Source organism: Allobosea sp. NPDC055353 (assembly GCF_053644975.1).
This window is the reverse complement of sequence record NZ_JBSHMC010000001.1, coordinates 189,412-416,743: the sequence shown is the minus strand read 5'-3', so window position 1 is coordinate 416,743 and position 227,332 is coordinate 189,412. Positions and strand designations below refer to the sequence as shown.

Sequence of the window (227,332 nt, the reverse complement as noted above, 5' to 3'; positions counted from 1 at the left end):
CGCCTCATTCTGCCTGAGATTCTCGGGTCTACGCTTCGCTTCGCCCGAGAATGACGCCCTCGACGTCATGCTCGCCCTCGTGGCGAGCACCCACGTCTTGAACACCGCACCCCAATGAAGGAAGACGTGGATGGTCGGGACAAGCCCGACCATGACGACGCGATTGAGGACGGAGACCTCAGGCCAGCATCCCCCGCACCAGCGGCACGACCTTCTCGCCATAGAGCCGGATGCACTCCATGGCCTTCTCATGCGCCAGCGGCCCGGCGCTGTACTTCAGCTGGAAGCGGGCGATGCCCAGTCCCTTGGCCGTCGCAGCGATTTTGCGCGCCACCGTCTCGGGCGAGCCGAGATAGAGCGAGCCGCGCGCGACCTCCTGCTCGAACTCGTCGCGGCCCATCGGCGGCCAGCCGCGCTCGGCGCCGATGCGATCGCGCATCTGCTTGTAGGCCGGGAAGAACTCCTCCTTGGCCTGCTCGTCGGTGGCCGCGACATAGCCCGGCGAATGCACGCCGACGGGCTTGGCCGGCTTGCCGATCTGGCCATAAGCGCGGTGGTAGAGATCCACGAACGGCTTGAAGCGCAGCGGGTCGCCGCCGATGATGGCGAGCATCAGGGGCAGGTCGTAGCGCACCGCGCGGACCACCGATTCCGGGCTGCCGCCGACGCCGATCCAGGTCTTGAGCGGGCCGTTCTCGACCGGCGGATAGACCAGCTGGTCCTTGAGCGGCGGGCGGATCGAACCCTGCCAGGTCAAAGGCTCCTGCGGCAGCAGGCCGGCGAAGAGGTCGAGCTTTTCCTCGAACAGCTTCTCGTAATCGCGCAGGTCCAGCCCAAAGAGCGGAAAGGACTCGGTGAAGGAGCCCCGGCCGAGGATGATCTCGGCGCGCCCGTTCGAGAGCGCATCGACCGTGGCGAAGCGCTGGAAAACGCGGACCGGGTCATCCGAACTCAGCACGGTCACGGCCGAGCCGAGCTTGATCCGGCTGGTGCGCGTGGCCATGCCAGCGAGCACCGCTTCGGGCGAGGAGACCGCGAAATCGGCGCGGTGATGCTCGCCGACACCGATGAAATCGATGCCGACCTGATCGGCCAGAACGGCTTCGTCGACGAGATTGCGGATCACCTGCGCATGCGGCAGCGGCTTGCCGTCCGCCCCGTTGGTGACGTCGCCGAAGGTGTCGAGCCCGAATTCCAGTTCCTGTGCCATGATCATCCCGAGGCCGCGGCGCAGCCCTTTGCCTGCCGGCCATCCCGGCTTCCGGGAGTTAGGGTCGGGATTGCCTCAGCGCAATTCTCCAGGCGTTGCCCCGGCAGCAACAGGCTGTTTGCACGAATGCAACCGCCGCGCTTGCATCGCCCGCACAAGCTGCCGATGCTCGGATGAGCGGCGACCTCCGCCGCCTCCGAGCCGACGCCATGATCATTCGCCAGCTTGTCTATCTCGATGCGCTCGCGCGGGAAAAACATTTCCGCCGCGCGGCCGAGGCCTGCCATGTCTCGCAGCCGACGCTCTCGGCCGCGATCGTGCAGCTCGAGGAGGAGCTCGGCGTGATGATCGTCGAGCGCGGCCGCCGCTTCCAGGGCTTCACCAAGGAGGGCGAGGTCGTGCTGGCCCATGCCAGGCGCATCCTGGCCGAGGCCGAGGTGATGAAGGATTCGATCGCCGAATTGCGCGAGGGCGTCTCCGGCCGCATCCGGCTCGGCGCGATCCCGACGGCGCTGCCGATGATCGCCCATATCACCGCGCCCTTCTCCGAGCGCTATCCGGCGGTGTCGCTGACCGTGCTGTCGCTGACCTCGCAGGAGATCCAGCAGGGCATCGACGATTTCGAGCTCGATGTCGGCCTGACCTATCTCGACAACGAGCCGCTCGACCGGGTGATCTCGAAACCGATCTACCAGGAATCCTATGTCCTGCTGACGCGCGAGGATGGGCCCTTTGGCGCGCGCGATACCATCACCTGGGCCGAAGCGGCCGAGCAGAAGCTCTGCCTGCTCACCGGCGACATGCAGAACCGGCGCATCATCGACGGCATCTTCCGCTCGGTTGGCACCGCGCCGCGACCGATGATCGAGACCAACTCGATCTTCAACCTCTGTTCGCATGCCGGCATCCAGGGCGTCGCCAGCATCGTCTCGCTGCAATTGCTGGAATTCTTCGGCGTTCCGCTCGGCACGAGGGCGCTGTCGCTGGTCGAGCCGGAGGCGCAGCGCACGATCGGGCTGATCGTGGCGGACCGTCAGCCGGTGGCGCCGCTCGCCCGCAACCTGCTGATGATGACGAAGCCCGTGACCGATGCCGGACTGCCGCGGCGGCCCATCGTACGATAGACTTCGCCTATCGTCTTAGAAGCACCGCAGCATTGTGCAGCGCAAAATCGACCTTTGGCGAAACTTTCGAAGCACCCTTGGCAATTGCCGCGTCAACAACGACGGTCCCTCGCCCGTATTGATAGGCCAAATCTATCACACATTCGAAAGAAACGATTTGAAATCATTCCAGTTTCAACCACCCTCCCCTTAACGAGCGCCCGGCGAACCGGGCCTATGGAGGAAAGATGGCGGGTTATCCGGCCTGGGATCAGGACAGCGCACGCATGATCGTCGCCGGTCTGGCGCATCTGGAAGGCGCCACGCTGCCGATGCTGCACGCCCTTCAGGACGAGTTCGGCTATGTCGACCCGCAGGCCGTGCCATTGATCGCGGAGGTACTGAACCTGTCGCGCGCCGAGGTCCATGGCGCGATCTCCTTCTACCACGACTTCAAGACCGCCCCGCAGCCGGCCCGCATCGTCAAACTCTGCCGGGCCGAGGCCTGCCAGGCGCTGGGCTGCGAAAGCGTCGTCGAAGAGCTCTCCGCCAAGCACGGCATCGCGGTCGACGATCACCATGCCGGCGACGCCATCGTCGAAACGGTGTATTGTCTCGGCAATTGCGCGCTCGGGCCTTCCGCCCTGGTCGATGGCGAATTGATCGGGCGCGTCGATGCCGCCCGCATCGCCGGGCTCTGCCAGCACGGAAGGGCGCATTCATGAGCGCCAACCCGGTTCGCATCTTCGTCCCCATCGACGCCGCCGCCCTCTCGGTCGGCGCGGAAGCGGTTGCGCAGGCTGTCGCCAATGAAGCGGCAGCGCGCGGGCTTTCCGTCGAGATCATCCGCAACGGCTCGCGCGGCATGCTCTGGCTGGAGCCGCTGGTCGAGGTCGAGACGGCTGAAGGCCGCATCGCCTACGGGCCCGTCGCGGCGAAGGACGTCGCCTCGCTGTTTGATGCCGGGCTGGTCTCGGGTGGCTCCCACGCCTTGTGCCTCGGCAAGACCGACGAGCTCGGCTGGATGAAGCGCCAGCAGCGGCTCACCTTCGAGCGCGTCGGCGTCATCGATCCGCTCTCGATCGCGGATTACCGCGCCCATGGCGGGTTCAAGGGGCTGGAGAAGGCGCTCGGCCTGACCGGCGGCGAGATCGTCGAAGCCGTGAAAGCATCGGGCCTGCGCGGCCGCGGCGGCGCCGGCTTCCCGACCGGCATCAAGTGGAAGACCGTCCACGACGCCAGCGCGACACAGAAATACATCGTCTGCAACGCCGACGAGGGCGATAGCGGTACCTTCGCCGACCGCATGCTGTTCGAAGGCGACCCCTATCTCGTGATCGAGGGCATGGCGATCGCGGCCATCGCGGTCGGCGCGACGCGCGGCTACATCTATCTGCGCTCGGAATATCCGCATGCCCATCGCGCGCTCCAGCGCGCGATCCTGAAGGCGGAAGCGGCCGGGCTGATCGGCGCCTCGGTGATGGGCTCGCAGCACGCCTTCCATCTCGAAGTGCGGCTCGGCGCGGGCGCCTATATCTGCGGCGAAGAGACCTCGCTGCTCGAAAGCCTCGAAGGCAAGCGTGCCGTCGTCCGGGCCAAGCCGCCGCTGCCGGCGTTGCAAGGGCTGTTCGGCAAGCCGACCGTCGTCAACAACGTGCTCTCCTTCGCCGCCGTGCCGTGGATCATGGACCATGGCGCGCAGGCCTATGCCGATTACGGCATGGGCCGCTCGCGCGGCACGCTGCCGATCCAGCTCGGCGGCAATGTCAAACGTGGCGGGCTGGTCGAGCTCGCCTTCGGCATTTCGCTGCGCGAAATCATCGAGGACATGGGCGGCGGCACGCTCTCGGGCCGGCCGATCCGGGCGGTGCAGGTCGGCGGGCCGCTCGGCGCCTATCTTACGGCGGGGCAGCTCGACGTGCAGATGGATTACGAGGCGCTGGCCGCGATGCGCGCCATGCTCGGCCATGGCGGCATCGTCGTCTTCGACGACAGCGTCGACATGGCCAAGCAGGCGCGCTTTGCGATGGAGTTCTGCGCCAAGGAAAGCTGCGGCAAGTGCACGCCCTGCCGCATTGGAGCGACGCGCGGCGTCGAGGTGATGGACCGGATCATCGCCGGTGCCGAGGTGCCGAAGAATATCGCCGTATTGCGCGACCTTTCGAAGCTGATGATCGATGCCTCGCTCTGCGCCATGGGTGGTTTGACCCCGATGCCGGTGCTGAGTGCGCTCGACCATTTCCCCGAGGATTTCGACCGTCCTCCGCTGCCTCTGGCGGCCGAGTGAGGAGGCTGAGATGAGCCTGATCAAGGAAATCGACTACGGCACGCCGATCCGCCTCTCCGAGAAGACGGTGACGCTGTCGATCGACGGCCAGAGCGTGACGGTGCCGGCCGGCACCTCGGTGATGGCAGCGGCGATGAGCCTGGGCACCAAGATCCCCAAGCTCTGCGCCACCGATTCGCTCGAACCCTTCGGCTCCTGCCGGCTCTGCCTCGTCGAGATCGAGGGGCGGCGCGGCACGCCGGCGTCCTGCACGACCCCGGCCGAAGACGGCATGATCGTCCGCACCCAGTCGGAGAACCTCTCCGGACTGCGCAAGGGCGTGATGGAGCTCTATATCTCCGATCACCCGCTGGACTGCCTGACCTGCTCGGCCAATGGCGATTGCGAATTGCAGGACATGGCCGGCGCGGTGGGCTTGCGCGAGGTGCGCTATGGCTACGAGGGCGAGAACCACGTCTTCGCCAAAGGCAAGGACGGCGCGGTCAACGAGAACTGGCTGGCGCAGGACACGTCCAACCCCTATTTCACCTACGACCCCTCGAAATGCATCGTCTGCAATCGCTGCGTGCGCGCTTGCGAGGAGGTGCAGGGCACCTTCGCGCTGACGATCACCGGGCGCGGCTTCGAGTCCCGTGTCGCGGCGGGGCCGACCGATTTCCTCGGCTCCGAATGCGTCTCCTGCGGCGCCTGCGTGCAAGCCTGCCCGACTGCGACGCTGATGGAGAACAAGGTCATCGAGCACGGCCAGCCCGAGCATTCGGTGGTCACGACTTGCGCCTATTGCGGCGTCGGCTGCTCGTTCAAGGCGGAGATGCAGGGCGACCGCGTCATCCGCATGGTGCCCTACAAGGACGGCAAGGCCAATGAAGGCCATAGCTGCGTCAAGGGCCGCTTCGCCTGGGGCTATGCCAACCATACCGACCGCATGACCAAGCCGATGATCCGGGCGAAGATCACCGATCCGTGGCGCGAAGTGTCATGGGAAGAGGCGATCAACTACGCCGCCAGCGAGTTCAAGCGCATCCAGTCCAAATATGGCCGTGAATCGGTCGGCGCCATCACTTCGTCGCGCTGCACCAACGAGGAGGTCTTCCTCGTCCAGAAGCTGGTGCGCGCCGCCTTCCGCAACAACAATGTCGATACCTGCGCCCGCGTCTGCCATTCGCCGACGGGCTATGGCCTGCGGACGACGCTGGGCACCTCGGCCGGCACGCAGGATTTCAAGTCGGTCGCGAAGTCCGACGTCATCCTGGTCATCGGCGCCAACCCGACCGACGGCCACCCGGTCTTCGCCTCGCGGATGAAGAAGCGCATCCGCGAGGGCGCCCGCCTGATCGTCGCCGACCCCCGCCGGATCGACATGGTGCAGTCGCCGCATATCAAGGCGGACTACCACCTGCCGCTGCGCCCCGGCACCAATGTCGCGCTGCTCAATGCGCTCAGCCATGTCGTCGTCACCGAAGGGCTGATCGACGAGGCCTATGTCCGCGAGCGCTGCGATCTCGGCGATTTCGAGCACTGGGCCCGTTTCGTCGCCCGCGAGGAGAATTCGCCGGAGGCGAGCGAGGCCTATACCGGCGTGCCTGCGGCCGATGTGCGCGCCGCAGCGCGGCTCTATGCCACCGGCGGCAATGGCGCGATCTATTACGGGCTCGGCGTCACCGAGCATAGCCAGGGCTCGACCACGGTGATGGCGATGGCCAATCTCGCCATGGCGACCGGCAATATCGGGCGCGACGGCGTCGGCATCAATCCACTGCGCGGGCAGAACAATGTCCAGGGCTCCTGCGACATGGGCTCCTTCCCGCACGAATTCTCGGGCTATCGCCACGTCTCCGACGATTCGACCCGGCAGGTCTTCGAGATGCTCTGGGGCGTGCCGCTCGATCCCGAGCAGGGCCTGCGCATCAACAACATGCTCGACGAGGCCGTCGAGGGCACGTTCAAGGGCCTCTATGTCCAGGGCGAGGACATCGCCCAATCCGACCCCAACACCAAGCATGTCACGGCCGGCCTGGCCTCAATGGAATGCGTCGTCATCCAGGACATCTTCCTGAACGAGACGGCGAAATACGCCCATGTCTTCCTGCCGGGCGCCTCCTTCCTGGAGAAGGACGGCACCTTCACCAATGCCGAGCGGCGCATCAACCGCGTCCGCCAGGTGATGGCGCCGCTCTCCGGCAAAGACGAGTGGCAGGTCACGATCGAGCTGGCGCGGGCCCTCGGCTACGAGATGGCGTACAGCCATCCCTCCGAGATCATGGACGAGATCGCGCGCCTAACCCCGAGCTTCGCTGGCGTCTCCTACGACAAGCTGGAAAAGCTCGGCTCGGTGCAGTGGCCCTGCAACGACAAGGCGCCGACCGGCACGCCCCTGATGCATGTCGACCGTTTCGTGCGCGGCAAGGGCAAGTTCATGATCACCGAATACGTCCCGACCGACGAACGGACAGGGCCGCGCTTCCCGCTGCTGCTCACGACGGGCCGCATCCTCTCGCAATACAATGTCGGCGCGCAGACGCGGCGCACCGAGAACGGTGCCTGGCATGACGAGGACGTGCTGGAGATCCACGCCTTCGATGCCGAAAGCCGCGGCATCCGCGACGGCGATCTCGTCGCGCTCGCCAGCCGCTCGGGCGATATCGCGCTAAGGGCGGTGATTTCCGAGCGAATGCAACCCGGCGTGGTCTACACCACCTTCCACCACGCCAAGACCGGTGCCAACGTCATCACCACCGACTATTCGGACTGGGCGACGAACTGTCCGGAATACAAGGTGACCGCCGTCGACGTCCGGCGCACCAATGCCTGGTCGGCCTGGCAGGAGAAGAATTTCGAGGAGGACGTGACCTTGCGCCGGATCGCGGAACGCCTGCCCGATGCCGCGGAATAACCCGCCCGCACAGCCGCCGGCCTCGGCCGCCGTTACGGCGCAGCCGCTGCGCTTCGGCGCGGCGATGGATGGCGCGCGCGAGATCGAGGTCGCGGTCGAGACCCCCATCAACATCGTCTACGGCAACATGCCCTATGCGGTGATGATGGCGAGCCCGTCGGATCTCGAGGATTTCGTCACCGGCTTCAGCCTGACCGAGGGCATCGTGCGCGGCGCGGACGAAATCCGCGGCATCGCCGTCGAGCCAAAGGACGAAGGCGTGATCGTCACCGTGGAGCTCGCACCCGGCCGCTTCCGCGAGCATCTGGCACGGCGGCGCAACCTGTCGGGCCGAACCTCCTGCGGGCTCTGCGGGGTCGAGACCATCGCGGAAATCCCGATGGCCGATGCGGCATCGCGAGCGTCCCGCGCCGTATCCGCCGCGGCGATCGAGGCGGCGCTCGCGGAACTCGACAAGCACCAGCCGCTGAGCCAGCTCACCCGCGCCGTCCATGCAGCCGCCTGGTGCGATGGCTCCGGCGCGATCCTGGCAGTGCGCGAGGATGTCGGGCGCCACAACGCGCTCGACAAGCTGATCGGCGCCCGCCTGCGCGCCGGAGCGGATGCGAAAGAAGGCTTCCTGCTCGTCACGAGCCGCGCCTCCTTCGAGATGGTCGAGAAAGCGGCGATCTTCGGCGCCGGCACGCTGGTCGCGATCTCGGCACCGACCTCGCTCGCCATCGAGCGTGCGCGGCATCTTGGCTTGACGCTCGCCGCGGTCGCGCGCCGCGATGGCTGCATCGTCTTCACCGGTGCGCTGGCGCCCGAACCCGAGACCATCGCCCGATGACGGAGACCGGCCTGACCACAGAACCCGTTCCGGCCGACCACCACGCGGAGAACGTTGCGAAGCTCCTGCGCATGGCCGGGCAGATCGCCGATTTCTTCAAGGCCTATCCGGAGGCGGAGGCCATCGCCTCCGTCGCCGACCACATCAACCAGTTCTGGACCGGGCGCATGCGCGGGGACTTCCTCGCCGCCTTCGCAGACCGGCCGGAGGACCTCCCGCCCCTGCTGCGGCACGCCCTGCCGCGGATCAGGCCGGGGCGTGGAGGGTAGCGCCTAAGCCGCCGCCCTGGCGGCGCATCGAGAGAGTGCAACGAGCTGGGAACCTACCTGGCCCGAACAGCGAAGCCATGGGGAAAGGAACCGGGGAATGAGTGTCGCACAGGATATCGGACAGGCGGGAGGCAGCATCGGCCTGCTCGACCGCGAGAGGACCATCGCCAAACCGGGCTTCAATCGCTGGCTCGTGCCGCCGGCCGCGCTGTGCATCCATCTCTGCATCGGCATGGCCTATGGCTTCTCGGTGTTCTGGCTGCCGCTGAGCCAGGCGATCGGCATCACCAAGCCGGTGGCCTGCGCCGCCGATGTCGGCCTGATGACCTCGCTGTTCACCACCGCCTGCGACTGGAAGGTCGCCGATCTCGGCTGGATGTACACGCTGTTCTTCGTGCTGCTCGGCTCGTCCGCCGCGATCTGGGGCGGCTGGCTCGAGCGCGTCGGCCCGCGCAAGGCCGCCTTCGTCTCGACCCTGTGCTGGTGCGGCGGCCTGATGATCTCGGCACTCGGCGTCTACTGGCACCAGCTCTGGCTGATGTGGCTCGGTTCCGGCGTGATCGGCGGCATCGGTCTCGGTCTCGGCTACATCTCGCCGGTCTCGACCCTGGTGAAATGGTTCCCGGACCGGCGCGGCATGGCGACCGGCATGGCGATCATGGGCTTCGGCGGCGGCGCAATGATCGGCTCGCCGCTGGCGGACATGCTGATGAACCACTTCAAGACGGCGAACTCGGTCGGCGTCTGGCAGACCTTCGTCGCGATGGCGGCGATCTATTTCGTCTTCATGATGGCCGGCACCTTCGGCTACCGCGTGCCACCGGCCAACTGGCGCCCCGAAGGCTGGACGCCGCCGGCAACCCAGAACGCGATGATCACATCGGGCCATGTCCATCTCAAGAACGCGCACAAGACACCGCAGTTCTGGCTGATCTGGTCGGTGCTGACGCTCAACGTCTCGGCCGGCATCGGTGTGCTCGGCATGGCCTCGCCGATGCTGCAGGAGATCTTCGCGGGCTCGCTGATCGGCAAGCCGGAAATCGGCTTTTCCGCGCTCGACGCCGCGCAGAAGACGCAGATCGCCACGATCGCGGCGGCCTTCGTCGGCCTGCTCTCGCTGTTCAACATCGCCGGGCGCTTCTTCTGGGCCTCGCTTTCTGACAAGCTCGGCCGCAAGCTGACCTATGCCACCTTCTTCGGGCTCGGCATCCTGCTCTATGCGCTCTCGCCCTGGGCCGCGCATGCCGGGTCGCTCGCGCTCTTCGTCGCGTTCTTCTGCATCATCCTGTCGATGTATGGCGGCGGCTTCGCGACGGTACCGGCCTATCTCGCCGACATGTTCGGCACGCAGTTCGTCGGCGCCGTCCATGGCCGCCTGCTGACGGCGTGGTCGACCGCCGGCATCATCGGCCCCGTGGTGGTGAACTATATCCGCGAGGCACAGATCAATGCCGGCGTGCCGCGCGCGCAGGTCTATGATCGCACCATGTACATCCTCGCCGGCATGCTGGTGCTCGGCTTCCTCTGCAACCTGCTGGTCCGCCCGGTCGCGGCCAAATGGTTCATGCAGGATGCCGAGGTCGCGGCGCTGCAGAAGCGGTCGGCCAATGTCGACGCGACCGCGCATTACGGCTCCTACGGCATCGGCAAGGGCGGCTTCGACGGCACGGCCATGCTCGCCTGGGCCGTGGTCGGCCTGCCGATCGCCTGGGGCGTCTGGATCACCCTGTCGAAGTCGCTGGCGCTGTTCCGCTGAACGACGATATCACTGGCCGATCCGAAGGCCCGCATCGAGCGATCGGTGCGGGTCTTCGTCTTTCAACGACGCGTTCGAACGACCGCGCACTATTTCAGCGACAAGGCCACCGATCCGGCAATCGGGTCGGTGACCCCCAATCCACCGCCGAGATCGTCGAGCGTGTGGCGGAAACCGTTGAGGGTGGCGATCATCTGCGGGCGGGCCGCCGCCATCGCGTCCATGCTCTCCCATTCCGCGATGATGCAGTAGCGCCCCTCGCCCGCCGCGATGATGTTGGCATGCCGCAAGCCCGGCCAGTCCGCGGCAACACCGCGGTGAGCATCGAGAAAGTCGGTCTCCATCCCCGGTTTTACCTTGAAGCGCACGGCATTGAATGCGGTCATGGCAGCCTCCAGTGTTTGGGACGATGACCTTACGGCAATCGAGAGCTTTTTCCCTGTAACGATCGCGTGCCGGTGAACCCCACTCGCGCTGGATCGTTGTCAAAGGGTAGCGTTCCAACCGCAGGATAACCCACCCAACCAGAACGGGAGACAGCATCATGGCGATCAACAAGACCGGCGCGGCCCATTGGGAAGGCGGCATCAAGGATGGCAAGGGCACGATCTCGACCGAGACCAAGGCGCTCGACGCCTATCCTTACGGCTTCGCCAGCCGCTTCGAGGGCAAGCCCGGCAGCAATCCCGAGGAATTGATCGGCGCGGCCCATGCCGCCTGCTTCACCATGGCGCTCTCGCTGATCCTGGGCGAGGCCAATCTCAAGGCCGACGCACTCGATACGACAGCGCGCGTGACGCTCGACAAGCTCGACGACGGCTACGCGATCACCGCGATCCACCTGACGCTCAAGGGCAAGGTGCCCGGCGCCGACCAGGCGACCTTCCAGTCGCTGGCCGACAAGGCCAAGGCCGGCTGCCCGGTCTCGAAGCTGTTCAAGGCGCCGATCACGCTGGAAGCGACGCTGGTGGGTTGAGGCGGGCACACTCCTTTGTCATTCCGGGGCTTCGCGGAGCGAAGAACCCGGAACCCACGACCAGGCGAGCGTTCAGCAACCGCGCATCGACTGCCTCACCCAGTCGTGGGTTCCGGGTTCGCGCCTGCGGCGCGCCCCGGAATGACAAAGCGGCTCGAAACCTGCGCCTCAGGCGAAATGGCAGGACACTTCGACCTCGCCGAGCTTCCGTAGCTCCGGCCGCTCAACACGACAGCGATCGGCGGCCTGGGCGCAGCGCGGATTGAAGGTGCAACCGGCCGGCGGATTGATCGGGCTCGGCACCTCGCCGGACATTGGCCGGCGCTCCCGGTTCGGCCGCTCGACATCGGGGATCGTGTCGAGCAGCAGGCGCGTATAGGGGTGCTGCGGCCGGGTGAAGACCCGCTCGGCCGGGCCCGCCTCGACGAAACGGCCGAGATACATGATCGCGAGATCGTCCGACATGTGCCGGACGACCGAGAGATTATGGCTGATGAAAAGATAGGTCAGCCCGAATTCCTTCTGCAGCCGGACCATCAGGTTGAGGATCTGCGCCTGCACGGAGACGTCGAGCGCCGAGGTCGGCTCGTCGCAGACGAGGAAATCGGCTTCGGTCGCGAGCGCGCGCGCAATCGAGATGCGCTGGCGCTGGCCGCCCGAGAAGGCGTGCGGATAGCGGCTGGCATCGGTGCGCGACAGGCCGACGGTCTCCAGGAGATCGCCGACGCGGGCCTGGATCGCCGTCTCGTCGACGCGCAGGTTCAACTCGCGGATCGGCTCGGCGATGATGTCGCCGACGCGCCAGCGCGGGTTGAGCGAGGCATAGGGGTCCTGGAAGATCATCTGCACGCGCGGCGGGCCGATCGTGCCGTCGGCGCGGCGGATGTCGCGGAAGCTGAGCTGGCCCTCGGTCGGCCGCTGCAGGCCGACGACCATGCGGGCGAGCGTCGATTTCCCGCAGCCGGACTCGCCGACGATGCTGAAGGTGGTGCCGCGCTTCACGGTGAAGGAAACGTTCTCGACCGCGCGCAGGATGCGTCGCGGCTCATGCGAAAACAGGCGCGAGAGCGCCGGCGCCGAGACGTCGAAGCGGCAGCAGGCCGCCTCGACATCGAGGATGATGTCGTCGCCAGTGGCCTTGGCGGGGGCGAGCGTCGAAACCTGCTCAAGCATGGGCCGCCTCCTTCAGGGGGAAATGGCAAGCCGCGGCATGGCCCGAGATGGGCAGGCCGGGCTTGTGCTCGCGGCAGAAATCCTCCGCCCGGCCGCAGCGCGGGTTGAAGGCGCAGCCCGCCGGGATGGCGTTGAGGCGCGGCATGGCCCCGTCGATCTGGTTGAGATGCTCGTGGCGGACATGGACGCTCGGGATCGAGGCCATCAGGCCGGCCGTGTAGGGATGGCTCGGCCGGCGCGTCACCTCCTCGACCGGGCCGATCTCGACGATGCGGCCGGCATACATCACCGCGACCCGGTCGGCCGTCTCGGCAATGACGCCCATGTCGTGGGTGACCAGCATGATCGCCGTGCCGTGCTCGCGGCAGAGGCGCTTCAGCAAGGTCGTGATCTGCGCCTGGATCGAGACGTCGAGCGCGGTTGTCGGCTCGTCGGCGATGATCAGCGAGGGCTCGGCGCAGAGCGCGAGCGCGATGACGACGCGCTGGCGCATGCCGCCGGAGAACTGGTGCGGGAAATGGTCGATCCGCGTCTCGGCGGCGGGGATGCCGACCTCCTTGAGCAGGTCGAGCGCGCGCTTGCGCGCCTCCGTCCGGCTGACCGGAAGATGGGTCAGGATCGTCTCGACGAGCTGGTCGCCGACCTTGAGCAGCGGGTGCAGCGAGGTCAGCGGGTCCTGGAAGATCGCGCCGATGCGTCGGCCGCGCAGCCTGCGCATCGCCTCCGCCGGGAGGTTGTCGATGCGCTGGCCGGAGAGATGGATCTCGCCGCCGGCGACACGGCCGGGCGGATCGAGCAGGCCGATCACCGCCGTCCCGGTCAGGGACTTGCCCGCCCCGGACTCGCCGACCACGCCGAGGATTTCCCCCGGCGCGATATCGAAAGAAACACCGTCCAGCGCGGTCAACGGGCCGTGGCGGCCATCGAAGACGATGCGCAGGTCGCGGACGGACAGGAGAGGCTGGGCGGCGGATGCGGTCATGCAGAGGCCTCGCTGCGTTCGATCGCGTAGCTCGACGAGAAGATCTCGCTCATCGGCGGGTGGCCGAGCGTGCGCTCGGGATAGCGCGCCATCACGCCCTCGAACTGCTTCTGGGCGCGGATGTTGTCGGCGGCCTCGTCCTGGCCAGGGATCGCCCGGTTCTCCATGACGAAGCGGCCGTCGATCACCACGGTCGCGAAATCGCGGCCATGGCCGGTCAGCATCATCGTCTGGATGGGATCGATGACCTGCCCGCTATGCGGCCGGTCGAACTCGAAAACGGTGATGTCGGCGCGCGACCCTGGCTGGAGGCGGCCGAGATCGGGTCGCTTCAGCGCATCGGCGCCACCGATGGTCGCCGCGTCGTAATAGTCCTCGGAGCGCACGGCACCGACATTGCCGGCCATGGTGCGGGCGAGGATCATGCCGGTCTGCATGTTCATCACCATGTCGGGCGGGCTCGTATCCGTACCCATGGCGATGTTCAGGCCCATCGCGCGATAGCTGCCGAGATGATTGATGGTGTTGCCGTGCCGGCCCGAGACCAACGGGCAATGCACGATGCTGGCGCCGGAATCGCGGATGATCTCGAGATCGCGGCCGGGGCGATCGATCAGGCGGCTGCCGGAGACGACGGTGCCGTGCGGGAGCAGGCAACGCTCGTTGAGGAAGCCGAGGCTCTCCAGCCATTCCGGCGGGCTCATGCCGTGCTGGGCGAGAACGAGGTCGTACTCGATCTTCGACTGGCAGCAGTGGAGCCGGACGGGGATATCGAGCTCGCGCGAGGCTGCCGCCGTGCGGCGCAGAAGCTCGGCGGTCGAGGTCTCGATGCGATCCGGCGCGAACATCGCGCGGATCAGGCCGCCGGCCACGTCTTCATGACGCCCCGCGAAATCGATCGCCGCGTCGAGCTCGGCGAGACCGCGCTCCTCCTCGTAATAGGTGACGACGCGGCCGTCGCTTTCGACGACCTGGTTGCCGGTGCGATAGGCCGGGCCGAGATAGGCGCGCATGCCGAGATCGGCAGCGGCAACCGCAGCGTCCTCGAACTCCTGCACCGTCTCGCCCCAGGCGCGGTAGAACAGCGAGGCGATCGGCAAAGCGGTGGTGATGCCGTTGCGGATCAGCTGGGAGAAGGCGTAGCGCTTCTGGAAGGCCAGTTCCTCGCGCGTGTACATCTCGTAGGGGCCGGCATCGAGATAGCTGCGCGGCCAGACGCGGCCCTTCTTCCAGGCCGGCTGGTTGTCATAACCGAGGATGGTGGTGTCGAGGTCGGAGAGCGCGTCGCAATCGACGAAGCCCGGCCCGATCAGGGCATGGCCGTAGTCGACGCGGCGGGCGACTTCGCCAGGGAAGCCGTGGCCGACGAAGACGATTTCGCCGTTCTCGAACACGACCTCGCCGTTCTCATAGAGGCGATGGCGGCCGTCCTTGTGGCCGACCACCCAGCGCGCGGTCATCAGGATGCGGCCTTCGGGCCGCTTCTTGGCCTTAAGGCTCACGGGGCCGTCCTCACCGAAACGCCGTCACGGGCGACGATCCTGCCGCGCTTGATCACGCGGCGCCTGGGCGAACGGGTCACGACGATATCCGTCAGGCTCTCGCCGGGCATGATGACGAGATCGGCAGCCTTGCCCTCAGTGAGGCCGTAATCGGCGATCTCCATCACCTGGGCGCCGCCGGTCGTGCAGACATGCAAGCCGAGTTCGACCTCGTCGTCGCGGCGGAAATTGTTGCGCAGGCCGATGAACATGGCGCGCTCGACCATGTCGGCATTGCCATAGGGGCCCCAGGTATCGCGGATGCCGTCAGAGCCCGAGCAGACGCGGATGCCGGCATCGAGAAGCTTCTTGACGGCCGGCGCGGTGTTGCGGGCCGGCGCCGTGGTCATGATCGCGATGTCGAGCGCGGCGAGCTGCGGGATCACCGGATCGACCAGTTGCGGATCGGTGCCCAGGCAGAAGGCGTGGCTGACGGTGACCTTCCCCTTCATCCCGAGCGCGCGGGTGCGCTCGATGATCAGGTCGAGCGAGAACAGGCCCATCTCGCCGGGCTCGTGCAGATGGATGTCGAGCGGCCGGCCATAGGTCTGGCAGAGCCCGAAGATCGCATCGAGATGGCCCTTCGGGTCGCGGTCGATGGCGCAGGGGTCGAGGCCGCCGACGATCTCGCAGCCGGCCTTCATCGCCTCATGCATCAATTCCAGCGTGCCCGGCCGGCGCAGCAGCCCGGATTGCGGGAAGGCGACGAGCTCGATATCCATGATGTCCGCGTAGTCCTCGCGGGTCTTCAGGATGCCCTCGACGCCCCAGAGCCCGTGATCGGTGTCGACATCGACATGGCTGCGGGTATGGGTCGAGCCCATCGTCGAGGACTGGACGGTCTGGCGTGCCGACTGGCGGGCGGGGTCCATGTCGAGGCGGCGCTTGTTCAGGCGCTCGTTGTCGATCTTGTCGAGCAGCTTCGGGCCGACTTCGTTGACGTACCAGGGCTGGCCCCAGAGGCTCTTGTCGAGATGGGCATGAGCCTCGACCAGGCCGGGAATGGCGATCTCGCCGCGGCCATCCTCGACCGTTACGCCGGCGGGCGCGGCGATGTCCTTCGCCATCCGGCTGATGCGGCCGTTCTCGATCAGGATGTCGAGGGCAGGCCCCCCATTCGGCCGGACGTTGCGGATCAGGAGAGAGGCAGTCATCGCAGGCGTATCCTCTTGGTTTCTTGTGATGGTCAGCGCAGCTTCGGGTTCAGCGCATCGCGGAGCCAGTCGCCGAGCAGGTTGACCGAAAGCACGATCAGCCCGAGCTGCAGCGAGGGGAAGACGACGAGCCACCAGGAGCCGGAGAACAGGTACTGGTTGCCGATGCGGATCAGCGTGCCCAGGGACGGCTGGGTGATCGGCATGCCGACGCCGAGGAAGGACAGCGTCGCCTCCGAGAGGATGGCAAGGCCGAGACTTAGCGTCGCCGAGACCAGCACCGGCGTCATCGTATTGGGCAGGATGTGGCGGCCCATGATCCGCGTCGCCGGCACCTTGATGATGCGGGCGGCGAGCACGTATTCCTTGCGGCGCTCAACCATGGTCAGGGCGCGCACGGTGCGGGCATATTGCACCCAGCTCGTCAGTGCGATCGAGAGCACCAGCACCACGGCGGAGAAGGGCTCGCGCAGGGCCGGCGGCAGCATCTCGCGGAAGATTGCCGAGACCAGGATCGCCATCAGCAGCGTCGGGATGGAGAGAACGGTATCGCCCAGCCGCATCAGCAGATTGTCGATGCGCCCGCCATGGAAGCCGGCGATCAGCCCGATCGACACCCCGATCAGCATCGAGACCAGCACCGCCGCGAAGCCGATGATCAGCGAGATGCGCGAACCGTAGAGAATGGCCGAGAGCACGTCGCGGCCCTGCGGATCGGTGCCGAGCAGGAACGGCCATTCGCCGCCCTCCTGCCAGATCGGCGGGATCTCAGCCTTGTCGATGAAGATCTGCGCGAGGTCGTAAGGGTCCTGCGGGGCGATCAGCGGGGCGAAGAGCGCGCTCAGGACGAGCAGCGCCAGCATCAGCGCCGAGAGCCAGGCCACGGGCGTATGGCAGAAGCTCCAGCCGATGTCGCTGTCGAGGAAGCGGCGCAGGCGGCCGGTGCTCTTCACGGTATCGACGGCCCCGGTCTTCTCAGCGAGCATTGGCGCCTCCCGTCAGCGCGTCCTCGCGCAGGCGCGGATCGACCCAGGCATAGGTCAGGTCGACCAGCGTGTTGAGCGTGACGAAGATGAAGGAGACGACGATCAGATAGGCCGCCATCACCGGGATATCGACGAAGGTCACGGCCTGGACGAAGAGCATGCCCATGCCCGGCCACTGGAACACCGTCTCGGTGACCAGCGCGAAGGCGATCAGATTGCCGATCTGCAGGCCGGTGACGGTGATCACCGGCATCAGGCAGTTGCGCAGGGCGTGGCCGAAATGGACGGCGCGGGACGGCAGGCCGCGCGCCCGGGCAAAGCGGATGAAGTCGGTGCGCATCGTCTCCAGCATCTCGGCGCGGACGAGGCGCATCACCAGCGTGATCTGGAAGAGCGAGAGCGTGATGCCGGGCAGGATCAACGCCTTGCGGCCGGAAGCGGTGAGCAGGCCGGTGCTCCACCAGCCGATCTGCACGACCTCGCCGCGCCCGAAGGCCGGCAGCCATTGCAGCGTCACCGAGAAGATCAGGATGAAGAGGATGCCGAGCGCGAAGCTGGGCAGCGAGACCCCGAGCACAGAGACGAATTGCAGGGTCTTGGCGAGGAAACTGTCTCGCCGGATCGCGGTGTAGACGCCGAGGGGAATGCCGACGGCCAGCGACAGGAACGTCGCGACAAGCACCAGCTCGAAGGTCGCCGGGAAGCGCTCCGAGATCAGGGTGAAAACGTCCTGCTGGTTGCGGTAGGAGATGCCGAAATCGCCGCGCACGGCATTGCCGACGAAGGTCGCGTATTGCAGCACGAAGCCCTTGTCGAGGCCGAGGCGGACGCGCAGTTCGTCGCGCTGCTGCTGGCTCGCCTGCTCGTTCAGCATCAGCTCCACGGGGTCGCCGACGAAGCGGAAGATCAGGAAGGCGAGAAAGGCCACCGCCAGCATGACGCCGGCGGCATTGAGCAGTCGCTTGAAGAGAAAGGCCGGCATGGTCTTGCGACTCCCTGCGCTAGGCGGATGCTTTTGTCATTCCGGGGCGCGCCGCAGGCGCGAACCCGGAACCCACGACCGGGCGAGCGGCTCCTCGTGCCGTTTTGCGCGTACAGCCCAGTCGTGGGTTCCGGGTTCTTCGCGGAGTTTATCCTTGGGCCGACCGAAGGTCGGACCCGAGGGCGAAGCCCCGGAATGACAACCCGTCACTTCATCATGGTCAGCCAGAGCCGCGGCTTGTTGTCCGAGGCCTGCACGGTCGAGACGATCGTCGAGCGCATCGCCCAGGCCATCGGCTGCTGGTGCAGCGGGATGAAGAGCTGCTCCTGCTTGGCGATCTTGAGCGCCTCCTTCATCATCTCGATGCGCTTGGGCGTATCGAGCTCGACGCCGGCCTTGTCGATCAGCGCGTCGATGCGCGGATCGCCCCAGTTGCCCCAGTTGAAGACGCCGCTGGTGCCGTTCTTGGAATGCAGCACCTGCACCAGCAGGGAATAGGCGTCGATCATCGGCTCGTTGGCCCAGCCGAAGGAGATGACGTCGAAATCGCCCTTGACGCGCTTCGGCGTCTGCTGGCTGCGCGGGGCCATGCTGAGGTTCGGCTTCAGGCCGGCGCGCGACCACATCGCCGCGATCGCCTGGCAGAACTCCTCCTCGTTGACGAGGGAGTCGCTCTGGCAATTGATCTGGAAGGAGAAGCCGTTGGGATAGCCGGCGTCAGTCAGCAGCTTCTTGGCGCCGTTGAGATCGAAGGGCAGGCGCTCGTCCTGCGAGGGATCGTAGCCGGGGATCGCCGGGGCGACGAGCGCGCCGGTGTTGCGCGACAGGCCGCGCATGGCGCGCTTCTGCACCGCGTCGATGTCGATCGCGCGATAGAGCGCCTCGCGGACCCGGATGTCCTTGAAGGGATTCTTGTCCTTGACGTCGCTCTCGGTGAGCTTGTCGCCGAGGTTCAGGGCGAAGAAGACCGAGCGCAGCTCGTTGGTCTGCAGCACCTTGACGTCCGGCGAGGCGGCGAGGCGCGGCAGATCCTGCAGCGGCGCGACGTTGGTATAGTCGATCTCGCCGGAGAGCAGCGCGGCGACGCGGGTCGACGAAGAAGTGATCGGCGAGAACTCGATCCGGTCGATGTTGTGCTTCGGCTTGTCCCACCAGCCGGCATTCCTGACGAACACCGTCTTGGAATCGGCGCGGCGGCTCTCGACCGTGAACGGGCCGGTGCCGTTGGCATTGTCGGTGGCGTAACCCTTCACGCCCTTGCCGGAATCGGTCGGCAGCAGCGAGTTGTTCGCCTCCATCCATTCCTTGTCGAAGATGAAGATGTTGGTGAGGTCGTTCAGCAGCAGCGGATAGGGGCCGTTGACCTCGATCTCGACGGTCAGGTCGTCGATCTTCTTCGAGCTCTTATAGGCCGGCAGGTTGCCCTTGAGCGGCGAAGTCTCGTGAGTGACGCGGGCCAGAGAGGCGATGACGTCATCGGCGGTGAAGGGGTTGCCGTTGTGGAACTTGACGCCCTGGCGCAGCTTGAAGCGCCAGACGGTCGGCGACACGGTTTCCCAGGACTCGGCCAAAGCCGGCTCGATCTTGAGGTCGCCGGTATAGCGAACCAGCCCCTCATAGACGTGATTGAGCACCGCGAGCGTGAAGGTCTCGCCGTAGGAATAGGGGTCGAGCGAGGCGATCTCGCGTGACGCTCCCCATTTCAGCGTCTTGGCTTCCGCCGCGCCGGTGAACGCGAAGGCGGCGACGGCCGCCAGCAACCAGGCCTTCTTCATCGACTTCTCCCCTTTTGCATCGGCGTGCCGCGGGCTCCGCCGAACCTCGATCGCTTGTTGCCGTTCCGTTATGCACCTGACGCTTTGCGCGCCAATTTCGTGTGCGATTATCAGGCATACTTGCATACGATATGAGAAGCGTATTGTATGCGATTATTGAGCACAAGCGGAAACTGGCGCGGAGCCCGCGATCGTGACATTGACGCCCCCGGACAAGACCATTCCAGCACGAGGGACAGCCACGATGGGCGAGAAGCGAACCCCGGTTCTGCGCGCCGAATCCGTCTACCGGGCGCTGCGCCGGGCGATCATCGAGCAGGCGCTGAAGCCGGGGATGAAGCTGCCGGAGGATTCGATCGGCGAGCAGCTCGGCGTCAGCCGCACCCTGGTGCGGGAGGCCTTCGGACGGCTCGCCGTCGAGGGCCTCGTCGAGCTCAAGCCCAATCGCGGCGCCTCGGTCGCCTATCCGACGCTGGAAGAGGCGCGGGACGTCTTCGAAGTCCGGCGCGGCCTCGAGCGGCTCGTCGCCGAAAGCCTTGCCGGCCGGATCACCCCCGCCCAGGTCGCGGAACTGGAAGCCCATGTCCGCCAGGAGGAGAAGGCGCATGAGCAGGACGGCCCGGAATCGATCCGCCTCTCCGGCGAGTTCCACATCAAGCTCGCGAAGATGACCGGCAACGCGCTGCTGCTGCGCTATGTCCAGGAGGCCTCGTCGCGCTGCTCGCTGATTCTGGCGATCTACGGGCGCCCGCACTCGACCGAATGCGCCGTCTCCGAGCATCGCCAGTTGATCGACGCGCTGCGCGCCGGCGATGCCGCCCGCGCGGCCGACCTGATGGACCACCATCTGCGAGCCGTCGTCACCCGCGCCCTGCTGACGCCGCGCATCGAGCGCGACATCCGCGATGTGCTTGCGCCCTACGCTCTCAGCGAAGGGCTGAACCCCTCCTGACCCTGAGGCACCGCGCACAAAGATATGCGCCACACGCAGGCAAATTAGTCTTTGGTCTATTTGATCTGCGTCAAGAACATTGCTCCCCCTGCACTCAAGCCATGGCGGGGGCGGGCCCGATGCGCCATCCTGCCACGAAGTGATCCCATCGGCCAAATCAAGACCGAGCGATCAGGGCGGGCGACCTACTATTCCAGGGAGGGTGGGGCCATGGACGACATCATGCGCCGGCAGCGCAGCATTCGGCATCTCCATCCGCGAGGTGATGCATGACGGCCACCACGGACATCATCGATTTCAAGATCGAGACGCCAGACGGCGCGACGCTCCACGCGTTCAAGGAAGGCCACGGCCAACCCCTGCTGCTCGTCAGCGGGCTCAGCGGCAGCGCCGCCTTCTGGAGCGAGATCGCCGCGACGCTCTCGCGCTCCTTCCAGGTCATCCGCTTCGACCAGCGCGGCATCGGCGCCAGCAGCCGCGGTGAAGTGCCCTGCTCCATCGACCTCTTGGCGCAGGACAGCCTCGCCGTGCTCGACGCCGCAGGTGTTTCGCGCGCGGTGGTGCTCGGCCATTCCACCGGCGGCTGCATCGCGCAGGCCATCGCCAAGCAGGCCCCCGGCCGCCTCGACGGCCTGATCCTGAGCGCGAGCTGGCTCAAGCCCGGCCGCTATCTCAACGCGGTCTTCGGTACCCGACGGGCGATCCTGGGCTGCGATCCCCATGCCTATGCCGCGACCTCGGTGCTGAACGGCTACCAGCCGCGCTGGATCGAAGCCAACTGGCATATCTATGACGCCGCGATCGAAGCCGCGCCGGTGAGCGAGCACGCCCGGACGATCGCCCGCGAGCGCCTCGACGCGCTGCTCGCCTTCGACGGCACCGCCAATATCGACCAGCTGCTGATGCCGGTGCTCGTCCTCGGCACGCGCGACGACATGGTCGTGCCCGTCTATCATCAGGAGGAACTCGCCGCCGCCCTGCCCGGCTGCCGCCGAGCGATCATGGAAACCGGCGGACATCTTTTCCCGATCTCCCGGCCGGACGCCTTCACCGCGACCGTGGCGGAATGGATCGGCGAACTCTGAGAATCGCTCGGGAATTCCCCGAGTTCTCATTTTCCAGCTGAAAGGACAGCGCGCCGCGCGTCGAAATGGCTCATGCCATCGGCACGCGGCTCGGCGCTAAGCTGAGAATGCCTCCAAGTCGAAAGACGTGATCATGCGAGCCATTCTCTCCAGCCTTGCTCTCCTTCTCCCCTTCCTCTCCCAACCGGCCGCGGCCCAGGATGCCTCGGCAGGCGAACGCTCCTTCGCAAAATGCCGCGCCTGCCACCAGATCGGCGAAGGCGCGCGCAATCTCGTCGGGCCCGAGCTCAACGGGCTGATCGGCCGGCATTCCGGCGCCGTCGAGGGCTACAGCTACTCGGCCGCCAACAAGAATTCCGGCCTGACCTGGGACGAGGCGACCTTCGCCGAGTACATCAAGGATCCCAGGACCAAGATCCCCGGCACCAAGATGATCTTCGCCGGCATCAAGAGCGAGAAGGAGATCAAGGACCTGACCGCCTTCCTCAAGCAGTTCGACAAGGACGGCAAGAAGTCCTGAAGCCGCCTGCGGCATCGGCAAACTTGGTCATCGGCGGCGGCCTGTCGTATCTCTCCGCGTCTGATCGACGAAGGAGAGCTTGATGGCCGCCCCCGCGACCCGGACGAAACCCCTTTCCGCCTTGCGGGACTTCCTGCACGGAGAGGCAGCGGGCGGCATCGTCCTGATGGTCGTCGCGGCGCTCGCCCTTGTCGTCGCCAACTCGCCGGCGGCGCCGCTCTATTTCGGCATGCTGAAGAGCTACGTGCTGGGCCTGTCGGTCCTGCACTGGATCAACGATGCGCTGATGGCGGTGTTCTTCCTGCTCGTCGGGCTCGAGATCAAGCGCGAGATGCTGGACGGCCAGCTCTCGAGCTGGAGCCGCCGCGTGCTGCCCGGCTTCGCCGCGCTCGGTGGCATGGTCGCGCCGGCCCTGATCTATGTCGCCTTCAATCTCGACGCGCCCGAGAGCCTGCGCGGCTGGGCGATCCCGACCGCCACCGACATCGCCTTTGCGCTCGGCGTGCTCTCGCTGCTGGGGTCGCGCGTGCCGGCCTCGCTCAAGGTCTTCCTGACGGCGCTCGCCATCCTCGACGATCTCGGCGCGGTGATCATCATCGCGGTCTTCTACACCGCCGGGTTGTCCGGCCTGTATCTCGGGCTCGCCGGGGCGACGCTTGCCGCGCTCGTCGCGCTGAACCGCCTCGGCGTGATCCGGCTTGCGCCCTATCTCCTGCTCGGCCTGGCGCTCTGGTACTTCACCCTGAAATCCGGCGTGCATGCGACCTTGGCCGGCGTCGCGCTGGCGCTGACGATCCCGCTCACGCCCTCGCCGGCAAAGCCCGACAGCGCCTCCTCGCCGCTGCACCGGCTGGAGCACGGGCTGCACCCATATGTCGCCTTCCTGGTCATCCCGATCTTCGGCTTCGCCAATGCCGGCGTTTCCTTCGCCGGGCTTGGTCTGTCCACGCTCGCCGCACCCGTTCCGATCGGCATCATGCTCGGGCTGTTCCTGGGCAAGCAGATCGGCGTCTTCGGCTTCAGCTGGCTGGCGATCCGCACCGGCTTCGCCGACCTGCCGGCCCGCGCCTCCTGGGCGCAGTTCTACGGCATCGCCCTGCTTTGCGGCATCGGCTTCACCATGAGCCTGTTCATCGGGCTGCTCGCCTTCCCGGATTCGGAAGCGCTGCAGAGCCAGACGAAGATCGGCGTGCTCGCGGGGTCGCTGCTCTCCGGCCTCTGCGGCTGGCTCCTGCTGCGGCTGGCCAAACCGGAGGCCATGCACGAATCGAAAGCCTGATGCGATTCCGCGGAACGCCTCTTCCATTTCTGCAAATCGATGCAATATTTATTCGCTCCGGCGAACATCGTGATTCGGAGCCGGACGAATGTGCAGCCGCTCGATCGCCTATGGCGGTCAAGCTTTTTGGTGTGGCATCGGGTTTGTCCGAAAAGTGCATTCCACTTTTCGGCCCGATGCCGAGGAGGCTCTCAGCGTCGATGAAGAAGGCCAAGCGGAAACCGGGAGAGAAGCGGTCGCAGATCGCCGCCATGCCGATCCGTCACGCCGCCGACGGCTCGACCGAAATCCTGCTCGTGACCTCGCGCACCACGCGCCGCTGGATCGTGCCCAAGGGCTGGCCGATGAAGGGCCTCAAGGACCGCGACGCCGCTGCGCGCGAGGCCTATGAGGAGGCCGGCGTGATCGGCCGCGTCAGCGAGAAACCGGCCGGGCGCTACACCTACTGGAAGCGGATGAACGACCATTTCGCGCTCTGCGAGGTGAAGCTCTACCTGCTTGAGGTCGAGCAGCAGCTCGATAGCTGGGCCGAGCAGCACCAGCGCGACCTGCACTGGTTCACGCTGGCCGATGCCGCCGACATCGTCGATGAGCCGGAGCTGAGCACCGCGATCCGCAAGCTCGACACGCAGCTCGCCGTAGCCGCCTAGACAAAGCCGATCCAGCGCCCCGCCAGCAGCACCGCCAGCCAGAGCGTGAAGGAGGCGAGCGCGCTCGCCCGCGCGGACCATGGCACCCGCTCCGTCGCCAAGGCTTCCGCCAGCGCCCTGCCCCGATGCTGGAGCGCGATGTTGCCGAGCGCCAGCGCGAGCAAAGCGAGCTTGGCGAGGAAGGCCGGATTGCCCGCATATTCCGTAGGCTTCACGGTGAAGAGCCAGGCTCCGGTCAGGAGCGCCAGCGCGAGACCAAACGCGGCGGCCCGCGTCAGGAAGGGCGCGAGCACGGCGAGCGGCGCGCCGCGCAGCAGGCCGATCAATCGGAGATCGAGCGGCAGGATCGCGCCGACGAGCAGGCCGATGCCGAGGATATGGGTGGCGTTGACGACGAGATAGGCCGTGCCGGAGCGCTGCAACCACAGCGCGCCCGGCCAGTGCCCCAGCGCCTCGATCAGTTCGGCCACGCTCAGTTCGTGCGGATGCGCTCCGGATACATGTCGTAATCCTTGCCGGCGAGGGTGATGCGCACGGCCTTCATGTGCAGCTTGGTCTTGTCGAGATGGCGGTTGCCGAGCGCGGTGACGGCATCGCCCGGCTTGGCCGTGTCGCCGCGGAAGCCGGAGCGCTCGGTCTGGTTGGGATTGCCGAGATCGACCTGCCAGAGCTTGCCCTCGGACTCCACCATCAGCATCGGATGCGGCGGGGCCATCGAGATCTTGCTGATCTTGCCCTTGAGCGTCATCTGCTCGCCCTCGGCCCAGGCCCAGCCGTGATGCGCCAGCGCCGGCAGCGCCACGGAGGCGGCGAGGCCGGCGAGAAGGACGGGAAGGCGGCGGCGGTTCAGCATCGTCATGCAACGTCTCCCTGCTCGGGCGCGCAAGACGCGCGCCTCTCGACAACCAGCCTGCCACGGCCGGGTTGCAGCCGGGCCATCACATCTGCGTTGGCAGGGGCGCAACGCTTCTCACCTGTCGTCGTCATGGTCGGGCTTGTCCCGACCATCCACGTCTTCCGTCGGGCAGCGCCGTGTTCAAGACGTGGATGCTCGCCACAAGGGCGAGCATGACGGCGAGGTCCTGCGCAAGCGCCTGCGGCCGCCCGCGTCGCCGCGTGCGGGGAGAATGAGGGGCAGCGGAGCGCCGCGAGGCGCGGGGGTATCGGCCGCTTCCGTTGAGCCAGGATGCGGCGCGGATGGATTGAGCCACCATCCGCACGCCCCGTGGCGCTCCGCTTGCCGGCGATTTCAGTCTCCGGGCCGCGCTTATGCGGTGCGGGGTCCTTCGGTGCCGGCGTCTTGCGGATCAGTTCGGCTCTTCGCCTCGTCATCCGTTCGCCGCCGGAGCCTGGACGCCCCGAACCTTCCAGCGAGCTCCTCGCACAGGGATCGTAGTATCCCCAGGGCGGTGCCCCGAAGCCTCCCGGGGCCGGGATGCAAACCCGGCCGCAGGCGCCGCCCCCGCCCCGCCATGCAGCATGCCTCCGGATGGCTGCCCCTCGGGGTGAGGTGAACACAGAATAGGCACGGGCCGCGCGGGCGGGGATTAGTTTTCACGGGCAGCACCGGCATGGCATAAGCCCCTCATGAAAATCCGCACCGAACAGCCCGCCGATTCCGACGCCATCCGCGCCCTGACCACGGAGGCCTTCGCGACGGCGCCGCATAGCAGCGGCACCGAAGCGGCGATCGTCGATGCCCTACGTAAGGCCGGGGCGCTGACGCTCTCGCTCGTCGCCATCGAGGGCGACGAGATCGTCGGCCATGTCGCCTTCTCGCCGGTGACTATCGACGGGGCGGAGCGCGATTGGTTCGGGCTCGGGCCGGTCTCGGTGAAGCCGGGCCGGCAGCGCGGCGGCATCGGCTCGGAGCTGATCCGCGAGGGCCTGCGGCGCCTGCGCGAGATCGGCGCCGCTGGCTGCGTCCTGCTCGGCGACCCCGCCTATTACGGCCGCTTCGGCTTCGCCAGTGATCCGGCGCTGGTGCTGGAGGGCGTGCCGCCGGAATATTTCATGCGCCTCGGTTTCGGCCCAGAGGTGCCGGCCGGCACGGTGCGCTATCACGCGGCTTTCGACGGGGCCTGAGGCTTAGACCGCCCAGAATTCCCGCGCGCCGGGCGGCAACTTGGCCAGAGCGCGCTCGAAGGCTTGCGGCTCGACATGCCGGCGCAGCGCCCGGGCGACATCGGCGATGCCGCTTTCCGGCAAGATGCTGTGGTCTCCACGAAAGGCCATCGCCTCCCGCGCCAGCGTCGTGCGGTCGGCGAAGGGCTTTGTCGGCTGTCGGAGGTCCCAGTCCTACAGGACCATCGCAGCAAGCAATGGCGGTAGCGCGCCGGCGAAGGCCAGCCCCTCGGCCGGCGTCAAGCGCGCCCGGAAGGTGACGAGCACGGCCAGCACCGACTGCCAAGTCTGATGCGTGGTGGCATGGCCGAGCTCATCGCGCGCATCGAGCAGGAAGCGTTCGAGATCGCGCGAGGCATGGACCAAGGTGGAGCGGACGGTTATCGGTAGATATCATTTTCCCGTTTGACGGTGAAACAGCATCCTGCGAGAAACGGTTTCGACTGTATTACGGGGATGCCTATGCCGTCGCCATTAGAGGCCTTTCTTTCGAGGAATTCTGTCACCGGGAGCAACGCACTGCCGCTGGTGCACACGACAAAATCATTCAATTTTCGATCAATAATAACCAGCGAAGAAATAACCCCGCAAGACTGCGATGTTTTTCTCGATGAAAAGCTAAATTATTTTTTTGTTGGGAGACCAGCTTACAAATACAAATCCGACACATCCAGCGCCGAACCTTGGGAACTCCCGTGCTGCTTTATATTCGAAAGCGACTGCATAAAAGAAATAAAAAGAATATTCCCTTTTGATTCTGGGGCCTTCTCGAATAAAAAGTACCCAGACTATATTAATTTTATGCCGCTGGAAAATTTCGCTTCCAGCGAGGCATCATTTCCGTCAAAGATAATCGGCTCCTTTTTCGAGACACGAAACGTTACTTTGAGATGAAACCCAAGCCACGCCCCGAATTCGAGCAGGAATTTTCCTTAAACGCTTTCGATGCTGAGATACTCGCAGCAAACCGACTTTCTGCAGAATCGACACCAAAGAGCTTCGATGACCGGCGTTTTACAATAGAGATACAAACGGAAGAAACAATAAAACTCAATTCAAATAAGCTTATAGCTGTGATTATACCGGAGACTTATCTATCTATAGCGGGCGTCATTGAAAAAATCGAAGGCGATTGGGACGCAGAAGCCATAGGTTACCCAATGTACTCTCTTTCTACAGAAATGTACTACGCGACAATATATCGCGAGGTACACGAATTATATAAACGAAGAGGCTTACTGTGAAAGAAAAATCGTTGGGATTCTATTGTTCTCCAAAAGAGAACCCACCCACATTTGTTATACCCATATTCTTATCTAAAATTGATAACGGCTCTTTTGCTCAAGATCTAACCTCTGATGGCATAGTTAAAAAATTTCAATACTTTAAGCCTGATCTTTTTTTTCCAGTCCCCGCGCTAGCACCGGCGATAACCATTGGCATAGGTGAGCCTGGGCTGTCCGCGTTCTGGCTTGACGATCTAACTGTATTGGTTGGCACTCTCGATACGCTACGCCTCCAGATTGCGCAGATTGATGAGGCGGAGCTTCCGCCCTTTGTTGCTGTAGAAGCACTGACTTTAGTTGGAGACATTCAACGACTCTCAAGATCAGCAGATCACGCCAGCAGCCTTCTAAGTGGCCGGTCAGCAATCGGATACCGAGATCGAATAATATCTCGTTACAATATGATAAATAAACTTCAATCAAAGCCGACCGCACAGCATGCAGAATCTAGTTTGAAGATTGATGATTTGATCAAGAGGCTCCAGGCTATATCTAAATCGGAAGAGTGGTTTTATGCTTGGTCCTCAGGCTGGTTTAAGTTTGATAAAGATAAAAGATTATTTGATATTGCAAAGTGGAGAATCAATGAGTTCAAAGCTGCCGAGTTCACCTCGAGGATAATCTCCCTTATACTTAGTGCAAAATACAGAAATGAAGCTCTGGAAATTGCAGAGAAATGGCTATCTATTTCTGATTTGAGAACTTCTGGCTGGGGCTCGATTTGGATAAATATTTATAATTCTAAATTTCAAAGAAACGTGAAACTTGAAGAACTTGGACTTAATTACCTAAAGATAACATCAGAATATACCAAATTTTCTCCAAATTATTCTTGGTGCATAGTCTGGGATCGAATATGGAAAACGGGTGAATATCTTGATGATCTAGAATCAATATCGATCGATATTACCAGGAGAACCAATAAATATTCTGATTCTTTTGTCGAATTTGTTGTCAACCCATTTGCCTCGAAGCATCCTGATAAGCGCTGGGCTATGGATTACATGAGAAATTGGCTTTTGACACCAAAAAGCAACAGCCTGTGGGTTCAGAGTTATATGCAATTCTCTAAAAGACTGCAGGACCCATCTCTCAATAAATCTGCAATAGATTGGTTACATCGATTGGGAGCTGGAATGAATTTATGGAAAGATCTATGGACACATTGTTCGCAGTTTATATCTCAAGAACAATCAATAAATCTAGCAGAACGGTGGCTTCTACATTCTCGCAAAGATTTATCTTCATGGCCTAGGGTATTCATGGAAATTCTTCATAAACAAGGGAACATTCCATCTCCGTCACTAGCTCGCTCTGCAAGACTCTGGGTTGATTTTCATCAAGGGCAAAAAAGAAACTTCTTGATTGAGCGAGCAGCAGAGATTCGAGAAGCAAACTAATTTTTTCGTCGCCGCCTCTCCCCCGCCCCCTTCGGCCGCGATTCCGGCACCGGGCCCATCTCGTCCAGTGTCGGCTTCCGCACCCGTGAGGTGCCGGTCAGCAGCGGGTTCGGCTTCTCGCCAGCTTTCGGCTTGCCCTCGCCGCCGCCCCAGTTATGCGGGCCCATGTCCTCGTCCGTCGGCTTGCGGGCGCGGGTCGGCGGCAGGTTGGCGCTGGAGCCGTAAGAGCGCTCGCCCTTGTACTTGCCGGCGGAGGCCTCGACATCGCCCTGCCGCGCGAGCGGATCGTCCGCGATCGCCAGCTCCGTCGCCTGCAAACGCTTGATCTCGTCGCGCAGGCGGGCCGCCGTCTCGAATTCGAGATCGGCGGCGGCCTCGCGCATGCGCTTCTCGAGATCGGCGATCGCGGCCTTGAGATTGTGGCCCGAGGCCGGCGTCACCAGCCCCTTGTCGACCGTGACATGGTCGCGCTCATAGACCGAGCCGAGGATGTCGCCGATGGCGCGCTTGATCGTCTGCGGCGTGATGCCGTGCTCGGCGTTGTAGGCCTCCTGCTTCTCGCGGCGGCGATTGGTCTCGGCAATAGCCCGCTCCATCGAGCCGGTAATGTGGTCGGCATAGAGGATGACCTTGCCGTCGACATTGCGGGCGGCGCGGCCGATGGTCTGGATCAGGGAGGTCTCGGAGCGCAGGAAGCCCTCCTTGTCGGCGTCGAGAATGGCGACGAAGCCGCATTCGGGGATGTCGAGGCCCTCGCGCAGCAGGTTGATGCCGACGAGGACATCAAACGCGCCCAGTCTTAAATCGCGAAGAATCTCGATGCGCTCGATCGTGTCGATGTCCGAGTGCATGTACCTGACGCGAATCCCGTTCTCGTGCAGGTATTCGGTCAGATCCTCGGCCATGCGCTTGGTCAGCACGGTGACAAGGGTGCGGTAACCCTTCTCGGTGACCTCCTTGACCTCGTCCAGGAGGTCCGCGACCTGATGCTTGGCGGGGCGGATCTCGACAGGCGGGTCGATCAGGCCGGTCGGGCGGATGACCTGCTCGGTGAAGACGCCGCCGGTCTGCTCCATCTCCCAGCCGCCGGGCGTGGCCGAGACATGCACCGACTGCGGTCGCATCGCGTCCCATTCCTCGAAGCGCAATGGCCGGTTGTCCATGCAGGAGGGCAGACGGAAGCCGTATTCGGCCAAAGTCGCCTTGCGGCGGAAGTCGCCCCGGTACATGCCGCCGATCTGCGGCACCGAGACGTGGCTCTCGTCGGTGAAGACCAGCGCGTTGTCGGGCAGGTATTCGAACAGCGTCGGCGGCGGCTCGCCCGGCTTGCGGCCGGTGAGATAGCGCGAATAGTTCTCGATGCCGTTGCAGGAGCCGGTGGCCTCGATCATCTCGATATCGAAGGTACAGCGCTGGTCGAGCCTTTGCGCCTCCAGGAAGCGGCCCATGCGGTTGAGCTCGTCGAGGCGGGCCTTGAGCTCCTCCTTGATCGACTTCACCGCCTGGGTCAGCGTCGGGCGTGGCGTGGTGTAGTGCGAATTGCCGTAGACCTTGATGAATTCGAGCTCGCCGGTCTTCTGGCCGGTCAGCGGGTCGAACTCGGCGATGCTCTCGACCTCGTCGCCGAACAGGCCGATGCGCCAGGCCCGGTCCTCATAGTGGGCCGGGTAGAGTTCGATCACGTCGCCACGGACGCGGAAGGTGCCGCGGGCGAAATCGTGCTGGGTGCGCTTGTACTGGAGCGCGACGAGATCGGCGATGAGCTGGCGCTGCTCGATGCGCTCGCCGAGCTTCACCGAGAAGGTCATCGCCGTATAGGTCTCGACCGAGCCGATACCGTAGATGCAGGAGACGGAGGCGACGATGATCACGTCGTCGCGTTCGAGCAGGGAGCGCGTCGCCGAATGGCGCATGCGGTCGATCTGCTCGTTGATCGAGGATTCCTTCTCGATATAGGTGTCCGAGCGCGGGACGTACGCCTCCGGCTGGTAATAGTCGTAATAGGAGACGAAGTACTCGACCGCGTTGTCGGGGAAGAAGCTCTTGAACTCGCCATAGAGCTGCGCCGCGAGCGTCTTGTTCGGCGCGAGGATCAGCGCCGGGCGCTGCGTCTCCTCGATCACCTTGGCCATGGTGAAGGTCTTGCCCGAGCCGGTGACGCCGAGCAGCACCTGGTCGCGCTCCTGCCGGCGGATGCCGTCGACGAGATCGGCAATTGCGGTCGGCTGGTCGCCTGAGGGAGAGAAGTCACTCTTCATCGTGAAGGCGATGCCGCCTTCCGATTTCTCGGGGCGTTCGGGCCGGTGCGGCGTCCAGGGCTTGCCGGGCTGGATGAAGGGGCTGCCGGTTTCGAGCAGATGCTGCAGAGAAGACGCCGTCGCGGCGGCCGCGCCCTCGGCGCCGATGAAGGCGGAATCCGCCTTCTTGGAGAGCTTGCGCTTGGGCCTCTCCTCGCCGCCGGGACGTTCCAGCGCATAGCTCGGCTTGGCCTCGTAGCCGGCCTGCGGCTTGTCGCTGAAGCCGGAGGCGCCGCCCGGCACTGCCGTGCCGCGGTTGATCGCGGGATTCAGCAGATCGGCGAGATAGCCTTCGAGCGGCTTCAGCTCGGGCTTGGTCGCCTTGGAATTCGGCGTGCGGGCCGAAGAGGGCTTCTTCGCCGCTTTCGGCCTGGTCGCGGTGGTGTCGGAGCTTTTCGGCATGGCCGCAATATGGGGCGGAACCGCCTGCGATGCGAGGGGGGCGAAACGCTTCGCAGGCATGATTGGTGACAGGAGTTGACAGGAACACCTAATGCAATCTTAGATTGCATATATTGATCAATAACAACCTATGGAGATGGACCATGTCGGGGGGCGGGTCCGAAGCCGAGGCGGCGGTCGAAGCCTTCATCGTCCGCTGGCGCCTCTCGGAAGGTGCGGAGCGGGCGGCTTACGCGCAGTTCCTCAGCGAATTCTGCGGGCTGATCGGGGTCGAGCCGCCGCAGCCGCCGACCAGCGATTCCGATGCCGTGACCTATCGCTTCGAATATCCCGTGCGGTTTCCGGATGGGCTGGGCGGGCACAGCACCGGGCGGATCGACCTCTATCGCAAAGGCGCCTTCGTCCTCGAAGCCAAGCAGAGCCGCCTGAAGGGGCAGGCCAAGGAGGTTCTGCCGGCACAGGGCGCCCTGCCCTTCGCGGAACCGGCCGGACCGCGCGGGAGGCGCGGGGCCGATCGCGCCTGGGACGTGCTGATGCTCAATGCCAGACGCCAGGCCGAGGATTATGCCAAGGCCTTGCCGGCGAGCCATGGCTGGCCACCGTTCCTGATCGTCTGCGATGTCGGGCACTGCTTCGAATTCTATGCCGACTTCACCGGGCAGGGTAAGAACTACGTCCAGTTTCCCGACCGGCAGAGCTACCGCGTCTATCTCGACGACCTGCGCGATGCCGGGCTGCGCCAGCGCCTCGCGGCGATCTGGAGCGAGCCGCTCTCGCTCGATCCTGCCCGCCATGCGGCCCGCGTCACCCGCGCCATCGCCGAGCGGCTGGCGGCGGTTTCGAGGGTGCTGGAGCGCGCGCATGATCCCGAGGAGGTCGCGCTCTTCCTGATGCGCTGCCTGTTCACGATGTTCGCCGAGGATGTCGGGCTGATCCGCAAGGATGCCTTCAAGGCCCTGCTGCGCGAATGCCGCGACGCGCCGGATTCCTTCCTGCCGCTGGTCTCGGAGCTGTGGCAGGCGATGGACAAGGGGGAATACTCGACCTCCGTGCGCGAGCGGATGAAGCGCTTCAACGGCAAGCTCTACGAGGATGCCCAGGTCTTCCCGCTCGGCCGCGAGGAGATCGGCGAATTGCTGGCCGCTGCCGAGCATGACTGGAAGGAGGTCGAGCCGGCGATCTTCGGGACGCTGCTGGAACAGGCGCTCGATCCGCAGGAGCGAGCCCGCCTCGGCGCGCATTACACGCCGCGCGCCTATGTCGAGCGGCTGGTCGTCGAGACCGTGATCGGGCCGCTGCGCGAGGACTGGCGGGCCGTGCTCGGCGCGGCGCAGCAGGCCCGCGACGGCGGGGACCCGCGGAAGGCGCTGGCACTGGTCGAGGATTTCCACGAGGCGCTTTGCGCCACGCGGATTCTCGATCCGGCCTGCGGGACGGGGAATTTTCTCCACGTCTCGCAGGAGCTCATGAAAAAGCTGGAAGGCGAAGTGCTCGATGCCGCCGGCGAGCTCGGCCGCAACGAGGAACTCTCCGGCTTCGCCACGCATCAGGTCGGGCCGCATCAGTTCCTGGGCATGGAGACCAATCGCCGGGCGGTGGCGATCGCCGATCTCGTCCTGTGGATCGGCCATCTGCAATGGCATTTTCGGACGCGCGCCCATGCGCCGCGCGAACCGATCCTCGAAAAGCTCGACCATATCTACAAGCGGGATGCGGTGCTGAGCTGGGACGGCTGGCCGATCCCGGATTGGCGCGACGGCCATGAAGCCCTGCCGAACCCGCGCCGACCGGACTGGCCCGAGGCCGAGTTCATCGTCGGCAACCCGCCCTTCATCGGCGGCAAGGACCTGCGAGCGCGCCTGGGACACGTCTATGCCGAGGCGCTCTGGGCGGCGCATCCGCAGATGAACGAAAGCGCCGATCTCGTGATGTACTGGTGGGACCATGCGGCCGAATTGCTGACCCGCCCCGGGACCTGCCTGCGCCGGTTCGGCTTCGTCACCACGAATTCGATCACGCAGCTCTTCCAGCGCCGGACAGTCGAGCGGCATCTCGCCGGCAAGCGCCCGCTCGCGATCGTCATGGCGATCCCCGACCATCCCTGGACCAAGGCCGGGCGAGATACAGCCGCCGTGCGGATTGCGATGACGGTCGCGCGGGCAGGATTCCATGACGGCAAGCTCGGCACGGTCCTGTCCGAAACCGACCTCGACACCGATCAGCCTCAGATCGAACTCGGCATGAACGAAGGGCGGATCAATTCGGACCTGACGATTGGCGTGGACATGACCCAGGCTGCGCCTTTGCGGAGCAATCACGGGCTCTGCTCGCCTGGCGTGAAGCTGCATGGCGCGGGCTTCATCGTGACGCCGGCCGAGGCACGGGCTCTCGGCCTCGGCCTACGGAAGGGCTTGGAGAATCATGTCCGCGACTATCGCAACGGGCGCGATCTGACGGCGCGCTCGCGTAACGTCATGGTGATCGATCTGTTCGGGCTTGCTGCGGAAGAGGTTCGGGAACGGTTCCCCGAAATCTATCAGCATCTAAAACTGAGCGTCCGGGCGGAGCGCGGGGCTCAGTTTCGCCGTTCTCCGACAAAAGACGCCGCCGAGTATCTCGAGCGGTGGTGGGTGTTCGGGAAGCCTCGGCAGCAGTTGCGCCCAGCTCTCGCGCCGCTTCAGCGCTACATCGCCACAGTCGAAACCGCCAAGCACCGCATCTTCCAGTTTCTCGACGCATCGATCCTGCCGGACAACATGCTGGTCACCGTCGGGCTCTCCGACGCCTTTCATCTCGGCGTCCTGTCGTCGCGCGTCCATGTCACATGGTGCCTGGCGCAGGGCGCGACACTCGAAGACCGTCCTCGCTACTCGAAATCGCGCTGCTTCGATCCCTTCCCCTTCCCCGATGCAACTGAACATCAAAAGGAGGCCATCCGCCGCGCGGCGGAGGCACTAGACGCCATACGCAAGCAGGTCTTGCTGGAACACCCCGGTCTGACACTGACCAAGCTTTACAATGTGCGCGAGGCGCTCCTCGCCGGATACGCGTTGAAGGGCGCGGAAGTGGATATCCGCGACCGCGGTCTGGTGATGATCATCGACGAACATCACGAAGCGCTCGATGCCGCCGTCGCCGCCGCCTATGGCTGGCCGGCCGACCTCGGCGATGAGGAGGTCCTGGCCCGGCTCGTCGCCCTCAACCGGCAACGCGCTCAGGAGGAGGCGCATGGCCTGGTCCGCTGGCTGCGGCCGGATTATCAGCGCCCGCGCTTCGGCTCACCCGGTCGCGGAGGCGAACAGGTCGAGGCGGCCTTGCCGATGCCGGTCACGGCGGCAGCGAGCAAGCCGGCTTTCCCGGCCGATGCTGTCGGCCGCGTCGCAGCGGTGCTCGCAGCGCTGGCCGGCATCTCGGCACCGATCGATGCAGCGACGATCGCGACACGCTTCCGGCAGGGGCTCAGGGTCGAGCGAGCAATCCGCGACATCCTGATCTCATTGGCGCGGGTTGGCGAAATCTCCACGCTGGATGGCGGACACAGCTTCGCGCGACGCCTGAGCGGCACAGGATAAGCCTGGATCGGGCCGACGCCCGATCGGGATGCTTGATTGCAGGCGCCCCAGTTCCGTCGGAGCGAAACGGGTTCACGCTTGCCCGGCGAGCCATGCCTCGATGCCGGCGGCGGCGGCCATGCCTGTCGCGAAGCTGGCCTGCAACAGGTAGCCGCCCGTCGGGGCTTCCCAATCGAGCATCTCGCCGGCGACGAAGAGGCCCGGCAGACGCTTGAGCATGAAGCCTGCATCGACCTCGTCGCGCGCGATGCCACCCGCCGTCGAGATGGCGCGCACGATCGGCATCGGTGCTTCGAGCCGCAGCGCCGCCGCCTTGATCAGCATCGCGAGCGCGTCGGGCGCGTCGGGGAGTTTCCCGCCGGAGGCATCCCGCAGCAGGGCGATCGCGACGGGGGACAGCCCGCCCGCCTTGCGCAGGTGATTGCTCAACGTCTCGCCCTTGCGCCGTTTCGTCAGGCGGGCGGCAAGCTCCGGCGCTGAGAGATCGGGCCGCAGATCGACCGCGATCGTGGCCGCGCCATCGCGCCGGATCGCCTCGCGGATCGGCGCCGACAGCGCATAGATCACGCCGCCCTCGATGCCTTCGGCATCGATCATCGCTTCGCCGGCGGCCTGCTCGCCCGCATGGCGGATGACGATGCGCTTCAACGGCTGGCCGGCAAAACGCTCCTTCATCTGAGGAGACCAGGCAACCGCGAAGCCGCCATTGGCCGGCCGGAGTGGCGAGACCGCGACGCCACGCGCCGCAAGCAGAGAAACCCAGCCGCCGTCGGAGCCAAGGCGCGGCCAGCTCGCGCCGCCGAGCGCGAGCACGGTGGCATCGGGACGGACGGTCTCGGTGTCGTCACCCGCGACGCGGAATATCAGGGCGCCATCAGCATCCCAGCCGCTCCAGAGCCGACCGGTCGCGAGCGTTACGCCCAGTCCTTCCAGCCGCCGCAACCAGGCTCGCAGCAAGGGCGAAGCCTTCATCGCGCGCGGAAAGACACGCCCGCTCGAACCGACGAAGGTCTCCGCGCCGAGCCCGTCCGCCCAATCGCGCAGAGCCTGCGGCGGGAAGGCACGCAAGGCCGGCTCCAGCCAGCCGTCCGCCTCGCGATAGCGGCGAAGAAGGGCGTCGAACGGCTCGGAATGGGTGAGGTTGAGCCCGCCTCGTCCGGCGAGCAGGAACTTGCGGGCGGGCGAGGCCATGCGCTCGTAGATCGCGACGCGGTGTCCGGCGCCGGCCAGCCGCTCGGCCGCGATCAGGCCTGCGGGGCCGGCACCGATGATGGCGATATCGGGCATGAGTTCCTTATCCCTCATCGGTCATCCCGGGCGACCAAAGGGAGACCCGGGATCCATTCCGGAACTTTTCCTCGGAGGCTCAGGAATGGATCCCGGATCTGCGCGGCTTTGCCGCTTGTCCGGGATGACCACGTCTTTCCGTCTTGCGTGGCATGGCTTTAGACTGGCGGCCTCTGACCGGAAAGCCCCGAGACCCATCGCCTGCCATGCCGACCATCGCCGCCTATATCGGCGCCGCGCTCTTCGAAATTGCCGGCTGCTTCGCTTTCTGGGGCTGGCTCAGGCTCGGCAAGCCGGTCTGGTGGCTGGTGCCGGGGCTGGTCTGCCTCGGGCTCTTCGCCTGGCTGCTGACATTGGTCGAGAGCGCCGCGGCAGGGCGCGCCTTCGCCGCCTATGGCGGGGTCTATATCGCGGCCTCGCTCGGCTGGCTCTGGGCGGTCGAAGGCATCAGGCCCGATCGCTGGGACCTGACCGGCGGGGCCATTTGCCTCGTCGGCGCCGCGATCATCCTGGCGGCGCCACGCTGACCGTCCCCGTCACCCGCCCGAATGGGCGGCGGGAATGAGCACGGCCGGCGTCTCGCGCTGTGCAGCGGCGGCTTTCGTGTCGCGCAGGCGGCTCTCGCGCAGTTCGTTCGCGGTCTCCAGGATCGGATAGGCGATCGAGACGATATGGCCGTGGATGCGCTTGAGATCGCGGATGATGTCGAGATGGATCGCGCTGGTCTCGATCGATTCCGACCTGCCTGAACGCAGCCGCTGGAAATGGCTGTCGGTGGCGCGCCGCTCGGCATCGCGCATCGCCGCCTTGTCGGCGAAGAGCTGGCGGGCGAGATCGAGATCGCGCGTCGCGAAGACGTTGAGCGCCAGCGCCAGCGCGGAGGCGACGCGATGATGGAAGTCGCGGATCTCGGCCAGGCCCTCCGGCGAGAACGAGTAGCGCTTGCGGATCTTCTTCTCGGCGAGCTCGCGCAGGTTCTTGTCGATGACGTCGCCGATATGCTCCAGATTGGTGATCAGCGTGATAATCTCGAACAGGCGCCGGCTCTCTTCCTCGGACAACTCGTTGCGCGAGACCTTGACCAGATAGAGCTTGATCGACTCGTGAATGGTGTCGACGCCGTCATCGGCCTGGGCGATGGCGCGCGAGAGCTTGAGCTCGTCCTTCTCCAGCAGCGTCATGGTGTCGCGCAGCATGGCCTCGACGCGGTCGCCGAGGCGCAGCGCCTCGCGCATCGCCCCCGCAAGCGCCTCGGTCGGGCTGTCGAGCGCGTTGGGATCGAGATAGCGCGGCGTCACCGCTTCGGCCTTGTCCGCCTTGCCGGGCATGAAGCGCTCGACCAGTCCTGAGATCGGCCCGACGAAGGGCAGGAAGACCAGCGCGCCGACGACGTTCAGCACGACATGGAACTCGATGGCGAGCCGGGCCTCTGACGAGGAGAAACCGATCAGCCAGGTCGAGAGCGGGCCGACGAAGGGCAGCACGACGAGCGCCAGGATCAGGCGCGTCAACAGGTTGCCGACGGCGGCGCGGCGCTGGGCGGCGGGCGCGCCGAGCTGGTCGAGCACCGGAATCACGGCATTGCCGAGATTGGCGCCGATGACCAGGGTGAGCGCCGTCGCCGGCGGGAACAGGCCCGATGCCGCGAAGGTCGCAACGAGCAGGATGATGGCGATACTGGAATGGACGAGCCAGGTCGCGGCGATGGCGGCGAGGATGCCGAGCAGCGGCTCGGAGCCCATGGCGGCGAGGACGACACGGAAGGTCGGCGACTGCGCCAGCGGGGCTGCGGCCGTGTTGAGCTCGATCAGCGAGAGCAGGATCAGGCCGATGCCGACCAGCACGCGGCCAATATTGCGCGGACGCTCCATCGCCTCGCTGGAGAGATACATCGCGACGCCGATGGCGACGCAGAGCCCCCAGAGCCAGCCCAGATCCATCGAGATGACGAAGGCGGCGAGCGCCGTGCCGAGATTGGCGCCGAGCAGGACGGCCAGCGCCATGGCCGGCACGATCAGGGCCTGACCGGCGAAAGAGGAGACGAGCAGCGTCGTCGCCGTCGAGCTCTGCAGCACCATGGTCACGACGACGCCGCTGCCGAAGGCGGCGAAGCGATTGCGCGTGAAACTCTGCAGCGCCTGCCTGAGCTGCGAGCCGAAGGCGCGCATTGCGCCGGTTCGCACCAGCCTGACCGCCCAGATCAGCAGCGCGACGCCGCCGGCAAGGTGGATCAGGATGTTGGTTGCGCTCTCGCCCGTGGCCATTTTCGTGCGGTCTTTCCCCGATTCAGTCGTTGATCTTCGGCCAATTCTATCAATTTTTGATTAGCCAACTCAACAGAAATACACAGCGAAAGTGCTGATATTTGGGCAGAGGCGCGCATGCCGTCATTGCGAGCGGAGCGAAGCAATCCAGGGAGACTGGGTCGAAGCGTTCAACCCAGTCTCCCTGGATTGCTTCGTCGCTTCGCTCCTCGCAATGACGACGTGTGCGACATGGGAGTTCAGGCGGGCGGAATCAGCGTCACGCCGGATTGCGCGAAGGAAACCGAGACCGCAGTACCCGGCGCCAGCATCTCGCGCCCGCCATATTGCACGACGAAGAGCTCGCCGACCTCGGTCTCGACCATGATGTCGAGATGGTTGCCGAGATAGGCGCATTTACGGACCGCGCCCGGCAACGAACCGCCCAACCCCGGCTCGCCCAGCAGCAGCGCCTCGGGCCGGATCGCGACCTTGGCCGGGCCGGCCCCGATGCCGCGCGCCGGCAGGTTGACCGTGGCGGAGCCGATCGCAACATCGGCGCGGTCGTCAGTCACCGCCTTCACGGTGACATCGATCAGGTTGGCGTCGCCGATGAAATCGGCGACGAAGGCGTTGGAGGGCTGCTCGTAGAGATCGCGCGGCGCGCCTTCCTGCGCGATCCGGGCATTCGACATCACGATGATGCGGTCGGAGACGGCGAGCGCCTCCTCCTGGTCGTGGGTGACATAGGCCACGGTCAGGTTGAGGTCCTGCTGCAATTCGCGGATTTCCTCGCGGACGCGGCGGCGCAGCTTCGCGTCGAGGTTCGAAAGCGGCTCGTCGAAGAGCAGCACCTGCGGCTCCAGCACGAGCGCGCGCGCCACCGCGACGCGCTGCTGCTGGCCGCCCGAAAGCTCGGACGGATAGCGGTTCTCGAAGCCCTTGAGGCCGACCAGCGCCAGCTTCTCCAGCGCCATCTGCTTCGCCTGCTCCTTGCCCAGCCCCTTCACGGTCGGCCCGTAGGCGGCATTGTCGAGCACGCTCATATGCGGAAAGAGCGCATAGGACTGGAAGACCATGGAGACGTCGCGATCGGCGGCCGAGAGCTTGGTAACGTCCTTGCCGCCGATCAGGATCTGGCCGTCGCTGGCGATCTCGAGGCCCGCGATCATGCGCAGGGTCGTGGTCTTGCCGCAGCCGGAAGGGCCGAGCAGGGTCACGAGCTTGCCGGCCTCGATGGTGAAGTTGATGTTGTCGACCGCCGTCACCGCGCCATAGCGCATCGAGACATTGCGGAATTCGACGGAAGCGGGTCCGGCCTTGGCCATCTTGAGTCTCTGTCCTTATCCGATCGCGGGGGCCGGGGCCGGTGCGGTAACCGTGGTGGTGCGGGCGCGCCGGCCGAGCTTGCGCTCGCCGACGAGGAACTGGATGAGGGCGATGCCGAGCGCCATGAAGACGATCAGCACCGAGGAATAGGCGATGGCGAGGCCGAACTCGCCAGCCTCGACACGCCCGACGATATAGGCGGTGGAGAGATTGTATTCGGCCGAGACCAGGAAGATCACGGCGCTGACCGCCGTCATCGAGCGCACGAAGGAGTAGACCAGCGCCGAGACCAGCGCCGGCTTGAGCAGCGGCAGCACCACGCGCCAGAGCGTTGTGAAGCTGCGGGCGCGCAGCGTGGTCGAGGCCTCGTCCAGGCTTTTGTCGATCTGCGACAGGCCGGCGATGCCGGAGCGCACGCCGACCGGCATATTGCGGAAGACGAAGGCGATGACGAGGATCAGCCCGGTTCCGGTGATCTCGATCGGCGGCACGTTGAAGGCGAGGATATAGGCGACGCCGAGCACCGTGCCGGGGATGGCGAAGGACAGCATCGTCGCGAATTCGAGCCCCGCTCGGCCGCGGAAGCGCTGGCGCGTCAGCAGATAGGCGGTCAGCAGGCCGATCACCGCCGTCAGCGGCGCCGAGATGGCCGCTACCTTGATCGTCGTGAAGAAGGAATCCCAGGCCGAGCCCTGGAAATAGAGGCCGTTGCTGAAATCGATGGCGAAGCCGGTGATGTAGTGCTGCAGGGTCGGGGTGTAGTCGCGGCCCATGTTGCGCACGAAGCCGCCGACCAGAATGACGATATAGATCACCACGGTCAGCGCGACCCAGGGCACGATCACGGCCGCAGAGAGCCAGGTGATGCGGCGCGGCAATGGCGTCGGCAGGCCGGCATCGCCCTTGCCGGTGACCGTCGTGTAGGATTTGTCGCCGAGCCAGCGCTGCTGCACCCAGAAGGCGCCGAGCGTGAAGGCGAGCAGCACAATGGCGAGCACCGCCGCCTGCCCCTGATTATAGGAAGCGCCGACCACCGCGAAGAAGATCTTGGTCGAAAGCACCTCGAAATTGCCACCGAGCACCAGCGGATTGCCGAAATCGGCCATGCTCTCGACGAAGCCGAGCAGGAAGGCATTGGCGATGCCGGGCCTGAGCAGCGGCCAGGTCACGGTGCGGAAGGTCTGCCAGCGCTTGGCACCGAGCGTCTGCGAAGCCTCTTCGAGGCTGGGCGAGATGCCCTGCACCACGCCGATCAGCACGAGGAAGGCGATCGGCGCGAAGGCCAGCACCTGCGCCAGCAAGACGCCGGGCAGGCCGTAGAGCCAGCGCGAGCGCGGGATGTCGAACCACTCGTAGAGCACAGTCGAGACCGCGCCGGCGCGGCCGAAGAGCAGGATCAGCGCGAGGCCGATGACGAAGGGCGGGGTGATGATCGGCAGCACGGTCAGGGCGCGCATGACGCGCTTGCCGGGCATGCCGGTGCGCAGGATCAGCAGCGCGCAGGCGAGGCCGAGCAAGGTGGTGATGACGCCGCAAAGCACGGCCAGGACCAGCGTGTTCCACGCGACGCCGCAATTGACGTTGGCACTGAGGCAGCCCAGCCCCCAGATCGAGGAATCGAGGAAGCGCTCGAAGAAGGCCGCGGGCGCGAAGGCGCCGTTCTGATCGACCAGCGCGCTCTTCAGGATGATCGCGACCGGGAAGAAGATGAAGATGCCGATCAGCAGGACGACGAGGCCGATCGTCGAGGTCGTGAAGAGGTCGCCGCGGCAGACGCCGCGATAGGCCAGCCCGTGGCAGAGCAGGAAGAGCAGCGACAGAAGCGTCAGAAAGGCGCCGCCGCCGATGCCGCGCTGGGCCGCTCCGGCGCCGCCGAGCAAGGCGGCGAGCCAGGAAATGCCCTGGTCCTTCAGCACGATCGAGAAGGCCTGGGCGAAGAACAGGACCATGCCGAGAAGACCGGCCCAGACCAGCACGGTCGCCGTACGCTGGCGATCGACGCTGCCCCAGAAGATCGTCGCCGCCGCGAGCGCAATGCCGACAGGCAGAAGCCAGGGCGCCTGGCCTGAAAGGGCGAGCGCCAGCGCGCTGCCCGCCTTGCCGAACGGATATTCGGCGAGCCAGGCCCAGTTCGTCAGGCCCATCCCCTCGACGAGATACCAGGGCATCAGCGCATAGCCGAGCCAGCCGATCAGCAGCACGAGTCTCGTCGCTGGCGCCATGGTTGCCCTGCCCTCACCCGTCTTATCGGCCCGAACCGGTTGCCCCGGCTTTCACGGCCCAGCCTTTACCCTGCACCCGAACCACCAGCGTCATCCCGGACGCAGCGAAGCGGAGATCCGGGATCCATGCCGGAGCACATCCGGCGGAGGTTCAGGCATGGATCCCGGGGCAAGCCCGGGATGACGGCGTGTTTCCGAGATTATCCGGAAACACGCCGGAGAGACGCAGCCTTACTTCGGCAGCGCCTTGACTTCCTTGTCCCACTTGGCGAGCAGGCGGTTGCGCTCGGCCGAGGAGCCGTATTTCACGAAGTCGTAGTTGATCAGCTTCATCTGATCCATCTTCGGCGACTGCGCCGGCACCGGCGAGGCCTTGTTCGACGGCACCTGATAGGACTTTGCCGGAGCGGCCAGAGCCTGCGCGGCCGGGGTCAGTGCCCAGTCGTAGAACTTCTTGGCGTTGTCGAGATTGCGCGCGCCCTTGACGATCGACATCGAGCCGATCTCGTAGCCCGTGCCCTCGCAGGGCGCGACCGGCTTGATCGGGTCGCCCTGCACGGCGAAGACCACCGCGTCATGGATGAAGACGATGCCGACGGCGGTCTCGCCGAGGCTCGCGGCCTTGGCCGGGGCCGCGCCCGACTTGGTGTATTGGCTGATGTTCTTGTGGAGGGCCTTGAGGTATTCGAAGCCCTTGTCCTCGCCCATCAGCTGCACGACGGTGGCGAGCAGGTTGTAGGCGGTGCCGGACGAATTGGGATCGGCGACCTGGACGTCGTCCTTCAGCTTGGCGTTGAGCAGGTCGGCCCAGCATTTCGGCTCGGGGATGCCCTTCGCCTTGATCTGCTCGGTGTTGAAGCCGAAGCCGAGCGCGCCGGCATAAATGCCGACCGAACGATGCTTGGCGGCCTTCCACTGGTCGAGCGCCCAGGGGTGCAATTCCTTGTTCTTCGGCGATTCATACTCCTGGGTCAGCCCCTCCTCCGCCGCCTGGAGATGCGGATCGCCGGTGCCGCCCCACCAGATATCACCGCGCGGATTGGACGATTCCGCCTTGAGCTGGGCATAGATCTCACCCGCCGACTTGCGGGTCATCGCGACCTTGATGCCGGTCTCCTTCTCGAAGGCGTTCGACATGGCGCGGCACCACTCCTCCTGGACGCCGCAATACATGACGAGCGACCCTTGAGCGCGGGCCGGGGTGGCGGCGAAGGCCGCCGTTGCGAGCGCGGCGAAAAGCCCCGCCTTGAGCCAGGATTTCGACTGCATATGAACCTCCCTGATCGGATCTTTTGTTTTTTGCCGCTTGCGACGAAGCTGTGATGACTTCGCCGAAAGATCAATTGAATATCGTGCTGGCTAAACGATTCCGGTGATCTCCTTCAGCACCGGCGCCAGTTCCGGGGTGCAGCACAGGATCGGATTGCCCTTGGCGATCCCCTCGCCGGCGAAGAAATCGTTGATCCGGGCGCCCGCCTCGCTGGCGATGACGATGCCGGCAGCGACGTCCCAGGCGTTGATATGGAGCTCGGCATAGGCGTCGCTCGAGCCATTGGCGACATGGCAGAGGCCGAGCGTGCCCGAGCCGCCGCGCTTCATCGCGGCGCCTGCCGTATAGCCGCGCTCGATCACCTTGAGGTAGTTCGCGGCCGGGACGCGGGTCGACCAGCCCAGCTCGACGGAGGCGCGGGCGATATCGGCCGCGCCGGAGACCTTGATCGGGTCGCCGTTCAGCGTCGCACCCGCACCGCGCCTGGAGGCATAGACCTCGCCGAGCGCCGGCGCCGCCACGACGCCGATCTCCGGCTTGCGGTCCGCCAGGAAGCCGATCGAGATGCACCAGTTGCGGTCGCCATGGGCGAAATTCGCGGTGCCGTCGATCGGGTCGAGAATCCAGACCGCGTCCGAGACCTCGCCGCCGCCCTCCTCGCCGATGACCGTATCCTGCGGGAAGAGTTCCGAGAGGCGGCGGCGCAGGAAATCCTCGACCTTGCCGTCGGCGACGGTCAGCCAGTCCTGCGCGCCCTTCATGGTGATGCCGAGCGACTCGCGCCTGGTGAAATAGCCCAGCCCCAGATGGCTCGCCTCGGTGGCGAGGCCGAGGGCCGCATAATAGCGCAGGTCGCGCTGCGCCGGGGTCATCACTTCATCCCCAGATCGACGCGGACGGGCTTGCCGGTCTGCGCGGACTCGGTCGCCGCATCGGCCAGGATCTGGGCCTTCAGGCCATCGAGCCCGGTGGGCGAGGCCGCGGCCTTGCCGTTGCAGGCCGCGATGAACGCGTCGAGTTCGGCGCGATAGGCCGCAGCATAGCGCTCCAGGAAGAAATTCTGCACGGGGTCGGCGCGGAAGCCCTCCCCGTTCGCGATCTCCACCGTGGTTTCATGGATATTGCCGGCGCGCAGCATGCCCTTGGAGCCATGGACCTCGATGCGCTGGTCATAGCCATAGGTGGCGCGGCGCGAGTTCGAGATCTGGGCGATCCGGCCCGAGGCCGTCTTCATGATCACTGCGGCGGTGTCAACGTCGCCGGCCTCGCCGATCGCCTTGTCGACGAGGGCGGAGCCGAGCGCGAAGACCTCGACCGGCTCCTCGGCCAGCAGGAAGCGCGCCATGTCGAAATCATGGATCATCATGTCGCGGAAGAGCCCGCCCGAGCGCTTGACGTAGTCGACCGGCGGCGGCGAGGGATCGCGCGAGATCACCGTCACGATCTCGATCGCGCCGGCCTCGCCCGCACGAAGGCGCTTCTCCAGCGCGGCGAAATTCGGGTCGAAGCGGCGGTTGAAGCCGATCATCAACGGCTTGCCGGATGTCTCCACCGTCGCAAGGCAGCGGCGGATACGGGCCGCATCGAGATCGACCGGCTTCTCGCAGAACACGGCCTTGCCGGCAGAAACCGCCTGCTCGATCAGGTCGGCATGAGTGTCGGTCGGCGTGCAGATCAGCACGGCGTCGATCGCGGCGTCAGAGAGGATCGCCTCGGCGCTCGTGGCCTTCGCGCCGGTCGCGGCGGCAAGCGAGGCTGCGGCTTCCGGCATCGCGTCAGTAACGGCGACGAGCGCGGCATCGCCGCGCGCGGCGACGTTCAGCCCATGGATGCGCCCGATGCGGCCGGCGCCCAGCAGTCCGATCTTCATGGTCTTCGTCATTCCCGTCATCGCGTCTGGTCAGGCAGTCTTGCAGCGGATGCGCTGCGGTGAAATCCGGCGCTAGTCGTGCGCTCCCAGAATGCTCTGGTCGAAATCGATGTTGGAGCCGGTCATCAGTCCGGACTCGGCAGAGGCCAGGTATGCGACCGCCTTAGCGACCTCACGCGGATCGATCAGGCGGCCGAAGGGCTGGGAGGCATTCGCCTCCTCCAGCCAGCCGTCCCTGGCGTCATGGCGCAGCTTCATGATCGCGTCCTCGCCCGGCGTCGCCATCCAGCCGATATTGAGGCCGTTGACGCGGATGCGGTGCTTCAAGAGCCCATAGGCCGCATTCTTCGTCAGCGCGGCCAAGGCCGCCTTCGAGACGCTGTAGGCGGAGAGGAAAGGCTGGCCGCCATGGGCCGACATCGACTGGATATTGACGATGGCGCCCGGGATATCCTGCCTGCGCATCAGATCGGCAGCATCCTGAATCAGGAAGAACGGCGCCCGCAGGTTCACCGCCATGATGCGCTCGTAGAGTTCGGGCGAAGTGTCGAAGATCGTGCCGCGATCGGTGTCGCCCGCGGCGTTCACGAGAATGTCGAGATGGCCGAAGGCCTGCCCGGCCGCAGGCACGACCTGCCTGACCGCATCGAGATCGGCGAGGTCGACCTGATGGAAACGGGCCTCGCAGCCCGCCGCCCGCAGGCTTGCCGCCACGGCCTCGCCGCGCGTCGCGTTGCGCCCGGTCAGCAGCAGCCCCCGCGCACCGCGTTCCGCGAATTCGCGGGCGATCGCCTCGCCCAAACCCTGGCTGCCGCCAGTGACGACGGCGACCTTGCCGTGGAGATCACGGCTGAACGAACCCGTTTGCGACAACGACCCGCCTCCCGAAGCGAAACGGCAGGAATTTTTTAAACATCCCGCTAGTTGGAATAAACATTCCATTCTTGGCATAAGCGAGTCAAGACGACGCGAGGCCACGCTTGTCGAAATCACGTGCAGCGCCGCTGCGCGGGACGAGGACATTGGCAGGAGCAAGGCCGACCGGCTTCCCGAAGCGCCGCAGACGGCCCCTTCTCAACGGAAAGAAAACTGTCGTCTTCAAAAGGCGACCGGCATAATATTGTGTTCGGTGGATAAAATTCGACACATTCATGCAATGATGGCCGCCGGGAACCCCTACCCTCGCGGCAAACGCGCATCTGCCCTGCGCCGCACAGTTGACGCTTTCGTTGGCACATGCCTTGCTGCGCCGATCAACGAGAACACGGCGCGAAGGCGCCGGGGATGAATTTTGTTTGAAGGTGGAGGCTATTCGATGAAAGAGCAGGAAATCCGCGGCCTGGTCGCGGATGTGAAGGAAGGCACGCTGTCGCGCCGGTCCTTCATGCAGAAAATGGCGGCCGTGGGCATTGCCGCGCCGCTCGCAACCCAGATCCTGATCTGGAACGACGTCGCGATGGCGAATGCCACGCTGCAATACAAGCCGACAAAGGCCGGTGGCGGTGGGCCGCTCAAGATGCTGCTGTGGCAGGCCCCGACCCTGCTCAACCCGCATTTCGCCTCGGGCACCAAGGACCAGATCGCTTCGCGCATCTTCTATGAGCCGCTCGCCGGCTGGGACAAGGAAGGCAACCTCTTCCCGCAGCTCGCGGCCGAGATCCCGAGCAAGGCCAATGGCGGTCTTTCCGCCGACGGCAAGACCGTGACGTGGAAGCTGAAGAAGGGCGTGAAATGGCATGACGGCAAGCCGCTGACCGCCGACGACGCCGTCTTCACCTGGGAATACGCCGCCGATCCGGCGACCGCCGCCTACACCACCGGCTCCTACAAGGATATCAAGGTCGAGAAGGTCGACGAGCACACCTTCAAGGTGATCTTCAAGGAAGCGACCCCGTTCTGGGCCGATCCCTTCGTCGGCGTCGCCGGCATGATCATCCCGAAGCATCTCTTCGGCGAGTACAAGGGTGCCAAGTCGCGCGAGGCCCCGGCTAACCTGAAGCCCGTCGGCACCGGCCCCTACAAGTTCGCCGAGTTCAAGCCGGGCGACATCCTGACCGGCGAGCGCAACGCCGACTATCACGTCAAGAACCAGCCGCATTTCGACACGATCGAGGTCAAGGGCGGCGGTGATGCGGTCTCGGCGGCGCGTGCCGTCCTGCAGACCGGCGAATACGACTATGCCTGGAACCTGCAGGTCGAGGACGAGGTCCTCAAGCGCATGGAGACCGGCGGACGCGGCAAGATCAGCGCCGTCCCCTCGGGCGATATCGAGTTCATCATCCTGAACACGACCGATCCGTGGACCGAGGTCGATGGCGAGCGCTCGAGCGTCAAGACCAAGCACCCGACCCTGACCGACCCGGCCGTGCGCCAGGCGATCAACCTGCTGATCGACCGCGATTCGATCCAGAAGTTCATCTATGGCCGCGGCGGCACCGCCACGGCGAGCTTCGTCAACGAGCCCAAGCAGTTCAAGTCGACCAAGCTCAAATACGAGTTCAACATCGAGAAGGCCAACAAGATCCTCGACGACGCCGGCTGGAAGAAGGGTTCCGACGGCATCCGCGAAAAGGACGGCAAGAAGCTCAAATACGTCTACCAGACCTCGATCAACGCCCCGCGCCAGAAGACCCAGGCCATCATCAAGCAGGCCTGCCAGCGCGCCGGCATCGATCTGGAGCTGAAGTCGGTCACGGCCTCGGTGTTCTTCTCGTCGGACGTCGCCAACCCCGACACCTACACCAAGCTCTATACCGACATGGAGATGTACACGACGACGCAGCCGCAGCCCGATCCGGAGCGGTTCCTCAACCAGTTCACCTCCTGGGAGATCGCGACCAAGGAGAACAAGTGGCTGGGCCGCAACGTCTCGCGCTACTCGGACCCGGCTGCCGACGAGGCCTACAAGGCCGCGCAGAAGGAACTCGACCCGGCCAAGCGGGCCGCCTACCTGATCAAGGTCAACGAGATCTTCTGCGAGGCCAACGTCATCCTGCCGATCCTGTCGCGTACCCGCATCGCGGCATCGCTCAACAACCTGTCGCACGATCACAGCGGCTGGGACGTCGACAGCTGGAACATCGCGGCCTGGTATCGTAGCTAGGTCCCCGATTCCCCCTCACGGCAGCTTCGGCTGTCGTGAGGGGCGACAGGCGCGCCGGCCCGCTCCTGCGGCTCCAACAGCCACAGGGGCGGGCCGGCCGTCATCAACACCAGTCCGCGGACGTGCCGCGCGCACAGAGACTATTCATGGCGACATATCTTATCAGGCGGCTCTTGATCGCCATTCCAAGTTTGCTTGGCATCAGCGTGATTCTGTTCACCATCCTGGCGCTGGCGCCAGGCGATCCGTTTTCGGAAATGGCGACGAATCCGAACGTTCCGCCTGAGGTGCGCGAGGCGCTGCGCGCCAGCTTCGGCCTCAACGACCCGATCATGGTGCGCTACCTGCGCTGGCTCTCGAACATGGCCCAGGGCGACTGGGGCTTTTCCTTCGCCAGCCGCATCAATGTCGACGATCTGATCCTGCAGCGCCTGCCGACCACCTTGTTCGTCGTCGGGTCGTCGCAGATCCTGGCGCTGTGCGTCGCACTGCCTGTCGGCATCTACGCGGCGACACGGCCCTATTCGGTTTTCGACCAGATCGCCAACACGCTGGCCTTTGTCGGCTTCTCCCTGCCGACCTTCTTCACCGGCCTGCTCTTCATCCTGATCTTCTCGGTCACGCTCGACTGGTTCCCCTTCGTCTATCGCTCCGACATCGCCGCCACGGGCTGGCGCTGGTACTGGGAGATGTTCCGCCAGGCGATCATGCCGATCACCGTGCTCGGCCTGTTCCAGGCGGCTTCCTATACGCGCTATGTCCGCTCGGCCGTGCTCGACGTCATCCGGCTCGACTACGTCACGACGGCGCGCGCCAAGGGCCTCAGCGAGCGCCGGGTCACGATACGGCACATCACGCGCAACGCGCTGATCCCGGTCGTGACGCTGGTCGCGCTGCAGATGCCCGCCGTGTTCGGCGGCGCGCTGGTCACCGAGCAGATCTTTCGCGTTCCCGGCATCGGATCGCTGCTGATCGATGCGATTCTCGCCAACGACACACCGGTCATCATGGCGGTAACCTTCGTGTTCTCCTGCCTGGTCGTCTTCTTCAACCTCATCGCGGATATTCTTTATGGCTGGCTCGACCCTCGCATCTCCTTCAGCTGATCCGGCTGCGGGCGCTGCCGTGAGCCAGGTCTCGGTGTCGCCCGGGCGCGAGACCTGGCGCCGCTTTCGCCGCCACCGCCTGGCCATGGCGAGCGCCTTCGTGCTCGGCCTTCTCGTGCTGGGCGTCATCGTCGGCCCCTGGCTGTGGCCGGTGGCGATCAACGATATCGACTTCTCGGCGCAGCTCCAGGGCCCGTCCTGGGCGCACCCGCTCGGGACCGACGATCTCGGCCAGGATATCCTGGCGCGGATGATGTATGGCGGGCGCATCTCGCTCGCCGTCGGTCTCGCCGCGATGATCGTGGCGACGATCGTCGGCGTGCTGATCGGCGCGCTGGCGGGCATGTCGCGCAAATATGCCGACCCGATCCTGATGTGGGTGACGGACCTGTTCCTGTCGCTGCCGCAGCTGCCGCTGCTGCTGCTCATCATCTATCTGTTCCGCGAGCAGCTCAAAGCCGTGTTCGGCGTCGAAGGCGGCGTCTTCGTGCTGATCGTCATCGTCATCGGCGGCCTGCGCTGGATGCCGGTGGCGCGCCTGGTGCGCGCGCAGTTCCTGTCGCTGCGCGAAAAGGAATTCGTCGAGGCCGCCCGCGCCCAGGGCGCGACCAAGATGCGCCAGATGTTCCGGCATATCCTGCCGAACGCGGTCGGCCCGGTCATCGTCGCCTCGACGATCGAGGTGTCCTCGGCCATCATCGCCGAATCGACGCTGTCCTTCCTCGGCCTCGGCTTCCCGCCGGATATCCCGACCTGGGGCCGGCTTCTGTTCGACGCCAAGGACCAGCTCGACACCGCGCCGCACTGGGCCCTGTTCCCAGGCGCCGCGATCTTCCTTACCGTGCTCTCGATCAACTTCATCGGCGACGGCTTGCGCGATGCGCTCGATCCGCGCCGCGTCATCTAATCCAGCGAAGGGCTAGACATGACCTCACCGATCCTGACCGTCTCGAACCTCACGACCTCCTTCCGGGTCGAAGGCCAATGGAAGTCGGTCGTCCGCAACCTCTCCTTCGACATCAAGCCGAAGGAGACGCTGGCCGTCGTCGGCGAATCCGGCTCCGGCAAGAGCGTGACCGCGCTGTCGATCATGCGCCTGACCCCGCCGCAGTCGAGCCGGATCGAAGGCTCGGTCAAGCTCAACGGCAAGGAGCTGCTGACGCTGCCGGATGCGGAGATGCGTCATATCCGCGGCAACGAGATCGCGATGATCTTCCAGGAGCCGATGACCTCGCTGAACCCGGTGCTGACCATCGGCTTCCAGATCGCGGAAGCGCTGATCCTGCATCGCGGCCTGTCGCGCTCGGAGGCCGAGGCGGAGACGGTCCGCCTGCTGGAGAAGGTCCGCATTCCCGCGGCGAAGTCGCGCTTCCACGAGTATCCGCACCGCTTCTCGGGCGGCATGCGCCAGCGCGTGATGATCGCGATGGCGCTCGCCTGCAAGCCCAAGCTCCTGATCGCCGACGAGCCGACCACCGCGCTCGACGTGACCATCCAGGCGCAGACCCTGGAGCTGATCAAGACGCTGCAGGACGAGGAGGGCATGTCCGTCCTCTTCATCACCCACGACATGGGCGTCGTCGCCGAGATCGCCGACCGCACGGTCGTGATGTATAACGGCGACGAGGTCGAAACCGGCGCGACCGAAGACATCTTCGCCAGCCCGAAGAAGCCCTATACCAAGGCGCTGATCTCGGCCGTGCCGAAGCTCGGCTCGATGATCGGCAAGGGCCGCCCGATGCGCTTCCCGGTCGTCGACCGCAATACCGGCGAGTCGGACGTGCCGACCGAGACGCCCGATACCGTCAAGGCGGCCGAACGTCCGGTGCTCGAGGTCGCCGGGCTGACGACCCGCTTCGAGATCCGCGGCGGGCTGCTCTCCTCGGTCAAGGGGCGCGTGCACGCGGTCGAGAACGTCTCCTTCAGCCTGAAGGCCGGCGAGACGCTGGCGCTGGTCGGCGAATCCGGCTGCGGCAAGTCAACCACCGGCCGTTCCGTGATGCGGCTGATCGAGCCGCTCGAAGGCTCGGTCCTGCTCGACGGCGTCGATGTCCTCAAGCTCAACCAGCATGACCTGCGCGAGCAGCGCAAGCGCATGCAGATGATCTTCCAGGACCCCTTCGCCTCGCTGAACCCGCGCATGAACGTGGGCACCGCGATCGCCGAGCCGCTGCTGATCAACAACCTCGCCAGCCGCTCGGAAGCGCGCGACAAGGTCGCCGACCTGCTCAAGCGCGTCGGCCTGCTGCCGGACATGGCCAACCGCTTCCCGCACGAGTTCTCGGGCGGCCAGCGCCAGCGCATCTGCATCGCGCGCGCACTTGCCGTCGAGCCGCGCCTGATCGTGGCGGACGAGGCGGTCTCGGCGCTCGACGTCTCGGTCAAGGCGCAGGTGGTCAACCTGATGCTCGACCTGCAGGCGCGCATGGGGCTGGGCTATCTCTTCATCTCGCACGACATGGCGGTGGTGGAGCGCGTCAGCCATCGCGTCGCGGTGATGTATCTCGGCGAGATCGTCGAGATCGGCCCGCGCGAGGCGATCTTCCAGAACCCGCAGCACCCCTATACCAAGCGGCTGCTGGCGGCGGTGCCGATCGCCGATCCGGCCCGGCGCCTGCAGAAGCGCCCGGTCTCGAACGACGAGATCAAGAGCCCGGTCCGCGCGCCCGACTATGTCCCGCCGATCCGCCAGTATCGCGAGGTCTCGCCTGGCCATGCCGTGATGATCTGGGGCGAGGAATGGGAAAAGAAGGACCCGGCCGCGATCGCAGCCTGAGGCCTTCCGAAGTTCGAAACGAAAAAGCCCGCGGCGCAAGCCGCGGGCTTTTTCGTTGGATCGGCATGGTCAGGTCGGCGGCTGCCTGCCCTCGACATGACGAGGCCAGGCGGGCTTCCGATCGAGATCAGGCGGCAAGGCAGGCGCGCGTCCGCCCGATCATCAGCGCCGCCTCCGCGGCTTCCCGCCCCTTCGTGACGAAATGTGCCCGATAGATCTCACCGTGATGCGTGCCCTCGCGGTAATGATGCGGGGTCAGCGAGACCGACAGCACCGGTACGCCTGTGTCCAGGCCCGCGCGCATCAGGCCGTCGACCACGGCCTGTGCCACGAATTCGTGGCGGTAGATGCCCCCGTCGACGACCAGCGCCGCCACAGCGACCGCGGCGTAGCGACCACTGGCAGCAAGATCGCGGGCCAGCAGCGGCATCTCGAACGCGCCGGGCACGTCGAACACGTCGACCTGATCGGCGGGAATAACCTCGCAAAAGCCCTTGAGCGCCTGATCGACGATATCGGCGTGCCAGGCGGCTTTGACGAAGGCATAGCGGGCGAGTGTCATGGTGATCTCCTTTCGCGACAGACACGTCACCCAAGGCGATCACGGGCCAGCGCCGTGCAGAGTATGCACGGACGGCGGACACGTTCTCTTTCATCCGGACTGTGACCGTCGGCTCAGGCATCGCACCTGATCTGCTGACCCCTCCGAGCGGAGGGCGCTCGCGGGCTCGCGGCCGAGGCCGCATACCGCCGGTGGGGATTTCCGCCCCGCCCTGAGAACGCGATCACGGTAATACGTTCGCGGCGAAGGCGACAAGAGCCCCGGCGTTCAATCCGGAATCCGCTCCCAGTCCTTGAGCCAGGGCGCGGCCGAGGCATCGCTGGGCGCACGCCAATCGCCGCGCGGCGAGAGCGACCCGCCGGAGGAGACCTTCGGCCCGTTCGGGACGGCCGAGCGCTTGAACTGGCTGGTCTCGAAGAAGCGGCGGATGAAGACGCCGAGCCAGCGCTTGATCACGGGCAGGTCATAGGCGACGCGCTTGGCCGCCTCCATGTTCGGCGGCCAGTCCCCGGCCTCGGCATCGTGCCAGGCCTGTTCCGAGAGGAAGGCGATCTTGCTCGGACGGAAGCCGTAGCGCGTCGTGTAGAACAGATTGAAATCCTGCAAGGCATAGGGGCCGACGAAATCCTCGGTCTTCTGCGCGGGCTTGTCGCCGTCGCCAGGCACCAGCTCCGGCGAGATCTCGGTCGCGAGGATGTCGAGCATGACATCTGATGCCTCCGATCCGAAGCGGCCGGACTGCGCGACCCAGCGGATCAGGTGCTGGATCAGCGTCTTCGGCACCGAACCGTTGACGTTGTAATGCGACATGTGATCGCCGACGCCGTAGGTGCACCAGCCGAGCGCCAGCTCCGAGAGATCGCCGGTGCCCATCACCAGGCCATTGTGCCGGTTGGCGAGGCGAAAGAGCACGGAGGTGCGCGCGCCGGCCTGCACATTTTCAAACGTGATATCGTAGACCGGCTCGCCCTTGGCGAAGGGATGGCCGATATCAACCAGCATCTGCCGGCAGGCCGGCGTCATGTCGATTTCCTCGGCGCTGACGCCGAGCGCCCGCATCAGGCGCCAGGCATTGTCCTTGGTGTCCTTGCTGGTGGCGAAGGCCGGCAGCGTATAGGCGAGGATGTTCTGGCGCGGCAGCCCGAGCGCGTCGAAGGTATGGGCGGCGACGAGCAGCGCCTGGGTGGAATCGAGACCACCGGAGATGCCGATCACCACCTTGTCGAGCCGCGTGCTTTCCAGCCGCTTGCGCAGGCCGTGCGACTGGATGTTGTAGGCCTCGAAGCAGAGCTCGTTCAGCCTTGCATCGTCGCTCGGCACGAAGGGGAAGCGCTCGACCTCGCGGGCGAGGCCGAGATCGCTGTCGCGATCAGGCTCCAGCGCGAAATCGACGCGGCGGAAACCGAGCCGGTCGCGATTGAGATCGGCACTGTCGCCGAAGGTGTTCTGGCGGATGCGGTCCATCGCCAGCCGCTCGAGATCGATATCGGCGAGGATGAGCTGCGGCTCGGCGGCGAAGCGCTCGGCCTCGGCCAGCAGGGCGCCGTTCTCGTAGATCATCGCCTGCCCGTCCCAGGCGAGATCGGTGGTCGATTCACCCGTGCCGGCGGCGGAATAGGCATAGGCCGCGATGCAACGCCCTGAGTGAGCTTTACAAAGAGCATGGCGCCAGTCCGATTTGCCGATGGTGACATTCGAGGCAGAGAGATTGAGCAGCAGCGTCGCGCCGGCGAGCGCCGCGTAGGACGAGGGCGGGATCGGCGTCCAGACATCCTCGCAGATCTCCATATGGACGGTGAGATCGGGGATATCGGTGGCCGTCAGCAGGATATCGGTGCCGAAAGGCACTTCCTGACCGCAGAGATCGAGATAGAGCGCGCCGGCGCGCTCGCCCGAGGCGAACTGGCGGCGCTCGTAGAATTCGCGGTAGTTCGGCAGATAGGTCTTGGGCACGGCGGCCAGGATGCGGCCGCGATGGATCGCGACGGCGCAGTTGAACAGCCGCCCCTCGACGCGCAGGGGCGCGCCCACCACCGCGACGCAGCGCAGGTTGCGGCTTTCCGCGACCAGCCGTGCCAGCGCATCCTTGACCGCATCGAGCAACGCGTTCTGCTGCAGCAGATCGTCGATGGCATAAGCGCTGATGCCGAGTTCCGGAAACAGGCAGAGCGAGGCACCGCCCTCCTCCGCACGCCGCAGCATGGCGATGGTCTCGGCCGCGTTGAAGGCCGGATCGGCCACCTTGAGCCGTGGCGCGGCGCAGGCGATGCGGACGAGACCGTGAGCGTGGATATTGCGGAAACTCATCGAGACTCCGTTCAGCCGGATGCCGCCGTTGCGGCGCATCGCTTATCGCGCAGACGGAGCCTGCCGGGCAAGGCTTGCCTGGGATGCCGGAACGGCATGCGGTCGCGGCTCAGACGCGATAGAATTCGCGGAACCAGGCGACAAAGCGCGGAATCCCGATCTCGATCGGCGTATCCGGCCGGAAATCGACCTCAGCCGCCAGATCTCCGACATCGGCATAGGTCGTCGGCACGTCGCCCGGCTGAGCGGGCAGATGGCGCCTGACCGCCTTGCGCCCGCAGGCGGCCTCGACCACGTCGATGAAGCGCGAGAGCGCCACCGGGGTGTGGTTGCCGATATTGTAGATGCGCCAGGGCGCGGTGGATGTCGCCGGATCGGGATGCGCGCGGTCGAAGGCCGGGTCGGCTGCCGCAGGGCGCGCCGCGAGACGTATGATCGCCTCGCAGATGTCGTCGACATAGGTGAAGTCGCGGCTCATTTGCGCTTGCGCATAAACGTCGATCGGATCGCCCGCGAGGATCGCCTTGGTGAACTTGAAATAGGCCATGTCCGGCCTGCCCCAGGGCCCATAGACCGTGAAGAACCGCAGGCCCGTCATCGGAATTCCGTAGAGATGGGCGTAGGAATGCGCCATCAGCTCGTTCGCCCGCTTGGTCGCGGCGTAAAGGGAGACCGGGTGATCGGCGCCGTCATGCTCGCTGAACGGCACCTTCGCATTGGCACCGTAGACGGAGCTCGAGGAGGCATAGACGAGATGCCCCACGGCATGCCGACGGCTGGCTTCGAGCACCGATAGAAAGCCGTCGAGATTGGCGCTGGCGTAGGCGCGCGGATTCTCGATCGAATAGCGAACCCCGGCTTGCGCCGCCAGGTGGATGATCGCATCCGGACGGAACGCGCCGATCGCGGCATCGAAGGCGTCATGATCCGCGACATCGATCTGCTCGAACGCGAAGCCGTTGTGGCCGGTGAGCCGAGCGAGGCGCGCCTGCTTCAGCGCCGGGTCATAATAGGGCACGAGCGCATCGACGCCCATGACCTCGATGCCGCGCTGCAGCAGCGCCTCCGCCACGTGAAGGCCGACGAAACCGGCGGCTCCCGTCACGACGACACGGTTCAACGTCAGGCTATGGTTCAACGGGGCACCCAGGCAATGACACGGAAAATCTTCTTATGCCGTCGCGCGTGTTCTGGCTCGCTCTTTTTGAAGGCCTTTGGGCATGAGCCGTGGCACATCCGCTGACGTTCTGGGAACAGCGCGCCTGGAGCTGGGGACCTTTCCGCACATGACCGGCGGCCCGGTGGAAACAATCTGCGACGCGACCTTATCGCTGGCGCGCTAGGCTTGCGCCTGGGGCGAATTCTGATAGCGCGTCACGTCGAATGCGGGGATCTGCGCGGCGAAATCGTCAAGCCAGCTCTCCAAGCCGGGAAAGGTCGCACGCCAAGCTCCTTCGAAACGAAGATCGAGATAGCCAAGCGCTGCAGCTAACGAAAAATCACCAATCTGGAGGCGATGGCCGGGATCGGCCACTATGTCGCCAGCGCGCGTCAAGCCGCGCGCGATCTTGGCTTCCTGGTGTGCCACCCAACGCGGCTCGCGTTTTTCTGCCTCTCGCCAGCGCCGTTCGTAGATGACGAGAACGATTGCGTCCATCACGCCGTCGCTCAAGGCCTCGTAGGCCTGCGCGGCAAAGCCGCCATCGCCGCGCGGCGTCAGAGGATAACCGGCACGCGCGTCCAAATAGGCAGCGATCACAGACGAGTCGAACAACGCCCCGCAATCAGGAGTCACCAATGTTGGAATCTTCGCCAGCGGATTCGCCGTGAGAAAAGCGGGATCAGGCGCGCTGGTATCGACAAAGCGCTCCTCGACAACGCTTTCGAACCCGAGATGACGGACCAGCATTCGCACCTTGCGAGCAAAGGGCGAAGCGGGAGCGCAGTACAGGATCACCGAGCCAGCCCTTTCATGCTGCGCATCAACCGTCCGCGGATCACCGCCGTAGCTCCAGCAGCGAGGCGGCCCATTGTATGCACGGGCCGCTGCGCAAAAGCCGCCGCCGCAGGACGCCGGATGGCGCCGAACTTGCCTTCGAAGGCATAGGTGCCGACCGCCTGCAGCCAGATATCGGCCACCGCCTTGCGCCGATCCGCCGGCGCGAGCGCATCGAAGACGTCGCGATGCTTGGCGAGCAGGAGCTCGGCCGAGCGCTCGACCACTTCCGCGAGCCTGGCCCGGCGATTATAGACGCGCGCCAGCGGCTCGCGCACTGCCACGATGGAGCCGGTGCGCGTATAGCGGATCAGCCAGTCCCAGTCCTCGAAGCGCGGCAGGGTCTCGTCGAGCGGGCCGATGACGTCGAAGACCGCGCGACGCGTGAGCTGCGTCGTGCCGGGACTGAGGTCGCAATCCATGGCCAGGCGCCTCGCCCAGTCGGGGGTGTCTTCCAGCGGCTGCAGCCTCGTGATCCCGTGATCGAGCAGATGCATCTCCACGCCGGTGCAGGAGACGCCGGCCTGCGCAGGCGCAGCCTCGAGCGCCGCGACCTGGATTTCGAGCTTGCGCGGAAACCATTCGTCGTCGGAGTCGAGGAAGGCGATCAGCGAGCCGCGTGCCGCCGCGATGCCGTCATTGCGCGCCGCCGAGGCTCCGCCATTGCGCTCGCGGCGCAGCAGCCGCAGGCGCGGATCGTCGATCGCGGCGACGGTCGCGACGGACTCGTCGCGCGAAGCGTCGTCGACGACGATCACCTCGATGTCGCGGAAGCTCTGCGACAAGGCGCTGTCGATCGCGTGCCGGATGGTCGCGACGCGGTTGAACATCGGGATCACGACGCTGACATGCGGTGCCGGAGCCGTCACGTCTCCTCCTTTCGCTCGGCGGGAATGAGGCCGAAGGTCTGGTCGACCACTGCCTGCCTGCTGAAGCGAGCCGGCAGCCAAGGCGACGCGAGCGCGTGCAGCCAGCCCGAGAAAGGTTGCGACGCGGCATAGGCAAGATGGATTTTTGCACGACGTTGCGTGGCCTCGATCGGCTCCTCCCAACGCCACTTCTCTAAGTAGGATTGCACAGCGTAGCGCAGAGCCGGCGTGTCGGCGGCGCGAAGCCCGACGAGAGCCGCATGATAATAGGCGGCGCTGAGCGCCTGCGGCCCCAGCTTCCGAACGGCTTCCGGAAGGTCGGGACGCGCCAGCAGCCGCTTGATCGTCTCGATCTTCTGGCGAGCCAGATGCGGTCCCTGCCCGCGGCGGGTCGCACCGCCCGCATGCAGGCGCCATGTCGCCAGGACCTGCGGCAGCCGCCTCACCCTGGCACCATGCAGGCCGAAGCGCAGCCAGAAATCGTAATCCGAAATCATCGAGGCGCGCGCGTCGCGCACCGGCTCACCGGCGAGAACGCGGATCCGGAAAAAGGCGCCCGGACCAGGTATGCAGAAATGCTGGCCGAGCAGCACCTCGTAGTCATAGTCCCGTGTCGCGATGGTCGCGAGCGAACGTCCCTCCGCATCGATCTGAGCCCAGTCAGGATAGACCGCATCGAGCGTCGGGTCGTCCTGAAAAGCAGCGCGCACCGCATCGAGGAGGCCGGGCAGGATCGGATCGTCGGCGTTGACAATCCCGACGATGTCGCAGGCTGCACGGGCAATTCCGGCATTGACCGCCTGTGCCTCACCGGCATTGGCTTGGGCCAAGAGATCGATCGGCAGATCGGCGGCAATGAGGCGAGCCCGCGTATCGTCGGTAGACCCGTCGTCGACCACGACATAGCGGTCGCCCGGGCGCAGTTGTTCCGCGACGGAGCGCGCCGTCTCGACGATATAATCGGCGCCGTTGAAGACCGGGGTGACGACGGCGAGCCGGAGTTCGGATCTCATGGCGCTGGTCTCTGCGCGACCAGGCCGCGATAGAGAGTCTCATAGGAGCGCACCATCGTATCCAGCCCGTAACGAGCCCGGACTTCGGCAAAGGACGCCGCCCAGCGCAGATCTCCAGCACGCGCAAAGCTCAGGGCAGAAGCCAGCGACCGCGGGTCTTCAGGCGGCGCCAACGCCTCGACCGGACAGGGCAGCCGTCCGATATCGCCGACGCGGGTCGCCGCCATCGGCTTGCCCATCGCCAGTGCCTCGAGCAATGCCATGGGCATGGCCTCGCCGTAGCGCGAGCCGAGCAGAACGACGTCGGCAGCATCGAGCAGGCCCGGCATGTCGGCGACCGCCCCGAGCAAGAGAACGGCAGGGCCGAGATCACGTGCAGCGATCATGGAACGCAGGGCCGCATCCGAATCATCCATGCCGCGCCCGGCCAGCAACAATCGCGCCTCCGGCGTCTCCCGCCGGAACAGCGCGAAGGCGTCGAGGCAATTGGGCAGGTCCTTCTGCGGATCGTTGCGGGCGCTCAGCAGCACGGTGAAGGCCGTGTCGGGAAGGGCCAGAGCGGCGCGGCGCGCCGCGCGTCGGGCCGGGTCGGGGCGGAAGAGAGCGACGTCGACGCCATTGTCGATGACGCGGCCGCGCTCCGGCGCGTAGCCGCGCGCCTCGTGAAAAGCCCGCGCGGACGCTGCGCAATAGACGATCGCATCCGGAAGCCTGCGCGAGCGCCTGGCGAGCACGCGATCGACCAGATGCAGCACGGGATTGGCAGAAAGATGTGGGAAGGTCGTGTTGTGAATCGACCAGACGAGGCGCGTGCGTGCGCCGACGATCGAACTCAGGAAGGAGCCATAATAGAGCCAGCCCTGCACGACGTCGGGCTTGAACCGGTCGATCAGGGCATGCAGACGCCGGCGCGCGGCCGGCAGATGCAGCAAGGCCCCGACTTGGCGCGTCAGGTCGAAGCCGAGATCCTCGACATGCAGGCCGGCCCGGTCGAAAAACACCTCGTCCTGCATCAGCGCGACATGGTGGGTCGTTCCGTCGGAAGGATACGTCGCGAGTTCGAACAGCAGCCGTTCGGCGCCGCCCTGGCGCAGATGCGGCGCAACGTGCAGGATCTTCAGCCCGGACATGCCGCGCCCTCCCGCCTCACGGTTTGCGCCACACCGTGCGGTTGATGTAGTCGATATAGCTCAGAACGATGGCGACGACCTTGCGCGACACGGGGCCGGCGACATAGTCGCCAACCGGCCGCGGCGTGAGGCCGGCCGCGTCGGTGCGCATGACGAAGCGCACCGAGTCGAGCGCCGAATCGCGCGTCAGTCCGCACATCACGAGCGTGCCCTCGTCCATGCCTTCGGGGCGCTCATGCGCCTGGCGGATGGTCACGGCGGGGAAGCCGAGCAGCGAGCTTTCCTCGGTGATGGTGCCGCTGTCGGACACAACGCAGGCCGCTGTCATCTGCAGCTTGATGTAGTCGTGGAAGCCGAAGGGCGGCAGGAAGCGGATGCGCGGATCGAGCTCGGTCTCGCCGAGCGCCTCCAGCCGCTTGCGCGTGCGCGGATGGGTCGAGACGATCACCGGCCAATCATAGGTTTCGGCCAGGCCTTTGAGCGAGTCGAGCAGGTCGGCGAGATTGCGCTCGCTGTCGACGTTTTCCTCGCGATGGCTGGAGACGACGAAGAACTGGCGCTCGGTCAGGTCGAGCCGGGTGAGGATGTCGGAGGCCTCGTAGCGCGGACGGAAATGCTCCAGCACCTCATGCATATGCGAACCGACATTGAAGGTCAGCTCGGGAGGCAGGCCCTCGGCGACCAGATAGCGCCGGGCGTGCTCCGTCAGCGTCATGTTGATGTCGGAGAGATGGTCGATGACCTTGCGGTTGAGCTCCTCGGGAACGCGCTGGTCGAAGCAGCGATTGCCGGCCTCCATGTGGAAGACCGGAATCTTGCGCCGCTTGGCGGCAATCACCGCCAGGCCCGAATTGGTGTCGCCATAGATCAGCACCGCGTCGGGCTTCTCCTGCTCCATCACCGCATCGGAGCGCTTGAGCACTTCGGCAATGGTGTCGATCGCCGAGCCGCCCGCCGCCTCGAGAAAATGGTCGGGCTTGCGGATGTCGAGATCCTCGAAGAACACCTGATTGAGGCCATAGTCGTAGTTCTGGCCGGTATGGACCAGGATATGCTGCGTCTGCTCGTCGAGCAGAGCGATGACGCGGCACATCTTGATCAGCTCGGGGCGGGTGCCCACGATCGACATCACTTTACGCATGTCTAGCCTTGCAGTTCAGCCTGGATGTAGTCGAGGCCGAGAAGCAGCTTCTTCACCCCTTCGACGTCAAGAAGCTCGGTATTGTCGGAGGTGTAGTCCTCCGCCATCGAGATCGCGCTTTCGCCCTCGACGAAATACTTGGCATAGTTGAGGTCGCGATCGTCCTGCGGGACACGGTAATATCCGCCGTGATCGGCCGCGCGCGCCATTTCCTCACGCGAAACCAGCGACTCATAGCGTTTTTCGCCATGGCGCGTGCCGATCACCTTGACCGGGACGCGTTTGCCGAGGATCTGCATCACCGCCTCGGCGAGGTGGCCGATGGTCGAGGCCGGCGCCTTCTTGACGAAAATGTCGCCCTGCTTGGCGTTGCGATAGGCATAGATGACCAGATCGACCGATTCCTCGAGCGACATCAGGAAGCGCGTCATGTTCGGATCGGTGATGGTGATCGGCTGGCCGGCCTTCACCTGCGAGACGAAGAGCGGGATCACCGAGCCGCGCGAAGCCATCACATTGCCGTAGCGGGTCGCGCACAATGTGGTGTCGCTCTCGGCGAGCAGGCGGGCGCGGGCGACCGTGATCTTCTCCATCATCGCCTTGCTGATACCCATGGCGTTGATCGGATAAACTGCCTTGTCGGTGGAGAGCACGACGACACGCTGCGCACCGGCGTCGATGGCGGCTTCGAGCACGTTGCTGGCGCCGAGGACGTTCGTGCGGACCGCCTCCATCGGGTAGAACTCGCACGACGGCACCTGCTTCAGCGCCGCGGCATGGAAGATGAAATCGACGCCCCGCATCGGCGCGCGCAGGCTGTCGGGCTCGCGCACGTCGCCGATATAGAATTTGACGCGATCATCCTTCAGCTCGAGGCGCATGTCCTCCTGTTTCTTCTCGTCGCGGCTGAAGACCCGGACCTCGCCGATGCCCTCGCGCAGAAAGCGACGCAGAACGACGTTGCCGAAGGATCCGGTTCCGCCGGTGATGAGCAGGGTCTTGCCCTTGATATCCATGGGATAGGTTACTCCTAGCGTGCACTCAACGTGCGGCGCGCATGCGTGCGATCAGCTCCGGCCAGGCTGGAGCCGTATATCCGGTCGACGCCCGGAAGCGCGAGCCGTCCATCGAGCGGTCGATCGCGACCGCATCGTCGGGGACAATGGCGATCGCCTTTCCGTATTCCTTCGCCACCAGCTTCAACAGCTCGAATTTGTCGATCTTCTCGGCCGCGACGTGCCAGAGGCCACGCAGCTCCGGGCGCGGAATGACCACGTCGCGAATGACCCGCGCAAGTTCGACGGTGGGCAGGCCGCTATAGATCGCCTTGCGATACCCTTTCACCTCGGGACCCGGCTGGCTGAGAAACCAGTCGACCAGCGAATGGGCAGAATTGAGTTCATGCCCGATGATCGACGTGCGCAGCGTGATCGCGTTGGGATAGTCGACCTCGCCGAGGAATTTGCTCTTGCCATAGAGATCCTCGGCGTTCGAAGGATCCGTTTCCTTGTAGTCACCCTTGCGGCCGTCGAAAACGCAATCCGTCGAGATGTGCACGAGGCGTGCACGCGCCGCTGCGCAAAGTTCGGCGAGACGGTGCGGCAGCAGCGAATTCAACGTGATGGAGACCAGCGGGTCCTTGGCGGCGGAGAGCTGTTTGACGACACCGATGCAGTTGATCACGACGTCGGGCTGCGTCTCGCCGATCACCCGGACAAGGCCGTCTTGATCGGTTGCGTTGAGGCCTCCCAGCAGACGGGCTGTCGCGCTCTGCGGGAGCGCACCCGGCGCACCGCCGCGGACCGTTCCGACGACGTCGAAGCCCGACGAGGCGGCAAAAAGCCGGTAGGCGGCGTTGCCGAGCATGCCCGCCGCTCCAAGAATCAGAATTTTAGTCAAGAGCATCTCCGCTCAAACGGTGGAAGCAGCGTCTTGACCATATCGCAAGCAGGTCGGACAGTCCGCAAAGACAAGCACGATTTACTCAACCGATCCGGGATTGTCGAGCGCTCCACACCGCACTGCAACAGAAGGCGTTTGCGGGACGCGGATACGAGGTGCTAAAGGGGCGCCTCGGTCGACAACCCGGTGCGGCTGGAGTTCAAGGATTGAAGCGTTGACGAGTTGGGGCGATCATCTGCGCCAAACGACGGAGCTGACCCTGCGTCTAACAATGCGTGACTTCGAAGCACGCTATCGCGGCAGCGTATTGGGCGTCGGCTGGGCGTTTCTGACACCGCTCCTGACCGCGTTGATTTTCACCTTCGTCTTCTCGTCGGTGTTTAAGACGCGGTGGGGAACCGGGGCAGACGGAGCCGACGCCAACTTCACCTTGTTGTTGCTCATCGGCGTCCTGCTGCATTCCATGCTGGCGGAGACGCTGAACCGGGCCGCCGGATTGATCCTCGCCCATAGCAGCTATGTGAAGAAGGTCGTCTTCCCGCTCGGCGTGCTGCCCATTGTCGTGGTGCTGGGAGCCCTGATCACCGCGGCCTTCGGCCTGCTGATCGTCGTGCTGGGCCATGTCTTATACAGCGGCCACGTCGAGGCAACCGCACCGCTCTTCATTCTGATCATCGTCCCCTACCTGTTGCTGCTGCTCGCGACGGCCTATGTGCTTGCGGCCCTGGGCGTCTATCTTCGCGACATCGGACAGATCGTGACGTTCATCGTCACGGCCTCGATGTTCCTGACGCCGATCTTCTACCCGATGTCCGCGGTTCCTCCCGGCTTCCGGACGGTGATGCAGCTCAATCCGTTGACCATTGTGGTCGAGGAATCTCGCAACGTGCTCTTGTTCGGCCGGGCTCCTGACTGGCACGCTCTCGCGTTTTTGTGGCTGGGAGCGCTGGTGACCCTGCCCGCAGCGTTCTGGGTCTTCAATCGCCTGCGCGTGGGTTTCGCCGATGTCCTCTGAGATCGCGATCGAGGCCAGGCAGCTCGCAAAAGCCTACCACATCTACCAGAGCCCGTCCGACCGGCTCGCCCAGGCCTTGATGCCGCGCGTGCGGCGGACGCTGGCCCCGGCCTTGCGCACCTTCGGCCTGAAATGGCCGGAGAAGAACTACTATAGCAATCACTGGGCCCTCAAATCCCTGAGTTTCCAGGTCCCGCGCGGCGACAGCATGGCCATCATCGGCCGCAACGGGTCGGGCAAATCCACATTGCTGCAGCTCGTGTGCGGGACACTGTCCCCCACCGAAGGCGAAGCACGCGTGAAGGGTCGCGTCGCGGCGCTGCTGGAGCTGGGATCGGGCTTCAACCCTGAATTCACCGGTCGCGAGAACGTCTATCTCAACGCCTCGATCCTCGGCATGAGCCGCGAGGAAACCCAGGCCCGGTTCGACGACATCATCGCCTTCGCCGATATCGGCGACTTCATCGAAAGACCGGTGAAGACCTATTCCACCGGCATGGCGATGCGCCTGGCCTTCGCGGTGATCGCCCATGTCGATGCGGATGTCCTGATCATCGACGAGGCGCTGGCGGTCGGCGACGCCTATTTCCAGCAGAAATGCCTGCGCTGGCTGCGGCAGTTCCGCGAACGCGGGACAGTGCTGTTCTGCGGCCACGATACCGGCGCGGTGATGAGCCTGTGCGATAGCGCGATCTGGATCGACAAGGGCGATCTGGTGATGCAGGGCTCCGCCAAGGAGGTCTGCGAAGCCTATTCGGCGTCCATCATGAGCCAGGCGCAAGGACTGTCGGATCAACCGACCCCGCGGCCTCGCGCCAAGGCGAATACGCGCCCGACCGATGCGCCGGCGACGGCCGCGGAGGAAATGCCGCCCGAGGCGCAGCCGAAACGCGCTTCGCTCCCCGAGCCGCCCAGACCGGACCGCCCGGCGATCTTCGACACCATGGCGGACAGCGCCGATTTCGGGAGCGGCAAGGCGCGCATCCAGCGCGTTAGCCTCACCCATGCCGACGGTTCGCCGCTACACTGGATCGAGGGTGGGGAGGATGTGCAGCTTGTCATCGACGTCGCCGTTATCGAGGATATCGAGGCGCCGATCGTGGGCTTCCACGTCAAGGACCGTCTCGGTCAGCCTATCCTCGGCGACAACACCTTCCTGACGACTCTCGCCAACCCGATCACGGCTCGAGCGGGCCAGACACTTGAGACGACCTTCGCATTCCGGCTGCCCGCGCTCGCCTCGGGACGCTACTCGTTGACCGCTGCCTGTGCTTCCGGGACGTTGGAAAACCACGTGCAGCATCAATGGATGCACGACGCGCTGATGTTCGACGTCCATTCGCCTTTCCGGAACGGCGTCATGTTCGCGATCGAGATGGACCGCATCGTGATGGCCCCTGTCGAGCCGGATCATCCGAAGGACCTGGCCGATGCGTGACGCCGATGCGTGCCGACTATCGGCAAGAGCGACACGATTGCAATTGGTCCGGACGCCGCCTGCCCACATAAACATCTGCCAAGCTTAACGCCATGCAAGACCCGCGCGTCTCCATCATAGTGCCCGTTTACAACGGCTCCAACTACATGCGTGACGCTATCGATTCGGCGCTCTCGCAGACATGGGCGAACACCGAAGTCGTGGTCGTGAACGACGGCTCGCGCGACGACGGCGCGACGCAGGCCATCGCGCGCTCGTACGGAGACCGGATCGTTTTCGTCGACAAGCCGAATGGCGGGGTTGCGAGCGCGCTGAATGCCGGCCTTCAGGCGATGACCGGAGAGATATTCTGCTGGCTGTCGCACGATGACCGTCACCACCCTGAAAAGACCGCCATCCAGGTTCAGGACTGGGTGGCCAACGGCTCCCGACCGGAGGTCTTGTTCTCCAATTATCGCCTGATCGATGCCCAAGGATCCCTGATCACGGATGTTGCGCTCGACCACGAGATGCTGACGCGCAAGCCGCTATATCCCTTGCTGCGCGGCTCTGTGCACGGCTGCTCGGTCTTCATCCCGAAGGCGATATTCGACGACGTAGGCGGCTTCGACGAAGCTCTGCCCACGACGCAGGATTACGATCTGTGGCGCCGGATGATCGCGCGCTACCCGTTCCGCCATATGCCCCGCGTTCTGATCGACAGCCGCTGGCACGATGAGCAGGGATCGAAAAAGATCGATCACATCCAGGAGGCCACCCAGTTCTGGCTGGCGACGGTTAAAGGCATCGATAGGCAGGAAAAGGTGCGGCACGAAGGAAATCCGACGCGGTTCGACTTGGCGACGGCGGATTTCCTTGCGAAGAACAACCTGACACAGGCCGCTGAAACGTTACGCGAAGAGGCATTCAGAGCGATCGACGACGTTCTGATTTCCGTCGTCATGCCGGTCTTCAATCGTGTCGAGCAGACATTGGGTGCGCTCGACAGCCTCAAGCGGCAGACACATCCGACCTGGGAACTCATCGTCGTCGATGACGGATCGACCGAGGACATGAGCTTGTTGAAAGCGGCAGTCGAAGCACTCGGCCCCCGCGCGCGCTATGTGCGCCAGGACAATGCCGGCCCCGGTGCAGCACGCAACAATGGATGGGGCCTGGCGAAGGGCGATTATGTCGCGTTTCTGGATAGCGACGACCTGTTCCTCCCCGCCAAGCTCAAGTCGCAGCTGCGCCGAATGGAAGAGGAAGATGCGGCATTCTCCCAGACGAGCTATTTCCGCCATTGGCGCGGCCGAACGGAACTGGTCTATATGGCATCCGGGGAAGGCAACGCATTTCCCGAGATCATCGGGTCTTGCGGCATCGCAACGCCGACCGTCATGCTTCGCCGCTCGCTGTTTGACGAAGGGTTGAAATTTGAAACCGACATTCATCTTGGCGAAGATGTCTGTCTATGGCTATCGCTTGCTGGCCGATATGGCGTCCTTGGCATTGCCTCGCCTCTCAGCATTGTGCGCGCGAGCCCCGATGCCGCAGCCTATGATAAGGGCAAGGCGCTGCAGGGAATTGACAACATCCTCCGCTACATTATGGGGGACGAGGTTCTGCGCGCCCACACGGCGCAGCTGGAGCAGTTGCAAGGTTTCCGCCGCGAGCTGATCTCGCGCTGACAGACGACGGGTGTCACAGTTGTCAATCAAAACAGAAATTTTGCGCCGCTCTCCCGGCCTTCGGCGGTATTATCAAAGTATCGCCAAACTCGATTCTGAACGGACAAGCGCGTTGGCCGAAAGGGCAAGCGCTTTGGCCGAGAAGGCAGGCGCCTTGGAGCTGCTGGAACAAGCGCGCGCTCAAGCATCCCGATTGATCGAGGAGCGCGACGCAGCTCTGGCCCTTGCTCATGCGCACGAGGCGGAACGCGACGTTTTTCGAGATGTGGTCGGAGACCATTTCAACGACATTCTGCAGCATCTGAACACCCATCATGCGGCGACGAGTGGAAAGCTGAACAATCTCACGGCCAACGTCTTGGGGGTCGGTGCGCGGGCTGAAGAGGCAATTTCCCGCTTGGGCAGCCAGTTCCGCGGCCAAACCGCAGATGTCGGCAATGGGCGCGCCGCAAATCTTTATCTCGATCTGCTCGAAGCGTCGCTGACAGGCCTGCTGACCGAAGATGGCTCGCAAGCGCCTTGGACGGAGGGCACTTTTGACGCGTCGTTGCGCGCCATCGGTCGCGATTGGCCCAAACAGGCGGTCACGATGATCGGGACCGCGCGCATGCGCAACCTGCGGATGCTGACGACGCGGGCATTGGAAGAAGGCGTTCCCGGCGACTTTATCGAAACCGGCGTCTGGCGCGGCGGGGCCTGCATCTATGCCAAGGGCATCTTCATGGCGCAGGGCGAGACGCAACGCCGCGTCTTCGTGGCTGACAGCTTCAAGGGGCTGCCGCCGCCTGATGCCGACAAGTATCCCGAGGACAAGGGCGACGAGCATCACACCGTGAAGGAGCTTGCGATCTCGCGCCGCGATGTCGAGGACAATTTCCGACGCTACGGCCTCTTGGACGAGACGGTGGTGTTTCTCGAAGGTTGGTTCAAGGATACGCTTCCGACCGCTCCGATCGACCGGCTGGCGGTGCTGCGGCTCGACGGCGACATGTACGAGAGCACGATGGATGCGCTTCACGCGCTCTATCACAAGGTATCGCCGGGCGGCTTCGTCATCGTGGACGATTATGTGCTTGAGCCCTGCGCACGGGCCATTCATGATTTCCGTAAAGAGCGCGGTATCGAGGCTCCGATGGAGCCCGTGGACGGGGCGGCAGTCTGGTGGCGGGTTCCCGCCTGATTGAGGCGGCTGGCATGTTGAGACAGGCTTTAGCCTATGTCTGTGAGAAGTACCTCGGCAGGGCTTCGGCCAAGCAATGCTTTCAGGAGGCGATTTCCCGCTTGGAGGCAGGAGATCTTCCGGCGGCGGATGCCGCAATAACGAAGACCTTCCGCAGACTGCGAGACAAGCCGGATTTTGATATTCTGTTCAATGCCGGGGTGATCCGCGCGCGGGCCGGCCGCCTCGCGGAAGCCGATGAGCATTTGAAGCAGGCGCTCAAGTTGTTTCCGTCCTCGACGCACGCTGCCTATGCCCTCGGCAGCGTGCGCGCGGTCCGCGGCAATATTGCCGGAGCTCTGGAGATGTTCCGGCTTGATCTGCCTGTGATGACGGGGACAGGGAGCCGCACCTATACGAACGCGCTCTATCTCGACGAATACAGCGATCCCGCTCCGGCTCGATCGCGCGTCGCGGACATCGGCGAAATTCCGATTTCACCGCAGGCGCAGGCCGTCTACGTGATCGCCAGCGATAGCGTTTACTTTTGTCGGTATGCTACCGCCGTCGCGCGGTCGATCCGCATGAACGGCGGCGGGAATATCCACCTTCACGCCCACATCATCAACCCGACGCCCGAAGTCAACGAACTCGCTCGAACGCTCCAGGAAGCGGAGCGTATCTCCGTATCGACGGAAACGACTGATCTGTCCGGGCTGTCTCCCGAGCAGCAGAAAACGTATTACGCGAGCGCTCGGTATTTGCTGCTCAAGGACCTGCGGGCAGTTGTACGGAAGCCGCTTCTCGTTTGCGACATAGACCAGCTTGTGATGTCAGGGATCGAGCCGATCCTGCATGCGGGAGAGGGCAAGGACGTGGCTCTGATCCGCTTCGACGGGCAGGCCCACAACATTTTCTCTCTGGTTTCGGCCACGGCGCTTCTGATCATGCCGACCAAGGGAGGCGACTGGTTCTGCAGTCGCCTCGAGCAGGACATTGCCAACGCGTTTTCACACCCAGGTCGGCTGATCTGGCATCTCGATCAAGCCGCTCTGGCGATGGCTCACCTGATGTTTCCCTCTGTCAGGTACGGGTTCCTGCCGCCGTCGATGATCCATCTCACCGACGGAGAGCCGGATCCGGACCGGCCGGTCGGCACCGGGATTTTGTGGTCGATCACGAATTCGATCGCCAGCAACATGGACAAGCTCGATACGCCGGCCTTCAAACGCTTGGCGGCTGGCTGAGCCACAGCAAGAACGGGTATCTCAGGATGGCTCGGCGGAGCCATAACCGAGGAACCGGAGCACCGCGCGCTCCATCTGCGGCAGCGTGAAATCGGCGAGGAAAGCCTGCCGCGCGGCCAGAGCCGTCGCCTCGTAGAGCGCGCGATCCTCGACCAGATGGGAAAGCCCGTTATAGACCGCGGCCGGCTCGGAATCGCGGCAGAGGTAGGCTGCCCCCCTCGCCTCCAGATAGGCATAAGGCGCGGAGTAGGACGGGCCGTGAAACAGAATGGGCCGGCCCGCCGCCAGGTAGGTCGGCACCTTGGAGGGGAAGCTGAGACGCGAGACCTCCGCCATCTTCTGTGCGAACGGATAAGGGCAATAGGAGATGTCGCAGCGGTCAGCTATCGCGCGTATCACGTCCGGTTGATCCATCCAGCCCATGAAGGTGAGATGTCCATCTGGAACGCCGGTCGGCGGCCGCTCATGGCCGAAGGTCATCAGAACGATCTTGCGGTTTCCCACCCGCCATTTGGCGAGATTGAGGGCCGTCACCAGCTTCTCCCATTCCTCGCTGGCGTAGAACTGGCCGACCATCCCGATAACGACGCTGTCGTCGCTGACAAGCTTCGGCGGCGGCGCTTGCGCGAGTGCCGGGTCGATCGAGGCGATGACCGCTGTCGAGGACACGCCGTAGGTTTCCTCATAATGCCGCGCCATCGGGTCGGACGCCGCGGCGCAGCTCGACGCCTGGCGCAAGGTGCGATCAAACAGCGCGAGATCGAGCCGACGATTGACAGGATCGACCCCGTGGGCATCGAGCCACCAGCGCAGCGGGTCCCAGACGTGAACGCGCAGCGGCACGCCGAGCCCGCGCGCCACGGGCGCGGCGATGCGGACCATCGTCTGCCCCTGCAGAATCGCCCACAGATCAGTCGCGCCGACCGCCCGGCCATAGTCTATCGCCTGGCGGATGAGGCGGCGAGGCAGGGCTATGCGCTTCATCGCCTCGATCGCCGCGGCACCGGCTCTCCCCACCCTGATGCCGCGCAGGACCCGGCGCTGCAGTTCGGCGGGCTTGCGGACCGTCTTCATCTCGATGCCCGCGAGATCGTCGTAGAGCTTCGGCTGAAGATGCGGATTCATGACGCAGAAGATCGCAAGCTCGTCCTGCGGCAGGAAACGGCACATCTGCGCCGTCACGATCCCCGCAGTCAGATTGCTGCAAGGGGGAATGTCGGTCAGCAGAAGGATGCGCCTCCTCGGAGCCTCGCGCGTCATCCCTGCACCACCTTTCGATAGAGAGTGGACATCCTGCGCGCGAAATCGACGTCGCTGTAATGCGCCTCGGCCCAGCGCCGGCCCGCGGCGCCGCGCCGCTCGCGCTCGTCCGGCGACCGGACGAGGCGTTCGATCGCGGCAGCCAAAGCAGCCGCATCACGCATCGGGGTGGCGACTGCAACGTCCGGCGCCCCGGCAATCTCGGGCAGCGAAGTGCCCTCGAAGACAATGACCGGCTTGGCGAAGGCGAGGGCCTCGATCGCCATCATGCCGAAAGCTTCGGCCGTCGAGGGCATCAGGAAAATATCTGTCGCAGCGAACGTGTCCATCACCACTGCACCGTCATTGACCCAGCCGAGATCGATGATCTGGTGACGCCCGATGAACTCGTTGAGATACCCCTTCCCGTGGGTCGTCAGAATGGTCAGAGGGATGCCGGTGTCGGGGAGTTGACGCAGGGCTTCGACGACATATTCGAACCCTTTGAACGGGCTGTCCGCAAAGGCGCGCACACCGAGGACCAGCCGACCCGGCAGGATGCCCAGACGGGACCGCGCCGGCTGCGGATCGACCGGACGGAAACGGGCCAGATCGATCCCGAAGGGAATGACTTGAATGTTTTGCCCTGCGGCGATGGGAGACTGCGCAGCCATGTCACGCATGTAGCGGGAGGCGACCACGATCTGCGCGCGGCTTCTGGCGACAATGCGCTTCTTCCAGGCGAATTGTTCCGCCGTACGGTCCTTGCGCATCGGGAAGGGCAGATCGAGCGACGGACACTGCCCGCATCCTTCGCGCCACCGCTCACATTCCAGCGAATAGATGCAATGGCCCGTCATGGGCCAAGGGTCGTGCCAGGTCCACACGCTCGGCTTGCCGCGCGTCAGCCAAGGCAATGCATCCAGGCTGAAATAGCCGTCATGGACGATATGGAAATGGACCAGGTCAGCTTCGCGATAGGCTTTCGACAGTGCCAGCGCGTAAGCCTGCCATTGCAGGCGCGAATGGATCGAAAGCCTCGATTCAATCCGATTGATCACCCGGTTGGCCAGACGCGCTCCAGGGACCTTGAAGAAGAGCTGCGAATCCGGGCTGTCGCTCAGCTTGCTCCACACCAGATGCGTGGACTCAATGCCCTCCGCAGCAAGCAGATGGCGAAGGTCGAAATTGTTGAAGCGACTGCCGACGACATCGCTTGCGTTGATCTGGAGAACTTTCAGCGGGGTTCACTCCCATCGCCACGGGGCGGCGCGCCGAGCGCTTGACGATAGAAGTCCCGGATGGCTGGTGTCATCACCGACTGATCGAGGCGGGACCGGATGATCTCGAGATTGCGCACCGCCGCCTCGTCGACAAGGCCGTCATCCGTCAGCGCGCGTTCGAACTGCGCGCAGATCTCTTCGAAATCGTCCGGGGAGACGGAGAAGCCGGTTTCACCCTGCACGAACCACTCCTCGCAGCAGGAGGTATTGGTCTGCACTGGAAATGCGCCCATCAGCATCGCCTCGAGCACCGATGTCGAGATGCCGTCGGAGATGCTGACGGCCAAATAAGCGCGGGCGCGCCCGAAGCATTCCAGAATCTCGTCATGGGTGGCGATGTCGATGATGCGGATGTCGAGGACACCAGCAGCCTTCAATTCGAGTGCGCGGGCTCGGGGGCGGGCACCAACCGAAAACATGACGATCTCATAGTCTTTCAGGCGGTCAGCGAAACGCTCGAGCACCGCCAGGGAGACCATGGCACGGCCGGCGAAATGATCGTAGCCCTTCACCATGATGAGCTTGCGCTGCGATGGCGGGGTCTGGGCGCGTAGGCGCTGGGCGGCATCGACATCGATGCCGCCGGAATTGGCCAGAACTGGCAGTTCGGGGCCTCGATAGCCAAAATCGCGCCCGAGCGCGAGATCGCGGTGACATTCGCAGGAATAGAGGTCGACCGCCTCGCATACTCGCCGGATTTGACGCGCATGCGCTTCGTCGCGGCCGAAATAATAGATGTCGCTGCCCCAGTTCGTCGCAAGCCAGCGCGGGAAGCCACGCGATGGATTTTCCGCGAGCATGAGATCGCGCGCTGCCAGCACAAGATAGGCATTATGCTGGAATTCCAGGGAGTGGATCAGGTCCGGCTGCACGTCGGCGATCACTTCGGCCAGCATCTGCGGGCCATGCAGCGCCATGATGGTTTCCTCGCTTTCGTCGGGACGGCCGAGCCGCACCCGCGCCTGCGGATCGTCACCACCGAACGGAACCGGACGAACGCGAACAGGGCTGCCAGCCCGCGGCAATGTCTCCAGTGGCTGTGGCGCCGCAGGGCGAGCGAGCTTTTCCCGCAGCAGCCGGATCGCGCCCGACGGATCCCTGAGCGCATGCCGAAGAAAGCGTGCCGCCCGCCGGCTGTTCGAAACCGGCGGTGCAGGCACGACAGGCGATGGCGGCGTCGGCACGTGGAACGTCAGGCCGCGGATGTAAGCGTGTGGAGGCGCAGGGTCGACCGGATACAAATGCAAGTCGAAGCCCGCATCGATCAACGCCTCGATCCAGCGCGCCGCGTGCACGGAATGATGCATCGCCACGAACAGGATGCGGGGTCGTCTTCCGTTCGACACAAGCTTCATCCTACGCGATTTCGTCGAGTGCGGCCGAGAAGGCCGCACGGGCGCGATCGACCCCGAACTCCTTGGCCGCGGCCTTCGCATTGGCGACGAGATCGGCCCGCAACGTCGCATCCTCGCTCAACCGGGACAGGGCCTGCGCGAGCGCCTCGACATCCGGTCGATCGATGACCAGCCCCGCCCGGCGCGCCGTGAAAAACGACGATACGAAGGATCCTCGCGGCGCATGTACGACGACAGGTCGTCCCGAAGCGAGATATTCCGCAACCTTGGCGGGAGCCGAGGAATTTACAACTTCAGGGATGGGCGATTCGAAAGCAAGGGGTAAGAACAAGATATCCGCCTCTCGCTGGCGCAGCAGCGCCTGCGCCTGCGGCAGGTGGTCGAAACGGCGAACGAAGGGGCCGACAAGACCGTTGTCGCGGACCTGCGCCTCGCTTTGCGCCGTGTGGACATGAAGATGGAAGCGCCCCCCGGTCCGCTCCAGCGCAGCGACCAAATTCCGGAACGCGCTCGCCTGCGCGCTGTAGACCGAGCCGGTGTACAGCACCGTCCAGGGAGCCTGCGCGCTCGGGGCGGCGGCCACCTGCGCGACACCATCCGAACCCACCTCCCTCAGTTCGATCTGCTTCAGATCGACAGGGTTGCGGACAACGGCAATGGAGGCGCCAGGGACGCGGGCACGCACATCGTCGGCCAGCACCTCATTCGGAACGATGACCTTCGCCGCGCGCACCGCCCATCGCTTTTCCCAGAACCGCGCCAGGCTGCGATAGAGGCCCTCCTCCCATTGATAGACCGGGTCATCGAACAGATAGGCGACAAAGGGAAGCTTCAAACGCCTTGCGGCGATGGCGGCGGCCGGCAGATCGAAGGGATTGCCGCTGCATCCAACGATCATCTCCACCGGATGCGTCCTAACGGCGGCGACAATTTCGCCCGCGCGCGTCCAAACGTCCCGTACCAGCCCGACGAAGTTATTGAGCCGCTGGATATGCTGATTTCCGAGGGTCCGGATGATCTGAAATCTCGGTGGTGACAAGGCGACGTAAACGCCAAATCCAGATTCGCTCGGGTCGAGTGCCTGCAGTTGATCGGATAGAAAAAGATGCCTCGACTCGCCGCGCTCTTGCGCCAGAAGCGCGCCCAGCACCCGCGCCTGACCACTGGCAGAAGGCGGCGCAGCAGTTGTGACAATCGCTAAGCGCTTCATTATACTGCGTACTAGATCCTGTAGGGCTTAAGAAGCTTTAACCCGGCGACGCGGCGAGCGCTTAGCATCCGCCCAACGATACGGTCAACGGCGGGAAGAGCCGACGTCAAGGCGTTTGGGTCCGCGCCATGCTGACCGGCGAAGGCGCATGATCTTCCCCCACCTTCAAGAGCCTTCCGCCTCGGCGCCGATACCTCCAGGGCAGGCGCTTCCACACGCGCTTCCGCCCCCAGGCACCCGCCGGGGCCGGCCATGTCCGCCTCCTCGCGGCAAACTCCGTCAGGCCTTGATCACGTTGGCTGCGAAGGCGCCGTTCCGCTCGCAAGCGTTGCGTGTATCGATGACAAGACGGGCTTCCGCGACGAGCGTCTTATAATCGATAGCGTCGTGGTCGGTGGCGATGAGAACGGCATCGAAACCGGCGATGGTGCCGGGGGCGAGATCAAGGGATCGGCGCCCGGCAAGGCCGCCATGCTCCCTGGTCTGCGGAATGATCGGGACATGGGGATCGTGATAGGATGCGGAGGCACCGCGCTGCTCGATCAGTTCGATCAGGCGCAATGACGGGCTTTCACGCATGTCGTCGACATTCTTCTTGTAGGCGGCGCCGATGACGAGAATCCGCGCTCCGTTCAACCCGCGTGCAAAGTGCTGATCCAGCCCCTGCGCGAGCCGTTCGACCACCAGATGCGGCATCCCCGTGTTGATTTCGCCTGCCAGCTCAATGAAGCGCGCCGTGATCCCGTATTCCCGGACCTTCCAGGACAGATAGAAAGGGTCGATCGGAATGCAGTGCCCGCCCAACCCTGGGCCGGGATAGAACGGCATGAAGCCGAATGGTTTGGTCTTGGCGGCGTCGATAACCTCCCAAACATCGATGCCCATAGCCCCATAGATCGACTTCAGCTCGTTCACGAGCGCGATATTGACCGAGCGAAAGATGTTCTCCGTGAGCTTCACGGCTTCGGCCACCGAGGTCGACGAGACCGGTACGGTCCGAACGACGAGTTCGCCATACAGGGCCTGCGCTATCGCCAGTGCCTCGGGACCGTCACCGCCGACGACCTTGGGTATCGAGACGGTTGCAAAGTGCGGATTGCCAGGATCTTCCCGCTCGGGCGAGAAGGCCAGGAAGAAATCCGTCCCGCTCTTCAAGCCCGTTTTTTCAAGGATCGGCTTGAGGACTTCCTCGGTCGTGCCCGGGTAAGTGGTGGACTCCAGCGCAATGAACTGCGCCGGTCGCAGACGTGCCGCGATGGCTTCCGCGGTCCGGACGATGAAGCTCAGATCCGGCTCGCGATGACGCGTGAGTGGTGTCGGCACGCAAATGATCAGGCCATCCGGCTCGCCGAGTCGCGAAAAGTCGTCCGTGGCGAGAAAACGCCCCGTGCTCGCGGCTGCGGCGAGATCGTCGGCCTGAATATGCCTGATCCCGGTTCTGCCCGCGTTGAGCTCAGACACGCGGGCGGAGTTGATATCGAAACCGAGCACCTCGAACCCCGAACGGAGGGCCGCCAACGCGAGCGGCACGCCGACATACCCCAGGCCGATGACCCCAACCCGAAAGCTGCGGTCCCGCACGCGCTGCAGCAGCTTTTTCGCGGTCTCATCCGGCAAAATCTGATCCATAGCGCTCGTTCTCGGGGTAGCAGGAGCTTCGATGCCGAGTCCCCATTGCTGTTCCTCGTGAAAAGGATGCATGCGACGGCTAGCGATCCCCTTCCGCCATATTCTCATGGCCATGACAAGTATCTTGGGTCCGCCGCGATATCGGGGCGGGAAGTTCAGTTGGCTCCCAAGCCGAGGCAAGCCACAAAGCGGCGGTCCGGATGTGCAGAGCCACGCGCTGACACAGCATTGCGACCTATGCCAGATTGCTCGTTCACTGCCGACAAGCCCGGCAGGTTCGCAGCCGTGTCCCCGGGAACGCCATGCCTGATACCGCCTCCACCGACCGCCGCCTGATCGGCAGCTTCGACTATGTCGTGATCGGGGCGGGTTCCGCCGGCTGCGTCGTCGCCAACCGGTTGGCAGCCGACCCGGAGAGCAAGACCCTGGTGCTCGAAGCCGGCGGCCTGGACGACTGGATCTGGTTCCACATCCCGGTCGGCTATCTCTTCGCGATCGGCAATCCCCGCGCCGACTGGCTGTTCCAGACCGAGCCGCAGGCCGGTCTCGGCGGGCGGGCGCTGGCCTATCCGCGCGGCAAGGTGGTCGGCGGCTCCTCGGCGATCAACGCCATGGTCTATATGCGCGGCCAGGCCGCCGATTACGACGGCTGGCGCCAGCGCGGCCTTTCCGGCTGGGGCTGGGACGACGTGCTGCCCTATTTCCTTGCGCATGAGGACCATATCGCGCCGCCGCCCGGCGGACTGCACAGGGCCGGCGGGGAATGGCGCGTCGAACATCCGCGCGTGCGCTGGGCGATCCTCGATGCCATCCGCGACGCGGCCGAAGCCGCCGGCATCGCCAAGATCCCGGATTTCAACACCGGCGACAATGAAGGCTCCTCCTATTTCCAGGTGAACCAGCGGCGCGGACGGCGGCTCAGCGCCTATCGCGCCTTCCTGAAGCCGCTGCTCGAGCAGAAGGAGCGCCATAATCTCCGGCTCGAGACCCGCGTCCATGTCGAGTGCATCGTCTTCGAGGGCGGCAGGGCGAAGGCGGTCGAATTCACCCACGGGCTGGGCACGCCGAGCGAGGAGAAGCTCCGGGTCGAGGTCAGCGGCGAGATCGTGCTCTGCGCCGGTGCCGTCGCCTCACCGCTCCTGCTCGAACGTTCCGGCATCGGCGGCGGCGCGCGATTGCAGAACCTCGGCATCGAGACGCTGGTCGATGCACCCGGCGTCGGCGAGAACCTGCAGGACCATCTCCAGATCCGGCCGGTCTACAAGGTCGCCGGCGTCAAGACGCTGAACAGCGACTATGCCCGGCTCTGGCGCCGGCCGCTGATGGCGCTGGAATGGGCGGCCTTGCGCACCGGCCCGCTCACCATGGCCCCATCGCAGGTCGGTGCCTTCGCCAAATCCTCACCGCAATACGCGACGGCGAACCTGCAATATCATTTCCAGCCGCTCTCGCTCGATAGCTGGGGCTCAGGGCTCCACCCGTTCGACGCCTTCACGGCCAGCGTCTGCAATCTCAGGCCGACCAGCCGCGGCAGCGTGCATCTGCGCTCGGCCGATCCGCGTGATGCTCCGGTGATCTCGCCGAACTATTTCGACACCGAGGAGGATCGGCAGGTCGCGGTCGATGCGATGAAGCTGACGCGCCGGATCGTGGCGCAGGCACCGCTCGCCCGCTTCCGTCCGGAGGAATACATGCCCGGCGAAGCGGCCCAGTCGGACGAAGCCCTGCTGGAGGCCGCCGCCAAGCTCGGCACGACGATCTTCCACCCGGTCGGAACAGTGCGGATGGGGAGCGACGACGACCCGGGAGCGGTTCTGGACGGGCGGCTCAGGGTGCGCGGCGTCGAGGGCCTGCGCGTCATCGACGCCTCGGTGATGCCGACGATCACCTCCGGCAACACCGCCAATCCGACGATGATGATCGCCGAGAAGGGCGTGGCGATGCTCAAGGAAGACGCACGCCGGTAAAGGTTGTCGCGCCGGGCAGCATGGAATTGCCGCAAATCCCGGCCTATGAATCGGTTGCGATGACCGACGATCTTCCGCCCCCATCAGCACCGGAGCGCGGCCCGCTCGTCCGCGGCTTGCTCGCGATCCTGCGCGCCGTCATCACCGTTTTCGTCGTCCTCGACGAGCTCCTGCGGCCGCTCTACCGGCCGCTGCTGCGCCGGCTCGCGGAATTGCGCGTTATGCGCCGGCTCGAGGACAGCGTCGCCACGCTGCCGCCGCCGCTCGTCCTGCTGGCGCTGGCGGTCCCCTTCGCAATTGCCGAGCCGCTGAAGCTCTTCGGCCTGTTGCTGTTCGCGCGCGGGCAGTTCTGGGCCGGGCTCGTCGTGACGGCGTTCGCGCATCTGATGAGCTTCGTCTTCGTCGAGCGCATCTACCATGCCGGCCGCGAGAAACTGCTGCGCTATCGCTGGTTCGCCTGGATCATGGGACAGGTAGTACGCGTGCGCGACAATGTGCTCGGCCGAGTCCGGGCCACCGCCGCCTATGCGCTGGCAATGCGGACGCGCGATGCCGCGCGCAACTGGTGGCGGACGATGCGGGCTTGAAACTCAGGTCGAGCGGCTGCGCGCCAGCAGGAAAAGCGCACCGGCGGCGAACGCCGAGAAGGCGATCAGCAGCAGCGTCGAGAGCATGACGCCGCCGCGCTCCAGCGAGACGGCGAAGACGAGCGGCGCCGCCGCCTTGATGACGAGGCCCGGCGCCGAGAGCTTGCCCATGGTCGCGCCGAAGCCGACCGGACCGAAGAGCTGGAGCGGGACAGTGCCGCGCACGATCGAGCTCAGCCCCATGCTGATGCCGAAGGCGATGGCGAAGAGCCCGGCGACAACCGGGAGCGCCCCGCCGACCAGGAGTAGGGCAAGGCCGAGCGGCATCAGACAGCCCGAGACCCAGGCCGTGGTGACCGGCGAAACGGCGCGGCCGAACAGCATCTCGACAAGGCGACCTGCGACCTGCGACGGCCCGAGCATTGCACCGATGCCGACCGCGACAGCCGCGCTGAGCCCGAAGCCCTGCAACAGCGCCAGCATATGCACCGCCATGGCCGAGACGACGAAGCCCTGCAGCGAGAAGGCCAGCGCCAGCAGCAGGAAGGCGCGGCGGCGCGCATCGCCATGGAGGTAAGCCAGCTCCGACTCCTGCGGGGCCGGCGTGGCCGCATCCACGGCCTGCGCGACGACCGGCCGCTTCACCCGCCCGGGCAGGAAAAACAGGTGCAGGGGCAGGCAGACCAGGACCTGCGAGAGGCCATAGAGCCGGTAGACGCCGCGCCAGTCGAACATCCCGAGCAGGCTCGAGGTCAGCGGCCAGAACAGGGTCGAAGCGAAGCCGCCGATCAGGGTGAGCTGGCTGATGGCGCGGCGCGCCTGGCTGCCGCGCGCCTGCGTCAGCGCGGCGAAGGCGGCGTCGTAGAACACGGCAGTGGTCACCGCCTGCAAGGCGACCATCGCGAGCGTGTAGCTGACGATGCCCCGCGCTTCCGCCAGCGCGAAGAGCGAGAGGCCCGCCAGCGCGGAGCCGATCGTCATCACCAGCCGCGTGCCGTAGCGGTCGATCAGGCTGCCGGTGACGGGGGCGACGGCGCCGCCCAGCAAAAGGCCGATCGCGAAACCGCCGAAGGTCCATTCCGGCGCCCAGCCGAAATCGACGGTCATGCGCGGCGCCAGCACGGTGAAGGCATAGAACAGCGTGCCGTAGCCGAAGACCTGGGTGATGCCGAGCGCCGGGATCAGCGAGGGGCCGCCCGGCCGGAAGACTCTCGGCGAAGTCATGGCAGCGACCCGTTCCGCTCAGACGATCTGGTTGCGCAGGTTCGCTTCGCCGCGTTCGAGGCGACCCAGATTGTCGAGGAGGATATCCACCACATTGCCTTCATAGGCCCGCGTCTCGCCGGCGCTGTGCGGGGTGACGATGACCTGCGGCATGCGCCAGAAGGGCGAGATCGCCGGCAGCGGCTCCTCATGGAAACAGTCGAGCCCGGCCCCGGCGATGCCGCTGTTGCCGAGCGCATCGAGCAAGGCCATCTCGTCGACGACGCGACCGCGCGCGACATTGATCAGGAAAGCGCTCGGCTTCATCGCGCCGAGGATGCGGGCATCGATCAGCCCCTCCGTCTCGGGCGTCAGCGGGCAGGTCAGGGCGACGAAATCGGCGCCGGCCACAGTCTCTGCGAGCTTGTCCGGATGGATGACGGCCTCAACATGGGGCTGCGGCTCCGGGCTGCGGCGCACGCCGATGACGCGCATGTCGAAGGCCGCCGCCAATTTTGCCAGCCGCAGGCCGATGCGGCCGAGCCCGACGATGACCAGCGTCTTGCCGCCGAGCTCATCCTCGCGCAGCGCCCTGTCGCCGATCATCGGGCGCCAGAACTGCTTCGCCTGGTTGTCCCGGGCGAAATGGATCTGACGGGTCAGCGCCAGGATCAGCGACATCGCATGCTCGGCGACCGCCCGCTCATTGCTACCCTGGGCGCTGGCGAGGCGGATGCCGGCGGCGCCGATCGCCGGCTTGTCGAACTGGTCGGTGCCGGCGCTGATCGACTGGATGAAACGCAGCTTCGGCAATCGCGGCAGCAGGTCGTTGCGCCACAGGCCGGAGACGACGAGCACGTCGGCTTCCGGCGCCCGCTCGCGCAGGTCGTCAAGGCTGTTGACCTCGAAACTCGCCGCGGCACGACCGCGCGTGAGGAACTCGTCCCGAAGCTGATAGGCGGCATGGGCGAAGCCGATCGTCAGTTCGCCTTCCGGCGGCAGGACTGCCATGCGTTGTCTCTCCCCGATTCCTTATGCAGTCGACGTTAGCCGGCCCGCCGGCTCCTGTCCCCGCATCCGCCGCATGCAAGCTTCACGCTAATCGCGATGCTCAGGGGGTATCGACGGCCAGCGCAGCATGCAGGCGCGACCATGCGGTCTCGTCGCCCGGCAGGCCGAAACGCAGGCGATCCGGCGCGTGCTGGAAGCGGCGGACATAGATGCCGTGACCGCCGAGGCGGGCGAAGAGTGCCGCCGCTTTCGGCGTTTCGAGGAGGCGGAACAGGGTGGTTCCTCCGATGATGCGTCCATGCAGCGCCAGCAAGGCATCGAGACGCGCGGCATCCTGCGCCCGTTCCCGGCCGGCCCCGGCGAGCCAATCGGCATCGGACAACGCAAGTGCGCCGACATGGAGCGCCGGGCCGGCGACCGACCAGGGACCGAGCGCCGCCTTCAGGCGCGCGATCAAGTCGGGAGCGCCGATGGCGAAGCCGAGCCGGAGTCCGGCGAGACCATAGGTCTTGCCGAAGGAGCGCAGCACGATCGTGCTTGTCGGAATGTCAGGGATGATGCTGGTTTCGGGCGTGAAATCGGCAAAGGCCTCGTCGACGACGAGCAGGCCGCCGCAGGCGGCGCAATGAGCGGCGAGCCGGGCCAGCTCGTCGCGGGGCAGCGCGCGCCCGTCGGGGTTGTTGGGGTTGACCACGACGCTCGTCGCCGCGTCTTCGGGAGACGCGGCCGTCTCAGTGACCGAAAAGCCCGCCTTGCGCCAGGCATGACCATGTTCGGCATAGGTCGGGCCGAGAATCGCGACGGGGCCGGCGGGTGCCAGCCGTGGCAGCAATTCGATCAGGATCTGCGTGCCTGGCGCCGCGACGATGCCGGCGTGCGCCGGGACGCGGTATGCAATACGGGCCGCCGCAAGGAGCGCCGCCTCGCCATCCGCGCCCGGCAGGCGCGTCCAGAGACTTAACGGCAGCGCCGGAAGCGGATAGGGGATCGGATTGATCCCGGTGGAGAGATCGACCCAGGGCTGCGGTGCCTCCGGAAAGAGCGCGCGGGCCGTGGCGAGATCGCCGCCATGCCAGATACCGTCCTCAGCCACGACCCTGCCCCGCGCCCTGCATGAATCTCTCCGCCAGCCTGCCGCTGCTCCTGCTCGCGCTTACGATCGAGGCGGCGTTCGGCTATCCCCAGCGCTTCTATGCCGCAATCGGCCATCCCGTCACCTGGATCGGGAGGCTGATCGGCTGGCTTGATCGGGGGCTGAACCGGGAGACAGCCTCCTTCGCGACGCGCAAGGCGATGGGCGTGCTGGCGCTCCTGCTGCTGCTCGCCGTCATCATCGCGCTGTCGGCGCTGATCCAGAACCTGTGCCTCTCCTTCGGGCCACTCGGCCTGATCCCGCTTGCACTCATCGCCTCGACCCTGATCGCGCAGCGCAGCCTTTACGAGCATGTCGCCCGCGTCGCCGGGGGGCTGGAGCGGGATGGGCTCGATGGCGGGCGGCGCGCCGTCTCGATGATCGTCGGCCGTAACCCGCAGACGCTCGATGAAGCCGGCGTGTCGCGTGCAGCCATCGAGAGCCTCGCCGAAAATTTCTCGGACGGCATCACCGCGCCAGCCTTTTGGCTGGGTGTTGGCGGTTTGCCGGGCATCGCTGCCTACAAGGCGATCAACACCACCGACTCGATGATCGGCCACCGCACGCCACGCTATCTCGCCTTCGGCTGGGCCGCGGCGCGGCTCGACGATCTCGTCAACCTGCCGGCATCGCGGTTGACCGCGCTGCTGCTGGTGGTCTCGGCGGCGCTCGACCGGCAGGCGGATGCCGGCGGCGCCTGGCGGGCCGTGCGGCGCGATGCCGGCAAGCACGGCTCGCCCAACGCCGGCTGGCCCGAGGCCGCGATGGCCGGGGCGCTCGGCCTGCGCCTCGCCGGGCCGCGCGTCTATGGCGAGACCCGCGTCGACGACCATTGGATGGGCGATGGCCGGGCCGAGGCCAACGCGACCGATATCAGGCGGGCGCTCGCGCTCTACAAGCGCTCCTGCGGCCTGCTCTGGGCGCTAGCGGGGCTGTTCGCGGCCGTGACGCTGCTCTAGAGCCTCAGTTCGGCACCGGCACGGCCCGTCGTGCGATCGCCTGCAAATCCGTCCCCTGCGGCAGCGAGCCGAAATGGCCCGACCAGCCGCCGGCTAATCGCGAAGCGACGTAGGCATCCGCAACCGCATGCGGCGCGTGGCGGATGAGCAGCGAGGCCGACAGGCCCAGCGCCATGCGTTCGACAAAGCGCCGCGCCAGATGCTCGTGCTTGAGCACATCGACGAGATCGATTTCCAACTCGGCGAGGAAGGCGTCGTAACGGGGATCGTTGCCGCGCGCGGCATGCAACTCGTCGAGCAGGGCCGGCACGCAATCGGGATAGCGGCGGATCGAACGGAGCACGTCGAGGCAGACGACATTGCCCGTGCCCTCCCAGATGCCGTTGAGCGGCGCCTCGCGGTAGAGCCGCGCCATCAGGTGATCCTCGATGAAGCCGTTGCCGCCATGACACTCGAGCGCCTCGACCGCGACCGGGGTGGCACGCTTGCAGTTCCAGTATTTGGCGATCGGCGCGCCGATGCGGCCGATCAGCTTCTCGGCCTCGCTCTCGCCCTCGCTGTCGAGCGCATGGACGAAGCGGAAGGCGAGCCAGGCGGCGGCTTCGGCCTCCAAAGCGAGGTCGGCGATCACATTCGCCATGATCGGCTGGTCGATCAGCGCCTTCTGGAAGGCGCGGCGATGGGCGGTATGATGCGCGGCTTGCGCCACCGCATGGCGCATCAATCCGGCCGAGCCGACGGCGAAATCGAGCCGCGTGTAGTGGTTCATCTCAAGCCCGGCGCGGATGCCGTGGCCGGGCTCCCCGATCAGGTGGGCGATCACGCCGCGGAATTCGACCTCGGACGACGCGTTCGACTTGTTGCCGCACTTGTCCTTGAGCCTCTGGATCTGCAGCCGGTTGCGCGAACCATCCGGCAACCAGCCCGGCACGACGAAGCAGGAGACGCCCTCCTCCGTGCGCGCCAGCGTCAGGAACACGTCGGAATGCGGGACGGAGAAGAACCACTTATGGCCGGTGAGCGCATAGGTGCCGTCGGCATTGCGCGTCGCCGCCGTCTGGGTCTGGCGCAGATCCGAGCCGCCCTGCTTCTCGGTCATCGCCATGCCGACCGTGCCGCCGCGCTTCTGCGCAGCCGGCAAGGGGCGGCCGTCGTAATCAGTGGAGGTGATCAGCCGGCCAAACTCGGCCCAGCGCGCAGGATCGCGCTGCAGGACCGGGATCGCGGAATAGGTCATGCCGAGCGGGCAGCAGATGCCGTTCTCGCCCTGGTTCCAGAGATAGGACACAGCCGCGCGCGCCACTTGCGCACCGGGCTGCGGCTTGGTCCAGCACAGCGAATGGAACTCGTCGCGCATGGCTAGCCCCATCAGTTCGTGCCAGGCGGGGTGGAATTCGATCTGATCGACGCGCCGGCCCCAGCGGTCATGCGTGCGCAGTTCCGGCAGGGTGCGATTGGCCTGCCGCGCGAGGTCCTGCACCGCTTGCGACCCGACATGGCCGCCGACCACGCTCGCCTGCTCGCGGAACCAGCCGGCGCCGAAAGTGTCGAGAATACTGCCGAGCGCAGGGTCCGCGGCGAAAGCGTCGTAATCCGCCAGTGCCGGCGCCTGGTTCAGCACTTCGTGAGTGTCGTAGCCGTAAGCGTCGAGCGTGGTCATGCGGCCTGTCCTTCTCGGGAAATCAGCGCGGCGAGGGAGAGATCGGCAAGGGCGGCGGCGATCTCGCGGCCGCGCTCGGAAGTGATCGGGCGGTCCGGCGAGAGCGGGCCGATCAGAGCCTCCATGAAGCCGCCGACGATCATGGCAGCGGCGGCATCGGGATCGACGGGCCGAAAGGCGCCCTGCCCTTCACCTTCGACGACAAGCGCGCGAAAAATGCCGGCGATCTCACGACGATAATCCAGCCGCGTCGCATCGACGGCCGGATCGGCAGGCTCGGCAATCATCGACCAGGCAAGGCGGCGATTGGCGAAGGCGCGGCGGGCGAAGGCCTCCACCGCAGCAGCCAGTCGCTCGGCCACGGGGGCGTCGCTCGCGGCGATATCACGCAGCACGGCAAGCTCGCGCGAGGATACGGCGGCGACGATCTCGGCCATCAGCTCGGCCTTGGAGGCGAAATAGGAATAGACGCTGCCGGTCGAGACACCGCTGGCCGAGGCCACCGCGGCGATCGAGGTTTCCTGGAAGCCGACCTCCGAGACGATGCCGCGCGCGGCGGCGAGGATGGCCTCGCGCTTGCCAGCCTTGCGCGGTTGTTTCGGTGCGATGCCGGCCATGGGTGGTCTCAAAATTGAATTTGAATTCGGATTCAATTTGACGAGATGGCTGGCCGCCGTCAAGGGCTGGAACGGGAATGACCGGGTTGGAACACGGCAGGCCGGGGGCGAGATCGCCTACGGACCGCTCAGGCGCCCCCCCTGCACCCCTCGCCCCGCGGCCCCTCGACCACTCAGGAAGGTGGCGCGTTGCCAGAATCCGCCGCCCGACCGCGACCGGCCCAGCGTTCGACGGAATGATCGATGGCGAGCAGGACGAGCGCGAGCAGCGTGGCCGACGCCACGATGGCATGATCGCCGAGCCCGGCGGCGCAACCGAGCGCAGCGGTAACCCATATCGCTGCGGCCGTTGTCAGGCCCGTCGGCGTCGAATGGCCCCGGCGCAGTACGATGACGCCGGCGCCGAGGAAACCGATTCCGGTAAGCAGCCCTTGGACGACGCGGCTGGCGGCGTCGGCCTCATGTGGCTCGCTGAAGATCGTGGCAGCGGCGGCTGTACCCAGCCCGACCAGCCCGAAGGTACGAATCCCGGCCGCGCGCTGCTTGTTGGTCCGCTCCCAGCCGACGACGATGCCGGCGGCCATCCCGGCCAGCAGCCTGAGCAGCAGGTCCAGCTCTCCCCACAGAAAAGTTGCCATTACTCACCCCCCGAAAATGACGATCGAGGGCATGAACGCGCGAGGGCCGCTCGCGTTCGTTCTGCGGCAAACGAACGGAACCCGGCAAGGGGCCTGTTAGAACTCGATCCCCTGCTGTGCCTTCACGCCGGCAGCGAAATGGTGCTTCACCAGCGTCATCTCGGTGACGAGGTCGGCCGCCTCGATCAGCTCCGGCTTGGCGTTGCGGCCGGTGACGACGATGTGAAGGTCCGGCCGGCGCGCGGCCAGCGTCGCCACGACCTCGGCGAGCGGCAGATAGTCGTAGCGCAAGGCGATGTTGAGCTCGTCCAGCACCAGCAGACGAATGTCCGGATCGTCCATCAGCTCCCGCGCCTTGGCGAAGGCGCGCTCGGCGGCGGCGATGTCTCGCACCTTGTCCTGCGTCTCCCAGGTGAAGCCCTCGCCCATGCTGTGCCAGCTCACCTGATCGCCGAAGGCTTCGAGCGCCTTGCGCTCGCCGGTCGACCAGGCGCCCTTGATGAACTGCACCACGCCGATGCGCCAGCCATGGCCGAGCGCCCGCAGGATCAGCCCGAAAGCCGCCGTCGACTTGCCCTTGCCGGGGCCAGTATTGACGATGAGTAGGCCTTTTTCGACCGTCTTGGAGGCGACTTCGGCGTCCTGAACCGCCTTGCGCTTCTCCATCTTCGCCTTGTGGCGGGCGGCGTCTTCCTGATCCGTCGTCATCATTTCACTCGCATCGGCAATCCGGCGACCATGAAGACCACGCTCGCCGCCCGCGCCGCAAGCGCCTGATGCAGCCGCCCGGCCTCGTCGCGGAAACGGCGAGCCAGCGCATTCTCCGGCACGATGCCGAGCCCGACTTCGTTGCCGACCAGCACGAGCGGGGCGGATACGCGCTTGCAAGCGGCGATCAGGGCCTCGCGGGCGGCGACAGTGTCGCGCTCCGCAAGGATGAGATTGGTCAGCCAGAGCGTCAGGCAATCGACCAGGACCGGACGGCCTGCGGGCTGCGCGGCAATCGCCTCCGCCAGTTCGAGCGGGGCATCGACCGTCTGCCAGCCGGCCAGCCGGCGGGCGCGATGCTCGGCGATGCGCGCACGCATCTCGTCGTCATAGGCCTGCGCGGTTGCGATATAGGTCCAGGGCGCCGGCAGGGCCTCGATCAGCGCTTCGGCATGGCGGCTCTTGCCGGAGCGGGCGCCGCCGAGGACGAGGGTGAGCTGGGGCAACTCCATTCAAAAAATCCTCTGCCGTCATGCTCGGGCTTGACCCGAGCATCTCCATCCGAAGGAGGCCCCGGAGCCTCTCCCTGCAAGAGATTCTCGGGTCAAGCCCGAGAATGACGCCCTTGCGACGCGCACTGCATTGCACAGCAACACGCCGAAGGCTAATGATCGTCGCCGACGGTGCCTCCGCGAGGAGGTGAAAAGGGAACGCGGTGCGAGACCGCGGCTGCCCCCGCAACTGTAAGCGGATGTCCTTCGCCATCGGCCACTGGAGCGCAAGCTCCGGGAAGGCGGCAAGGGGCGCGAAGTCCGCGAGCCAGGAGACCTGCCGTCGACCCGCAGAGATCCAACCGGCTGCCGGCGGGGCGGCCACGGAGAACGCTTATGAACACCGCTTCGGTTTCCACCCCCACACTCAGCGTTTCGGAACGCGTCAAGGCGGTCGCCGCCGCGCTCGTGATCGGCGTCGCGCTGATCTACACGACCGGCTTCGCGGCCTCGTCCAACGTGCACAACGCCGCGCACGACACCCGCCACGGCCTCGCCTTTCCCTGCCACTGAGGGAAAGTCATCATGGTCACGCGTGTTCTCACGGTCAGCATCCTGGCCGGGCTTCTGGCTGGCTTGATCGTCGCCGCCCTGCAGCATGTCACCACCACCCCGCTCATCCTCAAGGCCGAGACCTATGAGGCGGCACTCGCGCTGAAGGCGCCGGCGCTGGCCGCTTTCGACGGCGAGGCGAAGATCATCCTCGCGCATGGACCGGCCGGCGACGCGCCCGGCCACGACCATGCCGAATGGAAGCCGCAGGATGGCCTCCAGCGCACACTCTTCACCAGCGCGGTGACGATCGCGACCGCGATCGGCTTCGCGGGATTGCTGCTCGCCGGCATGATCGCGGCCGGCGACAGGATCGACCAGCGCAGCGCGCTCGTCTGGGGTGCCTGCGGTTTCCTCGCGCTCGGGCTTGCGCCTGCGATGGGGCTCGCGCCGGAACTGCCTGGGGCAGCCTCGGCCGCGCTGGAGCAGCGCCAGCTCTGGTGGCTCTGGACCGCCGTTGCAACCGCCATCGGGCTGTTCCTGTTCCTGCGCTTCGAACAGCCCTGGCTCAAGCTTGTGGCGATCGTCCTGATCCTGCTGCCGCATGTTGTCGGCGCCCCGCATCCGGCCGCGCCGGAGAGCAAGGTGCCGGCCGAGGTCGCCGCGCATTTCGCGTCGCTCTCGCTCGGCATCCAGGCCGCGCTCTGGCTCGTCACCGCCTTCATGGTCGGCGTGCTTTGGCCCCGGGCGAGCCGCCGGGCCGTCGAAGCCTGAAAGCAAGCCAATGTCCGAGGGCGACCTCACCATCCATGTCTGCACGGCCTGCCGCCGTGCCCGCGCCGATCTCCCGGAAGGCTATGACCAGCCGGGACTGGCGCTGGCCGAGCGCCTCGCCGAACAGCTTAAAGCCAAGGGCAGCACGATCCCCGTGCTGCCCGTCGAGTGCCTCTGCGTCTGCAAGCGGCCCTGCACCATCGCGCTCAGCGCCGATGGCAAATGGACCTATCTGATCGGCGATCTCGACACCGACACCCATCTCGACGAGATCGTCGGCGCCGCGGAGGCCTATGCCGCCAGCGCCAACGGCATCGTTCCCTGGAAAGAGCGGCCGCAGTCCTTCCGCAAGGGCGTGGTCGCACGCGTGCCGCCTTTGCCGGCGCGCCAGCAAGGATGACATCATGAACGCTCCGCAGACTACCAATCTGGGCAAGACGCCCTGCACCATCATCACCGGCTTCCTCGGCGCCGGTAAGACGACCCTCGTGCGCCATCTCCTCGAGAATGCGCAGGGCAAGAAGCTCGCCGTGCTCGTCAACGAATTCGGCGATCTCGGCTTCGATGGCGAATTCCTGAAGGGCTGCGGCATCGCCGGCTGCAGCGACGAGGACGTGGTCGAACTGCCGAATGGCTGCATCTGCTGCACCGTCGCCGATGATTTCGTGCCGGCGCTGGAGAAGCTGCTGAACCGGCCCAACCCGCCCGAGCACATCCTGATCGAGACCTCCGGGCTCGCCCTGCCGAAGCCGCTCGTCACCGCCTTCAACTGGCCGGTGATCCGCTCGCGCGTCACCGTCGACGGCGTCATCGCCGTGGTCGACGGCCCGGCTGTGGCCGAGGGCCAGTTTGCCGATGATCCGGAAGCGCTCGCCGCGCAGAAGGCGGCCGATGCGTCGGTCGATCACGACAATCCGCTGGAAGAGGTGTTCGAGGACCAGATCCTCTGCGCCGACCTGATCCTGCTCAACAAGAGCGACCTCGTCGACGAGGCCGGCCGCGCACGGGTCAAGGCCGAGATCGCCGAGCATCTGCCGAAGGCGATCAAGATCGTCGAGACGGCCCATGGCAAGGTCGAGCCGGCGCTGATCGTCGGCCTCGGCGCTGCCGCCGAAAGCGACCTCGCCGCCCGCCCCTCGCATCATGGCGAGGGCGAGCACGATCACGACCATGACGATTTCGACTCGGTCGCCCTGCCGTTGCCGGCCGGCCTCACGCCGGAAGAGCTGACGGCGCGCGTTGCCAAGGCGGCCGAAGCCGAGGGCGTGCTGCGGCTGAAGGGCTTCACCGCCGTGCCGGGCAAGCCAATGCGCCTCGTCGTGCAGGGCGTCGGCCGCCGCGTCGGGCATCATTTCGACCGGCCTTTCGGCGCGAGCGAGCCGCGCGACGGGCGCTTGACCGTGATCGGTCTCAAGGGCTTCGATCTCAAGGCCGTGGAAGCGGCTCTCGCGGGGGCGTAAACTGGCGCGATGCATCTTCTCCCGACCAGCGAGATCAGGCTCGACGACGGCGAGGACGCCGTCGATCTCGCCCTGCCGCCGGGAGATGTGCTTGTCCTGTCCTTCACCGACAGCGACCTCTCGGCGCTGGCAGTGGCAGCAGGTGACAGCAAGCTGTCGGTGCGGCTCGCGCCGCTCCGACGACTGAAACACCCGCTCTCGGTCGATTTCCTGATCGAGAAGACGGTGGCGCAGTGCCGCTTCGTGCTGGTGCGCTGCCTCGGCGGGCTCGACTACTGGCGCTACGGCATCGAGCAGCTCGGCGCGGTCTGCCGTGAGCGCGGCATCCCGCTCGCGATCCTGCCCGGCGACGAACGGGATGATCCGCGGCTGTGCGAGCATGCGACGGTGCCGGCGGAATTCACGGCGGAGCTGCTGGCCTATTTCCAGGCTGGCGGCGGCGCCGAGAACATGCGGCGGATGCTGAAGCGGATTTCCGACTATCTGACGGAGGTTCTGCCCTCATCCGACCCGGCTTCGCCGGGCCACCTTCCCCCCCGAGGGGAGAAGGGAGCAAAGCGACCCGCCTCGCCCTTCTCCCCTCGGGGGAGAAGGTGCCGGCAGGCGGATGAGGGCCGGCACGACGCTGCTGACCTCGTCCCCGTCCCGCTGCCATCATTCTTCGCGCTTGGCCGCAACGGCGCGCCCCTATCCTGGCGCGAAGCGCTCGCCGCCCAGCCCGCAAACCGACCACTCGTCCCGATCCTGCTTTACCGCTCCGGCGTCGCGGCTGGCGACACGGCCATGGGCGAAGCCATTGGCACCGCTCTGACCGCGCGCGGCCTCGCGCCCCTGCCACTCGCGCTGACCAGCCTGAAGGACCCCGCCGTCACGGCCGAACTCGCGGCCCTCATCGCGACGCGCAAACCGGCGCTGGTGATCACCACCACCGCCTTCTCCGCCCGCGAAGGTGCGGATTTCGTCCTCGACGGCGCCGATTGCCCGATCCTGCAAGCCGTGCCGGTCGGCAGCCCCCGCGAGGCCTGGGAGGCATCGCCGCGCGGGCTTTCCGCAGCCGATCTCGCCATGCAGGTTGCACTGCCGGAATTCGACGGGCGCATCGGCGCCGTCCCGGTGGCTTTCAAGGCGGAAGAGACCGATCCGGCGACCGGCCTGTCCATTCGCCGGCTCGTGCCCGATCCGGCGGGGATCGCTGCACTCGCGGGTCTGGCGCAAGGCTGGACGTCGCTGGCGCGGAAGCCTGCGGCCGAGCGCAGACTGGCGCTGGTGATGTCGGATTATCCCGCACGCGGCGGACGGGCCGGTTTCGCCGTCGGACTTGATACGCCGGCGAGCGTAGCGGCGATCCGGGACCTGCTGACGAGCGCGGGATACGAGGTTGGCTCCGCAACCTCCGCCGTTATCCCGGGCTTGACCCGGGATAACGGTGAGGAAATGACAGAGGGGGGCTTGCTGATGGCCTCGCTCACCGCCGGACCGACCGAACTAAGCATCCCGCTTGCAACGTATCGCGACTGGCTCGCCACAATCCCCGCCGCCGCTCGCGAAACCCTCCTTGCCAGCCATGGCGAGCCCGCCTCCGATCCCGCTTGCCGCGACGACGCCTTCCATTTCCGCGCCGTGCGCTATGGCCACCTCACCGTCGCGCTGCAGCCGCCGCGCGACGCGACACCCGACCGCAAGGCGCGCTATCACGATCCCGACGCGCCTCCCGGCCACGGCTACCTCGCCTTCTATCTCGCGCTGCGCCAGACGGAGGCCATCGACGCGCTGATCCATCTCGGCACGCATGGCACGATGGAATGGCTGCCGGGCAAGGCCGTGGCGCTCTCGGCCGGCTGCTGGCCGCGCCTCGCCGTCGGCGGGCTGCCGGTGATCTACCCCTATGTCGTCGACGATCCCGGCGAAGCAGCCCCCGCGAAGCGGCGGCTCTCCGCCATCACGCTCGGCCATCTGCCACCGCCGCTCGCCGAGACGGAAGCGGCCGGCGAAACCGCATTGCTGCGCGATCTCGTCGAGGAATTCTCGCAGGCGCAGGTGCTCGACCCGCGCCGCGCCGACATCGTCGCTACCGAAATCCGGGCTCGGGCTGAGTCGAGCGGGCTCTCTGCCTCCTGTGGCGTGACGGCCGACACCGAGATGAACGAGGCGCTGACGCGTCTCGATGCCCATCTCTGCGACATCACCGAACTGCCCTTCCGCGACGGCCTGCACATCTTCGGGCGCTCGGAGATCGATCCGGCTTCAGCCCGCAACGAGCGCGAGAATCTTCTCACCGCCCTCGACGGCCGCTTCGTCGCACCCGGCCCGGCCGGCTCGCCGCATCGCGGCCGGCCCGACGTGCTGCCGACCGGGCGCAATCTCTCGACGCTCGATCCGCGCGCGATCCCGACGCGCGCCGCCGCGCGGCTGGGCCAACTGGCAGCACAGGCGGTCGTCTCGCGCCATCTGCAGGATCACGGCGACTATCCCCGCCGGATCGTCATGGACCTCTGGGCCTCGCCGACGCTGCGCTCGGGCGGCGAGGATATCGCCCATGCGCTCGCCCTGATGGGCGTCGAGCCCATCTGGGACAATGCCTCGACCCGCGTCACCGGCTTCAGCATCATCCCGCAGCCGAAGCTCGCCTATCCGCGCCTCGACGTCACCGTGCGCATCTCCGGCACCTTCCGCGACACGTTTCCGGGCCAGATCGCCCTGCTCGACCAGGCGACGCGGGCCGTGGCCGCGCTGGACGAGCCTGCCGACTGGAACGAACCCGCTGCGGCCCGCCTCCGCGGCGCGCATGGCGCCCGCATCTTCGGCGCTGCGCCCGGCCGCTATGGTGCGGCGATGGCCGACCGCGCACTCGACGGCGACTGGACGCAGCGCGACGAGCTGGGCGCGGCCTATCTCGCCGCTTCCGATCATGCCTATGGCGGGCCGGAAGGGATCGGCACAGCCGATCCCAGCTTCGCCACGCGCATCAAAACCTCCGACGCCTTCATCCATGTCAGCGACACCGCCGGCCGCGACATCCTCGAAGCCAGCAGCGCGGCCGACGTCATCGGCGGACTTGCGGCAGCGGCGAAGGCGCTTGGCGCCGATCCCGCGCTCTACAGCCTCGACAGTTCGAATCCCAAGGCGCCGAAGGCACGTACGCTCGCCGAGGATATCGCCCGCATCGTCCACGGCCGCTTGACGCATCCGCGCTGGATCGCCTCGCAGCTCGCTCATGGTTGGCGCGGTGCGGCGGAACTGGCCGAGGCGGTCGATACCCTCTTCGTCTTCGCGGCGAGCACGGATGCCGTCGCAGACAGGCTGTTCGATGCCGTGTTCCACGCCTATTGCGCCGATCCACAGGTCTGGGCCGCGCTCGAAGCCGCCAACGCCCCAGCGGCCGCTTCGATACGCGCACGCTTGACCGATGCGGCGCGGCGCGGGCTCTGGACCAGCCGGCGCAATTCGGTCGGTGCCTTCCTGGCGCGGGAAGCTGCGGAATGAGCGCGCTGCCCCAGGAGGCGCTGCGGCGCGGTTGGTGCCCGAGCACGCTCAGGCCGATGGAGACCGGCGATGGCTGGCTCGTCCGCCTGCATCCGCCGGGCGCAAGGCTGACGCCCACGCAATTGCGGCGGATCGCGGCGCTGGCGGCCGAGCATGGCAACGGGCTGATCGAGATTTCCGCCCGTGCCAATCTTCAGCTCCGCGGCGTGACGGCCGAAAGCCATCCGGTGCTGGTCGCGCACCTGCTGGCGGAACGCCTCGTCGACGAGCATGACGGCGACGGGCCGCAGCGCGTGACGCTGGTCTCGCCGCTGGCAGGACAGGACCCGGCCGGTGTGATCGACGCCACCGCACTGGCCGCACAAATTGAGCAGTGCACCCGCGCCATCGGCGGCCTGCCGGCCAAGCTCGGCATCGTCGTTGATGATGGCGGCGCGCAGGCGCTGGATGATCATCCTTGCGACATCCGGCTCGTCGGCATCGCGGCCGGGCACGCGACCTTGTGCCTCGGAGATCGACTCTGGCATGGGCCGGTTGCCGAGGCGGATGCTACTGCGGCGACCGAAGCCGCCCTGCACCGTTTCGCGACCTTGCGCAAAGCCGCGCCTGATCGTCTCCGTCACCTGCGCGACTTGTCGCCCGAGGAGCTTCCCGGGCTGACCGATCTGCCTGCAACCGGCGCTCCTGCCCTGCGCCCGGCTCCTCGGCGTGCGGGGCTATTCGCCTGTGGCGATGGCCGTTTCGCCGCGCTCATCGGCCTGCCTTTCGGGCGCTGCGATGCTGCGATGCTCGACAGGCTCGGCGCCGAGGTCGAGACGAGCACGGCCGATATCCGGCTCTCGCCGTGGCGCGGGCTCGCCTTCCGCGACCTCAACCGCACCGAGGCCGAAGCACTGCTCGCGCTCGCCAATAATCTGGGGCTGATCACGCGAGACGACGACCCGCGCCTCTCTATGCAGGCCTGTGCCGGCAGCCCGGCCTGCTCGCGCGCCGAAGCGTCGACCATGGCGGATGCGGCGACCCTCGCCGAAGCCGCTGCCGGCCTCCTCGCGCAAGGCGTGACCCTGCATGTCTCCGGCTGCATCAAGGCTTGCGCCCATCCGGCGACTGCCGACCTCACCTTGGTTGGGCGAGACGGGCGCTACGATGTCGTGCTGGGCGGCACGACGCGGGACAAGTCGTTCGCGACGCTTGACCTTTCGGCGCTGCTCACGCGATTGCAGCCGGGACAGGATATTCACGCCCGGCTGAAGGCCGCGCGTTCGACGGGATCGCAGGGTTGAGCAAGGCATACGACTATATCCAGGACGGCGCGGCGATCTACGAGCGCTCGTTTGCCATCATCCGCGCTGAAGCCGATCTCGCGCGCTTCAGCGGCGCGGCCGAGCGCGTCGTCGTCCGCATGATCCATGCCTGCGGCATGACCGACCTGCCCAGCGATGTCGAGATGTCCGCCGGCTTCGCGGAAGCCGCGCGGGCCGCGCTCAAGGCCGGCGCGCCGATCCTCTGCGACGCGAAGATGGTCGCCAATGGCGTGACCCGCGCCCGCCTGCCGGCCCAGAACGAGGTTCTCTGCACGCTGGACGATCCGCAGGTTCCTGGCTTGGCGACGCAAATGGGCACGACGCGCTCGGCCGCCGCGATGGAATTGTGGAAGCCCCGGCTCGCCGGCGCGGTCGTCGTGATCGGCAATGCGCCGACCTCGCTGTTCCGTCTGCTCGAGATGCTCGATGCCGGCTCGCCCAGGCCGGCCGCCGTGATCGGCATCCCCGTCGGCTTCGTCGGCGCGGCGGAATCGAAGGCTGCATTGGCCAAGGACGGACGCGTGCCCTTCGTCGTGGTGCATGGGCGCCGCGGCGGCTCGGCCATGGCAGCGGCGGCCGTCAATGCGCTGGCGCAGGACAAGGAATAAGCGATGAGCGGGACGAACAGGACCCTGCTCTACGGTGTCGGCCTTGGGCCCGGCGCTCCGGACCTGATGACGGTCAGGGCGCGGGAGATCATCACCACGGCCGACCGTCTCGTGCATTTCTGCAAGCGCGGGAGGCGCGGCAATGCCCGCAGCACGGCGGATGCGATCATCGCGCCCGACCCCGCCCGCGAGATCGAACTCGCCTTCCCGGTGACGATCGAGGCCAGCGTCGGCGAGCCCGATTATGACGGCCCGATCGCCGCCTTCTACGAGGAAGCGGCCGAGCGGCTCGCGGCCGAGATGCAGGCCGGGCGGACGCTCGCCGTGCTCTGCGACGGCGACCCCTTCTTCTACGGCTCCTTCATGCATCTGTGGCGGCGGCTCTCGCGGCGCTTCCCGACCGAGGTGGTGCCCGGCGTCACCGGCATGACCGGTGCCTGGGGCGAAGCCGGCGCACCGATCACCTGGGGTGACGACGTGATGACCGTGCTGCCCGGCACGCTGCCGGAAGCCGAGCTGGCGCGGCGCCTTGCCGATACCGACGCCGCCGTGATCATGAAGCTCGGCCGCAACCTGCCGAAGGTGCGCCGCGCTCTTGTCGCCGCCGGGCTGGAAGGGCGCGCGATCTATGTCGAGCGCGCCACGATGGCGCGGCAGGTCGTGGCGCGGCTCGCCGACAAGGCCGATGACGAGGCGCCCTATTTCGCGATGGTGCTCGTGCCTGGCGAAGGGCGGCGCCTGTGACGGGCTCGCTCACCATCGTCGGGCTCGGGCCGGGCACACCGGACTGGATCACGCCGGCTGCGCAGGCAGCGCTCGATGCCGCGACCGATATCGTCGGCTACGGCCCCTATGTGGACCGGGTGCTGGAGCGGGACGGCTTGACCAGGCACGCTTCCGACAACCGCGTCGAGGTCGAGCGCGCCTCCCATGCGCTGCAACTGGCAGCGGAAGGCCGGACGGTCGCGGTTGTCTCGGGTGGCGATCCCGGTGTCTTCGCCATGGCGGCGGCGGTGTTCGAGGCGCTGGAGGCCGGGCCGGCGGAGTGGCTGGCCATCCCGATCACCGTCGAACCCGGCATCACCGCCATGCTGGCGGCAGCGGCAAAGGCAGGCGCCCCACTCGGCGGGGATTTCTGCGCGATCTCGCTCTCGGACAATCTCAAGCCCTGGGACGTCGTGACGGCGCGGCTGGAAGCCGTCCTGGCCGCCGATCTGGTGATCTGCCTCTACAACCCGATCTCGAAGGCGCGGCCCTGGCAGCTCGGCAAGGCGCTGGAGCTCGCAGCGAACCAGCGGAATGCGGCGACACCGGTGCTCTTCGCCCGCGCCGTCGGACGGCCGGACGAGAACCTGCGCATCCTGACACTGGCGGAAGCCGTCGCGGCGGCCGGTACGGCCGACATGGCGACGCTGGTGATGATCGGGGCTTCGAGCACGCGGCTGATCGCGCGCGAGGGCGCAGTGCCTTACGTCTACACGCCGCGTTCGGTGGCGAAGAGCCCCTGCGCCACCAACCAGGGCAGGACCTGATCGATATGATCGACGGTCTCGACATCGGGCTTGGGCGGGCGTTCCACCATCACCACGGGCAGGGAGAGCCGGCGCGCCGCCACGAGCTTGCCGACCGTCGCCGGCCCGCCCGAATTCTTGCTGACCAGGATCTCGATGCCCTCGCGGCGCATCAGATCCTCCTCGTCGTCGGCGTCGAAGGGGCCGCGCTGCTGGATGACGTCGACATGCGGCACCGGCAGGCGGTCGCCGATCGGCTCGATGGCCCGGACGAGATAGCGGTGCTGCGGAGCGTCGGCGAAGGCGGGCAATTCCAGCCGCCCTACCGTAAGGAAGACGCGCCGCGGCTCGTCGCCCAGCGCCTGCGCGGCCGCCTCGATGTCGGGCACGGATTTCCAGCGGTCACCGGCGCGCGGCTTCCAGGATTCGCGCCGGATCGCCAGCAGCGGCACGCCTTCGGCCTTGCAGGCGTGCTCGGCATGGAAGGGCATGATGGCGGCGAAGGGGTGCGTCGCGTCGACGACCGCGACGATGCCTTCCTCGACCAGATAACGCCTAAGGCCCTCGACGCCGCCGAAACCGCCGGTGCGAACCGGCAGATTGGTCGGGCGGGGGTCGACGGTGTGACCCGCCAGCGAGATAATGGCACGGATATCGGGAGCCTGATCAGCCAGGTGCTGGTCAAGAGCGGCAGCTTCGCTCGTTCCGCCAAGGATGAGGACGGTCATGACGACAGTTTTGCGTGAATCGGGGGCTCTGTCGAGCGATGAGACGCCCGCGCCCTGGCTCGCCCTGATCGGCTTGGGTGAGGACGGCGCCTCAGGCCTTTGCCGCGAGGCGCTTGCCGCGCTGAACGAGGCCGAGATCGTCTTCGGCGGCGAGCGGCATATCGCGCTGGTCGGCTCCGTGCCTGGCGAATTGCGGCCATGGCCACAGCCCTTCCGCAACGCGCTGCCGCAGATCCTCAAGGAGCGCGGCCGCAAGGTCTGCGTTCTCGCGACCAGCGACCCGTTCCATTACGGCATCGGCAACAGCATCAGCCGCGCGATCCCGGCCGAGGAAATGCGGATCATCCCGCAGCTCTCCTCCTTCTCGATGGCCTGCACGCGGATGCGCTGGCCGCAGGAGGAATGCGCGCTGGTCTCGCTGCATGGCCGCACGCTCTACCGGATCGTGCCGCATCTGCAGCCGGAAGCCCGCATCCTCGCCCTGTCCTGGGACGAGACGACGCCGCGCGCCGTCGCCGAACTGATGACCGCACGCGGCATGGGTGCGAGCCGGATCACCGTGATGGAATCGCTCGGCGGGCCGCAGGAGCGCATCCGCGAATGCCGCGCCGATGCCTTCGCCCTCGACGATATCGTGCCGCTCAACCTGATCGCGGTCGAGGTCGCCGCAACCCACGATTCCCGCATCCTGCCGCTGGCACCCGGGCTCGACGAGGAATGGTTCGCCCATGACGGGCAGATCACCAAGTCGGAGATCCGCGCGATCACGATCTCGGCACTCGCCCCACGCGGTGGCGAATTGCTCTGGGATGTCGGGGCCGGCTCCGGCTCGGTCGCGGTCGAATGGTGCCAGCGCCATCTCCGCAACCGCGCCATCGCCTTCGAGGCCAAGCCGGAGCGGGCCGAGCGCATCAGGCGCAACAAGCTCGAACTCGGCGGGCTTTCCGTCGAAGTCGTCGGCGAAGCGCCGGCTGGTTTCATCGGCCGTGAGGCGCCGGATGCGGTGTTCATCGGCGGCGGCCTGACCGAGGAGGGCTTGTTCGACGCCGCCTGGGCGGCGCTGAAGCCGGGCGGACGGCTCGTCGCCAATGTCGTGACGATCGAGGGCGAGGCGAAACTCGCCGCGCTCCATGCCGAGCATGGTGGCTCGCTGCGCCGCATCGCGATCGACCGTCTCGCGCCTGTCGGCGGCAAGCATGGCTGGCGCCCGGCGATGCCGGTGACGCAATGGCGGGTCGAGAAGCCTTGAAGCGCTTGATTCAATCCGCGCCGTCATCCCGGACAAGACGCGTCAGCGGCGCCGATCCGGGATCCATGCCTGAACCGTTCCAGCATGGATCCCGGGTCTCCGTTCGGTCGCCCGGGATGACGACGTATATTGTTGCAGGGGTTTCCCGATGACCGGCCGCCTCATTGCCGGCATCGGCATCAGGCCCGGCACGGAGGCCGCCGATATCCTCGCCTGTCTCGACCAGGCCCTGGCGAGCGCCGGGCTTGCCGGCGCATCGACGCCGCGCTTTGCGACGCTTGCGAGCCGTGTAGCGGAAGCCGGCATGGTCGCGGCCGCCACCGAACGCGCGGCCGAACTGGTCGCCATCCCCGACGAGGCGCTGAAGGGTTTCGAGGCCGCCTGCGCGACGCGCTCGACCCGGATTGCCTCGCTGTATGGCGTCGGCTCCGTGGCCGAGGCCGCAGCGCTGGCCGCGGCGGGTCCCGGCGGCGAACTGGTGCAGCCGCGCATCGCAACCGCGCGCGTCACCTGCGCCCTCGCCAGAAGCCTCGCATGACCATCCATTTCATCGGCGCCGGCCCCGGCGCGCCCGATCTCATCACGCTGCGCGGACGCGACCTGATCGCCGCCTCATCTGTCTGCCTCTACGCGGGCTCGCTGATCCCGAAGGCGATGCTCGATTGGTGCCCAGCGGGCGCGCGCATCGTCGATACCGCTCCCCTCGCCCTCGACGCGATCATCGCCGAGATGGAAGCCGCGCATCGCGCCGGGCAGGACGTGGCGCGGCTGCATTCCGGCGATCTCTCGATCTGGAGTGCCTGCGGCGAACAGATGCGCCGGCTCGACCGGCTCGGTATCCCCTACACGGTGACGCCGGGCGTGCCGGCCTTCGCCGCCGCCGCCGCCGTGCTGAAGCGCGAGCTGACCTTGCCGGGCGTGGCGCAGTCGCTGGTGCTGACGCGCACCTCCGGGCGCGCCTCGGCCATGCCGGAGAAGGAGAAGCTCGCAACCTTCGCCGCTTCCGGCGCGACGCTGGCGATCCATCTCTCGATCCATGTGATCGAGCAGGTCGTGGCGGAGTTGGCGCCGCTTTATGGCGCGGCCTGCCCGGTTGCGGTGGTGTTCCGCGCGACCTGGCCGGATGAGGCCGTGCTGCAAGGCAGGCTCGCCGACATCGCCGCCAAGGTCCGGGAGAGCGCGCTCGAGCGCACCGCGCTGATCCTCGTCGGCCCGGCGCTGGCGGCCGATGATTTCGGCGAGAGCGCGCTCTATTCGATCGATTACGACCGCCGCTTCCGGCCGCGAGGCGGGCAATGAGCGCGCGCGGACTGCTCATCGCCGCGCCACGCTCCGGCTCGGGCAAGACCACGATCACGCTTGGGTTGCAGCGGGCGCTGACCCGGCGCGGCCTGATCGTGCGCGGACTGAAATGCGGGCCGGATTACATCGACCCCGCCTTCCATGCCGCCGCGACCGGTGCGCCCAGCGCCAATCTCGACAGCTACGCGATGTCGAATGGGCTGCTCGGACGGATCGCGCGTGAAGCGGCCGATGCCGCCAATATCGTCATCGCCGAGGGCTCGATGGGGCTGTTCGACGCCGTGCCGGGACCGGAGGGACACACCGGGGCCGGCGCCGATATCGCGGCGCTGACGGGCTGGCCGGTCGTGCTCGTCATCGATGTTTCCGGTGCGGCGCAATCGGTGGCGGCGGTGGCACTCGGCTGCAAGATGTACGATCCGCGCATCCGTGTCGTCGGCGTGATCCTCAACAAGGTCGCGAGCGCGCGCCATGAGCGCCTGGTGCGGCAAGGGATGGAGCGGATCGGGCTGCCGGTGCTGGGCGCCTTGCCGCGCGAGGCGAGCCTGATCCTGCCCGAGCGCCATCTCGGACTGGTCCAGGCCGGCGAGACCGCCGATCTGCATGCAAGGCTCGATGCGCTGGCGGAAGCTGTCGCCAATGCCACCAATCTCGATGCCGTCGTGGCGGCGGCTGGTGCCACCATGCTTCCAGAGGCAACTGGTGACGGGTCCCCGCCCCTGCCCGCCCTCGGACGGCGGATCGCCATTGCCCGCGACGCCGCCTTCTCCTTCGTCTACCCGCATGTCGAGGCGGGATGGCGCGCGGCGGGCGCTGAGCTTGTGCCGTTCTCACCGTTGAAAGACGAGGCACCTCCGGCTGATTGCGATGCCTGCTGGCTGCCGGGCGGCTATCCCGAACTGCATGCCGGCACGATCGCAGCGGCAAGCCGCTTCCTCGGCGGTCTGCGCAGCTTCGCCGCAACCCGGCCGGTGCATGGCGAATGCGGCGGCTACATGGTTCTCGGCCGCAGCCTGACCGATGCCGATGGTGTCGCGCATCAGATGGCCGACCTGCTTTCGGTCGAGACCTCATTCGCGAAGCGGAAGATGAATCTCGGCTATCGCCGGGCGGTCCTGGAAGCGGCCGGACCGCTCGGGCCGGCGGGCACGGCGCTGACCGGCCATGAATTCCATTATGCGAGCATCGCCGCGCAAGGCGAGGACCTGCCTTTCGCCGTGGTGAGCGACCCGCATGGCTCGGCGCCGACCCCGGCCGGAAGCCGGCGCGGGCTGGTGACGGGCTCGTTCTTCCATGCCATCGCCACGGCGGAATCGGCGTGAGCCAGGCGCCGGTCTTCGATGCGGCCTTTGCCCGGCAGTTCGAGGACCTGCTGCGCTGGCGGCGCGATGTCCGGCGGTTCAAGCGTGACGCCGTCCCGGCCGGCCTGATCGACACCCTTCTTGCCCAGACACGGCTTTCCCCTTCCGTCGGGCATGCACAGCCCTGGCGCTGGCTTTCCGTGGCGCAGCCAGGGCAGCGTGCGGCCGTGCAGGAGAGCTTCAGCCGCTGCAACGCGGATGCGCTCGCCTCCTATGAGGGCGAACGCGCGGCGCTCTATGCTCGCCTGAAACTGGAGGGGCTGCGGGAAGCGCCCGTCCAGTTCGCCGTGTTCTGCGACCACGCTACCGAGCGCGGCCATGGCCTCGGCCGGGCCACCATGCCGGAGATGCTGGATTATTCGGTGGTCGCCGCGATCACGCAGTTCTGGCTGTCGGCCCGTATCCACGGGCTCGGCGTCGGCTGGGTCTCGATCCTCGATCCCGGCGAGGTCGGCAAAGCGCTCGACGCGCAGCCGGAGTGGAAGCTCGTCGCCTATCTCTGCGTCGGCTGGCCGGAGGAGGAATGCGACGAGCCCGAACTGGTCAGGTCCGGCTGGGAACGCGGCTGAGCGTCGTCACATGACGCCCAAAATGAAAAGGCCGGCCCGAGGGGCCGGCCTTTCGAATGGCGTGAACGGGAGACGATCCGTCAGCGCCGGAAGCCGCCGCCGATCGCACCACCGAGCACGCCGCCGACGATGCCGCCGAAGATGGCCGCGCCAGCACTGTCACCGGCATCGCCGTCACGCGTCCGGACTCGGCCCTGATAGCCGGTGCTGGTCGTGCCGCGGCGCGGCGTCGTGGTTGTGCCCTGGTAGGCTTGACCGCGCTCGCGAGCGAGATCGCGCCGATACATCTCGTCACCGTCATAGTTCAGGTTGCGCGTCGCGGCCTTGCCGCCAGACTGGCCGTCGCTCGCCGTCTTGCGCTTCTTCTCGGCCGCAGCCTTCTCCTCGGCCAGAACCGCCTGATAGGCCGTCTCGCTCTGGGCGCGGAGCGCGCTCACCTGCATCGCGGTCAGGAAGCCCGTCTCCGGAATGCTGCGCGACTTCTGCCAGGCCTGGATCGCCTTGCGGTGAGCCGGGCCGAAATTGGCCGCAGCCTTGCCCGGCTGGAAGCCGCTGACACGCAGGCGGGTCTGCACCTCGCGCCGATCCTTGGCCCCGAGCTTCATCGCGGTTTCGGTCTGCGCCGTGCCGATCTCCTGCTTCAGCGCCTCCTCGGAGACGCCAGGCGGCGTCGCGAGGAAACCAGCCGCCGGCTGCGCCGTCTCCAGGCTGGCGAGGCGGTTGCGGGCGAAGGTCGCGAACTGCCCCGACGGGAAGGCGTCGAGATAGGCGCGATAGTCGGCAGCGGAATTGCCGCGCTCGGCGACTTCCCAGGTCTTGATGTCGATCTGGGCGCGATCGAGCGACGGGGCGGCCGGCATCGCCGGCATGGGCACGGCGGCGTCGATGGTCTTGGTCGCGGCCACGCCCGGATCGACCGCGGCGAGCTTCAGCGTCGGGTTCATCTTGAACTCGCCGATGATCGAGGAATTGGTCCAGGGCTTCTGCTTCTTGTTGGTGGTTTCCCAGACATCGGCCCGCACGCGGTCCATGACTGTGGTGATCGAGATCTCGGGCGTCTCGATATGCTTGAGCAGCGCGCTGGTGAAGGGGCTGTTGCCATCCCGCTCGCCATCCATCGCCGTGGCGCGCGGATCGGTCGCGAAGGCGATCAGGATGCCCGAGGCCGACTGCGTCTCGATCGCCGTCAGGCCGCGGGTCACGGCGCGCGACTTCGCGGCGAGCTGGGCAGCGAAGGGATTGTCGCGGCAGGCGTCGAGGATGACGATGTTGACGCGCTCGTCGCGCTGCATCTGGCGAAGGATGAGCTGGACATTGACCGCGCGGAAATCGAGATCGGCTTCCGAACGCAGCGAGGCGTCGACGGGAATGAGATAGTTGTCGTCGCCGACGGCGATGCCGTGACCGGCATAATAGACGAGGCCGGCCTTGGCGCCGTCGAGCTTCTGCGCGAATTCGCGCACGATGCCCGTCATCGCGTCCATCTTGAGATCGTAGCCTTCGACCACGTCGAAGCCGAGACGCTTCAGCGCAGCCGAGATGCCCTTGGCATCGCGCTGCGGATTGGCGAGCGGCGGCACCGCCGTATAGGCGCTGTTGCCGATGACGAGCGCGACCCGCCGCTCGGGCACGGCCGCGGAAGCAGGCGAGGCCAGCGCCACCGCTGAGAGCACCAGCGCAAAGGCAACGGCCATTCGGGCACGGAACCCCGGAACCAGAGACGCGAAGCTCACGACAACCTCCCCAATTCGGCAATCGGCTGCCCGCCCGCAACGGTCGGCGCAGCGCAGGAATAAAAAAACAAGGCGGCAATGTGGACGAAAGATGGCCTTCGTTTTTACCGCAACACGCTCCGATGGTAAACCGGAACCTCTCTTCGTCGCGCGAACCACGCTGCGGGTTCAAATCCGTTCCGCAGAGCGCGCCCGGCCGCCAGCATCGCGCCGCCGCGGAGACCGCGACATCCTCCGATTGCATGAGACGCGCGGCATAAGACGAAGGGATGAGAGCGCATCTCCCCAGACCGCTTTGATGTCCGCGAACGTTGACTTATGCCCGGAGCGCGGTGCAGCATGACATGCAAGGGGAACCGCATAACCAAGAAAGATAAAGCTGATGAGGGCTGACAACCGGCATGGCTGAAGACACTATTCTTTCGACTTCAGGTCTTACCAAAGAATTTGCCGGCTTTACAGCTGTGAACAGCGTCGACCTCAGCGTGCGCCGGGGGTCCATCCACGCTCTCATCGGCCCGAATGGTGCCGGCAAGACGACTTGCTTCAACCTGCTGACGAAGTTCCTCGCGCCGACACGCGGCTCGATCATCTATAACGGCCGCGACATCTCGCGCGAAAAGCCGGCGGAGATCGCCCGGCTCGGCCTCGTCCGCTCGTTCCAGATCTCGGCGGTGTTCCCGCAGCTTTCGGTGCTGACCAATGTCCGCATCGCCCTGCAGCGGCGCAAGCGCGGCGACTCATTCGATTTCTGGCGCTCCGAGCGGGTGCTGAGCGAACTCGACGCCGAGGCGCGGAGCCTGATCGAGGCCGTCGGCCTCACGCCATTCCTCGGCCTCACGGCGGGCGAGCTCTCCTATGGCCGCAAGCGCGCGCTGGAGATCGCGACGACGCTGGCGCTGGATCCCGAGATGCTACTGCTCGACGAGCCGATGGCCGGCATGGGCCGCGAGGATGTCGAGCGCATCGCAACGCTGATCCGCAAGATCTCGGCCAACCGCACCATCCTGATGGTCGAGCACAATCTCTCGGTCGTCGCCTCGCTCTCGGACCGGATCACCGTGCTGGCACGCGGCCAGGTGCTGGCGGAAGGCGACTACGCCACCGTCTCGAAGGATCCGCGCGTGATCGAGGCCTATATCGGTTCGGGAGGCGGACATGGCCACCACTGAGGCCGTGAAAGCCGCCGCCGCAGGCACCGCCCCGCTGCTGAGCGTGAGCGGACTCGAGGCCTGGTATGGCGAGAGCCATGTGCTGCACGGTATCGATTTCGACGTGGCGCCCGGCGAGGTTGTGACGCTGCTCGGCCGCAACGGCGCCGGCAAGACCACGACGCTGAAGTCGATCATGGGCGTGATCGGCAAGCGCAAGGGCTCGGTCGTGCTGGAGGGCACCGAGACCATCTCGCTGCCCTCGCGCGCCATCGCCCGGCTCGGCATCGGCTTCGTGCCGGAGGAGCGCGGCATCTATTCCTCGCTCTCGGTCGAGGAGAACCTGATGCTGCCGCCGCAGGTCCGACCGGGCGGGCTCTCGCTGGAGGAAATCTTCACGCTGTTTCCCAACATCAAGGAACGGCTGAAGAGCCAGGGCACCAAGCTCTCCGGCGGCGAGCAGCAGATGCTGGCGATCGGCCGCATCCTGCGCACCGGCGCGCATCTGCTCCTGCTCGACGAGCCGACCGAGGGCCTCGCCCCCGTCATCATCGAGCAGATCGGCCGCACCATCGCGAAACTGAAGCAGGACGGCTTCACCATCATCCTGGTCGAGCAGAATTTCCGCTTCGCCCAGACCGTCGCGGACCGGCATTACATCGTCGAGCAGGGCAAGGTGATCGACATGATCCCCAATGCCGAACTCGACGCCAATATCGACAAGCTGCACAGATATCTCGGGGTCTGACGGCCCGGGCCACAGGCCCGGACCGGAGGTCAAAAAAAAATCGGCGAAACGCCGGCAACCAAACGAGGGAGAACGACAATGAAGCTGAAGATGTTTCTGGCCGCGAGCGCGCTCGCGGCGGTGATGGCGAGCCCCGCCCTCGCCCAGCAGATCTCGGTCAAGGCCGGCGTGCTGAACGACCGTTCCGGCCTCTATGCCGATCTTTCCGGCGAAGGCTCGGTCATCGCCGCGCGCATGGCGGTGGAGGACTTCAAGGCCGCCGACAAGGGCATCAAGGTCGAGATCGTCTCGGCCGACCACCAGAACAAGCCGGATGTCGGCTCGACCATCGCCCGGCAGTGGTACGACCAGGACGGCGTCGACCTGATCCTCGACGTGCCGACCTCCTCGGTCGCGCTGGCGGTGAGCCAGATCACCAAGGAGAAGAACAAGGTCCATATCAACTCCGGAGCGGCCACGTCCGACCTCACCGGCAAGGCCTGCAACGCCAACACCATCCACTGGACCTACGACACCTACGCGCTCGCCCAGGGCACCGGCGGCGCCATGGTCAAGGCCGGCGGCGACACCTGGTTCTTCCTCACCGCCGACTATGCCTTCGGCCATGCGCTGGAACGCGACACATCCGCCGTCGTCACCAAGGCGGGCGGCAAGGTGCTCGGCGCGGTGCGCACCCCGTTCCCGGGCACCGACTTCTCCTCCTTCCTGCTGCAGGCGCAGGCTTCGAAGGCCAAGGTCATCGGCCTGGCGAATGCCGGCGGCGACACGATCAACTCGATCAAGCAGGCGGGCGAGTTCGGCATCGTCGCGGGCGGGCAGAAGCTCGCGGGCCTGCTCGTGTTCCTGACCGACGTGCACTCCCTCGGGCTCCAGGCGGCGCAGGGCCTCGTCCTGACCGAATCGTTCTATTGGGACACGAACGCCGGCACGCGCGCCTGGTCCGACCGCTTCTCCAAGCTGAATGGCGGCAAGCGTCCCACCATGGTCCAGGCCGGCGTCTATTCCGGCATGCTGCACTATCTCAAGGCCGTCGAGGCGGCGAAAAGCAAGGATGCCGCCGCCGTCGTCGCCAAGATGAAGGAGCTGCCGACCGACGACCCACTGTTCGGCAAGGGCTCGGTGCGGGCCGACGGCCGCAAGATGCATGACATGTATCTCTTCGAGGTGAAGAAGCCCTCGGAGTCGAAGGGCCCGTGGGACTACTACAAGCAGGTCGCGGTGCTGCCGGCCGACCAGGCGTTCCGCCCGCTCTCGGAAAGCGAGTGCCCGCTCGTCAAGAAGTGAGCGGCTGAACGCCGCTCAGAAGCCCTTCGCCGTCATCCCGGGCGACCGCAGGTCGACCCGGGATCCATCGGAGAGCTCCGGAACTCTACGATGGATCCCGGCTCTGCATTTCGTTTGGCCGGGATGACGAAGAGCTTCGAGAGCCCGCCCCACACACTGATCTTGAGTCCCGCATGTTCGAGCTTCTAGGCGTTCCGCCGCAGGCGCTGTTCGGTCAGGTCCTTCTCGGCCTGATCAACGGCTCGTTCTACGCCATCCTCAGCCTCGGGCTGGCGGTGATCTTCGGGCTGCTCAACATCATCAACTTCACGCATGGCGCGCAATACATGATGGGCGCCTTCGTCGCCTGGATGTGCCTGAACTATCTCGGCATCAACTACTGGGCAGCGCTGCTGCTGGCGCCGATCATCGTCGGCGCGACCGGCATCGCGGTCGAGCGGCTGCTGCTCAAGCGCATCGCCCATCTCGACCATCTCTACGGCCTGCTCCTGACCTTCGGCCTGGCGCTGATCATCCAGGGCCTGTTCCGCAACCAGTATGGCTCGTCGGGCCTGCCCTACGCCATCCCGCCGCAGCTCGCCGGCGGCAAGAATCTCGGCTTCATGTTCCTGCCGAACTACCGCGCCTGGGTGATCGTCGCCTCGCTCGTGGTCTGCCTGTCGACCTGGTTCCTGATCGAGAAGACCCGGCTCGGCGCCTATCTGCGCGCCGCGACCGAGAACCCGACCCTGACCCAGGCCTTCGGCATCAACGTGCCGCTGCTGGTGACGCTGACCTACGGCTTCGGCGTGGCGCTCGCCGCCTTCGCCGGCGTGCTCGCCGCACCGATCTACTCGGTCAACCCCAATATGGGCGGCGACCTGATCATCGTCGTCTTCGCGGTCGTCGTGATCGGCGGCATGGGCTCGATCATGGGCGCCATCGTCACCGGCTTCTCGCTCGGCCTGGTCGAGGGGCTGACCAAGGTGTTCTACCCGGAAGGGGCCGCGACCGTGATCTTCGTCATCATGGTGCTGGTGCTCCTGGTGAAGCCCGCCGGCCTGTTCGGCCGCCCGGCCTGATGCAAGCAAGGACAAAGACATGACCGACCTTGCCTCGAGCGATACCCCGGCCGCCATCGTCACCGAGACCGATGACGGCGCGGCGCGCCTGCACCGCAACCTGTTCATCGCCATTGCCGTGGCGCTCGTCATCGCGCCCTTCGTCGCCTATCCCGTCTTCGTGATGAAGGTTTTGTGCTTCGCGCTGTTCGCGCTCGCCTTCAACCTTCTGCTTGGCTATGGCGGCCTGCTCTCCTTCGGCCACGCCGCCTATTTCGGCATGGCGAGCTATGTCAGCGCCTATACCGCCAAGAACTGGGGCCTGACGCCGGAACTCGCCATCCTGCTCGGCACTTCGGTCGGCGCGGCTCTCGGCTTCGTCTTCGGCGCGCTCGCGATCCGGCGCCAGGGCATCTACTTCGCCATGATCACGCTGGCGCTGGCCCAGATGGTGTTCTTCTTCTCGCTGCAGACGCCGGGCTTCACCGGCGGCGAGGACGGCATCCAGGCCGTGCCGCGCGGCAAGTTCCTCGGCCTGATCGACCTCGCCGACGACCGCGTGCTCTACTGGCTCGTCGCGGCGATCTTCATGGGCGGTCTGCTGCTGATCTACCGGATCATCCACTCGCCCTTCGGCCAGGTCTGCAAGGCGATCCGCGACAACGAGCCCCGCGCCATCTCGCTCGGCTACCGCGCCAGCCAGTACAAGCTGATGGTCTTCGTGCTCTCGGCGACGCTCGCAGGCCTCGCCGGCGCGACCAAGGCGATCGTCTTCCAGTTAGCGTCGCTCACCGACGTCTACTGGACGATGTCCGGCGAGGTCGTGCTGATGACGCTGGTCGGCGGGCTCGGCACGGTGTTCGGGCCGATCGTCGGGGCCATCGTCATCGTCGCCATGCAGAACTACCTCGCCACGCTCGGCGCCTGGGTCACCGTCGTCCAGGGCGTGATCTTCGTGCTCTGCGTCCTGCTCTTCCGCGAAGGCATCGTCGGGGTGATCTCGAAGGCGATCAAAAAGCCGCTCTGACGGCGACGATTCAGGCGGTGTGAACGACTGCCGGATCGCTTCTGGACACCCTTGTCATTCCGGGGGCGCGCCGCAGGCGCGAACCCGGAACCCACGACGGGGTGGAACACTTCAACGAACCCATTTCCGGCCACTCGCCCGGTCGTGGGTTCCGGGTTCTTCGCTACGCGAAGCCCCGGAATGACAAGGATGTGACTCGCGCCACCGCCGTCCAGCCCCCTAGCGGATCAGCTTGGAGACCGGCCGGAACTGCGGATGCTCGGCGCTCCGCAGCCATTCGAACAGCACCATCTCGGTGGTGACGATCTCGGCGCCGTGGCTCGCCATGCGGGCAATCGCGATCTCCCGCGATTGCGGTACCCGTGAGCCGATCGCATCGGCCACCACGACGACGCGGCGGCGATGCTCGAGCAAGGTCAATACCGTCTGGCCGACGCAGACATGCGCCTCGCAGCCGCAGATCACCAGTTCGCGATCCCCGGCGACGGCCTCGAGGAAGGCCGGCTCGCCACAGGCATCGAAGCTCATCTTGGTCACGGGCGGACCGACCTCCGCCAGGGCCGGCACCGTCGCACCGAGGCCGCGCGGATACTGCTCGGTCAGGATCGTCGGGACGCCCAGCAAACGTGCCGCCTCGGCGAGGCGGCCGGCATTGAGCAGCACCGCTTCACCTTGATGGATCGCCGGCATCAGCTTCGCCTGGAAGTCGATGACCACCAGCGTGGCGTTCTTCGCGGTGAGCAGCGGCATGACCCGGCCTTTCCTCTTCGCGCCGTCGGGGAGGCTTCATAGCGCGGCAAGGTAGCGCCTTCGTCAACATCGCCGCCACCGAGCTTCGCTTGACTTGCCCAACGGCAGTCAACATGCAGATGAAATGGACGGCAAACCGATCGTTTCCTTCGCGACGACGCTGCACGTGCGCGATCATTGCCTGTGCCTGCATGTGCAGCGCGCAGCAAGGACGCTGGCGCGCCGTTTCGACGAGGCATTGCGACCGGTCGGGCTGACGAACGGCCAGTTCTCCCTGCTGATGGCCCTGAACCGGCCGGTGCCGGCCTCGTTCGGCCCGGTCGCGGAGCTTCTGGCGATGGACCGCACAACCCTCACCGCCGCGCTGAAACCGCTGGAACGGCGCGGGCTCGTCAGCATTGCGGTCGACCCCGCGGATCGCCGCGGCCGACTGCTGACCCTGACCCCTGACGGCATGACGCTCCTCGCCTCGGCCGTGCCGATCTGGCGGCAGATGCACGAGGCCATCGAGGCCGCCATGCCCGATACCGCGCCGGAGAGCCTGCGCGATAGCTTGCGCAGCCTGGGCTGAACCACGGCAGCTTGCCCCGCCCCCGCCGCAGAGCGGCCCCGCCAACGTGTCTCTGGCGCATAGCGCCCGCCGCGATTACCTTCCCGCCATTCCCTAGACGCAAGCAAGATCACAGCCATGGACAAGCGGCTCGACACTCCCGCCCCGGCCGCAGCCCTGACGCCTGCGGATATCCGTTCGATCCTGATCGGGGTCATGCTGGCGATGTTCCTGGCCGCGCTGGACCAGACCATCGTCGCGACGGCCCTCCCGACGATCGGCCGCGACCTCAACGACGTGACGCATCTGTCCTGGATCGTCACGATCTACCTGCTCGCCTCGACCGCGGTCACGCCGCTCTACGGCAAGCTCGCCGATATCCATGGGCGGCGGGTGACGCTGCTCGCCGGCATCGTCGTCTTCGTCATCGGCTCGATCGCCTGCGCGCTCGCGCCTTCGCTCTGGCTGCTGGTCATTGCGCGCTTCGTGCAGGGGCTCGGCGGCGGCGGGCTGATCGCGCTGGCCCAGACGATCGTCGGCGACATGGTGCCGCCTAAGGAGCGCGGACGCTATCAGGTCTATTTCGCCAGCGTCTTCATGTCGTCCTCGCTGCTGGGCCCGGTCCTCGGCGGCTTCCTCGCGGAAAAGCTGCACTGGTCGGTGATCTTCTGGATCAACCTGCCGCTCGGGCTCGGCGCCTACTGGATGTCGAACGCGGCGCTGAAACGGCTGCCGCGCCATGAGCGCCCCCACAAGCTCGACGTGCTCGGCGCCATGCTGATGACGCTGGCGACGGTCTCGCTGCTGCTCGCCCTGTCCTGGGGCGGCACCGCCTATCCCTGGGGTTCGCTCCCGATCGCAGCTCTCGTCGGCGCCTCCTTCGTGCTCTGGGCCTTGTTCGCCTGGCGCCTGCGCCGGGCCGCGGAACCCTTGATCCCGCTCGACATCTTCGGCAATGGCGTCGTCAGGCGTGGCACGGTGGCGGCCGGATTCGGCATGGGCACCTTCATCGGCCTCACCATCTACCTGCCGCTGTATTTCGAGACGGTGATGGGAATGAGCGCCACCCATTCCGGCCTCGGCCTGCTGCCGCTGACCTGCGGCACCGTCATCGGCGCGACCAGCTCCGGCCGGGCGATGTCGCATCTCACCCACTACAAGCGCGCGCCGCTGGCCGGGCTTTTCGTCGCGATGACAGGTACGGCTGTTCTCGCAGCCTTCTCCGGTCAGATCCCGATCCTGCCCTTCAGCATCATCCTGGCCGTGGTCAGCATCGGCTTCGGCACCCTGTTGCCCGTCGCGACCGTGTCGATCCAGAACGCCGTGCAGGCGCATCAGCTCGGCACGGTGACGGCAGTCGCCAATTTCTTCCGCCAGATCGGCGGGGCGCTGATTGTCGCGGTGTTCGGCGCGATCGTGCTCGGCGGCGTCGGCGGGGTTGGTGCGCAGCTCTCTCCCGAAGCGCTGAAGCTCGGCACCGTCGACCGCGAGACCATGGTGGTGCTGTTCCGCTACGTCTTCGGCGCCGCGAGCCTCGGATTCGCCTTCGCCTGGCTGTCGCTGGCCCGGATGCAGGAACTGCCGCTGCGCGGCCGCGCGGTCGAGGCAGCCAAGGCGATCGGCGGCGAATAGAAGAAGCGCTCGCGCACGGTCATGCCCGGAACAAGCCCGAGCGTGACAGCCAGCAGCCGAAGCCTCAGTCGCGGAGAAGCTCGTTGATGCCGGTCTTGGAGCGCGTCTGCGCATCGACCGTCTTGACGATCACGGCGCAGGACAGCGACGGGCCCGGCGTGCCGTCCGGGAACGGCTTGCCCGGCAGCGAGCCCGGCACCACCACCGAATAGGGCGGCACCTTGCCGACATGGACCTGGCCAGTGGCACGGTCGACGATCTTGGTCGAGGCCGAGATGAAGACGCCCATCGAGAGCACCGAACCCTCGCCGACGATCACGCCCTCGACGACCTCGGAGCGGGCGCCGATGAAGCAATTGTCCTCGATGATGGTCGGGTTGGCCTGCAGCGGCTCGAGCACGCCGCCGATGCCGACGCCGCCCGAAAGGTGCACGTTCTTGCCGATCTGGGCGCAGGAACCGACCGTCGCCCAGGTGTCGACCATGGTGCCTGAATCGACATAGGCGCCGATATTGACGAAGGACGGCATCAGCACGACGCCGGACGCGATGAAGGAGCCCTTGCGCGCGGCGGCCGGCGGCACGACGCGGAAGCCGGCGGCGCGGAAGCGGTTCTCGCCCCAGCCCTCGAACTTCGAGGGCACCTTGTCCCAGAACACGCCCTCGCCCGGACCATTGGCCATGATGACGTTGTCGGTCAGGCGGAAGGAGAGCAGCACCGCCTTCTTCAGCCACTGATGCACGATCCAGTCGGCACCCTGCTTCTCGGCGACGCGGGCCTGGCCGGCATCCAGCATCTCGATCGCCTGCTCGACCGCCTCGCGGACGGCGCCTTTGGTCTGGACGCCGATCTCGGCCCGGTTTTCCCAGGCGGCGTCGATGGTCTGGTTGAGATCGGCGAGGGACATCAGGTGGCTCCGGCGCTTCCAGAAAGATCGGGGCGAGCGATGGCGGATGCAGGCGCCTGCGTCAAGCCGGGCGGCGGCGCAGCAGGTAGGTATCCATGATCCAGCCGTGCCGCGCGCGGGCCTGCGCCCTGACCTCCGTGATCTCGGCCGAGAGCTCTGTGAGCGGGCCGGCGCGCAGGATTTCATCGGGCGTGCCGAGATAGGCGCCCCACCAGATGTCGAGCCCTTCGGGATCGATCTTGCCGAAGGTCTGCTCGCCGTCGAGCATGACGACGACGCTGTCCTGATCGGCCGGGAAGCCCGCTGCCAGCCGGCGGCCGGTGGTGATGAGGATCGGCGCGCCGATCGTGTTGAGCGGAATGCGGTGGCGCGCCGCCAGGACCTGGACGCTGCTGATACCGGGATAGACCCGCCAGTCGAGTTCGAAACCGGAGGCGGCGACGCGCTCCATGATGCGCAGGGTGGAATCGTAGAGAGCGGGATCGCCCCAGACGAGCAGCGCGCCGATCTGCCCCTGCGGCAATTCGGCTTCGAACAGGGCGCGGTAGCGGGCGGCGATGCGCTCGTGCCAATCGTCGACAACGCCGTGATAGTCGCTGCCGGCGTCGGCGCGGCGCGGGATTTCGACAGTAACCGTGCGGTAGTCCGGCTTACGGATGAAACGGGCGCAGATCGCCTCGCGCAGGGCGCGCAAGGCGGCCTTCTCCTCGCCCTTGTCGGGAATGAACAGGATATCGGCGCGGTTCAGCGCCTCGATCGCCTCGACGGTCATGTGATCGGGATTGCCGGCCCCGATGCCGATGATGAGGATGTTGCGCATGCCGCTCCGCCGGTTTGCGGCGGCTTAGCATGCCCTGTGCGCGGAATGCGAGATCAGGCCCGACCGAGCACGACCATGCGGGCAAGATCGGGCTGCAGGGCAGGCATGGCGCTCAGCGCCAGCGCCGCCTGAAGCGCCTCCAGATCCGCCTGGAGGCGCGGATGCCAGCCGCAAGGGCATGGCTGGTCACCGCAATGAGCATCCGCCACCTCTCTGTAGACAGAACCGACCGCTGCCGCCGCCAGCTCGATCAGGGTGAGAGGCGGCAGGCGAGTATCGCGCAGTGCCGCGCAAAAAGCCGTCATGAGCGCCTCCCGGATCTCGGCCCGGGCGGTCTCCAGCGATTCGGCGCTGCCGGGATCAGGCTGCACGTTCGATGCCCTTGATGGCGGCATGGCGGCGGCGCTGTGGTCCTTGCAGGGGCTTGGGTCCCTGCGGGAGCTTGGGCCCCTGTTCAGGCAAGGCCACCGCGAGCAGGTCGACAAGCCGCTGCATGCGCGGCGGCAGGGCCGCATCGGCGTCGAGATCGCCCGGCCCCTTGGCCAGCGCGAGCGCCCGGCGCAATTCCGGCCGGCTCGCGCCGGTGCGGACGATCTCGCGGATGATGATCTCGTCGATGCGGCCGATTGCGGCCGCGACATCGACCTCGGTGACTCCACCCATTCCGGTCCCTCCGTCGGTTGATTCACTGATCGCGAGGGAGAGATAGGCGCGCCGATGATTCGATGCAAGGCCTTGTTATTACTACATAAATATAACTATTTTAAGGTAACGGGCCACTCTCGACCGCGAGCGTGACCGCATCGTGACACCGTCAGCGGCTAGAGGTCGCGGATGATCTCCAGGCGGACGCCATGGGCAAGGCCTTCGTCCAGGCAGGCATCGTCCGGGCCGTAGAAGGAGACGGCACAGGCACCCTGCCCGCGGCGGACGAGATGCTCACTGATGCTGGCCGCGGCCGGGCCGCGCGGCTCTGTCAGGGACAGCGTCTGCCGGGCGATGCGAAACTGCGCGAGACCGAAGCCGAGACCAGGAACGCCGCCCAGCGCAACCGGCTCCTGCCCGAGCAGGGCGCGATAGCGCGCGACCGAGGTCGCAAGGTCCTGCACCGCCACGGTGACGCCGGCGACCCCGGTCACGCCATTGGCATGGCGGCGGGCCATTCCATCGGGAACGCGCAGGCTGCGAGCCGTGACATCGGTGCAGAGGAAGGGGATGTCGGGCTCGGGCGGTCGGGCCGAGCGCCAGGCGATGCTGGTGCCATCGGGCTTGAGCCGGCCGCCATCGATCGGACCGTCCATGACGATGCCGGCAGCGCGCGCACGGGCGAGATCGGCATCGAGATCATCCGGCAGCAAGGCATAGTCGACGAGGCCGGGGCCGGCACGGTCCAGCACCTGCCACCAGCGATAGTCCGGCAGCGGGCGCGGGAAGGCGATGATCTCGAGATAGGCGCCATCCTCGAACACGACCAGCGCATTGCGCGAGCCACGCGGATGCTCGCCGCCGGGCAGCACGGTGAAGCCGAGCGCCGTATAGTCGCGGATCGCCGCGTCGAGATCGGTCACGGCGATGACGATATGGTCGATCGAAAGCGGCATGGTTCTCGTCCTCGATGCTGGTGTCAGGGGCTCTGCGCGATGGCTTCGATAGCAGACATACCTCCGAGCTGCGGCGCAAAACTCTCCCAGACCTTGCGTGCACCATCCTGCCAGCCCTGACGATCCTCGGCCGGCACGACCTTGCCGCCTTCAGCCTTGGCCCGCGCCATCGAGGCTTCCTCGTCGGCCAGCATCAATTCGTCGAAATAGGCGATGCCTTCGGTGACCGCGGCAGTCAGCGCCTCCCGGTCCTGCGGCGCCAGCCCCTTCCAGAAGGGGCTTGCGAACATCACGACGCCGCTCGCCCAGATATGACCGGTCTCGATCAGGACCGGCACGACCTCGTGCAGGCGGAAGCCGACATAGGCCGATTTGGTCAGGTCCATGCAATCGACCACACCGGTCTTCAGCGCGTTATAGGTCTCCGGGATCGGGATCGGCGTGGGAAAGGCGCCGAAACCCGACCAGAGCGCGGTGTGCAGCGGGCTCTGGATGACGCGGATGCGCTTGCCCCTGACCGAAGCAGGCGTGGTCAGCGGCTCCTTCGCCAGGAGATGGCGGGCGCCGTAATTGATGAAGCCCGGCACGACGAAGCCCTGCGCCTCGTAGAGCGTCTTGAGCTGGGTTCCGAGCGGCCCGGCCAGCACGCGCGCGAGATGGGCACGGTCGCGGAACAGGAAGGGCAGGTCCAGGATCTGCCCGGCGGGGACCCAAGCCGAGAGCGAGGACACGGTCGAGAGCGCCGCCTGGATCGAGCCGAGACGGAGACCCTCCGCGACCTCCTTCTCGCCGCCGAGCGCAGCATTGGGGACGATCCGCAGGTCGAAACGCCCCGGCGCCGTGCGCGCCAGAACCTCGGCGATGCGTCGCCAGATCCTGGTTTCCGGCTTGTCCTCGCCGAGCAGCGACGCAACGGTCACGGGCCGGCCGGCGGCGAAAGCCCGCCCGCCCTTCAGGATGGTGGGCGCGGCGAGCGAAGCGGCAGCGAACTGACGGCGGGTGATCGGCAAGGCGTGCCTCCTTAGGCGCTTGCAGCGGAATCGCGCGAAACGCGCCCCGCCGCAAGGGGCGAGCACACTCCGTCGGAAACCCAGTGGATTTCATCGGCGCCGATCGGCTATCGGGAGGGAGCCCGCCGACGGAGACGATAATGACCGAAACCCATGAGATTGCCTCCGACCGGCTGCGCGCGACGATCCGCGCGCAAGGCGGCGAACTGATCGCGCTTGCCGACGCGAACGGGCCGGCGCTCTGGAACGGCGGGCCGGATTGGCCGCGCCACGCGCCGGTGCTGTTCCCGATCGTCGGGCGGCTGACCGATGATACGCTGATCCATGAAGGGCGCTCCTACCGCCTGACCCAGCACGGCTTCGCCCGCGACAGCCTGTTTACCTGGGTCGATCGCACAACGGATCGGGCGGTGCTGGAATTGCGGGAGAGCGCGGAGACGCTGGCGATCTATCCGTTCCGGTTCGTGCTGCAGATGATCTACGCGGTGGCTGATGATACGCTGACCGTCACCTCACGGGTGAGCAATCCGGCCGAGGTCGAACTGATCTGCGGTGTCGGCGCCCACCCCGCCTTTCTCTGGCCTCTGGCTGACGGGATCGCCAAACAGGCCCATCGCCTGACCTTCCCGCAGGCGGAGCCCGGTCAGGGCCTCGGCGTCGAAGCCGGCCTGCTCACCGCACCGATCCCCCTGCCCTTTACGGGCAAGGAACTGCCACTCGACGAAAGCCTCTTCGTCAACGATGCGATCGTGATCCCGGATGTGGCGAACCGCGCGGTGCGCTTTCAAGCGCTGGACGCATCAGGGCGGGAGGCCCGCGCCCTGACCGTGAGCTGGGAGGGCTACAAGGATCTCGGCATCTGGTCGAAGCCAACAGGCGCGCCGTTCCTGTGCATCGAGCCCTGGTTCAGCATGGCGAGCCCGATCGGCTGGCAGGGCGAAATCGCGGACAAGCCCGGCATCCTCAAGCTGATGCCGGGCGAGAGCCGCGATTTCGTCTGGCGCGCGACGCTGTAGCATTTCACTCGCGCCGTCATCCCGGGCGGAGCGAAGCGGAGACCCGGGATCCATTCCGGAGCACAGCCGATAGAGGCTCAGGCATGAATCCCGGGTCAGCGCCGCTGCGCGGCTTGTCCGGGATGACCTCTTGGAGGGTACGAGTGGAAAACCTCGCCTCACCCCTCACTTCTTCTCGACGTTCCAGAACAGCATGACCGGCGCCGCCAGGACACCGGAGACATTGGTGCGCCGGGCATAGGGCTGGTCGAACTGGCCGAGCACGCGATAGGGCTGCATCTCCGCCAAGCGCTTGTGCAGAGCCTCCAGCGCGATCTTGCGGCTGGTATCGTCGGGCGCATCGACGAAGGCGCCGCGCAGCTTCTCGGCCTCGGCATCGCAGGGCCAGCCGGCCCAGGCGCGCTCGCAGGCCATGTTGGTGCCGATATTGGTCAGGGGCGACTGCATGGTCGCGCCCGAGGCATAGGTGACGAAGAGGTTCCAGCCACCCTGGTCGGGTGCGCCCTTGTTCTGCTGGCGGGTCGTGACGGCGCCCCAGTCGGCGAACTGGACATCGACATTGAAGCCGACGGCCTTGAGCGAGGAGGCCGCAACCTCGGCCATGCGACCGATCGGGGCAATATCGTTGCTGGTCGAGAGCACGAGCTTCTCGCCCTTGTAACCGCTCTCCTTCAGCAGCTCGCGCGCCTTGTCGAGATTGGGCTTGGCATAGCCTTCGGTGCCGATTTCCGTGCCGTTGGGGCCGCCGCAGACGAAATAGGCGCTGCAGCGCTTCCACCATTCCTCGTCGCCGAAGCCGGCCGCGAGGAAGTCCGCCTGATCGGTGGCATAGGCCAATGCGAGCCGGGCCTTCGGATTGTCGAAGGGCGGATAGAGATGGTTCGGCCGCAGCATCACCTGGTTGGCGAGGTTGGAGTAGCGCTCGACCTTGACTTGGCTGTTGGTCGAGATGACCGGAATCAGGTCCTGGCTCGGCTGCTCCCAGATATCGATCTCGCCGGTCTGAAGCGCGGCGGCGGCGGTCGCGGCGTCCGGCATGATCTGCCATTCGACGCGATCGACCTTGACCACGCGCCCGCCGGCGAGCCCGTCGGCCGGCTCGGAGCGCGGGATATAGTCGGGATTGCGATCGTAGACGACCTTCGAGCCGCTGCGCCATTCCTCGCGGTTGAACTTGAACGGGCCGGAGCCGATCGTCTCGGTGACCGGCTTCATCGGATCGGACTTGGCGTCGGACTCGCGCATGATCACCGGGATCTGGCCGACGGCCGAGCCGAGCGCGAAGGGGACCAGCGCCAGCGGGCGCTTCAGCTTGAGCTTGAAGGTGGCGTCGTCTACCGCCTCCATGCCGTCCGTATACTCCGCGAGCTTGCCGCCGATGGTGTCGCGCTTCATCCAGCGCGCGAGCGAGGCGATGACGTCCTTGGTCGTCACCGGCTGGCCGTCATGGAATTTCAGGCCGGGGCGAAGCTTGAAGGTCCAGGTCAGCTTGTCCGGCGAGGTCTCGAAGCTCTCGACCATCTGCGGCTTCGGCTGGAGGTTCGAATCCCAGGCAAAGAGCGTCTCGTAGATCATCAACCCGTGCATGCGGGTGATGACGATGGAGGCCGCGACGGGGTCGAGCGTCTTGAGATCCGCATGCGGCGCGACGCGCAGGACGCGGTTCGAGGCCGGCTGCGACTGAGCCGCCGCCGGAAGCGGCAGGAGCGCGGCCGCCGTCAGCAGCAGCGCGGCGGTGAAACGGGGCAGTTGCATCGGGCGTTCTCCTCCTTCGTCACCAGCCTAGCGGCCCCACCCCTCAGCGGAGCAGCCTCAGCGGGTGCGCTTCATTTTTGTTTCATCCGCAAGATCCTTGCCCGATGGCTGGCGACCCGCAAGCTGCCTTCCGCATCGAGCCAGAGACAGGGCCGCGACCGCCAGGGTCCGTGCAGGTGATCGGCGAGCGCGCGGCCGTTCGGCAGCGGCGTCAGGCGCGATACCGTGCCGCCTGAGGGCCAGGGCATCAGCGCCGTGCCATCGGCCCGGATCTCGATCTCGGTGCCGAAGTTCGGATCGCGCCAGCGCCCGATCAATCGCGCATCGAGCGGGGTATCGGCCGGCACGCGCCGGAGCGAACGCTGCACGCCGCCGATCAGGCCGATGAGGCGGTCCTCCCCGTCCTGCTTCAGGCGGATGTCGAGATAAGCGGGCAGGCTGCGCAGACCGCCGTCACCATCAGTGATCAGACGCTCGAAACCGCCCATGTAGCTGATCGAATCGGCGGCAAGCTCGGCCCAGAACGGCCCCTCGTCGCTGGCGAACAGGCCGACCGGCGCGGTTGCGATCGTCGGCAGGTCCTGCCCGAGCAGGGCCGCCAGCACCGTCAGGGCAGGCCAGAGCGCCTCTTCCTCGCGATTGCTCAGTACGACAACGCCAACGCCATGGGCCGGCGACATCCAGAAATGGTTGCGATAGCCGGCGAGCGAGCCACCATGGCCAACGATCGCGGTCTCGCCGAGCCGGCTGGCGACAAGGCCGAGCCGGTAGACGCTCTCGCTTCCATCGGCGAAATGGCGCGGCGCCGTCAGGCGTTCCAGCATACCGGCGAGCGGGCCGCGCCCCGCCAGCAGGGCCGAGGCCCAGCCGGCGAGATCGGCGGCGGAGCCCACGAGTCCGCCCGATGCGGAAAAATGCGGGCCGTTATGGCCGCGCCGCCAGTCCGCCCCGTCGTTCCAGTAGCCGGTGGCGAGGCCGGGCACGATCTCCGCGCCGTCATAGGGCAGGCGGAAGGCGAGGCCGAGCTCACCGGAGAGTTCCGCGACGGTCTCCTTGTAGGGCTTGCCCGTCACCTGCTCGAGGATGCGCTGGCCCAGCCGCCAGCCGGTGTTCGAATAGGCCATCTCGGTGCCGGGCTCGGCACATAGCGAGGGCAAGCGGCGGGCGAGCGCGAAGACCTCCTCCGCATTCAACGTCGCGGTAAAGGGCACGCCCTGCTGCCAGAAGGCTTCCATCATGTCCGGCAGGGCGCCGGTCATGTCGAGGGCGCGGCCAAATTCGACCTCGGCGAGCGGCTTCGGCAATTCCGGCAGCCAGCGGCCGAGCGGCGCATCGAGCGGGATGCCGGCGCGCAGCAATGCCACGGCCAGGACATGCTTGCTGATCGAGGCGAAGCGGTTCGGCGTCTGCGGCGTGAAGGGCACGCCGTATTCGATGCTGGCGAGGCCGCCGGCAAAGGCCTCGCGCACGCCGTCCCGGTCGAAGAGCACGACGGCGCCGCCCGGCCCCGCCGCGCGCTGCCAGTTCGCGACGATGTCCTGCGCGCGGGTCGCGGCGCCGGTCCAATCCAAAGCCATGTCCTGCTCCCTCAACCCTGTGGCCGGGCTTCGCCGAGCAGATTGCGCAATGCTCGCATGAAGACGCGCGCGCCGGGGCCAATCGCATCATCCGGGAAATCGAAATCCGGATTGTGCAGATGCGCGGTCTCGCCGGAGCCAAGCAGGAACATCGCAGATTTGGAGCGGCGCCCGAACAGGCCGAAATCCTCCGAGCCGCGCGAGGGCGGCGTCGGGCCATGCGGCACCTTCTCCTCGTCCATCGCCCGGCGCAGCATCGCGACGGCTTCCGGCTCGTTCTCGCAATGGTGGAAGACGTCATGATAGCTGATCTCGACGGTGAGCCGGCCGGCCTCGGCCGCCTCGCGCGCCAGCTTCTCGGCCGCTTCGCAGAGCGCGCCCATCTGCGCGTCGTTGACCGTGCGCAAAGTCGCCCAGAGCTCGCCATGGCCCGGCGCGATACCGAAGGCCTGCTCGCCGATCTCGACATGGGTCACCGTCACCAGCCGGAAATTGGCATCGAGCGGCCCGCCGGGGCCAAGCGCGGTCAGGGCCGGGATCAGCGTCGCGATGGCCGGCGCGGGCGAGCGGCCATGCTCGGGCGTCGAGGCATGCGAGGTCTCGCCCGTCAGGATGATCTTGATGCCGCGCGAGGCGCAATTGGCCGCGCCTTCCGAGATACGGGCATGACCGACGGGGACGCCCGGGCGGTTATGCAGGGAGAAGGCGTAATCCGGCACGATCTCCTCGAATTTCGGATCGGCCATGACGGCAGCGGCACCCGCGCCGGTTTCCTCGGCCGGCTGGAACAGCAGGATGGCGCGGCCCTTCTTGGGCGGGTTGCGCTGCAGCCCGCGGGCGAGGCCGGCGAGGATGGTCATGTGGCCGTCATGGCCGCAGAGATGGCCCTTGCCGGGGATTTCGGAGCGGTGGTCGCTCTCGGAGAGCTCCTCGATCGGGAGCGCGTCGAGTTCGGCGCGGATCAGCACGGTCGGGCCGGGCTCGGCGCCCTCGTAGATCGCGGCGACGCCATGGCCGCCGAGTTCGGTGACGATGCGGTCGGGGTCGGTCGGCTTCAGGAAGTCGACGATGGTCGCGGCTGTCTCACGTTCCTCGCCCGAAATTTCGGGGCGGCGATGCAGCCGATGCCGGAGATCGACGAGATCGACCATATCGCTGTTGGTCAGAAACACGGATGAAGCCTCCCAGGCTATTTGGCCGGCGGATCACCGGCTCTTTCCCAGAGAGGTTCGTCAATTCGGCCGCTTCGGCAACCCGCGTCGTCGCCGGGGGCGGCATGCGCGAGCGCAGGATCAGTTGCCCAGCTCGGCCTCGACCTCGGCATCGAAGGCCTGCGCCAGCATCGCCCGGCAGGCCTCGGCCTGCTGGCGCGCCGAATCCAGCGCGATATGGGGGAGAATCTCGGCGAGATCGCGCAGGGCGAAATCGACGGCCGACATCAGGCCGAGCACCGGCTCGGGAGCGGCTGCCGGCTGTTGCGGAATACGGAACGCGATGACCTGACCCATAGGCATACTCACGCTGGAAGCGAATCGGCCTTCAGTGTGCGGGGCGAGGTTTCAGAAAGTGGTTAACGGCGGAATTGCGGCGGCGCAGCCGGCTTAACCATAGCCATGCAGGCTGGCGCCATGGCGCTTCAGCCAGGCTTCCGCCTCCTCGGTATGGGGGCAGAGCTTGTGGGTCAGCGCCCAGAAGCGGTGCGAGTGGTTCATCTCCTTGAGATGCGCCACCTCATGAGCCGCGAGATAGTCGAGCACCGCCGGCGGCGCGAGGATCAAGCGCCAGGAAAAGCTGAGATGGCCCTGCGAGGAGCAGGAACCCCAGCGGCTGGTCGTGTCGCGAATCGTGATCTTGCGGGCGGGGATGCCGAGCGTCGCGGTATGACGCCGCACGGCCTTCTCGATATCGTCGAGCGCGCGTTTTCTCAGGAAATCCTTGACCCGGCGGGAAACATGAGCGGCATCGCCAGCCACTGCGATGACGGGCGCGCCATCAGCGTCGCGCGTCGCCTGCGTCAGCCCGCGCGCCTTCGACCATTGGACGATGCGATGCGGCACGCCGCGCAAGGGGATGCTCTGGCCTGGTTCGAACGGCACGGGGCGCGGGCGCTTCGCCATGCGCGCGGCGATCCAGCCGCCATGGTTCTCGGCGAAGGTCCTGCCGGCCGCGAAATCGGCGCGCTCGGGCAGGGTGAGGGTGATCTCGCCGGTCGCCTGCGAGACGCGCAAGGTCATCCGCCGCGCGGCGGTGCGGCGCTTGACCAGGACGGCATAGCGCGTGCCGGCATGCACGACCTCGATCCGGTCGGGGTCCGGCTGGCGCCTGAAGAGGGAGATGCGCATCGCCCGCGATTGTGCGGGATTCGCGGGCGATCCGAAAGGGGCTTAACCGACGACCTTGAGCGCCTTGCGCTGCTCCTTGGCGCTGTCGTCGCGACGATCCTTGGCCGCTTCCATGTCGAGGCTGACCATGAAGTCGGAGATGCGCGGCTGAATCTCGGACCGGAAGCGCGAGCCGTTGAAGACGCCGTAATGGCCGACCTTCGGCTGGAGATAATGGACGCGCTTGTCGGCGGGGATGTTGACGCAGAGGTCGTGCGCCGCCTTGGTCTGGCCGACGCCGGAGATGTCGTCGTTCTCGCCCTCGACCGTCATCAGGGCGACGCGGCGGATGGCCGTGAGATCGACCGGCTTGTCACGGTGCATCATCTCGCCCTTCGGCAGGGCATGCTGGACGAAGACGGTGTCGACGGTCTGGAGATAGAACTCGGCGGTCAGGTCCATCACCGCGAGATACTCGTCATAGAAATCACGATGCTTCTCGGCGGAATCGCCGTCGCCGCTGACGAGATGCTTGAACATGTCGTAATGGGCGGTGACGTGGCGGTCGATATTCATCGCCATGAAGCCCGAGAGCTGCATGAAGCCGGGATAGACCTGCCGGAACGCGCCGAGGCTCGGGAAAGGCACGACGGTGATGCAGTTGCGGCGGAACCAGTCCGTGCCGCGCTCCATCGCGAGCTGGTTGACGGCGGTTGGCGAGCGGCGGGTGTCGATCGGGCCGCCCATCAGCGTCATCGAACGGGGCGCGCAAGGGTCCGATTCCGCCTCCATGCGGGCGACCGCGGCAATGACCGGCACCGAAGGCTGGCAGATCGCCATGACATGGGTGTCCGGGCCCAACATCTGCAGCATGCCGATGACGTAGTCGATGTAATCGTCGAGGTCGAAACGGCCCTCGGAGAGCGGCACGAGACGGGCATCGACCCAATCGGTGATGTAAACCTCGTGGCCCGGCAGGAAGGCCTCGACCGTGCCACGCAGCAGCGTGGCGTAATGGCCCGACATCGGCGCGACCAGCAGCACCTTCGGCTGCGGCTTGCGGCGGCTGGCCGGGATCTTGCGGTCGAAATAGACCAGCTTGCAGAAGGGGCGCTCCCAGACGACCCGCTCCTCGACGGCGACATGGACGCCGTTCATCGTGGTCTCGTCGAGGCCGAAGGCCGGCTTGCCGTAGCGGCGCGTCATACGCTCGAACAATTCGCAGGATGCCGCGACGGTCCGGCCGAAGGGCGTGTAGGTCAGCGGATTGGCCGGGTTCTTGAAGGCCAGATGCATCGCATCCGAAACCCCGCGCACCGGGCTCACCATCATGTGAACCGCTTCGTAGGCATGGTAGGCAAACGACATGGCGGCCCCGTACATACGATGAATGTCCTTCCGGCGGCGCAACATGTAATGATGCGACGCAGCATCGCACCTTACGTTGATTTTGTTCTCATTCAACCCGGCTAAAGGCTAAGATTTTCCTGCGATGTGGATGAAGCCGGGAAAAAGCCCACGGCAGGCGCCGCGCAGGAGACCACCAAACCTTGAGCTTCCCGGACTTCTCTGCCCCGGCCCTGGCGCGCTCCAGCCGCCACTTGCGCCTCGATACGCTGGTCAGGCTGCGCTGGCTCGCCATCGCCGGGCAGAGCCTCGCCGTCGCCGGCGTGCATTTCGGCCTCGGCTTCCCCCTGCCCTTCGGCTGGTGCTTCAGCGTCATCGCAGTTTCCGCCTGGCTCAACATCGCGCTGCGCATCCGCTTTCCGCTGAGCCATCGTCTCAACGACAGGGCCGCGACCGCCCTGCTCGGCTTCGATATCGCCCAGCTCGCGGCGCTGCTCTTCATGACCGGCGGCCTGCAGAACCCGTTCGCGATCCTGTTCCTGGCGCCGGTGATGATCTCGGCGACGGCCCTGCCGCCGCAGCGCACGCTGGTGCTCGGCCTGCTGGCGATGGGGCTCGCGACCCTGCTCAGCCGCTATCACCTGCCCTTGCCCTGGGCCGGGGACGACCGGCCGGTGCTGCCGGCCTTCTATCAGCTCGGCAACTGGGCTGCGCTCGTGCTCGGCCTCGGCTTCACCGGCATCTATGCCTGGCGCGTCGCCAAGGAGGCGCGCGACCTGTCCGACGCACTTGCCGCGACCGAACTCGTGCTGGCGCGCGAGCAGCACCTGTCACAGCTCGACGGCCTCGCGGCCGCCGCCGCCCATGAGCTCGGCACGCCGCTCGGCACGATTGCACTCGTCGCCCGCGAATTGACCCGCCTCGCCCCGCCCGAAGGAGAGATGGCCGAGGATATCGCCTTGCTGCGCGAACAGGTCGAGCGCTGCCGCGGCATCCTAGGCAAGCTCTCCAGCCTGCAGGACGAGGATGCCGGCCCGCTCGGCCAGCTCACCCTGCGCCTGCTGATCGAGGAGACCGCCGGGCCGCAGCGCCCCTTCGGCGTGCCCTTCGAGATCACCATGACCGGCGACAAGCCGGAGCCGGTCTGCCGCCGCAATCCCGGCATGATCTACGGCCTCGGCAACATCGTCGACAATGCCGTCGATTTCGCGCGTTCGACCGTGACGATCACCGCGGAATGGAGCCAGAGCCAGGTGGTTCTGGCGATCGCCGATGACGGGCCGGGCTTCCCGCCCGACGTGCTGATGCGGGCGGGCGACCCCTATCTCTCGCGCGGAGCGGGCGAAGGCCGAGCCGGCGGGGGCCTCGGGCTCGGTCTCTTCATCGCCAAGACGCTGTTGGAACGGGGTGGTGCCACGCTGGAATTCTCGAACCGGCCGGCGCCTGCGAGCGGTGCTTCGATCCGAATTACCTGGTCTCGCGACGATTTCGAGGCCGACCTGCCCAGCGATGGGGGTACCCAGGCGGGCGCATCGGCCTTAAATGAAGCTGACTGAGCCGGCCTCACGGGGTGAGCCGGACAACCGAAACCCTAATGCGCGCCGCCGCAGCGCGCCGAGAAGCGGCAAGGAGAAGACGATGCAGGATACAGCGAGCGAAACCGACAGGGCCGGGCCGGCCGACGACATGTCCCTTCTGCTGGTTGATGACGACAAGCCGTTCCTGACCCGCCTCGCCCGCGCCATGGAAGGCCGCGGCTATGCGGTCCGCATCGCCGACAGCGTCGCGGCGGGCATGGCTGCCGTGGAAGAGGCGGCACCGGCCTTCGCGGTGATCGACCTGCGCCTCGGCGACGGCAACGGCCTCGACGTGATCGCCCGCCTGAAGGAGCGCCGGCCCGATGCGCGCGGCGTGGTCCTGACCGGCTACGGCAATATCGCGACCGCCGTCAGCGCGGTGAAGCTCGGTGCTTTCGACTTCCTCGCCAAGCCGGCCGATGCCGACGAGATCCATGCAGCCCTCGCCGCGCAGCGCGATGCCCGCCCGCAACCGCCGGAAAACCCGATGTCGGCCGACCGGGTGCGCTGGGAGCATATCCAACGCGTCTACGAACTCTGCAGCCGCAATGTCTCGGAGACGGCGCGTCGCCTCGGCATGCACCGGCGCACCTTGCAGCGCATCCTCGCCAAGCGCGCCCCGCGCTGATCCCAACCTGAATGCAGAAAGCCCGCCGGACGAACCGTCCGGCGGGCTTTTGCTTGGGGGTATGCTGGCGCGTTTCAGGTAGCGCAGGCCGGGGTCAGACGGGCCGCACGCCGCTCGAGCGACACCGCGAAGACGGCGAGGCCGAGCGCCAGCAGCGGCACGACGGCAGCAACCGGCGCAATCGCGCCATAGCCCAGCCCCTGCGTGATCACCGCGCCGCCGAGCCAGGCTCCGAAGGCGTTGCCGAGGTTGAAGGCAGCGATGTTGAGGCTCGACGCCAGCCCCTGCCCCGCGCCACCGGCCTGCTGAAGCACCCACATCTGGAGCGGCGCGACCGTGGCGAAGGCGGCAGCGCCCAGCACGAAGGCCGCGGCGATGGCGCCGATCTGGCTGTGGAAGGCCAGGCCCGAGGCGAACATCGCGATGGTCAAGAGCGCGATCGAGCCGATCAGTGCGGGGGCGAGCCTGCGATCGGCCCAGCGCCCGCCGAGCAGGTTGCCGACGACGAGCCCGCCGCCGAAGACCAGCAGGATCGGCGAGACCGCGGCCTCGCTGAAGCCGGCGAGCTGGACGAGAATGGGCTGGATGAAGGTGAAAACCGCGAAGATGCCGCCGAAGCCGAGCACCGTCATGAGGAGGCCGAGCTGAACCTGCGGTCGCGCCAGCACCTTGAACTCCTCGGCGAGCGGGCCGGGAACGACGCGCTCGCGATCGGCCGGGACGAAGACCGCGAGGACGACCAAGGCGACGAGGCCGATCGCGGTCACCGCCCAGAAGGTCGAGCGCCAGCCGAAGGCGAGGCCGAGCCAGGAGCCGAAGGGCACGCCAAGCAGGGTCGCGAGCGTCAGGCCGGTGAACATCAAGGCAATGGCCGAAGCCTTGCGTTCCGGCGCGACGAGGCTGGTCGCGACCAGCGAGCCGACGCCGAAGAAGGTGCCATGCGCCAGCGCCGTGACGATGCGCGCCGCCATCAGCCAGCCGAAGCTCGGGCTCAGTGCAGCTGCGAAATTGCCGAGGGTGAAGATCGCCATCAGCACGAGCAGCGTCGTCTTGCGCGGAAGCGTGCGGGTCGCGATCGTCAGGACCGGCGCGCCGACGAAGACGCCGAGCGCATAGCCGGTCATCAGCAGGCCGGCGAGCGGGACGCTGATGCCGAGATCGGCGGAGACCTGCAGGAGCAGGCCCATGATCACGAATTCGGTGACGCCGATGCCGAAGGCACCGACGGTGAGGGCATAAAGGGCAATGGGCATGGAATGCCTCCGGGAGCTTGTTCGGGCCCGGAGATAGCGCGGCGGGGGCTTGTGAATTAGACTACCTGCAAGACTAGCAATTGTGAGTTGAATTCACGATGCCGCGCACCGACGTCAACCGCTCCGGCGAGATGGAAGTCTTCGCCCGCGTCGTCGAGCTCCGCGGCTTCTCGCCGGCGGCGCGCGCGCTCAGGATGACGCCCTCGGCGGTCAGCAAGCTGGTCTCGCGGCTGGAGGCGCGGCTCGGCGTCAGGCTGATCGTGCGCTCGACCCGCAAATTCATGCTGACCGAGGAAGGCACGACCTTCCACGAGCGGACATTGCGCGTGCTGGCCGATCTCGACGAAGCCGAGCGGGCGGTCGCCGCCTGCCAGATCCCGCGCGGGCGTTTGCGGGTGAATGCCAATGTCGCCTTCGGCTGGCATTATCTGCTGCCGGTCGCTCCGCGCTTCATGGCGGTGCATCCCGGCATCCAACTGGACATTTCGATCACCGACGCGGTGATCGATCTCGTCGACGAGCGCGCCGATGTCGCGATCCGGGTCGGCCCGCTCAAATCCTCGCAGCTCGTTGCACGCAAGCTCGGCGAAAGCGTCTCGGCGATCGTCGCCTCGCCGGATTATCTGGCGGCGCATGGCGCGCCGGATCACCCTGACAAGCTTGCCGGCTGCGACCTCATCACCTTCAACTTCGCGCGGCATCGCGACACCTGGCCCTTCGTCATCGACGGGCAGCGCGTCTTCCTGCCGGCCCATGGCCGCGTCACGGTCGGCGACGGCGAAAGCGCGCGACGCCTGGCACTGGCGGGACAAGGGCTGACGCGGCTCTCGCTCTTCCACATCGCCGACGATATCGCTGCTGGCCGGCTCATCCCGGTGCTCGAAGCCTTCAACCCCGGCGATGTCGAGGACATCCACGCCGTCTATGTCGGTCATGGCGGCAAATTGCCGGCGCGCGTTCGCGCTTTCATCGATTTCCTCGTCGAGGAGATCGATTTGCGCCGGTTCGCAGCGATGCCGAAAGCGACAATCGCCGAAGCCCGCGAGGCGGTTGTCTCAGGCTGAACCTTCGGGGTCCTCGATCAGCGCGAGCCGGCTCGAAGCCAGCCGCGCCAGCGCGATGGTCAGCATCTTGCGCCGCGCCGGGCTCAAGGGATGGCGCGGCGGCTCGCGCAGCAATTCGCCGCCATAGGCGTCGGCGACGATCAGGCCGACATCGTCAGGCAGGATCTCGCGCGGGAATTCGGGCGCGACCGCGAAAAGGAAACCGTCGCAATAATCGCGATAATCCGGCCATTTGCCGTCGACGCGGTAGTCTGCGATCCCCGACTTGACCTCGACCACCCAGAGTTCACCGGAGGGCGAGAGCGCGACGATGTCGCCGCGCCGGCCATTGGCGAAGGTCATCTCCTTGACAATGGCGTAGCCACGCTCGCGCAGGTGCCGGGCGGCACCGCGGCAGACCATGCGCGTGATATCGGGCCGCGCCGGCGGCGGGTTCAGGACGGAATCCGGAAGGGACATGGGCGCATGTTCCCTCTTTGTTTCATGGAATGCAAGCCTTGGCCGGCGATCCTTCGCCTGCCGATCGAGAGAACCACGCCGTCATCCCGGACGCAGCGAAGCGGAGATTCGGGATCCATTCCGGAGCCTTTCCGATCAATGGTCCGGAATGGATCCCGGGTCTCCCTTCGGTCGCCCGGGATGACGCGCACTTTCACGAAACGCTGCAGCCCTACGGCAAATTCTCGCGCAGGATGATCTCGATGCTGGGCGGCGCCGTTCCCTCCGAGGCCGGGCGGCCGGCGCGCAGATTGGCGAAGATCGCGATGCAGCTCATCAGCGCGGCATGGGGATGCTGGGTGATGACCGCGTCCATCGTGCCGTCGAGCAGGAGCGCGCGCGTCTCGGATGTCAGCCCATGGCCGACGAAGACGACCTCGTGCTGCCGGCCCGCTTCCTTCAGGGCGCGCGCGATCCCCTCAGGTCCACCGCCGATATTGTAGATGCCGGCGAGGTCCGGGTGCTGGGCAAGCAGCGCCTTGGCCTGGCGATAGTTCCGGCCGTCGTCGTCGAGCCCCTCGCGCAGGCCGACGACCTCGATCTGCGGGAACAGCTCCTCGAAGAGATGCAGGAAGCCCATCTCGCGCTCCTCATGGGCGCGATAGCTCAGGCTGCCGGCGATCACCGCGACCTTGGCCGGGCGCCGGCCGATGAAGCGGGCGGCGAGATAACCGGCGGTGCGCCCGGCCGAACGATTGTCGAGCCCGACATAGGCGGCGCGGCGGGCATTTGCGATATCCGAAATCAAGGTCACGGCCGGCACGCCGCGCTCGGCGAGGCTGTTGACCGCCTCGCGCACCGCCGGATGCTCCAGCGCCATGAAGGCGATGCCGTCGACATCGCGCCCGACCTGCCTGAGCTGCTGAGCCAGCAATTCCGGCTTGAAGCTCTCGATGAACTCGACGCGGGCGCGCATGTTGAAGGAGGCGAGTTGCTCCTGCGCCTCGGCGATGTGGCGCCCGAGCATGGCCAGGAAGCGGTTGCTGCCGGCCGGCAGCAGGAAGGCCAGCCGCATCGGCGTGAAAGCCTGCGCCGGCAAGGCGGGATCGAGCACGTATCCCAGTTCGCTCGCGGCCTTGAGCACGCGCTGGACGGTGGCTGCGCGCACGCCGGGACGCTGGTTCAGAACCCGGTCGACCGTCGCGGTCGAAGCGCCGGACAGCGCCGCGACATCGGCGATGCGGGCCATGCGCCGGCGCTTCAGGCTCTCGCCGCCGTCGTTTTTCTCAGGCGTATCCGTCATGAAATCACATCAAAAGACATCAGTATTTGAGTTTGACCGCCATCATTCCAGCTTCCTAATCTAAGGGCAAGAAGACCACCATCAATCAAATCGCATCAGCGATACCGGGAGGACCATCATGACGAACTTCACGCGCCGCACGGTGCTGCGCACGCTCGCCGCCGCCCCCGCAGCCTCGCTCATCGCCATGCCGCACATCGCGCGGGCGGCCGAGATCGAGCTGAAATACGGCAACAACCTGCCGCTCAGCCATCCGCTCAACATCCGCGCTCAGGAAGCGGCCGAGCGTATCGCGAAGGAAACCAACGGCCGGGTCGAGATCAAGATCTTCCCGAACAACCAGCTCGGCGGCGATACCGATATGCTGAGCCAGGTGCGCAATGGCGGCATCACCTTCTTCACGCCGTCGGCGCTCGTCATCGCGACACTGGTGCCGGTCGCGGCGATCAATGCGGTCGGCTTCGCCTTCGCCGATTACGACCAGGTCTGGAAGGCGATGGACGGCAAGCTCGGCGCCCATGTCCGTGAGGCCATCTCGAAGGTGAACCTCTATGCCTTCGAGAAGATGTGGGACAACGGCTTCCGCCAGATGACCACCTCGGGCAAGGCGATCGAGACCGCCAAGGAGATGTCCGGCCTCAAGATCCGCGTGCCGGTGAGCCCGCTCTCGATCTCGATGTTCAAGGCGCTCGATGCCGCCCCGGCGAGCCTGCAATTCTCGGAGGTCTATACGGCGCTCCAGACCAAGGTGGTCGATGCGCAGGAGAACCCGCTGCCGATCATCCAGGTCGCCAAGCTCTTCGAGGTGCAGAAAAGCTGCGCCATCTCCAATCATATCTGGGACGGATTCTGGTTCATCGCCAACGGGCGCGCCTGGCGCGGCCTGCCGGCCGATATCCAGAAGATCGTCGCCGGCGCCATCAACGATGCCGGCGTCGCACAGCGCGGCGACATCAAGAAGCTCAACGAGACCGTGCAGGCGGACCTGCAGTCGAAGGGCCTTGCCTTCAACAAGACGGACCCGGATTCCTTCCGCGCCAAGCTGCGCGAGGCCGGTTTCTACAAGGAGTGGCAGGAGCGCTTCGGCAAGGATGCCTGGAGCCTGCTCGAAGACGCCGTCGGCAAGCTGGCCTGAGACGTGCGGGCGGGCCTATAAGGCCCCCAAAAGCACAAGACAGGAAACGTCCCGATGGATGCCCATAGCGCGACCCTTCCCGCTGCCGCCATGCCCGCAAACGGCATCGGCCGCTTCGCCGGCCATCTCGACCGCGGCCTCGGCCGCCTGGTCGAGACGGTGGCGGCCGTGCTCGTGGTCGTCGAGATCATCATCCTCGGTGCCGGCGTCATGGCACGCTATGTCTTCCATGCGCCGCTGGTCTGGTCGGACGAGCTCGCCTCGATCCTGTTCCTGTGGCTCTCGATGCTCGGCGCGGTCGTCGCGCTCCGGCGCGGCGAGCATATGCGGATGACCGGGCTGGTCTCCCGTGTCTCGCCGCGGACGCGGGCGCTGCTGGAGGCGGTCGCGATCACCGCCTCGATCGCCTTCCTGCTGCTGATCATGCCGCATGCGATCGAATATGCCGAGGAAGAGAACTTCATCGTCACGCCGGCGCTGGAGATCAGCAATGCCTGGCGCGCGGCGGCGATCCCGATCGGCGTCGGTTTGATGCTGATTGCCGCTGGCTGCCGGCTGCTGCGCTTCGCCTCGCTGAAGCCCGCGCTGATCGCGATCGGGCTCACCGCGCTGTTCGTGCTGCTGTTCTGGCTCGCCGGCCCTTCGCTCAAGCCGCTCGGCAAGCTCAACCTGATCATCTTCTTCGTCGGCGTCGTCGCGCTCAACGTCTTCTCCGGCGTGCCGATCGCCTTCTCCTTCGCGCTCGCCACCTTCGGCTACCTCGCCTGCACCACCTCGACGCCGATGCTGGTCATGGTCGGCCGGCTTGACGAGGGCATGAGCCATCTCATCCTGCTCGCCGTGCCGCTCTTCATCTTCCTGGGCGCGCTGATCGAGATGACCGGCATGGCGCGCGCCATGATCCAGTTCCTGGCGAGCCTGCTCGGACATGTCCGCGGCGGCCTGTCCTATGTGCTGGTCGGCGCGATGTATCTGGTCTCGGGCATCTCGGGCTCGAAGATCGCCGACATGGCCGCGATCGCGCCGGTGCTCTTCCCGGAGATGCAGAAGCGCGGCGCCAAGCCCGGCGATCTCGTGGCCCTGCTCTCGGCGACCGGCGCACAGACCGAGACGATCCCGCCCTCGATCGTGCTGATCACCATCGGCTCGGTGACGGGCGTCTCGATCGCAGCTCTGTTCACCGGCGGCATGTTGCCGGCCGTGGTGCTGGGCGCGGCGCTGTGCTTCGTGGTCTGGTGGCGCTGCCGGGGCGAGGACCTCAGCAACGTCAAGCGCTATCCCAAGCGCGAGATCGCCAAGCTCGCTTTGATCGCAGCGCCGGCGATCGCCCTGCCCTTCGTCATCCGCGCCGCGGTGGTCGAGGGCGTCGCGACCGCGACCGAAGTCTCCACCATCGGCATCGCCTACGCGATCCTGGCCGGTATCCTGCTCTATCGCCAGTTCGACTGGCGCCGCCTGCCGAAGATGCTGGTCGAAACGGCATCGCTGACCGGCGCGATCATCTTCATCATCGGCTGCGCCACCGCCATGGCCTGGGGGCTGACGCAATCGGGCTTCTCGCGCGACCTCGCCCAGGCGATGGCGGCGGTGCCGGGCGGAAGCTGGGGCTTCCTCGGCATCTCGATCGTCGCCTTCACCATCCTCGGCAGCGTGCTCGAGGGCATCCCGGCGATCGTGCTGTTCGGGCCGCTGGTGTTCCCGATCGCCCACCAGGTCGGGATACACGAGGTCCACTACTCGATGGTCGTGATCTTCGCGATGGGCATCGGGCTCTTCGCCCCGCCCTTCGGCGTCGGCTATTACGGCGCCTGCGCGATCAGCAAGATCAATCCCGACGAAGGCCTGAAATACATCTGGGGCTACATCCTCGCCCTGATCCTCGGCCTCCTCGTCGTCGCTGCCGTGCCGTGGATCTCCATCGGCTTCCTCCGCTCCTGATATTTGAGAAAGCAACGCCCATGAGCCGCTTCTTTGGCCAGATCCGTCAGGCTGGCTATGTCGTCCCGGATATCGAGGCGGCGATGGATTACTGGAGCCGCGTGCTGGGCGTCGGGCCGTTCTTCTACAATCCGAAGGTGCCGATCAAAAACTACCGCTACAAGGGCGAGACCTACGAGCCGCATAACTCGGTGGCGCTGGCTAATTCCGGCCCGCTCCAGATCGAACTGATCCAGTGCCGCAACGCCGTGCCGTCCATGTACAAGGACTTCACCGATGCAGGGCTGACCGGCCTGCAGCATGTCGCCTACTGGACCTCGGACTACGACGCCGATCTGGAGCGGCTCGTCGCGGAAGGCTTCAAGCCGGTGATGTCAGGTGAAGTCGGCGAGCGCGGGCGCTTCGTCTATTTCGACACGCATTACCATCCGGGCACGGTGATCGAACTCTCGGAGGTCGCCGGCCCCAAGGGTGAGATGTTCCGGCTGATCCGCGAGGCGTCGGAGACCTGGGACGGCAAGGACCCGGTGCGCCCCTTCCCCGACCTGAGCAAGCTCGCTGCGGCGGCGGCCTGAAATTCTCCAGTCCGGGTCATCCCGGGCGACCGCAGGGAGACCCGGGATCCATGCCTGAACCTTCATCGGAAAGGCTCCGGCATGGATCCCGGATCGGCGCCGCCTTCGGCGGCTTGTCCGGGATGACCCGGGAGTACGACTTCTCATGACATCTTCACCGGACCGCTTCGAAGCGACCTATCTCATCGAAACCCCGCTCGATCCGGCCAGGGTCGCGGAGGTGATGGCCGGCGAGCAATCCTGCGGCACCTTCGCCCGCGTCGCCGGCGAGACCGATGAATTGCGTGAGCGGGCGCGGGCCGTCGTCACGCGGATCGAGGAGCTGGAGCCCGCCACGGAGCCCAGCCTGCCTAATGCGTGGCTTGCGCGGAAGGGCGTCGGCGGGCCATGGCGGCGCGCGCGCATCACGATCTCCTTCCCGGTCGATAATGTCGGCGCCAATCTCGCGACGCTGGCCGCCGTCGTCGCCGGCAATCTCTATGATCTCGGCGAGGTCACGGGGCTGAGGCTAGAGAGTATCGCCCTGCCCTGGTCCTATCGCCAGCGCTTCCCGCTGCCGGCGCAGGGCATCGCCGGCACGCGGCGCCTGACCGGCGCTGTGCAAGGGCCCCTCGTTGGCTCGATCATCAAGCCGAATGTGGGCCTGAGCGCCACGCAGACGGCCGAACTCGTCGCCAGCTTGTGCGAGGCCGGGCTCGACTTCATCAAGGATGACGAGATTTCGGCCGATCCGGTGCATGCACCTCTGACTGAGCGCATTCCTGCGGTGATGGCGGCGGTGCGCCGGCATCAGGACAGGACCGGCAAGCATGTCATGGTCGCCTTCAACATCACCGACGAGACCGACGCGATGCGCCGCCATGCCGATCTCGTCCAGCGCGAGGGCGGCTCCTGCGTGATGGCGAGCCTGAACTGGTGCGGCTTCTCAGGCGTCGAGAGCCTGCGCCGCTCGACCGATCTCGCGCTGCACGGCCATCGCAACGGCTACGGCGCCTTCTCGCGCCATCCGCTGCTCGGCATCGGCTTCCAGGCCTATCAGGTGCTGTGGCGGCTCGCCGGCGTCGACCATATGCATGTCCATGGCCTGCAGGGGAAATTCGCGCAGGAGGACGAGGAGGTCGTGACCTCCGCCAGGGATTGCGTCACGCCTCTGACCGATGGCGCCGACGACCGGGTGATGCCGGCCTTCTCCTCCGGACAATGCGCCGGCACGGCGCAAGCCACCTGGGACGCGATCGGCCATGACGACCTGCTGTTCATGGCCGGCGGCGGCATTCTCGCCCATCCCGGCGGACCGAAGGCCGGCGTCGCCAGCATCCGGCAGGCCTGGGCCGCCGTTGCGGACGGCATACCGATCACGGAGGCGGCGCGCGCGCATCCCGAACTGCAGCAGGCGCTCGACACCTTCGGCAAGGCGGGCTAGCGCGCCGTGTCCGCGAAGCGCACGCCTCTCTATGGCTGGTACGGCGACGATTTCACCGGCTCGACCGATACGCTTGCGACGCTGGCCGAACGGGGCTTTCGCGCCCTGCTCTTCCTGCACCAACCCAGCGAAGCGCAGCTCGCCGCTGCCGGCCCGCTCGACGCAATCGGCATCGCAGGCGCGAGCCGGGCCATGGCTCCGGAAGCGATTGCGCGCGAGCTGACTGAGATCGGCCGCTTCTTCGCCGAGCAAGGCATCGGGCTGATGCATTATAAATGCTGCTCGACCTTCGACAGTGCGCCTCATGTCGGCAGCATCGGCGCGGCTGTCGCTGCACTGAAGCCGTTCTTCCCGAACCCACTCATGCCGATCCTCGGCGGCCAGCCCAATCTCGGGCGCTTCTGCCTGTTCGGAAACCTGTTCGCGGCCGGTGGCGACGGCGCGATCCACCGCATCGATCGCCACCCGACGATGAGCCGCCACCCGGTGACGCCGATGGCCGAGCCCGATCTGCGCCGGCACCTCGCGGCGCAGGGACTCGGGGATATCGGGCTCGTCGATTATCGCGCCTATGCCGACGGTCCGGCCACACAGGCCGCGTTGCCCAGCGGGAGCGGTGGCGTCCTGTTCGATGTTGCGACCGAAGCGGATCTCGCAGCGATCGGCGAAGTGCTCGCCAACTCGCTGGAAAATGGGCCGATGCTTGCGGTGGGAGCGAGCTCAGTCGCCCGCGCCTTCGCAGCCGGTTATGACAAGGCGGCTGCTCCCGCACCAACTCCCGGTACGAAGGCGCGCGAGGCTGGTCCCGTGCTCACCCTCGTGGGCAGCCTGTCTCCGGTGACGCGTGCGCAGGTCGAAGCGGCGCGAGGCTACGCGATGCTGCGGGTCGATGCCGAGCGGTTATTGGCAGACGAGGGCTGTGCGGCGGAGTTGCGTGCGACCGCCCTGTCCAAGCTGGCCGAGGGCGATGTGATGTTGGTGACGGACCCGCCTGAAGACACTCCGACCGCCGCCGGTGCGGTGGCCGAAGCAACCGGCGCGTTGCTCGCCTCGATCATCGCCGAGACCCGTCTCGGTCGCCTCGTCGTCGCGGGCGGCGACACCTCGACCATGGCAATCCGGGCGCTGCCGCTCTGGGGTCTGTCCTATCGCGGGCCTTGCGTGCCGGGCGCACCGCTCTGCCGCGCCCATTCCGACGATGCGCGCCTCGACGGGCTCGATATCGTGCTGAAGGGCGGGCAGATGGGGCCGCCCCGCTTCTTCAACGACGCGGCGCGCGCCTAACCCGGCAGGCAGCCATCCGTGCCGGCGCCGCAGACCAGCGCGCAGACCTTCTCGCCACCCGACAACGCAACGCGCCCGGACTGGAGCGCCGCCAGCGCCGCCGCGCCCGACAGATCCGCGGCGATACCGAACTCGAACCAGAGCGCCTTCGCCGCCTGCTCCATTTCGGCATCGGTGATCAGCACGATCTCGTCGACATTGCGGGCCGTCGCCTCATAGATCGCTTGGTCGGTCTGGCGGCAGGACATGGTGGCGACACGGGTCTCCAGCTTGTCGAGGGCGACGAGGCGGCCTGCCGCGAGACAGGCGTGGAGCGTCGGCGACCCCACCGGCTCGATGCCGATGATCCGCGTCTGCGGCCGCAAGGCCTTCACCGCCTTCGAGAGGCCGGTGATCAATCCGCCGCCGCCGATGGCGACGAGGATGACGTCGACATCGGGCATGTCGTCGAGGATGTCGAGGCCAAGCGTCCCCTGCCCCGCCACGACAACCGGATCGCTGAAGGGATGAGCATAGGTCGCGCCGGTTTCGCGGGCATGGGCGAGCGCGGCGGCATTGGCATCGTCCCAGATCGCGCCGACGATATGGACGTCCGCCCCCCAGTCGCGCAGCTTGGCGATCTTGTCCGGCGCGGCATTGGACGGCAGGAAGATCGTGGCGTTGACGCCGAGCACGTAAGCCGAGCGGGCGATGGCGAGACCGTGATTGCCGCCCGATGCGGTCACGACGCCGCGTGCCAGCTCGTCCTTCGACAAGGTCAGGAGCCGGTTCATCGCGCCGCGCGCCTTGAAGGAGCCGGCGGCCTGCAACAGTTCGAGCTTCAGCGTGACGTCGCCGCCAAAATCGCTGCCGCGCGTCCTGGCATAGGGCAGCGTCGGAGTTTTCCGGATGTAAGGCGCGATGCGCTCACGGGCGGCGCGGATATCGTCGAGCGCGATCATCACAGGGTTCCGCGATAGGGCGCCGCGACGATCAGGCAGCAATTGCCCGGCTTCACCCGGCCCGGCTGGCGGCGGCCATAGAGGATGCCGTCGGCGGCGTAATGCAGCGTCTCGGGCGGGCGCGTCGGGTCCCAGGTGCAATGGATGCGGCCGGCCGGCTCGCCGGCGCTGACCTTAGTGCCGTTGGCATGGAAGGGCTCGAAGATGCCGTCCGCTGTCGCGTAGACGTAAGCGGAGATGCCGGGCAGTTCGAGGATCTGGCCCTCGGCCCGCCGAGGCTCGGGCTTTTCGCGGACGACGACGCCAAGATGGTCGAGCACGTTGGCAACGCCGCGCCGACAGACCGAAAGCGCCTCCAGCGAAACCGTACCGGCGCCGGCCATCTCCGTGCCGACCGTGACGAGCCCGGCGCGGCAGGCAGCGGCGGTCGCGGTGCGCGGTTCACCGAGATTGCTGATGACGACCATCATCGGCGCGTCGAAGGCCTGCACCGCCGCGACATTGCGCTTGTGCAGGGCTGGATCGTCGGTCGGTTCGACGATGGCGCTCGGGATGATGTCGAGCGAGGAGCCGCCGGAATGCAGGTCGAGGAAAGCGTCGCCGATCGGCAGGATATGGTCACTGACGAAGGCCGAGATCTGCTGGGTGATGGTGCCGCGCGGATCGCCCGGGAAGGTGCGGTTGAAGTTGAGCCCATCGACCGGCGAGGTGCGCTGGCCGGCCATGACGGCATGGACATTGTTCGCCGGCATCAGGATGAGCCGGCCCTGGACGCGGCCGGGATCGAGATCGCGGATCAGGTCGCAGATCGTGATCGGCCCCTCGTATTCGTCGCCATGGTTGCCGCCTTCCAGGATCACGGTGGGACCGGTGCCGTTCTTGATCACGGCGATCGGCACGCGGGTCGCGCCCCAAGCATCGTCATGCGGCGAATGCGGGATCATCAGGAAGCCGGTCTGCTTGCCCTCACGGTCGAGATCGACGGTGAGGAAGGCGCTGGACGGGCGCGGAGTCGGCTTAGGGCGGGTTAAGGCGGTCATGGCGGGCTCGGTAACGTCAGGCGTTTGGTTGCAGGACCAGCCGCGGGGAACCCCTCTCCTTACAGGAGAGGGGTTCCCCGCGCTCTTTGTGGATAAGGCTTCGTGTCTGCTCGCCGCCTCACAGCGTCGGCAGCGGGTCCATCGGCATGTCCAGGTACTTGCGATGCAGCCGGTCGAGCTCGCCGTTCATCGAATTGAAGAAGATGAAGCCATCGAGCCAGCGCACGAGATTATGCTGGTCCATCTGCACGCCCATATGCGCCGGGCTGCGGCGGATGACGAACTTGCGCTCGAATTCCTTGTTCGGGTTCTGCTTGGCGAGCGCCTGCGCCACGATCGAGTTGGTGGCAAGGAGATCGGCCTGACCGGTGATGTAGGCGGCAGCGGCCGTCGCGTCGTCTTCGGTGCGCATCAGGCTTGCCTTCGGCGCGGCGGCCGAGATGGCAAGTTCCTGCGTCGTGCCCTTGGCGGCGGCGACGCGGGCGGAGCCGATCGTCTCCGGGCTCGATACCGTCGAGTTCTTCGCACCGTAAACCGCAAGGAAGGTGTTGGCATAGGGCGCGGTGAACTGGATCTGCTTGGCGCGCTCGGGCGTCAGGCCCATCACCGAAATGACGATGTCCACCTTGTCTGTCATCAGGAAGGGGATGCGGTTGGCGCCGGTGATCTGCTGCATCTCCAGCTTCACGCCAAGGCCCTTGGCGACCATCTCGGCCATCTCGATGTCGAAACCGATGGCCTTGCGGTTGGCATCCTGCGAACCGAAGGGCGGCGCATCGAGCGGCACGCCGATGCGGACCACGCCCTTGGACAGGATGTCCTGGAGCTTGTCGGCCTTGGCCTCGGCGGCGCCGAAGGCGGCGATGGCCAGGGCGGCTAAACCTGCGAACAGTGAACGCATCGTCTTTTCTCCCCTCGTTGATGTTGTCTTGTTGGCGATGTCTGGGCGTTCCGCCTCAGTGCAGCACTGCGCTGAGGAAGGTCTGGAGTTCCGGTGTCTTCGGCTCGGCCAGCACGGCGGCCGCCGGCCCCTGCTCGTGAATGCGGCCCTCATGCATGAAGACGACACGCGAGCCGAAGCGGCGGGCGAAGCCCATCTCGTGGGTCACCAAGATCATGGTCATGCCCTCGCTTGCGACGGATTCGAGCACTTTGAGCACCTCGCCCGTCAGCTCCGGATCGAGCGCCGAGGTCACCTCGTCGAACAGCATCAGCTTCGGCCGCATCGCGAGCGAGCGGGCGATCGCGACGCGCTGCTGCTGGCCACCGGAGAGCTGCGAGGGATAGGCGTCGAGCTTGTCCTCGAGACCGACGCGGGCGAGCACTTCGCGCGCGACCTCGCGGGCGGCCTGGGGCGCCTGCTTCTTCACGACGCGCGGGGCGAGCGTGATGTTGTCGCAGACCGAGAGATGGGGAAACAGGTTGAAGCTCTGGAAGACGATGCCGACCTCCTGCCGCAGTTTGCGCAGGTTGGTCGCGGGGTCGTTGACCTGCGTGCCGTCGACGCGGATGACGCCGGCCTGGATTGGCTCCAGCCCGTTGATGCAGCGCAGCATCGTGCTCTTGCCCGAGCCGGAGCGGCCGATCACGGCGACGACCTCGCCCTTGGCGATATCGAGCGAGACGTCCTTCAGCACCTGGACCGAGCCGTAACTCTTGTTGACCCCGTGGATTTCAACGAGCGACATCGAGCTTCCGCTCGATCGAGCGGCTCCATTGCGAGAGGGGGAAGCACATCGCGAAATAGATCGCGGCGACGGTGATGTAGACGGCGAAGGGCTTGTAGGTGCCGGCCGCCGTGAGCTGGCCTTCGCGCGTCAGCTCGACGAAGCCGATCACGGCGGCCAGCGAGGTGTTCTTGATGAGCTGGACGAGGAAGCCGACCGTCGGCGGGATCGCGACCCGGATCGACTGCGGCACGATGACATGGCGCAGCTGTTCCCACAGCGAGAGGCCGAGCGAGGCGCCGGCCTCCCACTGGGTCTTCGCGATGGAAACCAGCGCGCCGCGCCAGATCTCGCCGAGGAAGGCGCTGCCATAGACCGAGAAGGCCGTCGCGGCCGCGAGCCACGGATTGACGGAGATGCCGGTGAGCGGCAGGCCGAAGAAGATCACGAAGAGCCAGACCAGCAGCGGCGTGCCCTGGACGATGTGGATATAGGCCGCCGCGAACCAGCGCAGCGGCGCGAAGGGCAGGATGCGGGCGATGGCGATGACGATGCCGATCAGCGACGCGCCGATGAAGGCGGTCGCGGTCAGCGCCAGCGTCCAGCGCGCCGCCGCGATCAGGTACATCACATCGATGAGGCCGAATTCGCGGATCATCGCCTGACGAACGCCCAGTAATACAGCCCCGCGAACAGGCCGCGGAAGGCGAAGGCGAGCCCGAGATAGAGCACGCCGATGACGGTGTAGACCTCGAAGTCGCGGAAGGTGCGCGACTGCACGATCGAGGCCGCGTGGAACAGGTCCTCGACCGAGATCTGCGAGACGACGCTGGTCGCCAGCATCAGCAGCACGAACTGGCTGGCGAGCGCCGGGAACATCGCCTTCAATGCCGGGAACATCACGACATAGCGGAAGACCTGCAAGCCGGAGAGCCCGAGCGAATGGCCGGCCTCGACCTGCGCCTTCGGCACCGCTTCCAGCCCGGCGCGGACGATCTCGGTGGTGTAGGCGCCGAGATTGATGACCAGCGCGATGATCGCGGCGGTGAGCCCGTCGAGCCTGACGCCGAAGCTCGGCAGGCCGAAGAAGATCAGGAAGAGCTGCACCAGCAGCGGCGTATTGCGGATCACCTCGACATAGGTGCCGACGATCCGGCGCAGCCAGGCGGGGCCATAGACGCGGGCGGCGGCGCAGGCGATGCCGATGACGAGGCCGCCGACCATCGCCAGCGCAGAGAGCAGCAGCGTGATCCAGACACCGTCGAGGATCGATTCCCAGGCGGCGAAGACATCGCGGAACTGCAGGCCGTATTTCATCGCCGGCCGCCTCGCGGCAGCGGCGCGATGCCTCCAGAACCTGCGATATGATGCGACGATCGTACCATCCGCCTCCCCTTTGACGGCGAGGCTAGGTTCGTTTCTTATTTGATGTCAAGCTTCATATATGAAACAGAGAGACATGAGCGACCTGCCGGATACCGAGAACGGAGACAAAAGCAGCTACGCGGCGCCGGCGCTGGAGAAGGGGCTCGACATCCTCGAACTCCTCGCCGAGGTCGGCGAGCCGCTCTCGACCCGCGAGATCGCCGAGCGCCTCGCCCGCTCGAAGAGCGAGATCTTCCGCATGGTCTTCGTGCTGCAGCAGCGCGGCTATCTCGCCCGCGAAGCCGGGACGGACCGGCTCGAACTGTCGCGAAGGCTGTTCGACCTGGGCATCCGTACGCCGGCCGGGCGCCAGCTCACCTCGATCGTGCTGCCGGTGATGGAGCGCTTCAGCGAGGCGAGCGGACAGGTGGCGCATCTCGTCGTGCTGAGCCGGGCGCAGACCGTGGTGCTGGCGACGACCTCGGGCCATCTCGATGCCAGCGTCATCGTCCGGCCCGGCTATGGCCGCCCGGCGCTCGATGCGAATTCGGGGCTGCTGATCCTCGCCTTCCAGAGCAAAAGCCGCCGCGATGCGTTGATGCGGGAAGCATCGGAGGCCGACAGGCGGCGCCTGGAAGGCGCGGAAACCGAGCGCATCTTCGCCGATATCCGCGCCCTCGGGCACCGCGTCGCCGCCAGCCGCGACATCATGGCGGTGACCGATATCGCCTGCCCGGTCATCGGCCCCGGCGGGCATGCCGAGGCGGCGATCCTGGTGCCCTGCCTGCAGCGCCACGGCATCGCGACCGACGAGGAGGCGATCCTCAGGGCGCTCAAGGCAAGCTGCGCCGAGGCCGGCTCGCAATTGTCGCTGTAGCGGCTGTGTCAGAGGCGCGCTGAATCCTCCGGCGGCTGCACTTCCCAGTCGCGCGCCGCCCCGGAGAGATGTTCGACCAGCAGCCGCACGGCGCCCTCCCGGTCACCCTTGTCGAGCGCGGCGAGGATGGCGAGATGGTCCCGGCAGGATTGCAGGATCTGCTCCGGCTCCAGCTCCCAGAAATCGGCGAACTGATGCATGCGCCGCAGCGCGTTCTGGCGCCTGACGGCCTGCAGGAAAAACCGATTGCGCGACCAGGACGCCAGGGTTTCGTGGAAGGTCGAATTGACCTCGAACCAGAGCTGCGGCGTGGCCTCCCCGACCGGGCGGCGCATCAGCGCCTCATGCGCCGTGCGGAGCCGGGCGAGTTCGGCCACATCGACGCGGTAGCCGGTCTGGCTCAGCGCCGCCGTCTCGATGGCGATGCGGAAGGCATAGGATTCGAGAATGGCCTCCGGCGTATCGAGGCTCTCGGTAAAGCGCCAGCCATGGCCGCGCTGGCGCTGGACCAGCCCTTCCGACGACAGCCGCATCAGGGCCTTGCGCAGATCGCCCTTGGCGGCGCCGAAATGCGCCAGCATCGCGTTCTCGGTGATCTCGGTCGGGAGATCGCCACGCGCCCGTGCGGTCAGGATCCTCTGGTAGAGTTCGCCGCCACCGGCCGGCGGCGGAACATGCGACGCGACCGCGACCTCGTCGACGGGCTGAAGCAAGCGGAAGCCCTGGCCCGGCTCATGCGCCAGCAGGCCGGTCTCGGCCAACGCCTGCAACGCTCGCCGGACCGGGGTGCGCGATACGCCGAGCCGCACCGCCAGCGGCTTCTCGCCGACGGGCGCGCCCGCCGTCCAGCCCTCGTCACGGGCCAGTCGCAGGATGTCGCCGATGATCTCGCTGTGCAGGCTGCTGGCCATGCCCTGGTTTCGCCTCGTCCGGAGCGATTTGACAATCCGCGGAATGATGCGCCACTGTGCATCTTGGTCAATCAAAAAACACGATAGTGTCTCATGATCGAGCCGTTTCCCTTCGTCTCCGTGTCGGGCTCGCCCTATGAGCGCGGCCGCAGCTATGGCGCGGCGGTGCCCGATCGCATCGTCGGCAGCGCCCGGTTCTATGCCGGCCAACTGGACGGGCTCGGCTCCAGCACGACGCTGCGCCGCAAGCTGATCGACGAGGCAAGGCAGGGCATCGCAGCTTTCGACGAGGCCTATCTGGAGGAGATGCGCGGCATCGCCGACGGCTCCGGCGTGCCGCTCGACGCGATCATCATGATCAATGCCCGCACCGAGATCGTCGCCAAGGCAAGGCTGATCGCCAGCCGCCCCGACGAGGAGGAAGAGGAAGACGAGGCCGACAACGATGGCTGCACCGGCGCGATCATTCTGCCCGAGCGCAGCGCTACCGGCGGCATCATACAGGGCCAGAATTGGGACTGGCAGCCGGAATGCGCGAAGACCGCGATCGTGCTCAGAGTCCAGCGCAAGAACGGGCCGGACCTCTTAACCTTCGTCGAGGCCGGAGGGCTGGGCCGGCACGGCATGAACGAGGCCGGCATCTGCGTCACCGGCAATTACCTGCGCAGCGACCGCGACTATTGCCAGGAAGGCGTGCCGCTGGCGCTGGTCCGCCGCAAGGCGCTGGAGCAGGAGCATCTGGCGTTGGCGATCAAGGTCGTCGCGACCACCCCCAAGGCCTGCTCGACCAACATGATGCTCAGCCAGGACAAGGGCTTCGGCATCGATCTCGAATGCGCGCCGGACGAGGCCTTCCCGATCCTGCCCGAGGACGGGCTGATCGTGCATGCCAATCACTGGGCCAGCCCGACGGCGCTGGCGAAACTGCGCGAGACCGGCATCGCCAGCGCGCCCGACAGCCCCTATCGCGACTGGCGCGTCCGCCAGCTCCTGAACGAGCCGCGCCGGCCGCTCGGCCGCGAGGACCTGAAGGCCGCGCTGTTCGACGATTTCCTCTCGCCCTTCTCGGTCTGCCGCCCGCCGCGCCCCGGCCAGCGCGGCGACATCACCGCCAGCGTGGCGATGATCCTGCTCGAGCCCGCCAAGGGCGTGATGGAGGTGGCGCCGCTGCCGGCGCTCAACCGGCATTTCACCTGCTACAGCCTGACTGGCGAGCCCTTCGCGACCGAAAAGGCCGCCTGACCGACATCGATCGCGCCGCTTGTCGCGACATCTTGAGGGAGCCGATGCCATGAGACGTCCACTCGCCCTTGCCATCCTGCTCGCCGCCTGCGCGAGCCCGGCCGCAGCGCAATCGATCACGGTCGCGGTCGCCGCCGATATCCGCAGCAACAATCCCGGCGTGAACCGCGACGACAGCACCGACGATTTCGCACTGCAGCTCGTCGAGGGGCTCGTCGGCTACAACGAGGGTGGCAATGCCGTGCCTCTGCTGGCGCAGAAGGTCGATCTCTCCGCCGACGGCAGGACCTATACCTTCACGCTGCGCGAGGGCGTGAAGTTCCATAACGGCGCGACGCTGACCTCGGCCGACGTGCTGTGGAGCTGGAACCGCTACATGGACCCCAAGACCCAGTGGCGCTGCACGTCGGAATTCGACGGGCGCAGCGGCCTCAAGGTCGAATCCGTCTCGGCGCCCGATGCCAAGACCTTCGTCATGACCATCGACAAGCCGAATGCGCTGTTCCTCGACACGATGGCCCGCACCGATTGCGCGATGACCGCGATCCTGCACAAGGATTCCGTCAAGGCAGACGGAAGCTGGGACAAGCCGATCGGCACCGGTCCCTACAAGTTCGGCGAGTGGAAACGCGGCGAGTATTTCACCATGACGGCCTTCGACGGCTACCAGTCGCCGGGGCGAGGCAAGATCGACGGCTATGTCGGCTCGAAGCGCCCGCTGCTCAAGGAGGTCAAGTTCCTCGTGGTCAAGGATGCGGCGACCGTGAAGGCCGGCCTCATCTCCGGCGCGCTGCAGATGAGCGAGACGCTGCCGAGCGATGTCGAGGAACTCAAGAAGGTGCCGAGCCTCAAGGTCATGGTCGCGCCCAATGCGGTGCGCCACATCTTCCTGATCCAGACCAAAGATGCCGTGATGGGCAACAAGAAGCTGCGCCAGGCGATCGCGGCCGCGCTCGACTATCCCGAGCTGGTCGCTGCAGCTTCCAACAATCTGGGCACGCCGAATAACTCGCCGATCTACTCGACCTCCGGCTATTTCGGTGATGTCGAGAAGCAGGGCCACAAATACGATCCGGCCCGCGCCAAGCAGTTGCTGCAGGAGGCCGGCTACAAGGGCGAGAAGATCGTGATCCTCGCCAACAAGCGCCCGACCGTGCCGAGCTTCCCGGCGGCAGTAGTCTGGCAGCAGATGCTGCAGGCGGTCGGGATCAATGCCGAGATCGAGATCCTGGACTGGGCGACGCAGCTCGACCGGTTTAACAAGGGCAACTACCAGATGCAGTCCTTCTCGTTCTCGGCCCGCTTCGACCCGGCCATCGCCTTCGAGCAGTTCTCCGGCCCGAAGGACAAGCAGCCGCGCAAGGTCTGGGACAATCCGGAAGCGCAGGCGCTGATCGACAAGTCGATGCTGATCTCGGACAAGGCCGAGCGGCAGAAGATCTTCGACGAGTTGCACCGCCGCGTCATCGACGAGGTGCCGCTGATCTTCCTCTATAACGGCCTCGACGCGGTCGCGATGAGCAAGGCCATCTCCGGCTTCCAGCCCTGGCAGTCCAAACTGCGGATGTGGGAAGTGACGCTGGCGCAGTGAGCCGTCCCCCTTCAACCAGCCCGGCGTCAAAGCCGCAAGCATCGAATGCGAATGCACCTCATTAGCAATAATGAGGTGCGCTGCATCAATGCTGCATTTGCAATCCTCTGCTCGCGCTGCAGCTTGACATGGCCTTCACGGCCAACCGAACATGACGGTCACATTGTCGGAAAGGTAGCCTATGCGTCTGTTTGCTGCGTCGCTCGCAACCGAGACCAATACGTTCTCTCCGATCCCGACATCCCGGGCGAATTTCGAGGCTTCCGCCTATTTTCCGGCGGGCCAGCATCCCGACCGGGCGACGCACACCACCGCCCCGCTCTATGTCGCGCGGCAGCGCGCCAAGCGCGACGGCTTCGAGCTGATCGAGGGCTCCTGCTTCTGGGCCGAGCCGTCGGGCACCTGCGCCAAGGCCGATTACGAGGAGATGCGGGACGAGATCCTCGCCCAGCTCAAGGCGGCGCTGCCGGTCGACGGCGTGCTGCTCGGCCTGCACGGCGCCATGGTCGCGCATGGCTATGACGATTGCGAAGGCGACATCCTCGAGCATGTCCGCGCCATCGTCGGCCCGTCCGTACCGATCGGCGTCGAGCTCGATCCGCATTGCCACCTGACCGAGAAGCGCGTCCGCCTCGCCGATGCGGTCATCCTCTACAAGGAATATCCCCATATAGACTTCGTCGAGCGGGCCGAGGAACTGGTCGACATCATCCTCGGGACGATCCGCGGCGAGATCAAACCGGTGATGTCGCTCTATGATTGCCGGATGATCGAACTGGTGCCGACGACGCGCGAGCCCGGCCGCTCCTTCGTCGACCGGATGAGCGCGCTCGAAGGCAAGGACGGCATCCTCTCGGTCTCGCTGGCGCATGGCTTTCAGCAGGGCGACGTGCCGGAGATCGGCACCCGTGTCCTCGTGATCACCAACAACGACAAGGCGAAGGGCGATGCGCTGGCGGCGAAGCTCGGCGAAGAGTTCCGCTCGCTCAAGGGGCAGTTCGCCCCGCCGGTGACGCCGCTCGACGAGGCGCTCGACCGAGCGCTCGGCGGCGCCGCCAACGGGCCGCGCGTCATTGCCGATTCCACCGACAATGCCGGCGGCGGCGCAGCCTCCGACAACACCAACATCATCCACCGCCTGCGCGAGCGCGGCATCGGCGATGCGGCGGTCGGCCCCGTCTGGGACCCGGTCGCGGTCGCGTTCTGCCTGACGGCCGGCGTCGGCGCGACCATTCCGCTGCGCTTCGGCGGCAAGGCGGCCGCGACCTCCGGGACGCCGGTCGATGGCGAGGTGACGGTGCTGGGCGCCATCCGCGGGGGCACGCAGAGCTTCGGTACCGCCAAGGTGCCGATCGGCGATGCGGTCGGCATCCGCATCGACGGCATCGACGTCGCGCTGCTCTCGCACCGGACGCAGGCGCTGGGGCTGGAGATCTTCACCAGCGTCGGCATCGACCCGACGCAGAAGCGCATCGTCTCGGTCAAGTCGACCAACCATTTCCATGCGGCCTACGGCCCGATCGCCAGTGAGGTGATCTATACCGATGGCGGCGGGCCCTCGCATCTCGACGTGCGCAAATATCCCTATCGCAAGATCAACCGGCCGCTCTGGCCGCATGATCCGCTCCCGCCGGGCCGCCTCGTCGTCTGACGCCGCACGCGACCCGAAAGGAACAGGAGAGACGAAGTATGACCCGATGAGGGCCAGACGAGGTGAATGCCCGCGGCCCTCTGTTGCAACGAGGAGGAGAACGACATGACCACGACACGCCGACGTTTCGTTCAGGGCGGATTGGCAACCGGGGCGCTCGTCGCCGCGCCGGCCACGATCCGCGCCCAGACCACACCAACCGCGGCCCGCACCATCCGCACCGTCCTGCATGGTGATCTTCGCGTCTTCGATCCGATCTGGACCACCGCGAACATGACCTCGTACCACGCGGGCATGGTCTATGACACGCTGTTCGGCGTGAACGACAAGTTCGAACCACAGCCGCAGATGGTCTCGAAATGGTCGCTCTCGGACGACCGCAAGACCTATACGTTCGAGCTCCGCGACGGCCTGCGCTTCACCGATGGCACGCCGGTCACCGCCAAGGATTGCGTCGCCTCGATCCGGCGCTGGGGCGCGCGCGACGGTGGCGGCCAGCACATGATGGCGCGCCTCGCCGATACGCCTGTGAAGGACGACAAGACCTTCCAGATCGTGATGAAGGAGCCTTACGGGCTCGTGGTGGAATGGCTCGCCAAGGCCGCGACCAATGTCTGCTACATCATGCGCGAGAAGGAGGCCGGCACCGATCCGAACCAGCAGATCAGCACGATCCTCGGCTCCGGACCGTTCCTGTTCAACGAGAGCGCGGTCGTCCAGGGCCAGCGCTACGTCTACGACAAGAACCCGAACTACGTGCCGCGCTCGGAGCCTGCGGTCTTCACCTCGGGCGGCAAGGTCGTGAATGTCGACCGCGTGGTGTTCGAGAACATCGCCGACGAGGCGACCGCGATCGCCGCGATCCGGGCCGGCGAGATCGACATGATCGAATACCCCAATGTCGACCTGCTCGATTCGCTCGCCGGCGAGAAGGACATCAAGCTTGAAGTGCTGAACAAGCAGGGCCAGCTTGGCTGGTGCCGCGTCAACTGGCTCCATCCGCCGTTCAACAACGTCAAGGCCCGCCAGGCCATGCTGCACCTGATCCACCCGACCGAGGTGATGAAGGCGACCTTCGGCGACGAGAAATATTTCCGCGGCTGCTCCTCGCTGTTCGGCATGGGCACGCCGATGGAGAACGACGCCAATATCGACTGGTTCAAGACCGCGCCGGACATCGAGAAGGCCAAGCAGCTCGTCAAGGAATCCGGCTATGACGGCCGCCCGGTCGTGGTGCTGCAGGCGACCAACATCGCCTATATGAACAACGCCGCCAACCTGGTCGCGCAATGGATGCGCCAGGCCGGCTTCAACGTCTCGCTGCAGGCCTCCGACTGGGGCGCCGTCGTCACCCGCCGCGCCGTCAAGGCCGCGCCGGACCAGGGCGGCTGGAACGTGTTCTTCACCTCCGGCTCGGTCAACGCCTTCGGCAACCCCGTCTCGCTCAGCGGCCACGCCGCCAATGGCGAGAAGGGCTGGTTCGGCTGGCCGAGCAACGAGAAGCACGAGCAGTTGCGCGACAAATGGGCCAGCGCCCAGTCCGATGCCGAGCGCAAGCAGATCGCTCGCGACATCCAGCAGAACGCCTGGGATTTCGTGCCGCATGCCTATTTCGGCCAATGGTTCCAGCCGGCCGCCCTGCGCAACCTGACGGGCCTGATCGGGATGCCTGAGCTGATCCCGTTCTGGAACGTCAAGAAGGGCTGATTTCAGCCCGGCCGCGAACCCATCCACGGAGTCCGCCCCTCGGCGGGCTCCGCTTGCCCAGCCGTCTTCAGCTGATCGTGCCGGCGGCGCGAGGGCGAGCACGCGATATCGTGCCCGAGCGGGGCCTGCCGATCGTCCCGCACCAGACAAGCAAGCCGACGGAGGACGACCGACGCAATGTTGAGTTATCTCGTACAACGCCTGGCATCGACCCTTCTTGTGATGACGCTGGTCGGCATCTTCGTCTTCCTGCTGCTGCATCTCTCGGCGGGCGACCCCGCCGCCATCATTGCCGGCGACTACGCCACGCCGCAGCAGATCGCCACGATCCGCCAGCGGCTCGGTCTCGACGATCCGCTGCTCGTCCAGTTCGGACGCTGGGCATTGCGCGTCGTGCAGGGCGATCTCGGCGTCTCGATCTTCACGAACACGCCGGTCTCGGCCCTGATCCTGCAGCGCCTGGAGCCGACCCTGTCGGTCGCGGTGCTGACCATGATCTTCGCGGTCTCGATCGCGGTCACGCTCGGCGTGCTCGCTGCCTGGAAGGCCGGCCGGCCGGTCGACCGCCTGCTGATGGGCTTTTCCGTGCTCGGCTTCTCGATGCCGACCTTCGTGGTCGGCTACTGCCTGATCTATGTCTTCGCGATCGAATTGCGCTGGCTGCCCGTACAGGGCTATCGGCCGATCATGGACGGCATCGGCCCGTGGTTCCTGCATCTCGTGCTGCCGACGATCACGCTCGGCCTCGCCTATGTCGCGCTGATCGCGCGCATGACCCGCGCCTCGGTGCAGGAGGTGCTGGAGGAGGATTATATCCGCACGGCCAATGCCAAGGGTGTTCCAGCGCGCACCATGCTGATGAAGCACGCGCTGAAGAATGCCGGCGTGCCGATCATCACCGTGATCGGCATCGGCGTCGCGCTGCTGATCGGCGGCGTCGTGATCACCGAAACCGTGTTCAACATCCCCGGCATCGGCCGCCTCGTCGTCGACGCGATCTCGAAGCGCGACTATCCGATCATCCAGGGCGTGATCCTCGTCTTTTCAGGCGTCTATGTGCTGATCAACCTCGCGGTCGATCTCTCCTATTCGCTCATCGATCCCCGCATCCGGCATTGAGGAGGCGAGACCGATGACCGCAATCGATACCTCGACCGTCCCTGCGCCCGCCCCGGGCAACCGCCTGGTTCGCTTCGGCCGGTTCGCGCGCCGCAACCCGACGATGCTGATCGGCGCCGCCATCCTGATCTTCTTCGTCGGCATCGCGATCATCGCGCCCCTGATCGCCGGCGATCCGATGCTGAAGCTGCCGACGCGGCGTCTGCAACCGCCCTCCTCCGAATTGCGCTTCGGAACCGACCAGCTCGGCCAGGACGTCTTCGCGCGCACCGTCTACGGCGCCCGTGTCTCGCTGATCGTGGGCCTGAGCGTCGCGGCGATCTCGATCCTGATCGGCCTGACGATCGGGCTCTTCGCCGGCTATTACCGCCGCTTCGATGCCATCGTCATGCGCCTGATGGACGGGTTGATGGCGATCCCCGCCATCCTGCTGGCCATCGCCATGGTCTCCCTGAACCAGGGCAGCATCGGCATCGTCATCGCGGCGATCTCGATTCCGGAACTGCCGCGCGTCGTCCGGCTGGTCCGCTCGATCGTGCTCAGCGTCAAGGAACTGCCCTTCGTCGAGGCCGCGCGCGCCTGCGGCGCCAAGACACCGCGCATCCTGTTCCGGCACATCATGCCGAGCACGATCGCGCCCTTGATCGTGCAGGCGACCTATATCTGCGCCTCGGCGATCCTCGTCGAAGCCTCGCTGTCCTTCCTCGGCGCCGGCGTGCCGCCGGAGGTGCCGAGCTGGGGCAACATGATCGCATCGAGCCGGCTCTATCTCGCCCGCGCGCCCTGGACGATCTTCTGCCCGGCGATCGCGCTCGCACTCGTCGTGCTGGCGGTGAACCTGCTCGGCGACGGCCTGCGGGACCGTCTCGATCCGCGGCTATCGCGGCGGCTGTAGGCTCAAGCCCAGACTGCACGCCGGGCATGCATTCGCACGCCCGGCGAATCTCCGGCACCGCGCTATGCTGCCCTCGCCATCGATGGCGACAAGAAGCTGGGAGCCTGCCGGGATGAATCAACGTGAAACGATCAGACTGGCGCTGCTGCCGACACCTTTCGAGCAACTGCCTCGCCTGTCGCAGGCTCTCGCCCGTAACGGCGTAGGTCCATCGATCTGGATGAAGCGCGATGACTGCACCGGCTTCGCCGGCGGCGGCAACAAGGTGCGCAAGCTCGAATATCTCGTCGCGGAGGCCCTGAAGCAGGGCGCCGATACGCTCGTCACCATGGGTGCGATCCAATCCAACCATGCCCGCCAGACCGCCGCGGCAGCCGCCCGTAACGGCCTGGCCTGCGTGCTGCTGCTGACCGATTCGGTGGCGAATCGCAGCGAAGCCTACCGGACCAACGGCAACTGGCTGCTCGACCGGATTTTTGGCGCCGAGATCCGCCTGCTCCCGGCGGGCGGCGATGCGACCGCCATAGCAAACGAGGCCGTGGCCGGCCTGAAAGCGCAGGGAAAGCGCCCCTATTTCATCCCGGTTGGCGGTTCCAATGCGCTGGGCAGTCTCGCCTATCGCGACGCCCTTCTGGAACTGGCCGGACAGGCGAAGGCCGAAGGTGTCGGCATCGATCATATCGTCGTGCCGACGGGCAGCGGCGGCACCCATGCCGGCATCCTCGCCGGCGTCGAGGATGCCGGGCTCTCCTGTCGTGTGCAGGGCGTCAGCGTCTCCCGCTCGACCGAGCAGGCGGGCGCCATCGTCTCCGGGCTGGTTGAGGACATCTACGCGCTGGAAGGCCGGCAGCGGGGCAAGCAGGTCGCGCTTGAGATCGATGATTCGCAGGTCGGCCCCGGCTATGGCCAGCCGACGCCGGCGATGACCGAGGCCGTCGAACTGGTCGCGCGGACCGAGGGCATCCTGCTCGATCCCGTCTATACCGGAAAGGCGATGGCCGGGCTCATCGCACTGGTCCGCAGCGGCGCCATCGGCCCCGATGAGACCGTGATGTTCTGGCATACCGGCGGCGCACCGGGGCTCTATGCCTATCCGGAAGTGTTTCAGGGGTAGAGACGGCCGACGGAATCACTCGTCGCATCGCTTCCGTCATGGTCGGACCTGCCCCGACCATCCACGCCTTCCCTCATAAAATGCGGTGTTCAAGACGTGGATGCTCGCCACAAGGGCGAGCATGACGGCAGCAGTTTCTGCGCCGTTTTTGCCAGCTCGGCGCCGCGCCAACGAGATGTGGACAGCTTCGCACAGACCGCATCGGGCGAGGCGCTTCGGGGCTCCGGTTTACACTCTGTTAACCATTCTCTCGATACACCGAAGCAACCGAAAATTTACCAAGATAACCGACGTGTTAACTCAACCCCGGCCCATCCGCCTCAAGGGGCGGTCCTATCTTGCGCTGACGCTGACCCCGGAGCTGCCCTTCGAGGACTGGCTGGCGCGGCTCGACGATCTCGCCTCGCGCTCCGCCGGCTTCTTCCTGCGGCGCCCCGTCGTGCTCGACATCACCGGGCTGGAGATCGACCGGGCGCAGCTTCGCACCTTCGTCAGCCAGCTCGGCACGCGCCAGGTGCGGATCATGGGGATCGAAGGCGCATCCCCCGCTTTGCTCGGCTCGGACCTGCCGCCGGCAATGGCCGATGGTCGCCCGACCGCCGATTTCGAGCCCCCGGTCGCTGCGGCAGAGACGGCCACGGTCGAGGTCGCCATCGCCGAGCCGGTCGTACCCGACCTGCCCAAGGCGGTGCCGTCGATCATCGTGACGCAGCCGGTGCGCTCGGGCCAGTCGCTGGTCTTCCTCGAAGGCGACGTCACCGTCATCGGCTCGGTCGCCTCCGGCGCCGAAATCGTCGCGGGCGGCTCGATCCATGTCTACGGCACCCTGCGCGGGCGGGCGATGGCCGGCACGATGGGCAACGGAGCGTCGCGCATCTTCTGCCGCAAGCTCGAGGCCGAGCTGATCGCGATCGACGGCTTCTACAAGACGGCCGAGGACATGGGCCCGGAATTCCGCGGCAAGCCCGTGCAGATCTGGCTCGACGGCGAAACATTCAAGGTCGAAGCGCTCGCCTGAGGCGAAGGCATCAACAATCAGAAAGGAGCGGTCAATGGGCAAGGTCATCGTCGTCACATCGGGCAAGGGCGGCGTCGGCAAGACGACATCGTCGGCCGCGCTCGGCGCCGCGCTCGCCCAGGGCGGGGACAAGGTCGTGGTCGTCGATTTCGACGTCGGCCTGCGCAATCTCGACCTGGTCATGGGCGCCGAGCGGCGGGTGGTCTACGACCTCGTCAACGTCATCCAGGGCGAGGCCAAGCTCACCCAGGCGCTGATCCGCGACAAGCGGGTCGAGACGCTCTACCTGCTGCCGGCCTCGCAGACCCGCGACAAGGACAACCTGACCGCAAAGGGCGTCGAGGCTGTCATCGGCGCGCTCAAGTCCTCCTTCGACTGGGTGATCTGCGACAGCCCCGCCGGCATCGAGCGCGGCGCGACGCTGGCCATGCGCCATGCCGATATCGCGATCGTCGTGACCAATCCGGAAGTGTCCTCGGTGCGCGATTCCGACCGGATCATCGGCCTGCTCGATTCCAAGACGCTCAAGGCCGAGAATGGCGAGCACATGGAGAAGCACCTGCTGCTGACCCGCTACGATCCGCTGCGGGCCGAGCGCGGCGACATGCTGAAGGTCGACGACGTCCTCGAAATCCTGTCGATCCCGCTGCTCGGCATCATTCCCGAGAGCATGGACGTGCTGCGTGCCTCCAATATCGGCTCGCCGGTGACGCTGGCCGACCAGGCCAGCGCACCCTCCGTCGCCTATTTCGATGCCGTGCGCCGGCTCAAGGGCGAGGCTCTCCCCGTCTCGGTCCCCGGCGAGAAGCGCGGCTTCTTCGGCAAGTTCTTCGGAAGGAAGGCGGCATGAACCTGCTTCGTCTCTTCTCCCGCCCGCGCTCCGCTCCGGCGGCCCGCGAAAGGCTGCAGGTGCTGCTCGCCCATGAGCGCGCCGCGACTGGCGGCGATGCCGACCTGCTCGGCAAGCTGCGCGACGAAATCCTGCGCGCGATCTCCAAGCATATGCAGATCGACGAGGACAAGGTCAGCGTCCGGATGGAGCGCGGCGCCCAGGTCTCGACCCTCGCCGTCGATATCGAAGTCCCGTTCGACGCCGGCAAGAAGGCGGCGTAACGCCGGATATTCCATCAGACGCGCGGCGCTCCGTTCGTCGCGCGCCTGATGATCTCCTCGACCTCGTCGCGATCGATGCGGCGTCGCTCGGACAATCGCCGGGCGATGGCCGCCTGGGCCACCAGCATCGGCGGTCGGTAGAGGATAGCCGTGGCGGCCGTCACACAACGGGCTCGCAGCACGGCCTCGTCCTGCGGCCGCAGAAGCGCGATGTAGGGTGTCATCTGCCGAAGATCATCCTCATGAGAGGCGATCGCGCCCGGATACCATTTCAGCCCCGCCTCGTTCCAATAGATCATCTCTCCGCAATGGCCGGCGGAGAGGATGATGATCTCGATCTCGGCCCTCTGGCGGTCGACCGGATTGTCGGCCTGAAATCCTCGCTTGTAAGGCTCGAAGCAGGTCTCGCCGGAAAAGCCATAAGGCGGACGCAGCCAGGCATGGGTGATGTGGCGCCGATGCTCCCAGCCGACGACGATATGGCCGGCCTCGTGGAAGGCGCAGGCCGCGCGCCGGATATCGGCCGGGATGTCGCTGAGAATCGGCATTGCGACTGACTGTCACCGGCGGTGCCTTCTGCGCAACTGAAAGAACGTCGATCGCACGGGAGGATCGGCCGGGCGCCCCTAAGGCGCCGCATCCGGAACGGGCCCACTGCCTTGCCCCTCGACCAGGATCTCGACGAAACGCGCTGCGAGACGGGCCAAGGGGCGGCTCCGCACCGTCATCAGGCAGATGGTGATCGGCAGTTCCGGCGTCACATCCAGCCGGACCAGCCCCTCGAAGCGCTGGGCCTGGGTCAGCAGGCTGTCGATGAGGATGACATCGCCCTGGCGCGCCAGCAGATGGGCGGCGGAAATGCTGTAAGGCACCGTCATGAACGGCGCGTAGTCGAGACCAGCCTGTTCATGGGCGCGCGCGATTAGCCAGCCCAGCGGCGATTTCTCGCGATCGAAGCAGATCAGCCGCCGGTCCCTGAGCTCGGGCAGGCTGACCTGGCCGCGACGCGCCAGCGGATCGTCCTCGCGAACGAGGGCGATGATCGAGGCCCGGGCAAACGGCGTCAGGGCGATGTCGTCGGTGACGCGGGGCGAGAACATCACGCCGAGATCGGCAGCGCCCTTCGACAGCTCCGTCGGCGCATCGCCCATAATCAATTCGATGCGGGCCTGGGGATATTCCGTCACCAGTCGCCTGATCGCCTGCGCGATCAGCCCCTGGCCGATGCTGGGCGTCGAAGCGATCCGCAGCGGCAAAGCGCGCCCGGACCGTAGATCGCCGACGGCTTCGCGCAAGATGTGCCATTCGTCCTCGACATGACCCAGCGCCGACATCAGGCTGCGGGCCTGAGGACGCAAGACGAGGCGACCATCGCTGCGATCGAAGACCGGGATGCCGAGCGTCGCCTCGCTGCGGGCAATGATCTTGCTGACCGCCGATTGCGTCAGATGGAGCTGGCGCGCGGCCTCGACAGTGGTGCCGCAACGCTCGACCGCGCGCAGCACTGTCGCGTGAGACGGCGTCAATGCCTTCATGCGCCGCCTCCCACGAGATGCTCGAGCAGGACATGCGCAGCAGGGTCGAGCGGTGCGCCATCGCGATGATGCGCAAAGGCGGTGACCAGGGGGCTGTCGTCGAGCGGGCGGACCGCAAGCCCCTGCGTCAGGCCGCTGCTGATGACGAAGCCGTCGACGACGGCGATGCCGACGCCCTCGCGTGCCAGGTGGCAGGCGCTGTCGGTATGGCGGACGGTGATCGCGATCCGGTCCGACAGGCCGATCCGGCCCAGCGCGTCCTGAAAGCTGTCGGCCAGGCTGATGCCATCGGGCCCGTAGCTGATCAGGCGCTCACCTTCGAGATTGTCGCGCGACAGCCTGTCATGGGATGCGAGCGGATGCGCCTCGTCGAGCACGCAGACCAGCGGGCTGCTGCGCAGCACGATATCCCGCAATCCTTCGGTCGCCATCGGGCCGTAGGAAATCGCGAGATCGACTTCATTGGCGCTGAGGTGGTCGCGAACATGGTCGAACATCACCTCGACGGCGGCGCGATCGGCCAGGTCGCTGCGCGCGCCGGCGATGGCGGGCGGCAGGATGCTGTGCGCCAATCCCGGCACTGTCGCGATCCGCAGGCGGTCGGCCATGCCGACGCGGACCATGTCGGCTTCGTGGTGCGCCCGGCGCAGAGCCCCGAAGGCCGGGCGTGCGAGCCGGTTCAGCTCCAGCGCCTCGGGGGTTGGCGTCAGCCGGCCCTGGACGATCGCAACGAGACTGAGATCGAGTTCCCTTTCGGCAAGACGCAAGGCCTTGATCACGGCCGACTGGCTGACACCGAGGGCCTGCGCCGCTTCACCGGTGCCGCCAAGCCGAACGAAGGCATCGATCACCTGCAGCGCGCCGAGCCTCATCCAGGCTATTCCGTTTGGTTGATAAACTTGCCGAATGTTTCATTTGCGAGACTAGGCGCGCCCGTGGGAGGTTGCAAGCTGCCGCCGGCAGAGCGGCCAAGATCAGGGGATCTCCATGACCACGTTCCGCTCCATGGTGTCGGCTGCCGCGCTCGCGCTTTCCATTCTCGGCCCGGCTCTGACCATCGCGCCCTCCAGCGCCTTCGCGCAGGGCGTTCTCAAGCTCGCGCAGACGCAGGACCTCGTCTCGCTCGACCCGATCGCGACCAGCGACAACCCGTCGATCTATGCGCAATTGCTGATCTACGACACCTTGCTGCGCCCGAGCACGGATGCCAGCAAGCTGGAGCCAGGCCTCGCCGAAAGCTGGACGGTCAGCGATGACGGCCTGACCTACAGCTTCAAGCTCAGGGCAGCGAAGTTCTCGGACGGCACGCCCGTCACCGCCGCCGACGTCGCCTTCTCGCTCAAGCGCGCCGGCAGCGACGCGTCGAGCTGGAAGCGCTTCTTCTCCGGCATCGACGCCATCGAGACGCCCGACGAGCGCACCGTCGTGCTCAAGCTGAAGACCGTGTTCACGCCGTTGCTGAACAACCTCGCCCTGTTCTCCTCGGCGATCCTGCCGCAGAAGGCCTTCGAGGCCGCGCCCGACAAGTTCTTCGAGAAGCCGATCGGCTCCGGCCCCTTCACCGTCACGGCCTGGAACAAGGGGCAGGCGCTCTCGCTGAAGAAGAATGCGCATTACTGGCAGGCCGGCAAGCCGAGCCTCGACGGCGCCGAGATCATGGTCCTGCCCGAGGGCAACAGCCGCGTGCTGAAACTGCAGGCCGGCGAGATCGACGCCGCCCTCGAGATCCCGCTGAACCAGATGCAGAGCCTCGGCCGCGCCGGCACGATCAAGACCGCGGTCGCCAATGTGCTGCGCACCGATTTCGTGCTGCTGAACACCAAGAAGAAGCCCTTCGACGATGTCCGCGTCCGCCAGGCGCTGAACTACGCCATCGACAAGGAAGGGCTGGTCAAGGCGCTCCTCTACGGCGCCGGCAAGGTCGCGAACTCGCCGATGCCGCTGATGGCCTATGCCGACCCCGACCTCAAGCCCTATGCGCATGACGTCGCCAAGGCCAAGGCCCTGCTCAAGGAAGCCGGCTATGGCGACGGCTTCAAGACCTCGCTCCTGGTGCATTCGGGCCGGCCGCTGCATCGCCAGCTCGGCCAGGCGCTGCAGAGCGCGCTGGCGCAGATCGGCGTCACCGCCGAGATCCGCCTCGTCGAGGGCGGCACGCATTGGTCGACCACCAAGGCCGGCGACTACGAGATGGCCGTCTCATACGCCTCCAGCGACACGATCGACCCCGACCAGATGGCCGGCTTCCTGATCGTCAATCCGGAGCGCGCCAACGCCTACCACACCGAGTGGAAGAACGAGCGCGTCAACGAGCTCTATGCGAAGGAGCGCGCCACCAAGGATGGCCCCGAGCGCGGCGCGATGTTCAGGGAGATGGTCAAGCTCTCGCATGAGGGCGCGCCATCGATCTTCCTGTTCTATCCCGGCACGCCTTATGCCTATCGCAGCAATGTCAGCGGGTTCGAAGTCCTGCCGACCGGCAATTTCCGCCTCGAAGACGTCAAGATGAAGTGAGGACGGGGCATAAAGTGAGGACGGGGCGGCCTCCGGCCGCCCTGCCCCCAGGCCCGCTGCCATGCTGACCTATATTCTCAAGCGGTTCGTCCAGCTCGTCCCGGTGCTGTTCGGCATCACGCTGGCCTGCTTCTTCCTGCTCAGGGCGTTGCCGGGCGATCCGGCGACGCTGCTGCTGGGCGCGCGCGGCGGGGCAGAGGAAATCGCCGCGATGAAGCTGCGGCTCGGGCTCGACCTGCCGCTGTGGCGGCAGTACCTGCTCTTCCTCGGCGACATCCTGTCCGGCAGCCTCGGCCGCTCGGTCGTCTACGGCCAGCCGGTGATCTCGCTGGTGCTGGAGCGCCTGCCGGCGACACTCTGGCTCGTCGCCTACTCGACCGTGATCGCGGTCGTGCTGACGATCCCGCTGGCGCTGTGGTCGGCCGTGAAGCGCGACCGGGCGCCGGACGTTCTGGTCAAGCTCGTCTTCACGGTGCTGCTCGCGATCCCCTCCTTCTGGCTCGGACTCGTGCTGGTCGTCATCCTCGCCATCTGGGTGCCGTTGTTTCCGACCTCGGGCTATGGCACCGGCCTGTTCTCGCGCCTGCATCACCTGACGCTGCCGGCTTTCGTGATCGCTCTGGCGACGGCCTCGCTGACGATCCGCAGCCTGCGCAGCGGCATCCTCAACGTGCTCGGCTCGGACTATGTCACCACCGCCCGCGCCAAGGGCAACGCGACCGGGCGCACCATGCGCGTCCATGTGCTGCCGAACGCGCTGATCAGCTCGATCTCGGTGCTCGGTGCCCATACCAGCTGGGTGATCGGCGGGACGGTGGTGATCGAGACCGTCTTCGCGTTGCCCGGCCTCGGCTCGCTCTTCGTCGAGTCGATCTTCGCCCGCGACTATCCGATGATCCAGGGGCTGACGATCGTCTTCGCCGTGCTGGTGGTCCTGATCAATCTCGCGACGGACATCGCCTATGCGCTGGCCGATCCGCGCATCAGGCTGGATTGAAGCGATGAGCAAACGCCGCCTCGACCCGACGCTCCTCGTCGGCCTCGTCATGCTCCTGCTGCTCGCCCTGCTCGTCGGACTGGGCCAAGTCTGGACGCCGCACGACCCCTTCCTGGTCGATTACGGCAACACGCTGCTGCCGCCTTCCGCCAAGCACTGGTTCGGCACCGACGATCTCGGCCGCGACGTCGCCTCGCGGGTCATGGCCGGCGGACTGGTCGACCTGCGGGTCGCGCTGGTCTGCGTCATGGCGCCGGCGCTCCTCGGCATCGCGATCGGCGCACTCGCAGGCTTCGTCGGCGGGCGGGTCGATACCGTGATCATGCGCATCACCGACATCTTCTGGGCCTTTCCCTTCCATGTGCTGGTGATCGCCATCGTCGGCGTGCTCGGGCCCGGCGAGGCCAATCTCTATCTCGCCTTCCTGCTGGTGAACTGGATCTCGTTTGCCCGCATCACCCGCGGCGAGGTGCTGGTGCTGCGCGAGCTCGAATATGTGCAGGCGGCGCGCAGCTTCGGCTCGAGCGATACCCGCATCATCGCCGCGCATATCCTGCCCAACGCGGTGACGCCGTCGATCGTCTACGCCATGGCCGATGTCGTGCTGACGATCCTGGCCGTGACCTCTCTCTCCTTCCTAGGCCTCGGCATCCAGCCGCCGACGCCGGAATGGGGGCTGATGATCGCCGACGGGCGCCAGTTCATGTTCGACGCCTGGTGGATCGCGACCGCTCCCGGCCTCGCCATCATCTACACCGGCGTGACCTTCGCCCTGATCGGCGAGGGACTCGACACGGCCTTGCGCCCCAAGGGCTGACCCATCTCCCCGATGACCTGCTTCGCGAGACGACCATGAGCTTCTTCACCGACAGTTCCGACCTCAAGCGGATCGGCGCCCTGATCGAGGCCCATGCCGCCCCGATCTATGCCGCGCACAACGTCCCCTTCGCGCAGTTCGCCTATGTCCTGACCCAGCCCGGCCAGGAAGGCGGCAAGCCCATCGGCGCCGCGCTGCGACAGGACTGGCGCGCCTATCCCTGCTCGCTGGTGAAGGTGTTCCACCTCATCGCCGCGCAATTGCGGCTGGAGGACGGGCAGCTTTCCGCCCATGGCGAGCTCGACCGGGCCATGCGCGACATGATCCTGTGGTCATCGAACTCAGCGACGAACTACATCATCGACCTGCTGACGGGTACGACCGGGGATACCCTGCTGAGCGACGAGGAGATGAGCGCCTGGTGCGAGCGCCGCGAGGAGATCAACCGGATCTTCGCCGGGCTGGGCTGGCCGGAGTTCGCCGGCATCAATCTCAACCAGAAGCTGATGGACGACCTGCGCTACGGCCGGGAGAAGATCGCGCTCGACCGCTCGGCAGCCGGGCACAACTGCCTGACGCCGATCGCGATGGCGCGATTGATGCACGAGATCTTCAGCGACTCCGCCCTGCTGCCGCCAGCGCGCCTTGCCGTTATCCGCGACCATCTCGCGCGCGATGCCGATCATCCCGAGCGCGGCCGCGGCATCTACCAGCTCCTCGGCTATCTCGGCGATGCGCTGCCGCAGGGCACGCAGATCTGGTCCAAGGCCGGCCGCACGCGCTGGCTCGGCGACGACCGCGCCTCCTTCCGCCGTCATGACACGCTGCGGGCCATCCTGCCTGCGGGACAGGAATTCCGGCTCACCGTCTTCACCCAGGGCGAGACCATCGCCGAGGACGAGAGCTTCTTGCCGGCGATCGGAGCACTGGTGGCGGCCGAACTGTCGCGAGCCTGATGACGCGACAGGATGCGTGGCGCGGTCTCCCGCGGCCTAGCTCGACCGCGCCATGATCAGGTCGGCCATCCGCTCCGCGATCATGATCACGGGGAGGTTGAGGTTCGCGCGCGGCGCGGTCGGCATGATCGATGCGTCGACGACGCTGAGGCCGCCCACGCCATGGACGCGCCCGGTCGCCCCATCGACGACCGCATCGGGATCATCGGCCGCGCCCATCCGGCAGGTGCCGCAGCAGTGCCATTGGCCGAAGGCATGGGCCTTGACATAGGCCTCCAGGATATCCGGCTCGTTGAGCAGCGATTGCAAGCTGATGCCGCTGGAGACGGCGCGCTGGAAGAACAGTTTTCGCAGCGGCGGCAGGGCATCGATCGCGAGCGCGATTGGCGCTGTGATCAGGTAGTTGCGCAGCGTCTGCCGGCCCAGCGACTTGGCAAAGCCGCTATAGCTCGAAGCGCCCGGCATCTCGACGATATCCGCCAGCGGACGGGTGGCGAAGAGCTTCGCGAGCAGGTGCACCGCCGCGCCCATGCGCTGGAGATCGCGATAGTCGGAGAGATAGTTGAAGTCGGCAGTCGCTTCCTGGCGCGGATCCGATGAGACCAGCCGCACCGCGCCGCGCGAATGCGCCTTGTTGATCCAGGAGATGATCGTGCCGATCCGCGGGCCCAGCGGATGCCAGGCCGACTTCGCCGCAACCATCAGGAACATGTCCGAGGGCCCGCAATCCTCGATGCCGGAGCTGTAGCGCATGCCGACATGGATGTGCCGGCGTGTCGAATTGCCCAGCCGCGCGGCCGGCTTGATATAGCCCGAGAGCGAGATGCCGGGATGCTCCTGCAGATTGGCGCCGACGCCGCGTAGGTCGGCTCGAACCTCGACGCCGAGCGAGCGCAGATGCCCTCCCGGCCCGATGCCGGAGCGCATCAGCAGGGCCGGCGAATGCATGGCGCCCGATGAGACAACGACCTCGCGCGCCGCCAACCGCTCCTGCCCGTTCCCCTTCGCGATGTCGACGCCGACGACCTGCCTGCCTTCCATCGCCAGCGACAGGACATGGGTGTCGGTCATGACCGTCAGATTGGGCCGGCGCCGGGTCGCGGCATCGAGATAGGCCATCGCGGTCGAGACGCGGTGCTGCCCGCTGTTGTTCGACAAGGTCATTGCGAAATGGCCGTCCCCGAACGCGCCGTTCTGATCCTTGATATCGGGAAAGCCCTGCGCCTCCATGGCGGCTTCGGCCGCGATGGAAAAGGCCGGCCAGCGTTCTCGCGGGATCCGGTGGATCGGGATCGGCCCCGCCTTGCCGTGCAGCGGCCCCGCATAGTCCAGGTCCGTTTCGGCCTTGATGAAATAGGGCAGCACCGAGCTCCAGTCCCAGCCCGCTGCACCGGCCTGTCCCCATTCGTCGTAATCATCGGGCGTGCCACGATTGGCGATCTGGCCGTTGATGCTGGAGCCGCCGCCGATCAGCATCGGCTGTTCATAGCGCTTGGGCGGCGGCCGGTTCGTCGCGTTGTGCAGATGCGGCTGCGTCTGGACCATCAGGTCCGGCCAATGGTTCTGAGGGTCGAACGCCGCCTTGCCGGGATAGGTGTCCAGGATCGCCGCGCCTTCCTCACCCGGCTTGAGATCGCGCCCGGCCTCGATCAGCAGGACCTTTCGCACGGGATCGGCTGACAGGCGATTGGCCAGGACGCAGCCGGCCGAACCGCCGCCCACGATGATGATGTCCCACATGGTTTGGCTCACGATGCTAGCGTGGACTGAGAGAGGTGCAGATCAGCCAGCGAGGCCGAGTGCCTCGAAGGCGGCAGCACCGGCTTCGGCCACCTGCTGATCCTGGACCGTCGAGCCGGAGCTCACGCCGATCGCGCCGACCACCCGTGTCCCGACGCGCAGCGGTATCCCGCCCGCCAGCGTGGTGAAGCGCCCGCCATGCAGATTCTGGAGGCCGAAGCCGGACTCGCCCGGCAGGGTGCGCGCGGCGATCGCCCTGGTCTCGACCTGCGCGCCCGACGCGCTGAAGGCCTTCGCCAGCGCGATCTCGATCGAGGTGAACTTGGCGCCGTCCATGCGCCGGAACGCGACGAGATGACCGGCGGCGTCGACGATCGCGATATTCTGCGGCACGCCCATCTGCGCGGCTTCTCTCGCCGCGGCTGCGATGACGCGCTCGGCTTCGTCGCAGCCGATATTCAAGACGGTATGCATGTCTCAGCCCTTGACCGAGCCCTTGGTCAGGCCGGACACGATCAGGCGGCTGAGCAGGGCGAATGCGATGAGGATGGGGAGAATGGCGAGCGTCGCGGACGCCGTCAGCGGCCCCCATTCGCGCCCGAAATAGCCGATGAAGTTGTAGATCGCGGGCTGGATCGGCCGCAGCGCCGGGGTGTCGATCATCACCGAGCCTGCGACGAACTCGTTCCAGCAGGCAACGAAGGTCAGCACACCCGCCGCTCCCAATGCCGGGCGCGTCAAAGGGAGCATCACGCGCGTCAAAATCTGGAAATGCGTGGCACCGTCGATGATCGCGGCCTCGTCCAGTTCGCGCGGGATGCTCTCGAGCGAGCCCTTGACGATCCAGATCGCCATCGGGAGCTGATAGGCGGTGTAGATCAGCGGCAGCGTGAACCAGGAATTGGTCAGGCCCAGCCGCGTGAAATAGAGATAGTTCGGAATCAGCAGCGCGGCCGCGCCGAGCGACAGCGGAATGCTCGCGACCACGAGCATGAACAGCGCCCGGCGCAGCGGGAAATCGAAACGGTCGAAGGCATAGGCGGCAGGCAGGGCCAGCGCCAGCACGCTCGCCACGGTGACCACGCTGTAGAACACGCTGACCCGCATGTTGCCGAGAAAGCCGCTCTCGACGACGCGCTGGTAGTTTTCGGCCGTCGGGATGAAATCGAGCAGGACCGGAGGCGTCCTGAACAGGTCCGGTTGCGATTTGAGCGAGGTCAGCACACCCCAGAACAGGGGCAGCAGGTTGAGGCCAGCCAGCACCGTGAACAGGCTGGCGATCACCAGACCCAGCATGCCGGGCAGGACGATGCGGGACCGGCCCGGCACGGCAGCGTGCTGCGCGGCGACCGGCCTGGGATGCGTGGCGGAAGACGCGGTGCTCATCACGCCTTCCACTTCGCGAGGCGGACATAGGCGAGAACGAGGATGATGTTGCCGGCAAACATCGCCAGCGCGAGCGCGGTGGCGGAGCCGAGGTCGAAATTGACGAAGGCGCGCTCGAACACCTCGATCGGCAGGATGCGCGTCGCGTCGCCCGGCCCGCCGCCGGTCAGGACGAGCGGCGTCTCGACGGTGTTGAGATTGGACAGGGTCAGCACGATCGTCACCAGCAGCAGCGGCGTCTTCAGCAATGGCAGGACGATCAGCCAGAAGATCTGCCAGCGGTTGGCGCCGTCGATCTTGGCGGCTTCCTCATAGTCCTCGGGAATGCCCTTGAGCCCGGCGAGCAGGATGATGACGGCATAGCCGAGCCGCTTCCAGACGGAGACGCCGATCAGCAGGGCCATGGCGGTGCCCGGACTGTTGAGAAGCTGCATGTCGGCGATGCCCGCCATCCGGACCAGCGACCCCGCCAGCCCGATATCGCTGACGAAGACCCAGCGAAACAGCAGGGTGGCGACCACCGTCGAGATGATCCAGGGCAGGATGACGATCATCTGGACGACGAAGCCGAGCCGCTGGCCGAGTCGGTTGATCCAGACCGCCAAGGCGAGCGCAATGACCAGCGTCAGCGCGACGGCGGCGCAGGTGAACACTGCGCTGCGCTCGAGCGTGGCCGCAAGCACGGGGTCGTCGAGCAGACGCGCGTAGTTCTCCAACCCGGCGAAGTCCGTCGGCGCGCCGTACTGGATGCGAAACAGGCTGAACCAGAAGCCGTAGAGAACCGGCGAGAACAGCACCAGCATCAGCAGCGCCATCGCAGGCAACACGTAGTTGACGCCGGTGAGGCGCGAATACATCGTCATCAAGAGCGATCCCCGGTCGAAGGCGGAGCCTTTTGGGCTCCGCCCGGGTGACGTCAGCGATTGTTCTGGCGATTGAAGCGGGTTTCCGCCTCTTCGAGGGCCGCCTTGACGGGGACGCCTTCCACGATGATGCGCTGCGTGGCCTTGTTCAGCGCCTGACGGTAGCCGCCGACATTGAACGCGATCGGGGTCAGCCAGCCATATTTGCTCGCGCCCTCGGCGGCGACGCGGATATAGCCGTTGCCGGGCTGGTCGACGAAGGAGGCTACGGCCTTGGCCGTCGAGGCCATCAGGGGCGATTGCCCGCCGACAGTGACCCAGATCTTCTCGGCTTCCGCCCCGAGCATGTAGTCGACGAACTTGCCGGCCTCCGCCTTCTGCGTGCCCTTGGACCAGACGCCGACGGCCCAGCCGGCCATGACGGCGGGGGAATGAGCGGTCTTGCCATTCCCGGGCCAGAGCATCAGGCCAACATTCTCCTTGCCGAGCTTGGCCTGGAGCGTCGAGACGCGCACGCTCGGACCCTGGATCATCGCGACGCGGTCGGAGGAGAACTGCTCGAACAGATCATCCACCGTCCAGGTCGCCGATTGAGCCGGCGAGACGTTGTATTTCTTGATCAGATCCGTCGCGAAGGTCATGGCCGCGACGCCTGCGGGGCTCGCGAAATTGGCCTTGCCGTCGGGCTTGAACAGCTGCTCCCCCTCACCCAGGAGATAGGGGATCATCATGTGCGGGTCGGCCTGCTGCTCGCTGAAGCCCTGGGCGAAGCCATAGCGCGTCACCTGGCCGGCGGCATTCTTCACCGTCAATTTTTCCGCGGCGGTGCGGAGATCGTCCCAGGTCTTGATCGAGGCCGGGTCGATGCCGGCGGCCTTCAGCAGGTCCGCCCGGTAGACGATCGAGATGTAGTTCGGCGAGGCGAACATCGCATATTGCTTGTCGCCCTTCTTGGTCAGGTCCCAATAGGCGCTGGCATGGTCCTTGACCTGCTCGGCCGGCCATTTCCCGATGAACAGTTCGTTGAGATCCGCAAGCGATCCCGAGCCGATCGCGTCGCCGAGGAAATCGGTGACGACCCAGCTGATGTCGGGCGCATTGCCGGCGCGATGGGCGGCCAGGAACTTCGGCGTCATCTGATCCCAGACCTGCGTCTCGACGACGATCTTGGTGCCGGGATTCGCAGCCTCGTAATTCTTGATGATCTGCGCCAGCGCCACCTCGCGCGGCGACGTCCCGGTCGCGCTCAGGAACGTCCACATTCGGATCGTCTTCGTCTGCGCCGAGGCCGGGGCCTGCGGAATCAATGCGCTCGCCAGCACGCAGCCGAAAGCCGCGAGCGTGTTCAAAAGCTGACGTCTCTTCATCATGGGTTCCTCCCCGAGAATATGGCCGATTAGGTTCGGCTCTGTGCGAGTTCTTCGATCAGATTGCGGGCCTTGAGATCAGCCAGCGCATCCTTGAGCGAGCGGCCGAGATGGGCGCGCACCGCCTTGGCGTAGTCATTCGGATTGCGGTCGCGCAGCGCCGCGAGGATCGCCCGGTGCTCGACGGCCTCCGAGGCGTGTCGCCCGCGCCAGGATTCGATGCCGCGCTGGATCCAGGCGTTGAGCACCTGCATCTGGATGCCGCGATAGGTCGAGAGCAGCAGCGCATTGCCGCTCAGCTCCACGATCTGATGGTGGAAGCTCGCGTTCTGCTCGTGCCGATCCTTGTGCGAAATGGCTTGCGGATCGACTTCGAGGCGCCGCTGGACCTCCTCGATCCGGTCGATCGCCGTGCTGTCGAGCGTGCCGTCCTTGAGCCGCTCGATCATCAGCTCGCCCGCCATCAGCTCGATCGCCAGCCGTACCTGCCAGAGGTCCAGGACCTGCTTGGCGTCGGGATCGCGGATGTGATAGCCGCGCCGCTGGATGACCTCGATGAAGCCTTCCGCCGCGAGCCGCATCAGGGCCTCGCGCACCGGCGTCAGACTGACGTTGAAATGTTCGGCGAGCTTCTCGGGATAGAGTCTCGCACCCCGCTCGAAATAGCCGAACACGATCATGTCGAGCAGCGTGCGCCGCAAGGTCTCGGCGAGCGTCTCGCCGGGCTTGCCGACGAGCTCGCCAAGGTCGCCGGGGCTACGCACCAAGATGGACATGGGCCCGCTCCTCTGTCTCCCCCAGGCCGTTTACGGCGTAGCGGGACAAGCGCCCGAGATCCGGCTCGCCGCCGTGACCGGGGGCATCCTGGGCGACGAGCTGACCGCCTTCGGTGATGAGCGGGCGCATCGCCATGTTGTCACGCAGCGGGTTCAGCAGGCGGTTCGCCTCATAGGCATGGACGGCAGGCGCGGCCCGGCAGGTATGCACGGCGGCCGAAACGGCGACGCAGGTGCCGACGCCATGGGGCGCCATGGCGATGCCGGAGCGCGCGCAGAGCGCGCCGATCGCCATCAGCCCGGATACCCCGCCCGCACGCGAGATGTTGGGCTGCAGGAAATCGACCGCATCGGCGGCGACGAGCCTGGCGTGAGCGTCCAGCGTGAAATCGTTCTCACCGGCCGCGATCGGCACGGGCGACGCCTTGCGAACCTGCGCCAGCGCCTGCGGATCATCGGGCGGCACGGGCTCCTCGAACCAGCCAATGTCATAAGGGGTCAGTGCCTTCGCGACCGTGATCGCCGTCGCGACGTCATAGGCACAATTGGCATCGAGATAGAGCGCCGCGCCCGGCCCGATCTCGCCGCGCACGGCGGCGATGTGTTCGATGTCGGTCGCAAGGCCGCGGCCGACCTTGAGCTTGATGGCGGTATAGCCTTGATCGAGATAGACACGCGCCGCGCGCGCCGATTTGTCGGGGTGATCCTGGAAGCCGACCGGGCTGACATAGGTCGCGACCGGTCCCGGCGAGCCGCCGAGCAGCGTTGCCAAAGGCAGCCCGGCGACCCGCGCCTTCAGATCCCACAAGGCGATGTCGACGCCACTCAGGGCCTCGATGGCCGGACCGCGCGTGCTGCCCATCGCCGTGAAATAGCGCTCCAGATCGCCAAGCATCTCCCTGGGATCGGCGATCGTCGCACCGATCAGCGCTGGCGCGATGACACCATTGATGATCGCGGTGGCTGCACCGGCATGGGGCAGGCCGAAAGCCTCGCCATAGCCGATCGCCCCGTCATTGCTTTCCACGACGACGAGCGTCGCGACCTGGCCGGTGCGCGGAATCCGTCGAAAATGGGCGGCCGGGGCCAGCAATTCCGCCGGCACCTTGTCGATCCCGCCGAACACATCCGCGAACCGCGCTTCGAGCTGAATGGCTCTGAGTCGAGAAATCTTCAACACCGGCTCCTCCAATATTATAAATTATAATTTATTTTTTTGGAGCGGAGTCAAGCGGCTTGTGCGGCTCGGCGGTTTATCCGAAAAGGCCGCCGATCTGACGATCGGCGATGCTCATCGGGAGCATCGCCCCCCGAAAGGGAGCGGGCCAAGGGAGCAGGCCCCTCCGAAGCTGTGTTCGGGGTGCAAGTTTGCCCCCTTGAGACGGGAATCGGCATGGGCCCGGGCCCCTGGCCTTTCAGGTCCCGCCGCCCGGTTCAGCCAACTCGTCATGGCGATGCGCCGCGGCTACAACGGTCTGCTGCTGTTCGGACGGGTTCTCGGATATGACATTGCGATTGAGTCGGTTCACGACGCTCACATTATGCCTTCTGGTCGCGCTCTCGACGCTCCCCCTGGCCTTCCGGTATCACTGGCTATGGGTGCCCGGCGTGCTCGCGGCTCTTCTGGCGCTCGTGGGGTTATGGGACCTTGTCCAGACCGGCCACGCGATCCGCCGCAACTATCCGGTGATCGGCCATATCCGCTGGTTCGCGGAACTGATCCGTCCCGAGTTGCGCCAGTATCTTTTCGAGGCTGACGAGGAAGCCGCCCCGTTCTCCCGATCGCAACGCTCGCTGGTCTATCGCCGGGCCAAGGGCATCGCCGGCGACCACCCCTTCGGAACCATGCTCGACGTCTATCGAGAGGGTTATGAATTCATCGGGCACTCGACGCGCCCGGCGCCGGTGGCGGATCCCGACAGCTTCCGCATCACCATCGGCAACGACCAATGCCGACAGCCCTATTCGGCCTCGGTCTTCAACATCTCTGCCATGAGCTTCGGCTCGCTTTCCGCCAACGCGATCCGCGCGCTGAACACCGGGGCGCGTCTGGGGAATTTCAGCCACGACACCGGCGAAGGCAGCATCAGCCCCTACCACCGCGCCGGGGGCGGCGACATCGTTTGGGAGGTTGCGAGCGGCTATTTCGGTTGCCGCGACGAGCAGGGGAATTTCGATCCCGACCGCTTCGCCCGCCAGGCGGCCGACGCCCAGGTGAAGATGATCGAGATCAAGCTGAGCCAGGGAGCCAAGCCCGGCCACGGCGGCATCCTGCCGGCACCGAAGGTTTCCCCGGAGATCGCCGAGACACGAGGCGTTCCGGTTGGGCTCGACTGCATCTCGCCGTCGAACCACAGCGCCTTCTCGACACCGCTCGAAATGATGGATTTCATAGCGCAGTTGCGCGCGCTTTCAGGCGGAAAGCCGGTCGGCTTCAAGCTTTGCCTCGGCCATCCATGGGAGTTCATGGGCATCGTCAAGGCGATGCTGGCAAGCGGCATCGTGCCGGACTTCATCGTTGTCGATGGCGCCGAGGGGGGCACCGGCGCCGCACCGGTGGAGTTCAGCGACCATATCGGCCTGCCGATGCGCGAAGGCCTGCTGTTCGTTCATAACGTCCTCGTCGGCGCGGGGCTGCGCGACAGGGTGAAGATCGGAGTCGCAGGACGCATCGTCAGCGCCTTCGACATCGCCAGCGCGCTGGCGATCGGCGCGGACTGGACGAATGCGGCGCGCGGCTTCATGTTCGCCTTGGGCTGTGTCCAGGCGCTGTCTTGCAATACCAATCGCTGCCCGACAGGCGTCGCGACCCAGGATGCGATCCGTCAGCGGGCGCTTGTCGTTCCGGACAAGGCACAGCGCGTCCACCTGTTCCACGCGAACACCCTCAAGGCTCTGGCGGACATGCTGGCCGCAGCCGGCCTCACCCACCCGTCCGATCTGGGTCCCCACCACCTCGTCCGCCGCGTCAGCGCGACAGAAATTCGCCTGTTCTCCGATCTCCATGTCTTTCTGGAGCCCGGCGAGCTCACCTCCGGAGAGTGCGAGCACGCCTTCTATCGCCGCAACTGGGACGCCGCCCGCGCCGACAGCTTCGACAGGCTCGCGTGAATTCGCCGAAACCCCGCCTTGCCGAGGCGGCGGGGTCCTTTGTGCAATCAAGCCTTGGCAGACCTTGGCTGCCCGCTGACGCCACCGGTCATGCCGTCGAGCCAGGTGTCCGTGGCGGCAAACTGGCGCCCGGCCTCCACGGTCTTCCAGAATGTCACATCGGCCCAATGAACGATCGTATTCTCCAGGCTGCGCTCGAGGAGTTCGCCCTCGGCAGAGTGCGCTGCGGCGATATGAGCGACAGCCTCGGGCAGGTCCATCGCGAAGCAGATGAACACCCCGTATCCGGGATGGCGCACCGATGGAAAGCCGACGGCATATGAGTCGCCCTTCCAGCGCTTGACGTTGTCGGGCTGGAATTCCCAGACCTTGCCGATGTCGTGGCAGAGCGCGCCCGCGATCAGGATATCGCGATCGTAGCGGAAATTGGGGAACAGGCCCGCCATCTCCTCGGCCGTCTTGACCGCGAGGCGGCAAACCGAGCGCATATGGTCGCATTGCGTGCCTGTCAGGAGCGGGTTCGAGTCGTAATTGCCCGACGGCTTCATGTCGCCGATCTGCGTGAAACCATGGGCTTCGAGCGCTGCGACCCAGGCATCGATGACCTTGTCGCGCAGGTCGCGATCCTTGATCCATTCGATCTCCGGCATCTCGGCAACACGGGCGGCACGTTTGGCATCGGTGATCTCGATCGACTTGCCACGCATTGTCACGGTTCGCGGGTAGTTCACAGCATTCTCCGAATTGAAGATCAGGCGTTGGACGAGGGTCACTGCGCGCCGATCAGGCGTGGCAGCCACATGACGATGCCAGGGGCGAGGATGATCAGGACGATCATCAGGAGCAGGCTTCCGATGAAGGGCAGAACGCCGAGAATGACGTCGCTGATGACGCCGCGCCCGCGCACCCCCTGCACGACGTAGAGGTTAACCCCGACCGGCGGCGTGATCATCGCGGTCTCGCACAGCAGCACGACCATGATGCCGAACCAGACCGGGTCGAAGCCGGCCTGCACCACGACGGGGACGATGATCGGGATCGTCACGATCATCATCGGCAGCGGCTCCATGAAGCAGCCGAGAATGAGATAGAAGATGATGATCGCGACCAGCGTGCCCATCGGCCCGAGCCCGAGGCCGGTGATGAAGCCGTTCAGCGCCGCGACGAGGCCGATCGCCGACAGCACGAAGTTCAAGAAGAAAGCCGATGCCACGATCAGCATGATCATGGCGGAGGTCCGCATCGTGCCATCCAGAGCTTCGAGGATCATCCTGACAGACAGCTTGCGGTTGATCGCCGCCAACGCGATCGCCACGACGACGCCCAGCGCAGCCGATTCCGTCGGGGTCGCGAAGCCCGCATAGATGCTGCCGATCACGATCACGAAGATGAACCCGGGAGGAACAAGTCCGCTCAGGCTCTCGAGGCGTTCCTTCCAGGAGGTCTCGATCGCGCGGCCGCGCCATTCCGGCCGGACGAGGCAGCAGATCAGGATCGTCGCCATGAAGATCAGCCCGAGCACGATCCCGGGCACGAAGCCGGCGAGATAGAGCTGCGGCACGGAGGTCTGCGTCAGCCAGCCATAGATGATCAGATTGATCGATGGCGGTATCAGGATGCCGAGCGTGCCACCGGCGGCAATGGTGCCGAGGAAGAGCCTCTCGCCATAGCCGTAGGTCTTGATCACCGGCGTCGCGACGGTTCCGATGGTCGCGGCCGTCGCCACGCTCGAACCCGAGGTCGCCGCAAACACCATCGAGGCACCGATATTGGCGTGCATCAGCCCGCCCGGGAGCCAGGCGAGCCAATGGCTCATCGAGCGATAGAGTCGATCCGCCATGCCCGAGCGCAGCAGGATCTCCCCGAGCAGCACGAAGAGCGGCACGCTGACGAGGATGGCATTGGTCGAGGCCGACCAGATGACCTCGCCCATGGCGAGATAGATCGGCATCGGCGAGAACGCCGCCCCCAGCGACAAGGCCAGAAGCAGAAGCGCCGCGCCGACGGGAATGCTGAGGCCGAGCAGGAGGATGAGGAGGCCGAGCGAGGTCTGGACCATGGCCGTTATCTCTGGATCACGGGCTGGGCGTCGACGGCGTCGAGCGCCTCTTCGATTTCATCGGCGACATCGGGTGTCGTGACCATTGCGGCAGCGGCTGCGCGGTCACCGCGCATGAGGGCGAGCGCGACGAGGGCGAGCTGCTCCACGCAGACGAAGGCGAACCAAACCAGCCCGATGAACCAGAGCCCCTGCGGGATGACCAGCAACGTTCCCAGCGAGGTGTTCTCGCGTGCACTGAGGGTCCATGAGGTAGCGACCGTGTCCCAGGCGAACCAGGCCATGATGAGGGCGACTGCGCCGAGCGCACCGAGCGCGAGGACATCCAGGGCGAATCTGATGAGCGGCGGCGTCCAGTTCCTGATCACGTCGATCCGGACATGCGCGCGGTTCAACAGGGCATAGCTGAAGGCCCAGCTCGCGGAGATCGCGAGCGCATAGCTCGACAGCTCCGTGCCAACGCTGAACGGGATATGGATCACCTTGCGCGCCAGGATCTCCATGGTGATCACCACGGAGGATCCGACGAGCATCAGGCCGCCGATGCGGGCCATCCAGAGCGAGATGGCCGCGACGATCGCGTGAAATGTGTTCATGGCAATGTGCCCCGAAAAGCCCGCGGATTACTGCGCCTTGGCCTCGATGCCCGCGACCTTGCCGACCGTCGCGTTCCACTCGGCGACGCATTCGGCGCCGCAGCGCTTGGCCCAATCGGGCAGGATCCGCTCGCGCAGGATCTTCTGCGCGGCCGCCTTGTCCGGCTCGGAGACGGTGACGAATTTCATCTTGGGACTGGCTTCGATGCCGTCCTTGCAGGGGCCGAGACCGGTGTTGCAGTTCACGCCGTCCTGGATGTCGTTGCCGGCCTGCGCCCACATGCGATCCTCCAATTCGGCGAACTGCTGTTCGAGAAAGGTGCGGGTCTTCGCGTCGAGCTTCGCCCAGCTGCTCAGATTGGCGCCGAAAAACGTCATCGACCAGCCCATGGGCAGCGCATAGAGATGGTCACTCACCTCCCACCAGCGTGCGGTATTGCCGGCTGACGTGCCTGTCACCGCGCATTGCGCGACGCCGCGCTGCATCGCCGGGATGACTTCGGCGAAGGGGACGTTCACCGAAGAGCCGCCGGCGCCCTCGACCATCTGCGACATCGCGCGGTTGAAGGTCCTCACCGCCTTGCCGCGCAGCGAATCCAGCCCCGTGATCTCGCCCTTGCAGTAGAACATCTGAGCCGCCACCGGGCTCATGCTGAGCAGCTTGGTGTGGTATTTCGTCTCGAGTGTCTTGGCGAGCGCGGGGCGGAAGGCGTCGGCAGCCTTGCGCTGCGTGACGATATCGACGGTCACGCCGGGCAGATCGAGGCCGTCGAAGCGGGAATCCTCGCCCGCCATGTAGGACATCGTCGCCTCGGAGATATCAAAGACGCCCTGCCGGAGCAGGCGCAGCACCTCGGGGCCGCGCAGGCCGAGTTCCTCGAGCGATCCGAACGTCGTGGTGATCGCGCCATTCGTCTTTGCCGCGAGCGTCTCGGTGAAGAACGGCTTGTAGACCTTCTGGAACAGGTTCTGCGTCTGGTTTCCGCCGGAGACCTTGAGATTGATCTTCGGGAAATCCTGGGCCTGGGCGCCGAGCGCCGACATTCCAAAGGCTGCCAGAAACGCCAATACACGAACCGGTCGCTGCATCACTCTCTCCCTTGAAAAGGTCGATTATTCGACTTCTGGCAGGCAGCGTAAGCCGCATTGCAATCGCAAATCCAATTGGATTATCTCGTGCGACAACATTGGAATTTTCAATGCGCCCGACGATCGCGGAATTGGAGGCCTTTGTCTGGACCGCGCGTCTCGGCTCGGTGCAGGCGGCCGCGAGGCATCTTTTCCTCGCGCAGCCAACCGTGTCGCTTCGGCTGAAATCCCTGCAGGATGAGCTGGGCGTCAAGGTTTTCGATCGCTCCGGCTCGACGCTTCGCCTGAGTCCGGACGGCGAGCTGCTGTTCGGGCATGCGATCTCGATCATCGAGGAGCTCGGCCGCATGCGCGAGCGCGCAGGATCGACCGGGGCGCTTCACGGCACGGTGAAGGTCGGCATGCCCGAAACCTTCGCGGTCGCCTGCCTGACGCTGATCCTCAAGGACCTCGGATCGCTCTATCCAGGGCTGCGGCTGGAACTCTCGGTGGCCACGAGCTCCCAGCTCGAGGACGAACTCCGCGAGCACAGGCTCGACGTTGCCTTTCTGGTCCACCCCAGCGACGGCGTTGCGATCAGGCTGGTCGAGCTCGGGCGCCAGGAGGCGGCATGGATCGCCGCCAAGAGCCTCGGCCTCGGCCCGATCGTGCGGCCCGCCGATCTGCAGGACTGTCAGATCCTGACGAACCCGCCGCCATCGGCCATGCATCGGCAGATCACCGAGTGGTTCAGCGCAGCAGACGTCAAGCCGCGCCGGCTGGACTTCTGCACGGGCCAGATGGTCATCGCCCATCTGGTTCAGGAGGGCGTGGCCGCCGCCTTCCTGCCCGTAAAGCTGATGGAGTCTGCTCTCGCCGACGGGCAGGTCGTGAAGCTGCGGGCCGTGCCGGACTTCGCGCATGCTGCGCTTTGCGCCGGCCACCGCATCGGCGGAGCGACGGCCGAGATCGAGGCGGTGATCGCAGCGGCACGACGGGTTCTGGGGACGATGCCGTTCCTGCTGCCGCCGGCGCGGAGGGGGCGCGAGTGCGAGGGCTGATATCGGCCCAGCCCGTCAGCGCGGGCCGTCCACCTTGAGATAGTCGATCGCGTCGAGCGCCTTCTGGATCGATTTCAGCATGGCGCTGACCGGAGCGGTCAGACCCCCTTCCGGATAGCTCGCATAGACCCTGCCGTGATTGAGGTCCGGAACCGGGCGCAGCACCGTGACGAGACCGGCCTTGACGTCGGCCTCCATCATCCGGACGGGCAATACGCCGAGGGCCACGCCCGACGAGACGAGATGGCCGATCACGGCGACGCTGTTGCAAAGATCATGGCGCAGCGGTTCGAGGCCGGCGGTCGCGAACCAGTCCTTGATCTGTCGAAACATGGCCGATCTCGGCTGATTGCTGACGATCGGCAAGGGGCAGAGGTCAGCGGGGCGGACTTCCGGACCGAGCCCCCATTTGACCGAGGCGACCCAGGCCGTGTCCTGCACGCCGAGCGGAACCAGCCTCATGCCGGGGCGCCCGATCGGGTTGACCAGGACTGCGAGGTCCAGCCTGCGATCGTTGAGCTCGCGCTCCAGCTCGTAGCTGATCGAGACGACGTATTCCGCCTTCAGCAGCGGATAATCCGTCCGCACCGTTTCCAGCAGGCTCGGCAGGCAGGTCATCGCGAAGCCTTCGGCAAAGCCGACGCGGATACTGCCGGTCACGATCGCGGGATCGGTCTGCAGCATGATCCGGTCGGCTTCCTCCAGCAGGGCAGCGGCGCGCGGCAGCAGCGCGAGGCCGTCCGCTGTCGGCGCAAGCCCCCGGCCCTTGCGCTGGAACAGCCGGACATCGAGCGCCTGCTCGAGGTCGCGCAGGCGCAGTGAGATGGTGGGCTGCGACATGTGGAGATGGCCTGCAGCCTTGCTCAGCGAGCCGAGGCGAACCGTCCAGAAGAAGGCTTCGAGCTGCGCGATGGTGAATCTCATGCCTGGCGCATTCTCATATTGAGATTCCTGATTGATACCCCTGCAGATAAACCAATTGGATTGGCGATGGCAAAGCTGATTAACGGTTGTGTCCCAGCCGCAACCGACCCGCCTTCATGCTGTCCGCACCTCCCAAGATACGCCGCATCGACGGATTCGAGCTCACTGCGAAGCTGAGCGAGACCGTCGGCAATTCGCGGCAGATGTTCGATCGCCGCGCCGCCCTGCTCCTGCGGGTCACCAGCGATACCGGCGCGGTCGGCTGGGGCGAGACCTGGGCCTATCCCGGCGCGGCTGCCGCGCTCGTCCGCGAGCATTTCGCCCCTGCCCTGCTCGGCCGCGACGCGACGACGCCGCGCGCCGGCTGGCAGGCGATGGCGGCCAGGCTCGGCTATGACCGGCGCGGCATCTCGACGATGGCGCTCGGCGGGCTCGACGTCGCCTTGTGGGACCTCGCCGGACAGATCGCCGGGCTACCGGTCCATGCCTTGCTCGGCGGCAAGCTGCGGGACCGGATCCCGGCCTATGTCAGCGGCCCCTTCATGAAGCCGGGCAGCGATCCCTATCGCGACTTCGAGACCGATATCGCCGGCTATCTCGACGCCGGCTTCCGGGCGATCAAGCTCAGGATGGGCAGCGATCCGGCGCGTGACGGCGCAACCGCCCACAAGGTCCGCGCCCAGATCGGCGACGCCATGCCGCTGATGGTCGATCTGAACGAGGGCTTCACCGTCGAGGGTGCGCTCGCGATCGCCCGGCGGCTCGCGGACGTCGATCCGGTCTGGCTCGAGGAGCCGATCGCACATGACGACCTGCCGGGTTATCGCCGGTTCACCGCCAAGGCGCCGATGCCTCTGGCGGGCGGCGAGGCGCTCTTCGGCCTGCGCGCCTTCCGGGATTATCTCACCGCTGGCGTGTTCGACTTCATCCAGCCCGATCTCGGGCTGTGCGGCGGGCTCTCCGAGGGGATGCGGATCTCAGCGCTGTGCGAGGCGTTCGAAACCGCCCTGGTGCCCCATGTCTGGGGCTCCGTCGTGAATTTCCAGGCCTCGCTGCATTTTGCGGCCTGCCTGCCCGAGCGGCGCGGCCGCCTGCGCTGGCCGCTGTTCGAATACGACCCTTCCGAAAACCCGCTGCGCACCGCCTTCGCCAGCCATCCGCTCGACGCCGACGGGGCGGTTGCGGTTCCGGACGCCCCGGGCCTGGGTCTCGACCTGACGCCCGAGCGGCTCGCGCCGTTCATCACGAACCATTGGACGATTGAATAATCGGCTCGTCGGATTCAACCGAGAGCGAACCCAGAGGGAGACGACCATGCGACTGACATCCATCCTGCGTTCCGCGCTCGTCGGCGCAGCCTGCCTTGCCGGGCTGACATCCGCGCCGGCGCAGCAGCCGAAGGTGCTCAATCTGGCCTTCGTCGGCCGGGTCACGGCGCCCGAAGGCGTCGCCATGACGGCCTTTGCCGAAGAGATCAAGGCGAAGACCAACGGCCGCATCGAAATTCGCCTGCACCCCGGCGGCGCGCTGGGCGGCGATCGCGAGGTGCTGGAAGGACTTCAGCTCGGCACCGTCGATCTCACCGTGCCCTCGACCTCGGTGATCGCGAATTTCGTGCCCGAGGTCCAGGTCTTCGACATCCCCTTCCTGTTCCGCGACTTCGACCACGCCCAGGCGGTTCTCGACGGCCCGATCGGCCAGGAGATCCTGGCCAAATTCAAGGCCAAGGGCCTTCAGGGCCTGGCTTTCGGAGGCATCGGCTTCCGTCAGCTCACCAATAGCCGCCGGCCGGTCAATGGTCCCGAAGACGTCAAGGGGCTGAAGATTCGCACCCAGGAGAACCAGATTCATCTCCAGGTCTGGCGCGCGCTGGGGGCGCTGCCGACGCCGATGGCACTGCCGGAAGTCTTCACGGCCCTGCAGCAGGGCGTGGTCGACGGGCAGGAGAACCCGATCGGCGCGATCCTGAACAACAAGTTCGGGCAGGTGCAGAAATACCTGACGATCACCAACCACGCCTTCACGCCGGTCGGCTTCGTCATGGCGCCCCGCGCCTTCGAGGCGCTGTCTCCCGAGGACCAGAAGCTCTTCCTCGCGGCCGGGCGCCGCGCCATGGCGATCTGCAAGGACGAGGTCGCCAAGGTCGAGAAGACCGGCATCGACGAGTTGCGCAAGCTTGGCCTCGAGGTGGTCGAGAAGGTCGATACCGCCAAGTTCCAGGACCTGCTCAAGCCTGCCTTCGCCGAGCTGGGCAAGCGCTTCGGCGAGGCAACGATCGCGCGCATCAAGGACCAGAAGTGAGCGCGCGGCAATCCAGGGCGGTCGCGCTGCTGCTGGGCGCGGAGCGCATCGTCACCGGCGCCGGCCTCGTGGCCGGCTGCCTGGCGATGGCGCTGGCGGCCTGCGTGGGGCTCTTCCAGGTCCTGACCCGCTTCGTCCTCCAGGAACCCGCGACCTGGTCCGAGCCGCTGATCCGCAGCCTTTTGATCTGGATGGCGTATCTCGGCCTGGCATCGGCGGTGCGGGCCGGATCGCTCGTTTCGGTGGATCTGCTCTACCGCCTCGTCAAAGGACGAAATCGCCGGCTTCTCGAAGCCGCGATCGCGATCGCGACCTTCGCGCTGCTGGCGATCCTGTTCTGGTTCGGCGCCGATCTGGTCTGGCGGGTCCGCTTCCAGAACCTGGCCGGGCTCGAGATTCCGATCAGCTACGCCTATGCCGCGATCCCGACCGGAGCGCTGGTCTCGATGCTGGCCGTGATCGCGCATTTCTTCGATCCGCGCCGCGAAGAACTCGAAACCGCAGTCTGAAAGACGACCTGCCATGACTGCAACGATGCTCGTCACGATGTGCGTGCTGTTCCTGCTCTCGGTGCCGGTGGCCGTGGCCGTCGGCCTCGCGGCGGTCGCGGGACTCGGCCTCTACACCCCGCTGCCGCTGGTGCTGGTGGCGCAACAGGCGTTCGCCTCGCTCGACAAGTTTCCGCTGGCGGCGGTGCCGTTCTTCATCCTCGCCGGCAATCTCATGGGCGAGGGCGGCATTTCGCGACGGCTGGTCGATTTCGCCAAAAGCCTCGTCGGCGGTGTGCAGGGCGGCCTTGCCTGCACCTGCATCCTGACCTGCATGATCTTCGCCGCGGTCTCCGGGTCGAGCGTGGCCACGACCTTCGCCATCGGTGCGATCCTGATCCCGGCGATGGTAAAGCACGGCTATCCGATCTCCTTTGCGGCTTCGCTCCAGGCCAGCGCGGCCGAGCTCGGGGTCATCATCCCGCCTTCGATTCCGATGATCCTCTACGGCGTTGCAGCCGAGGTCTCGATCGGCGAACTCTTCGTGGCCGGCTTCGGCCCCGGCATCCTGATCGCCTGCGCGCTGATGCTCTCGGTCTGGCTGTGGTGCCGCATCCGCGGCTATGGCCGCAACGATCACGAAGGGCGCATGCAGGTGCTGGCGGCAACGCGGGCGGCCGGCCTTGCCCTGATGATGCCGGTGATCATCCTCGGCGGCATCTATGGCGGCGTCTTCACCCCGACCGAAGCCTCGATCGTCGCGGTGTTCTATGCGCTGATCGTCAGCTGCTTCATCTATCGCGAGCTCGATTTCGCGACGGTTATCGCGATCCTGCGCAAATCGGTGGTCTCTTCATCGGTGATCATGCTGATCATCGCGATGGCGGGCCTGTTCAGCTTCCTGCTGACGCGCGCCGGCGTGCCTGCCCAGATCGGCGCCTATATCATCGCGACCTTCGACAGCGGCTGGTCCTTTCTGCTCGCGGTCAATCTCTTCCTGTTCGTGATCGGCATGTTCATCGAAACTTCGGCGGCGATCATCGTGCTGGCACCGATCCTGGCGCCGGTCGCGCTGCGCTTCGGCATCGACCCCGTGCATTTCGGCATGGTCATGGTGGTCAATCTGGCGCTCGGCATGATCACGCCGCCCTTCGGCGTCAACCTGTTCGCGGCCTGCGCGGTTGCCCGGATTTCGCTGGACCGGATGACGAAATCGCTCCTGCCCTTCATCGGCGTCGTCTTCGCCTGCCTGATGCTGATCACCTACATGCCCTGGATTTCGCTCGCCTTGCGGGATTTCGTCTACCGCTGATCTTTTGCCGCGAGCGAGCGGCTGGCTTATCGCGCGCACGGGACGTGGTGTCCGGGAGCGACCAGGGCTCATATCTTTTGGTGTTCGGGAAAAGCACGTCCTGTGCGCGAGCGCTGCTCTCCAAAGCCGGGGCTTAGTGCCGCCAGGGTCATGCCTCGGCGGCTCTCCTGCTCGTATGGAAAAGCGCGAGAACGAAGACGAGCGACAACAGCAGCACGATCGTCGGTGCCGGCGCGCTGTCGAGGAAAAACGACAGATAGACGCCGAGCAGCGAGCCGGCCACGGCGATGACGACCGATGCCAGGAGCATCGAGCTGAAGCGGCGGGTCAAAAGGAACGCGATGGCACCGGGCGCGATCAACATCGCGATGGCGAGAATGATGCCGACGGCCTGCAGCGCGCCGACGATCGTCAGCGAAATCAAGGCCAGCAGGCCGTAATGCAGCAGCTTGACCCGCAGGCCGATCGCCTGCGCCTGCGCCGGATCGAAGGCGTGCAACAGGAAATCCTTCCACTTGATGCCGATCACCGCTGCGGTGAACGCGGCGATCGCCGCAGCACCGGCAATGTCCGCCCCGGAAACGCCGAGCATGTCGCCGAAGAGGATATGGTCGAGATGCACGTCGGACTGGATCTTGACGTAGAGCACGAGGCCGAGCCCGAACATGCCGGAGAAGACGACCCCCATCACTGTGTCCTGCTTGATCCGGCTGTTCTCCTTCAGGAAGCCGGTCGCGGTGGCGCAGATCATGCCGGCGACGAAGGCGCCGATCGCATAGGGAAAGCCGAGGATATAGGCGAGAACCACGCCCGGAAACACGGCATGGCTGATCGCGTCGCCCATCAGCGACCAGCCCTTCAGCACGAGGAAGCAGGACAGGAGCGCCATCGGCACCGCGACGATCGCGGATATGACCAGCGCATTGACCATGAAGTCGAACCGGAGGGGCGACAGCAGCGTTTCGATCACAAGCATCACCCGACCTCCAGCTCGCAGGCGGCGCGGCGGCGGGCGGCCAGCAGGCCATGCTTGGGCGCTAGGAAGAAGGCGGCGAGGAAGACCGTCGTCTGCAGCACGACGATGATGCCGCCGGTGGCACCGTCGAGGAAATAGCTGGCATAGGCGCCGGTGAAGCTCGTCAGCGCGCCGATCGCGACCGCGATCACCAGGAGCCGCGGGAAGCGGTCTGTCAGCAGATAGGCGGTGGCGCCGGGCGTGACGACCATGCAGATCACGAGAAAGGCGCCGACCGTCTGCAGCGCCGCAACCGTCGAGGCCGAGAGCAGGGTGAAGAACATCAGCTTCAACGCCGTCGGGTTGAGGCCGATCGAGCGCGCATGGCTCTCGTCGAAGAAGGTGACCATCAGGTCCTTCCATTTGACGAGCAGGATGACGAGCGAGACGAAGCCGATGGCCGCGAGCTGGATCGTGTCGGCCGGGGTGATGGCAAGCACATTGCCGAGCACGATCGTCTGGATGTTCACCGAGGTCGGCGACAGCGAGACCATGAACAGGCCAAGCCCGAAGAAGCTGGAGAAGATCAGGCCGATGATCGCGTCTTCCTTCAGCCTTGTCCGCTGGTTCAGGAAGAGCATGGCGCCGGCTGCGAGCCCGCCGGAAAAGAAGGCGCCGACCGAGAAGGGCAGCCCCAGCATATAGGCGCCGGCGACGCCGGGCACGATCGCATGCGAGAGCGCGTCGCCGATCAGCGACCAGCCCTTCAGCATCAGATAGCAGGACAGGAAGGCGCAGACGCCGCCGACGAGAGCGGAGACCCACATCGCATTGCGCATGTAGCCATAGGCGAAGGGTTCGAGCAGAACGGCGATCATGGCCGCTCCCCGTCGAGCGTCTCGGCCTCGCGGCTCGATGCCTTGCCTTCGCGCAGGATCAGCGGTCGCTCGTCATCGGTGAAGACGCCGACCGGGGCCTGCCCCTCGCGCCCCGCCCCGCTCAGCACAAAATGACGCAGCACGCCGCCGAAGGCGCGCTGCAGGTTTTCCTGCGTGAAGGTCTCCGCCGTCGGGCCATGGGCCAGCACCGTTCCCTTGATCAGGATGGTCCGATCGCAGAATTCCGGCACGGAGCCGAGATTATGGGTCGAGACCAGCATGACCCGCCCCTCGGCCCGGAGCTCCCGCAACAGGGCGATGATCTGGTCCTCGGTCTTGACGTCCACCCCGGTGAAGGGCTCGTCGAGCAGGATGACCCGGCTGTCCTGGGCGAGCGCACGGGCGAGGAAGACGCGCTTCTTCTGTCCGCCCGAGAGCTCCCCGATCTGACGCTTGCGAAAGGCGCTCATGTCGACGCGCTCGAGCGCCGTGGCGACAGCCTCGTGATCGGCGGCCTTCGCGATGCGCATCATGCCCATATGGCCGTAGCGGCCCATCATCACGACATCCTCGACCAGGACGGGGAAGGTCCAGTCGACCTCCTCGGCCTGCGGCACATAGGCGATGAGGTTGCGGCGCAGCGCCTCGCGCACCGTGATGCCGAGGATGCGGATATCGCCCTTCGCAAGGCGCACGAAACCCATGATCGCCTTGAACAGGGTCGACTTGCCGGAGCCGTTGACGCCGACGAGCGCCGCGATCGTGCCGGTGGGGATGCGGAAGCTCGCATCCCTGAGCGCGGTGTGGCCGTTGCGATAGGTGACCGTCGCGTCGGTCACCGCAATCCCTGAGCCCTCCTCCGCCACCGGCGGAAGCGAGCGGCCGGCGACGGGAGCATTCACCGCGTCAATCCCTTGGCGATCGTGTCGGCAGTGACCTTGAGCAGGTCGATATAGGTCGGGACCGGGCCGTCCGCCTCGCTCAGCGAATCCACATAGAGCACGCCGCCATAGGCCGCGCCGGTCTCGCGCGCGACCTGCTGGGCCGGCTTCTCGGAGATCGTGCTCTCGGAGAAGACCACGGTGATCTTGTGCTTCCGCACGGCGTCGATGACCTTCCGGACCTGCTGCGGCGTGCCCTGTTGGTCGGCATTGATGGGCCAGAGATAGAGTTCCTTCAATCCGAAATCGCGCGCCAGATAGGAGAACGCCCCTTCGCTGGAGACGAGCCAGCGCTTCTCTGCGGGAACGGCGGCAAGCTCCGCCTTGATCGGGTCGACGGCGGCCTTGATCCGGACCTTGTAGGCCTCGGCATTGGCCTTGTAGGCCTCAGCATTCTTCGGATCGTGCTTGGCGAAGGCGTCCCGGATATTGTCGACATAGACCAGCGCGGCCGCAGGCGACATCCAGGCATGCGGGTTCGGCTTGCCCTTGTAAGGGCCTTCGCTGATCCCCATCGGCTCGACGCCCTGCGAGACGACCACGCTGGGAACGTTCCTGAGATTGCGGAAGAATTTCTCGAACCACAATTCGAGATTGAGCCCGTTCCAGAGGATGAGCTGCGCGCCCTGCGCGCGCTGGATGTCGCCCGGCGTCGGCTGGTAGTTATGGATCTCGGCGCCCGGCTTGGTGATCGACTCGATCACGGCGACGTCGCCGGCGACGTTGCGCGCGATATCGGCGATCACCGTGAAGGTCGTGACGGCCTTGAACTTTTCCTGCGCCGCAGCGGGCACGACGCTGCATGCCGTGAAAAAGGCGACGCCCATCAAACCGATGAGAGCTGATCTGCGCGAGCCAACGGCCATCGAGGAACCCTTATTGACAATTAATTGCAACAAACCTTTTCTAAACCGAAGCCGGAACATTTTGCAAGTGCGAGTGATTAGCAATTATAAGCTCGACGGCCGTGCCCTCACGAAAGGCCCCACCGAACCCACATCAGAGCACTGTCGCTGGCGGTTGACTTGTTCATCGCGGCCCCAGCCGCACTCGCGGCGCGCCCGACACGATTCGAACCTGTGAGCTTTGCCTTCGGAGAACTGCGCGCGATCCAAAATCCCGCATTGCCGAAGCGGCGGGGATCGGCTATCCAGCCTGCACGGTTAGCGCCCGTAGCTCAGCTGGATAGAGCGTTGCCCTCCGAAGGCAAAGGTCACACGTTCGAATCGTGTCGGGCGCGCCATAAACTCCCTAAGAAATCAATCACTTAGCCAGAGTCCCGCGAGGGGCTTGCGAGCCGTTGCGGTTTGTTGGCACAATTTTGGCACAGTTGAGATGTGCCAAGGGGTGTCTGGCTAAATGGCGACGATTCGGGAAAAGGGACCTGCTCAGTGGCATGTCCAGGTCCGGCGCAAAGGTTGGCCGACTAAGAGCAAGACCCTCCGCACCAAGAAGGAAGCGGAGATCTGGGCGCGCGACGTTGAGAACTCCAGGGACAGAGGGATCTTCGTCGACCGGAGCCCATCCGAGCGCGAGACGCTGAAGGAGGTCCTCGAGCGGTACATGCACGAAGTCACCGACAAGCGTCGTGGAAAGGCTTCCCGGGACGCCGAACGCGCCCGCATCGAGCGGTTCGTCAGGGACGAACCTGACCTCTGCGCGCATGCGATGGCTCACCTCAAGCCGGAGCATTTCGAAGAGTATCGCGATCGGCGCCTCACCGAGACGGTGCAGCGCGGCAAGCCCGGTGGCCGGGGGCAGTACAAGATCGTCGAGTTCGTTCAGAAGCTCAGGAAGGATGGCACGCCGAGGAAGAACGCGGCTAAGCCGATTGGCCTGCTGCCGGTTTCGTGGACGCTCAGTTAAGCTAACCCGACCTTCTTTTCGAACTCGACCGGGCTGATGTAGCCGATGGTCGAGTGCCTGCGAACAGCATTGTAGAAGCGCTCGATGTAATCGAACACCTCGGCACGAGCATCGTCACGTGTCCGGTACACCCTGCCTCTGACCCGCTCGGTCTTCAGCGATGAGAAGAAGCTCTCCATCGCGGCGTTGTCCCAGACATTGCCAGAGCGGCTCATCGAGCAGGTGACGCCGTTGTCGGCCATGAGCTTCTGGAACTGCTCGCTGGCATACTGGCTGCCCTGGTCCGAATGGTGCGGCAAGGTATCCGGCTTTCCTCTGCGCCAGATCGCCATCATCAGTGCATCGATCACGAGCCCGGCGGTCATTTCGGGCTTCATCGACCAGCCCACCACACGGCGGGAGAAGAGGTCGATGACGGCGGCAACGTACAGCCAACCCTCTGCGGTCCAAATATAGGTGAGCCGAAGGCCCGCGAAGCGAATTCGGCGATCCAGCGCTGGTTCGGACGCTCGGCATGGAACTCCCGGCCGAGCCTATTCGGCGCGATGGCCGATCGCTGGCCACCGTCCTTGGGCAGGCTGCGCCGACGCGGCCTGGCACGCAAAGCCTGGCCACGCATCAGCTTCTCGATGCGATGCAGGCCGCAATCGATGCCTACCGCCAGCACGTCCCGCCAGACACGCCTGGCACCATAGGTCCGATCCGAACCAAGGAAGCTTGCCCGGACCCTGTTGCCGATCTCCTCGTCGTCGCGTGCTCGACGGCTCGGTGGTCGGTTGAGCCAGGCATGGAAGCCCGAGCGCGACACATCCAGCGCTTCGCAAAGCCATGCCACCGGCCAGATCCCCCAATGCTTCGCAATGAACGTGAACCTCATGTCACGTCCTTCGCGAAGTAGGCTGCGGCCTTTTTTAGGATATCGCGCTCCGTCTTGAGCTTGGCCACCTCGCGCCGCAGCTTCTCGATCTCAAGCTGCTCCGGCTTCATCTGGCCGTGGCCGGGAAAGGCTTGCGCTGGATCGGCAGAAAAGAGCTTCACCCATTTGCGCAACTGGTTCTCATGGACATTCAGGTCCCGAGACGCCTGCGCCACACTCACTCCGCGATCCTTGATCAGGCGAACCGCCTCGATCTTGAACTCACGCCCAAACCGTCGTCGCCGCATACGCCACCGCCGGTTTCATGAAACACCCAATCTCGGTGTCCACGAAACCGGCAGCAGGCCAGACCTCGCAAAACGCTCGGATGGAAAACACCGAGCGAGCGGCTCGATCAATTCCTCGCTCAGCAGTATGATGTCCGTGTTACGATGACCGGTTGAATCCGCCTTGCGAACCTAGATTCGGATGGTGCACGAGGCTGCCGCGATGAACGGGGCGTCGCTCGTGCAGGGCCTCCTCCAGAGCACCGAGCACGAAGCTCGCATTGGCCATCCGCGGCACCTTGCGCACGCCATGGACCTGGAAGTTCTCGTCAAAACCCGTTGGCTTTGTATGCGACGCGGTGCGATTGACAACCGGGCAGGGCGGCCTTCAACGCCCGTCGGATCCAGCAATTCAACCCAAACGACTACGAGATTTGCCCGTCTTTCGCGGCGTCCCGCGCGCAGCCTGTATCAACCGAACGGAAGAGCTGCGTGGATTTGCTCTGGATGAGCGGATGCAGATCGCGGCTCATCTCCTTGAACGCATCGTCGGCGTAGAGCGCCTTGCGGCGTGTGTCGCGCTCCTGCCAATCGGCATAGCCGAAGATCTGAACGACCTGTTCGATGGGGCCGGTCTCGGAGGTGTAGAAGCCGATGCAGGCGCCAAGGTGCTTCGCTTGCAGGGCAAAGCCGATGCGCTCGAACGCCGCGAGATAGGTCGCCATCGTGCCCGAACGGAAGGTGTAGGTCCGCATTTCGACGATCATGATCTGGAAGACTCCATGTGGGGAGGCGTGAATTGACAGCAGCCGATGCTGGTCGAGAACGCTATTCGGGGTCGTCGAGCGCGCCGGTTGGCTGAAAGCCGGCCTCCTGCTCCAGGCCGAACCAGACTTCCCAGGACCAGGAGCTCTTCAGGGTCTCGACCTGCGGAAAGATCTCGACCGACGTTATGTGAGGGAGCTGCCGCGGCATCTCGTTGCGGACGAAGTCATGCAGCGAGTGCGTCGTCGTATGCAAGGTCTGTAGGATGATGTCCGCCCCGCCGAAGGTGATCGTGACGAAGCGCACCGAAGGGAACTCGGAGAGGCGGCGTGCATACTCGTCGACATGCGCCGGCGGAACCTTCAGCAGAATATGCGCGACGACGTCGAAGCCAAGCGCGATGAAGTTACCCACCGCCGCGATGTGGATCAGGCCTGAATCGGTCAGCCGGCTGACGCGCTGGCGCACGGTCGCTTCGGAAATGCCGAGATCGCGCCCGATCTCCCGATAGGGTTGGCGCCCATTCTTGGAGAGGGCCGAGATGATGGCCTTGTCGAGCCCGTCGAGCTTGATGCCGTTCAATGCGTCCCCCATAGATGCCTACGCAATGATCAAATCAATGCCTATCAAAATGACGCGATGCGATAAAAAATGCAATTTGTTTCCTTGACTGCGTATTTTTACGAGCATAGCAATATCGCATTGCGTATCACGAGATCCGCCAATGCGTCATGTCGCGAGGCGGGCAAAAGGGGAGCGGAGACGATCATGGTATTCAAGACCTTGATGCTTGCGACGAGTCTGGCGGCTGCGACGATCTCGGGTGCCTCCTCTCAAAGCGAAAGAAACGCAAAGGTTTCCTTCTTCATGTTCGCCGGATCCGGCTCTGATATCGTGCCAAAGGAGGTGATCGCTGATTATCTTAAGGCCAATCCGAAGGTTTCGATCGACATCATCGAGACGACTAACGCCATCATCTATCCGAAGATGGTAACGGCGCGGCGCACGACGCCAGACCATCCGCTGGTCCATTGCGGTTTCTTCAACGCTGACACGGTCAACCGCGGCGATGACGACGACATGTGGGAGCCGCTGAACCAGGCGAGCATCCCCAATATGGCGAACACGCTGGAGGCCTATGCCCGCCCCGACGGGCGCGGCGTGCCCTATCAGGCGATGGGCATCGGCCTGCTCTACAACAAGCGCGTCCTCAAGGAGCCGCCGACCTCCTGGAACGTGCTCTGGAGCCCGGAATATCGCGGCAAGGTCGTCACTTTCGACAATGACCTGCGGCTGATCGCGCTTGCGGCCAAACTCAACGGCGGCAGCGAGAAGGACCCGAATGCCGGCTTCAAGATCCTGTCGGAGAACGCCAAGAACTTCCGCGCCCTGGTCGACTCGAATGATGCGCTGAAGAACCTCGTCGTCAGCGGCGACGCGCCGGTCGCGCCGTGGTTCTCGTCGGTCGCGGATATCTGGATCAAGGAAGGCGCGCCGGTCGGCTTCGCCGTGCCCAAGGAAGGCGCCATCGCCTTCCCGATCTACATGGCGATCGCCAAGGGCGTCACGCCGGCGCAACGCGCCGTCTGCGAGGACCTGCTCAACGAATTGCTGAAGCCTGATCGGGCTGGGCGCTACGGCCTCGTCACCTCCTCGATCCCGCTGGTTAAGAACGCCATCCTGTCGAAGGAGCAGGCCGAGAATCCGGTCCTGAACCCGGCCATCGCGACCAACGCCATCCAGATCGACTTCGCCCATGTCGCCTCGGTCGCCGCCGATTGGCGTGATCGCTGGGCGCGCGAGGTCAAGCTCAAGATGCGTTGAGGCCTGTGCGCGCCGTCACCGGCGCGCTTCGATCCTGGGTACCCGCGGGAGTTCCGTCACGTGTCGAATATGGTCGAGATCATCGGTGTCACCAAGCGTTTCGGCGCCAACCGGGCGGTGGACGACATTTCGTTCGGGATCGGGAGCGGCGAGTTCTTCTCGCTGCTCGGTCCGTCGGGCTGCGGAAAGTCGACCACTCTGCGCATGCTGAGCGGCTTCGAACAGCCCGACGCCGGAAGCATCCGGATCGCCGGGCAGGACATGACGAGCGTCCCGCCCTATCAGCGCCCCACGAATATCGTATTCCAGCGCTGGGCTCTGTTCCCGCATATGACGGTCGCGGCCAATGTCGCCTTCGGGCTGGAGGCCGAGCGGCGGCCGGCCGCCGAGATTCGCCAGCGCGTCGGCGAGGTGCTGGAGCTCGTCGGCCTGGGGCGTTTCGCCGAACGCAAGCCGGGACAGCTTTCGGGCGGGCAGATGCAGCGCGTCGCGCTGGCCCGTGCGCTGGTGAAGCGGCCGAAGGTGCTCCTGCTCGACGAGCCGCTCAGCGCGCTTGATCTCAAACTCCGCCACCAGATGCAGATCGAGCTCAAGCGCATCCAGCAGGATGTCGGCACCACCTTCATCTTCGTCACTCATGACCAGGGCGAGGCGCTGGCGATGTCGGATCGCGTCGCGGTGATGAATGGCGGCCGGGTCGAGCAGATCGCCTCGCCGCAGGAACTCTACGACGCGCCCTCCACCAGCTTCGTGGCCAATTTCATCGGCCATTCCAACATGCTGCCGGTCACGGTCGAGCGCGTCGAAGCCGGGCATGCGGTCGCGCGGCTCGAAGGGGCTGCCTTGCGCATCGCGGCAGGACCGACGAAGCCGGGGCCGGCCACGCTGGTGATCCGTTTCGAGCGGGTCCGCATCGAGGCCGCCGCAGCCGTCACGTCACCTCAACCGGGCCCGGCGACACTGACCGGCACGGTGCGCCAGATGATCTTCGGCGGCTCGACCGTCCAATATGTCGTCGGACTCGACGCCGGATCGCTCGACATCACCGCCGAGCATCCCCACGCCCCGGGCGTCCCGGTCTTCGAGAAGGGGACGGCGGTCGCCCTGAGCTGGAGGGAGAACGATGCCCGCCTCTTCGCTCATTGAAGGCGCGCGCACGCGCTCGCGGGTCAAGTGGCCGGCCTGGGTGCTGCTGTCGCCGATCCTGCTCCTGGTCATCGCCGCCTTCGTCCTGCCGGTCGGCCTCTTCCTGCAATACACCTTCTACCGCTTTCGCAGCGGGCGGCTCGAGGAGGTCTTCACCCTCGACACCTATTGGCGGTTCCTGACCGACGAACTTTATCTCATCACCATCTACGACACGCTGAAGCTCGCGATCCTGTCGACGCTCCTGTGCGTCGCGATCAGCTACCCCCTCGCCTATGCGATGTGGCGCACCCGCAGCGCGAAGCTGCAGAAGCTCATCGCCCTGATCGTTTTCGCGCCGGTCCTCGTCAGCGTCGTCGTCCGCAGCTATGGCTGGACGGTGCTGCTGGCCGATCAGGGGCCGGTCAACTACCTGCTCATGAAGCTCGGCTTGACGACGGAGCCGATCTCGCTGGTCTACAACATGACGGGCACGGTGATCAGCCTCGCCCATGTCTTCCTGCCTTTCGTCGTCTTTCCGATCCTGGCCTCGATGCTCCGGCTCGACCCGACGCTGCGGGAGGCTGCCGAGGATCTCGGCGCCGGCTGGTGGACGATCTTCCGGCGCATCACGCTGCCGCTGACGCTCCCGGGCGCGATCGCCGGCGCCCAGATCTGCTTCACCCTGGCGCTCGGCTCCTTCGTCACGCCGGCGATCCTCGGCGGAGGCCGGGTGCTCGTCCTGCCGATCCAGATCTACACCGCGACGAGCGACATCAACTGGCCGGTGGCCGCCGTCGGCGGGCTCTGCCTGCTCGTCATGGCCTTCATCGCGGTGGTCCTGTTCGGCCGCCTGTCCAAGTACAGCGAGACGGCGTGATGGCATCCAGCTCCACAGAAGCGCGCACCGCGCCGGCCTGGCGCCATCTTGCGCTGATCCTGTTCACGGTGCTCGCCATCGGCTTCATCGTCGCACCGCTGGCGATCGTCGTGCTGACCTCGTTCTCGGCCCAGAGCTACGCGGTCTTCCCGCCGGAAGGCTATTCGCTGCGCTGGTACGTCAACCTCGCCGGGCAATCGACATTCTACGTCGCAGCCTTGCGCAGCCTGCTGCTCGGCCTGATCGCGACCGCGGCCTCGCTCGTCATCGGGACGATGGCGGCCTATGCGCTCGTCCGCTACCGGCCGCGCGGCCATGCCGTCCTCAAGGCTTTCTTCCTGTCGCCCGTCGTCCTGCCGAAGATGGTGCTCGGCGTGGCGGTCTTCATGCTGGTCATCAAGCTCGGCCTGTCCGGCAGCTATTTCAATCTCGTCGCGACGCACACACTGATCTGCGTGCCCTTCGTCATCGCGATCGTCTCGGCCGCGCTCGTCAATTTCGACTGGACGCTGCAGGAGGCGGCGCTCGACCTGGGCTGGCGGCCGCTGCCGACCTTCCTGAAGGTGGTGCTGCCCGAAATCTCGGTGAGCATGTTCATCGCGGGGCTGCTCGTCTTCGTGACCTCCTTCGATCAGGTCGAGACCACGATGTTCCTGATGCGGCCGGGCGAGAGCACGCTGCCGATCGAGATGTTCCTCTATCTCCAGCGCTGGCAGGACCCCACCATCGCGGCCCTGTCCTCGGTGCTGATCGCCTTCGCCACGCTGCTGCTCGTCCTCGCGAGTTTCGTCCTGCGCCGGCGCAAGCTGACCGCTCTTCCCGTTGCCGCGGAGCCTCATCCATGACCGACGATCAACTTCACGCTCTGGCCGCGCGTGTCGAGGGGCCGCGGCTGATGCAGCATCTCGCCGCTTTCGCGCGCTGGACCAAGCATGCCGGCACGCCCAGCGAACTTGAAAGCCTCGGCTATATCCGCGCCGAGCTCGACAACTACGGCTACGCCACCGAGCTCATCCTGCACGACGCCTATATCAGCCTGCCCGGGAAAGCCGCGCTCCGGATCGGCGGAGAAACCCTGCCGGCGATCACGCAATCCTTCTCGCGTGCCTCCGCGGCGGAGGGGCTCGCGGGCCTGGTCGTCCCGATCGGCTCGGGAAGCGTCGCGGATTTCGCCGCGTGGGATCTGCGCGGTAAGATCGTGCTCGTCGAGGGCATCGCGACCCCGGCGGTGACGCAGCGCGCAAGCCGGGCCGGCGCGATCGGACAGATTCACCTCAGCCCGAGCCTGCACGCGCATGAGATGTGCATTTCGCCGGTCTGGGGCAGCCCGACCGACGAGACGCTGGGCGAGTTACCTGCCACCGTCGTCATCACCCTTGCCAAGGCGGAGGGCGAGCGCCTGAAGCAGGCCCTGGCCAGGCAGCCGGACATCGTCGTCACGCTTCAGGCCGAGGTCGATACCCGCTGGTGGCCGACGCCGATCCTGGTCGCCTCGCTCGACCACGACGAGGCAGGTCCCGACGACCCGTTCGTGATGTTGTCCGGCCACCACGACACTTGGTACTATGGCGTCATGGACAATGGCGGCGCCAACGCCACCATGATCGAGGTCGCGCGCCTCTGCGCGCAGGAGCGGCACCGCCTCCGGCGCGGGCTCAGGATCTTCTTCTGGTCCGGCCATTCCCAGGGCCGCTATTCGAGCTCGACTTGGTATGCTGATACGCATTGGGACGAGCTGGCTCGGCGCGCGGTCGCGCATGTGAACATCGACTCGACCTGCGCCCGCGGCAACACGGTGCTGACCGATGTCCAGGCCGCGGCGGAACTGGTGCCGCTCGGCCGCAAGGTCATCCGGGCCGAGGACGGCCAGGAGTTGTTCGGGCATCGAATCACCCGCGCCGGCGACCAGTCCTTCTGGGGCATCGGCATTCCCGCGATGTTCTCCAATCTCGGAGAGCAGCCGGCCGATGGAGCCGCGCCTGCGGCCTCCTTCTTGTTCGGCGGCCCCAACAAGCAGGGCGCCGGCACCGGCTGGTGGTGGCACACGCCGGAAGACACGCTCGACAAGATGGACGAGACCATCGCCGTTCGCGATACGCGCGTCTATCTCCATGCCGTGGCTGCGCTGCTGACCGCGAAACTGCTGCCTATCGACTATGCCGCCCACGCCGACCATCTGCTGGCGCTTCTGAACCGGCACGGCGTCGCACTGGGCCAGCGCTTCGATCTTGCGCCCTTGCGCGCACAGGCGACCAGGCTGAGAGCCCTTGCCACCGCCCTTGCCGGGCTCGATGGCGAGCGGCTCGACGATGCGGCCGCAGGGCGGGTTAACGCTGCGATCATGGCGGCGTCGCGGGCTCTGGTGCCGATGGACTACACCAATGGCGACCGCTTCGACCACGACCCGGCGCTGGCCCAGCCGGCCTATCCTTCGCTGGCAGCGCTCGACCGCCTCGCAGCCACCACAGCCGGTTCCGATGCCGAAAGATTCACGCTCGGAGCCGCCAGGCGCGGCGTCAATCGCGTGATGCATGCGCTGCGGAGCGCCAATGCCGCCTTGGCGGCCTGTCTCGCGGAACTGGGCGTGAAAGCGGAGATCTGAACGATGCGCCTACAGGGACACAATGTCTTCGTCACCGGGGCGGCAGGGCTGCTTGGCCGTGCCATCGTCGCCGATCTGCGGCGCGAGGGAGCCGCCGTCGTCGCAGCTGATCTCGATGCGGCGGGTCTTGCCCGGCTTGCCGGGACCGTTGGAACGGGCGGCCCGGCCTTCGCGACCGTGACAGGGGACGTGACCGACGAGGCCGAGGTCGAGCGCATAGTCGCCGAGGCCGAAAAACGGACGGGCCCAAGCGACGTGCTCGTCAATTGCGCCGGAAAATATCTCAACCGCCCGGTCGTCGAGATGACGGTCGACGAATGGGATCGCGCGATGGCGCTCAACATGCGCAGCACCATGCTGATGTGCCGGACCTTCGGGCGGCGCTGGATCGCGCAGCATATCCGCGGCGCCGTCGTCAACATCTCGTCGGGCGCCGGCACCTCGGCCCGGGCCGGGAGCGCTCACTACGCAGCCGCAAAGGCTGGGGTGAACATGCTCACCCAGGTTCTCGCCATCGAGTTCGGGCGCGAGGGCATCAGGGTCAACGGCGTCGCGCCGGGCGTCGTCCTGGACAAGGTCGTCACCAAGGAAAGCCCGGAGCAGCACCCCTATATCAATCTGAGCCTGCGCGGCATTCCGCTCGGCCGCACCGGCCGGCCCGAGGACATCGCCCGGGCCGTGAGCTTCCTCGCCAGCGATGCGGCGGAATGGATCAACGGCGTCACCATGGAGGTCAATGGCGGCTCCCATTGCGGACGCACCCATGTGCCTCTCACCTTCGACGCGGATTTCCGGTGATGACAATGCCTGCAGCGTCCGATTCCGTGCTGATCGTCGGCGGTGGCGCCATTGGCGGCACGCTTGCCGCAAGCCTCGCCGGGGCGGGCATCGCCGTCACGGTCTGCGATGCCAACGCCGCCCATGTCGCCGCGATCAATCGCGACGGGTTGGCGGTCGCCGGCATACGGCCTGCCCATGTGCGGGTCGCGGGGCGCGTGCCCGAGCAGCTGGAAGGCCGCTTCAAGCGCGCGTTCCTCGCCGTCAAGGCCAAGGATAACGGGACGGCATCGGCGTTCCTCCGCGCTCACCTCGCCGACGACGGCTGGGTCGCCGTGCTCCAGAACGGGCTCGGCATGGTCGAGGCCGCGCGCGCGATCGGCGGCGACCGGGCGATCGGAGCGGTCATCGCCATCGGCGCGCATTATCGGGCTCCCGGCGATCTCGCCCTGCTCGGCTATGGCGAAACCCATGTCGGGGAATTGGACGGCCCGAACCGCGCGCGGACGCGCGAGGCGGCGGCGCTGCTCGACCATCTGCAACCGGCCGAACTGACCGACAACATCCTCGGCCATGGCTGGGGCAAGCTCGTGCTGGCGGCGATCTACTCGGCCACTGCCCTGGCCGATGCGGATGTCGCGCGCCTCTACGAAGATCCCGCGGCCTGCGCGACACTGGCAGCCGTGGGGCGCGAGGTCGTCGAGACGGCCCTCGCCGAGGGCGTGACGCTCGAACCGGCCGACGGGCTGGCCCCTCTCCGGCTGCGTGACCCGGCAAGCCTGCGCTTCGGCTCCGACGATGTCTGGGCCGGGCAGCGCGCCGCCTGGCAGCGCTATGTGAATACGCGCACCGGCATCTGGCGCGACCTTGCCGAGTTGCATCGCCGGACCGAGGTCTCGGCGATGCTGGGGCTGGTCGTCGACGTAGCCAAACGCCACGGCCTCGCGACGCCGCAGCTCGAAGCGCTGCTCCGGCTCATCGCGGATGCCGAGACCGGGAAGGCCGCTCTCGGCCCCGCGACCTTCGCCAGGCTGATGCAGGCTGAAAACCCCACCGTTCTCTCTCGGCAGAGCGCCTGATGATCTACGAATTGCGCCACTATATCGCCGCCAGCGGGAAAGCCGACGCGCTGGCCCGGCGCTTCGCCGACCACGTCTTCCCCTTGCTGGCCAAGCACGGCCTTCGGCTGGTGGATTATTGGGAAACGGCGGATGCTGACCGCGAGATCTGGTACGTCATGGCCTGGGACGATGAAGACGCGATGGCGGACGGCTGGGCCCGGTTCCGCGCCGATCCTGCATGGGCGGCCGCCAAGGCCGCGACCGAAACCGACGGCCCCCTCTCCGGCACGACGCGGTCGATCGTCCTGAAACGCCCGGACTATTACCGCCCCTGACATGGTTGCCATCTATTCCAACGGTCCTTTCACGACCCGCCCCGAGATCCGCGGCACCTTCGGCTGTGCCGCAGCGACGCATTGGCTGGCGGCCGCCACGGCGATGCGGATTCTGGAACGAGGCGGCAACGCCTTCGACGCCGCAGCCGCCGCGGGCTTTGCCCTGCAAGTCGTCGAGCCACATCTGAACGGCCCGGCCGGCGAAGTGCCGATCCTGCTTTACGATGCGCGCCGGGGCGAGGCCGAAGGTATCTGCGGGCAGGGCGTTTCGCCCGGCGCTGCGACGCCGGAGCGCTTCCGGGAACTGGGGCTGGATATGATCCCCGGCACGGGCCACCTCGCCGCCTGCGTGCCCGGTGCTTTCAGTGCCTGGCTGCTACTGCTGCGCAACCACGGAACGCTGCGGCTTGAGGACATCCTCGAACCGGCGATCGAGCTGGCACGCGACGGGTATCCCCTGACCTTGCGGACGGCGCGGACGATCGAATCCATGCGGGAGCTGTTCGAGACGGAATGGCAGGATTCCGCCGCCGTCTATTTCCCTGGCGGAAACGCCCCGCAGGCGGGAGAGCTCTTCCGAAACCCGGCGCTGGCGGCAACCTATCAACGGATCGTCGGCGAAAGCGCCGGCGGGACCCGCGAGGCCGAGATCGATCGCGCCGAGACGCTCTGGTACGAGGGCTTCGTCGCCGAGGCGATCGACCGTGCGGGCCGCATGCCGGTGCTGGATTCCTCGGGCAGGCGCCATGCCAGCCTGCTGACCAGCGATGACATGGCGCGCTGGCGCGCCAGCTATGATGCGCCTGTCGGCCGGGACTATCACGGCGTGACCGTCCTCAAATGCGGAGCCTGGACGCAGGGGCCGGCCTTCCTGCAATGGCTCGCCTTGCTGGAAGGCTTCCCGATCGGCGATCTCGATCCGCTGGGCGATGAATTCGTCCATCTCGTCACCGAGACCGGCAAGCTCGCGATGGCCGATCGCGATGCCTGGCTGGGAGACGATGCGGCGCCGCTCGACGCCCTGCTTGCGCCGGACTATGTCGCGCAGCGCCGCCGCCTTGTGGGAGCGTCGAGCTCGCCCGAATTCCGTCCGGGTGCGCCGGGAGGACGCGAACCGATTACGCCGCCCTACGGCTTGGCACGCTCCAGCCATGCGATCGGCGCGGGAGAACCGACTTTCCAATCCGCGATCGAGGAGCCAGGGCCGGCCCGGCCCGGCTCCGCCGAGGCAGCCCTGGCAGCGCATATCGAGCGGCGCGAGGGCGATACCTGCCATATCTGCGTCACCGACCGCTTCGGCAACATGGTCGCGGCCACGCCGTCGGGCGGCTGGTTCCAGGCCAGCCCCGTCATTCCGGAGCTCGGCTTCGGGCTGTCGACCCGGACGCAGATGTTCTGGCTGACACCCGGCCTGCCATCCTCTCTCCTGCCCGGGAAACGCCCGCGCACCACCTTGACGCCGACCCTCGTCCTGCGTGACGGACTGCCCTTCCTCGGCTTCGGCACGCCGGGCGGCGACCAGCAGGAGCAATGGTCGATCGCCTTCCTGCTCCGAGTGCTGCATCACGGCTACGGGCTGCAACAGGCGATCGACGCCCCGGCCTTCCACAGCAACCACCTGATCGCCTCGTTCTGGCCGCGGGATTTCAAGCCGCGCTCGCTCTCGATCGAAGGCCGCTTCGCGCCGGCGACGATCGACGCCCTTCGGCGGAGAGGGCACGATCTGACGGTGACGGACGACTGGTCACTGGGGCGCCTCTGTGCAGTCGGCCGGGAGCGATCCGGCACGGTCGATATCCTGCGGGCAGCCGCCAATCCGCGCGGCACGCAGGATTTCGCGATCGGGCGCTGATCCGAACCGCGAGGCATCTCCCATTCGCAGTGATCGCAATGCGGGAGTCGGGCCGCTCCTCGGCAAGGAAATCCAGAAAGCGGACGAGCAAACGTCCGAAAGGGGCCACAAACGCCCGCCGCACGGCCGGGTGAAATGCGCCAGTTCCTGATGTTCAACAAGCGCCTCAAAGCGGACCTTCACCCTCGGCCGAGGGCCAATAGTAACCTGCACCGGCATAAGCTCCCGTCGAAAATGCTTGCTGGCTTCAGGCCGCCACTCGATTGGCGTTCCACTGTCCGGCCTGGCTCAGGATCATGTCCGGATCATCGAAGCGCTCCCGAAGAGTCTCACGGTACAGCGCCTCTTCTCGCAGGCGCGTGACCGCCCCTTCGCCTCCGATGAGGAGCCGCAGCGCCTGCTGCAGGGCTTCGACCGTCCCCGACCCCTCATCGAACTGCGCCTTCTTGCGCCAGACGAGATCCGCCGGAAGCAGATCGGCGCAGGCCTTCCGCAGCAGCCATTTCTCGGTGGTGGCCCCGGTCGTTTCCTGCGCGTTCGGGTCTGTACGGCGTAGCTTCAATTCCGCCGGTGCAGACTGTGCGAAGGCGATCAGGTCCCGATCGAGGAACGGCGTGCGCGCCTCCAACGACTCCGCCATGGTCATCCGGTCAACGCGCTGAAGATTGATGTTGTGCATCGCCCCCAGGCTACGCGTCAGCTCGTCAGCGAGGGCACGCGGATCGTCCACATAGCCATGGTGATAGGCATAGCCTGCGAAAAGCTCGTCCGCTCCCTCGCCGGTCAAGACCGCCTTGACATGGCGTCGTGCCAGTCGGGCTGCAAAAAGCGTGGGTACGGCGCTGCGCACGAGATCCGCATCGGCGCTTTCGAGGTGGTAAATGACATGTGAAAGGTTCTCGGCAATGTCCTGGGCCGAGAAGCTGTATTCGTGATGATCGGAGCCGATATGGTCGGCGACGCGCCTGGCAGCGCGCAGATCGGATGAGCCGGCAGTCCCCACGGCGAAGGTCTTCAACGGAGCCTGCCCGGCTGCCAGCCTGACCTTCTGTGCGATCGCGGCGATGACCGAGCTGTCGAGCCCACCGGACAGGAAGGAGCCGACCTCGACATCGGCGACCATCCACTTCGCGACCGCCTCCTCCAGCGTGAGGCGCAACTCGCCGGCAATCGACCCGATGTCCAATCCCGGCTCGGCCACCGCCGCTCCGGACGGCACGCGGTACCAGTGCCTCAAGCCGTTGGCGCTGTCGAACAGCGCGCCGGGCGGAAGCGCGGCGATGTCGTCGAAGCCGAGCCCGTCGAACGCCTTCAGCTCCGAAGCAAAAGCCAGCCCCTTCCCGCGCCGCGCCATGTAGAGCGGCTTGATGCCCAGCGGGTCTCGCGCCGCGACGATCCGATCCGGCGTCGCGAGCACGAAGGCGAACATGCCGTCTAGGCGGTTGACCCAGCGCTGCGCCCCGCTGCGGAATAGGTGAAGAATAGTCTCGCTATCGCTCGTCGTCCGAAAGTTATCCGGATCCAGAATCGCCCTGAGGTCGTCGTGATTGTAGATCTCCCCATTCGCGACAAGTATCTCTGAATCAACGGCAATAGGTTGAACGCCGTCTTCGGCACCGATGATCGCCAGCCGGCAATGCCCCATCGCAAGCGGCGCCCCCGCTGGCCGGGCGACCTGCGTCGCATCCGGGCCCCGATGGCCGAGGCGCGAGAGCATCGTCTCGATCAGGCTCCCGCCCACGTCATCGACCTTCCAAAGACACACAAAACCACACATGGACCGTCTCGTTCTTCTCTCACTGTTTGGTGAATTGCGCCGGGCGAAGGGCAGCGTCGAAATGATATATTTTTAAGATATTATAGAACAAATCCGTCTTTCGACTTTCAATTTTCACAATAATTTTTGATATGAATTTCTCTAACGTCCAATTAAAGTCATGAACACTTGAGTTCAAGTAATAGCTGCTTGTCAAAATAGACTACATAATTTCCTCATTTTTTTGTAAGCAAGGGGTTGCAGCGAGCCGATATCCTGCTCTAAGAATCGCCTCGAAGCAATGGACATTTTAAATTACATTATCGACAACTGGGGGCTGATAGCCACCCGGACAGGTGAACATGTTGCCATCGTCGGGGTTGCGGTCGCTTTGGCGATCGCCACCGGCGTGCCGATCGGCGTGGCCATCACCCAGAACCGCCGCGTCGCCGACGCGGTGCTCTATGCCGCGTCGATCATGATCACCATCCCCTCGATCGCCCTGTTCGGGATGATGATTCCGGTGCTCTCGCTGATCGGCCACGGCATCGGCTACCTGCCGGCGGTGATCGCGGTATTGCTGTACTCGCAGCTTCCGATCATCCGGAATACCTATGCGTCGGTCAGCAATATTGACCCGGCGCTGCGTGAAGCTGCCCGAGGCATGGGGCTGACCCGGGGACAGCGGCTGCGCGAGGTCGAGCTTCCGATCGCCCTGCCCGTGATCATGGCCGGCGTGCGCGTCGCGGTGGTGATGAATATCGGGGTCACGGCGATCGCGACCTATATCGGCGCCGGCGGCCTCGGCGCCTTCATCGCACGCGGCATCAGCCAGACCGACCCGCGCCAGCTGGTCACCGGCGCCCTCGCGGTCAGCATCCTTGCCGTCGTCGCCGATCTCGCCCTGCTCGGGCTGCAGAAGCGACTGACCTCCCCGGGACTCAAGAAACGATGATCCGACTGGACCAAGTCAGCAAGACCTTCCCCGGCACCACCATGCCGGCCGTCGACCGCGTCTCGCTCGAGGTGGCGGAAGGCGAAATCTGCGTGCTGCTCGGCCCGTCCGGCTGCGGCAAGACCACGACGATGAAGATGGTCAACCGCCTCATCCAGCCGAGCTCGGGCGACATCTTCATCGACGGCCGCAACACCTCGGAGTACGACGTGACACAGCTGCGGCGCAGCATCGGCTACGTCATCCAGCAGATCGGCCTGTTTCCGAACAAGACGATCGAGGACAACATCTGCATCGTCCCCGACATCCTCGGCTGGGACCGGCGGAAGTCGCGCCAGCGAGCGGCCGAGCTGCTGGAGATGGTCGCGCTCGACCCCGGCGTATTCCTCAAGCGCTACCCGAAGGAGCTGTCCGGCGGCCAGCAGCAGCGCATCGGCGTTCTGCGCGCCATCGCGGCGGATCCGCCCGTCCTGCTGATGGACGAGCCCTTCGGCGCCATCGATCCGATCAACCGCGTCATCATCCAGGACGAGTTCCTGAAGATGCAGGCGCAGATCCGCAAGACGATCCTCTTCGTCAGCCACGACATCGACGAGGCGGTCAAGATGGCCGACAGGATCGCGATCTTCCGCAATGGCAGGCTCGTCCAGTACGACACGCCCGACAACATGCTGGCCCATCCGGCGAGCGAGTTCGTTTCCGATTTCGTCGGAGGCGACCGCACGCTCAAGCGCCTGCAGTTGCTCACCGTCCGCGATGCGATGATCGCCGATCCGCCGCGGGTCCGGGCGGCCGATAGCCTGCAGCAGGCCGCGGCCGCGATGGAGGCGCACGGCCACCAGTCGATCGTCCTGGTCGGCCCGCGCGGCAGGGCGCGCGGCTACGTCAATCTGCAGACGGCGCGCAGCGGCAACGGAACGGTCGGGGAGAATTACGAAGCCCTGCCCACGACCATCCGGCCGCATGAAGACCTGCGCACCGCGGTCTCGACCATGTTCCGGTACGATACGCAGTGGCTAGCCTGCGTCGACGACGACGGAATGTTCGTCGGCTACGTCACGCTGCGCGGCATCACGCATCTGCTCTCAGAGACCTATCGGGATGGTTGACGCGCTGGTGCCCGGCATGGTCGCGCAGATGCGCCGGAACGCGGCCTACCTCTGCATCTTCCTGCTCGGAGCCTGGGCCTGGGGCAGCGGGCTCCTGCCCGGCCTGCTGGAGAGGTGGGAGGACATCGCCTATCTCGGCCAGCAGCATGTGGAGCTGGTCGCCCTCTCGGGCGGCGCGGCGATCCTGTTCGGCGTCCCGCTCGGCGTCCTGCTGACCAGGCCGCGCTTCCGCCAGGTCGGCGCTGCCGCGATGCAGATCCTCAACATCGGCGCCACCATCCCGACGCTGGCGGTGCTGGCGCTGGCGATGAGCCTGCTCGGCCTCGGCAACACGCCGGCCGTCTTCGCGCTGTTCATCGCCTCGCTTCTGCCGATCGTCAGCAACACGATGGCGGGCTTGCGCGACGTGCCGCCCGCGCTGCTCGAAGCCGCGCGCGGCATGGGCCTGTCGCCGCGCCACACGTTGCTGCAGGTCGAGCTGCCGAACAGTCTGTTCGTCATCTACACCGGCATCCGCACGGCGCTCGCGATCAATGTCGGCACCGTTCCCCTGGCCTTCCTGATCGGCGGCGGCGGCCTCGGCGAGCTGATCTTCACCGGCATCGCCCTGAACGAGTTCGGAACCATGCTCGCCGGCGCGATTCCGACCGCCCTTCTTGCCGTCCTGATCGATTTCATCGTGGCCCAGCTCCAGTTCTGGACCATCCCCCGCGGCGTCAATCCGTTGCGCTGACCGCCGCCGGGCCTTTCAGCAACGAATGCAAGGAGATTCCCATGAAGCTTCCATCCCGGATTCTTGCCGTGGCCGCGATCGCAGCCGCCTGGGCGATGCCGGTGCAGGCCAAGCCGATCGTCGTCGGAGGCAAGAACTTCACCGAACAGCTTCTGCTCACCGAAATCACGGCGCAGCTTCTCGCGAAGAAGGGCTTCGAGGTCGAGAAGCGCGACGGGCTGGGCTCGCAGGTCCTGCGCGACGCGCAGGTGAACGGCCAGGTCGATGTGTACTGGGAGTACACCGGCACCTCGCTCGTGACCTACAACAAGGTCAAGGAGCGGCTGGACGCCAAGGACACCTATGAGCGGGTCAAGGCGCTCGACGCCAAGGTCGGCCTCACCTGGCTCAAGCCCTCGGCCGCGAACAACACCTATGCGCTCGCCGTCCGCCAGGAGAACCCGAAGACGGACGCGATCAAGACGCTGTCGGATCTCGCCACCGTCTTCAACGCCGGCAAGGACAAGCCGGTGCTCGCGGTCAATGCCGAGTTCCCGGGCCGCCCCGATGGCCTGCCGGGCCTGCAATCGACCTACGGCTTCAAGACGAGCCGCGCCAATCTGCGCTCGATGGATTCCGGGCTGACTTATCAGGCCCTCAAGGATGGGCAGGTCGATGTCGCTCTGGTCTTCGCCACCGACGGGCGGATCAAGGGGTTCAAGTTTCGCGTCCTGACCGACGACAAGGGTTTCTTCCCCAACTACGCCGCCGTTCCGGTCGTCCGAACCGAGGTGCTCAAGGCCAATCCGAAGCTCCAGGAGACGCTGGAAGCCCTCTCGGCCAAGCTCGACGACGAGGTCCTGCAAGGGCTCAACGCCAAGGTCGATGTCGACAAGGCCTCGATCCCGGACGTCTCGCGTGAGTTTCTGAATACCGCCGGCCTCATCTGAAGAGACAAAAGCGCTTCGCGGCATCAGTAGCGGTGTTCGTGGGGCGCTCCTGTCAGCCTTGCGGCTCGATCGCCGAAGGTTCATGCTGCCGGGACGAAAATGAGGCCCAGAGCGCCGACCGCATCCAGCAACTAGCGCCACTTCCGGACATTGGGTCACCGCCCGAAAGCGGACGTTGGCCCTCTGCTCAGGCAACGTCTGTTAGCGACCCAACTCGGACCTTGAGCTGATCCGCTGTCGGGCTATCCGGCTTGCGTCACGAGCCGCGAGACTGCCTCAACCCCAATCCCATTCTGACTGAGCCAAGCGGGCCCGTAGGGAACGTAGCCAAACGGCGAACCCGTTGGTGACGAAATTATCTCTGATCAGGTCGCGGTCTTGTGGTGAAGCATCGAAGTCAGCGAACCTTGTCGGCCCGGAAAACGACATCTGGATCGAGCACTGAGAGAAGCGCGTCGAAGTCGCCGCCCCGCGCCGCCTCGAGAAAGGCTTCAACCAGTTTCCGCTGCTTGGCTCGAACGGTATTTTCAAAGATGGGCGGACCTTGCACGCGGCGGCGCGCGCGACTTGCGAGTTGGCGCGTTGCCTCGACGGAGCGGCCAACGACGGGAGCGATCCCCTCATAGGATAGCGCAGCCTGACCTGCGAAGCCGAAGCTGGATCTGCTGCTGCCGGTTATCGAGGCGATCCTGGATGGGGATCGGGCGTCTCCGGTGAACTTCTGGACGACGTCCGGATCTTCGACGCGTTTGAGGGCGCCCGAAATAACGGGCTCGCCCTTTGCGGGCTCTGCAGGCTCGATGCGATCTTCAGGCGGTTAGGACCTTGCCTCCCTGCATGACGAGGCGAACGTCGCGCAGAGCGGCGAGATGGCTCAGCGGATCGGCTCCGACAACAAGGACGTCGGCCGCCAGACCGGGAGTGAGACTGCCGGTCTGAGTCTCGATGTCGATGACTTTTGCAGCGTAGCCGGTGGCGGAGACGATGGTTTCCATCGCCGTCATCCCGCCTTCCTGCATCAGCTCCATTTCCAGCGGCAGATCGTCGAAGCGCGTGAAGCGCCAGCCGGCGTCGGTGCCCGCGACGAAGCTCACGCCGGCCTCGCGCAACTGGCGGAACTGGTAGAGGTTCTGGGCTGCAGATTTCTCCCAGCGGGCCAGGAAGACCGCCTCGGTCTCGGTGAGCGACGGTCTTCCGCGCAGTTCGCGAAGCACGGCGCCACCGACCGCGAGCGTGCCCGTGACGGGGATGCCCGACTTCGCCAGCTTCTCGGCGACGGCCGGCTCATAGACCTGCCGGCCGGTGCGGTCGGAGATGAAGCCGGCATGCTCGAGCTGATCGAAGCCAGCCTCGATCGCCATCTCGATCGAGCGGGCGCAGAGGCAATGCGCGGTCGCCTTGCGATCGAAGTGATGAGCCTCGTCGACCATGGCATTGAGCTCTTCCTGCGAGAAGGCCGGGTTCCAGGATTGCGTGCCGACAGTGCCACCGCCGCTCGCCATCACCTTGATGAAGTCGGCCCCGAGCTTGATCATCTCGCGGACTTTCTTGCGGACGCCGTCGACGCCATCGGCCTCGCCGCCGAGATACCAGACATGGCCGCCGGTGATCGTGATCGCCTGGCCGCAGGCGACGACGCGGGCGCCCTCGCCATGGCCGAGCTGCAGGGCGCGGCGGACGTCGATGGCCGTGCGCCCCTTGGCGCCGAGATCGCGCAGCGTCGTGATACCGGCCTTCAGCGCTTTGACCGTCGCCAGCGCCGAGGTCGCGACCAAGACGCCTTCCGTCTCGCGCACGGCGTCTTCGAGAATGGTGCCATCACCGGGCAGATTGAGATGGACATGCGTGTCGATCAGGCCCGGAAGGATCGTCGCGCCGGGATAGTCGTGGGTCTCGGTGCCCGACAATTCGGCCGGGACAGGGCCGGACAGGACCGCCTCTACCTTGCCGCCGGAGACCACGAGGACCGGATCCTGCACCGGAGCGGCACCAGTTCCGTCGATGAGTTGGGCGGCCTTGATCAGCGTCTTCACGGCATTCGCTCCCGGAGCGTCTTATCTTGATCGGATAGAAAAATGGCGGAGCCGCTCGCGAGCAGCTCCGCCGTCAGGCTCAGTCGGCCAGCGAAGCCGCGCCGAGATATTCGAAGCCGCCGCCCGAATAGGTCACTCCGGTCAGCTTCTTCGAGGTCATCACCAGATCGACGTTCTGGCGGATCGGCAGCATCACCGCCTCGTCCATCAGGAGCTTCTGGAGCTCCTGATAGATCGCGACGCGCTTGGCGGAGTCACCCTCTTCGCGGCCCTGTTTGAAGAGCGCGTCGAGCTTCGGGTTCGAATAGTGGCTCCAGTTGAAGTACTGGCCGGCGGTGAACCAGCCCGAGAGGGCATCCGGATCGACGCCGATGTACTGAAGCGGCGTCAGCGACATGTCGCCGTTGATGTTGGCCGCGAGCCAAGCCGGCGAGGCGAGCAGCTGGACATTGGCCTCCATGCCGACTTTCTGGAGGTAGTTCTGGATGGCCTGAGCCAGCAGCGGATAAGACGTCGAGGTGGAGATGGCGGTCAGCGTCAGGGAAAGGCGCTTGCCGTCCTTCTCCCAGAAACCGTCCTTTTTGGTCCAGCCGCCCTCCTTGAGGGTGGCCTCGGCCTTGGCCGGGTCATAGGGGTACATCGTCTCAAGCGACTTGTCGTAGCCGAACATCGAGGGCTGCAGCGGGGTCAGCGAAGGCTGGATCGCGCCGGCCTCGGCGAGCTGGACGACGCCCTTCTTGTCGATGGCGTACTGGATGGCGCGGCGCACCGCGACGTCATCAGTCGGGAACTTCTTGGCGTTGACCGGGGCGAAGATGCCCAGCCCCGTGATCGGGACCGGGATCGCGGTGAAGCGATCCATCTTCTGCATCGCGTTCCAGTGCACGCCCGGCGTCTGCTGCATCATCTGCGACTGGCCGGCCTGGAACTGGCTCACGCGGGCCTGCGGATTGGTGACGATCTGGAATTTCACCTCCGCGATGTTCGGCGGCCCCTTGTGGCCGACGGAGGGCGGGTTCCAGTTGTAGGCCTCGTTGCGCTTGACCACGAGGCTCTGGTTCGGCTCGTAGCTGACAAAGGAATAGGGGCCGGTGCCGACCGGGTTGAGGCCGAGATCCTTGCCGTATTTGACGATGGCTGCCGGCGACTGCATGCCGAGATAGGGCACGCCAAGCTGCCGCAGCAGCGGCGCGTAAGGCGTCGCGCATTTGATGTCGACGGTATACTTGCCGGTGGCGACCGCTTCCTTGCAAGGTCCGAGCAGCGCGATCGAGACCTTGGCGGCGGTGTCCTTGTTGGTGATGTACTTGATGTTTTCGACGACGGATTCAGCATCGAAGGCCGTGCCATCATGGAACTTCACATCCTCGCGCAGGGTGAAGCTGTAGGTCAGCCCGTCGGCCGAGACCGACCACTTGGTCGCCAGCAACGGCTCGACCTTGAAGTCCGGCGTCAGCCAGACCAGTGTGTCGAAGATGTTGACCAGCAACGGGCCCTGGTTGCGGGCGCCGGTAGTGGCCGGGTTGAGCGTGTCGATTGGCTCGGCCCAGCCGACCGTGATCTTGGCGTTCTTGTTGGGTGCCTGTGCCTGCGCGCCCGATATGGCGAGTGTCGAGAGGCCTACCAGCAGCAACCCCGAAATCCCTGTCTTCATCGCCATATCCCCTTTTTTGGGCGGCTTCAGCCGCGATTGAGCGTCGGGTCGAGTTCATCCCGCAGACCATCGCCGACCAGGTTCACGCCGACGACGAAGAGTGAGAGGAAGAGTCCTGGGAACACCGTGATCCACCAGGCGAGCGTGATGTAGTTCTGGCCGTCGTTCAGGATCGCGCCGAGCTCCGGCGTCGGCGGCTGAACGCCGAGGCCGATGAAGCCGAGCGCCGTGACCCAGAGCGCGGCGATGCCGAGCCAGGTCGTGGTCAGCACGATGATGCCTGACATCACATTGGGCAGGATGTAGCGCAGGATGATCCGCGCCTGGGAGGCGCCGGCGCAGCGCGCCGCCTCGACGTAAGGCAACCCGCGAACCTCGACCGTCGCCCCCTCGACGAGCCGTGCGAAGACCGGCACGAGGATCACCGCGATGGCGAGGACGCCGTTGACGAGACCTGGTCCGAGGATCGCCGTCACGGTGAGCGCCAGCAGGATGCCGGGGAAGGCAAGGAGGAGGTCGATGAGGCGCATGATGCCGAAGCCCACCGCCCCGCCAACATAGCCCGCGACGATGCCGACCGTGGTGCCGGCGAGTGCCCCGAGCAGGACCACGGAGAGGCTGGCGATCATCGTGGTGCGCGCGCCGATCAGAACCCGCGCAAGCAGGTCGCGGCCAAATGCATCAGTGCCCATGAGGTGGACCGCGGTGGGCGGCGAGAAGGTCGCCATCGGGTCCTGCGCGACTGGATCGACCGTGATGAACAGCGGCAGGACGAAGGCGAGGAACGCCAGCATCGTGCAGATGACGAGACCGAGCGAAAGGCTGCGGTGACGAAGCGCGCGCAGCACGGCGCGGCGGCGCGACCAGCGACGGGTAGCGAGCACGGCCGGATTGGGCTCGACTGCGAAGACGGCGGGAATTTGAGTGCTATCCGTCATCGTGCGATCCGCGGATCGAGCACGGGGTAGAGGATATCGACGATGAAGTTCGACAGCGCGTAGATGAGCGCGATCATCATGATCAGCGCCTGCACCGTCATGTAGTCTTTGGCCAGGATCGCCTGGATCAGGAGGCGTCCGATGCCCGGCCGCGAGAATACAGTCTCGACGATGACCGAGCCGGAGAGGAGTTGGCCGATCTGCAGGCCGACGATGGTGAGGATCGGCAGCAGCGCATTGCGCATGACATGCCAAGCGAACAACCTGACCTCCGGCACACCCTTGGCGCGGGCGGTGGTGACGTGCTGCTGTGCCAGCGCAGTGATGACACTGGAGCGAATGAAGCGGGCATTGAAGCCCATCGTGCCGAGAGCCAGTGTCACCGCCGGCAACACGAGGCCCTTTAGTCCGGTCCCGCCGACGACATCGAAGATCGGCCATACAACGGCGAACATCAGGATCAGCAGCAGGCCGAGCCAGAAGCTCGGGATCGACATGCAGATCAGCGCGAAGCCCATGCCGGCGGTGTCGGCTGCGCGATTGCGTCTCACTGCCGCGACGATGCCGATCGCCGAACCGAAGATCAGCGAGATCGTCAATGCCGCCAGCGTCAACTGGGCAGTCGCAGGAAAGCTGGAGGCGATCAGCGATGAGACCGTTTGCTGGTTCGCATAGGAATAGCCGAAATCACCGCGGAGCACCTGGCCGATCCAGACGAAGTACTGCTCGTGCAGCGGTCGGGTCAGGCCCAGTTGCTCACGCAGCCTCGAGATCATCTCTTTGTCGCCCGCGCCGGTGCCCAGCATGGCGATGACGGGATCGCCAGGAATCAGGCGGATGATGAGGAAGGCTACGACAGTGATGCCGAAGGTCAGGGCTATGATCGCGACGAAGCGCTTGAGGACATAGCCGGCCATCGATCAGCCCATCCCGCCCGCTGTGGAGGACGTGGGTGCGGAGAAGGTCGGCCCTGATGCGTCGCTTCCGAACTGTACCATGATACTATAACACTCTCACGTGCGTCAGCGGCCGTCAATAAGTTCCATGTGGGACGAAATTCCTCGGATAGGCAAATGAGTCACTCGCAGCAAACGCGCCGCAGCACGTGTTGGGAAGGCAACGCATGGATTTCACGATCGACAGGTCCTTGCCGATTTCGATCCGGCAGCAGCTCAAGGGCTTGATCGAATATGCGATCGCTTGTGGCGATGCGGCACCGGGTGAGCCGTTACCCTCGGTCAGGGACTTGGCTTCTGCACTCGGCGTGGCACCGATGACCGTGAGCCAAGCTTACTCCGATCTAAAGGGGCTCGGGCTGATAGAGACCCGCGCAGGTTCGGGCACCTTCATTGCCGAAAGCGGCGGCGAGCCGTTGCACGCGCAGGAGGGCTTTGCCGCGCTGCATGGTCAGATCGACGCGTTGATCGATAAGGGTTTGTCGCTCGGGTTGCGCACCTCGGATGTTGCATCGCTGATCCATGCACGACTGGCGTCGCGGGCCCGTCTCGGCCGCCGCAAGAGCATTGCAGTGGTCGGCCTCTTCGGGCCGACAACGGCGCGCTACGCCCGACTGATCGCGGAGCAGATCGGCCCGACAGCAACCGTCGAACCGGCGACGATGAATCAGATTCAGCAGGATTCCGCATCCCGGTCGAGGATCGCTTCGTCCGATCTCGTCGTGACCTTCGTCAACCGAAGACGCGAAGTTGCCAGCCTTTTGCCCGGCGCCCGAGTCGTTGGGATACGCTTTGTTCCTGCCGAGGAGACGCGTCGCGCGCTTGCGGCCATCGAGTCGGGGGCTCGCCTGCTGCTGGTTGCTCGCGTTCCGGAGTTCCTGCCGATCATGAAGTCGGGGGTTACCCGCTTTGCAACCTCTCTCGGGCTTCTGAATTTGACAGCAGGGAGCGCCGCCGACATCGCGTCGCTGGCGGCAGAGGTGGATGCACTCGTTTATGCGTCGGGGACCGAAGACGTTTTAGCAACCATTCCGCAAATGCTGCCGACGATCGAGTATCGCCACATTCCAGACCCCGTTGATGTTCAACGTCGGATCGCTTCACTTTTGGACCATGAAGGCTAGTTGGCCGGTGTCCGCGGCGCGACTGGCTGGCCCACCTTCGATCGGCTCATGAGCGCGTCCTCAACCGGACAATGCCTACGCCCGTAATCGGGTCAGGATTGGCCGCAAAATCGCCTCGCAAACTGGGTTTCCGGAAAGCGGATGTTCCGCGTGTCCGTTAAGGGCCAAGTCCGCAAACGGATGATCCAAGGCAACGCCGGGCAGTTCCGGGCGGGATAAATTACAATGCTATCTTAACTACATAAGTGTTCGCAGTTTTATCCTGAATGGCGCGCCATACCTAAGATCTTGTTCTCGTGAAAGTCGGCGGGACCTGCGGACCAGGCCCCCCTGACCATTCACACCTATGGCGCCAGGGCTGCAGCGAAGACCGACGCGATCGCCTCGAGCCGGCGTGCATAGTCCTCGGCGCCCGGTGCGGTGCCGAGCTTCGCTCCCGCGGCGGCGAAGAGCAGGCTGGCAACCCAATCCTCGGCGCTGACCGAGAGACGCGGCAAGGCAATCTCTCCGCGTTGTTCGGCCTGCAAGAGCATGTCGCGGGCAAACGTCGTGAAGATCCGTTCGAAAGCCTGCAATTGGCGCGTCGCGATGGTGTTCATCACCGCCTTCAGCTCGACAAGGTGCTCGCCGGTGCCGAAACTGGCATAGGCCTGCCCGTGATGGGCCTGGAGCAGCGCAGCGAGCCGCTCCGGAAACGGTCCCTGCGCCGCAACCACCTCACGGCAACGTGCTTCGACGCGACGTCCGAGCAGGTCCAGCATGGCTCGGAAGACGTCGTCCTTGCCCTTGAAATGCAGGTAGAGCGTCGCCTTGGCGAGCCCGGCCTCCCTGGCGATGTCGTCCATCGAGCTACGCTTGTAGCCATAGCGGGCAAACAGCCGCAGCGCCGCATCGGCGATCTGGTCGACGCGGGCATGGGCATCGTCGACGGGGAGCGGGCTCGGGCTTACGCTTTTGTTCGGCATTGCGGCGTCAGTAGTCTTGACAAAATCCAAACTGCGCGCGACCATCCTAATTAGACTCAAATCGTCTAAATAGTCCAGCCGCGCGACCCAGGGCTACGGATCCATCGCCCGCCATCTGGTATGTCAGATCGGGCCATCGAGGGCGAGCCCTCGATCCGCACCATGGTGCCGCGCTGCGTCCTGCCAGCATCGGAGGCAACCATGGTCTCTCTCAAGGTCAACGGGACGGCGCACACCGTCGATGTCGACGACGACACGCCCCTGCTCTGGGTCATCCGCGACAATCTCGGCCTGACCGGTACCAAGTTCGGCTGCGGCGTGGCCCAATGTGGCGCCTGCACCGTCTTCATCGACGGCCAACCGCTGCGCTCCTGCGTGACGCCGGTCTCGGCGATCGGCACCAGCGAGATCACCACCATCGAAGGCCTCGCCGGCAAGGAGGCGGATGCCGTCCAGGCCGCCTGGACCGCGCGTGACGTGCCGCAATGCGGCTATTGCCAGTCCGGCCAGGTGATGAGCGCCATCGCGCTGCTCAAGGAAAACAGGAAGCCGACGGATCGCGACATCGACCTCGCGATGAACGGCAATATCTGCCGCTGCGCCACTTATGTCCGCATCCGCGCCGCGATCCATGACGCGGCCCGCGCGCTGGAGATCTGAGCCATGACCGCGCATGATCCCAAGCTCTCCCGCCGTACGCTGCTGGCCGGCGCCGGCGCCCTCGTCATCGGCTTCCATCTGCCGCGCGGGGCCAAGGCCCAGTCCGGCGCCGGCGCGGCCTATCGGCCCGGCGGCAACGCCAGCTTCGCGCCGAACGCCTTCATCCGCGTCGCGCCCGACTCGACCGTGACCGTGCTGATCAAGCATATCGAAATGGGGCAAGGCCCCTTCACCGGCCTCGCCACGCTCGCGGCGGAGGAGATGGATGCGGCCTGGAGCCAGATGCGCGCCGAGCACGCGCCTGCCGACGTCAAGCTCTATGCCAATCTCGCCTTCGGCGTGCAGGGCACCGGCGGCTCGACCGCCATCGCCAATAGCTGGGAGCAGATGCGCAAGGCGGGCGCCGCGGCGCGCATGATGCTGGTGCAGGCCGCGGCCGATAGCTGGAAGGTCCCGGCCGGCGAGATCAAGGTCGAGGAGGGTGTGATCAGCCACGCTTCCGGCCGCAGGGGCTCGTTCGGCGAATTCGCGGAGGCCGCCGCGAAACTGACGGTGCCGGAGAACCCGCCCCTGAAGCCGGCCTCGGCCTACAAGCTGATCGGCAAGGACGGCGCGGTGAAGCGCCTCGACAGCGCCGACAAGTCGCGCGGCAAGGCGCAGTTCACCATCGATATCCACGCACCCGGCATGCTGACGGTCGTCGTCGCCCGTTCGCCGCGCTTCGGCGGCAAGGTCGCGAGCTTCGATGCGGCCGCGGCGCTCAAGGTCAAGGGCGTTGTCGATGTGAAGTCGATCGGTTACGGCGTCGCGGTCTATGCCAATGGCATGTGGCCGGCTCTGAAGGGTCGTGAAGCGCTGAAGGTGATCTGGGACGACAGCGCTGCCGAGAAGCGCGGCAGCCCCGAACTGATCGCCGAATACCGCAAGCTCGTCCGGCAGCCCGGCACCGTCGCCGGCAGCCATGGCGATGCCGAAGCGGCGCTCGCCAAGGCTGACAAGGTCATCGAGGCCGAGTTCGTCTTCCCCTATCTCGCTCATGCGCCGATGGAGCCGCTCGACGGCTATCTCGAATGGGACGGTGAAAAGGCGCATGCCCGCTTCGGCAGCCAGTTCCAGACCACAGAGCACCAGACCATCGCCAGCGTCCTCGGCCTGCCGCCCGAGAAGGTGACGCTCGAGACCATGCTCGCCGGCGGCAGCTTCGGCCGACGCGCGCAGGTCAGCCAGCATCTGGCGGCCGAACTCGCCACCGTCGCCAAGACGATCGGCCCGAACCGCCCGGTCAAGGTGGTCTGGACCCGCGAGGACGACCTGACCGGCGGCTACTACCGCCCGCTCTTCGTGCATCGCTTCAGAGGTGCTGTGAAGGACGGCAGGATCGCGGCCTGGTCGAGCACCCTCGTCGGCCAGTCCTTCTTCCTCGGCACGCCCTTCGAGGCGATGGTCGTGAAGAACGGCATTGACGCGACCTCGGTCGAGGGCGCCAACGAGATCTTCTACGAGGTGCCGGATTTCCGCTGCGAGGTGCACAACCCCAAGGTCGGCGTGCCGACCCTGTGGTGGCGCTCGGTCGGCCACACCCATACCGGCTACGCCGTCGAGTGCTTCGTCGACGAGTTGCTACAGGCGGCCGGGCAGGATGCGGTCCAGGGCCGGCTTGCCTTGATGGGTGACAGGCATCCGCGCTCCGCCGGGGTGCTCAAGGCCGTGGCCGAGCTCGCGGGCTGGAAGGGGCCAGGGCCGGTCGACGGCCGCGCCCGCGGCGTCGCCGTGGTCGAGAGCTTCGGTTCCTTCGTCGCCCAGATCGCCGAGGTCTCGATGGGGCCTGAAGGCGAGCCGAAGGTGCACAAGGTCTGGTGCGCGGTCGATTGCGGCGTCGCCGTCAATCCCGACATCATCCGGGCGCAGGTCGAGGGCGGCATCGGCTTCGGCCTCGGCCACGCCCTCTACGGCCAGATCACGCTCGACGGCGGCCGGCCGGTCCAGACCAATTTCCACGAATACCGCTCGTTGCGCATCCACGAGATGCCCGAGGTCGAGGTGGCGATCATCGCCTCGACCGAGAAGCCGAGCGGCATCGGCGAACCCGGCGTCCCGCCGATCGGCCCCGCCGTCGCCAATGCGCTCGCCGCGCTCGGTCATGGCCGGCCGCGCCAGCTGCCGATGCAGGGAGGCTCGGTCTGATGAGCCGCAACCTGATCCTCGCCGCAGGCGCGGCGCTCGCCGTCTGCCTCGGTGGCAGCGCCTTGACCTGGGCGCAGAATGCCGGGCAGGCCCAATCCGGCGGCGCGACCTTGCGCCCGGCGTCGAGCTTCGCCTCGATCGCCAATCAGCACGACCGCTCGGTCGCACTGTTCAACGAGATGGGCAAGGTGCTCACCCATCCGCGCTGCATGAACTGCCACCCCGCGACGGAGCGGCCGCGCCAGGGCGATCTGCGCAAGCTGCACGAGCCCGTCGTCGTGCGTGGCAAGGACGGCCACGGCGCGGCCGGCCTGCCTTGTGCAACCTGTCACGGCAAACAGAACTTCGACCCGGCAGGCGTTCCGGGCGATGGGCATTGGGCGCTCGCTCCGGCCTCGATGGCCTGGGAAGGCAAGACGATCGGCCAGATCTGCGAGCAGTTGAAGGATCAGAACCGCAACGGCAGCCGTGACGCCGCGGCGCTGATCAAGCACGTCACCACCGACACCCTCGTGCTCTGGGGCTGGAAACCCGGCAAGGGGCGCACGCCCGCTCCCGGCACGGCGGCCGAATTCGGTGCTCTGATGCAGGCTTGGGCCGATAGCGGCGCAGCCTGTCCGGCACCGTAGCGGGCACAACGCAACCCCGCCCCCTGCAGACGCAACCTGGCCGGCGCCGCCCGGCCAGGAGCGCGTACAACCCTTCAACGCGACCGTCCACGCGACGGCCGTTTCGTCATGCGGACAGGCAAACTTGGATGGCACGATTCCTGATTGAGTGATCCCTGATCATTCAACCGGGATCATCGGCAAGGCATGGCGCCCAATCTGTGTATCCTCATCGTCGGCGCGAACCAGATCAGGGCTGCGATCATCGCGGAAGGCCTGCGCGAAGCGGGCTACCAGCAACTTGTCCACCTCATCGCAACCACGGGGCTTGTGGCCGCCATCGAGGCCCACGATCCCGACGTGGTGGTGATCGACCTCGAAAACCCCGGCCGCGATGCCCTGGCCGACATGTTTCTGGTCAGCCGCCATGTCCGCCGCCCGATCACCCTGTTCGTGGACCAATCCGACGCGGCCTCGATCGAAGCGGCGGTCGAGGCCGGTGTTTCCGCCTATATCGTCGACGGGCTGAAGAAGGAACGGATACAGCCGATCCTGCAGATCTGCATCAGCCGCTTCAATGCTGTCCGAAAGCTGCGCGAGGAGCTCGACGAAGCCCGCTCGCAGCTTGAGGATCGCAAGACGGTCGACCGGGCCAAGAGCATCGTCATGCGGCTGAAGAGCCTCTCCGAGGACGACGCCTATGCCTTGATGCGCCGCACCGCGATGAACGAGAAGCGCAAGCTCGTCGACATCGCCCGCTCCCTGATCACCGCCGCGGAGATGCTGAAATGACGATGCTGCCCCTGCGGCTCGGCTTCATGCCGCCCAATTTGACGGCATCTTCGTCTCTGGCAAATCTGTGCCTATGAATTAGGCAGTTGCGGTGTGATTGTGCGCCGCAGCAATCCACGCCTGTCCCGCCCCGTGAGCGCCCCGACTGGCAGTCTCGTGCAATTCGAGGCCAGTTCCGGCGGCGAAGCGGTTGGCACGATCCTTGTAGAATATGTTGCGACGCGGCCAAAGCTGCCCGCGCCATCCCGATCCGGAAGACACAGCAACGTCGCTGTCGAATGCACCTGCCAGGTGTTTTTCGCGCGACGTTTTCGCGTTCGGGGTGGCTTCAGGCGGGCAGCCATTCAGCAATCGGGAGGCGATCCATGACGCACAGCTCCAGGACCGGCATCCGGACGGTCGCAGCCCGGCAGACGAGCGCGAGCCGCCGCGACTTCCTGCGCGTGTCAGGCACGGCTGCGCTGCTTGCCGCGGCGAAGGCGGCCCTGCCCTCCGGCGCCTTCGCGCAGGGGACAGGCCCCGAGGTCAAGGGCACGCGGCTCGGTTATATCGCCCTGACCGATGCCTCGCCGCTGATCATCGCGAAGGAGAAAGGCCTCTTCGCCAAGCACGGCCTGCCGGACATGGAGATCGCTAAGCAGGCCTCCTGGGGCGCGACGCGCGACAACATGGCGCTCGGTTTCAAGGCGAACGGCATCGATGGCGGCCACATCCTGCGCCCGAAGACGCATCTCTATGCAACCGGCAAGGTGATGCAGAACGGTCAGCCGCTGCCGATGTACACGTTGCTCAACCTCAACGAGGACGGGCAGGCGATCTCGGTCTCGAACGAGTACAAGGACCTCACCGTCCAGAAGGACGCCTCGCCGCTGAAGCAGGCCTTCGAGCGCAAGAAGGCCGCCGGCAAGGAACTGACCGCCGCGATGACCTTCCCGGGCGGCACCCATGATCTCTGGATCCGCTACTGGCTCGCTGCCGGCGGCATCGACCCCGATACCGAGATCAAGGTCATCGTCGTGCCGCCGCCGCAGATGGTGGCGAACATGAAGGTCGGCACCATGGACTGCTTCTGCGTCGGCGAGCCGTGGAACGAACAGCTCGTCAACCAGAACATCGGCTACACCGCGCTGACCACCGGCGAGCTCTGGTTCCGTCATCCCGAGAAAATCCTCGGCATGCGCGCCGATTTCGTCGACGCCAACCCGAGGGCGACGCAGGCCATCCTGATGGCGGTGATGGAGGCCCAGATCTGGGCCGACAGGATGGAGAACCGTCAGGAACTCGCCGAGATCGTCGGCAAGCGGCAATGGTTCAACGTCCCCACCGGCGACATCAACAAGCGCCTGCTCGGCGATATCAACTACGGCAATGGCCGCGAGGCGAAGGGCACCAATCTCTACATGAAGTTCTGGGGCGAAGGCGGCGCGACCTCCTATCCCTGGAAGAGCCTCGACACCTGGTTCGTCACCGAGAACATCCGCTGGGGCAAGTTCGACCCGACCATCGACATCAAGGCGCTGGTCGACAGGACCAACCGTGCCGATCTCTGGCGCGAGGCCGCCAAGACGCTGGGCATCACTGGTGCCCCGGCCGCCGATTCCCGCGGCGTCGAGACCTTCTTCGACGGCATGAAGTTCGATCCCGCCGCGCCGCTGGACTATCTCAAGGCGCTGAAGATCAAGCGGGTGGCGTGACGCCATGGCCGAGCCACTGATCATCGTCGGCAATGGCATGGCCGCGACACGGCTGGCCGATGAGCTCAGCCAGCGCGCGCTCGGGCGCTATTCCATCGCCGTGATCGGGGACGAGCCGCACCTCGCCTATAACCGCGTCCTGCTCTCGCCCCTGCTGGCGGGCGAGATCGGCGGCAGCGAGATCGAGCTCAGGCCGGCGGAGTGGTGGCGGGCGCGGGGCGTCTCGACATTCTACGGCCGCGCCGTCATCGCGATCGACCGCGCCGACAGGACGGTGACGCTGAGCGACGGGCTCGTCCTGCCCTATGGCAAGCTCGTCCTCGCCACCGGCTCGCGGCCGCTGATGCCGCCGGTGCCGGGTTTCGCGCTGCCCGGCGTTGCCACGTTCCGCGACGTTGCCGATGCCACGCGGTTTCGCGCCGCGGCCGCGGGCGCGCATGTCGTGGTGATCGGTGGCGGGCTGCTCGGTCTGGAGGCGGCTTACGGGCTCGCCAGGATCGGCGGCAAGGTCACGCTCCTGCATCTGGCCGACCGGCTGATGGAACGCCAGCTCGACCGTGAGGGCGCGAGCCTCCTTGCCGCTGCGATCGCCGCGCGCGGCATCGATATCCGGCTGAAATGCACGGCCGAGCGCTTCGTCGGCGAGAGTCGGGTCGAGGCGGTGGAGTTGCCCGACGGCACCGCGATCCCGGCCGATCTCGTCGTCGTCGCCATCGGCGTGCGCCCGCGCGTCGACCTCGCGGTGGCGGCGGGGCTCGACGTCAACCGCGGCATCGACGTCGATGACGGGCTTGCCAGCAGCGATCCCGCGATCTTCGCCATCGGCGAATGCGCCGAGCACCGTGGCCAGACCTACGGCCTGGTCGAGCCGGCCTATGAGCAGGCGCGGGTGCTGGCGGCGCGGCTCGCCGACCAGAAGGAGCGCTATACTGGTTCGCTGCTTTCGACCAATCTCAAGGTCTCCGGCGTCGGTGTCTTCTCGGCCGGCGAATTCGACGCCGGCGAGGGCACCGAGACGGTCGTGCTGCGCGATCCCGCCGCCGGCATCTACCGCAAGTTCGTACTGCGCGACGGCCGGCTCGCCGGCTGCGTGCTGGTCGGCGATACGCAGGGCGCGCTGTTCTATCTCGGGCTGATCCGTTCGGAACAGGACATCAGCGCGATCCGCGCCGACCTGCCCTTCGGCGAAAGCTATTGCGTCAGGGAAGCCGCCTGATGCGCCATGACGCTCCCCTCGCCCCGGCCGCGACGCGCACCACCTGCCCCTATTGCGGGGTCGGCTGCGGGGTGCTGGCGACACCGGACGGGCGAGGAGGCGCGGCCATCGCAGGCGATGGAGAGCATCCGACCAATCGGGGACGGCTCTGTTCCAAGGGCTCCGCGCTCGGCGAGACGCTGGGGCTCGGCCACCGCGTGCTGCACCCGCTGAAGCGCAATGCGGCGGGCAGCTATGACCGCGTGAGCTGGGACGCCGCACTCGATGCGGTGGCGGACGGCTTGCGCGCCATCATCGACCGCAACGGGCCGGAGGCAGCCGCCTTCTATCTCTCGGGCCAGCTCCTGACCGAGGATTACTACATCGCCAACAAGCTGATGAAGGGCTTCATCGGCTCGCCCCATGTCGACACCAATTCGCGGCTGTGCATGTCCTCGACGGTCGCGGCGCAGCGCCGGGTCTTCGGCTCGGACACGGTGCCCGGCGCCTATGAGGATTTCGACAGCGCCGATCTGATCGTCCTCGTCGGCTCGAACACGGCCTGGTGCCATCCGATCCTGTTCCGGCGGATGCAGGACAACCGGCGTGAGCGCGGCGCGCGCCTCGTCGTCCTCGATCCCCGCATCACCGCGACGGCGGACGATGCCGACATGATGCTGGCGTTGAAGCCGGGCTCCGACGCCGCGCTCTTCGCCGGCCTTCTCGTTCATCTCGCCGATCGCGGCCTCGTCGACCGCAGCTATGTCACGCGCCATGTCGCCGGCTTCGACGAGGCGCTCGCGAATGCACGCGAGATCGCGCCCGACATCGCTGCGATTTCCGCCGCCACCGGCCTGCGGAGCGAGCATATCGCGGCCTTTTACGAACTTTGGGCCAGCACGCCCCATGTGGTCACGGCCTGGAGCCAGGGCGTCAACCAGTCGGCGCAGGGCACGGACAAGGTCGCGGCCATCCTGAACTGCCATCTCGCCACCGGCCGGATCGGGCGGCCCGGCTGTGGCCCCTTCTCCCTCACCGGCCAGCCCAATGCCATGGGCGGGCGCGAGGTCGGCGGGCTCGCCAACATGCTCGCCGCCCATATGGGCTACGCGCCGGACGAGATCGACCGCGTCCGCCGCTTCTGGCAGGCACCCAACATCGCCCGCCGCGAGGGGCTGAAAGCCGTCCAAATGCTGGACGCGGCCGCGGATGGTCGCATTCGTGCCCTATGGGTTATGGCGACCAACCCGGCCGTCTCTCTCCCGAATGCCGACAAGGTCAGCGCCGCACTCGCCGGACTGGACCTCTTCATCGTCTCCGAGAACGTGCTCTCGAACGACACCCTGACAGCCAGACCCCATTACATCCTGCCAGCGGCGGCCTGGGGCGAGAAGGACGGCACCGTCACCAATTCCGAGCGGCGGATCTCGCGCCAGCGCGCCTTCCTGCCGCTGCCGGGCGAGGTGAAGCCGGACTGGTGGATCCTCTGCGAAGTCGCGAAGCGCCTCGGCCACGGCGAGGCCTTCACTTACATCGGCCCGCACGAGATCTATGCCGAGCACGCGGCACTCTCCGCCTTCGAGAACGACGGCACGCGCGATTTCGACATCGGCGCCCATGCCGGCCTCGACCGGACCGGCTATGACGGGCTTCGGCCCGTGCAGTGGCCTGCACCGGCATGGCAGCCCGGCGGCACCGACCGCCTCTTCGGCGACGGCGGCTTTTTCGGCCCCGAACGGCGCGCGCAGATGCGCCCGCTCGCCGCACCGAAGCTCGCCGCGCAGACGAGCGATGATTTCCCGCTGCTGCTCAATACCGGCCGTGTCCGTGACCACTGGCACACCATGACGCGGACCGGCTTCAGTCCACGGCTCAGCGCCCATATCGCCGAACCTTCGGTTTCGGTGAATCCCGCCGACATCGCGCGCTTTGGGTTGGCGGAAGGCGGCTTCGCTCGCCTCGCCAGCAGCCACGGCACCGCGATCCTGAGGGTCGTGGCCGAGGGCGGCGTGGCCGAGGGGGCAGCGTTCGCGCCGATCCACTGGTCGGGCGAGACGGCGTCCGACGCGCGCATCGGCGCCTTGACGCAGCCGCTTTGCGACCCCTTCTCGGGCCAGCCCGAAATGAAGGCGACGCCGGTTTCGATCGCGCCTGTCGCCTACCACTTCGAGGGCTTCGTCCTGGCGCGCGAGCCCTTCGCCCTGCCGGCGGAGAGCTGGTGGGCACGGCTTGCCGTGCAGGGCGGCGAAGGCAGGCTTTTCGCCACCAACGCGTCGATCGATGCAATCGCGATCCTGATGCGCGAGCGTTTCGGCACGGACGAACTGACCGAGCTGATCGACCGCGACGGCGGCAGCTATCGCTGTGCCGTGCTCCGGGGCGGCCGGCTTCAGGCCGCTTTCTTCCTCGCTCCTGCCGGCCGCGCCCCGCTCTGGGACACGGTGAAGGCCGCTTTCGCCGATCCAACGGCCGCCGTGGAGAGCCGGCTTGCGCTGCTTGCCGGACGCAATCCCGGCGGCACCGACCCCGGACCGACCGTCTGCGCCTGCTTCGGCGTCGGCCTGAACGCCATCCGCGCCGCCTTCGAGGCCGGAGCCGCGACGGCCGAGGAGATCGGCCTCCAGCTCAAGGCGGGGACCAATTGCGGCTCCTGCCTCCCCGAAATCCGCCGCATCGGCACGCGGACAGGCGCAAGCGAGGCGGCATGACGAATGCGACGGAAAAGCTCGATCAGAGGCAAGAGCGCGATCAGAGGAGAAACTGGAACATGGGTCTGCCTGTCTTGAAAGGCGCGGCTGCCGGCGCAACGGTCGTCACGCTCCCGGGGAAACCGTCCGAGGTCCTGCCCCTGCCGGCCGGCCCCTCGAAGTCCTTCGCGGCCAGGCTGGCTCCCCTTGCGAAAGGCGCGTTCGCCAACCTGCTGCCGCCGCTGATCACGGTCGCGCTCATCCTGCTGTTCTGGCAGCTCGCCGCCTCCGGCCCGCAATCCTCGCTTCCGACGCCGAGCAAGATCTGGGAGGAGGCGAAGGACCTGATCGTCGAGCCGTTCTACTGGGCGGGCTCGCAGGATATCGGGCTGGGCTGGCGCATCCTGGTTTCTTTGCAGCGCGTCGCCATCGGCTTCAGCCTGGCCGCCATCGCCGGCGTGCTGCTCGGAGCGCTCGTCGGCCAGTCGGTCTGGGCGACGCGCGGGCTCGACCCGGTCTTCCAGGTGCTGCGCACCGTGCCGCCGCTCGCCTGGCTGCCGCTCTCGCTCGCCGCCTTCCGCGACAGCCAGCCCTCGGCGATCTTCGTGATCTTCATCACCGCGATCTGGCCAGTGATCATCAACACCGCCGTCGGCATCCGCAACATCCCGCAGGACTACCGCAATGTCGCGCAGGTGCTGCGGCTCAACCAGATCGAATTCTTCTTCAAGATCATGGTGCCATCGGCCGCGCCCTACATCTTCACCGGGCTTCGGATCGGCGTCGGCCTGTCATGGCTTGCCATCGTCGCAGCGGAGATGCTGACCGGCGGTGTCGGCATCGGCTTCTTCATCTGGGACGCGTGGAACTCGTCCCGCCTCTCCGACATCATCGTGGCGCTGGTCTATATCGGCGTGGTCGGCTTCCTGCTCGACCGCCTCGTCGCCCTCGTCGGCCATGTCGTCACCCGCGGCACCGCGACCAACTGAGGACTGAGGCGATGAGCTATCTCAAAATCGACCATGTCGACAAACGCTTCCAGCGCGGCGGCGCCACGACGGACGTGCTCAAGGACGTCAGCCTCGTCATCGACAAGGGCGAGTTCGTCTCGATCATCGGCCATTCCGGTTGCGGCAAGTCGACCCTGCTCAACATCGTCGCCGGCCTCACGCCTGCGACGACCGGCGGCATCCTGCTCGAGGGCAAGGAGGTCAACGCGCCGGGACCTGACCGCGCCGTGGTCTTCCAGAACCACTCACTGCTGCCCTGGCTCACCGTCTACGACAATGTCGCGCTCGCCGTGAACAAGGTCTTTGGCCGGACCAGGAGCCGGGCCGAGCGCCATGACTGGATCATGCACAATCTTGGCCTCGTCCAGATGAGCCATGCCAGGGACAAGCGCCCGGGCGAGATTTCCGGCGGCATGAAGCAGCGCGTCGGCATCGCGCGCGGTCTCGCGATGGAGCCGAAGATCCTGCTGCTCGACGAGCCCTTCGGGGCGCTCGACGCACTGACCCGCGCGCATCTGCAGGACTCGGTGATGCAGATCCATGCCACGCTCGGCAACACCATGATCATGATCACGCATGATGTCGACGAGGCGGTGCTGCTCTCGGACCGGATCGTGATGATGACCAACGGCCCCTCCGCCCGCATCGGCGAGGTGCTGGACGTGCGCCTGGCACGTCCGCGCAAACGGCTCGAGCTGGTCTCGGATCGCACCTACATCGCCGCGCGCGAGGCGGTGCTGAAATTCCTCTACGAGCGCCATCGCTTCGTCGAGGCGGCGTGACGGCATCGGCCATGAGCGACGATTTCACCCCCGATCAGAAGCGCTATCTCGAAGGCTTCGTCAGCGGCATGCAGTCGGCCCGCACGGCGCGGGGCCTAAGCCCGCTCGGCGGTGCCTCAGGCAATGCTTCGGCCACGCCAAGCGGTCCCGACAGGGAGCATGCCGAAGCACAGGCCAGAACGATTGCCGCCGGAGGCAAGCTCGTCGATCAGGAGAAATGGAAGGCTGCCGAGCACCCTTTCGACGCCTATGCCCGCTTCAGGGAGCAAGCCGGAGCCGGGGCCTATCCCAAGCCGGAGGACAATTTCCGCTGGCGTTATCACGGCCTGTTCTACGTGGCGCCGGCACAGAACAGCTACATGTGCCGGCTGCGCATTCCCAACGGCATCCTCACGGCCTGGCAGTTCGCCGGTGTCGCCGATCTCACCGAGCGCTTCGGCGGCGGCTACAGCCATGTCACCACCCGCGCCAATCTCCAGATCCGCGAGATCGCCGCCGAGAACGCGGTGTCGCTGCTGGAAGGGCTCGCCGATCTCGGCCTGACCGCGAAGGGCTCGGGCGCCGACAACATCCGCAACGTCACCGGTTCGGCGACCGCCGGTATCGACCCACTCGAACTGCTCGACACCCGTCCGCATGCCCGCGCCTGGCACCATCACATCCTGAACGACCGCTCGCTCTACGGGCTGCCGCGCAAGTTCAACGTCGCCTTCGACGGCGCCGGCTCGGTCGCGACACTGGAGGACACCAACGATATCGGCTTCCAGGCCATCGAGGTCGCGGAAGGGGCATCTTTCGAGGGGCAGCAGGTCGTGCCCGGCATCTGGTATCGCCTCGCGCTCGGCGGCATCACCGGCCACAAGGACCTCGCCCGCGACACCGGCGTCATCGTCGCCCCATCCGACGCGATTGCGATCGCCGATGCGATCATCCGCGTCTTCATCGCCAACGGAAACCGCACCGACCGGAACAAGTCGCGGCTCAAATACGTGCTCGATGCCTGGGGCTTCGACACGTTTCTCGCCGCCGTCGAGGAGAAGCTCGGCCGCCGGCTGATCCGGCTCGACAGCGTCTTCGTCAGGCCGCGTCCTTCTTATGACCGGCTCGCCCATATCGGCGTCCACGGGCAGGCCCAGGCCGGCCTCAACTGGATCGGCGTGGCGCTGCCGGTCGGCAAGCTCACGGTCCAGCAGATGCGCGTCATCGCCGCGATCGCGCAGGGATGTGGGGATGGCGATATCCGCCTCACCGTCTGGCAGAACCTGCTGATCTCCGGCGTGCCTGACGCGAAGGTCGAGGACGTGCTCGCCAATCTCAAGGCCATCGGCCTCTCCGCCGAAACCTCGGTTTTGCGCGCCGGGCTGATCGCCTGCACCGGCGCGACCGGCTGCAAGTTCGCCGGCGCCCATACCAAGGAGGATGCGCTCGCCATCGCCGCCCATTGCGAGCCGCGCATCACGCTCGACACGGCCGTCAATATCCACCTGACCGGCTGCCACAATTCCTGCGCCCAGCACTATATCGGCGATCTCGGGCTGATCGGCGCCAAGGTCCCGGTCAATGACGAGGGCGACACCGTGCCCGGCTATCATGTCTTCGTCGGCGGTGGCTTCGGCGTCGAGGGCGGCATGGGCCGTGAATTCCGGACCAATGTGAAGGCGGAGGATGCGCCGGCGCTGGTCGAGGCGATCCTGCGCAGCTGGCAGGTGCACCGCGCAGCGCCCGACGAAAGCTTCGTCGCCTTCGCCCGCCGCCATGAGATCGCGACCCTGCAAGCCCTGGTCGAGCAGAGCGGAGACGCGGCATGACTGTTCAGAGCCCGAACCCGATCGTTCAGGTCCTGCCGGAAACCGCACCCTTCAGCGAGGAGCAGCGTTCCTGGCTGAACGGCTTCTTCGCCGGACTGCTTTCGCTCGACAATGCCGGCGTGACTGCGCTGTCACCAACCGAGAATGCAGCCGTCCTGGCCGAGGCCGAGGACGGCGCGCCCTGGCACGACCCGTCGCTGGAGATGACCGAGCGCATGAAGCTGGCCGAGGGCAAGCCCCTGCCCCGCAAGCTCTACGCCGCCATGGCCCAGCAGGATTGCGGGCAATGCGGCTATGTCTGCGAGAGCTACTCTGCCGCCATCGCGTCAGGCGCCGAAAGCCGGCTCAATCTCTGTGCACCGGGCGGCAAGGAGACGCTTCGTCAGGTCAAGGCGCTGATGGAGGAGCCCGGCGCTGCCGCCGCGAGCGCTCCCATCGAAACCGCGCCGGCGGCAGAGCGCGGGCCGAAAGGGCGCTGCCGCGAGAACCCGGCACTCGCGACCTTCCTCTCGCGCCGCAAACTCAACGGCGAAGGCTCCGAGAAGGAGACCTGGCATGTCGAATTCGACCTCTTGGAATGCGGCCTCGATTACGTCGTCGGCGATGCCTTCGGCATCGTCGCGCAGAACGATGCCCGCCTGGCCGATGCCGTGATCGCGCTCCTGGGGGCGCGGCCGGATGCAGAGATCGGCGGCAAGCCCCTGTGCGAGAAGCTCATGGAGGATTGCGCGCTCGGCCCTGCGCCGGACGCCCTGTTCCAGCTCATCTCCTACGTGACCGGCGGAGAAGCCCGCGCCAAGGCCAGGCGCCTCGCGGCCGGTGAGGATCCCGATGGCGATCTCGACCGGCTCGACGTGCTCGGGGCACTGCACAAGTTCTCACAGGCGAGGCTCTCGGCGGAAGCCTTCGTCGAGGCGCTCGATCCGCTCCAGCCGCGGCTCTATTCGATCTCCTCCTCGCACAACGCGACCCCCGGGCGGATCTCGCTGACGGTCGATGCGGTGCGTTACAAGATCGGCTCGCGTCCGCGCTGGGGCGTGGCCTCGACCTTCCTCGCCGAGCGCGTGCGCCCCGGTGACAAGGTCCCGATCTATGTCCAGCGCGCCCATGGCTTCGGCCTGCCGGCCAATCCGGCAACGCCGGTGATCATGTGCGGACCGGGCACGGGCGTCGCGCCCTTCCGCGCCTTCCTGCACGACCGGCAGGCGACCAGGGCTCCAGGCCGCAACTGGCTGTTCTTCGGCCATCAGCGCCGGGCCTGCGATTTCTTCTATGAAGATGAACTGCAGGCGATGAAGGATGCGGGTTTCCTCTCCAACCTGACGCTCGCCTGGTCGCGCGATGGCGAGAAAATCTATGTTCAGGATCGCATGCGCGAGCGCGGCAGCGAACTCTGGTCATGGCTCGAGCAAGGCGCGCATTTCTACGTCTGCGGCGATGCCAAGCGGATGGCCCGCGATGTCGAGCGCGCACTGGTCGACGTCGTCGTGACGCATGGCGGGCGCTCCACCGAGGATGCGATCGCCTATGTCGCCGCTCTGCGGAAGGCCGGCCGCTACCAGGCCGATGTCTATTAGGGGGTCACGCTCTAACGCCATCCAGGAGCCGGGCTGGCGCCGCGGCGCCCTTCGATCCTGACCACCGTCCAGTCGGAGGCGGTGGAAGATCGGCCGGAACGCTGGTAGAGTGGATCGATGCGGGAGACCCGACACGGCACGATGCGCAATCTTATCGCTGCGATGGCGGCCGTGCTGCTTTCGCTGCCCGCCCATGCCCAGTTCGACGCGACGCCCGGCAATGCCCCCTTGTATCCGGGCGGGCCGCGGCAAGGCCTGGGGCCGCCGTCGATCACCGACCATGTCCCGGATATCCGATTGCATTCGAGCCAGGGCGGCATTCCCGGCGCAGGGCCGGCCATCGGCTCCGGCGCCAATGCCGTGCGTCCGTACGAACCGTCCCCGGCCAGGCTCTATCGCAGGGCCGACCGGACGAGCGGGCTCGGGCGTCATTGCCGAACGG

205 protein-coding genes, 1 tRNA gene, 1 pseudogene and 2 riboswitches (1 of these 209 cut by a window edge) are annotated in these 227,332 nt (G+C 66.1%); of the genes and pseudogenes, 109 read left to right on the top strand and 98 right to left on the bottom strand.

Annotation, left to right across the window (positions count from 1 at the left end; translation table 11 throughout):
• Positions 1 to 178: 178 nt before the first annotated feature.
• Positions 179 to 1,210, bottom strand: a complete 1,032-nt coding sequence (locus tag ACWIEX_RS01860) for an LLM class flavin-dependent oxidoreductase (RefSeq protein ID WP_454031453.1) — start codon at positions 1,208 to 1,210, stop codon at positions 179 to 181.
• Between the two features lie 209 nt (positions 1,211 to 1,419).
• Between ACWIEX_RS01860 and ACWIEX_RS01855 the strand changes: the two genes are divergently transcribed.
• From ACWIEX_RS01855 to ACWIEX_RS01825, 7 genes are all read left to right on the top strand, one after another.
• The gene (locus ACWIEX_RS01855) at positions 1,420 to 2,334 is read left to right on the top strand and encodes a LysR family transcriptional regulator (protein ID WP_248309238.1); all 915 of its coding nucleotides are present in this window, start codon (positions 1,420 to 1,422) and stop codon (positions 2,332 to 2,334) included.
• 227 nt (positions 2,335 to 2,561) lie between these two features.
• Positions 2,562 to 3,038, top strand: coding sequence for an NAD(P)H-dependent oxidoreductase subunit E (locus ACWIEX_RS01850; RefSeq protein WP_454031452.1), 477 nt, complete (start codon positions 2,562 to 2,564; stop codon positions 3,036 to 3,038).
• On the top strand, positions 3,035 to 4,600 hold the full coding sequence (locus tag ACWIEX_RS01845) for a formate dehydrogenase beta subunit (RefSeq protein ID WP_454031451.1): 1,566 nt from the start codon (positions 3,035 to 3,037) through the stop codon (positions 4,598 to 4,600). Before ACWIEX_RS01850 ends, ACWIEX_RS01845 begins: the two co-directional genes overlap by 4 nt.
• 10 nt (positions 4,601 to 4,610) lie before the next feature.
• Complete coding sequence (gene fdhF / locus ACWIEX_RS01840; RefSeq protein ID WP_454031450.1) at positions 4,611 to 7,493, top strand: formate dehydrogenase subunit alpha; 2,883 nt, start codon at positions 4,611 to 4,613, stop codon at positions 7,491 to 7,493.
• The gene (fdhD, locus tag ACWIEX_RS01835; protein ID WP_454031449.1) at positions 7,480 to 8,322 is read left to right on the top strand and encodes a formate dehydrogenase accessory sulfurtransferase FdhD; all 843 of its coding nucleotides are present in this window, start codon (positions 7,480 to 7,482) and stop codon (positions 8,320 to 8,322) included. The genes fdhF and fdhD overlap by 14 nt, the downstream gene beginning before the upstream one ends.
• On the top strand, positions 8,319 to 8,591 hold the full coding sequence (locus ACWIEX_RS01830) for a formate dehydrogenase subunit delta (RefSeq protein ID WP_454031448.1): 273 nt from the start codon (positions 8,319 to 8,321) through the stop codon (positions 8,589 to 8,591). The genes fdhD and ACWIEX_RS01830 overlap by 4 nt, the downstream gene beginning before the upstream one ends.
• 97 nt (positions 8,592 to 8,688) lie before the next feature.
• Entirely contained in the window at positions 8,689 to 10,347 is a 1,659-nt protein-coding gene (locus ACWIEX_RS01825) for an OFA family MFS transporter (RefSeq protein WP_454031447.1), read from the top strand.
• Positions 10,348 to 10,436: 89 nt separating this feature from the next.
• Here the strand turns inward: ACWIEX_RS01825 and ACWIEX_RS01820 are convergent, their stop codons facing one another.
• Entirely contained in the window at positions 10,437 to 10,733 is a 297-nt protein-coding gene (locus ACWIEX_RS01820) for an antibiotic biosynthesis monooxygenase family protein (protein WP_454031446.1), read from the bottom strand.
• A 158-nt stretch (positions 10,734 to 10,891) separates the two neighbouring features.
• On the opposite strand from ACWIEX_RS01820, the gene ACWIEX_RS01815 reads away from it, so the two are divergent.
• Positions 10,892 to 11,323: an OsmC family protein gene (locus tag ACWIEX_RS01815; RefSeq protein WP_454031445.1), complete on the top strand. Its 432-nt coding sequence runs from the start codon at positions 10,892 to 10,894 to the stop codon at positions 11,321 to 11,323.
• Between the two features lie 168 nt (positions 11,324 to 11,491).
• Here the strand turns inward: ACWIEX_RS01815 and ACWIEX_RS01810 are convergent, their stop codons facing one another.
• The 7 genes from ACWIEX_RS01810 to ACWIEX_RS01780 all read right to left on the bottom strand — a co-directional run bounded on the left by ACWIEX_RS01810 (position 11,492) and on the right by ACWIEX_RS01780 (position 19,916).
• Complete coding sequence (locus ACWIEX_RS01810; RefSeq protein ID WP_454031444.1) at positions 11,492 to 12,496, bottom strand: ABC transporter ATP-binding protein; 1,005 nt, start codon at positions 12,494 to 12,496, stop codon at positions 11,492 to 11,494.
• Positions 12,489 to 13,478 (bottom strand): ABC transporter ATP-binding protein, encoded by a 990-nt coding sequence (locus tag ACWIEX_RS01805; protein ID WP_454031443.1) that lies wholly within the window; start codon positions 13,476 to 13,478, stop codon positions 12,489 to 12,491. The genes ACWIEX_RS01810 and ACWIEX_RS01805 overlap by 8 nt, the downstream gene beginning before the upstream one ends.
• Positions 13,475 to 14,938, bottom strand: coding sequence for an amidohydrolase family protein (locus tag ACWIEX_RS01800; protein WP_454033439.1), 1,464 nt, complete (start codon positions 14,936 to 14,938; stop codon positions 13,475 to 13,477). Before ACWIEX_RS01800 ends, ACWIEX_RS01805 begins: the two co-directional genes overlap by 4 nt.
• Before the next feature lie 38 nt (positions 14,939 to 14,976).
• Entirely contained in the window at positions 14,977 to 16,173 is a 1,197-nt protein-coding gene (locus tag ACWIEX_RS01795) for an amidohydrolase family protein (protein WP_454031442.1), read from the bottom strand.
• Between the two features lie 32 nt (positions 16,174 to 16,205).
• Complete coding sequence (locus tag ACWIEX_RS01790; protein ID WP_454031441.1) at positions 16,206 to 17,159, bottom strand: ABC transporter permease; 954 nt, start codon at positions 17,157 to 17,159, stop codon at positions 16,206 to 16,208.
• Positions 17,149 to 18,141: an ABC transporter permease gene (locus ACWIEX_RS01785; RefSeq protein WP_454031440.1), complete on the bottom strand. Its 993-nt coding sequence runs from the start codon at positions 18,139 to 18,141 to the stop codon at positions 17,149 to 17,151. Before ACWIEX_RS01785 ends, ACWIEX_RS01790 begins: the two co-directional genes overlap by 11 nt.
• Positions 18,142 to 18,347: 206 nt before the next feature.
• On the bottom strand, positions 18,348 to 19,916 hold the full coding sequence (locus ACWIEX_RS01780) for an ABC transporter substrate-binding protein (protein ID WP_454031439.1): 1,569 nt from the start codon (positions 19,914 to 19,916) through the stop codon (positions 18,348 to 18,350).
• 244 nt (positions 19,917 to 20,160) lie between these two features.
• Here ACWIEX_RS01780 and ACWIEX_RS01775 point away from each other — a divergent pair, with 244 nt between their 5' ends.
• From ACWIEX_RS01775 to ACWIEX_RS01755, 5 genes are all read left to right on the top strand, one after another.
• Positions 20,161 to 20,868 (top strand): GntR family transcriptional regulator, encoded by a 708-nt coding sequence (locus ACWIEX_RS01775; protein ID WP_454033438.1) that lies wholly within the window; start codon positions 20,161 to 20,163, stop codon positions 20,866 to 20,868.
• A 269-nt stretch (positions 20,869 to 21,137) separates the two neighbouring features.
• Positions 21,138 to 21,953, top strand: a complete 816-nt coding sequence (locus tag ACWIEX_RS01770) for an alpha/beta fold hydrolase (RefSeq protein ID WP_454031438.1) — start codon at positions 21,138 to 21,140, stop codon at positions 21,951 to 21,953.
• A gap of 133 nt (positions 21,954 to 22,086) precedes the next feature.
• Positions 22,087 to 22,473, top strand: coding sequence for a c-type cytochrome (locus ACWIEX_RS01765; protein ID WP_454031437.1), 387 nt, complete (start codon positions 22,087 to 22,089; stop codon positions 22,471 to 22,473).
• An 82-nt stretch (positions 22,474 to 22,555) separates the two neighbouring features.
• On the top strand, positions 22,556 to 23,752 hold the full coding sequence (gene nhaA, locus ACWIEX_RS01760) for a Na+/H+ antiporter NhaA (RefSeq protein WP_454031436.1): 1,197 nt from the start codon (positions 22,556 to 22,558) through the stop codon (positions 23,750 to 23,752).
• 200 nt (positions 23,753 to 23,952) lie between these two features.
• A complete protein-coding gene (locus tag ACWIEX_RS01755) occupies positions 23,953 to 24,402 on the top strand; it encodes an NUDIX hydrolase (protein WP_113587151.1) in 450 nt (149 codons plus the stop codon).
• Here the strand turns inward: ACWIEX_RS01755 and ACWIEX_RS01750 are convergent.
• Both ACWIEX_RS01750 and ACWIEX_RS01745 read right to left on the bottom strand, forming a co-directional pair.
• Positions 24,399 to 24,872, bottom strand: a complete 474-nt coding sequence (locus ACWIEX_RS01750) for a DUF6644 family protein (protein WP_454031435.1) — start codon at positions 24,870 to 24,872, stop codon at positions 24,399 to 24,401. The genes ACWIEX_RS01755 and ACWIEX_RS01750 overlap by 4 nt on opposite strands.
• A 2-nt stretch (positions 24,873 to 24,874) precedes the next feature.
• On the bottom strand, positions 24,875 to 25,261 hold the full coding sequence (locus ACWIEX_RS01745; RefSeq protein ID WP_454031434.1) for a DUF6152 family protein: 387 nt from the start codon (positions 25,259 to 25,261) through the stop codon (positions 24,875 to 24,877).
• A 728-nt stretch (positions 25,262 to 25,989) separates the two neighbouring features.
• On the opposite strand from ACWIEX_RS01745, the gene ACWIEX_RS01740 reads away from it, so the two are divergent.
• The gene (locus tag ACWIEX_RS01740; protein ID WP_454031433.1) at positions 25,990 to 26,487 is read left to right on the top strand and encodes a GNAT family N-acetyltransferase; all 498 of its coding nucleotides are present in this window, start codon (positions 25,990 to 25,992) and stop codon (positions 26,485 to 26,487) included.
• A gap of 3 nt (positions 26,488 to 26,490) precedes the next feature.
• Here the strand turns inward: ACWIEX_RS01740 and ACWIEX_RS01735 are convergent, their stop codons facing one another.
• Complete coding sequence (locus ACWIEX_RS01735; RefSeq protein WP_454031432.1) at positions 26,491 to 26,637, bottom strand: DUF2267 domain-containing protein; 147 nt, start codon at positions 26,635 to 26,637, stop codon at positions 26,491 to 26,493.
• Between the two features lie 63 nt (positions 26,638 to 26,700).
• Positions 26,701 to 26,892: a DUF2267 domain-containing protein gene (locus tag ACWIEX_RS01730; protein ID WP_454031431.1), complete on the bottom strand. Its 192-nt coding sequence runs from the start codon at positions 26,890 to 26,892 to the stop codon at positions 26,701 to 26,703.
• Between the two features lie 524 nt (positions 26,893 to 27,416).
• Here ACWIEX_RS01730 and ACWIEX_RS01725 point away from each other — a divergent pair.
• Both ACWIEX_RS01725 and ACWIEX_RS01720 read left to right on the top strand, forming a co-directional pair.
• Positions 27,417 to 27,770 (top strand): hypothetical protein, encoded by a 354-nt coding sequence (locus ACWIEX_RS01725; RefSeq protein ID WP_454031430.1) that lies wholly within the window; start codon positions 27,417 to 27,419, stop codon positions 27,768 to 27,770.
• Positions 27,767 to 29,212 carry a JHBP domain-containing protein gene (locus tag ACWIEX_RS01720; RefSeq protein ID WP_454031429.1) on the top strand — a complete coding sequence of 482 codons (1,446 nt, stop codon included), beginning with the start codon at positions 27,767 to 27,769 and terminating at the stop codon, positions 29,210 to 29,212. The genes ACWIEX_RS01725 and ACWIEX_RS01720 overlap by 4 nt, the downstream gene beginning before the upstream one ends.
• On the opposite strand, the gene uvrB is transcribed toward ACWIEX_RS01720, so the two are convergent.
• Positions 29,209 to 31,911: an excinuclease ABC subunit UvrB gene (uvrB, locus tag ACWIEX_RS01715; protein ID WP_454031428.1), complete on the bottom strand. Its 2,703-nt coding sequence runs from the start codon at positions 31,909 to 31,911 to the stop codon at positions 29,209 to 29,211. The genes ACWIEX_RS01720 and uvrB overlap by 4 nt on opposite strands.
• Positions 31,912 to 32,054: 143 nt before the next feature.
• On the opposite strand from uvrB, the gene ACWIEX_RS01710 reads away from it, so the two are divergent.
• On the top strand, positions 32,055 to 35,483 hold the full coding sequence (locus tag ACWIEX_RS01710; protein ID WP_454031427.1) for a class I SAM-dependent DNA methyltransferase: 3,429 nt from the start codon (positions 32,055 to 32,057) through the stop codon (positions 35,481 to 35,483).
• A 72-nt stretch (positions 35,484 to 35,555) separates the two neighbouring features.
• On the opposite strand, the gene ACWIEX_RS01705 is transcribed toward ACWIEX_RS01710, so the two are convergent.
• Positions 35,556 to 36,770 carry a BaiN/RdsA family NAD(P)/FAD-dependent oxidoreductase gene (locus tag ACWIEX_RS01705; protein WP_454031426.1) on the bottom strand — a complete coding sequence of 405 codons (1,215 nt, stop codon included), beginning with the start codon at positions 36,768 to 36,770 and terminating at the stop codon, positions 35,556 to 35,558.
• A gap of 206 nt (positions 36,771 to 36,976) precedes the next feature.
• Here ACWIEX_RS01705 and ACWIEX_RS01700 point away from each other — a divergent pair, with 206 nt between their 5' ends.
• Entirely contained in the window at positions 36,977 to 37,297 is a 321-nt protein-coding gene (locus ACWIEX_RS01700; RefSeq protein ID WP_454031425.1) for a YnfA family protein, read from the top strand.
• A gap of 9 nt (positions 37,298 to 37,306) precedes the next feature.
• On the opposite strand, the gene ACWIEX_RS01695 is transcribed toward ACWIEX_RS01700, so the two are convergent.
• From ACWIEX_RS01695 to ACWIEX_RS01665, 7 genes are all read right to left on the bottom strand, one after another.
• Complete coding sequence (locus tag ACWIEX_RS01695) at positions 37,307 to 39,034, bottom strand: Na/Pi cotransporter family protein (RefSeq protein WP_454031424.1); 1,728 nt, start codon at positions 39,032 to 39,034, stop codon at positions 37,307 to 37,309.
• 239 nt (positions 39,035 to 39,273) lie between these two features.
• The gene (locus ACWIEX_RS01690) at positions 39,274 to 40,341 is read right to left on the bottom strand and encodes an ABC transporter ATP-binding protein (RefSeq protein ID WP_454031423.1); all 1,068 of its coding nucleotides are present in this window, start codon (positions 40,339 to 40,341) and stop codon (positions 39,274 to 39,276) included.
• Between the two features lie 15 nt (positions 40,342 to 40,356).
• Entirely contained in the window at positions 40,357 to 42,564 is a 2,208-nt protein-coding gene (locus ACWIEX_RS01685; protein WP_454031422.1) for an ABC transporter permease, read from the bottom strand.
• 231 nt (positions 42,565 to 42,795) lie between these two features.
• On the bottom strand, positions 42,796 to 43,833 hold the full coding sequence (locus ACWIEX_RS01680) for an ABC transporter substrate-binding protein (RefSeq protein WP_091858403.1): 1,038 nt from the start codon (positions 43,831 to 43,833) through the stop codon (positions 42,796 to 42,798).
• A gap of 90 nt (positions 43,834 to 43,923) precedes the next feature.
• A complete protein-coding gene (locus tag ACWIEX_RS01675) occupies positions 43,924 to 44,706 on the bottom strand; it encodes an inositol monophosphatase family protein (protein WP_454031421.1) in 783 nt (260 codons plus the stop codon).
• A complete protein-coding gene (gene iolG / locus ACWIEX_RS01670; protein WP_454031420.1) occupies positions 44,706 to 45,716 on the bottom strand; it encodes an inositol 2-dehydrogenase in 1,011 nt (336 codons plus the stop codon). Before iolG ends, ACWIEX_RS01675 begins: the two co-directional genes overlap by 1 nt.
• 60 nt (positions 45,717 to 45,776) lie before the next feature.
• A complete protein-coding gene (locus ACWIEX_RS01665) occupies positions 45,777 to 46,577 on the bottom strand; it encodes an SDR family oxidoreductase (protein WP_454031419.1) in 801 nt (266 codons plus the stop codon).
• 442 nt (positions 46,578 to 47,019) lie between these two features.
• On the opposite strand from ACWIEX_RS01665, the gene ACWIEX_RS01660 reads away from it, so the two are divergent.
• The 4 genes from ACWIEX_RS01660 to ACWIEX_RS01645 all read left to right on the top strand — a co-directional run bounded on the left by ACWIEX_RS01660 (position 47,020) and on the right by ACWIEX_RS01645 (position 52,689).
• Positions 47,020 to 48,807, top strand: a complete 1,788-nt coding sequence (locus ACWIEX_RS01660) for a peptide ABC transporter substrate-binding protein (protein ID WP_454031418.1) — start codon at positions 47,020 to 47,022, stop codon at positions 48,805 to 48,807.
• A gap of 146 nt (positions 48,808 to 48,953) precedes the next feature.
• The gene (locus tag ACWIEX_RS01655) at positions 48,954 to 49,913 is read left to right on the top strand and encodes an ABC transporter permease (RefSeq protein ID WP_454031417.1); all 960 of its coding nucleotides are present in this window, start codon (positions 48,954 to 48,956) and stop codon (positions 49,911 to 49,913) included.
• Positions 49,879 to 50,820, top strand: coding sequence for an ABC transporter permease (locus tag ACWIEX_RS01650; RefSeq protein WP_454031416.1), 942 nt, complete (start codon positions 49,879 to 49,881; stop codon positions 50,818 to 50,820). The genes ACWIEX_RS01655 and ACWIEX_RS01650 overlap by 35 nt, the downstream gene beginning before the upstream one ends.
• Positions 50,821 to 50,838: 18 nt before the next feature.
• Positions 50,839 to 52,689 (top strand): ABC transporter ATP-binding protein, encoded by a 1,851-nt coding sequence (locus ACWIEX_RS01645; RefSeq protein ID WP_454031415.1) that lies wholly within the window; start codon positions 50,839 to 50,841, stop codon positions 52,687 to 52,689.
• A gap of 127 nt (positions 52,690 to 52,816) precedes the next feature.
• Here the strand turns inward: ACWIEX_RS01645 and ACWIEX_RS01640 are convergent, their stop codons facing one another.
• From ACWIEX_RS01640 to ACWIEX_RS01595, 10 genes are all read right to left on the bottom strand, one after another.
• On the bottom strand, positions 52,817 to 53,251 hold the full coding sequence (locus ACWIEX_RS01640) for a 6,7-dimethyl-8-ribityllumazine synthase (protein ID WP_454031414.1): 435 nt from the start codon (positions 53,249 to 53,251) through the stop codon (positions 52,817 to 52,819).
• 78 nt (positions 53,252 to 53,329) lie between these two features.
• Positions 53,330 to 53,474, bottom strand: a riboswitch (FMN riboswitch).
• A 44-nt stretch (positions 53,475 to 53,518) separates the two neighbouring features.
• Entirely contained in the window at positions 53,519 to 55,558 is a 2,040-nt protein-coding gene (locus ACWIEX_RS01635) for an NAD(+) synthase (RefSeq protein WP_454031413.1), read from the bottom strand.
• Between the two features lie 109 nt (positions 55,559 to 55,667).
• Positions 55,668 to 56,696, bottom strand: coding sequence for an NAD-dependent epimerase/dehydratase family protein (locus ACWIEX_RS01630; RefSeq protein WP_454031412.1), 1,029 nt, complete (start codon positions 56,694 to 56,696; stop codon positions 55,668 to 55,670).
• A gap of 201 nt (positions 56,697 to 56,897) precedes the next feature.
• Positions 56,898 to 57,515 carry a glutathione S-transferase family protein gene (locus ACWIEX_RS01625; RefSeq protein ID WP_454031411.1) on the bottom strand — a complete coding sequence of 206 codons (618 nt, stop codon included), beginning with the start codon at positions 57,513 to 57,515 and terminating at the stop codon, positions 56,898 to 56,900.
• Positions 57,512 to 58,423 carry a glycosyltransferase family 2 protein gene (locus tag ACWIEX_RS01620; RefSeq protein ID WP_454031410.1) on the bottom strand — a complete coding sequence of 304 codons (912 nt, stop codon included), beginning with the start codon at positions 58,421 to 58,423 and terminating at the stop codon, positions 57,512 to 57,514. Before ACWIEX_RS01620 ends, ACWIEX_RS01625 begins: the two co-directional genes overlap by 4 nt.
• Entirely contained in the window at positions 58,420 to 59,436 is a 1,017-nt protein-coding gene (locus ACWIEX_RS01615) for a glycosyltransferase (RefSeq protein ID WP_454031409.1), read from the bottom strand. The genes ACWIEX_RS01620 and ACWIEX_RS01615 overlap by 4 nt, the downstream gene beginning before the upstream one ends.
• A complete protein-coding gene (locus tag ACWIEX_RS01610; RefSeq protein ID WP_454031408.1) occupies positions 59,433 to 60,566 on the bottom strand; it encodes a glycosyltransferase in 1,134 nt (377 codons plus the stop codon). The genes ACWIEX_RS01615 and ACWIEX_RS01610 overlap by 4 nt, the downstream gene beginning before the upstream one ends.
• Before the next feature lie 16 nt (positions 60,567 to 60,582).
• The gene (gene wecB, locus ACWIEX_RS01605) at positions 60,583 to 61,707 is read right to left on the bottom strand and encodes a non-hydrolyzing UDP-N-acetylglucosamine 2-epimerase (protein WP_454031407.1); all 1,125 of its coding nucleotides are present in this window, start codon (positions 61,705 to 61,707) and stop codon (positions 60,583 to 60,585) included.
• A gap of 2 nt (positions 61,708 to 61,709) precedes the next feature.
• A complete protein-coding gene (locus ACWIEX_RS01600; protein WP_454031406.1) occupies positions 61,710 to 62,723 on the bottom strand; it encodes a polysaccharide biosynthesis protein in 1,014 nt (337 codons plus the stop codon).
• A gap of 25 nt (positions 62,724 to 62,748) precedes the next feature.
• Positions 62,749 to 63,606: a dTDP-4-dehydrorhamnose reductase family protein gene (locus tag ACWIEX_RS01595; protein WP_454031405.1), complete on the bottom strand. Its 858-nt coding sequence runs from the start codon at positions 63,604 to 63,606 to the stop codon at positions 62,749 to 62,751.
• A 217-nt stretch (positions 63,607 to 63,823) separates the two neighbouring features.
• Between ACWIEX_RS01595 and ACWIEX_RS01590 the strand changes: the two genes are divergently transcribed.
• The 5 genes from ACWIEX_RS01590 to ACWIEX_RS01570 all read left to right on the top strand — a co-directional run bounded on the left by ACWIEX_RS01590 (position 63,824) and on the right by ACWIEX_RS01570 (position 70,138).
• The gene (locus ACWIEX_RS01590; protein ID WP_454031404.1) at positions 63,824 to 64,624 is read left to right on the top strand and encodes an ABC transporter permease; all 801 of its coding nucleotides are present in this window, start codon (positions 63,824 to 63,826) and stop codon (positions 64,622 to 64,624) included.
• Positions 64,614 to 66,062: an ABC transporter ATP-binding protein gene (locus tag ACWIEX_RS01585; RefSeq protein WP_454031403.1), complete on the top strand. Its 1,449-nt coding sequence runs from the start codon at positions 64,614 to 64,616 to the stop codon at positions 66,060 to 66,062. Before ACWIEX_RS01590 ends, ACWIEX_RS01585 begins: the two co-directional genes overlap by 11 nt.
• A 92-nt stretch (positions 66,063 to 66,154) precedes the next feature.
• Positions 66,155 to 67,732: a glycosyltransferase family 2 protein gene (locus ACWIEX_RS01580; RefSeq protein ID WP_454031402.1), complete on the top strand. Its 1,578-nt coding sequence runs from the start codon at positions 66,155 to 66,157 to the stop codon at positions 67,730 to 67,732.
• A 19-nt stretch (positions 67,733 to 67,751) separates the two neighbouring features.
• Entirely contained in the window at positions 67,752 to 68,912 is a 1,161-nt protein-coding gene (locus ACWIEX_RS01575) for a TylF/MycF family methyltransferase (RefSeq protein ID WP_454031401.1), read from the top strand.
• Positions 68,894 to 70,138: a tetratricopeptide repeat protein gene (locus ACWIEX_RS01570; protein ID WP_454031400.1), complete on the top strand. Its 1,245-nt coding sequence runs from the start codon at positions 68,894 to 68,896 to the stop codon at positions 70,136 to 70,138. The genes ACWIEX_RS01575 and ACWIEX_RS01570 overlap by 19 nt, the downstream gene beginning before the upstream one ends.
• Before the next feature lie 21 nt (positions 70,139 to 70,159).
• On the opposite strand, the gene ACWIEX_RS01565 is transcribed toward ACWIEX_RS01570, so the two are convergent.
• The 5 genes from ACWIEX_RS01565 to ACWIEX_RS01545 form a co-directional block, all read right to left on the bottom strand.
• Positions 70,160 to 71,308 carry a glycosyltransferase family protein gene (locus ACWIEX_RS01565; protein WP_454031399.1) on the bottom strand — a complete coding sequence of 383 codons (1,149 nt, stop codon included), beginning with the start codon at positions 71,306 to 71,308 and terminating at the stop codon, positions 70,160 to 70,162.
• 86 nt (positions 71,309 to 71,394) lie between these two features.
• On the bottom strand, positions 71,395 to 72,603 hold the full coding sequence (locus tag ACWIEX_RS01560) for a glycosyltransferase (protein ID WP_454033437.1): 1,209 nt from the start codon (positions 72,601 to 72,603) through the stop codon (positions 71,395 to 71,397).
• 11 nt (positions 72,604 to 72,614) lie between these two features.
• Entirely contained in the window at positions 72,615 to 74,015 is a 1,401-nt protein-coding gene (locus ACWIEX_RS01555) for a glycosyltransferase family 4 protein (RefSeq protein ID WP_454031398.1), read from the bottom strand.
• A 1-nt stretch (position 74,016) separates the two neighbouring features.
• Entirely contained in the window at positions 74,017 to 75,225 is a 1,209-nt protein-coding gene (locus ACWIEX_RS01550; RefSeq protein WP_454031397.1) for a glycosyltransferase, read from the bottom strand.
• Between the two features lie 279 nt (positions 75,226 to 75,504).
• The gene (locus ACWIEX_RS01545) at positions 75,505 to 76,854 is read right to left on the bottom strand and encodes a nucleotide sugar dehydrogenase (protein WP_454031396.1); all 1,350 of its coding nucleotides are present in this window, start codon (positions 76,852 to 76,854) and stop codon (positions 75,505 to 75,507) included.
• A gap of 302 nt (positions 76,855 to 77,156) precedes the next feature.
• Here ACWIEX_RS01545 and ACWIEX_RS01540 point away from each other — a divergent pair, with 302 nt between their 5' ends.
• Positions 77,157 to 78,821 carry a GMC family oxidoreductase gene (locus ACWIEX_RS01540; protein ID WP_454031395.1) on the top strand — a complete coding sequence of 555 codons (1,665 nt, stop codon included), beginning with the start codon at positions 77,157 to 77,159 and terminating at the stop codon, positions 78,819 to 78,821.
• 59 nt (positions 78,822 to 78,880) lie between these two features.
• A complete protein-coding gene (locus ACWIEX_RS01535; protein WP_454031394.1) occupies positions 78,881 to 79,408 on the top strand; it encodes a hypothetical protein in 528 nt (175 codons plus the stop codon).
• 3 nt (positions 79,409 to 79,411) lie between these two features.
• On the opposite strand, the gene ACWIEX_RS01530 is transcribed toward ACWIEX_RS01535, so the two are convergent.
• The 3 genes from ACWIEX_RS01530 to cobD all read right to left on the bottom strand — a co-directional run bounded on the left by ACWIEX_RS01530 (position 79,412) and on the right by cobD (position 82,715).
• Entirely contained in the window at positions 79,412 to 80,632 is a 1,221-nt protein-coding gene (locus tag ACWIEX_RS01530; protein ID WP_454031393.1) for an MFS transporter, read from the bottom strand.
• Positions 80,633 to 80,650: 18 nt separating this feature from the next.
• Positions 80,651 to 81,622, bottom strand: coding sequence for a D-2-hydroxyacid dehydrogenase (locus ACWIEX_RS01525; protein ID WP_454031392.1), 972 nt, complete (start codon positions 81,620 to 81,622; stop codon positions 80,651 to 80,653).
• 100 nt (positions 81,623 to 81,722) lie between these two features.
• The gene (gene cobD, locus ACWIEX_RS01520) at positions 81,723 to 82,715 is read right to left on the bottom strand and encodes a threonine-phosphate decarboxylase CobD (RefSeq protein ID WP_454031391.1); all 993 of its coding nucleotides are present in this window, start codon (positions 82,713 to 82,715) and stop codon (positions 81,723 to 81,725) included.
• 20 nt (positions 82,716 to 82,735) lie between these two features.
• Between cobD and cbiB the strand changes: the two genes are divergently transcribed.
• Positions 82,736 to 83,713: an adenosylcobinamide-phosphate synthase CbiB gene (gene cbiB / locus ACWIEX_RS01515; protein ID WP_454031390.1), complete on the top strand. Its 978-nt coding sequence runs from the start codon at positions 82,736 to 82,738 to the stop codon at positions 83,711 to 83,713.
• 4 nt (positions 83,714 to 83,717) lie between these two features.
• Here the strand turns inward: cbiB and ACWIEX_RS01510 are convergent, their stop codons facing one another.
• The 5 genes from ACWIEX_RS01510 to cobU form a co-directional block, all read right to left on the bottom strand.
• A complete protein-coding gene (locus ACWIEX_RS01510) occupies positions 83,718 to 85,373 on the bottom strand; it encodes an acyl-CoA dehydrogenase family protein (RefSeq protein ID WP_454031389.1) in 1,656 nt (551 codons plus the stop codon).
• The gene (locus ACWIEX_RS01505) at positions 85,370 to 85,990 is read right to left on the bottom strand and encodes a TetR/AcrR family transcriptional regulator (RefSeq protein WP_454031388.1); all 621 of its coding nucleotides are present in this window, start codon (positions 85,988 to 85,990) and stop codon (positions 85,370 to 85,372) included. The genes ACWIEX_RS01510 and ACWIEX_RS01505 overlap by 4 nt, the downstream gene beginning before the upstream one ends.
• A gap of 173 nt (positions 85,991 to 86,163) precedes the next feature.
• Positions 86,164 to 86,628 (bottom strand): MgtC/SapB family protein, encoded by a 465-nt coding sequence (locus tag ACWIEX_RS01500; RefSeq protein WP_454031387.1) that lies wholly within the window; start codon positions 86,626 to 86,628, stop codon positions 86,164 to 86,166.
• Positions 86,629 to 86,724: 96 nt separating this feature from the next.
• Complete coding sequence (gene cobO, locus ACWIEX_RS01495) at positions 86,725 to 87,336, bottom strand: cob(I)yrinic acid a,c-diamide adenosyltransferase (protein WP_454031386.1); 612 nt, start codon at positions 87,334 to 87,336, stop codon at positions 86,725 to 86,727.
• Entirely contained in the window at positions 87,336 to 87,848 is a 513-nt protein-coding gene (gene cobU, locus ACWIEX_RS01490) for a bifunctional adenosylcobinamide kinase/adenosylcobinamide-phosphate guanylyltransferase (protein WP_454031385.1), read from the bottom strand. Before cobU ends, cobO begins: the two co-directional genes overlap by 1 nt.
• Positions 87,849 to 88,001: 153 nt before the next feature.
• Positions 88,002 to 88,186: riboswitch (cobalamin riboswitch) on the top strand.
• Between the two features lie 37 nt (positions 88,187 to 88,223).
• Between cobU and ACWIEX_RS01485 the strand changes: the two genes are divergently transcribed.
• From ACWIEX_RS01485 to cobJ, 9 genes are read left to right on the top strand one after another with little or no spacing between them, the layout of a single operon-like run.
• Positions 88,224 to 88,400, top strand: coding sequence for a CbtB domain-containing protein (locus tag ACWIEX_RS01485; RefSeq protein WP_454031384.1), 177 nt, complete (start codon positions 88,224 to 88,226; stop codon positions 88,398 to 88,400).
• A gap of 12 nt (positions 88,401 to 88,412) precedes the next feature.
• Positions 88,413 to 89,153 (top strand): CbtA family protein, encoded by a 741-nt coding sequence (locus tag ACWIEX_RS01480; RefSeq protein WP_454031383.1) that lies wholly within the window; start codon positions 88,413 to 88,415, stop codon positions 89,151 to 89,153.
• Positions 89,154 to 89,163: 10 nt separating this feature from the next.
• Entirely contained in the window at positions 89,164 to 89,553 is a 390-nt protein-coding gene (locus ACWIEX_RS01475; protein ID WP_047580210.1) for a DUF1636 family protein, read from the top strand.
• A 4-nt stretch (positions 89,554 to 89,557) separates the two neighbouring features.
• Positions 89,558 to 90,613: a cobalamin biosynthesis protein CobW gene (gene cobW / locus ACWIEX_RS01470; RefSeq protein ID WP_454031382.1), complete on the top strand. Its 1,056-nt coding sequence runs from the start codon at positions 89,558 to 89,560 to the stop codon at positions 90,611 to 90,613.
• Positions 90,614 to 90,622: 9 nt separating this feature from the next.
• On the top strand, positions 90,623 to 94,096 hold the full coding sequence (gene cobN / locus ACWIEX_RS01465; protein ID WP_454031381.1) for a cobaltochelatase subunit CobN: 3,474 nt from the start codon (positions 90,623 to 90,625) through the stop codon (positions 94,094 to 94,096).
• On the top strand, positions 94,093 to 95,379 hold the full coding sequence (gene cobG, locus ACWIEX_RS01460; protein ID WP_454031380.1) for a precorrin-3B synthase: 1,287 nt from the start codon (positions 94,093 to 94,095) through the stop codon (positions 95,377 to 95,379). The genes cobN and cobG overlap by 4 nt, the downstream gene beginning before the upstream one ends.
• A complete protein-coding gene (locus tag ACWIEX_RS01455) occupies positions 95,376 to 96,008 on the top strand; it encodes a precorrin-8X methylmutase (protein ID WP_454031379.1) in 633 nt (210 codons plus the stop codon). The genes cobG and ACWIEX_RS01455 overlap by 4 nt, the downstream gene beginning before the upstream one ends.
• A gap of 3 nt (positions 96,009 to 96,011) precedes the next feature.
• On the top strand, positions 96,012 to 96,752 hold the full coding sequence (locus ACWIEX_RS01450; protein WP_454031378.1) for a precorrin-2 C(20)-methyltransferase: 741 nt from the start codon (positions 96,012 to 96,014) through the stop codon (positions 96,750 to 96,752).
• Positions 96,749 to 97,540, top strand: a complete 792-nt coding sequence (gene cobJ / locus ACWIEX_RS01445) for a precorrin-3B C(17)-methyltransferase (RefSeq protein WP_454031377.1) — start codon at positions 96,749 to 96,751, stop codon at positions 97,538 to 97,540. The genes ACWIEX_RS01450 and cobJ overlap by 4 nt, the downstream gene beginning before the upstream one ends.
• Here cobJ and ACWIEX_RS01440 read toward each other — a convergent pair.
• Complete coding sequence (locus tag ACWIEX_RS01440; protein WP_454031376.1) at positions 97,483 to 98,247, bottom strand: cobalt-precorrin-6A reductase; 765 nt, start codon at positions 98,245 to 98,247, stop codon at positions 97,483 to 97,485. The two genes, cobJ and ACWIEX_RS01440, sit on opposite strands and share 58 nt — an antisense overlap.
• Here ACWIEX_RS01440 and cbiE point away from each other — a divergent pair.
• The 5 genes from cbiE (at position 98,246) to bluB (ending at position 102,728) form a co-directional block, all read left to right on the top strand.
• Positions 98,246 to 99,496: a precorrin-6y C5,15-methyltransferase (decarboxylating) subunit CbiE gene (gene cbiE / locus ACWIEX_RS01435; RefSeq protein ID WP_454031375.1), complete on the top strand. Its 1,251-nt coding sequence runs from the start codon at positions 98,246 to 98,248 to the stop codon at positions 99,494 to 99,496. The two genes, ACWIEX_RS01440 and cbiE, sit on opposite strands and share 2 nt — an antisense overlap.
• Before the next feature lie 148 nt (positions 99,497 to 99,644).
• Entirely contained in the window at positions 99,645 to 100,034 is a 390-nt protein-coding gene (locus ACWIEX_RS01430) for a cobalamin biosynthesis protein (protein ID WP_454031374.1), read from the top strand.
• Positions 100,031 to 100,795, top strand: coding sequence for a precorrin-4 C(11)-methyltransferase (gene cobM / locus ACWIEX_RS01425; RefSeq protein WP_454031373.1), 765 nt, complete (start codon positions 100,031 to 100,033; stop codon positions 100,793 to 100,795). The genes ACWIEX_RS01430 and cobM overlap by 4 nt, the downstream gene beginning before the upstream one ends.
• Positions 100,792 to 102,120 (top strand): cobyrinate a,c-diamide synthase, encoded by a 1,329-nt coding sequence (locus ACWIEX_RS01420; protein WP_454031372.1) that lies wholly within the window; start codon positions 100,792 to 100,794, stop codon positions 102,118 to 102,120. Before cobM ends, ACWIEX_RS01420 begins: the two co-directional genes overlap by 4 nt.
• Positions 102,117 to 102,728 carry a 5,6-dimethylbenzimidazole synthase gene (gene bluB, locus ACWIEX_RS01415; protein ID WP_454031371.1) on the top strand — a complete coding sequence of 204 codons (612 nt, stop codon included), beginning with the start codon at positions 102,117 to 102,119 and terminating at the stop codon, positions 102,726 to 102,728. Before ACWIEX_RS01420 ends, bluB begins: the two co-directional genes overlap by 4 nt.
• 80 nt (positions 102,729 to 102,808) lie before the next feature.
• On the opposite strand, the gene ACWIEX_RS01410 is transcribed toward bluB, so the two are convergent.
• A complete protein-coding gene (locus ACWIEX_RS01410; RefSeq protein WP_454031370.1) occupies positions 102,809 to 104,461 on the bottom strand; it encodes a caspase family protein in 1,653 nt (550 codons plus the stop codon).
• Between the two features lie 401 nt (positions 104,462 to 104,862).
• Here ACWIEX_RS01410 and ACWIEX_RS01405 point away from each other — a divergent pair, with 401 nt between their 5' ends.
• The 5 genes from ACWIEX_RS01405 to ACWIEX_RS01385 all read left to right on the top strand — a co-directional run bounded on the left by ACWIEX_RS01405 (position 104,863) and on the right by ACWIEX_RS01385 (position 109,711).
• Positions 104,863 to 105,633 carry an ABC transporter ATP-binding protein gene (locus tag ACWIEX_RS01405; protein WP_454031369.1) on the top strand — a complete coding sequence of 257 codons (771 nt, stop codon included), beginning with the start codon at positions 104,863 to 104,865 and terminating at the stop codon, positions 105,631 to 105,633.
• The gene (locus ACWIEX_RS01400; protein WP_454031368.1) at positions 105,620 to 106,360 is read left to right on the top strand and encodes an ABC transporter ATP-binding protein; all 741 of its coding nucleotides are present in this window, start codon (positions 105,620 to 105,622) and stop codon (positions 106,358 to 106,360) included. Before ACWIEX_RS01405 ends, ACWIEX_RS01400 begins: the two co-directional genes overlap by 14 nt.
• 78 nt (positions 106,361 to 106,438) lie before the next feature.
• Positions 106,439 to 107,644, top strand: a complete 1,206-nt coding sequence (locus ACWIEX_RS01395) for an ABC transporter substrate-binding protein (RefSeq protein ID WP_454031367.1) — start codon at positions 106,439 to 106,441, stop codon at positions 107,642 to 107,644.
• A gap of 173 nt (positions 107,645 to 107,817) precedes the next feature.
• Positions 107,818 to 108,705: a branched-chain amino acid ABC transporter permease gene (locus tag ACWIEX_RS01390; protein ID WP_454031366.1), complete on the top strand. Its 888-nt coding sequence runs from the start codon at positions 107,818 to 107,820 to the stop codon at positions 108,703 to 108,705.
• Between the two features lie 19 nt (positions 108,706 to 108,724).
• Positions 108,725 to 109,711: a branched-chain amino acid ABC transporter permease gene (locus tag ACWIEX_RS01385; RefSeq protein ID WP_454031365.1), complete on the top strand. Its 987-nt coding sequence runs from the start codon at positions 108,725 to 108,727 to the stop codon at positions 109,709 to 109,711.
• Between the two features lie 219 nt (positions 109,712 to 109,930).
• Here the strand turns inward: ACWIEX_RS01385 and ACWIEX_RS01380 are convergent, their stop codons facing one another.
• Complete coding sequence (locus ACWIEX_RS01380) at positions 109,931 to 110,461, bottom strand: hydrolase (protein WP_454031364.1); 531 nt, start codon at positions 110,459 to 110,461, stop codon at positions 109,931 to 109,933.
• A gap of 124 nt (positions 110,462 to 110,585) precedes the next feature.
• Here ACWIEX_RS01380 and ACWIEX_RS01375 point away from each other — a divergent pair, with 124 nt between their 5' ends.
• Positions 110,586 to 111,032: a MarR family winged helix-turn-helix transcriptional regulator gene (locus tag ACWIEX_RS01375; protein WP_454033436.1), complete on the top strand. Its 447-nt coding sequence runs from the start codon at positions 110,586 to 110,588 to the stop codon at positions 111,030 to 111,032.
• A gap of 117 nt (positions 111,033 to 111,149) precedes the next feature.
• Positions 111,150 to 112,643: an MDR family MFS transporter gene (locus tag ACWIEX_RS01370; protein WP_454031363.1), complete on the top strand. Its 1,494-nt coding sequence runs from the start codon at positions 111,150 to 111,152 to the stop codon at positions 112,641 to 112,643.
• A gap of 64 nt (positions 112,644 to 112,707) precedes the next feature.
• Here the strand turns inward: ACWIEX_RS01370 and dapD are convergent, their stop codons facing one another.
• From dapD to ACWIEX_RS01340, 6 genes are all read right to left on the bottom strand, one after another.
• The gene (dapD, locus tag ACWIEX_RS01365; RefSeq protein ID WP_061968887.1) at positions 112,708 to 113,550 is read right to left on the bottom strand and encodes a 2,3,4,5-tetrahydropyridine-2,6-dicarboxylate N-succinyltransferase; all 843 of its coding nucleotides are present in this window, start codon (positions 113,548 to 113,550) and stop codon (positions 112,708 to 112,710) included.
• A 61-nt stretch (positions 113,551 to 113,611) separates the two neighbouring features.
• Positions 113,612 to 114,370 (bottom strand): precorrin-6A synthase (deacetylating), encoded by a 759-nt coding sequence (gene cobF / locus ACWIEX_RS01360; protein ID WP_454031362.1) that lies wholly within the window; start codon positions 114,368 to 114,370, stop codon positions 113,612 to 113,614.
• A gap of 53 nt (positions 114,371 to 114,423) precedes the next feature.
• Positions 114,424 to 114,741 carry a hypothetical protein gene (locus ACWIEX_RS01355; protein ID WP_454031361.1) on the bottom strand — a complete coding sequence of 106 codons (318 nt, stop codon included), beginning with the start codon at positions 114,739 to 114,741 and terminating at the stop codon, positions 114,424 to 114,426.
• Positions 114,731 to 115,033 carry a hypothetical protein gene (locus tag ACWIEX_RS01350; RefSeq protein WP_061968892.1) on the bottom strand — a complete coding sequence of 101 codons (303 nt, stop codon included), beginning with the start codon at positions 115,031 to 115,033 and terminating at the stop codon, positions 114,731 to 114,733. The genes ACWIEX_RS01355 and ACWIEX_RS01350 overlap by 11 nt, the downstream gene beginning before the upstream one ends.
• Positions 115,034 to 115,191: 158 nt before the next feature.
• Positions 115,192 to 115,971 carry a VOC family protein gene (locus ACWIEX_RS01345; RefSeq protein ID WP_454031360.1) on the bottom strand — a complete coding sequence of 260 codons (780 nt, stop codon included), beginning with the start codon at positions 115,969 to 115,971 and terminating at the stop codon, positions 115,192 to 115,194.
• A gap of 23 nt (positions 115,972 to 115,994) precedes the next feature.
• Positions 115,995 to 116,981 carry a TRAP transporter substrate-binding protein gene (locus ACWIEX_RS01340; RefSeq protein WP_454031359.1) on the bottom strand — a complete coding sequence of 329 codons (987 nt, stop codon included), beginning with the start codon at positions 116,979 to 116,981 and terminating at the stop codon, positions 115,995 to 115,997.
• Between the two features lie 140 nt (positions 116,982 to 117,121).
• Between ACWIEX_RS01340 and ACWIEX_RS01335 the strand changes: the two genes are divergently transcribed.
• Positions 117,122 to 117,997, top strand: coding sequence for an aldose 1-epimerase family protein (locus ACWIEX_RS01335; RefSeq protein WP_454031358.1), 876 nt, complete (start codon positions 117,122 to 117,124; stop codon positions 117,995 to 117,997).
• A 165-nt stretch (positions 117,998 to 118,162) separates the two neighbouring features.
• Here the strand turns inward: ACWIEX_RS01335 and ACWIEX_RS01330 are convergent, their stop codons facing one another.
• The 6 genes from ACWIEX_RS01330 to ACWIEX_RS01305 form a co-directional block, all read right to left on the bottom strand.
• On the bottom strand, positions 118,163 to 119,752 hold the full coding sequence (locus tag ACWIEX_RS01330; RefSeq protein ID WP_454031357.1) for an ABC transporter substrate-binding protein: 1,590 nt from the start codon (positions 119,750 to 119,752) through the stop codon (positions 118,163 to 118,165).
• A gap of 71 nt (positions 119,753 to 119,823) precedes the next feature.
• On the bottom strand, positions 119,824 to 121,329 hold the full coding sequence (locus ACWIEX_RS01325) for a serine hydrolase domain-containing protein (RefSeq protein ID WP_454031356.1): 1,506 nt from the start codon (positions 121,327 to 121,329) through the stop codon (positions 119,824 to 119,826).
• 11 nt (positions 121,330 to 121,340) lie between these two features.
• Positions 121,341 to 122,501, bottom strand: coding sequence for an amidohydrolase (locus ACWIEX_RS01320; protein WP_454031355.1), 1,161 nt, complete (start codon positions 122,499 to 122,501; stop codon positions 121,341 to 121,343).
• A 120-nt stretch (positions 122,502 to 122,621) separates the two neighbouring features.
• A complete protein-coding gene (locus tag ACWIEX_RS01315) occupies positions 122,622 to 122,837 on the bottom strand; it encodes a hypothetical protein (protein ID WP_454031354.1) in 216 nt (71 codons plus the stop codon).
• 93 nt (positions 122,838 to 122,930) lie between these two features.
• Positions 122,931 to 123,671 carry a M48 family metallopeptidase gene (locus ACWIEX_RS01310; RefSeq protein ID WP_454031353.1) on the bottom strand — a complete coding sequence of 247 codons (741 nt, stop codon included), beginning with the start codon at positions 123,669 to 123,671 and terminating at the stop codon, positions 122,931 to 122,933.
• A gap of 42 nt (positions 123,672 to 123,713) precedes the next feature.
• The gene (locus ACWIEX_RS01305) at positions 123,714 to 125,018 is read right to left on the bottom strand and encodes a polyhydroxyalkanoate depolymerase (protein WP_454031352.1); all 1,305 of its coding nucleotides are present in this window, start codon (positions 125,016 to 125,018) and stop codon (positions 123,714 to 123,716) included.
• 182 nt (positions 125,019 to 125,200) lie between these two features.
• Between ACWIEX_RS01305 and ACWIEX_RS01300 the strand changes: the two genes are divergently transcribed.
• A complete protein-coding gene (locus ACWIEX_RS01300; protein ID WP_454031351.1) occupies positions 125,201 to 126,553 on the top strand; it encodes an ActS/PrrB/RegB family redox-sensitive histidine kinase in 1,353 nt (450 codons plus the stop codon).
• An 82-nt stretch (positions 126,554 to 126,635) separates the two neighbouring features.
• Positions 126,636 to 127,202 carry an ActR/PrrA/RegA family redox response regulator transcription factor gene (locus tag ACWIEX_RS01295; protein ID WP_454031350.1) on the top strand — a complete coding sequence of 189 codons (567 nt, stop codon included), beginning with the start codon at positions 126,636 to 126,638 and terminating at the stop codon, positions 127,200 to 127,202.
• 74 nt (positions 127,203 to 127,276) lie between these two features.
• Here ACWIEX_RS01295 and ACWIEX_RS01290 read toward each other — a convergent pair whose 3' ends face one another.
• Positions 127,277 to 128,455 carry an MFS transporter gene (locus tag ACWIEX_RS01290; protein ID WP_454031349.1) on the bottom strand — a complete coding sequence of 393 codons (1,179 nt, stop codon included), beginning with the start codon at positions 128,453 to 128,455 and terminating at the stop codon, positions 127,277 to 127,279.
• 98 nt (positions 128,456 to 128,553) lie between these two features.
• Between ACWIEX_RS01290 and ACWIEX_RS01285 the strand changes: the two genes are divergently transcribed.
• The gene (locus ACWIEX_RS01285; RefSeq protein ID WP_454031348.1) at positions 128,554 to 129,519 is read left to right on the top strand and encodes a LysR family transcriptional regulator; all 966 of its coding nucleotides are present in this window, start codon (positions 128,554 to 128,556) and stop codon (positions 129,517 to 129,519) included.
• On the opposite strand, the gene ACWIEX_RS01280 is transcribed toward ACWIEX_RS01285, so the two are convergent.
• Together ACWIEX_RS01280 and ACWIEX_RS01275 are read right to left on the bottom strand one after the other, a co-directional pair.
• Entirely contained in the window at positions 129,511 to 129,978 is a 468-nt protein-coding gene (locus ACWIEX_RS01280) for an MmcB family DNA repair protein (RefSeq protein ID WP_454031347.1), read from the bottom strand. The genes ACWIEX_RS01285 and ACWIEX_RS01280 overlap by 9 nt on opposite strands.
• A 211-nt stretch (positions 129,979 to 130,189) precedes the next feature.
• Complete coding sequence (locus ACWIEX_RS01275) at positions 130,190 to 131,260, bottom strand: LacI family DNA-binding transcriptional regulator (protein ID WP_454031346.1); 1,071 nt, start codon at positions 131,258 to 131,260, stop codon at positions 130,190 to 130,192.
• A 118-nt stretch (positions 131,261 to 131,378) separates the two neighbouring features.
• Here ACWIEX_RS01275 and ACWIEX_RS01270 point away from each other — a divergent pair, with 118 nt between their 5' ends.
• From ACWIEX_RS01270 to ACWIEX_RS01250, 5 genes are all read left to right on the top strand, one after another.
• Entirely contained in the window at positions 131,379 to 132,395 is a 1,017-nt protein-coding gene (locus ACWIEX_RS01270) for a TRAP transporter substrate-binding protein (protein WP_454031345.1), read from the top strand.
• Between the two features lie 90 nt (positions 132,396 to 132,485).
• Positions 132,486 to 134,333: a TRAP transporter large permease gene (locus ACWIEX_RS01265; protein WP_454033435.1), complete on the top strand. Its 1,848-nt coding sequence runs from the start codon at positions 132,486 to 132,488 to the stop codon at positions 134,331 to 134,333.
• Between the two features lie 20 nt (positions 134,334 to 134,353).
• Entirely contained in the window at positions 134,354 to 134,908 is a 555-nt protein-coding gene (locus ACWIEX_RS01260) for a VOC family protein (RefSeq protein ID WP_454031344.1), read from the top strand.
• 145 nt (positions 134,909 to 135,053) lie between these two features.
• Positions 135,054 to 136,331 (top strand): ribulose-bisphosphate carboxylase large subunit family protein, encoded by a 1,278-nt coding sequence (locus ACWIEX_RS01255; protein WP_454031343.1) that lies wholly within the window; start codon positions 135,054 to 135,056, stop codon positions 136,329 to 136,331.
• Positions 136,332 to 136,337: 6 nt separating this feature from the next.
• Positions 136,338 to 137,615 carry a four-carbon acid sugar kinase family protein gene (locus ACWIEX_RS01250; RefSeq protein ID WP_454031342.1) on the top strand — a complete coding sequence of 426 codons (1,278 nt, stop codon included), beginning with the start codon at positions 136,338 to 136,340 and terminating at the stop codon, positions 137,613 to 137,615.
• Here ACWIEX_RS01250 and ACWIEX_RS01245 read toward each other — a convergent pair.
• The 6 genes from ACWIEX_RS01245 to ACWIEX_RS01220 form a co-directional block, all read right to left on the bottom strand.
• Complete coding sequence (locus tag ACWIEX_RS01245; protein ID WP_454031341.1) at positions 137,612 to 138,556, bottom strand: threonine ammonia-lyase; 945 nt, start codon at positions 138,554 to 138,556, stop codon at positions 137,612 to 137,614. The two genes, ACWIEX_RS01250 and ACWIEX_RS01245, sit on opposite strands and share 4 nt — an antisense overlap.
• On the bottom strand, positions 138,556 to 139,596 hold the full coding sequence (locus ACWIEX_RS01240; protein ID WP_454031340.1) for a succinylglutamate desuccinylase/aspartoacylase family protein: 1,041 nt from the start codon (positions 139,594 to 139,596) through the stop codon (positions 138,556 to 138,558). The genes ACWIEX_RS01245 and ACWIEX_RS01240 overlap by 1 nt, the downstream gene beginning before the upstream one ends.
• Positions 139,597 to 139,714: 118 nt before the next feature.
• Positions 139,715 to 140,497, bottom strand: coding sequence for a transporter substrate-binding domain-containing protein (locus tag ACWIEX_RS01235; protein ID WP_454031339.1), 783 nt, complete (start codon positions 140,495 to 140,497; stop codon positions 139,715 to 139,717).
• Between the two features lie 55 nt (positions 140,498 to 140,552).
• On the bottom strand, positions 140,553 to 141,284 hold the full coding sequence (locus ACWIEX_RS01230) for an amino acid ABC transporter ATP-binding protein (RefSeq protein WP_454031338.1): 732 nt from the start codon (positions 141,282 to 141,284) through the stop codon (positions 140,553 to 140,555).
• On the bottom strand, positions 141,271 to 141,921 hold the full coding sequence (locus tag ACWIEX_RS01225; RefSeq protein ID WP_454031337.1) for an amino acid ABC transporter permease: 651 nt from the start codon (positions 141,919 to 141,921) through the stop codon (positions 141,271 to 141,273). The genes ACWIEX_RS01230 and ACWIEX_RS01225 overlap by 14 nt, the downstream gene beginning before the upstream one ends.
• A complete protein-coding gene (locus tag ACWIEX_RS01220; RefSeq protein ID WP_113585172.1) occupies positions 141,918 to 142,580 on the bottom strand; it encodes an amino acid ABC transporter permease in 663 nt (220 codons plus the stop codon). Before ACWIEX_RS01220 ends, ACWIEX_RS01225 begins: the two co-directional genes overlap by 4 nt.
• Positions 142,581 to 142,722: 142 nt before the next feature.
• Here ACWIEX_RS01220 and ACWIEX_RS01215 point away from each other — a divergent pair, with 142 nt between their 5' ends.
• Entirely contained in the window at positions 142,723 to 143,505 is a 783-nt protein-coding gene (locus ACWIEX_RS01215; protein WP_454031336.1) for an IclR family transcriptional regulator, read from the top strand.
• Between the two features lie 8 nt (positions 143,506 to 143,513).
• Here ACWIEX_RS01215 and ACWIEX_RS01210 read toward each other — a convergent pair whose 3' ends face one another.
• Positions 143,514 to 144,416: a GntR family transcriptional regulator gene (locus ACWIEX_RS01210; protein ID WP_454031335.1), complete on the bottom strand. Its 903-nt coding sequence runs from the start codon at positions 144,414 to 144,416 to the stop codon at positions 143,514 to 143,516.
• A gap of 93 nt (positions 144,417 to 144,509) precedes the next feature.
• Here ACWIEX_RS01210 and ACWIEX_RS01205 point away from each other — a divergent pair, with 93 nt between their 5' ends.
• The 10 genes from ACWIEX_RS01205 to minE all read left to right on the top strand — a co-directional run bounded on the left by ACWIEX_RS01205 (position 144,510) and on the right by minE (position 155,866).
• Complete coding sequence (locus ACWIEX_RS01205) at positions 144,510 to 145,658, top strand: C45 family autoproteolytic acyltransferase/hydolase (protein WP_454031334.1); 1,149 nt, start codon at positions 144,510 to 144,512, stop codon at positions 145,656 to 145,658.
• 49 nt (positions 145,659 to 145,707) lie between these two features.
• Complete coding sequence (locus tag ACWIEX_RS01200) at positions 145,708 to 147,249, top strand: ABC transporter substrate-binding protein (protein ID WP_454031333.1); 1,542 nt, start codon at positions 145,708 to 145,710, stop codon at positions 147,247 to 147,249.
• Positions 147,250 to 147,430: 181 nt separating this feature from the next.
• Complete coding sequence (locus tag ACWIEX_RS01195) at positions 147,431 to 148,900, top strand: M81 family metallopeptidase (protein ID WP_454031332.1); 1,470 nt, start codon at positions 147,431 to 147,433, stop codon at positions 148,898 to 148,900.
• A 105-nt stretch (positions 148,901 to 149,005) separates the two neighbouring features.
• Complete coding sequence (locus ACWIEX_RS01190) at positions 149,006 to 150,607, top strand: ABC transporter substrate-binding protein (RefSeq protein WP_454031331.1); 1,602 nt, start codon at positions 149,006 to 149,008, stop codon at positions 150,605 to 150,607.
• A 177-nt stretch (positions 150,608 to 150,784) separates the two neighbouring features.
• Positions 150,785 to 151,726: an ABC transporter permease gene (locus tag ACWIEX_RS01185; RefSeq protein WP_454031330.1), complete on the top strand. Its 942-nt coding sequence runs from the start codon at positions 150,785 to 150,787 to the stop codon at positions 151,724 to 151,726.
• Between the two features lie 13 nt (positions 151,727 to 151,739).
• Positions 151,740 to 152,621 carry an ABC transporter permease gene (locus ACWIEX_RS01180; RefSeq protein WP_454031329.1) on the top strand — a complete coding sequence of 294 codons (882 nt, stop codon included), beginning with the start codon at positions 151,740 to 151,742 and terminating at the stop codon, positions 152,619 to 152,621.
• A gap of 112 nt (positions 152,622 to 152,733) precedes the next feature.
• Positions 152,734 to 153,735 (top strand): D-cysteine desulfhydrase family protein, encoded by a 1,002-nt coding sequence (locus tag ACWIEX_RS01175; protein WP_454031328.1) that lies wholly within the window; start codon positions 152,734 to 152,736, stop codon positions 153,733 to 153,735.
• 283 nt (positions 153,736 to 154,018) lie between these two features.
• Positions 154,019 to 154,753, top strand: coding sequence for a septum site-determining protein MinC (gene minC, locus ACWIEX_RS01170; RefSeq protein WP_454033434.1), 735 nt, complete (start codon positions 154,019 to 154,021; stop codon positions 154,751 to 154,753).
• A gap of 34 nt (positions 154,754 to 154,787) precedes the next feature.
• Positions 154,788 to 155,603 (top strand): septum site-determining protein MinD, encoded by an 816-nt coding sequence (gene minD / locus ACWIEX_RS01165; protein ID WP_454031327.1) that lies wholly within the window; start codon positions 154,788 to 154,790, stop codon positions 155,601 to 155,603.
• Positions 155,600 to 155,866: a cell division topological specificity factor MinE gene (minE, locus tag ACWIEX_RS01160; protein ID WP_113585162.1), complete on the top strand. Its 267-nt coding sequence runs from the start codon at positions 155,600 to 155,602 to the stop codon at positions 155,864 to 155,866. Before minD ends, minE begins: the two co-directional genes overlap by 4 nt.
• Positions 155,867 to 155,880: 14 nt before the next feature.
• Here minE and ACWIEX_RS01155 read toward each other — a convergent pair whose 3' ends face one another.
• From ACWIEX_RS01155 to ACWIEX_RS01145, 3 genes are all read right to left on the bottom strand, one after another.
• Positions 155,881 to 156,414 carry a hypothetical protein gene (locus tag ACWIEX_RS01155; protein ID WP_454031326.1) on the bottom strand — a complete coding sequence of 178 codons (534 nt, stop codon included), beginning with the start codon at positions 156,412 to 156,414 and terminating at the stop codon, positions 155,881 to 155,883.
• 78 nt (positions 156,415 to 156,492) lie between these two features.
• Positions 156,493 to 157,401 carry a LysR family transcriptional regulator gene (locus tag ACWIEX_RS01150; protein ID WP_454031325.1) on the bottom strand — a complete coding sequence of 303 codons (909 nt, stop codon included), beginning with the start codon at positions 157,399 to 157,401 and terminating at the stop codon, positions 156,493 to 156,495.
• Entirely contained in the window at positions 157,398 to 158,273 is an 876-nt protein-coding gene (locus tag ACWIEX_RS01145; RefSeq protein ID WP_454031324.1) for a LysR family transcriptional regulator, read from the bottom strand. Before ACWIEX_RS01145 ends, ACWIEX_RS01150 begins: the two co-directional genes overlap by 4 nt.
• A 115-nt stretch (positions 158,274 to 158,388) precedes the next feature.
• On the opposite strand from ACWIEX_RS01145, the gene ACWIEX_RS01140 reads away from it, so the two are divergent.
• From ACWIEX_RS01140 to ACWIEX_RS01125, 4 genes are all read left to right on the top strand, one after another.
• Positions 158,389 to 159,915: an ABC transporter substrate-binding protein gene (locus ACWIEX_RS01140; protein WP_454031323.1), complete on the top strand. Its 1,527-nt coding sequence runs from the start codon at positions 158,389 to 158,391 to the stop codon at positions 159,913 to 159,915.
• Between the two features lie 61 nt (positions 159,916 to 159,976).
• Positions 159,977 to 160,912, top strand: a complete 936-nt coding sequence (locus tag ACWIEX_RS01135; protein WP_454031322.1) for an ABC transporter permease — start codon at positions 159,977 to 159,979, stop codon at positions 160,910 to 160,912.
• Between the two features lie 4 nt (positions 160,913 to 160,916).
• Entirely contained in the window at positions 160,917 to 161,729 is an 813-nt protein-coding gene (locus ACWIEX_RS01130; RefSeq protein WP_454031321.1) for an ABC transporter permease, read from the top strand.
• A gap of 35 nt (positions 161,730 to 161,764) precedes the next feature.
• A complete protein-coding gene (locus ACWIEX_RS01125; RefSeq protein WP_454031320.1) occupies positions 161,765 to 162,685 on the top strand; it encodes a serine hydrolase in 921 nt (306 codons plus the stop codon).
• 36 nt (positions 162,686 to 162,721) lie between these two features.
• On the opposite strand, the gene ACWIEX_RS01120 is transcribed toward ACWIEX_RS01125, so the two are convergent.
• From ACWIEX_RS01120 to ACWIEX_RS01090, 7 genes are read right to left on the bottom strand one after another with little or no spacing between them, the layout of a single operon-like run.
• Positions 162,722 to 164,437: a GMC family oxidoreductase gene (locus tag ACWIEX_RS01120; protein WP_454031319.1), complete on the bottom strand. Its 1,716-nt coding sequence runs from the start codon at positions 164,435 to 164,437 to the stop codon at positions 162,722 to 162,724.
• 30 nt (positions 164,438 to 164,467) lie between these two features.
• Positions 164,468 to 164,899 (bottom strand): GlcG/HbpS family heme-binding protein, encoded by a 432-nt coding sequence (locus ACWIEX_RS01115; RefSeq protein WP_454031318.1) that lies wholly within the window; start codon positions 164,897 to 164,899, stop codon positions 164,468 to 164,470.
• A 3-nt stretch (positions 164,900 to 164,902) separates the two neighbouring features.
• Positions 164,903 to 165,811 (bottom strand): carbohydrate ABC transporter permease, encoded by a 909-nt coding sequence (locus tag ACWIEX_RS01110; RefSeq protein ID WP_454031317.1) that lies wholly within the window; start codon positions 165,809 to 165,811, stop codon positions 164,903 to 164,905.
• Complete coding sequence (locus ACWIEX_RS01105) at positions 165,811 to 166,674, bottom strand: carbohydrate ABC transporter permease (RefSeq protein ID WP_454031316.1); 864 nt, start codon at positions 166,672 to 166,674, stop codon at positions 165,811 to 165,813. The genes ACWIEX_RS01110 and ACWIEX_RS01105 overlap by 1 nt, the downstream gene beginning before the upstream one ends.
• Positions 166,675 to 166,727: 53 nt before the next feature.
• Entirely contained in the window at positions 166,728 to 168,044 is a 1,317-nt protein-coding gene (locus ACWIEX_RS01100) for an ABC transporter substrate-binding protein (protein WP_454031315.1), read from the bottom strand.
• 26 nt (positions 168,045 to 168,070) lie between these two features.
• Positions 168,071 to 168,817, bottom strand: a complete 747-nt coding sequence (locus tag ACWIEX_RS01095) for a GntR family transcriptional regulator (protein WP_454031314.1) — start codon at positions 168,815 to 168,817, stop codon at positions 168,071 to 168,073.
• Complete coding sequence (locus ACWIEX_RS01090) at positions 168,798 to 169,994, bottom strand: mandelate racemase/muconate lactonizing enzyme family protein (RefSeq protein ID WP_454031313.1); 1,197 nt, start codon at positions 169,992 to 169,994, stop codon at positions 168,798 to 168,800. Before ACWIEX_RS01090 ends, ACWIEX_RS01095 begins: the two co-directional genes overlap by 20 nt.
• Positions 169,995 to 170,320: 326 nt before the next feature.
• On the opposite strand from ACWIEX_RS01090, the gene ACWIEX_RS01085 reads away from it, so the two are divergent.
• On the top strand, positions 170,321 to 171,928 hold the full coding sequence (locus ACWIEX_RS01085) for an FMN-binding glutamate synthase family protein (protein ID WP_454031312.1): 1,608 nt from the start codon (positions 170,321 to 170,323) through the stop codon (positions 171,926 to 171,928).
• 47 nt (positions 171,929 to 171,975) lie between these two features.
• On the opposite strand, the gene ACWIEX_RS01080 is transcribed toward ACWIEX_RS01085, so the two are convergent.
• Genes ACWIEX_RS01080 through ACWIEX_RS01065 form a run of 4 tightly spaced genes read right to left on the bottom strand, consistent with a single transcriptional unit; the run spans position 171,976 to position 175,672 of the window.
• A complete protein-coding gene (locus tag ACWIEX_RS01080) occupies positions 171,976 to 172,659 on the bottom strand; it encodes an HD domain-containing protein (RefSeq protein WP_454031311.1) in 684 nt (227 codons plus the stop codon).
• Positions 172,660 to 172,697: 38 nt separating this feature from the next.
• A complete protein-coding gene (locus tag ACWIEX_RS01075) occupies positions 172,698 to 173,987 on the bottom strand; it encodes a TRAP transporter large permease (RefSeq protein ID WP_454031310.1) in 1,290 nt (429 codons plus the stop codon).
• Positions 173,988 to 173,992: 5 nt separating this feature from the next.
• Positions 173,993 to 174,583: a TRAP transporter small permease subunit gene (locus ACWIEX_RS01070; RefSeq protein ID WP_454031309.1), complete on the bottom strand. Its 591-nt coding sequence runs from the start codon at positions 174,581 to 174,583 to the stop codon at positions 173,993 to 173,995.
• A gap of 27 nt (positions 174,584 to 174,610) precedes the next feature.
• Positions 174,611 to 175,672, bottom strand: coding sequence for a TRAP transporter substrate-binding protein (locus ACWIEX_RS01065; protein ID WP_454031308.1), 1,062 nt, complete (start codon positions 175,670 to 175,672; stop codon positions 174,611 to 174,613).
• A gap of 110 nt (positions 175,673 to 175,782) precedes the next feature.
• Here ACWIEX_RS01065 and ACWIEX_RS01060 point away from each other — a divergent pair, with 110 nt between their 5' ends.
• Complete coding sequence (locus ACWIEX_RS01060; RefSeq protein ID WP_454031307.1) at positions 175,783 to 176,712, top strand: LysR family transcriptional regulator; 930 nt, start codon at positions 175,783 to 175,785, stop codon at positions 176,710 to 176,712.
• A 15-nt stretch (positions 176,713 to 176,727) separates the two neighbouring features.
• Here ACWIEX_RS01060 and ACWIEX_RS01055 read toward each other — a convergent pair whose 3' ends face one another.
• Positions 176,728 to 177,636 carry a LysR family transcriptional regulator gene (locus tag ACWIEX_RS01055; protein WP_454031306.1) on the bottom strand — a complete coding sequence of 303 codons (909 nt, stop codon included), beginning with the start codon at positions 177,634 to 177,636 and terminating at the stop codon, positions 176,728 to 176,730.
• Between the two features lie 116 nt (positions 177,637 to 177,752).
• Here ACWIEX_RS01055 and ACWIEX_RS01050 point away from each other — a divergent pair, with 116 nt between their 5' ends.
• Genes ACWIEX_RS01050 through ACWIEX_RS01035 form a run of 4 tightly spaced genes read left to right on the top strand, consistent with a single transcriptional unit; the run spans position 177,753 to position 181,737 of the window.
• Positions 177,753 to 178,904 carry a mandelate racemase/muconate lactonizing enzyme family protein gene (locus tag ACWIEX_RS01050; protein WP_454031305.1) on the top strand — a complete coding sequence of 384 codons (1,152 nt, stop codon included), beginning with the start codon at positions 177,753 to 177,755 and terminating at the stop codon, positions 178,902 to 178,904.
• A 46-nt stretch (positions 178,905 to 178,950) separates the two neighbouring features.
• A complete protein-coding gene (locus ACWIEX_RS01045; RefSeq protein WP_454031304.1) occupies positions 178,951 to 179,937 on the top strand; it encodes a TRAP transporter substrate-binding protein in 987 nt (328 codons plus the stop codon).
• Positions 179,934 to 180,446: a TRAP transporter small permease gene (locus ACWIEX_RS01040; RefSeq protein ID WP_454031303.1), complete on the top strand. Its 513-nt coding sequence runs from the start codon at positions 179,934 to 179,936 to the stop codon at positions 180,444 to 180,446. Before ACWIEX_RS01045 ends, ACWIEX_RS01040 begins: the two co-directional genes overlap by 4 nt.
• Positions 180,447 to 180,459: 13 nt before the next feature.
• Positions 180,460 to 181,737 carry a TRAP transporter large permease gene (locus tag ACWIEX_RS01035; RefSeq protein ID WP_061969006.1) on the top strand — a complete coding sequence of 426 codons (1,278 nt, stop codon included), beginning with the start codon at positions 180,460 to 180,462 and terminating at the stop codon, positions 181,735 to 181,737.
• 148 nt (positions 181,738 to 181,885) lie between these two features.
• Here the strand turns inward: ACWIEX_RS01035 and ACWIEX_RS01030 are convergent, their stop codons facing one another.
• Genes ACWIEX_RS01030 through ACWIEX_RS01015 form a run of 4 tightly spaced genes read right to left on the bottom strand, consistent with a single transcriptional unit; the run spans position 181,886 to position 185,338 of the window.
• Complete coding sequence (locus ACWIEX_RS01030; RefSeq protein ID WP_454031302.1) at positions 181,886 to 182,713, bottom strand: metal ABC transporter permease; 828 nt, start codon at positions 182,711 to 182,713, stop codon at positions 181,886 to 181,888.
• Positions 182,713 to 183,570 carry an iron/manganese ABC transporter permease subunit SitC gene (gene sitC, locus ACWIEX_RS01025; RefSeq protein WP_454031301.1) on the bottom strand — a complete coding sequence of 286 codons (858 nt, stop codon included), beginning with the start codon at positions 183,568 to 183,570 and terminating at the stop codon, positions 182,713 to 182,715. The genes ACWIEX_RS01030 and sitC overlap by 1 nt, the downstream gene beginning before the upstream one ends.
• Positions 183,567 to 184,472 (bottom strand): manganese/iron ABC transporter ATP-binding protein, encoded by a 906-nt coding sequence (locus ACWIEX_RS01020; protein WP_454031300.1) that lies wholly within the window; start codon positions 184,470 to 184,472, stop codon positions 183,567 to 183,569. Before ACWIEX_RS01020 ends, sitC begins: the two co-directional genes overlap by 4 nt.
• Positions 184,469 to 185,338 (bottom strand): metal ABC transporter substrate-binding protein, encoded by an 870-nt coding sequence (locus ACWIEX_RS01015; protein ID WP_454031299.1) that lies wholly within the window; start codon positions 185,336 to 185,338, stop codon positions 184,469 to 184,471. The genes ACWIEX_RS01020 and ACWIEX_RS01015 overlap by 4 nt, the downstream gene beginning before the upstream one ends.
• Before the next feature lie 339 nt (positions 185,339 to 185,677).
• On the opposite strand from ACWIEX_RS01015, the gene ACWIEX_RS01010 reads away from it, so the two are divergent.
• Together ACWIEX_RS01010 and ACWIEX_RS01005 are read left to right on the top strand one after the other, a co-directional pair.
• Positions 185,678 to 185,754: transfer RNA gene (locus ACWIEX_RS01010), tRNA-Arg, on the top strand.
• A gap of 116 nt (positions 185,755 to 185,870) precedes the next feature.
• A complete protein-coding gene (locus ACWIEX_RS01005) occupies positions 185,871 to 186,377 on the top strand; it encodes a hypothetical protein (RefSeq protein ID WP_454031298.1) in 507 nt (168 codons plus the stop codon).
• Here the strand turns inward: ACWIEX_RS01005 and ACWIEX_RS01000 are convergent.
• From ACWIEX_RS01000 to ACWIEX_RS00990, 3 genes and pseudogenes are all read right to left on the bottom strand, one after another.
• A pseudogene (locus ACWIEX_RS01000) lies at positions 186,374 to 187,541 on the bottom strand (IS3 family transposase). The gene ACWIEX_RS01005 and the pseudogene ACWIEX_RS01000 overlap by 4 nt on opposite strands.
• 404 nt (positions 187,542 to 187,945) lie before the next feature.
• Complete coding sequence (locus ACWIEX_RS00995) at positions 187,946 to 188,275, bottom strand: NIPSNAP family protein (RefSeq protein WP_282568666.1); 330 nt, start codon at positions 188,273 to 188,275, stop codon at positions 187,946 to 187,948.
• 73 nt (positions 188,276 to 188,348) lie between these two features.
• Positions 188,349 to 188,867: an Lrp/AsnC family transcriptional regulator gene (locus ACWIEX_RS00990; RefSeq protein WP_454031297.1), complete on the bottom strand. Its 519-nt coding sequence runs from the start codon at positions 188,865 to 188,867 to the stop codon at positions 188,349 to 188,351.
• 324 nt (positions 188,868 to 189,191) lie between these two features.
• Here ACWIEX_RS00990 and ACWIEX_RS00985 point away from each other — a divergent pair, with 324 nt between their 5' ends.
• The 9 genes from ACWIEX_RS00985 to ACWIEX_RS00945 all read left to right on the top strand — a co-directional run bounded on the left by ACWIEX_RS00985 (position 189,192) and on the right by ACWIEX_RS00945 (position 198,741).
• The gene (locus ACWIEX_RS00985) at positions 189,192 to 190,109 is read left to right on the top strand and encodes an ABC transporter substrate-binding protein (protein ID WP_454031296.1); all 918 of its coding nucleotides are present in this window, start codon (positions 189,192 to 189,194) and stop codon (positions 190,107 to 190,109) included.
• Positions 190,110 to 190,178: 69 nt separating this feature from the next.
• Positions 190,179 to 191,255, top strand: a complete 1,077-nt coding sequence (locus ACWIEX_RS00980) for an ABC transporter ATP-binding protein (RefSeq protein ID WP_454033433.1) — start codon at positions 190,179 to 190,181, stop codon at positions 191,253 to 191,255.
• Positions 191,233 to 192,114, top strand: coding sequence for an ABC transporter permease (locus tag ACWIEX_RS00975; protein WP_454031295.1), 882 nt, complete (start codon positions 191,233 to 191,235; stop codon positions 192,112 to 192,114). Before ACWIEX_RS00980 ends, ACWIEX_RS00975 begins: the two co-directional genes overlap by 23 nt.
• Entirely contained in the window at positions 192,114 to 192,959 is an 846-nt protein-coding gene (locus ACWIEX_RS00970; protein WP_454031294.1) for an ABC transporter permease, read from the top strand. Before ACWIEX_RS00975 ends, ACWIEX_RS00970 begins: the two co-directional genes overlap by 1 nt.
• The gene (locus ACWIEX_RS00965; protein ID WP_454031293.1) at positions 192,956 to 194,716 is read left to right on the top strand and encodes a M28 family peptidase; all 1,761 of its coding nucleotides are present in this window, start codon (positions 192,956 to 192,958) and stop codon (positions 194,714 to 194,716) included. Before ACWIEX_RS00970 ends, ACWIEX_RS00965 begins: the two co-directional genes overlap by 4 nt.
• A 3-nt stretch (positions 194,717 to 194,719) precedes the next feature.
• The gene (locus ACWIEX_RS00960; protein ID WP_454031292.1) at positions 194,720 to 195,514 is read left to right on the top strand and encodes an SDR family NAD(P)-dependent oxidoreductase; all 795 of its coding nucleotides are present in this window, start codon (positions 194,720 to 194,722) and stop codon (positions 195,512 to 195,514) included.
• Positions 195,514 to 196,572 (top strand): ketopantoate reductase family protein, encoded by a 1,059-nt coding sequence (locus ACWIEX_RS00955; protein WP_454031291.1) that lies wholly within the window; start codon positions 195,514 to 195,516, stop codon positions 196,570 to 196,572. The genes ACWIEX_RS00960 and ACWIEX_RS00955 overlap by 1 nt, the downstream gene beginning before the upstream one ends.
• A complete protein-coding gene (locus ACWIEX_RS00950; RefSeq protein WP_142113864.1) occupies positions 196,572 to 196,889 on the top strand; it encodes an NIPSNAP family protein in 318 nt (105 codons plus the stop codon). The genes ACWIEX_RS00955 and ACWIEX_RS00950 overlap by 1 nt, the downstream gene beginning before the upstream one ends.
• 1 nt (position 196,890) lies before the next feature.
• The gene (locus tag ACWIEX_RS00945; RefSeq protein ID WP_454031290.1) at positions 196,891 to 198,741 is read left to right on the top strand and encodes a gamma-glutamyltransferase family protein; all 1,851 of its coding nucleotides are present in this window, start codon (positions 196,891 to 196,893) and stop codon (positions 198,739 to 198,741) included.
• Between the two features lie 247 nt (positions 198,742 to 198,988).
• On the opposite strand, the gene asnB is transcribed toward ACWIEX_RS00945, so the two are convergent.
• Positions 198,989 to 200,518 (bottom strand): asparagine synthase (glutamine-hydrolyzing), encoded by a 1,530-nt coding sequence (gene asnB / locus ACWIEX_RS00940; RefSeq protein WP_454031289.1) that lies wholly within the window; start codon positions 200,516 to 200,518, stop codon positions 198,989 to 198,991.
• Between the two features lie 280 nt (positions 200,519 to 200,798).
• On the opposite strand from asnB, the gene ACWIEX_RS00935 reads away from it, so the two are divergent.
• Genes ACWIEX_RS00935 through ACWIEX_RS00920 form a run of 4 tightly spaced genes read left to right on the top strand, consistent with a single transcriptional unit; the run spans position 200,799 to position 204,223 of the window.
• Positions 200,799 to 201,452 (top strand): ABC transporter permease, encoded by a 654-nt coding sequence (locus ACWIEX_RS00935; protein ID WP_454031288.1) that lies wholly within the window; start codon positions 200,799 to 200,801, stop codon positions 201,450 to 201,452.
• Entirely contained in the window at positions 201,449 to 202,561 is a 1,113-nt protein-coding gene (locus tag ACWIEX_RS00930; RefSeq protein WP_454031287.1) for an ABC transporter ATP-binding protein, read from the top strand. The genes ACWIEX_RS00935 and ACWIEX_RS00930 overlap by 4 nt, the downstream gene beginning before the upstream one ends.
• Positions 202,554 to 203,294 carry an ABC transporter permease gene (locus tag ACWIEX_RS00925; protein WP_280140809.1) on the top strand — a complete coding sequence of 247 codons (741 nt, stop codon included), beginning with the start codon at positions 202,554 to 202,556 and terminating at the stop codon, positions 203,292 to 203,294. Before ACWIEX_RS00930 ends, ACWIEX_RS00925 begins: the two co-directional genes overlap by 8 nt.
• A gap of 41 nt (positions 203,295 to 203,335) precedes the next feature.
• Positions 203,336 to 204,223, top strand: coding sequence for a glycine betaine ABC transporter substrate-binding protein (locus ACWIEX_RS00920; RefSeq protein ID WP_454031286.1), 888 nt, complete (start codon positions 203,336 to 203,338; stop codon positions 204,221 to 204,223).
• 809 nt (positions 204,224 to 205,032) lie between these two features.
• Here ACWIEX_RS00920 and ACWIEX_RS00915 read toward each other — a convergent pair.
• From ACWIEX_RS00915 to ACWIEX_RS00900, 4 genes are all read right to left on the bottom strand, one after another.
• Positions 205,033 to 206,256: an amidohydrolase family protein gene (locus ACWIEX_RS00915; RefSeq protein WP_454031285.1), complete on the bottom strand. Its 1,224-nt coding sequence runs from the start codon at positions 206,254 to 206,256 to the stop codon at positions 205,033 to 205,035.
• 79 nt (positions 206,257 to 206,335) lie between these two features.
• Positions 206,336 to 207,910 carry an ABC transporter substrate-binding protein gene (locus ACWIEX_RS00910; protein ID WP_454031284.1) on the bottom strand — a complete coding sequence of 525 codons (1,575 nt, stop codon included), beginning with the start codon at positions 207,908 to 207,910 and terminating at the stop codon, positions 206,336 to 206,338.
• Positions 207,911 to 207,936: 26 nt separating this feature from the next.
• Positions 207,937 to 208,848, bottom strand: a complete 912-nt coding sequence (locus ACWIEX_RS00905; protein WP_454031283.1) for an ABC transporter permease — start codon at positions 208,846 to 208,848, stop codon at positions 207,937 to 207,939.
• Positions 208,845 to 209,765, bottom strand: a complete 921-nt coding sequence (locus ACWIEX_RS00900; protein ID WP_454031282.1) for an ABC transporter permease — start codon at positions 209,763 to 209,765, stop codon at positions 208,845 to 208,847. The genes ACWIEX_RS00905 and ACWIEX_RS00900 overlap by 4 nt, the downstream gene beginning before the upstream one ends.
• A 206-nt stretch (positions 209,766 to 209,971) precedes the next feature.
• Between ACWIEX_RS00900 and ACWIEX_RS00895 the strand changes: the two genes are divergently transcribed.
• Positions 209,972 to 210,928 carry a GntR family transcriptional regulator gene (locus ACWIEX_RS00895; protein ID WP_113586928.1) on the top strand — a complete coding sequence of 319 codons (957 nt, stop codon included), beginning with the start codon at positions 209,972 to 209,974 and terminating at the stop codon, positions 210,926 to 210,928.
• Positions 210,929 to 211,272: 344 nt separating this feature from the next.
• Here the strand turns inward: ACWIEX_RS00895 and ACWIEX_RS00890 are convergent, their stop codons facing one another.
• Positions 211,273 to 211,893 carry a TetR/AcrR family transcriptional regulator gene (locus ACWIEX_RS00890; RefSeq protein ID WP_454031281.1) on the bottom strand — a complete coding sequence of 207 codons (621 nt, stop codon included), beginning with the start codon at positions 211,891 to 211,893 and terminating at the stop codon, positions 211,273 to 211,275.
• Between the two features lie 201 nt (positions 211,894 to 212,094).
• Between ACWIEX_RS00890 and ACWIEX_RS00885 the strand changes: the two genes are divergently transcribed.
• From ACWIEX_RS00885 to ACWIEX_RS00830, 12 genes are all read left to right on the top strand, one after another.
• The gene (locus ACWIEX_RS00885) at positions 212,095 to 212,553 is read left to right on the top strand and encodes a (2Fe-2S)-binding protein (protein WP_454031280.1); all 459 of its coding nucleotides are present in this window, start codon (positions 212,095 to 212,097) and stop codon (positions 212,551 to 212,553) included.
• A 3-nt stretch (positions 212,554 to 212,556) separates the two neighbouring features.
• Positions 212,557 to 214,737: a xanthine dehydrogenase family protein molybdopterin-binding subunit gene (locus ACWIEX_RS00880; protein WP_454031279.1), complete on the top strand. Its 2,181-nt coding sequence runs from the start codon at positions 212,557 to 212,559 to the stop codon at positions 214,735 to 214,737.
• A complete protein-coding gene (locus ACWIEX_RS00875; protein ID WP_454031278.1) occupies positions 214,737 to 215,366 on the top strand; it encodes an Isoquinoline 1-oxidoreductase subunit in 630 nt (209 codons plus the stop codon). Before ACWIEX_RS00880 ends, ACWIEX_RS00875 begins: the two co-directional genes overlap by 1 nt.
• Positions 215,367 to 215,552: 186 nt before the next feature.
• Positions 215,553 to 216,137: an ANTAR domain-containing response regulator gene (locus ACWIEX_RS00870; RefSeq protein ID WP_454031277.1), complete on the top strand. Its 585-nt coding sequence runs from the start codon at positions 215,553 to 215,555 to the stop codon at positions 216,135 to 216,137.
• 365 nt (positions 216,138 to 216,502) lie between these two features.
• The gene (locus ACWIEX_RS00865; protein ID WP_454031276.1) at positions 216,503 to 217,831 is read left to right on the top strand and encodes a CmpA/NrtA family ABC transporter substrate-binding protein; all 1,329 of its coding nucleotides are present in this window, start codon (positions 216,503 to 216,505) and stop codon (positions 217,829 to 217,831) included.
• Between the two features lie 4 nt (positions 217,832 to 217,835).
• Positions 217,836 to 219,047 carry an NAD(P)/FAD-dependent oxidoreductase gene (locus ACWIEX_RS00860; protein ID WP_454031275.1) on the top strand — a complete coding sequence of 404 codons (1,212 nt, stop codon included), beginning with the start codon at positions 217,836 to 217,838 and terminating at the stop codon, positions 219,045 to 219,047.
• On the top strand, positions 219,047 to 221,734 hold the full coding sequence (locus ACWIEX_RS00855; RefSeq protein ID WP_454031274.1) for a molybdopterin-dependent oxidoreductase: 2,688 nt from the start codon (positions 219,047 to 219,049) through the stop codon (positions 221,732 to 221,734). Before ACWIEX_RS00860 ends, ACWIEX_RS00855 begins: the two co-directional genes overlap by 1 nt.
• A 59-nt stretch (positions 221,735 to 221,793) precedes the next feature.
• Entirely contained in the window at positions 221,794 to 222,702 is a 909-nt protein-coding gene (gene ntrB, locus ACWIEX_RS00850) for a nitrate ABC transporter permease (protein WP_454031273.1), read from the top strand.
• An 11-nt stretch (positions 222,703 to 222,713) separates the two neighbouring features.
• Complete coding sequence (locus ACWIEX_RS00845; protein ID WP_454031272.1) at positions 222,714 to 223,505, top strand: ABC transporter ATP-binding protein; 792 nt, start codon at positions 222,714 to 222,716, stop codon at positions 223,503 to 223,505.
• An 11-nt stretch (positions 223,506 to 223,516) separates the two neighbouring features.
• The gene (locus ACWIEX_RS00840) at positions 223,517 to 225,313 is read left to right on the top strand and encodes a NirA family protein (RefSeq protein ID WP_454031271.1); all 1,797 of its coding nucleotides are present in this window, start codon (positions 223,517 to 223,519) and stop codon (positions 225,311 to 225,313) included.
• A complete protein-coding gene (locus ACWIEX_RS00835) occupies positions 225,310 to 226,890 on the top strand; it encodes a sulfite reductase subunit alpha (RefSeq protein WP_454031270.1) in 1,581 nt (526 codons plus the stop codon). Before ACWIEX_RS00840 ends, ACWIEX_RS00835 begins: the two co-directional genes overlap by 4 nt.
• A 141-nt stretch (positions 226,891 to 227,031) precedes the next feature.
• On the top strand, positions 227,032 to 227,332 hold the 5' portion of the coding sequence (locus ACWIEX_RS00830; RefSeq protein WP_454031269.1) for a hypothetical protein. The gene runs 101 nt beyond the window's last position; only the first 301 of its 402 coding nucleotides appear in the window; it begins with the start codon at positions 227,032 to 227,034; its stop codon lies beyond the right edge, outside the window.

Coding starts and splice junctions, on each gene's coding strand:
- ACWIEX_RS01305 (WP_454031352.1), bottom strand. CDS start 125,018: ATGTCGTTTGCCTACCATGCCTACGAAGCGGTTCACATGATGGTGAGC.
- uvrB (WP_454031428.1), bottom strand. CDS start 31,911: ATGCCGAAAAGCTCCGACACCACCGCGACCAGGCCGAAAGCGGCGAAG.
- cobF (WP_454031362.1), bottom strand. CDS start 114,370: ATGCGCAACATCCTCATCATCGGCATCGGGGCCGGCAATCCCGATCAC.
- ACWIEX_RS01050 (WP_454031305.1), top strand. CDS start 177,753: ATGCTGTCCGCACCTCCCAAGATACGCCGCATCGACGGATTCGAGCTC.
- ACWIEX_RS01650 (WP_454031416.1), top strand. CDS start 49,879: ATGGCTGGCTCGACCCTCGCATCTCCTTCAGCTGATCCGGCTGCGGGC.
- ACWIEX_RS01030 (WP_454031302.1), bottom strand. CDS start 182,713: ATGCTTGTGATCGAAACGCTGCTGTCGCCCCTCCGGTTCGACTTCATG.
- ACWIEX_RS00960 (WP_454031292.1), top strand. CDS start 194,720: ATGCGCCTACAGGGACACAATGTCTTCGTCACCGGGGCGGCAGGGCTG.
- iolG (WP_454031420.1), bottom strand. CDS start 45,716: ATGACGAAGACCATGAAGATCGGACTGCTGGGCGCCGGCCGCATCGGG.
- ACWIEX_RS01655 (WP_454031417.1), top strand. CDS start 48,954: ATGGCGACATATCTTATCAGGCGGCTCTTGATCGCCATTCCAAGTTTG.
- ACWIEX_RS01210 (WP_454031335.1), bottom strand. CDS start 144,416: ATGGCCAGCAGCCTGCACAGCGAGATCATCGGCGACATCCTGCGACTG.
- ACWIEX_RS01005 (WP_454031298.1), top strand. CDS start 185,871: ATGGCGACGATTCGGGAAAAGGGACCTGCTCAGTGGCATGTCCAGGTC.
- ACWIEX_RS01685 (WP_454031422.1), bottom strand. CDS start 42,564: ATGGCGCCAGCGACGAGACTCGTGCTGCTGATCGGCTGGCTCGGCTAT.
- ACWIEX_RS01055 (WP_454031306.1), bottom strand. CDS start 177,636: ATGAGATTCACCATCGCGCAGCTCGAAGCCTTCTTCTGGACGGTTCGC.
- ACWIEX_RS01150 (WP_454031325.1), bottom strand. CDS start 157,401: ATGAAGGCATTGACGCCGTCTCACGCGACAGTGCTGCGCGCGGTCGAG.
- ACWIEX_RS01130 (WP_454031321.1), top strand. CDS start 160,917: ATGAGCAAACGCCGCCTCGACCCGACGCTCCTCGTCGGCCTCGTCATG.
- ACWIEX_RS01440 (WP_454031376.1), bottom strand. CDS start 98,247: ATGACCGTCCTCATCCTTGGCGGAACGAGCGAAGCTGCCGCTCTTGAC.
- ACWIEX_RS01155 (WP_454031326.1), bottom strand. CDS start 156,414: ATGCCGATTCTCAGCGACATCCCGGCCGATATCCGGCGCGCGGCCTGC.
- ACWIEX_RS01480 (WP_454031383.1), top strand. CDS start 88,413: ATGGTCACGCGTGTTCTCACGGTCAGCATCCTGGCCGGGCTTCTGGCT.
- ACWIEX_RS01060 (WP_454031307.1), top strand. CDS start 175,783: ATGCGCCCGACGATCGCGGAATTGGAGGCCTTTGTCTGGACCGCGCGT.
- ACWIEX_RS01635 (WP_454031413.1), bottom strand. CDS start 55,558: ATGAGTTTCCGCAATATCCACGCTCACGGTCTCGTCCGCATCGCCTGC.
- cobN (WP_454031381.1), top strand. CDS start 90,623: ATGCATCTTCTCCCGACCAGCGAGATCAGGCTCGACGACGGCGAGGAC.
- ACWIEX_RS01240 (WP_454031340.1), bottom strand. CDS start 139,596: ATGACCGCCTTAACCCGCCCTAAGCCGACTCCGCGCCCGTCCAGCGCC.
- ACWIEX_RS01705 (WP_454031426.1), bottom strand. CDS start 36,770: ATGCCCGATATCGCCATCATCGGTGCCGGCCCCGCAGGCCTGATCGCG.
- ACWIEX_RS01580 (WP_454031402.1), top strand. CDS start 66,155: ATGCAAGACCCGCGCGTCTCCATCATAGTGCCCGTTTACAACGGCTCC.
- ACWIEX_RS01855 (WP_248309238.1), top strand. CDS start 1,420: ATGATCATTCGCCAGCTTGTCTATCTCGATGCGCTCGCGCGGGAAAAA.
- ACWIEX_RS01585 (WP_454031403.1), top strand. CDS start 64,614: ATGTCCTCTGAGATCGCGATCGAGGCCAGGCAGCTCGCAAAAGCCTAC.
- ACWIEX_RS00870 (WP_454031277.1), top strand. CDS start 215,553: ATGGCGCCCAATCTGTGTATCCTCATCGTCGGCGCGAACCAGATCAGG.
- ACWIEX_RS01550 (WP_454031397.1), bottom strand. CDS start 75,225: ATGAAGCGCTTAGCGATTGTCACAACTGCTGCGCCGCCTTCTGCCAGT.
- asnB (WP_454031289.1), bottom strand. CDS start 200,518: ATGTGTGGTTTTGTGTGTCTTTGGAAGGTCGATGACGTGGGCGGGAGC.
- ACWIEX_RS01405 (WP_454031369.1), top strand. CDS start 104,863: ATGGCTGAAGACACTATTCTTTCGACTTCAGGTCTTACCAAAGAATTT.
- ACWIEX_RS01325 (WP_454031356.1), bottom strand. CDS start 121,329: ATGGCTTTGGATTGGACCGGCGCCGCGACCCGCGCGCAGGACATCGTC.
- ACWIEX_RS01795 (WP_454031442.1), bottom strand. CDS start 16,173: ATGACTGCCTCTCTCCTGATCCGCAACGTCCGGCCGAATGGGGGGCCT.
- ACWIEX_RS01070 (WP_454031309.1), bottom strand. CDS start 174,583: ATGAACACATTTCACGCGATCGTCGCGGCCATCTCGCTCTGGATGGCC.
- ACWIEX_RS01345 (WP_454031360.1), bottom strand. CDS start 115,971: ATGCCGCTTTCGATCGACCATATCGTCATCGCCGTGACCGATCTCGAC.
- ACWIEX_RS01475 (WP_047580210.1), top strand. CDS start 89,164: ATGTCCGAGGGCGACCTCACCATCCATGTCTGCACGGCCTGCCGCCGT.
- cobM (WP_454031373.1), top strand. CDS start 100,031: ATGACCATCCATTTCATCGGCGCCGGCCCCGGCGCGCCCGATCTCATC.
- ACWIEX_RS00860 (WP_454031275.1), top strand. CDS start 217,836: ATGGCCGAGCCACTGATCATCGTCGGCAATGGCATGGCCGCGACACGG.
- ACWIEX_RS00885 (WP_454031280.1), top strand. CDS start 212,095: ATGGTCTCTCTCAAGGTCAACGGGACGGCGCACACCGTCGATGTCGAC.
- ACWIEX_RS01645 (WP_454031415.1), top strand. CDS start 50,839: ATGACCTCACCGATCCTGACCGTCTCGAACCTCACGACCTCCTTCCGG.
- minD (WP_454031327.1), top strand. CDS start 154,788: ATGGGCAAGGTCATCGTCGTCACATCGGGCAAGGGCGGCGTCGGCAAG.
- ACWIEX_RS01085 (WP_454031312.1), top strand. CDS start 170,321: ATGACATTGCGATTGAGTCGGTTCACGACGCTCACATTATGCCTTCTG.
- ACWIEX_RS01145 (WP_454031324.1), bottom strand. CDS start 158,273: ATGAGGCTCGGCGCGCTGCAGGTGATCGATGCCTTCGTTCGGCTTGGC.
- ACWIEX_RS01775 (WP_454033438.1), top strand. CDS start 20,161: ATGGGCGAGAAGCGAACCCCGGTTCTGCGCGCCGAATCCGTCTACCGG.
- ACWIEX_RS01045 (WP_454031304.1), top strand. CDS start 178,951: ATGCGACTGACATCCATCCTGCGTTCCGCGCTCGTCGGCGCAGCCTGC.
- ACWIEX_RS01180 (WP_454031329.1), top strand. CDS start 151,740: ATGACCGCAATCGATACCTCGACCGTCCCTGCGCCCGCCCCGGGCAAC.
- ACWIEX_RS01015 (WP_454031299.1), bottom strand. CDS start 185,338: ATGGGCGTCGCCTTTTTCACGGCATGCAGCGTCGTGCCCGCTGCGGCG.
- ACWIEX_RS00945 (WP_454031290.1), top strand. CDS start 196,891: ATGGTTGCCATCTATTCCAACGGTCCTTTCACGACCCGCCCCGAGATC.
- ACWIEX_RS01755 (WP_113587151.1), top strand. CDS start 23,953: ATGAAGAAGGCCAAGCGGAAACCGGGAGAGAAGCGGTCGCAGATCGCC.
- ACWIEX_RS01185 (WP_454031330.1), top strand. CDS start 150,785: ATGTTGAGTTATCTCGTACAACGCCTGGCATCGACCCTTCTTGTGATG.
- ACWIEX_RS01265 (WP_454033435.1), top strand. CDS start 132,486: ATGCCCGCAAACGGCATCGGCCGCTTCGCCGGCCATCTCGACCGCGGC.
- ACWIEX_RS01095 (WP_454031314.1), bottom strand. CDS start 168,817: ATGTCCATCTTGGTGCGTAGCCCCGGCGACCTTGGCGAGCTCGTCGGC.
- ACWIEX_RS00900 (WP_454031282.1), bottom strand. CDS start 209,765: ATGGCCGGCTATGTCCTCAAGCGCTTCGTCGCGATCATAGCCCTGACC.
- ACWIEX_RS01765 (WP_454031437.1), top strand. CDS start 22,087: ATGCGAGCCATTCTCTCCAGCCTTGCTCTCCTTCTCCCCTTCCTCTCC.
- ACWIEX_RS01260 (WP_454031344.1), top strand. CDS start 134,354: ATGAGCCGCTTCTTTGGCCAGATCCGTCAGGCTGGCTATGTCGTCCCG.
- ACWIEX_RS01065 (WP_454031308.1), bottom strand. CDS start 175,672: ATGCAGCGACCGGTTCGTGTATTGGCGTTTCTGGCAGCCTTTGGAATG.
- ACWIEX_RS01315 (WP_454031354.1), bottom strand. CDS start 122,837: ATGGGTCAGGTCATCGCGTTCCGTATTCCGCAACAGCCGGCAGCCGCT.
- ACWIEX_RS00840 (WP_454031271.1), top strand. CDS start 223,517: ATGAGCGACGATTTCACCCCCGATCAGAAGCGCTATCTCGAAGGCTTC.
- ACWIEX_RS01500 (WP_454031387.1), bottom strand. CDS start 86,628: ATGGCAACTTTTCTGTGGGGAGAGCTGGACCTGCTGCTCAGGCTGCTG.
- ACWIEX_RS00835 (WP_454031270.1), top strand. CDS start 225,310: ATGACTGTTCAGAGCCCGAACCCGATCGTTCAGGTCCTGCCGGAAACC.
- ACWIEX_RS01205 (WP_454031334.1), top strand. CDS start 144,510: ATGATCGAGCCGTTTCCCTTCGTCTCCGTGTCGGGCTCGCCCTATGAG.
- ACWIEX_RS01805 (WP_454031443.1), bottom strand. CDS start 13,478: ATGACCGCATCCGCCGCCCAGCCTCTCCTGTCCGTCCGCGACCTGCGC.
- ACWIEX_RS01815 (WP_454031445.1), top strand. CDS start 10,892: ATGGCGATCAACAAGACCGGCGCGGCCCATTGGGAAGGCGGCATCAAG.
- ACWIEX_RS01565 (WP_454031399.1), bottom strand. CDS start 71,308: ATGTGCCGTTTCCTGCCGCAGGACGAGCTTGCGATCTTCTGCGTCATG.
- ACWIEX_RS01660 (WP_454031418.1), top strand. CDS start 47,020: ATGAAAGAGCAGGAAATCCGCGGCCTGGTCGCGGATGTGAAGGAAGGC.
- ACWIEX_RS01245 (WP_454031341.1), bottom strand. CDS start 138,556: ATGATCGCGCTCGACGATATCCGCGCCGCCCGTGAGCGCATCGCGCCT.
- ACWIEX_RS01295 (WP_454031350.1), top strand. CDS start 126,636: ATGCAGGATACAGCGAGCGAAACCGACAGGGCCGGGCCGGCCGACGAC.
- sitC (WP_454031301.1), bottom strand. CDS start 183,570: ATGATCGCCGTTCTGCTCGAACCCTTCGCCTATGGCTACATGCGCAAT.
- ACWIEX_RS01770 (WP_454031438.1), top strand. CDS start 21,138: ATGACGGCCACCACGGACATCATCGATTTCAAGATCGAGACGCCAGAC.
- ACWIEX_RS00955 (WP_454031291.1), top strand. CDS start 195,514: ATGACAATGCCTGCAGCGTCCGATTCCGTGCTGATCGTCGGCGGTGGC.
- ACWIEX_RS00930 (WP_454031287.1), top strand. CDS start 201,449: ATGATCCGACTGGACCAAGTCAGCAAGACCTTCCCCGGCACCACCATG.
- ACWIEX_RS01610 (WP_454031408.1), bottom strand. CDS start 60,566: ATGTCCGGGCTGAAGATCCTGCACGTTGCGCCGCATCTGCGCCAGGGC.
- ACWIEX_RS01140 (WP_454031323.1), top strand. CDS start 158,389: ATGACCACGTTCCGCTCCATGGTGTCGGCTGCCGCGCTCGCGCTTTCC.
- ACWIEX_RS00905 (WP_454031283.1), bottom strand. CDS start 208,848: ATGACGGATAGCACTCAAATTCCCGCCGTCTTCGCAGTCGAGCCCAAT.
- ACWIEX_RS01450 (WP_454031378.1), top strand. CDS start 96,012: ATGAGCGGGACGAACAGGACCCTGCTCTACGGTGTCGGCCTTGGGCCC.
- ACWIEX_RS01780 (WP_454031439.1), bottom strand. CDS start 19,916: ATGAAGAAGGCCTGGTTGCTGGCGGCCGTCGCCGCCTTCGCGTTCACC.
- ACWIEX_RS01275 (WP_454031346.1), bottom strand. CDS start 131,260: ATGACGGATACGCCTGAGAAAAACGACGGCGGCGAGAGCCTGAAGCGC.
- ACWIEX_RS01385 (WP_454031365.1), top strand. CDS start 108,725: ATGACCGACCTTGCCTCGAGCGATACCCCGGCCGCCATCGTCACCGAG.
- ACWIEX_RS01745 (WP_454031434.1), bottom strand. CDS start 25,261: ATGACGATGCTGAACCGCCGCCGCCTTCCCGTCCTTCTCGCCGGCCTC.
- ACWIEX_RS01335 (WP_454031358.1), top strand. CDS start 117,122: ATGACCGAAACCCATGAGATTGCCTCCGACCGGCTGCGCGCGACGATC.
- ACWIEX_RS01510 (WP_454031389.1), bottom strand. CDS start 85,373: ATGACCACGCTCGACGCTTACGGCTACGACACTCACGAAGTGCTGAAC.
- ACWIEX_RS01555 (WP_454031398.1), bottom strand. CDS start 74,015: ATGAAGCTTGTGTCGAACGGAAGACGACCCCGCATCCTGTTCGTGGCG.
- ACWIEX_RS00965 (WP_454031293.1), top strand. CDS start 192,956: ATGACCGACGATCAACTTCACGCTCTGGCCGCGCGTGTCGAGGGGCCG.
- ACWIEX_RS00865 (WP_454031276.1), top strand. CDS start 216,503: ATGACGCACAGCTCCAGGACCGGCATCCGGACGGTCGCAGCCCGGCAG.
- ACWIEX_RS01135 (WP_454031322.1), top strand. CDS start 159,977: ATGCTGACCTATATTCTCAAGCGGTTCGTCCAGCTCGTCCCGGTGCTG.
- ACWIEX_RS01790 (WP_454031441.1), bottom strand. CDS start 17,159: ATGCTCGCTGAGAAGACCGGGGCCGTCGATACCGTGAAGAGCACCGGC.
- ACWIEX_RS01285 (WP_454031348.1), top strand. CDS start 128,554: ATGCCGCGCACCGACGTCAACCGCTCCGGCGAGATGGAAGTCTTCGCC.
- nhaA (WP_454031436.1), top strand. CDS start 22,556: ATGGCCGCCCCCGCGACCCGGACGAAACCCCTTTCCGCCTTGCGGGAC.
- ACWIEX_RS01540 (WP_454031395.1), top strand. CDS start 77,157: ATGCCTGATACCGCCTCCACCGACCGCCGCCTGATCGGCAGCTTCGAC.
- ACWIEX_RS01825 (WP_454031447.1), top strand. CDS start 8,689: ATGAGTGTCGCACAGGATATCGGACAGGCGGGAGGCAGCATCGGCCTG.
- ACWIEX_RS01725 (WP_454031430.1), top strand. CDS start 27,417: ATGAAACCCAAGCCACGCCCCGAATTCGAGCAGGAATTTTCCTTAAAC.
- ACWIEX_RS00845 (WP_454031272.1), top strand. CDS start 222,714: ATGAGCTATCTCAAAATCGACCATGTCGACAAACGCTTCCAGCGCGGC.
- ACWIEX_RS01600 (WP_454031406.1), bottom strand. CDS start 62,723: ATGGATATCAAGGGCAAGACCCTGCTCATCACCGGCGGAACCGGATCC.
- ACWIEX_RS01270 (WP_454031345.1), top strand. CDS start 131,379: ATGACGAACTTCACGCGCCGCACGGTGCTGCGCACGCTCGCCGCCGCC.
- ACWIEX_RS01740 (WP_454031433.1), top strand. CDS start 25,990: ATGAAAATCCGCACCGAACAGCCCGCCGATTCCGACGCCATCCGCGCC.
- ACWIEX_RS01370 (WP_454031363.1), top strand. CDS start 111,150: ATGGACAAGCGGCTCGACACTCCCGCCCCGGCCGCAGCCCTGACGCCT.
- ACWIEX_RS01235 (WP_454031339.1), bottom strand. CDS start 140,497: ATGCGTTCACTGTTCGCAGGTTTAGCCGCCCTGGCCATCGCCGCCTTC.
- ACWIEX_RS01505 (WP_454031388.1), bottom strand. CDS start 85,990: ATGGCCGGCATCGCACCGAAACAACCGCGCAAGGCTGGCAAGCGCGAG.
- ACWIEX_RS00925 (WP_280140809.1), top strand. CDS start 202,554: ATGGTTGACGCGCTGGTGCCCGGCATGGTCGCGCAGATGCGCCGGAAC.
- ACWIEX_RS01110 (WP_454031317.1), bottom strand. CDS start 165,811: ATGAGCACCGCGTCTTCCGCCACGCATCCCAGGCCGGTCGCCGCGCAG.
- ACWIEX_RS01100 (WP_454031315.1), bottom strand. CDS start 168,044: ATGATGAAGAGACGTCAGCTTTTGAACACGCTCGCGGCTTTCGGCTGC.
- ACWIEX_RS01640 (WP_454031414.1), bottom strand. CDS start 53,251: ATGACACTCGCCCGCTATGCCTTCGTCAAAGCCGCCTGGCACGCCGAT.
- ACWIEX_RS01530 (WP_454031393.1), bottom strand. CDS start 80,632: ATGACTTCGCCGAGAGTCTTCCGGCCGGGCGGCCCCTCGCTGATCCCG.
- ACWIEX_RS00890 (WP_454031281.1), bottom strand. CDS start 211,893: ATGCCGAACAAAAGCGTAAGCCCGAGCCCGCTCCCCGTCGACGATGCC.
- ACWIEX_RS01430 (WP_454031374.1), top strand. CDS start 99,645: ATGACCGGCCGCCTCATTGCCGGCATCGGCATCAGGCCCGGCACGGAG.
- ACWIEX_RS01615 (WP_454031409.1), bottom strand. CDS start 59,436: ATGAGATCCGAACTCCGGCTCGCCGTCGTCACCCCGGTCTTCAACGGC.
- dapD (WP_061968887.1), bottom strand. CDS start 113,550: ATGTCCCTCGCCGATCTCAACCAGACCATCGACGCCGCCTGGGAAAAC.
- ACWIEX_RS00895 (WP_113586928.1), top strand. CDS start 209,972: ATGGATTTCACGATCGACAGGTCCTTGCCGATTTCGATCCGGCAGCAG.
- fdhD (WP_454031449.1), top strand. CDS start 7,480: ATGCCGCGGAATAACCCGCCCGCACAGCCGCCGGCCTCGGCCGCCGTT.
- ACWIEX_RS00975 (WP_454031295.1), top strand. CDS start 191,233: ATGCCCGCCTCTTCGCTCATTGAAGGCGCGCGCACGCGCTCGCGGGTC.
- ACWIEX_RS01710 (WP_454031427.1), top strand. CDS start 32,055: ATGTCGGGGGGCGGGTCCGAAGCCGAGGCGGCGGTCGAAGCCTTCATC.
- ACWIEX_RS01375 (WP_454033436.1), top strand. CDS start 110,586: ATGGACGGCAAACCGATCGTTTCCTTCGCGACGACGCTGCACGTGCGC.
- ACWIEX_RS01800 (WP_454033439.1), bottom strand. CDS start 14,938: ATGACCGCGCGCTGGGTGGTCGGCCACAAGGACGGCCGCCATCGCCTC.
- ACWIEX_RS01695 (WP_454031424.1), bottom strand. CDS start 39,034: ATGGCCACGGGCGAGAGCGCAACCAACATCCTGATCCACCTTGCCGGC.
- cobO (WP_454031386.1), bottom strand. CDS start 87,336: ATGACGACGGATCAGGAAGACGCCGCCCGCCACAAGGCGAAGATGGAG.
- ACWIEX_RS01290 (WP_454031349.1), bottom strand. CDS start 128,455: ATGCCCATTGCCCTTTATGCCCTCACCGTCGGTGCCTTCGGCATCGGC.
- ACWIEX_RS01330 (WP_454031357.1), bottom strand. CDS start 119,752: ATGCAACTGCCCCGTTTCACCGCCGCGCTGCTGCTGACGGCGGCCGCG.
- ACWIEX_RS01310 (WP_454031353.1), bottom strand. CDS start 123,671: ATGCGCATCTCCCTCTTCAGGCGCCAGCCGGACCCCGACCGGATCGAG.
- ACWIEX_RS01860 (WP_454031453.1), bottom strand. CDS start 1,210: ATGGCACAGGAACTGGAATTCGGGCTCGACACCTTCGGCGACGTCACC.
- cbiB (WP_454031390.1), top strand. CDS start 82,736: ATGAATCTCTCCGCCAGCCTGCCGCTGCTCCTGCTCGCGCTTACGATC.
- ACWIEX_RS00880 (WP_454031279.1), top strand. CDS start 212,557: ATGACCGCGCATGATCCCAAGCTCTCCCGCCGTACGCTGCTGGCCGGC.
- ACWIEX_RS01220 (WP_113585172.1), bottom strand. CDS start 142,580: ATGAAATACGGCCTGCAGTTCCGCGATGTCTTCGCCGCCTGGGAATCG.
- ACWIEX_RS01380 (WP_454031364.1), bottom strand. CDS start 110,461: ATGCCGCTGCTCACCGCGAAGAACGCCACGCTGGTGGTCATCGACTTC.
- ACWIEX_RS01545 (WP_454031396.1), bottom strand. CDS start 76,854: ATGGATCAGATTTTGCCGGATGAGACCGCGAAAAAGCTGCTGCAGCGC.
- ACWIEX_RS00855 (WP_454031274.1), top strand. CDS start 219,047: ATGCGCCATGACGCTCCCCTCGCCCCGGCCGCGACGCGCACCACCTGC.
- ACWIEX_RS00920 (WP_454031286.1), top strand. CDS start 203,336: ATGAAGCTTCCATCCCGGATTCTTGCCGTGGCCGCGATCGCAGCCGCC.
- ACWIEX_RS00950 (WP_142113864.1), top strand. CDS start 196,572: ATGATCTACGAATTGCGCCACTATATCGCCGCCAGCGGGAAAGCCGAC.
- ACWIEX_RS01035 (WP_061969006.1), top strand. CDS start 180,460: ATGACTGCAACGATGCTCGTCACGATGTGCGTGCTGTTCCTGCTCTCG.
- ACWIEX_RS00980 (WP_454033433.1), top strand. CDS start 190,179: ATGGTCGAGATCATCGGTGTCACCAAGCGTTTCGGCGCCAACCGGGCG.
- ACWIEX_RS00970 (WP_454031294.1), top strand. CDS start 192,114: ATGGCATCCAGCTCCACAGAAGCGCGCACCGCGCCGGCCTGGCGCCAT.
- ACWIEX_RS01850 (WP_454031452.1), top strand. CDS start 2,562: ATGGCGGGTTATCCGGCCTGGGATCAGGACAGCGCACGCATGATCGTC.
- ACWIEX_RS01175 (WP_454031328.1), top strand. CDS start 152,734: ATGAATCAACGTGAAACGATCAGACTGGCGCTGCTGCCGACACCTTTC.
- ACWIEX_RS01190 (WP_454031331.1), top strand. CDS start 149,006: ATGACCACGACACGCCGACGTTTCGTTCAGGGCGGATTGGCAACCGGG.
- ACWIEX_RS00910 (WP_454031284.1), bottom strand. CDS start 207,910: ATGAAGACAGGGATTTCGGGGTTGCTGCTGGTAGGCCTCTCGACACTC.
- ACWIEX_RS01810 (WP_454031444.1), bottom strand. CDS start 12,496: ATGCTTGAGCAGGTTTCGACGCTCGCCCCCGCCAAGGCCACTGGCGAC.
- ACWIEX_RS01535 (WP_454031394.1), top strand. CDS start 78,881: ATGACCGACGATCTTCCGCCCCCATCAGCACCGGAGCGCGGCCCGCTC.
- ACWIEX_RS01820 (WP_454031446.1), bottom strand. CDS start 10,733: ATGACCGCATTCAATGCCGTGCGCTTCAAGGTAAAACCGGGGATGGAG.
- ACWIEX_RS01700 (WP_454031425.1), top strand. CDS start 36,977: ATGCCGACCATCGCCGCCTATATCGGCGCCGCGCTCTTCGAAATTGCC.
- fdhF (WP_454031450.1), top strand. CDS start 4,611: ATGAGCCTGATCAAGGAAATCGACTACGGCACGCCGATCCGCCTCTCC.
- ACWIEX_RS01215 (WP_454031336.1), top strand. CDS start 142,723: ATGAGCGACCTGCCGGATACCGAGAACGGAGACAAAAGCAGCTACGCG.
- ACWIEX_RS00995 (WP_282568666.1), bottom strand. CDS start 188,275: ATGCGGACCTACACCTTCCGTTCGGGCACGATGGCGACCTATCTCGCG.
- ACWIEX_RS01230 (WP_454031338.1), bottom strand. CDS start 141,284: ATGTCGCTCGTTGAAATCCACGGGGTCAACAAGAGTTACGGCTCGGTC.
- ACWIEX_RS01680 (WP_091858403.1), bottom strand. CDS start 43,833: ATGCAGTCGAAATCCTGGCTCAAGGCGGGGCTTTTCGCCGCGCTCGCA.
- wecB (WP_454031407.1), bottom strand. CDS start 61,707: ATGCGTAAAGTGATGTCGATCGTGGGCACCCGCCCCGAGCTGATCAAG.
- ACWIEX_RS01225 (WP_454031337.1), bottom strand. CDS start 141,921: ATGATCCGCGAATTCGGCCTCATCGATGTGATGTACCTGATCGCGGCG.
- ACWIEX_RS01675 (WP_454031421.1), bottom strand. CDS start 44,706: ATGACCCCGGCGCAGCGCGACCTGCGCTATTATGCGGCCCTCGGCCTC.
- ACWIEX_RS01785 (WP_454031440.1), bottom strand. CDS start 18,141: ATGCCGGCCTTTCTCTTCAAGCGACTGCTCAATGCCGCCGGCGTCATG.
- ACWIEX_RS01395 (WP_454031367.1), top strand. CDS start 106,439: ATGAAGCTGAAGATGTTTCTGGCCGCGAGCGCGCTCGCGGCGGTGATG.
- ACWIEX_RS01280 (WP_454031347.1), bottom strand. CDS start 129,978: ATGTCCCTTCCGGATTCCGTCCTGAACCCGCCGCCGGCGCGGCCCGAT.
- ACWIEX_RS01195 (WP_454031332.1), top strand. CDS start 147,431: ATGCGTCTGTTTGCTGCGTCGCTCGCAACCGAGACCAATACGTTCTCT.
- ntrB (WP_454031273.1), top strand. CDS start 221,794: ATGGGTCTGCCTGTCTTGAAAGGCGCGGCTGCCGGCGCAACGGTCGTC.
- ACWIEX_RS01075 (WP_454031310.1), bottom strand. CDS start 173,987: ATGGTCCAGACCTCGCTCGGCCTCCTCATCCTCCTGCTCGGCCTCAGC.
- cobW (WP_454031382.1), top strand. CDS start 89,558: ATGAACGCTCCGCAGACTACCAATCTGGGCAAGACGCCCTGCACCATC.
- cobU (WP_454031385.1), bottom strand. CDS start 87,848: ATGGAGTTGCCCCAGCTCACCCTCGTCCTCGGCGGCGCCCGCTCCGGC.
- ACWIEX_RS01525 (WP_454031392.1), bottom strand. CDS start 81,622: ATGGCAGTCCTGCCGCCGGAAGGCGAACTGACGATCGGCTTCGCCCAT.
- cbiE (WP_454031375.1), top strand. CDS start 98,246: ATGACGACAGTTTTGCGTGAATCGGGGGCTCTGTCGAGCGATGAGACG.
- ACWIEX_RS01485 (WP_454031384.1), top strand. CDS start 88,224: ATGAACACCGCTTCGGTTTCCACCCCCACACTCAGCGTTTCGGAACGC.
- ACWIEX_RS01255 (WP_454031343.1), top strand. CDS start 135,054: ATGACATCTTCACCGGACCGCTTCGAAGCGACCTATCTCATCGAAACC.
- ACWIEX_RS01735 (WP_454031432.1), bottom strand. CDS start 26,637: ATGGCCTTTCGTGGAGACCACAGCATCTTGCCGGAAAGCGGCATCGCC.
- ACWIEX_RS01390 (WP_454031366.1), top strand. CDS start 107,818: ATGTTCGAGCTTCTAGGCGTTCCGCCGCAGGCGCTGTTCGGTCAGGTC.
- ACWIEX_RS01200 (WP_454031333.1), top strand. CDS start 145,708: ATGAGACGTCCACTCGCCCTTGCCATCCTGCTCGCCGCCTGCGCGAGC.
- ACWIEX_RS01400 (WP_454031368.1), top strand. CDS start 105,620: ATGGCCACCACTGAGGCCGTGAAAGCCGCCGCCGCAGGCACCGCCCCG.
- ACWIEX_RS01420 (WP_454031372.1), top strand. CDS start 100,792: ATGAGCGCGCGCGGACTGCTCATCGCCGCGCCACGCTCCGGCTCGGGC.
- ACWIEX_RS01350 (WP_061968892.1), bottom strand. CDS start 115,033: ATGGGTGGAGTCACCGAGGTCGATGTCGCGGCCGCAATCGGCCGCATC.
- ACWIEX_RS01845 (WP_454031451.1), top strand. CDS start 3,035: ATGAGCGCCAACCCGGTTCGCATCTTCGTCCCCATCGACGCCGCCGCC.
- ACWIEX_RS01690 (WP_454031423.1), bottom strand. CDS start 40,341: ATGGCCAAGGCCGGACCCGCTTCCGTCGAATTCCGCAATGTCTCGATG.
- ACWIEX_RS00935 (WP_454031288.1), top strand. CDS start 200,799: ATGGACATTTTAAATTACATTATCGACAACTGGGGGCTGATAGCCACC.
- ACWIEX_RS01115 (WP_454031318.1), bottom strand. CDS start 164,899: ATGCATACCGTCTTGAATATCGGCTGCGACGAAGCCGAGCGCGTCATC.
- ACWIEX_RS00875 (WP_454031278.1), top strand. CDS start 214,737: ATGAGCCGCAACCTGATCCTCGCCGCAGGCGCGGCGCTCGCCGTCTGC.
- ACWIEX_RS01125 (WP_454031320.1), top strand. CDS start 161,765: ATGAGCTTCTTCACCGACAGTTCCGACCTCAAGCGGATCGGCGCCCTG.
- ACWIEX_RS01105 (WP_454031316.1), bottom strand. CDS start 166,674: ATGACGATGTATTCGCGCCTCACCGGCGTCAACTACGTGTTGCCTGCG.
- ACWIEX_RS01830 (WP_454031448.1), top strand. CDS start 8,319: ATGACGGAGACCGGCCTGACCACAGAACCCGTTCCGGCCGACCACCAC.
- cobG (WP_454031380.1), top strand. CDS start 94,093: ATGAGCGCGCTGCCCCAGGAGGCGCTGCGGCGCGGTTGGTGCCCGAGC.
- minE (WP_113585162.1), top strand. CDS start 155,600: ATGAACCTGCTTCGTCTCTTCTCCCGCCCGCGCTCCGCTCCGGCGGCC.